This window comes from Amycolatopsis sp. NPDC039088 (assembly GCF_055598845.1).
The window spans coordinates 148426-373997 of the sequence record NZ_JBVKAE010000002.1; the positions used below are offsets into that span (position 1 = coordinate 148426).

The 225572-nt window shown below is 68.2% G+C and carries 222 protein-coding genes and 4 tRNA genes (1 of these 226 running past the window's edge); 153 read left to right on the top strand and 73 right to left on the bottom strand.

The window, feature by feature from the left end:
* From ACZ7KI_RS03015 to ACZ7KI_RS03085, 15 genes are all read right to left on the bottom strand, one after another.
* Positions 1–1525: right-handed parallel beta-helix repeat-containing protein (locus ACZ7KI_RS03015; protein WP_470271567.1), on the bottom strand; the 1525-nt coding region annotated here is incomplete at its 3' end.
* A 56-nt stretch (positions 1526–1581) separates the two neighbouring features.
* Positions 1582–3081 carry a right-handed parallel beta-helix repeat-containing protein gene (locus ACZ7KI_RS03020; protein WP_470271568.1) on the bottom strand — a complete coding sequence of 500 codons (1500 nt, stop codon included), beginning with the start codon at positions 3079–3081 and terminating at the stop codon, positions 1582–1584.
* The gene (locus ACZ7KI_RS03025; RefSeq protein WP_470271569.1) at positions 3078–4394 is read right to left on the bottom strand and encodes a glutamate-1-semialdehyde 2,1-aminomutase; all 1317 of its coding nucleotides are present in this window, start codon (positions 4392–4394) and stop codon (positions 3078–3080) included. The genes ACZ7KI_RS03020 and ACZ7KI_RS03025 overlap by 4 nt, the downstream gene beginning before the upstream one ends.
* Before the next feature lie 6 nt (positions 4395–4400).
* Positions 4401–4949: a dTDP-4-dehydrorhamnose 3,5-epimerase family protein gene (locus tag ACZ7KI_RS03030; protein WP_470271570.1), complete on the bottom strand. Its 549-nt coding sequence runs from the start codon at positions 4947–4949 to the stop codon at positions 4401–4403.
* Positions 4946–6130 (bottom strand): polysaccharide pyruvyl transferase family protein, encoded by a 1185-nt coding sequence (locus ACZ7KI_RS03035; RefSeq protein ID WP_470271571.1) that lies wholly within the window; start codon positions 6128–6130, stop codon positions 4946–4948. The genes ACZ7KI_RS03030 and ACZ7KI_RS03035 overlap by 4 nt, the downstream gene beginning before the upstream one ends.
* Complete coding sequence (locus tag ACZ7KI_RS03040) at positions 6127–7077, bottom strand: glycosyltransferase family 2 protein (protein ID WP_470271572.1); 951 nt, start codon at positions 7075–7077, stop codon at positions 6127–6129. The genes ACZ7KI_RS03035 and ACZ7KI_RS03040 overlap by 4 nt, the downstream gene beginning before the upstream one ends.
* Entirely contained in the window at positions 7074–8348 is a 1275-nt protein-coding gene (locus ACZ7KI_RS03045) for a hypothetical protein (RefSeq protein WP_470271573.1), read from the bottom strand. Before ACZ7KI_RS03045 ends, ACZ7KI_RS03040 begins: the two co-directional genes overlap by 4 nt.
* Before the next feature lie 2 nt (positions 8349–8350).
* Entirely contained in the window at positions 8351–9625 is a 1275-nt protein-coding gene (locus tag ACZ7KI_RS03050; RefSeq protein ID WP_470271574.1) for a DUF4910 domain-containing protein, read from the bottom strand.
* Positions 9625–10647, bottom strand: a complete 1023-nt coding sequence (locus tag ACZ7KI_RS03055; protein WP_470271575.1) for an NAD-dependent epimerase/dehydratase family protein — start codon at positions 10645–10647, stop codon at positions 9625–9627. The genes ACZ7KI_RS03050 and ACZ7KI_RS03055 overlap by 1 nt, the downstream gene beginning before the upstream one ends.
* A gap of 5 nt (positions 10648–10652) precedes the next feature.
* Positions 10653–11306, bottom strand: coding sequence for a PIG-L deacetylase family protein (locus ACZ7KI_RS03060; RefSeq protein ID WP_470271576.1), 654 nt, complete (start codon positions 11304–11306; stop codon positions 10653–10655).
* Complete coding sequence (locus ACZ7KI_RS03065) at positions 11303–12100, bottom strand: glycosyltransferase family protein (RefSeq protein WP_470271577.1); 798 nt, start codon at positions 12098–12100, stop codon at positions 11303–11305. Before ACZ7KI_RS03065 ends, ACZ7KI_RS03060 begins: the two co-directional genes overlap by 4 nt.
* The gene (locus tag ACZ7KI_RS03070) at positions 12097–13332 is read right to left on the bottom strand and encodes a class I SAM-dependent methyltransferase (protein WP_470271578.1); all 1236 of its coding nucleotides are present in this window, start codon (positions 13330–13332) and stop codon (positions 12097–12099) included. Before ACZ7KI_RS03070 ends, ACZ7KI_RS03065 begins: the two co-directional genes overlap by 4 nt.
* A gap of 201 nt (positions 13333–13533) precedes the next feature.
* On the bottom strand, positions 13534–15501 hold the full coding sequence (locus ACZ7KI_RS03075) for a S8 family serine peptidase (protein ID WP_470271579.1): 1968 nt from the start codon (positions 15499–15501) through the stop codon (positions 13534–13536).
* Positions 15502–15814: 313 nt separating this feature from the next.
* Positions 15815–17002, bottom strand: coding sequence for a BtrH N-terminal domain-containing protein (locus tag ACZ7KI_RS03080; protein ID WP_470271580.1), 1188 nt, complete (start codon positions 17000–17002; stop codon positions 15815–15817).
* Between the two features lie 16 nt (positions 17003–17018).
* Positions 17019–17987, bottom strand: a complete 969-nt coding sequence (locus ACZ7KI_RS03085) for a YncE family protein (protein WP_470271581.1) — start codon at positions 17985–17987, stop codon at positions 17019–17021.
* A 143-nt stretch (positions 17988–18130) separates the two neighbouring features.
* On the opposite strand from ACZ7KI_RS03085, the gene htpX reads away from it, so the two are divergent.
* The 3 genes from htpX (at position 18131) to ACZ7KI_RS03100 (ending at position 21561) form a co-directional block, all read left to right on the top strand.
* Entirely contained in the window at positions 18131–18997 is an 867-nt protein-coding gene (gene htpX, locus ACZ7KI_RS03090; protein WP_470271582.1) for a zinc metalloprotease HtpX, read from the top strand.
* Positions 18998–19167: 170 nt separating this feature from the next.
* Positions 19168–20241: an LLM class flavin-dependent oxidoreductase gene (locus ACZ7KI_RS03095; protein ID WP_470271583.1), complete on the top strand. Its 1074-nt coding sequence runs from the start codon at positions 19168–19170 to the stop codon at positions 20239–20241.
* A gap of 3 nt (positions 20242–20244) precedes the next feature.
* Positions 20245–21561 carry an NtaA/DmoA family FMN-dependent monooxygenase gene (locus ACZ7KI_RS03100; protein WP_470271584.1) on the top strand — a complete coding sequence of 439 codons (1317 nt, stop codon included), beginning with the start codon at positions 20245–20247 and terminating at the stop codon, positions 21559–21561.
* Here ACZ7KI_RS03100 and rfbA read toward each other — a convergent pair.
* Entirely contained in the window at positions 21551–22432 is an 882-nt protein-coding gene (gene rfbA, locus ACZ7KI_RS03105) for a glucose-1-phosphate thymidylyltransferase RfbA (protein ID WP_470271585.1), read from the bottom strand. The two genes, ACZ7KI_RS03100 and rfbA, sit on opposite strands and share 11 nt — an antisense overlap.
* A 54-nt stretch (positions 22433–22486) precedes the next feature.
* Positions 22487–23635, bottom strand: coding sequence for a sialidase family protein (locus ACZ7KI_RS03110; RefSeq protein WP_470271586.1), 1149 nt, complete (start codon positions 23633–23635; stop codon positions 22487–22489).
* A 182-nt stretch (positions 23636–23817) separates the two neighbouring features.
* Between ACZ7KI_RS03110 and ACZ7KI_RS03115 the strand changes: the two genes are divergently transcribed.
* A complete protein-coding gene (locus tag ACZ7KI_RS03115) occupies positions 23818–24504 on the top strand; it encodes a hypothetical protein (RefSeq protein ID WP_470271587.1) in 687 nt (228 codons plus the stop codon).
* A gap of 52 nt (positions 24505–24556) precedes the next feature.
* Here ACZ7KI_RS03115 and ACZ7KI_RS03120 read toward each other — a convergent pair whose 3' ends face one another.
* A complete protein-coding gene (locus ACZ7KI_RS03120; RefSeq protein WP_037314015.1) occupies positions 24557–25048 on the bottom strand; it encodes a YajQ family cyclic di-GMP-binding protein in 492 nt (163 codons plus the stop codon).
* Between the two features lie 119 nt (positions 25049–25167).
* Here ACZ7KI_RS03120 and ACZ7KI_RS03125 point away from each other — a divergent pair.
* Positions 25168–25249: transfer RNA gene (locus ACZ7KI_RS03125), tRNA-Tyr, on the top strand.
* Between the two features lie 67 nt (positions 25250–25316).
* Here the strand turns inward: ACZ7KI_RS03125 and ACZ7KI_RS03130 are convergent.
* Together ACZ7KI_RS03130 and ACZ7KI_RS03135 are read right to left on the bottom strand one after the other, a co-directional pair.
* On the bottom strand, positions 25317–25694 hold the full coding sequence (locus ACZ7KI_RS03130) for a hypothetical protein (protein ID WP_470271588.1): 378 nt from the start codon (positions 25692–25694) through the stop codon (positions 25317–25319).
* A gap of 68 nt (positions 25695–25762) precedes the next feature.
* Complete coding sequence (locus tag ACZ7KI_RS03135; RefSeq protein ID WP_470271589.1) at positions 25763–26332, bottom strand: dihydrofolate reductase family protein; 570 nt, start codon at positions 26330–26332, stop codon at positions 25763–25765.
* On the opposite strand from ACZ7KI_RS03135, the gene ACZ7KI_RS03140 reads away from it, so the two are divergent.
* Both ACZ7KI_RS03140 and ACZ7KI_RS03145 read left to right on the top strand, forming a co-directional pair.
* Positions 26331–26906 carry a GNAT family N-acetyltransferase gene (locus tag ACZ7KI_RS03140; RefSeq protein WP_470271590.1) on the top strand — a complete coding sequence of 192 codons (576 nt, stop codon included), beginning with the start codon at positions 26331–26333 and terminating at the stop codon, positions 26904–26906. The two genes, ACZ7KI_RS03135 and ACZ7KI_RS03140, sit on opposite strands and share 2 nt — an antisense overlap.
* Before the next feature lie 70 nt (positions 26907–26976).
* Positions 26977–27219 (top strand): hypothetical protein, encoded by a 243-nt coding sequence (locus ACZ7KI_RS03145; protein WP_470271591.1) that lies wholly within the window; start codon positions 26977–26979, stop codon positions 27217–27219.
* A 46-nt stretch (positions 27220–27265) separates the two neighbouring features.
* On the opposite strand, the gene ACZ7KI_RS03150 is transcribed toward ACZ7KI_RS03145, so the two are convergent.
* Positions 27266–27907, bottom strand: a complete 642-nt coding sequence (locus ACZ7KI_RS03150; RefSeq protein WP_470271592.1) for a TetR/AcrR family transcriptional regulator — start codon at positions 27905–27907, stop codon at positions 27266–27268.
* Between the two features lie 97 nt (positions 27908–28004).
* On the opposite strand from ACZ7KI_RS03150, the gene ACZ7KI_RS03155 reads away from it, so the two are divergent.
* Together ACZ7KI_RS03155 and ACZ7KI_RS03160 are read left to right on the top strand one after the other, a co-directional pair.
* On the top strand, positions 28005–28148 hold the full coding sequence (locus ACZ7KI_RS03155; RefSeq protein ID WP_470271593.1) for a hypothetical protein: 144 nt from the start codon (positions 28005–28007) through the stop codon (positions 28146–28148).
* A gap of 47 nt (positions 28149–28195) precedes the next feature.
* Positions 28196–28576, top strand: coding sequence for a VOC family protein (locus ACZ7KI_RS03160; RefSeq protein WP_470271594.1), 381 nt, complete (start codon positions 28196–28198; stop codon positions 28574–28576).
* Between the two features lie 70 nt (positions 28577–28646).
* Here ACZ7KI_RS03160 and ACZ7KI_RS03165 read toward each other — a convergent pair whose 3' ends face one another.
* Positions 28647–29291, bottom strand: a complete 645-nt coding sequence (locus tag ACZ7KI_RS03165; protein ID WP_470271595.1) for a response regulator — start codon at positions 29289–29291, stop codon at positions 28647–28649.
* Positions 29282–30433 carry a sensor histidine kinase gene (locus ACZ7KI_RS03170; RefSeq protein ID WP_470271596.1) on the bottom strand — a complete coding sequence of 384 codons (1152 nt, stop codon included), beginning with the start codon at positions 30431–30433 and terminating at the stop codon, positions 29282–29284. Before ACZ7KI_RS03170 ends, ACZ7KI_RS03165 begins: the two co-directional genes overlap by 10 nt.
* A 135-nt stretch (positions 30434–30568) precedes the next feature.
* On the opposite strand from ACZ7KI_RS03170, the gene ACZ7KI_RS03175 reads away from it, so the two are divergent.
* On the top strand, positions 30569–31219 hold the full coding sequence (locus ACZ7KI_RS03175; RefSeq protein ID WP_470271597.1) for a DedA family protein: 651 nt from the start codon (positions 30569–30571) through the stop codon (positions 31217–31219).
* A gap of 42 nt (positions 31220–31261) precedes the next feature.
* Here the strand turns inward: ACZ7KI_RS03175 and ACZ7KI_RS03180 are convergent, their stop codons facing one another.
* Entirely contained in the window at positions 31262–32422 is a 1161-nt protein-coding gene (locus ACZ7KI_RS03180; protein ID WP_470271598.1) for an alkaline phosphatase PhoX, read from the bottom strand.
* A gap of 131 nt (positions 32423–32553) precedes the next feature.
* A complete protein-coding gene (locus ACZ7KI_RS03185; RefSeq protein ID WP_470271599.1) occupies positions 32554–33300 on the bottom strand; it encodes a TetR/AcrR family transcriptional regulator in 747 nt (248 codons plus the stop codon).
* Between the two features lie 83 nt (positions 33301–33383).
* Between ACZ7KI_RS03185 and ACZ7KI_RS03190 the strand changes: the two genes are divergently transcribed.
* A complete protein-coding gene (locus ACZ7KI_RS03190; protein WP_470271600.1) occupies positions 33384–34316 on the top strand; it encodes a zinc-dependent alcohol dehydrogenase in 933 nt (310 codons plus the stop codon).
* 53 nt (positions 34317–34369) lie between these two features.
* On the opposite strand, the gene lon is transcribed toward ACZ7KI_RS03190, so the two are convergent.
* From lon to ACZ7KI_RS03205, 3 genes are all read right to left on the bottom strand, one after another.
* Entirely contained in the window at positions 34370–36772 is a 2403-nt protein-coding gene (lon, locus tag ACZ7KI_RS03195; protein WP_470271601.1) for an endopeptidase La, read from the bottom strand.
* Positions 36773–36925: 153 nt separating this feature from the next.
* Entirely contained in the window at positions 36926–37789 is an 864-nt protein-coding gene (locus ACZ7KI_RS03200; protein WP_470271602.1) for an SAM-dependent methyltransferase, read from the bottom strand.
* A gap of 39 nt (positions 37790–37828) precedes the next feature.
* A complete protein-coding gene (locus tag ACZ7KI_RS03205) occupies positions 37829–38767 on the bottom strand; it encodes a GNAT family N-acetyltransferase (protein ID WP_470271603.1) in 939 nt (312 codons plus the stop codon).
* A gap of 280 nt (positions 38768–39047) precedes the next feature.
* On the opposite strand from ACZ7KI_RS03205, the gene ACZ7KI_RS03210 reads away from it, so the two are divergent.
* From ACZ7KI_RS03210 to ACZ7KI_RS03235, 6 genes are all read left to right on the top strand, one after another.
* Positions 39048–41663 carry a putative bifunctional diguanylate cyclase/phosphodiesterase gene (locus ACZ7KI_RS03210; protein WP_470271604.1) on the top strand — a complete coding sequence of 872 codons (2616 nt, stop codon included), beginning with the start codon at positions 39048–39050 and terminating at the stop codon, positions 41661–41663.
* A gap of 79 nt (positions 41664–41742) precedes the next feature.
* A tRNA-Thr gene (locus ACZ7KI_RS03215) sits at positions 41743–41815 on the top strand.
* 50 nt (positions 41816–41865) lie between these two features.
* A tRNA-Met gene (locus ACZ7KI_RS03220) sits at positions 41866–41938 on the top strand.
* 44 nt (positions 41939–41982) lie between these two features.
* Complete coding sequence (rpmG, locus tag ACZ7KI_RS03225) at positions 41983–42147, top strand: 50S ribosomal protein L33 (RefSeq protein ID WP_005152047.1); 165 nt, start codon at positions 41983–41985, stop codon at positions 42145–42147.
* Positions 42148–42234: 87 nt separating this feature from the next.
* Positions 42235–42684, top strand: a complete 450-nt coding sequence (locus ACZ7KI_RS03230) for a MaoC family dehydratase N-terminal domain-containing protein (RefSeq protein ID WP_470271605.1) — start codon at positions 42235–42237, stop codon at positions 42682–42684.
* Positions 42681–43085: a MaoC family dehydratase gene (locus tag ACZ7KI_RS03235; protein ID WP_465500809.1), complete on the top strand. Its 405-nt coding sequence runs from the start codon at positions 42681–42683 to the stop codon at positions 43083–43085. The genes ACZ7KI_RS03230 and ACZ7KI_RS03235 overlap by 4 nt, the downstream gene beginning before the upstream one ends.
* A gap of 162 nt (positions 43086–43247) precedes the next feature.
* On the opposite strand, the gene ACZ7KI_RS03240 is transcribed toward ACZ7KI_RS03235, so the two are convergent.
* From ACZ7KI_RS03240 to ACZ7KI_RS03250, 3 genes are read right to left on the bottom strand one after another with little or no spacing between them, the layout of a single operon-like run.
* Entirely contained in the window at positions 43248–44180 is a 933-nt protein-coding gene (locus ACZ7KI_RS03240; RefSeq protein WP_470271606.1) for an SGNH/GDSL hydrolase family protein, read from the bottom strand.
* Between the two features lie 49 nt (positions 44181–44229).
* Positions 44230–45126 (bottom strand): TIGR03619 family F420-dependent LLM class oxidoreductase, encoded by an 897-nt coding sequence (locus ACZ7KI_RS03245; RefSeq protein ID WP_470271607.1) that lies wholly within the window; start codon positions 45124–45126, stop codon positions 44230–44232.
* Entirely contained in the window at positions 45123–46352 is a 1230-nt protein-coding gene (locus ACZ7KI_RS03250; protein WP_470271608.1) for a pyridoxal phosphate-dependent aminotransferase, read from the bottom strand. The genes ACZ7KI_RS03245 and ACZ7KI_RS03250 overlap by 4 nt, the downstream gene beginning before the upstream one ends.
* Positions 46353–46558: 206 nt before the next feature.
* Between ACZ7KI_RS03250 and ACZ7KI_RS03255 the strand changes: the two genes are divergently transcribed.
* The 6 genes from ACZ7KI_RS03255 to ACZ7KI_RS03280 all read left to right on the top strand — a co-directional run bounded on the left by ACZ7KI_RS03255 (position 46559) and on the right by ACZ7KI_RS03280 (position 50198).
* A tRNA-Trp gene (locus tag ACZ7KI_RS03255) sits at positions 46559–46631 on the top strand.
* Between the two features lie 27 nt (positions 46632–46658).
* Positions 46659–47111 carry a preprotein translocase subunit SecE gene (secE, locus tag ACZ7KI_RS03260; RefSeq protein ID WP_007031001.1) on the top strand — a complete coding sequence of 151 codons (453 nt, stop codon included), beginning with the start codon at positions 46659–46661 and terminating at the stop codon, positions 47109–47111.
* A gap of 76 nt (positions 47112–47187) precedes the next feature.
* Positions 47188–48048, top strand: a complete 861-nt coding sequence (nusG, locus tag ACZ7KI_RS03265) for a transcription termination/antitermination protein NusG (RefSeq protein ID WP_470271609.1) — start codon at positions 47188–47190, stop codon at positions 48046–48048.
* A gap of 78 nt (positions 48049–48126) precedes the next feature.
* The gene (rplK, locus tag ACZ7KI_RS03270) at positions 48127–48561 is read left to right on the top strand and encodes a 50S ribosomal protein L11 (RefSeq protein WP_020633284.1); all 435 of its coding nucleotides are present in this window, start codon (positions 48127–48129) and stop codon (positions 48559–48561) included.
* Positions 48562–48642: 81 nt separating this feature from the next.
* Positions 48643–49356, top strand: coding sequence for a 50S ribosomal protein L1 (gene rplA, locus ACZ7KI_RS03275; RefSeq protein WP_470271610.1), 714 nt, complete (start codon positions 48643–48645; stop codon positions 49354–49356).
* Between the two features lie 77 nt (positions 49357–49433).
* The gene (locus ACZ7KI_RS03280) at positions 49434–50198 is read left to right on the top strand and encodes an alpha/beta fold hydrolase (protein ID WP_470271611.1); all 765 of its coding nucleotides are present in this window, start codon (positions 49434–49436) and stop codon (positions 50196–50198) included.
* A 121-nt stretch (positions 50199–50319) separates the two neighbouring features.
* On the opposite strand, the gene ACZ7KI_RS03285 is transcribed toward ACZ7KI_RS03280, so the two are convergent.
* Positions 50320–51165: a hypothetical protein gene (locus tag ACZ7KI_RS03285; protein WP_470271612.1), complete on the bottom strand. Its 846-nt coding sequence runs from the start codon at positions 51163–51165 to the stop codon at positions 50320–50322.
* A 328-nt stretch (positions 51166–51493) separates the two neighbouring features.
* On the opposite strand from ACZ7KI_RS03285, the gene rplJ reads away from it, so the two are divergent.
* The 13 genes from rplJ to ACZ7KI_RS03350 all read left to right on the top strand — a co-directional run bounded on the left by rplJ (position 51494) and on the right by ACZ7KI_RS03350 (position 64398).
* A complete protein-coding gene (gene rplJ, locus ACZ7KI_RS03290; protein WP_061979982.1) occupies positions 51494–52045 on the top strand; it encodes a 50S ribosomal protein L10 in 552 nt (183 codons plus the stop codon).
* 48 nt (positions 52046–52093) lie between these two features.
* Positions 52094–52480: a 50S ribosomal protein L7/L12 gene (gene rplL, locus ACZ7KI_RS03295; protein ID WP_125788795.1), complete on the top strand. Its 387-nt coding sequence runs from the start codon at positions 52094–52096 to the stop codon at positions 52478–52480.
* Positions 52481–53010: 530 nt separating this feature from the next.
* Positions 53011–54180: an ABC transporter ATP-binding protein gene (locus ACZ7KI_RS03300; RefSeq protein WP_470271613.1), complete on the top strand. Its 1170-nt coding sequence runs from the start codon at positions 53011–53013 to the stop codon at positions 54178–54180.
* A gap of 38 nt (positions 54181–54218) precedes the next feature.
* Positions 54219–54971, top strand: coding sequence for an MlaE family ABC transporter permease (locus ACZ7KI_RS03305; protein WP_020633292.1), 753 nt, complete (start codon positions 54219–54221; stop codon positions 54969–54971).
* 3 nt (positions 54972–54974) lie between these two features.
* On the top strand, positions 54975–55811 hold the full coding sequence (locus ACZ7KI_RS03310) for an MlaE family ABC transporter permease (RefSeq protein WP_037314104.1): 837 nt from the start codon (positions 54975–54977) through the stop codon (positions 55809–55811).
* The gene (locus ACZ7KI_RS03315) at positions 55808–57151 is read left to right on the top strand and encodes an MCE family protein (protein WP_470271614.1); all 1344 of its coding nucleotides are present in this window, start codon (positions 55808–55810) and stop codon (positions 57149–57151) included. Before ACZ7KI_RS03310 ends, ACZ7KI_RS03315 begins: the two co-directional genes overlap by 4 nt.
* A complete protein-coding gene (locus ACZ7KI_RS03320; RefSeq protein WP_470271615.1) occupies positions 57148–58179 on the top strand; it encodes an MCE family protein in 1032 nt (343 codons plus the stop codon). Before ACZ7KI_RS03315 ends, ACZ7KI_RS03320 begins: the two co-directional genes overlap by 4 nt.
* Entirely contained in the window at positions 58176–59162 is a 987-nt protein-coding gene (locus ACZ7KI_RS03325) for an MCE family protein (protein WP_470271616.1), read from the top strand. Before ACZ7KI_RS03320 ends, ACZ7KI_RS03325 begins: the two co-directional genes overlap by 4 nt.
* Positions 59159–60337, top strand: coding sequence for an MCE family protein (locus ACZ7KI_RS03330; protein WP_470271617.1), 1179 nt, complete (start codon positions 59159–59161; stop codon positions 60335–60337). The genes ACZ7KI_RS03325 and ACZ7KI_RS03330 overlap by 4 nt, the downstream gene beginning before the upstream one ends.
* Positions 60337–61536 (top strand): MCE family protein, encoded by a 1200-nt coding sequence (locus ACZ7KI_RS03335; RefSeq protein ID WP_470271618.1) that lies wholly within the window; start codon positions 60337–60339, stop codon positions 61534–61536. Before ACZ7KI_RS03330 ends, ACZ7KI_RS03335 begins: the two co-directional genes overlap by 1 nt.
* Positions 61536–62801 carry an MCE family protein gene (locus ACZ7KI_RS03340; protein WP_470271619.1) on the top strand — a complete coding sequence of 422 codons (1266 nt, stop codon included), beginning with the start codon at positions 61536–61538 and terminating at the stop codon, positions 62799–62801. The genes ACZ7KI_RS03335 and ACZ7KI_RS03340 overlap by 1 nt, the downstream gene beginning before the upstream one ends.
* A 31-nt stretch (positions 62802–62832) precedes the next feature.
* Positions 62833–63366: a hypothetical protein gene (locus ACZ7KI_RS03345; RefSeq protein WP_470271620.1), complete on the top strand. Its 534-nt coding sequence runs from the start codon at positions 62833–62835 to the stop codon at positions 63364–63366.
* A gap of 84 nt (positions 63367–63450) precedes the next feature.
* Positions 63451–64398, top strand: coding sequence for a hypothetical protein (locus ACZ7KI_RS03350; RefSeq protein WP_470271840.1), 948 nt, complete (start codon positions 63451–63453; stop codon positions 64396–64398).
* A gap of 303 nt (positions 64399–64701) precedes the next feature.
* Here ACZ7KI_RS03350 and ACZ7KI_RS03355 read toward each other — a convergent pair whose 3' ends face one another.
* Positions 64702–65940, bottom strand: coding sequence for a hypothetical protein (locus ACZ7KI_RS03355; RefSeq protein WP_470271621.1), 1239 nt, complete (start codon positions 65938–65940; stop codon positions 64702–64704).
* A 663-nt stretch (positions 65941–66603) separates the two neighbouring features.
* Between ACZ7KI_RS03355 and rpoB the strand changes: the two genes are divergently transcribed.
* The 8 genes from rpoB to ACZ7KI_RS03395 all read left to right on the top strand — a co-directional run bounded on the left by rpoB (position 66604) and on the right by ACZ7KI_RS03395 (position 80351).
* Complete coding sequence (gene rpoB / locus ACZ7KI_RS03360; protein ID WP_465460511.1) at positions 66604–70104, top strand: DNA-directed RNA polymerase subunit beta; 3501 nt, start codon at positions 66604–66606, stop codon at positions 70102–70104.
* An 89-nt stretch (positions 70105–70193) separates the two neighbouring features.
* Positions 70194–74108: a DNA-directed RNA polymerase subunit beta' gene (locus ACZ7KI_RS03365; protein WP_465460512.1), complete on the top strand. Its 3915-nt coding sequence runs from the start codon at positions 70194–70196 to the stop codon at positions 74106–74108.
* Between the two features lie 918 nt (positions 74109–75026).
* A complete protein-coding gene (locus ACZ7KI_RS03370; protein WP_470271841.1) occupies positions 75027–76826 on the top strand; it encodes a hypothetical protein in 1800 nt (599 codons plus the stop codon).
* A 79-nt stretch (positions 76827–76905) separates the two neighbouring features.
* A complete protein-coding gene (locus ACZ7KI_RS03375; RefSeq protein ID WP_470271622.1) occupies positions 76906–78666 on the top strand; it encodes a hypothetical protein in 1761 nt (586 codons plus the stop codon).
* Positions 78667–78727: 61 nt separating this feature from the next.
* The gene (locus tag ACZ7KI_RS03380) at positions 78728–78961 is read left to right on the top strand and encodes a hypothetical protein (RefSeq protein ID WP_470271623.1); all 234 of its coding nucleotides are present in this window, start codon (positions 78728–78730) and stop codon (positions 78959–78961) included.
* A gap of 26 nt (positions 78962–78987) precedes the next feature.
* A complete protein-coding gene (locus ACZ7KI_RS03385) occupies positions 78988–79221 on the top strand; it encodes a hypothetical protein (protein WP_470271624.1) in 234 nt (77 codons plus the stop codon).
* A gap of 55 nt (positions 79222–79276) precedes the next feature.
* A complete protein-coding gene (locus tag ACZ7KI_RS03390) occupies positions 79277–79768 on the top strand; it encodes a hypothetical protein (protein ID WP_470271625.1) in 492 nt (163 codons plus the stop codon).
* A gap of 82 nt (positions 79769–79850) precedes the next feature.
* Positions 79851–80351 carry a GNAT family N-acetyltransferase gene (locus ACZ7KI_RS03395; RefSeq protein ID WP_470271626.1) on the top strand — a complete coding sequence of 167 codons (501 nt, stop codon included), beginning with the start codon at positions 79851–79853 and terminating at the stop codon, positions 80349–80351.
* A gap of 52 nt (positions 80352–80403) precedes the next feature.
* Here ACZ7KI_RS03395 and ACZ7KI_RS03400 read toward each other — a convergent pair whose 3' ends face one another.
* Genes ACZ7KI_RS03400 through ACZ7KI_RS03415 form a run of 4 tightly spaced genes read right to left on the bottom strand, consistent with a single transcriptional unit; the run spans position 80404 to position 83322 of the window.
* The gene (locus ACZ7KI_RS03400; protein ID WP_470271627.1) at positions 80404–81102 is read right to left on the bottom strand and encodes a hypothetical protein; all 699 of its coding nucleotides are present in this window, start codon (positions 81100–81102) and stop codon (positions 80404–80406) included.
* Between the two features lie 32 nt (positions 81103–81134).
* The gene (locus tag ACZ7KI_RS03405; protein ID WP_470271628.1) at positions 81135–82400 is read right to left on the bottom strand and encodes a WXG100 family type VII secretion target; all 1266 of its coding nucleotides are present in this window, start codon (positions 82398–82400) and stop codon (positions 81135–81137) included.
* Positions 82400–82756, bottom strand: a complete 357-nt coding sequence (locus ACZ7KI_RS03410; RefSeq protein WP_470271629.1) for a WXG100 family type VII secretion target — start codon at positions 82754–82756, stop codon at positions 82400–82402. The genes ACZ7KI_RS03405 and ACZ7KI_RS03410 overlap by 1 nt, the downstream gene beginning before the upstream one ends.
* Positions 82756–83322 carry a YbaB/EbfC family nucleoid-associated protein gene (locus ACZ7KI_RS03415; protein ID WP_470271630.1) on the bottom strand — a complete coding sequence of 189 codons (567 nt, stop codon included), beginning with the start codon at positions 83320–83322 and terminating at the stop codon, positions 82756–82758. The genes ACZ7KI_RS03410 and ACZ7KI_RS03415 overlap by 1 nt, the downstream gene beginning before the upstream one ends.
* A gap of 190 nt (positions 83323–83512) precedes the next feature.
* Between ACZ7KI_RS03415 and ACZ7KI_RS03420 the strand changes: the two genes are divergently transcribed.
* The 40 genes from ACZ7KI_RS03420 (at position 83513) to truA (ending at position 108765) form a co-directional block, all read left to right on the top strand.
* Entirely contained in the window at positions 83513–83659 is a 147-nt protein-coding gene (locus tag ACZ7KI_RS03420; RefSeq protein WP_470271631.1) for a hypothetical protein, read from the top strand.
* Between the two features lie 324 nt (positions 83660–83983).
* Positions 83984–84358, top strand: a complete 375-nt coding sequence (gene rpsL / locus ACZ7KI_RS03425) for a 30S ribosomal protein S12 (RefSeq protein ID WP_003102113.1) — start codon at positions 83984–83986, stop codon at positions 84356–84358.
* Positions 84358–84828, top strand: a complete 471-nt coding sequence (gene rpsG / locus ACZ7KI_RS03430) for a 30S ribosomal protein S7 (protein WP_005166770.1) — start codon at positions 84358–84360, stop codon at positions 84826–84828. The genes rpsL and rpsG overlap by 1 nt, the downstream gene beginning before the upstream one ends.
* A gap of 63 nt (positions 84829–84891) precedes the next feature.
* Positions 84892–86991 (top strand): elongation factor G, encoded by a 2100-nt coding sequence (gene fusA / locus ACZ7KI_RS03435; RefSeq protein ID WP_061979961.1) that lies wholly within the window; start codon positions 84892–84894, stop codon positions 86989–86991.
* Between the two features lie 127 nt (positions 86992–87118).
* On the top strand, positions 87119–88312 hold the full coding sequence (tuf, locus tag ACZ7KI_RS03440) for an elongation factor Tu (RefSeq protein ID WP_470271632.1): 1194 nt from the start codon (positions 87119–87121) through the stop codon (positions 88310–88312).
* A gap of 399 nt (positions 88313–88711) precedes the next feature.
* The gene (gene rpsJ / locus ACZ7KI_RS03445; RefSeq protein WP_003102098.1) at positions 88712–89017 is read left to right on the top strand and encodes a 30S ribosomal protein S10; all 306 of its coding nucleotides are present in this window, start codon (positions 88712–88714) and stop codon (positions 89015–89017) included.
* 31 nt (positions 89018–89048) lie between these two features.
* Positions 89049–89699: a 50S ribosomal protein L3 gene (rplC, locus tag ACZ7KI_RS03450; RefSeq protein WP_061979959.1), complete on the top strand. Its 651-nt coding sequence runs from the start codon at positions 89049–89051 to the stop codon at positions 89697–89699.
* Between the two features lie 2 nt (positions 89700–89701).
* Positions 89702–90388: a 50S ribosomal protein L4 gene (gene rplD, locus ACZ7KI_RS03455; protein WP_470271633.1), complete on the top strand. Its 687-nt coding sequence runs from the start codon at positions 89702–89704 to the stop codon at positions 90386–90388.
* Positions 90385–90696, top strand: a complete 312-nt coding sequence (rplW, locus tag ACZ7KI_RS03460) for a 50S ribosomal protein L23 (RefSeq protein ID WP_101612167.1) — start codon at positions 90385–90387, stop codon at positions 90694–90696. The genes rplD and rplW overlap by 4 nt, the downstream gene beginning before the upstream one ends.
* Before the next feature lie 16 nt (positions 90697–90712).
* Positions 90713–91546, top strand: coding sequence for a 50S ribosomal protein L2 (gene rplB / locus ACZ7KI_RS03465; protein ID WP_470271634.1), 834 nt, complete (start codon positions 90713–90715; stop codon positions 91544–91546).
* Positions 91547–91564: 18 nt separating this feature from the next.
* Positions 91565–91846 (top strand): 30S ribosomal protein S19, encoded by a 282-nt coding sequence (rpsS, locus tag ACZ7KI_RS03470; RefSeq protein ID WP_026468892.1) that lies wholly within the window; start codon positions 91565–91567, stop codon positions 91844–91846.
* Between the two features lie 29 nt (positions 91847–91875).
* Positions 91876–92292 (top strand): 50S ribosomal protein L22, encoded by a 417-nt coding sequence (rplV, locus tag ACZ7KI_RS03475; RefSeq protein ID WP_007031038.1) that lies wholly within the window; start codon positions 91876–91878, stop codon positions 92290–92292.
* The gene (rpsC, locus tag ACZ7KI_RS03480; protein ID WP_061979957.1) at positions 92292–93143 is read left to right on the top strand and encodes a 30S ribosomal protein S3; all 852 of its coding nucleotides are present in this window, start codon (positions 92292–92294) and stop codon (positions 93141–93143) included. Before rplV ends, rpsC begins: the two co-directional genes overlap by 1 nt.
* 3 nt (positions 93144–93146) lie before the next feature.
* Positions 93147–93566, top strand: coding sequence for a 50S ribosomal protein L16 (rplP, locus tag ACZ7KI_RS03485; RefSeq protein WP_061979956.1), 420 nt, complete (start codon positions 93147–93149; stop codon positions 93564–93566).
* Positions 93566–93814 carry a 50S ribosomal protein L29 gene (rpmC, locus tag ACZ7KI_RS03490; RefSeq protein ID WP_061979955.1) on the top strand — a complete coding sequence of 83 codons (249 nt, stop codon included), beginning with the start codon at positions 93566–93568 and terminating at the stop codon, positions 93812–93814. The genes rplP and rpmC overlap by 1 nt, the downstream gene beginning before the upstream one ends.
* Positions 93811–94092, top strand: coding sequence for a 30S ribosomal protein S17 (gene rpsQ / locus ACZ7KI_RS03495; RefSeq protein WP_007031041.1), 282 nt, complete (start codon positions 93811–93813; stop codon positions 94090–94092). The genes rpmC and rpsQ overlap by 4 nt, the downstream gene beginning before the upstream one ends.
* A gap of 79 nt (positions 94093–94171) precedes the next feature.
* Positions 94172–94540, top strand: a complete 369-nt coding sequence (gene rplN, locus ACZ7KI_RS03500; protein WP_005166785.1) for a 50S ribosomal protein L14 — start codon at positions 94172–94174, stop codon at positions 94538–94540.
* A 3-nt stretch (positions 94541–94543) separates the two neighbouring features.
* Positions 94544–94858, top strand: coding sequence for a 50S ribosomal protein L24 (rplX, locus tag ACZ7KI_RS03505; RefSeq protein ID WP_037314671.1), 315 nt, complete (start codon positions 94544–94546; stop codon positions 94856–94858).
* Between the two features lie 2 nt (positions 94859–94860).
* The gene (gene rplE / locus ACZ7KI_RS03510) at positions 94861–95424 is read left to right on the top strand and encodes a 50S ribosomal protein L5 (protein WP_061979954.1); all 564 of its coding nucleotides are present in this window, start codon (positions 94861–94863) and stop codon (positions 95422–95424) included.
* Positions 95425–95428: 4 nt separating this feature from the next.
* Positions 95429–95614 carry a type Z 30S ribosomal protein S14 gene (locus ACZ7KI_RS03515; RefSeq protein WP_005166789.1) on the top strand — a complete coding sequence of 62 codons (186 nt, stop codon included), beginning with the start codon at positions 95429–95431 and terminating at the stop codon, positions 95612–95614.
* Between the two features lie 78 nt (positions 95615–95692).
* Positions 95693–96091 carry a 30S ribosomal protein S8 gene (rpsH, locus tag ACZ7KI_RS03520; protein WP_005166791.1) on the top strand — a complete coding sequence of 133 codons (399 nt, stop codon included), beginning with the start codon at positions 95693–95695 and terminating at the stop codon, positions 96089–96091.
* Positions 96092–96107: 16 nt separating this feature from the next.
* Complete coding sequence (gene rplF, locus ACZ7KI_RS03525) at positions 96108–96647, top strand: 50S ribosomal protein L6 (protein WP_470271635.1); 540 nt, start codon at positions 96108–96110, stop codon at positions 96645–96647.
* A 2-nt stretch (positions 96648–96649) separates the two neighbouring features.
* Positions 96650–97048: a 50S ribosomal protein L18 gene (gene rplR / locus ACZ7KI_RS03530; RefSeq protein ID WP_037314970.1), complete on the top strand. Its 399-nt coding sequence runs from the start codon at positions 96650–96652 to the stop codon at positions 97046–97048.
* 31 nt (positions 97049–97079) lie between these two features.
* Positions 97080–97727, top strand: a complete 648-nt coding sequence (rpsE, locus tag ACZ7KI_RS03535) for a 30S ribosomal protein S5 (RefSeq protein WP_076163010.1) — start codon at positions 97080–97082, stop codon at positions 97725–97727.
* A 1-nt stretch (position 97728) separates the two neighbouring features.
* Positions 97729–97914 carry a 50S ribosomal protein L30 gene (gene rpmD, locus ACZ7KI_RS03540; protein WP_076163011.1) on the top strand — a complete coding sequence of 62 codons (186 nt, stop codon included), beginning with the start codon at positions 97729–97731 and terminating at the stop codon, positions 97912–97914.
* A complete protein-coding gene (rplO, locus tag ACZ7KI_RS03545) occupies positions 97911–98357 on the top strand; it encodes a 50S ribosomal protein L15 (RefSeq protein ID WP_037314680.1) in 447 nt (148 codons plus the stop codon). The genes rpmD and rplO overlap by 4 nt, the downstream gene beginning before the upstream one ends.
* A gap of 414 nt (positions 98358–98771) precedes the next feature.
* Positions 98772–99596, top strand: a complete 825-nt coding sequence (locus ACZ7KI_RS03550) for a hypothetical protein (RefSeq protein WP_470271636.1) — start codon at positions 98772–98774, stop codon at positions 99594–99596.
* Between the two features lie 50 nt (positions 99597–99646).
* A complete protein-coding gene (locus ACZ7KI_RS03555) occupies positions 99647–100279 on the top strand; it encodes a LysE family translocator (RefSeq protein WP_470271637.1) in 633 nt (210 codons plus the stop codon).
* 321 nt (positions 100280–100600) lie between these two features.
* Positions 100601–101908 (top strand): preprotein translocase subunit SecY, encoded by a 1308-nt coding sequence (gene secY, locus ACZ7KI_RS03560; protein ID WP_465460529.1) that lies wholly within the window; start codon positions 100601–100603, stop codon positions 101906–101908.
* Positions 101905–102459, top strand: coding sequence for an adenylate kinase (locus ACZ7KI_RS03565; protein WP_470271638.1), 555 nt, complete (start codon positions 101905–101907; stop codon positions 102457–102459). The genes secY and ACZ7KI_RS03565 overlap by 4 nt, the downstream gene beginning before the upstream one ends.
* Positions 102460–102503: 44 nt before the next feature.
* Positions 102504–103280, top strand: a complete 777-nt coding sequence (gene map, locus ACZ7KI_RS03570; protein ID WP_470271639.1) for a type I methionyl aminopeptidase — start codon at positions 102504–102506, stop codon at positions 103278–103280.
* A gap of 542 nt (positions 103281–103822) precedes the next feature.
* Positions 103823–104044 carry a translation initiation factor IF-1 gene (gene infA / locus ACZ7KI_RS03575; protein ID WP_005166804.1) on the top strand — a complete coding sequence of 74 codons (222 nt, stop codon included), beginning with the start codon at positions 103823–103825 and terminating at the stop codon, positions 104042–104044.
* Between the two features lie 36 nt (positions 104045–104080).
* The gene (gene rpmJ, locus ACZ7KI_RS03580; RefSeq protein WP_004558882.1) at positions 104081–104194 is read left to right on the top strand and encodes a 50S ribosomal protein L36; all 114 of its coding nucleotides are present in this window, start codon (positions 104081–104083) and stop codon (positions 104192–104194) included.
* A gap of 205 nt (positions 104195–104399) precedes the next feature.
* Entirely contained in the window at positions 104400–104780 is a 381-nt protein-coding gene (rpsM, locus tag ACZ7KI_RS03585) for a 30S ribosomal protein S13 (RefSeq protein WP_005166805.1), read from the top strand.
* Positions 104777–104962, top strand: coding sequence for a hypothetical protein (locus tag ACZ7KI_RS03590; RefSeq protein ID WP_004558884.1), 186 nt, complete (start codon positions 104777–104779; stop codon positions 104960–104962). Before rpsM ends, ACZ7KI_RS03590 begins: the two co-directional genes overlap by 4 nt.
* A gap of 18 nt (positions 104963–104980) precedes the next feature.
* Positions 104981–105388, top strand: coding sequence for a 30S ribosomal protein S11 (rpsK, locus tag ACZ7KI_RS03595; protein WP_004558885.1), 408 nt, complete (start codon positions 104981–104983; stop codon positions 105386–105388).
* 23 nt (positions 105389–105411) lie between these two features.
* Positions 105412–106017 (top strand): 30S ribosomal protein S4, encoded by a 606-nt coding sequence (gene rpsD, locus ACZ7KI_RS03600; RefSeq protein WP_061979949.1) that lies wholly within the window; start codon positions 105412–105414, stop codon positions 106015–106017.
* Positions 106018–106144: 127 nt separating this feature from the next.
* Positions 106145–107218 (top strand): DNA-directed RNA polymerase subunit alpha, encoded by a 1074-nt coding sequence (locus ACZ7KI_RS03605; RefSeq protein WP_005166811.1) that lies wholly within the window; start codon positions 106145–106147, stop codon positions 107216–107218.
* A gap of 76 nt (positions 107219–107294) precedes the next feature.
* Complete coding sequence (gene rplQ / locus ACZ7KI_RS03610) at positions 107295–107858, top strand: 50S ribosomal protein L17 (protein ID WP_061979948.1); 564 nt, start codon at positions 107295–107297, stop codon at positions 107856–107858.
* A gap of 73 nt (positions 107859–107931) precedes the next feature.
* Positions 107932–108765, top strand: a complete 834-nt coding sequence (gene truA, locus ACZ7KI_RS03615; RefSeq protein ID WP_470271842.1) for a tRNA pseudouridine(38-40) synthase TruA — start codon at positions 107932–107934, stop codon at positions 108763–108765.
* On the opposite strand, the gene ACZ7KI_RS03620 is transcribed toward truA, so the two are convergent.
* The 3 genes from ACZ7KI_RS03620 to eccE form a co-directional block, all read right to left on the bottom strand.
* On the bottom strand, positions 108735–109694 hold the full coding sequence (locus tag ACZ7KI_RS03620; RefSeq protein ID WP_470271640.1) for an endonuclease domain-containing protein: 960 nt from the start codon (positions 109692–109694) through the stop codon (positions 108735–108737). The genes truA and ACZ7KI_RS03620 overlap by 31 nt on opposite strands.
* A 256-nt stretch (positions 109695–109950) precedes the next feature.
* Positions 109951–110673, bottom strand: a complete 723-nt coding sequence (locus ACZ7KI_RS03625) for a hypothetical protein (protein ID WP_465500841.1) — start codon at positions 110671–110673, stop codon at positions 109951–109953.
* Positions 110670–111851 (bottom strand): type VII secretion protein EccE, encoded by a 1182-nt coding sequence (gene eccE / locus ACZ7KI_RS03630; RefSeq protein ID WP_465501053.1) that lies wholly within the window; start codon positions 111849–111851, stop codon positions 110670–110672. The genes ACZ7KI_RS03625 and eccE overlap by 4 nt, the downstream gene beginning before the upstream one ends.
* A gap of 546 nt (positions 111852–112397) precedes the next feature.
* Between eccE and eccB the strand changes: the two genes are divergently transcribed.
* The 3 genes from eccB to ACZ7KI_RS03645 are packed head-to-tail and all read left to right on the top strand — an operon-like array spanning position 112398 to position 115569.
* A complete protein-coding gene (gene eccB / locus ACZ7KI_RS03635) occupies positions 112398–114023 on the top strand; it encodes a type VII secretion protein EccB (RefSeq protein ID WP_470271641.1) in 1626 nt (541 codons plus the stop codon).
* A 56-nt stretch (positions 114024–114079) separates the two neighbouring features.
* A complete protein-coding gene (locus ACZ7KI_RS03640) occupies positions 114080–114406 on the top strand; it encodes a hypothetical protein (protein ID WP_470271642.1) in 327 nt (108 codons plus the stop codon).
* Between the two features lie 5 nt (positions 114407–114411).
* Entirely contained in the window at positions 114412–115569 is a 1158-nt protein-coding gene (locus ACZ7KI_RS03645) for a WXG100 family type VII secretion target (protein ID WP_470271643.1), read from the top strand.
* A 99-nt stretch (positions 115570–115668) separates the two neighbouring features.
* Here the strand turns inward: ACZ7KI_RS03645 and mycP are convergent, their stop codons facing one another.
* Together mycP and eccD are read right to left on the bottom strand one after the other, a co-directional pair.
* The gene (mycP, locus tag ACZ7KI_RS03650; RefSeq protein ID WP_470271644.1) at positions 115669–117324 is read right to left on the bottom strand and encodes a type VII secretion-associated serine protease mycosin; all 1656 of its coding nucleotides are present in this window, start codon (positions 117322–117324) and stop codon (positions 115669–115671) included.
* Positions 117325–117347: 23 nt separating this feature from the next.
* Positions 117348–118712 (bottom strand): type VII secretion integral membrane protein EccD, encoded by a 1365-nt coding sequence (gene eccD / locus ACZ7KI_RS03655; RefSeq protein WP_470271645.1) that lies wholly within the window; start codon positions 118710–118712, stop codon positions 117348–117350.
* A 460-nt stretch (positions 118713–119172) separates the two neighbouring features.
* Here eccD and eccCa point away from each other — a divergent pair, with 460 nt between their 5' ends.
* The 5 genes from eccCa to ACZ7KI_RS03680 all read left to right on the top strand — a co-directional run bounded on the left by eccCa (position 119173) and on the right by ACZ7KI_RS03680 (position 126474).
* Positions 119173–123180, top strand: coding sequence for a type VII secretion protein EccCa (eccCa, locus tag ACZ7KI_RS03660; protein ID WP_470271646.1), 4008 nt, complete (start codon positions 119173–119175; stop codon positions 123178–123180).
* 71 nt (positions 123181–123251) lie between these two features.
* Entirely contained in the window at positions 123252–125207 is a 1956-nt protein-coding gene (locus tag ACZ7KI_RS03665; protein ID WP_470271647.1) for a type VII secretion-associated protein, read from the top strand.
* Between the two features lie 12 nt (positions 125208–125219).
* Entirely contained in the window at positions 125220–125582 is a 363-nt protein-coding gene (locus ACZ7KI_RS03670; protein ID WP_470271648.1) for a hypothetical protein, read from the top strand.
* A gap of 233 nt (positions 125583–125815) precedes the next feature.
* Positions 125816–126136 carry a WXG100 family type VII secretion target gene (locus tag ACZ7KI_RS03675; protein WP_125790059.1) on the top strand — a complete coding sequence of 107 codons (321 nt, stop codon included), beginning with the start codon at positions 125816–125818 and terminating at the stop codon, positions 126134–126136.
* A gap of 53 nt (positions 126137–126189) precedes the next feature.
* Positions 126190–126474, top strand: a complete 285-nt coding sequence (locus tag ACZ7KI_RS03680) for a WXG100 family type VII secretion target (protein ID WP_470271649.1) — start codon at positions 126190–126192, stop codon at positions 126472–126474.
* Positions 126475–126598: 124 nt separating this feature from the next.
* Here ACZ7KI_RS03680 and ACZ7KI_RS03685 read toward each other — a convergent pair whose 3' ends face one another.
* Together ACZ7KI_RS03685 and ACZ7KI_RS03690 are read right to left on the bottom strand one after the other, a co-directional pair.
* On the bottom strand, positions 126599–127336 hold the full coding sequence (locus ACZ7KI_RS03685) for a DUF4333 domain-containing protein (RefSeq protein WP_470271650.1): 738 nt from the start codon (positions 127334–127336) through the stop codon (positions 126599–126601).
* 62 nt (positions 127337–127398) lie between these two features.
* A complete protein-coding gene (locus ACZ7KI_RS03690) occupies positions 127399–128289 on the bottom strand; it encodes a hypothetical protein (protein ID WP_470271651.1) in 891 nt (296 codons plus the stop codon).
* Between the two features lie 276 nt (positions 128290–128565).
* Between ACZ7KI_RS03690 and rplM the strand changes: the two genes are divergently transcribed.
* From rplM to ACZ7KI_RS03720, 6 genes are all read left to right on the top strand, one after another.
* Positions 128566–129018, top strand: a complete 453-nt coding sequence (gene rplM, locus ACZ7KI_RS03695; protein ID WP_037314750.1) for a 50S ribosomal protein L13 — start codon at positions 128566–128568, stop codon at positions 129016–129018.
* Positions 129019–129032: 14 nt separating this feature from the next.
* A complete protein-coding gene (gene rpsI / locus ACZ7KI_RS03700; protein WP_074038207.1) occupies positions 129033–129545 on the top strand; it encodes a 30S ribosomal protein S9 in 513 nt (170 codons plus the stop codon).
* Positions 129546–129793: 248 nt separating this feature from the next.
* On the top strand, positions 129794–131128 hold the full coding sequence (gene glmM / locus ACZ7KI_RS03705) for a phosphoglucosamine mutase (protein ID WP_470271653.1): 1335 nt from the start codon (positions 129794–129796) through the stop codon (positions 131126–131128).
* Positions 131129–131264: 136 nt separating this feature from the next.
* The gene (locus ACZ7KI_RS03710; RefSeq protein WP_470271654.1) at positions 131265–131576 is read left to right on the top strand and encodes a hypothetical protein; all 312 of its coding nucleotides are present in this window, start codon (positions 131265–131267) and stop codon (positions 131574–131576) included.
* The gene (locus ACZ7KI_RS03715; protein WP_470271655.1) at positions 131573–134071 is read left to right on the top strand and encodes a hypothetical protein; all 2499 of its coding nucleotides are present in this window, start codon (positions 131573–131575) and stop codon (positions 134069–134071) included. The genes ACZ7KI_RS03710 and ACZ7KI_RS03715 overlap by 4 nt, the downstream gene beginning before the upstream one ends.
* Before the next feature lie 30 nt (positions 134072–134101).
* Positions 134102–134581, top strand: coding sequence for a hypothetical protein (locus ACZ7KI_RS03720; RefSeq protein ID WP_470271656.1), 480 nt, complete (start codon positions 134102–134104; stop codon positions 134579–134581).
* 4 nt (positions 134582–134585) lie between these two features.
* On the opposite strand, the gene ACZ7KI_RS03725 is transcribed toward ACZ7KI_RS03720, so the two are convergent.
* Positions 134586–135518, bottom strand: coding sequence for a cytochrome P450 family protein (locus tag ACZ7KI_RS03725; protein ID WP_470271657.1), 933 nt, complete (start codon positions 135516–135518; stop codon positions 134586–134588).
* A 15-nt stretch (positions 135519–135533) separates the two neighbouring features.
* Between ACZ7KI_RS03725 and ACZ7KI_RS03730 the strand changes: the two genes are divergently transcribed.
* The 5 genes from ACZ7KI_RS03730 to ACZ7KI_RS03750 all read left to right on the top strand — a co-directional run bounded on the left by ACZ7KI_RS03730 (position 135534) and on the right by ACZ7KI_RS03750 (position 140980).
* Positions 135534–137234, top strand: coding sequence for a fatty acyl-AMP ligase (locus ACZ7KI_RS03730; protein WP_470271658.1), 1701 nt, complete (start codon positions 135534–135536; stop codon positions 137232–137234).
* Complete coding sequence (locus ACZ7KI_RS03735) at positions 137224–137529, top strand: acyl carrier protein (protein ID WP_470271659.1); 306 nt, start codon at positions 137224–137226, stop codon at positions 137527–137529. The genes ACZ7KI_RS03730 and ACZ7KI_RS03735 overlap by 11 nt, the downstream gene beginning before the upstream one ends.
* 253 nt (positions 137530–137782) lie before the next feature.
* Positions 137783–137983, top strand: coding sequence for a hypothetical protein (locus ACZ7KI_RS03740; RefSeq protein ID WP_470271660.1), 201 nt, complete (start codon positions 137783–137785; stop codon positions 137981–137983).
* Positions 137983–140403, top strand: coding sequence for a hypothetical protein (locus ACZ7KI_RS03745; RefSeq protein WP_470271661.1), 2421 nt, complete (start codon positions 137983–137985; stop codon positions 140401–140403). Before ACZ7KI_RS03740 ends, ACZ7KI_RS03745 begins: the two co-directional genes overlap by 1 nt.
* 28 nt (positions 140404–140431) lie before the next feature.
* Complete coding sequence (locus ACZ7KI_RS03750; RefSeq protein ID WP_470271663.1) at positions 140432–140980, top strand: hypothetical protein; 549 nt, start codon at positions 140432–140434, stop codon at positions 140978–140980.
* A 276-nt stretch (positions 140981–141256) separates the two neighbouring features.
* Here ACZ7KI_RS03750 and ACZ7KI_RS03755 read toward each other — a convergent pair whose 3' ends face one another.
* A complete protein-coding gene (locus ACZ7KI_RS03755; RefSeq protein ID WP_470271664.1) occupies positions 141257–142084 on the bottom strand; it encodes a dienelactone hydrolase family protein in 828 nt (275 codons plus the stop codon).
* A gap of 146 nt (positions 142085–142230) precedes the next feature.
* Between ACZ7KI_RS03755 and glmS the strand changes: the two genes are divergently transcribed.
* From glmS to tsaE, 8 genes are all read left to right on the top strand, one after another.
* Positions 142231–144099 (top strand): glutamine--fructose-6-phosphate transaminase (isomerizing), encoded by a 1869-nt coding sequence (gene glmS / locus ACZ7KI_RS03760; protein ID WP_470271665.1) that lies wholly within the window; start codon positions 142231–142233, stop codon positions 144097–144099.
* Between the two features lie 14 nt (positions 144100–144113).
* Positions 144114–145559: an NAD(P)H-hydrate dehydratase gene (locus tag ACZ7KI_RS03765; RefSeq protein ID WP_470271666.1), complete on the top strand. Its 1446-nt coding sequence runs from the start codon at positions 144114–144116 to the stop codon at positions 145557–145559.
* A 235-nt stretch (positions 145560–145794) separates the two neighbouring features.
* Positions 145795–146610: a DeoR/GlpR family DNA-binding transcription regulator gene (locus ACZ7KI_RS03770; RefSeq protein WP_470271667.1), complete on the top strand. Its 816-nt coding sequence runs from the start codon at positions 145795–145797 to the stop codon at positions 146608–146610.
* Complete coding sequence (xylB, locus tag ACZ7KI_RS03775) at positions 146600–148036, top strand: xylulokinase (RefSeq protein ID WP_470271668.1); 1437 nt, start codon at positions 146600–146602, stop codon at positions 148034–148036. Before ACZ7KI_RS03770 ends, xylB begins: the two co-directional genes overlap by 11 nt.
* A gap of 4 nt (positions 148037–148040) precedes the next feature.
* Positions 148041–149132, top strand: a complete 1092-nt coding sequence (locus ACZ7KI_RS03780) for an ABC transporter ATP-binding protein (RefSeq protein WP_470271669.1) — start codon at positions 148041–148043, stop codon at positions 149130–149132.
* A 29-nt stretch (positions 149133–149161) separates the two neighbouring features.
* On the top strand, positions 149162–150301 hold the full coding sequence (gene alr, locus ACZ7KI_RS03785) for an alanine racemase (protein ID WP_470271670.1): 1140 nt from the start codon (positions 149162–149164) through the stop codon (positions 150299–150301).
* Positions 150298–151395 carry an alpha/beta fold hydrolase gene (locus ACZ7KI_RS03790; protein ID WP_470271671.1) on the top strand — a complete coding sequence of 366 codons (1098 nt, stop codon included), beginning with the start codon at positions 150298–150300 and terminating at the stop codon, positions 151393–151395. The genes alr and ACZ7KI_RS03790 overlap by 4 nt, the downstream gene beginning before the upstream one ends.
* Positions 151395–151859: a tRNA (adenosine(37)-N6)-threonylcarbamoyltransferase complex ATPase subunit type 1 TsaE gene (tsaE, locus tag ACZ7KI_RS03795; protein ID WP_470271672.1), complete on the top strand. Its 465-nt coding sequence runs from the start codon at positions 151395–151397 to the stop codon at positions 151857–151859. Before ACZ7KI_RS03790 ends, tsaE begins: the two co-directional genes overlap by 1 nt.
* A 178-nt stretch (positions 151860–152037) precedes the next feature.
* On the opposite strand, the gene ACZ7KI_RS03800 is transcribed toward tsaE, so the two are convergent.
* The 3 genes from ACZ7KI_RS03800 to ACZ7KI_RS03810 form a co-directional block, all read right to left on the bottom strand.
* Positions 152038–152448 carry a hypothetical protein gene (locus tag ACZ7KI_RS03800; protein ID WP_470271673.1) on the bottom strand — a complete coding sequence of 137 codons (411 nt, stop codon included), beginning with the start codon at positions 152446–152448 and terminating at the stop codon, positions 152038–152040.
* A gap of 627 nt (positions 152449–153075) precedes the next feature.
* Positions 153076–154407 (bottom strand): carboxyl transferase domain-containing protein, encoded by a 1332-nt coding sequence (locus ACZ7KI_RS03805; protein ID WP_470271674.1) that lies wholly within the window; start codon positions 154405–154407, stop codon positions 153076–153078.
* Positions 154404–155825 (bottom strand): acyl-CoA synthetase, encoded by a 1422-nt coding sequence (locus ACZ7KI_RS03810; RefSeq protein WP_470271675.1) that lies wholly within the window; start codon positions 155823–155825, stop codon positions 154404–154406. Before ACZ7KI_RS03810 ends, ACZ7KI_RS03805 begins: the two co-directional genes overlap by 4 nt.
* A 264-nt stretch (positions 155826–156089) precedes the next feature.
* Here ACZ7KI_RS03810 and tsaB point away from each other — a divergent pair, with 264 nt between their 5' ends.
* The 3 genes from tsaB to tsaD are packed head-to-tail and all read left to right on the top strand — an operon-like array spanning position 156090 to position 158271.
* A complete protein-coding gene (tsaB, locus tag ACZ7KI_RS03815; protein ID WP_470271676.1) occupies positions 156090–156749 on the top strand; it encodes a tRNA (adenosine(37)-N6)-threonylcarbamoyltransferase complex dimerization subunit type 1 TsaB in 660 nt (219 codons plus the stop codon).
* The gene (gene rimI, locus ACZ7KI_RS03820) at positions 156746–157225 is read left to right on the top strand and encodes a ribosomal protein S18-alanine N-acetyltransferase (protein WP_470271677.1); all 480 of its coding nucleotides are present in this window, start codon (positions 156746–156748) and stop codon (positions 157223–157225) included. The genes tsaB and rimI overlap by 4 nt, the downstream gene beginning before the upstream one ends.
* Positions 157225–158271 (top strand): tRNA (adenosine(37)-N6)-threonylcarbamoyltransferase complex transferase subunit TsaD, encoded by a 1047-nt coding sequence (gene tsaD / locus ACZ7KI_RS03825; protein WP_470271678.1) that lies wholly within the window; start codon positions 157225–157227, stop codon positions 158269–158271. Before rimI ends, tsaD begins: the two co-directional genes overlap by 1 nt.
* Here tsaD and wecB read toward each other — a convergent pair.
* The 3 genes from wecB to ACZ7KI_RS03840 form a co-directional block, all read right to left on the bottom strand.
* Positions 158268–159419: a non-hydrolyzing UDP-N-acetylglucosamine 2-epimerase gene (gene wecB, locus ACZ7KI_RS03830; RefSeq protein WP_470271843.1), complete on the bottom strand. Its 1152-nt coding sequence runs from the start codon at positions 159417–159419 to the stop codon at positions 158268–158270. The genes tsaD and wecB overlap by 4 nt on opposite strands.
* A gap of 104 nt (positions 159420–159523) precedes the next feature.
* A complete protein-coding gene (locus ACZ7KI_RS03835; protein ID WP_470271679.1) occupies positions 159524–159703 on the bottom strand; it encodes an LPXTG cell wall anchor domain-containing protein in 180 nt (59 codons plus the stop codon).
* Positions 159704–159724: 21 nt separating this feature from the next.
* The gene (locus tag ACZ7KI_RS03840) at positions 159725–160501 is read right to left on the bottom strand and encodes a choice-of-anchor P family protein (protein WP_470271680.1); all 777 of its coding nucleotides are present in this window, start codon (positions 160499–160501) and stop codon (positions 159725–159727) included.
* Between the two features lie 426 nt (positions 160502–160927).
* Between ACZ7KI_RS03840 and xrtP the strand changes: the two genes are divergently transcribed.
* A complete protein-coding gene (gene xrtP / locus ACZ7KI_RS03845; RefSeq protein ID WP_470271844.1) occupies positions 160928–161431 on the top strand; it encodes an exosortase P in 504 nt (167 codons plus the stop codon).
* Positions 161431–162819: a glycosyltransferase gene (locus ACZ7KI_RS03850; protein WP_470271681.1), complete on the top strand. Its 1389-nt coding sequence runs from the start codon at positions 161431–161433 to the stop codon at positions 162817–162819. Before xrtP ends, ACZ7KI_RS03850 begins: the two co-directional genes overlap by 1 nt.
* Before the next feature lie 63 nt (positions 162820–162882).
* Here ACZ7KI_RS03850 and ACZ7KI_RS03855 read toward each other — a convergent pair whose 3' ends face one another.
* A complete protein-coding gene (locus ACZ7KI_RS03855; RefSeq protein ID WP_470271682.1) occupies positions 162883–164793 on the bottom strand; it encodes an N-acetylmuramoyl-L-alanine amidase in 1911 nt (636 codons plus the stop codon).
* 428 nt (positions 164794–165221) lie between these two features.
* Here ACZ7KI_RS03855 and groES point away from each other — a divergent pair, with 428 nt between their 5' ends.
* Together groES and groL are read left to right on the top strand one after the other, a co-directional pair.
* Positions 165222–165515, top strand: a complete 294-nt coding sequence (gene groES / locus ACZ7KI_RS03860; RefSeq protein ID WP_009072407.1) for a co-chaperone GroES — start codon at positions 165222–165224, stop codon at positions 165513–165515.
* A 98-nt stretch (positions 165516–165613) separates the two neighbouring features.
* On the top strand, positions 165614–167227 hold the full coding sequence (groL, locus tag ACZ7KI_RS03865) for a chaperonin GroEL (protein ID WP_470271683.1): 1614 nt from the start codon (positions 165614–165616) through the stop codon (positions 167225–167227).
* Between the two features lie 243 nt (positions 167228–167470).
* Here the strand turns inward: groL and ACZ7KI_RS03870 are convergent, their stop codons facing one another.
* On the bottom strand, positions 167471–167773 hold the full coding sequence (locus ACZ7KI_RS03870) for a WhiB family transcriptional regulator (protein ID WP_037315007.1): 303 nt from the start codon (positions 167771–167773) through the stop codon (positions 167471–167473).
* A 248-nt stretch (positions 167774–168021) separates the two neighbouring features.
* Here ACZ7KI_RS03870 and ACZ7KI_RS03875 point away from each other — a divergent pair, with 248 nt between their 5' ends.
* The 5 genes from ACZ7KI_RS03875 (at position 168022) to ACZ7KI_RS03895 (ending at position 172428) form a co-directional block, all read left to right on the top strand.
* Positions 168022–168936: a MerR family transcriptional regulator gene (locus ACZ7KI_RS03875; protein ID WP_470271845.1), complete on the top strand. Its 915-nt coding sequence runs from the start codon at positions 168022–168024 to the stop codon at positions 168934–168936.
* Positions 168937–168945: 9 nt separating this feature from the next.
* The gene (locus ACZ7KI_RS03880) at positions 168946–169785 is read left to right on the top strand and encodes a hypothetical protein (RefSeq protein WP_470271684.1); all 840 of its coding nucleotides are present in this window, start codon (positions 168946–168948) and stop codon (positions 169783–169785) included.
* Positions 169786–169925: 140 nt separating this feature from the next.
* A complete protein-coding gene (locus ACZ7KI_RS03885; RefSeq protein ID WP_003073605.1) occupies positions 169926–170522 on the top strand; it encodes a response regulator transcription factor in 597 nt (198 codons plus the stop codon).
* Positions 170523–170904: 382 nt separating this feature from the next.
* On the top strand, positions 170905–171477 hold the full coding sequence (locus ACZ7KI_RS03890) for a sigma-70 family RNA polymerase sigma factor (RefSeq protein WP_037314832.1): 573 nt from the start codon (positions 170905–170907) through the stop codon (positions 171475–171477).
* Positions 171478–172428, top strand: coding sequence for an anti-sigma-D factor RsdA (locus ACZ7KI_RS03895; RefSeq protein WP_470271685.1), 951 nt, complete (start codon positions 171478–171480; stop codon positions 172426–172428). It begins immediately after the preceding gene.
* Positions 172429–172536: 108 nt separating this feature from the next.
* Here ACZ7KI_RS03895 and ACZ7KI_RS03900 read toward each other — a convergent pair whose 3' ends face one another.
* The gene (locus ACZ7KI_RS03900; protein ID WP_037314839.1) at positions 172537–172923 is read right to left on the bottom strand and encodes a DUF5319 domain-containing protein; all 387 of its coding nucleotides are present in this window, start codon (positions 172921–172923) and stop codon (positions 172537–172539) included.
* A 135-nt stretch (positions 172924–173058) separates the two neighbouring features.
* Here ACZ7KI_RS03900 and guaB point away from each other — a divergent pair, with 135 nt between their 5' ends.
* The 3 genes from guaB (at position 173059) to ACZ7KI_RS03915 (ending at position 176416) form a co-directional block, all read left to right on the top strand.
* The gene (gene guaB / locus ACZ7KI_RS03905) at positions 173059–174570 is read left to right on the top strand and encodes an IMP dehydrogenase (protein WP_465495826.1); all 1512 of its coding nucleotides are present in this window, start codon (positions 173059–173061) and stop codon (positions 174568–174570) included.
* An 81-nt stretch (positions 174571–174651) separates the two neighbouring features.
* Positions 174652–175110: a DUF3574 domain-containing protein gene (locus ACZ7KI_RS03910; protein WP_470271686.1), complete on the top strand. Its 459-nt coding sequence runs from the start codon at positions 174652–174654 to the stop codon at positions 175108–175110.
* 172 nt (positions 175111–175282) lie between these two features.
* A complete protein-coding gene (locus ACZ7KI_RS03915) occupies positions 175283–176416 on the top strand; it encodes a GuaB3 family IMP dehydrogenase-related protein (RefSeq protein ID WP_061983389.1) in 1134 nt (377 codons plus the stop codon).
* 129 nt (positions 176417–176545) lie between these two features.
* Here ACZ7KI_RS03915 and ACZ7KI_RS03920 read toward each other — a convergent pair whose 3' ends face one another.
* Positions 176546–176911 (bottom strand): hypothetical protein, encoded by a 366-nt coding sequence (locus ACZ7KI_RS03920; protein WP_470271687.1) that lies wholly within the window; start codon positions 176909–176911, stop codon positions 176546–176548.
* A gap of 121 nt (positions 176912–177032) precedes the next feature.
* Between ACZ7KI_RS03920 and ACZ7KI_RS03925 the strand changes: the two genes are divergently transcribed.
* Both ACZ7KI_RS03925 and ACZ7KI_RS03930 read left to right on the top strand, forming a co-directional pair.
* Positions 177033–178739: a GMC oxidoreductase gene (locus tag ACZ7KI_RS03925; RefSeq protein ID WP_470271688.1), complete on the top strand. Its 1707-nt coding sequence runs from the start codon at positions 177033–177035 to the stop codon at positions 178737–178739.
* A 9-nt stretch (positions 178740–178748) separates the two neighbouring features.
* Positions 178749–179471 carry a maleylpyruvate isomerase N-terminal domain-containing protein gene (locus ACZ7KI_RS03930; protein WP_470271689.1) on the top strand — a complete coding sequence of 241 codons (723 nt, stop codon included), beginning with the start codon at positions 178749–178751 and terminating at the stop codon, positions 179469–179471.
* A 24-nt stretch (positions 179472–179495) separates the two neighbouring features.
* Here the strand turns inward: ACZ7KI_RS03930 and ACZ7KI_RS03935 are convergent, their stop codons facing one another.
* Positions 179496–180479: an ABC transporter substrate-binding protein gene (locus ACZ7KI_RS03935; protein ID WP_470271690.1), complete on the bottom strand. Its 984-nt coding sequence runs from the start codon at positions 180477–180479 to the stop codon at positions 179496–179498.
* Between the two features lie 53 nt (positions 180480–180532).
* On the opposite strand from ACZ7KI_RS03935, the gene ACZ7KI_RS03940 reads away from it, so the two are divergent.
* From ACZ7KI_RS03940 to ACZ7KI_RS03955, 4 genes are read left to right on the top strand one after another with little or no spacing between them, the layout of a single operon-like run.
* Positions 180533–181540, top strand: a complete 1008-nt coding sequence (locus ACZ7KI_RS03940; protein ID WP_470271691.1) for a FecCD family ABC transporter permease — start codon at positions 180533–180535, stop codon at positions 181538–181540.
* Positions 181537–182595: a FecCD family ABC transporter permease gene (locus ACZ7KI_RS03945; RefSeq protein ID WP_470271692.1), complete on the top strand. Its 1059-nt coding sequence runs from the start codon at positions 181537–181539 to the stop codon at positions 182593–182595. The genes ACZ7KI_RS03940 and ACZ7KI_RS03945 overlap by 4 nt, the downstream gene beginning before the upstream one ends.
* Complete coding sequence (locus ACZ7KI_RS03950; RefSeq protein WP_470271693.1) at positions 182592–183386, top strand: ABC transporter ATP-binding protein; 795 nt, start codon at positions 182592–182594, stop codon at positions 183384–183386. Before ACZ7KI_RS03945 ends, ACZ7KI_RS03950 begins: the two co-directional genes overlap by 4 nt.
* Positions 183387–183423: 37 nt before the next feature.
* Positions 183424–184878: an FAD-binding oxidoreductase gene (locus ACZ7KI_RS03955; protein ID WP_470271694.1), complete on the top strand. Its 1455-nt coding sequence runs from the start codon at positions 183424–183426 to the stop codon at positions 184876–184878.
* On the opposite strand, the gene ACZ7KI_RS03960 is transcribed toward ACZ7KI_RS03955, so the two are convergent.
* From ACZ7KI_RS03960 to ACZ7KI_RS03970, 3 genes are all read right to left on the bottom strand, one after another.
* Positions 184875–186320, bottom strand: a complete 1446-nt coding sequence (locus ACZ7KI_RS03960; RefSeq protein ID WP_470271695.1) for an aldehyde dehydrogenase family protein — start codon at positions 186318–186320, stop codon at positions 184875–184877. The two genes, ACZ7KI_RS03955 and ACZ7KI_RS03960, sit on opposite strands and share 4 nt — an antisense overlap.
* Before the next feature lie 19 nt (positions 186321–186339).
* Complete coding sequence (locus ACZ7KI_RS03965; protein WP_470271696.1) at positions 186340–187374, bottom strand: zinc-dependent alcohol dehydrogenase family protein; 1035 nt, start codon at positions 187372–187374, stop codon at positions 186340–186342.
* 88 nt (positions 187375–187462) lie between these two features.
* On the bottom strand, positions 187463–187993 hold the full coding sequence (locus tag ACZ7KI_RS03970) for a DinB family protein (protein WP_470271697.1): 531 nt from the start codon (positions 187991–187993) through the stop codon (positions 187463–187465).
* Between the two features lie 127 nt (positions 187994–188120).
* On the opposite strand from ACZ7KI_RS03970, the gene guaA reads away from it, so the two are divergent.
* Positions 188121–189677: a glutamine-hydrolyzing GMP synthase gene (gene guaA / locus ACZ7KI_RS03975; RefSeq protein ID WP_470271698.1), complete on the top strand. Its 1557-nt coding sequence runs from the start codon at positions 188121–188123 to the stop codon at positions 189675–189677.
* A 234-nt stretch (positions 189678–189911) separates the two neighbouring features.
* On the opposite strand, the gene ACZ7KI_RS03980 is transcribed toward guaA, so the two are convergent.
* Both ACZ7KI_RS03980 and ACZ7KI_RS03985 read right to left on the bottom strand, forming a co-directional pair.
* Entirely contained in the window at positions 189912–190145 is a 234-nt protein-coding gene (locus ACZ7KI_RS03980) for a hypothetical protein (RefSeq protein ID WP_470271699.1), read from the bottom strand.
* Positions 190138–191415: a PspC domain-containing protein gene (locus ACZ7KI_RS03985; protein WP_470271700.1), complete on the bottom strand. Its 1278-nt coding sequence runs from the start codon at positions 191413–191415 to the stop codon at positions 190138–190140. Before ACZ7KI_RS03985 ends, ACZ7KI_RS03980 begins: the two co-directional genes overlap by 8 nt.
* 110 nt (positions 191416–191525) lie before the next feature.
* Between ACZ7KI_RS03985 and ACZ7KI_RS03990 the strand changes: the two genes are divergently transcribed.
* From ACZ7KI_RS03990 to ACZ7KI_RS04000, 3 genes are read left to right on the top strand one after another with little or no spacing between them, the layout of a single operon-like run.
* Complete coding sequence (locus tag ACZ7KI_RS03990; RefSeq protein WP_470271701.1) at positions 191526–192881, top strand: PspC domain-containing protein; 1356 nt, start codon at positions 191526–191528, stop codon at positions 192879–192881.
* A gap of 7 nt (positions 192882–192888) precedes the next feature.
* The gene (locus tag ACZ7KI_RS03995; RefSeq protein WP_470271702.1) at positions 192889–193596 is read left to right on the top strand and encodes a response regulator; all 708 of its coding nucleotides are present in this window, start codon (positions 192889–192891) and stop codon (positions 193594–193596) included.
* On the top strand, positions 193597–193965 hold the full coding sequence (locus tag ACZ7KI_RS04000) for a DUF4345 domain-containing protein (protein WP_470271703.1): 369 nt from the start codon (positions 193597–193599) through the stop codon (positions 193963–193965).
* A gap of 91 nt (positions 193966–194056) precedes the next feature.
* Here ACZ7KI_RS04000 and ACZ7KI_RS04005 read toward each other — a convergent pair whose 3' ends face one another.
* Positions 194057–194998 carry a DMT family transporter gene (locus tag ACZ7KI_RS04005; protein WP_470271704.1) on the bottom strand — a complete coding sequence of 314 codons (942 nt, stop codon included), beginning with the start codon at positions 194996–194998 and terminating at the stop codon, positions 194057–194059.
* 101 nt (positions 194999–195099) lie between these two features.
* On the opposite strand from ACZ7KI_RS04005, the gene ACZ7KI_RS04010 reads away from it, so the two are divergent.
* Together ACZ7KI_RS04010 and ACZ7KI_RS04015 are read left to right on the top strand one after the other, a co-directional pair.
* Positions 195100–196038 carry a LysR family transcriptional regulator gene (locus ACZ7KI_RS04010; RefSeq protein ID WP_470271705.1) on the top strand — a complete coding sequence of 313 codons (939 nt, stop codon included), beginning with the start codon at positions 195100–195102 and terminating at the stop codon, positions 196036–196038.
* Between the two features lie 70 nt (positions 196039–196108).
* Entirely contained in the window at positions 196109–196777 is a 669-nt protein-coding gene (locus ACZ7KI_RS04015) for an alpha/beta fold hydrolase (RefSeq protein ID WP_470271706.1), read from the top strand.
* Here ACZ7KI_RS04015 and ACZ7KI_RS04020 read toward each other — a convergent pair whose 3' ends face one another.
* From ACZ7KI_RS04020 to ACZ7KI_RS04050, 7 genes are all read right to left on the bottom strand, one after another.
* Positions 196778–197824, bottom strand: a complete 1047-nt coding sequence (locus ACZ7KI_RS04020) for a serine/threonine-protein kinase (RefSeq protein ID WP_470271707.1) — start codon at positions 197822–197824, stop codon at positions 196778–196780. It lies immediately after the preceding gene.
* Between the two features lie 18 nt (positions 197825–197842).
* A complete protein-coding gene (locus tag ACZ7KI_RS04025; RefSeq protein WP_470271708.1) occupies positions 197843–199459 on the bottom strand; it encodes a serine/threonine-protein kinase in 1617 nt (538 codons plus the stop codon).
* Between the two features lie 219 nt (positions 199460–199678).
* Positions 199679–200521: a hypothetical protein gene (locus ACZ7KI_RS04030; RefSeq protein WP_470271709.1), complete on the bottom strand. Its 843-nt coding sequence runs from the start codon at positions 200519–200521 to the stop codon at positions 199679–199681.
* 255 nt (positions 200522–200776) lie between these two features.
* The gene (locus tag ACZ7KI_RS04035) at positions 200777–202015 is read right to left on the bottom strand and encodes a hypothetical protein (protein ID WP_470271710.1); all 1239 of its coding nucleotides are present in this window, start codon (positions 202013–202015) and stop codon (positions 200777–200779) included.
* Between the two features lie 338 nt (positions 202016–202353).
* The gene (locus ACZ7KI_RS04040; RefSeq protein WP_470271711.1) at positions 202354–202659 is read right to left on the bottom strand and encodes a hypothetical protein; all 306 of its coding nucleotides are present in this window, start codon (positions 202657–202659) and stop codon (positions 202354–202356) included.
* 496 nt (positions 202660–203155) lie between these two features.
* Complete coding sequence (locus ACZ7KI_RS04045) at positions 203156–203443, bottom strand: chorismate mutase (protein ID WP_470271713.1); 288 nt, start codon at positions 203441–203443, stop codon at positions 203156–203158.
* 169 nt (positions 203444–203612) lie between these two features.
* Positions 203613–204032: a DUF1707 SHOCT-like domain-containing protein gene (locus ACZ7KI_RS04050; RefSeq protein WP_470271714.1), complete on the bottom strand. Its 420-nt coding sequence runs from the start codon at positions 204030–204032 to the stop codon at positions 203613–203615.
* Between the two features lie 90 nt (positions 204033–204122).
* Between ACZ7KI_RS04050 and pcrA the strand changes: the two genes are divergently transcribed.
* A complete protein-coding gene (gene pcrA, locus ACZ7KI_RS04055; RefSeq protein WP_470271715.1) occupies positions 204123–206531 on the top strand; it encodes a DNA helicase PcrA in 2409 nt (802 codons plus the stop codon).
* Between the two features lie 693 nt (positions 206532–207224).
* On the opposite strand, the gene ACZ7KI_RS04060 is transcribed toward pcrA, so the two are convergent.
* Complete coding sequence (locus ACZ7KI_RS04060) at positions 207225–207911, bottom strand: M23 family metallopeptidase (protein WP_470271846.1); 687 nt, start codon at positions 207909–207911, stop codon at positions 207225–207227.
* A gap of 576 nt (positions 207912–208487) precedes the next feature.
* On the opposite strand from ACZ7KI_RS04060, the gene ACZ7KI_RS04065 reads away from it, so the two are divergent.
* From ACZ7KI_RS04065 to ACZ7KI_RS04105, 9 genes are all read left to right on the top strand, one after another.
* Positions 208488–210341, top strand: a complete 1854-nt coding sequence (locus ACZ7KI_RS04065; protein WP_470271716.1) for a hypothetical protein — start codon at positions 208488–208490, stop codon at positions 210339–210341.
* On the top strand, positions 210338–210697 hold the full coding sequence (locus tag ACZ7KI_RS04070) for a hypothetical protein (protein ID WP_470271717.1): 360 nt from the start codon (positions 210338–210340) through the stop codon (positions 210695–210697). The genes ACZ7KI_RS04065 and ACZ7KI_RS04070 overlap by 4 nt, the downstream gene beginning before the upstream one ends.
* 117 nt (positions 210698–210814) lie before the next feature.
* A complete protein-coding gene (sucC, locus tag ACZ7KI_RS04075; protein WP_470271718.1) occupies positions 210815–211984 on the top strand; it encodes an ADP-forming succinate--CoA ligase subunit beta in 1170 nt (389 codons plus the stop codon).
* A gap of 1 nt (position 211985) precedes the next feature.
* On the top strand, positions 211986–212873 hold the full coding sequence (sucD, locus tag ACZ7KI_RS04080) for a succinate--CoA ligase subunit alpha (protein ID WP_400942213.1): 888 nt from the start codon (positions 211986–211988) through the stop codon (positions 212871–212873).
* A 337-nt stretch (positions 212874–213210) separates the two neighbouring features.
* A complete protein-coding gene (locus ACZ7KI_RS04085; RefSeq protein ID WP_470271719.1) occupies positions 213211–214044 on the top strand; it encodes a DUF5336 domain-containing protein in 834 nt (277 codons plus the stop codon).
* A 144-nt stretch (positions 214045–214188) separates the two neighbouring features.
* Complete coding sequence (locus tag ACZ7KI_RS04090) at positions 214189–215733, top strand: cell division protein PerM (RefSeq protein ID WP_470271720.1); 1545 nt, start codon at positions 214189–214191, stop codon at positions 215731–215733.
* A gap of 76 nt (positions 215734–215809) precedes the next feature.
* Positions 215810–216427 carry a phosphoribosylglycinamide formyltransferase gene (gene purN, locus ACZ7KI_RS04095; RefSeq protein WP_470271721.1) on the top strand — a complete coding sequence of 206 codons (618 nt, stop codon included), beginning with the start codon at positions 215810–215812 and terminating at the stop codon, positions 216425–216427.
* A complete protein-coding gene (purH, locus tag ACZ7KI_RS04100; RefSeq protein WP_470271722.1) occupies positions 216424–217986 on the top strand; it encodes a bifunctional phosphoribosylaminoimidazolecarboxamide formyltransferase/IMP cyclohydrolase in 1563 nt (520 codons plus the stop codon). The genes purN and purH overlap by 4 nt, the downstream gene beginning before the upstream one ends.
* A 64-nt stretch (positions 217987–218050) precedes the next feature.
* Positions 218051–218839 (top strand): hypothetical protein, encoded by a 789-nt coding sequence (locus ACZ7KI_RS04105; protein WP_470271723.1) that lies wholly within the window; start codon positions 218051–218053, stop codon positions 218837–218839.
* 3 nt (positions 218840–218842) lie between these two features.
* Here the strand turns inward: ACZ7KI_RS04105 and ACZ7KI_RS04110 are convergent, their stop codons facing one another.
* Positions 218843–219556, bottom strand: a complete 714-nt coding sequence (locus ACZ7KI_RS04110) for an SRPBCC family protein (RefSeq protein WP_470271724.1) — start codon at positions 219554–219556, stop codon at positions 218843–218845.
* Positions 219557–219735: 179 nt separating this feature from the next.
* Between ACZ7KI_RS04110 and ACZ7KI_RS04115 the strand changes: the two genes are divergently transcribed.
* On the top strand, positions 219736–220233 hold the full coding sequence (locus ACZ7KI_RS04115) for a pyridoxamine 5'-phosphate oxidase family protein (protein ID WP_470271725.1): 498 nt from the start codon (positions 219736–219738) through the stop codon (positions 220231–220233).
* A gap of 8 nt (positions 220234–220241) precedes the next feature.
* Here ACZ7KI_RS04115 and ACZ7KI_RS04120 read toward each other — a convergent pair whose 3' ends face one another.
* Positions 220242–220853: an HD domain-containing protein gene (locus tag ACZ7KI_RS04120; RefSeq protein WP_470271726.1), complete on the bottom strand. Its 612-nt coding sequence runs from the start codon at positions 220851–220853 to the stop codon at positions 220242–220244.
* Between the two features lie 300 nt (positions 220854–221153).
* On the opposite strand from ACZ7KI_RS04120, the gene ACZ7KI_RS04125 reads away from it, so the two are divergent.
* The 4 genes in view from ACZ7KI_RS04125 to ACZ7KI_RS04140 are tightly spaced (at most 14 nt apart) and all read left to right on the top strand, a layout consistent with a single transcriptional unit that may run on beyond the window.
* Positions 221154–221828 carry a hypothetical protein gene (locus tag ACZ7KI_RS04125; protein ID WP_470271847.1) on the top strand — a complete coding sequence of 225 codons (675 nt, stop codon included), beginning with the start codon at positions 221154–221156 and terminating at the stop codon, positions 221826–221828.
* A 14-nt stretch (positions 221829–221842) separates the two neighbouring features.
* Positions 221843–223435: a DNA polymerase Y family protein gene (locus tag ACZ7KI_RS04130; RefSeq protein ID WP_470271848.1), complete on the top strand. Its 1593-nt coding sequence runs from the start codon at positions 221843–221845 to the stop codon at positions 223433–223435.
* A gap of 2 nt (positions 223436–223437) precedes the next feature.
* On the top strand, positions 223438–223590 hold the full coding sequence (locus ACZ7KI_RS04135) for a hypothetical protein (protein WP_167386360.1): 153 nt from the start codon (positions 223438–223440) through the stop codon (positions 223588–223590).
* 3 nt (positions 223591–223593) lie between these two features.
* A protein-coding gene (locus ACZ7KI_RS04140) for an error-prone DNA polymerase (RefSeq protein ID WP_470271727.1) crosses the window boundary here: on the top strand, positions 223594–225572 show its 5' portion. The gene runs 1375 nt beyond the window's last position; 1979 of the gene's 3354 nt are visible here — the first part of the coding sequence; it begins with the start codon at positions 223594–223596; its stop codon lies beyond the right edge, outside the window.

The following is a 225572-nucleotide window of genomic DNA, read 5'->3' on the forward strand; positions in this document are numbered from 1 at the left end:
AAAAAAAGGTCTGCGCAAAGGGGTGCGAGATTTTTCTGGGGGGGGGGTTTTTTGGGGGGGGGGGGGGGGGGGGACCCCCCCCCCCCCCCCCCCCCCCCCCCCTCGACCCAGCATCCTGCGAGTAAGGAGCCCTTCGCCACTCCGCAAACCCCACCGTCCGCGAAGTGTCATGAACAACGAACCGCCAATCACCCGTATAAGCGTTGTCGTACCACCGATTCTCCTGCCGAAAGGTGATCGCTTCCGAAACGGAAGATCCCCGATAAGGCGACCACTCCGGATAGGTTCCGAAATTAGCCAAAAGTGCCATCCGGCCACAAAACCCGGAACACCCCGAACCGATCCGGAACTTGTTGCCGTGAATGGAAACGCGCTGCGTCTTCCACCGGCAATCGTCGTACAAGGGGCGGGAAGCGATCCCGGGCGAAGAGCAGGTCGAGACCGAGGGAACGAGAAGCGTGCAAGAGCCCGAAGAGGTGTTCGCCGGGCTGTTGCAGAAGCGGTCCGCGTTCTCCCACAGGGTGATCCCGGCCCAGTTGTCCTCGAAGACGTTGTCCGTGATCTCCACCAGCGAAGTCCGGGCCCGCACGCGCGGTTCACCGCCGGACTCGGACAGGTAGATCGTCCCGACCGGGAAGTCGTCGCCCCGCGCGGCGAAGGCGCGCCCCTGCACCAGGGTGTTGCGCCGAAAGGTGTTCCCCCGGACGACGAGGTTGTAGGAGATTTCGTAGAACAACGCCTCGGCCTCGTTGTCCTCGATCACGTTGTCCTCGATGAGGAAGTCGTTGTTGTTCGTGTCCGCCCACAGTCCCGCGCCGTGGTTGTGGTGCACCCAGTTGCCGCGGACGTCGGCGCCGTCGACGGCCCAGAATTTGACGCCGCCGCTGCAGCCGCAGCCGGGGACCTTCTTCTCCCAGTCGTCGGTGTTGTTCCCGCTGATCTCATTGCCCTCGACGACCAGCCCGGTGATCCCGTCGCCGGCGCGGTAGGCGTTGATGCCGTACTGCCCGTTTTTCCGCAGGCAGTTCCGCAGGATCTCCTGGCGCGGCCCCGCCATCATCGCGGCGCCGCGGTTGTCTTCGATGACGTTGCCCTCGATGGTCCAGTGTTCGCCGGAGTCGTGGTTGACCACGCCCTGATCCTGCGGCGCCACGAAACCGCGGATCGTGAGGCCGCGGAGGATGACGTCGCGTGCCTGCTGGGTGAACGCGTAGCGGTTGACGCCCGCGCCGTCCAAGACCGCGCCGGGTGCGCCGAGGTAGGCGTTGCCGTCCTTCGGGATGACCTGGCCGAACTCGTCCGGGCCCAGCGTGTGCGTGCCCTTGGTCAGCCAGAACGTCGTGCCGGCCGGGAGGTCGCGCGTCTTCGCGGAAAGGTCGGTCCCGGGTTCGACGACCACGGCGTTGTCCGGTTTCGGCGGACTCGCCGGTCCTGCGTCGCAGACCGCGACAGGAGAGGCCGCGGCCGGTGCGGCCACGACGACTCCTGTCGCGAGGATCAGTGACAAGATCAGGGACACGGACATACTGGAAACGGTAGGCCACTATGGACGGTCCCAGCTGGACACTTACAGGTGAAACTTCAGCAGGTCGTTCCCTCCCCGAATCCGCTGCAGGTGTCCTGTAGATAGGGCGCGGCCTGCCATTGCGCCGCGGTCAGCCGCCGCGACGTGTCGTGGGCGACGAACGTCCACGGTCCGTAGTACTGGTTGTCGTGCCACCGATTGTCCTGCCGGAAGGTGATCGCCTCCGAGATCGACGCCGCCTTGTACGGCGACCAGGCCGGGTAGGTGCCGTAGTTCGAGAGCACCGCCATCCGCCCGCAGAGCCCGAGGCAGCCTTCCAACGACGAATCGAACTCGAACGTGTTCTCATGCACCGAAACGCGCTGGGTCTTCCACCGGCAGTCGCTGTACAGCGGCTCGGTCTTGATCCCCGGATCGGAGCAGGAGGACGTCGGTGAGACCAACGCCGTACACGACAGCGTGGAGGTGTTGGCGGGGCTGTTGCAGAACCGGTCGGCGTTCTCCCACAGCGTGATCCCCGACCAGTTGTCGGAGAACAAGTTGCCCCGGATGTCGATCTGACTGGTCCTGGCGGGCAGCCTCGGCTCCCCACCGGATTCGCTGAGGTACACCGCCGCGACCGGGAAGTTGTCGCCCTTGGCGGCCCGGTTGCGGCCCTGGACCAGTGCGTTGCGCCGGAACGTGTTCCCGATCAGGTCCAGGTTGTAGGAGATCTCGTAGAACAGGCCTTCGGAGGCGTTGTCCTCGATCAGGTTGTCTTCGATGAGGAAGTCGTTGTTGTTCGTGTCGGCCCAGAGCCCGACACCGTGGTTGTGGTGGACCCAGTTGCCGACGATGTCGGCACGGTTCACCGACCAGAACTTCGCGCCACCGCTGCAGCCGCAGCCCGGGATCTTCGTCTCCCAATCGCCGGTGTTGTTCCCGGAGATCTCGTTGCCTTCGATGAGCAGATCGGCCAGCCCGGCACCGAAGCGGTAGGCGTTGATGCCGTACTGCCCGTTGTTCCGGAGGCAGTTCCCGATCACCCGCTGGCCGGATCCGGTCATCATCGCGGCGCCGTCGTTGTCTTCGATGACGTTGCCCTCGATGGTCCAGCCGTCACCGGAGTCGTGGTTCACCACGCCCTGATCGCGCTCGGCGACGAACCGGCGGATGGTCAGCCCGCGGATCACGACATCCTTGGCCGACGTGGTGAAGGCCGCGCGGTTGAGGCCTCGTCCGTCCAAAATGGATCCCGGTGCGCCGAGGTAGACGTTGCCGTCCTTGGGCATCACCTGGCCGTACTGGTCGGAACTCAAGGTGTGCGTCCCGGGTGCCAGCCAGAAAACGCTTCCCGGCGGGCTGAACCGGGTCCTGTCGGTCAGATCGGTTCCCGGTTCGACGACCTGGGCGCCTTCCGGTGCGGAAGGGACGCCGACAGTCGTGTCGCACACCCCTCGGGCCGGCTCTGGAGTCGCCACCGCTGTGGATTCAACGGCGACCTGGAGCAGTAGTACCGACAGCGCGACGCAGAGCGCGCGCGAGCCGGCCGAGCGATATGCGATCCTTGAACTCATACCCTTCTCCGAAATACCGGCTTCACCGGACGGCCACCCAGCCACGGCGCCGGATCATCCGCGTCGAGTGCTTTGCGGTACACGAGGCACGCCTGCGCGACCACTTCGACAGTCCGGTCGATGTCTTCTTCGGACAATGCGCTGCTGACCACGAACGACGGTCCGAGGATCCCGCCCGTGACCAGTTGCCGCAGGAACAACGTTCGGTAGTCCTGCGACGGTTTCTTTTCCGCGTCGAGCGTGCCGAAGACGAGGTTGCTCGCCCGGCCGCGTACGACGACGTGTTCTGCGACCCCGGCCGAGGCCGCGACTTCGCGGACCCCGGCGGCGAGCCGGTCGCCGAGCGCGTGCAGCCGCGCGGCGATGCCTTCTTCGGTGTAGGTCTCCATGACCGCGATCGCGGCGGCCAGTGAATGCGTCTCGGCGCCGTGCGTGGTGGACAGCAGGAAGACGCGCTCCCCGGCGGTGCGGAGCCCGCCGAGTTCCATCAGTTCGCGCTTGCCTGCCAGCGCTGAGACGGCGAACCCGTTCCCGAGTGCTTTCCCGAACGTCGAGAGATCCGGCGTGACGCTGTACAGCCCCTGCGCTCCGGCCTCCGACCAGCGGAAACCGGTGATCATCTCGTCGAAGATCAGCACACAGCCGTACCGGTCGGCGAGTTCGCGCAGGCCGATGAGGTAACCCGCCGGGGGTTCTTGCTGAGCGGCCGCCTCCAGGATGAGGCAGGCGACCCGGCCCGCGTGCTCCCGCAGCAACGCTTCCGTCGCCGTCAGGTCGCCGTAGGCGAACGACACGGTCAGGTCGCTGATCTCGGCCGGAATCCCCGACGACATCGGCGTGGTGCCGATGAACCAGTCGTCGATGGAGAAGAACGCGTGGTCGCGGCAGATCGCCACCAGCGGCCTGCCGGTGGCGGCCCTGGCGAGTTTGACGGCGGCCGAGGTGGCGTCCGAGCCGTTCTTGGCGAACTTGACCATCTCGGCGGTGGGAACGGTCTCCAGGAACTTCGAGGCCGCCTTCTCCTCCACAATGGACGGACGGGCGAAGTTCGCGCCCCGGTCGATCTCGCGGTGGGCGGCTTCGGTGACCCGAGGGTGCACGTGCCCGAGGCTGACCGCGCGCAGCCCCGAGCCGTACTCGATGTATTCGTTCCCGTCGACGTCCCAGACGTGCGCGCCGCGCCCGTGGGAGATGACCGGTGCCAGGTTCTCCGGGTACTGGTCGTCACCCTTGGCGTAGGTGTGGGCGCCTCCGGGGATCATGGCGTGGAGACGCTCGTTGGCCCGCATGGATCGGGGGAGATGCCGGTGCACCTGTGCTCACCTCGTGTTCTGTAGGGCCTCGGCAAGGGAAAGGGCCTGGCGGTCCCGTTCCGAGACGAACGCGACCGGAAGCGGCCACGGGATCGAGAGATCGGGGTCGTCGTAGGCGATCGCGACGTCTTCGGCGGGATCGTGCGCGCGGTCGATCCGGTAGGAGACGTCGGCGTACTCGGTCAGCGCCTGGAACCCGTGCGCGCAGCCCGCGGGGATGTACAGGGAGACCTGGGTCTCCCCGGTGAGTTCGAACGTCTCCTTGCCGAGATAGGTCGGGGAACCGGGGCGGAGGTCGACGACGACGTCGAAGACGGCGCCCCACGAACACCGGACCAGTTTCGCCTCACCGAGGCCCGAGCGGAGGTGCATCCCTCGCAGCACTCCCTTGCGGGACCGCGAAACACTGTCCTGGAGAAACCCGTTCGGATCGATCCCCACCGACCGGACGACGTCGGCGTCGAACGTGCGGCTGAAGAATCCGCGTTCGTCGACGTGCGGCGTGGGCTCGAACAGGAACGCGCCCGCGATGGCGGGCACCGGGATCGCCTTCATCGTGCTCCCATCGGCAGGAGGGTGGCCGACAGCTCAGAGAACTGCCGGTCCAGCAGCCGCTCCTGCTCCGCGCCTCGTTTCGCCACGACTTCGGCCAGTTCACCCGCCCGGCTTTCGAGTTCGGCGAACTGGCGCACCAGCGTGTCGAAGTCGATCTCCTTGGCCGACTGGCAGAATTCCCCGAGACCCAGTTCGGCCATGAGGACGTCGTTCTTGCGGGCGTACCCGATGGACAACGTCGGTTTCGCCAGCTTCAGCGCGCACAGCACGTTGTGGTAGCGGGTGGCGACGACGGTCTCGACCGCCGACATCGCCCGCAGCAGTTCGTCCAAAGTAGACGTATCGGCCGCGGAGATCAGCGGCGAATCGACTTCCGTCAGTATCTCGGTCACGACCTGCCGGTCGGCCTGATCGCCGATGAACAACCGGACCTGACGGCCGTCGGCGACCAGTTTGGCCACGAACCGGGACAACTTGTCCACATAGGACTGATAGATCTCGTCGGCCCGTGCCCGGTCGTCGTTCCCGCCGTGGTAGGCCATCACGCCGACACCCACGGCTCCCGGGCGCACCGGTTCCGACGGCACCGGGAGGGCGAAAGCCAGGTCGGGATAGACATGGTCGCGGGTGACGTCCACGCCCATCTCGCGCATCGCGTCGCGGGACGGCTCGTCACGGTAGGACCGGAACGCCGCCAGCCGCGCGGCCCAGCCGATGATCGTCCGGGTGGCCGGTTGCCTGCTCACGTTGGCGCCGACGCTGACGAGCGCCACCTTGGTGCCGACGAGCCTGCCGGACGCCGACAGCAGCAACAGGGCGTACGGGAAACCCCAGGGCCGCAACGGAAGAGTGGATTCGAGGACACCCATCCCCGGCACGATCACCACGTCCTGGCGCCGTACCCACGCCGCCGTGCGGACGACGTCGACGAGCTTGCCGAGCGCCTTCATGGCGATGGACAGCGGACCCGAAGCCGTCCGGTATTCACCCCGGTACCAGTTCAACGCGGTCGTCTCGAGTCCGTAGCGCGACGCGACGATTTCCGGACCGCCGCACATCACGCTGAGCGCGGCGTCCGGATGTTCCGCCCGCAGATAGCCGAGAACCGCCTCGAAGGAACCGTCGTTGCCGAGGTTCCCGGAACCGAGGAGGCCGAACAGCCCGATTCTCGCGGGCCTCAAGAGATTCTTCCCTCCTGGCCGGCGACCACCGAAACCACGGAGACCTCGCGCGGGCCGAGTTCGGCCTCGGCCTGCACCGGCATCCGGCCCATGGCCGGGTTGCCCGCCCGGTTCAGCAGCCATTGCCGCAGATACCGGAAGCACTCGCGCTTCTCGGCGCCGGAGATCGGTGCGTTGCGGATCGCCTTGACGTAGCCGAGGACGTACTCGCCGAGCAGCCGGACCATGGGATGGCGCAGTTTGTCGGCGCGTTTCGGGTCCAGGTTGCTGGCGCGTTTGCGCACGGTCGGGTATTCGTGCTCGGAGCGGCCGGGGTGATCGCGGCGGAAGTACAGCCAGTCGGGCACCTGGTGGAACGGGCCGTGCAGGGCCAGTTCCGAAATGATCGTGCGGTCGGCGTGGTGGTAGCTGTCGAGCGGGGCGACCCGGCGGAGCACCTCGGTCCGGATGACCGCGCCGTCGTCGTCCCCGCCGGTGGCGAACAGCGTGCTGCGGAAGCGTTCCGCGGCATGCGGCGAAACCGTGTTGAGCGGGTACTTGAGCGCCTGTGTGACGACGCCCTTTTCGTCGATCATCGCCGTCCAGGAATGCGACAGCACGAACTCGGGATGCTCGTCGAGCGCCTCGATGCAGCGCTCCAGCAGGTCACGCGCGTACAGGTCGTCGTCGGAACCCCACTTGAACAGCTCGCCGCGGGCGACGTCGACGCAGTAGTTGTGGTTGGGTGCGCAGCCGATGTTCACCGGCTGGCGCACGTAGCGAACGCGAGAATCCTGCTTCGCGTACTCGCGGCCGATCTCTTCGGTGTGGTCCGTGGACGCGTTGTCCGAGATGATCAGTTCGAAGTTCTCGTAGCTTTGGCCGAGGAGCGCGTCCAGCGATTCGGCGAGGTAGTCCTCGCCGTTGTAGACCGGGACCCCGATGCTCAGCCGAGGAGCGGTGCTCATGACGTCCTCATTTCTTCTTTTTTGGAAGTCAGGTGTTCCTTCAAAGCGGCGCGCAGCTGGAACCACCACACCGCCGAACCGCTGGTGATCGCCAGCGCGACCCCCCAAGCGGATCCGGACGCCCCGGCCAAGAAGGCGCCTATGAGCCCTAAGCCGGTATAGCCGGCCGAGTTGATCAGCTGGGCGCGAAGGCTCCGTTTCGCAGCGCCGAGCGCACGCAGTCCGGCGGCCGCCCCGGTGTTGAATCCCGCCGCGGCGATACCGATGGTCACCGGGAGGATCAGTTCCGAAGCGGGATCCCACACGTCGCCGAGGACGAACCGGCCGGCGTCGTGGGGTACCAGAAGCAAGGCGAAGCCCCAGAGCAGGGCCGCGGCCGCCTGGCCCGCGCCGAGAACGGCGCAGAAGTGCCGAAGGCGGTGCGGGGCCCGTTGGAGCACCCGTGAGCCTTCGGCGACCGTGGCCAGGGAAAGTCCCATCAGCAGGGCGAAGAACGGCCCGAGGAGCAGTTCGGCGCCCCGCACCGCGCCGACGCTCGCCAGCCCCGCGATCGCGCCGAGGCCGTACATCCGCAGTTGCGACGATCCGCTGGCGCTGACGTTTTCGATCAGGTACCGGGTGCCGAGATCCCGGTGCCGTTTGAGCCATTCGAGAGTGCCGCGCGGATCGGGCCGGACCCCGGACTGCAGGCAGCCGTACCCGGCGGCGACCGCTCCCGAAAGGCCCCACGCCAGGATGAAGGCGACGACCGTGTCGAACCATCGGTGCGCGATGAACAGGGCCGGGACCAGCGCGAGGCCCCAGACGACGTCGTTGAGGAACGCCTTCTTCCCGTGCCCCGCGGCGAAGAAGCTGAACCGCCAGGCGTCCTGCAGCAACAGCGCCGGGATGACGATGCCGAGCGCGACGAACGCGCCACCGATGGGGCCACCAACCAAGAGACCGGCGACCACACTGATCGCACCGGCTACGACACCCGCGGAGAGCGCCGTGCCGGTCGCCTTGGCGGTCGCCGTCCGCCAGGTTTCGGTGGGTACCCCCGAGAACCGCACCATCAGCGGATCCGTCGTCAACCCGCGCGAAAGGTTGAGCACCACGCCGTAACTGACCCAAGCGAGGCTGAACATGCCGAAGGCGAACGTGCCGAGTGAGCGCGCCACGAACAGCCCGACGATGAAGTTGGTGATGCTGGAGACGGCCTGGTCGCCGAGGCCCCAGCTGAGCCGTCCGGCCATGGCCCGGACGGCTTGGGAACGCAGAAGTGATCGCATGGTCAGTCCTTGAGCAATCCGGCGTCGTGCAGCGCCCGAGCGGCGGCGGCGACGGAATCGAACGGCAGCCCGGATCGCTCGGCGACGTCGAGCAGGCTGTGCTCGCCGTCCGAGAGGTTGAGCACCCAGAGCATCGCCATCTGGGCTTGTTTCGCGTCGCTCCGGCCGCCGAGCGAGTCGTACAGCCCGCGTTTGCCGAGTTGAGGCTCGCCGTAAGGACTGAGGTTGAGGTAGCTGCGGTTGCGGTCGAGGACGGCGAAGGTGTCCCGCAAGGTCCGCAGGGTTTCCTCCATGGCCTCGGTCGAGACGAAATCGAGGTTGTCCGCCGACGTGTGGTACTCGGGATAGCCCGCGTACGGCGTCCTTGTCAGGGATCCGACACCGAGGTTGAAGCCGGGGGAGCAGAACTGGCGTTCGTCGTAGCCGTACGGCGAGAAGTCCACGATCTTGTGCGCGCGATCGGCGAGGACGTACGCGAGCACGCGGTCGATTTCGGCGTCACCTCGGCGGCTTCGCTTGTACGTCAGCGATCCCGGGTCACCGGCGCACGCCAGCACGAGCCCCGCCTTGATCCGGTCGACGCGATCGGTGTTGCGCGCGAGCCAGGTGATGGCGCCGATCGTGCCCGGCATGAACAGGAACCGGTACGTGTAATGGGGATTCTCCAGCGTCTGCGCGAAGGCCGCGGCGATCGCGATCCCGGCGACGTTGTCGTTCGCCAGCGACGGATGGCAGGTGTGGCAGGAGACGATCACCTCGTCGGCGACCTCACCCGGTACGACGTGCTCGGCGTAGGTGAGGTGCCCATTGTCCAAAGTGGAATCGATGTGCACCTCGTACTCGCCGTCCGGCATCGCGTCGAGGGTTTCCTGCGCCAGGCAGAAACCCCACGTCGGCGAGTAGTAGCTGGTCCGGTACGGCACCCATGAGGGCCGGTCCGGCAAGGTGTGCAGGTGTTCGCGCAGTTCGGCGAGTGGCATCTTCCGCGAAACGGGGACGCTGTAGCCGACGACGTGCAGGTTCGACTCCTGGAAGTCGACGACGCGGCGGCCGGAGCCGTCCTTGATGTAGGCGTCGCGGATGTTCCACTCCTGCGGCACGGTCCAATCCAGCACCTGGGTGCCGGTGGGGACTTCGTGGACGTCCAGCGGGATGTGCTCGCCGACGATCTCCAGCGTGCGGCGGACGCCGTCGCCGGTGATGCTGCGGCACAGCGGATACAGGCGCTCGACCAGCTCCCGCAGGTCGGCGCCCGTCTCCAGTTCCCGGTGCGTCATCAGCGACGCCGCAAGGTGTCGTCGAGCTCGCCGGCGGCGGTGCGGTCCTGCAATCGCGCCAGCCGGGTGAACAGGCGCTGGAAGCCGTGTTCGGTGAGGCCGTGGGTCCGGTAGGCCTCGATCAGTTCGAGTGCGCCGTCCTTGACCGACCAGTCGCAGTCGAAGCCGGGGATCGCCGCGCGGAACCGGGAGAAGTCGACCCGGTAGGAGCGCGGGTCCGCGCCCGCCTCGCCGGTGATCCGCAGCGTCGAACCGGGAACCGCCTCGACGACCTCTTCGGCGATCTCGGCCACGGTGACGTTGTTGCGTTCGGTGCCGATGTTGAACGCCTTGCCGTGGACGGCCTCCCTCGGCGCCTCCAGCGCCGCGGTGAAGGCACGCGCGATGTCCTTGGCGTGCACCAGCGGCCGCCAGGGCGTGCCGTCTGACAGCACCAGCACCTCGCCGGAGAGGTGGGCGTGCGCGGTGAGGTTGTTGAGGACGATGTCGCCGCGCAGCCGCGGCGAGAAGCCGAACGCGGTGGCGTTGCGCATGTACACCGGGCTGAAGTCGTCGTCGGCGAGCTCCTGGACGTCGTCCTCGACCCGCACCTTCGACTCGGCGTACGGCGTCACCGGGCGCAGCGGCGCGTCCTCGTCGACCAGGCCGTCGCCGCCGGAGGCGCCGTAGACCGAACACGTCGAGGCGTAGAGGTACCGCTTGACCCCGGCGTCCTTCGCCAGCTTGGCGAGCTTGACCGAAGCGTGGTGGTTGATGTCGTAGGTCAGTTCCGGCGCCAGCGAACCGAGCGGGTCGTTGGACAGCGCGCCCAGGTGGATCACGGCGTCGATCCCGGTCACGTGCTCGGCCGTGACGTCACGGAGGTCGACCTCGTAGCCCTCGGGATCGGCGGGCGCCGGACCCAGCACGCAGGTGTCGTAGAGACCGGAGTCGAGGCCGATCACCTCGTGGCCGGCGGCGGCCAGCACCGGCGCCATCACCGTGCCCAGGTAACCCTTGTGCCCGGTCAGCAGCACACGCATGGCTTTCAGCCTTTCGAGGAGAGATCGAGCAGGAGTTTTTTGACGTCGAAGGCTTCCGCGTACCGCTGCCCGCATTCGATACCGCGGATGCGGGCTAGCCCGAGGAAGGCTTCCCGGTCGTACCAGGGACGGTGCCGCTGCGAGGCGTAGTGCTCCTGCAGCAGGCGGACCTTCTCCTCGGCGCGTTCGGCCGACAGCGGGACGTACGCGGTCGGCTTGCCGAGGTCGCCGTCCCATTTGGCGATCTCGTACTCCAGCTGGAGATGGGTGCGGAACACCGTCGGCACCAGCTTCGCCAGGCCGCGGTGGTCCTGATGCGCGTCGGCCGTGCGCGGCGAGAGGACGAGGTCCGGATCCGTGCGGCGGCGCAGCTCCTCCAGCCCGTTCTTGGCCTCTTCCCAGTGCGCGGGGAGACGGCCGTCGGGCAGTTTGAGCACGGTGACCTCGACGTCGGCGCCCTGGCAGAAGGCCGCGAGCGCGGCGCGCTCCTCGGCTTCCCGGTCGGTGCCGCCGCCGGACAGGACGAGCGCGTCGACCCGGACGCCCGGATTTTGGGCGCAAAGGGTCAGCAGTGTGCCGCCAGCGCCGATGGCGATGTCGTCACAATGCGCGCCGAGCGCGACGATCCGCTCGAGCCTGCCGGTACCGAGTCCGATCACGCGATGCCCACCGGTGCCGGTTCGTGTTCCCACAACGCCCACGGGCGGTCCCCGTGCGCGTAGGCGTCGTCGAGCTGGACCCGTTCCTTGACCGTGTCGGTCGGCTTCCAGAAACCGCGGTACGGGTAGGCGAGCAGTTTGCCCTGTTTGGCGAGTTCGCCGCAGCCGTCGGCCACCAGGTCGCCGCCCTCGGGGATGTGGTCGAAGACCTGCTGGCGCAGCACGAAGTACCCGCCGTTCTCCCACAGCGGCATCTCGCTGACCGGGGTCAGCGCGCCGATCCGGCCGTCCTCGCCCATTTCGACGCAGTGGAACGACGACTGCGGCGGCACGACCATCATCGAGGCGCCGGCGTCGGAGTTCGACAGCCGCTCGATCATGTCCGGCAGCGGGGCGTCGGTGAGGACGTCGGCGTAGTTGGCGAGGAACATCTCGTCGCCTTCGAGATACGGGCGCACCCGGCGCAGCCGCTCGCCGATGGCCGATTCGAGACCGGTCTGCACGAAGGAGATCGACCAGTCCGAGATGTCGGTCGACAGCAGTTCCGCCTTGCCGCCCCGCAGGACGAAATCGTTGGAGGCGGTCTCCTGGTAGTTCAGGAAGAATTCCTTGATGTGGTGCGCGCCGTACCCGAGACAGAGAATGAACTCGGTGTGGCCGAAATGCGCATAGTAGCGCATCACGTGCCAGATCAGGGGTCTGGGGCCGACCATGGCCATCGGCTTGGGCACGTCGGACGCGTCACCGTTGCGCATCCGCATGCCGTAGCCGCCGCAGAAGAGCACTACCTTCACGACTTCACCTCGACGATTTCCAGGTGCGGGATGGGAAAGACCAGTTTTCCGCCCCAATCGTCCACAAAGGACAGCTGGGCGGTCAGTTCCTTCCGGAGGTTCCACGGAAGGACGAGCACGTAGTCGGGCCGGTCCGCCTCGATGCGCTCCGGCGGGAGGATGGGGATCCGGGTGCCGGGGGTGAACCGGCCGTGCTTGTACGGGTTGCGGTCGACGGTGTACCGCAGGACGTCCGGGCGGATGCCGCAGTGGTTCAGCAGCGTGTTGCCCTTGCCCGGGGCGCCGTAGCCGACGACGGTCTTGCCTTCGAGCGCCGCGTCGGTGAGGAACTTGTTGAGCTCGAGCCGGACCTTGGTGACCCGCTCGGAGAATTCGGTGTAGCCGGACATTTCGTGCAGTCCGGCGGCCTTCTCGGCGTCGAGGACCGCCAGCATCCGCTCGCTCGGCTCACCGGCGACGGCGTCCGGACGCGCCCACAGCCGGATGGAACCACCGTGCGTGGGGAGCAGTTCGACGTCCACGACGGACAGTCCGCCACGCGAAAGCGCCCGGCGCGCGGATTCCACCGTGTAGTACTGGAAGTGCTCGTGATAGATCGTGTCGTACTGGTTCTCCTGGATCAGCGTCAGCAGATGCTGGACCTCGATGCTGACCCAGCCGTCATCGGCGACGAGGGCGCGGAGGCCGTGCGTGAAGCCGATGATGTCCGGAATGTGAGCGTAAACATTGTTCGCCACGACGAGGTCGGCCGGACCATGCTCCTCACGGACGTCGCGTCCGGTTTCCGGGCTGAGGAAGGCGGTCTTCGTCGGCACCCCGGCGTCACGCGCGGCTTGGCCCACGTTCACCGAAGGTTCCACTCCGAGACAGCGGATCTGCTGCGACACAACGTGTTTGAGCAGATAGCCGTCGTTGCTGGCGACCTCGACGACGAACGAGGACCCGTCGAGCCCGAGCCGTTCGACGGCGCCGTCGACGAACGTCTTGGCGTGTTCGACCCAGGAGGCGGAATACGACGAGAAGTACGCGTATTCGGTGAATGTCTCTTCCGGGGTGATCAGCGGCGGGATCTGGGCGAGCCAGCATTCGGTGCAGACCAGCAGGTGCAGGGGGTAGGTCGGCTCCGGTTCCGCGAGCTGTTCCGCGGTGAGGAAACGCTCGCACGGCGGCGTCGCCCCGAGGTCGACGACACTGGCGAGATGGGCCGAGCCGCAGAGTCGGCAGGTGGTCATCGAGAGGGCTCCTTGGCTCGCGTCACGTATCCCAGACGTCGGCCCCCCGGGTCACCTCGTTACAGGCCTTTCAAAGCTCTCGTGCTTCCGTCTCCCAACCGAAACCTGCTCGGCGTACACGCCTCCGCCATCCGGGTGCGGGCAACCCCGGGAAGCGGCACCGCATCCAGAGGACTGAATGCGGTGCCGCGGCTCACACCGTCAAGAAACCACCAACGCGTAGTCGGCGTCGGTCGCCGAGGTCTCCGGGTGACCGTCGGCGTTCACCTGCGTCGCCACGACCTCGACCGTCCAAGTGCCCGCGGCCGGCTTCTCCAGGATGACGTTCTCCACCGTGTCGATGGTGTTCGGCGACCCGCCCGCGGTCGAGAAGTTGCCCGCACGCAGGCCGTTGTTGCCGTAGTACACCGTGCCGTCCGGGGCGGTGACCTTCAACGTCAGGTCATTGACCCGGGTGACCGACGCGCTCGGCGAGCCGGCCGGGTCGGTGTAGGCCAGCGTCGCCTTGAACTGCTTCGTCCCGTTCGCCGCGACCGTGTACTTCTTGCTCTGCCCGGTGCCCAGCAGGTCCGTCTCGTTGACCAGCACCGGCAGTTTCCACCCGTTCGCCTTGGCCTGTTCGTGCAGGTAACGCACGTTCGCGGTACCCCAGCCCTGATGCGTGCGGGTCATGTCGTGCGAGGTGCCGCTGAACGCGAACTGGTCGGCCCCGTTGACCAGCAGTGCCTTCGCGGTCGCGGCGTGCGGGCGGCTCGCGAAGACGTCGCGGCCCTTGCCGGGGCCGCCGTCGAACACGCCGTCGGCCCACATCTGGAACAGCAGACCGGCGTTTCCGCAGGTGATCGGGGTCGCTCCGCTCGTCCCGCCGAACGACGTCGTGTACGAGGTGTCACTGGTGGACGACGTCGTGTCGATCCGGTCGTAGTAGTTCGACAGCTCCGGCTTGATCCGCCCGTCGGCGGCCGGGCCGACGCTGGCGCCGCCGTTCCACTTGTCGTCGGTGCGGCCCAGTGTGTTGTAGTGGTACTGCCCGCCGACCGAGAGCACGTTCTTCGACCAGGCCTGCGGTCGCGACTGCTGGGTCCCCGCGTTGCTCTGCGACTGGCAGATCAGCAGGTCATGGTCGAAAACGATCTTGTCGAGCTCGGCCGAAACCGAGTTGTACGCCGTCGTCAGCCCGCCACCCCAGCTGTTGCTCTGGAACACCGCGCGGTACTTGCCCGCCGGGTCGACCAGTTCCTTGGTGTGGGCGTAGCGGTCGGGCTTGTCGTAGGTGGCGAAGATGCCCTGGGCCTCGGGCAGCAGGCCGCGTTGTGCCGCGCTCACCCCGGAGGCGAAGATTTCGCCGTAGGTCGAAGTGCCATGGCTGGTGCTGGTCGAGTTCGACCCGTGCAGCACCGTCGGCCGGGCCTTGAACTCCTGGTGGGTGGCCCGCAGCCCGCCGTCCATCACCTCACCGCGGACACCCTGGCCGCGGTAGCCGCCGACGCTCTCGAGGTAGTTCGCGCCCCCGCCTTCGCGTGCGTTGGCCATGTCGGTTTCGGGCGCGGTGATCGCGCCGACCGCGAGCACCTCGGCGCCCTGTGCCACCGCGGCGAGGAGACCGGAGCCGAGCGTCGCGACGATGTGCTGCCCGCTCTGCGAGATCGCCTCGATCTTGCCGCCGAGCCGCAGGATCCGCTCGGCGACCGCGCGCTGGTCCCGCGCGTCGGATTCGACCAGCGTCACCAGATAGCTCCCGGTACCACTGATCGAGAATGCCGACGGCTCCACCTTGTCGTCCGGCCGGTATTCGCCGATCCAGCGGACGAAATTCAATTTCGTGACCGATTCCCTGTTCTCCGGCTTCAGGCGGACCACGTACGCGAAATCGGGAATGTAGGTCCCGATTCGCACACCGAGTGCGCGCAATCGCTCGCGCTGCACGTCGGTCAGCGCGCCACGGACCTGGAGCAGGTAGGCGCCCCGCCAGTCCTGGCTCGCGGTACCCCCTTGACTCGCGTTTAGCGGGCTAAACGCGATCCGCTGGCCGAGCGGATCGAAGGTCCTGCTGGCCAACCGGATGAATTGCGGGTCCTCCTCGGCGTGAGCGGCGACGGCCACTCCGCTCGTGAGGAGAAGTGCGCCGACCAAGGGCGCGAGAATGCGGACAGACTTCGGCCGTGGCATGAAATACCTCCGGGGATCTCTGCAGGGGGAGAGGTCTTTCGAAGGTACCCGCCGAAAAGCGTTTCGATCAGCCACTGAACGGCCCAGCCGCGATTTACCGGCTGAGGGAAATGGAGCATAAACGGTTAAAAAGAATTCCGCATCGGGACTTGCTCGGCGCGGGTCCCGATCCTGCCGGCCACGGTCTCCACTTCGACCGGGTGGTCGCGGAACGCCGGCCGCCGCACGTAACTGACGTTGTGCTTCGCGATCAGACAGGTCGGTCCCTTCGACCGGAGAACGCGCTCACGGAGCGGGTCGAGCCGGGCCGGGTTCACTCCATCAGGGCTTCGGAAAGCTCGCGGATCGCGGTGGTCTCGGCGGCGTGGATGTCCCGGAGCAGCTTGCCCATCGTGCTGAAGAGGTCGCCGACCTCGACGTCGGTGAACGGCATTTCGTCGTTGTAGTGCGCGCGTAGCTTCCACAGCTCCGCACCGGCCGCCGCGGCCGCGTCCTGCCCGGCGTCGCCCTCGCGGACACCCGCCGAGACCGCGCTGACCAGCCCGCGCACCCAGGCGAACTCCGCGTTCGACGCCGGGAGGGCGGCCTCGGCCAGTTCCGCCCAGCGTTCGCCGATCCCGCGCCAGGCCGAGGCCTGTTCGGCCAGCGCCGGGAGGTCGAGCAGACCCGAGGCTTCCGTGAGCGCGTCGGCGAACAGCCCGCGCAGATGCCCGCCCGCCATCCCGGCGGGGGTGACACTCTCCCAGACGTTGAGCAGCGCCCCGAAGAGACCGCGTCGCTCGCTGAACGCGCGCGGCCAGCCCTTGGGGTCGCGCTCGTCGGTCATCCCCTTCGCCCAGCGCTCCCAGGCGGAGAGCGAGAACGATTTCGACGGCGTCGAGAGGTTTCGTGCGCAGTCCGTCAGCCCGCCGCGGACGGCCGCCCGCCAGTCGGTGACCTCGCCGGGTTCGATCGTCACGAGCAGGTTCTTGTACGAGCCGACGCGGTCCCGCGAGAGGTCGAAGGTCTTCCGGTCGACCGTCAGTGGGGCGAGGTTCCGGTCGTCGACGAGCACCCGGCCGTCCTCTTCGCCGTACGCGACGACGAAATGCCCGCCACCACCGGACAGCTCCGGCGGCAGCTGCCAGTAACCGAGCGACTCGCGGTCGGGGAGGACGATCACCGGCAGCCCCGCGCCGAGGTCGGCGGTGAGCCGTTTCGCGGCGGCCCGTTTGCCGCCGGTGGTGTGGATGTCGGCTCGAAGACCGAGCCTGTCCACTGTGGACTTCAGCCAGTCCTGCGGATACTGCCATCGTGCACGGAAACCGAACACGACCGTCGACGTCGATTCGTGCGCGAAGTCCCACAGGAGGTACCCGGCCCCGATCCCGCCGGACGCGGCGAACAGCAGCGCCTCGCTGGGCGCCTTCCCGTCCGGCCCTTCGACACCGTGGTGCGCCAGTACGGCGGCCACCGCCGACACGTCCGGCTGCAGCCCGCCGCGCAGTTCGTACTCGCTCACCCGGCCATCATGCCACTCAGAAATCCCTGATCAGGGAAACCCTCCCACGCAAGGGATCCGTGACGTAGACGGCCTTGCGGCGCTGGTCGATCGCGACCGCGCCGGGGTTCACGCCGAGTGACAGGTCACCGGTGAGCAGGTTGGTCACGCCGTCGATCCGGGCGATCCCGTTGGGCCCGCCGTTGGCGTACACGGTGTTCGTGCCCTGGTGGATCGCGACCGCCGACGATTCGGAGCGCAGCAGCACCGTCGCCTTTTCCTTGCGGGCGTTCGCGTCCACGACGGACAGATGATGGATCGCCGAATTCGCGACGAACACCGTCCCGCTGCCGCGATGCACGGTGACCCCGGTCGGTGACTTGCCGACCTTGACGCCGTCGGTGAACTTCTCCGCGCCGATGTCGAAGATCTCGAGGGAATCCGTGCGCGTGCTGGTGCAGTGCGCGAGCTTGCGGCCGCCGTCCACCGCGATCGAGGACAGGCCCGGCGTGGGCCCGGGTACCAGCTTCAGCAGGCGGCAGCCGACGCCGTCGAGGACGGCGAGAATGCCGGTGACGTGGCTGACCGCGTAGATCCGGTTCGCCTGCTCGTCGACGTCGACACTCGACGCCCCCGGGCCCGCGGGCACCACGCTGACGACGTCGTTGGTCAGCCCGTCGATCACGAGGACGGTCCCGGCGGGCGGATTGGTGACGAAGAGCCGATTGGTCACGGTGTCCACGGCCAGGCCCGCGGGCTCCCCGCCGACCGGGATCACCGCGCCGACGGTGCCGGTCCGCGAGTCGAGTACGACGATCGTGCCGGTGGAGGGGTCCGAGACGTAGGCGAAACCGGTGACGGAATTCACCGCGACGGCCTCCGGGGCGCCGCCGACCTCGATCAGGAGGACCTTTTCGGCTCTGGCCGCCGGGGCGAAGGCGACCGCTGAAGCCCCGGCCGCGGCCAGCGTGAGCAGTGCTCGGCGGCTCAGTTCGGGTCCTCGCACAGGCGCCTCCCCATGATCGTTCCGGGATCTGACGATAACCCGCTGTTCGTCCGGACGAAGGAACTTCGCGTCCCCCGATCGCGTTGTTTCCGGTGGGTAACCCTCTCGCCCCGATACTCGGAGAACGAAAGGAGCAGGACGCCGTGCACAAACACCAGAACGGGCTGAAGACGGTCGTCCTGCTCGGCGTGCTGTCCGCGCTCATCGTCGGGATCAGCGGTTTCTTCGGGCGCGGCGCCCTGGTCATCGGCCTGGTGGTGGCGCTGGGCGTCAACGCCTACGCCTATTTCAACTCGGACAAGCTCGCCCTGCGTGCCATGCGCGCCCGGCCGGTGTCCGAGGCGGAGTATCCGGCGATGTACCGGATCGTGCGTGAGCTGGCGACCACGGCGCGTCAGCCGATGCCGCGGTTGTACCTCAGCCCCACCCAGGCCCCGAACGCGTTCGCCACCGGCCGCAGCCCCCGGCACGCGGCGGTGTGCTGCACCACCGGGATCCTCGGCCTCCTCGACGAGCGTGAGCTGCGGGCGGTGCTCGGGCACGAACTGTCGCACGTCTACAACCGGGACATCCTCATTTCGTGCGTCGCGGGCGCGCTGGCGAGCGTGGTCAGCGTGATCGCCAACATCGCGATGTTCGCGAGCGTCTTCGGCGGCAACGACCGCGAGGACGGCGACAGCCCGCTGGTCGCGCTGCTGCTGGTGCTGATCGGGCCGATCGCGGCCGCCATCGTGAAGCTCGGCGTCAGTCGCTCGCGGGAGTACCAGGCCGACGCGTCGGGCGCGGAACTCACCGGTGACCCCCTCGGCCTGGCGTCGGCGCTGCGGAAACTCGACCAGGGGACGCGCGCGGCGCCGCTCGTGCCGGAGCCGAAGCTGGTCTCGCAGTCGCACCTCATGATCGCGAACCCGTTCCGGCCGGGCGAAGGCCTCTCGAAGCTCTTCTCCACCCACCCGCCGATGGACGAACGCATCCGCCGCCTCGAAGAAATGGCCCGCCGCCCCCTCTGACCAGTCGGATCGCGTTTAGCCCGCTAAACGCGCCGCGTCGCCCAGGTCGCGTTTAGCCCGCTAAAGGCGACGTGCCTGCGCGGGCCCGCGGATCGCGTTTAGCCCGCTAAAGGCGACGTCCCACGTCGTGGGAGGGGGAATCGGGGCGTGGGCGGGCGGGTTCCCCGGGCATGGGTTCCGCACCGCAGTTGCACCTCGGGGTCGCGCTCGACGGGGCCGGGCAGCATCCCGCCGCCTGGCGGGTCTCCGACGTCCGCCCGGCCGCCTTGTTCACCGCCGCCCACTACCTCACCCACGCGAAGCTCGCCGAAGCAGCTTCGCTCGACTTCGTCACCCTCGACGACTCCCTCGCGCTCCAGCCCGGCGGCGAGGAGGTCGTCCGCGGCAGGCTCGACGCGCTGCTGACCTTCGCCGCGATAGCCCCCGCGACCAGCGGGATCGGCCTGATCCCGACGGTCACCACCACGCACACCGAGCCCTTCCACGTCTCGACGGCCGTCGCGTCGCTCGACTTCGCGAGCCGCGGCCGCGCCGGCGTCCTCGCGGTCCCTTCGCGCACCGAAGCCGAGATCGCGCACTTCGGCAGGCGCACGCTGCCGTCCGAGGTGGACGCCGAAGCGGAGAACGCCGAGGTCGTCGACGTCATCGCGCGCCTCTGGGACAGCTGGGAGGACGACGCGATCATCCGCGACGAGCGGACCGGCCGCTTCATCGACCGCGAGAAGCTCCACTACGTCGACTTCGAAGGCCGCTTCTTCAGCATCAAGGGACCTTCGATCACGCCGCGGCCACCACAGGGCCACCCCGTCGTCGCGGTGTACGGCGACTCGCCGTACGCGCACGGCGCCGACGTCGTCCTGGTCGACGAGATCCGCGACGCCCGCGAGCGGTTCCCGGACGCCAAACTCCTGGCCGGACTCTCGATCGTGCTCGCCGACACCGAACAGGCGGCCATCGACCGCCGTCGCGCGCTGGAGGCCTACGCCCCCTTCCCGCCCGGCGGGCTCAGCTTCACCGGCACCCCCACCGACCTCGCGGCCGAGCTGCCCCGCATCGCGGAGTCGAACGGCCTCGACGGCTTCCACATCCGGCCCGCCGTCCTGCCCGACGACCTCGCGCTCTTCACCGAGGGCACGGTCCCCGCACTCCAGGCCGCCGGCGCGTTCCGGTCCGAGTACACCGGCACCACCCTGCGCGACCATCTCGGCCTCGGGGTCGCCGCCAACCAGTACGCGGAGGCGTGACAGATGCCCAAACAGGTCAAACTCGCCGCACACTTCCCCGGCGTCAACAACACGACCGTGTGGAGCGACCCGCGCTCGGGTAGCCAAATCGATTTTTCGTCCTTCGAGCACCTCGCGCGTACGGCGGAGCGGGGCAAGTTCGACTTCCTGTTCCTCGCCGAAGGGCTGCGCCTGCGCGAGCACGCGGGCAAGATCCTCGACTCCGACGTCGTCGGCCGCCCGAACACCACCACCGTGCTGGCCGCGCTCTCCGCCGTCACCACCCGCCTCGGCCTCGCGGGGACGCTGTCTTCGACCTTCAACGAGCCGTACGAGGTCGCCCGGCAGGTCGCGAGCATCGACCACCTCTCCGGCGGCCGCGCCGCGTGGAACGTCGTCACCTCGCCCGACGCGTGGACGGGCCAGAACTTCCGCCGAGGCGGTTTCCTCAACCGCGAGGATCGCTACCGTCGCGCCGAGGAGTTCCTCGCCACCGTCCGGGAACTCTGGGACAGCTGGGCGCCGGACGCGCTGGTGGGGGACAAGGCGAACGGCGTCTTCGCCCGCGGCATCGACCGTTTTGTCCACAGTGGACCCCAGTTCGACATTCGGGGCGAGTTCACCGTCCCGCGGACACCGCAGGGGCAACCGATCGTCATCCAGGCCGGGGATTCCGACGAGGGCAGGGAATTCGCCGCCAAGACCGCCGACGTCATCTTCAGCCGCCACGGTTCGCTGGAGAGCGGCAAGGAATTCTTCGCCGACGTCAAGCGGCGCCTGCCCGCCTACGGCCGCGAGCCCGGCGACCTGCTGATCATGCCTGCCGCGACGTTCGTCCTCGGCGACACCGAGGAGGAGGCGCACGAGCACGCGCGCGAGATCCGCTACCAGCAGGTGCGTCCGGCGACCGCGATCCAGTTCCTGGAGCAGGTCTGGAGCCGCGACCTCTCCGCCTACGACGCCGACGGCCCGCTCCCCGAGATCGACCCGGATCCCGCCGCCGAACCGCTCACCTGGGGCCGGGTGCGGCACGAGAAGGATCCCCTCGCCGTGGCCGCGAAATGGCGGGCGATCGCGGAGGAGAAGAAGCTCTCGATCCGCGAACTGGTCATCGAGGTGACCGCCCGCCAGCAGTTCGTCGGCACCGCCCGGCAGGTCGCGGAGTCGATCGACGAGTACGTCCAGAGCGACGCCGCCGACGGGTTCGTGCTGGTGCCGCACCTGACCCCGGGAGGCCTCGACGCGTTCGTCGACGACGTCGTCCCTCGGCTACAGGAACTGGGCGTCTTCCGGACGGACTACACCGGCGACACCCTGCGGGACCACCTGTTCAGCCGGTAGCGCCTTGGGTGCGCGCGACGTTCATCAGATATTCGCCGTAGCCGGACTTCGCCAGCTTCGCGCCGAGCGCGAAGCACTGGTCGGCGTCGATGAAGCCCATCCGCAGCGCGACCTCTTCGAGACAGGCGATCCGGACGCCCGTCCGGTGCTCGAGGACCTGCACGAACTGGCCCGCTTCCAGCAGCGAGTCGTGTGTGCCGGTGTCGAGCCAGGCGAAACCGCGGCCGAGGTCGACCAGGGTGGCGCGATCCTGCTGGAGGTAGGCGAGGTTGACGTCGGTGATCTCCAGTTCGCCGCGCGGCGACGGCTTGAGGTCGCGCGCGATCTCGAGGACCTGGTTGTCGTAGAAGTACAGGCCGGTGATGGCCTTGTTCGACTTCGGCTCCAGGGGCTTCTCCTCGATGGAGAGGAGTTTGCCGTTGGCGTCGATCTCGCCGACGCCGTACCGCTGCGGGTCCTTGACCGGGTAACCGAACAGCACACAGCCGTCGAGCGAGGTCGCGGCGGCCTGCAGCCTGCTGGAGAAGCCCTGGCCGTAGAAGATGTTGTCGCCGAGCACGAGCGCGACCTCGTCGTCGCCGACGAAGTCCGCGCCGATGATGAACGCTTCGGCCAGCCCGTTGGGGGCGGCCTGTTCGGCGTAGCCGAAGCTGAGCCCGAACTGGCTGCCGTCACCGAGGAGCTTCCGGAAGTTCGGCAGGTCGGCGGGTGTCGAGATGATCAGGATCTCGCGGATTCCGGCGAACATCAGCACCGAGATCGGGTAGTAGATCATCGGTTTGTCGTAGACCGGCAGCAGCTGTTTCGAGATGGCCTGGGTGATGGGATGCAGCCGCGTCCCGCTGCCCCCCGCCAGCACGATGCCCTTCATCCTCAGCCCCCGCTTCGTAGCCGTCCGTCAACGACTCACACTACCGGGTGGTGCTCAGAAAGCAGGTCCCTTCGCGAAGTAGGCCTTGCAGCCTGCGTTGTATTCAGTGGAGATCTGCAGCACGTTCTTCCCGTCGTCGACCGGCAGCAAGGTCGAGCTGTAGTTGGGGCAGAAGTTGTTGTAGATGCCGGTGATGTGCACCGGCGCGGGCAGCTCGTACCAGTTCCCGGCGCCGAAGTTGTCGTTGGCGAGCAAGACCCGGCCGTTCTTGCCCTGCGGGTCGCCGGCGGCGTTGGTGTAGATCTGCCCGACCATCACCAGCCGCACACCGTTCGGACCACCGGGGAACAACGTGATCGTCTGGGCGTGCTGGAAGTAGTTGCCGTTGGCGGTGGTGACGCGGGTCCCCGGATCGAGCGGATCGCCCCAGTTGGCGCCGTCGGCGGAGATCTTGAAGTACGGGTCGCAGTAGCGGTCGAGGTAATTGCAGATCTCGTAGGCCAGGTAGTACCGGCCGTCGGGCAGGCGGCGGATGATCGGCATACCCGGTCGCACCCGATGCGGGGGGATGGCCATCGTGCGCTGCTTGGTGCCCCAGTTCACCCCGTCGGTGGACGCGACCCGGTTCATCACCTGCGCGAACTGAGGTGCCTCGGTCTCGTCGGCGTAGTGCAGCCACAGTGTGCCGCCGGCGTCGACGACGAACTCGGGCTCCCAGATGCCGTCGTGGTTGTGCGAACGGGCGGCTTCGGACAGGAAGGACCAGCTGCGGCCGGCGTCACGGCTGTACCAGATCTTGATGCCGATCCGGCGCTGCGGACCGGCGTCCTGGCGGTAACTCGCGGCCCACAGCAGGGTGCCGGGCCGCAGCCTGCCGACCCGCTGCGGCAGCTCGTACAGCGTTCCGCAGCACATGCCGTAGCGGCCGTCGCGGTCGCGGATCTCACCGACCTTGTGGAAGGTCTGGCCCTCGTCGGTGCTCTCCATGATCGGGGTGAACTTGCCGCCGTCGTCTTCGCTGGTCAGCGACGCGATGATGCGACCGCGACCGATCGGGGAATGCTCGAGGCGGAGGAGTCGCGGGTACGAGCCGTAGCCGGGTACGAGCTGTTGCCGCTCGGCGGCCTGCGCGGAGGTGAACAACGACGCGATCACGGTGAGTGACAACGCTAGGGCGAGTGCGGTGCTGAGACGGCGCTTCATCGTGACCTTCCTCGAACGCGAGCGCCGGATTACACCATGTGCATCCGTCCTTTTCGGACTCCCGCGAAGGCGTCGCGGGAGAAACCCACGCCCGGGTGGCCTGAATCGATCGGCCGGGTGACCCGGTAACGCTGGGCTATCGGTCGGCGAAGTTCCTAGGACTGCTCGACTTGGGGGAACACGTGATCAGGCGCTTGTGCGCGGCCTCGGGCGCCGTGCTGTTGACCGTCGGCCTGGTGGCCTGCTCGCCGGCGAACACCGGCCGCGTCATCCCGCGAGCCGCCGCTCACGAGGGACTCCACGCCCCTTCGGGGGTGCCGACGCAGCCGCCGACGTCCACCACCACCCCGCCACCCGCACCTCAACCGCCGGAGAGCCACTCGGGCAAGGGGAACGCGTCGGTCACCACCGCCTGGCCGAGACGCCTGGGCTTCGTGACGTTCGACTGTCCGAAGTGTTCCGGGCACGTCGCGGTCAACACCGAAAACGAGCTGATCGTCAACGACACCGGCCCGTACAAGGGCACGCAGTGGATCAACGACATGCCCGGCCACCAGGCGAAGACGTTCACCGTCAAGGCCAACGCCGCCTGGACGCTGACCATCACCGACGAAAGCGGCCTGCCCGTCCTCGAGCCGGGCAAGACCCTCTCGGGCAAGAGCGAGGTCGTCCTCTCCGTGCCCGACTCCGTCTCGTCGGTCAAGCTCACCACCAAGAAGAGCGGCCGCGTCGCGGTGTGGGTGCACAGTGGCGACTACTCGGATCTCCCCGTGAACCAGCTCGGCGACTACCAGGGCGACATTCCCGTGCCCGGCCCCGCGTTCGTGTCGATCGAAGGTGACGGGACCTGGACGATCACGGCGTCCTAGGTATGACGAAGGCCACCTTCGAGGTGCTCGAAGGTGGCCTTCCCCGCCGGGATCAGCGGTAGTTCGTGAACTGCAGCGCGATCTCGAAGTCCTTGCCCTTGAGCAAGGCGATCACGTCCTGCAGCTGGTCCTTCTTCTTGCCGGACACCCGCAGCTGGTCACCCTGGATCTGCGCCTGGACGCCCTTCGGGCCCTCGTCCCGGATGAACTTGGCGATCTGCTTCGCCTTGTCCGACGCGATCCCCTGCAGGATCTTGCCGCTCACCTTGTAGATCTTGCCGGAAAGCGCCGGCTCGTCCGCCTCGAAGGCCTTCAGGGAGATGCCGCGCTTGATCAGCTTCTCCTTGAACACCTCGACCGCCGCCAGCGCCCGCTCCTCGGTCTCGGACTCGATCGCGATCGCTTCCTCACCGGACCAGTCGATCTTGGTCCCGGTACCCCGGAAGTCGAACCGGGTACCGAGCTCCTTGCTGGCCTGGTTCAGGGCGTTGTCCACCTCCTGGCGATCGACCTTGCTCACCACGTCGAAAGAGGGATCCGCCACGTGTTCTCACACCTCGTACTCGCTTGTCAGGAGCTTCCACCCTAGCCCTGCGTAACCCGGTTGACGGGCCCGCCACGGCCTTGGGTATTCTTTCATCTCGACCGGGCTTGCCCGGCCACGGCGAGTTGCCCGAGCGGCCAAAGGGATCTGACTGTAAATCAGACGGCTACGCCTTCGGGGGTTCGAATCCCTCACTCGCCACACCAGAGCGGCCCCGTGACCAGGTCACGGGGTCGCTCTTGTTCGTACTGCCGCGCCGGCGGCCCACTCAACGGCCGGGATCCGGCCTCGATGGCCAAGCCGGATGCCTGTTCGGTTCGGCCAGGTCTTCGAGGTAGGTGAGCTGGCTGAAGTCCTCGTCGTCCGCCGGAGGCGCTCCGAACGCGCGGCGTCGTCGTTCGGGCGGTGGAGGCGTCGTTTCGAGGGCCGCGGCGACCTCGGCCAGCAGCGGCCACAGCTTCTCCTGGGCTTTCGGGGTGAACAGCGCCTGCGCGAGCGGATGCTCGCAGGTCCCGGCGGCGACTTCCTCCCAGCTGAACTTGCCCTCCTGGACACAGTCCGCCGCCCGGGCCAACCGGGGCGGGGAGTCGGGCCGCGCGGCCGCCTGGCGGAAGACCTCGGCCGTGAACTTCGACGCGTCGACCATGACCCGCTACCTCCGCCCATCTCCCGCCGCTACCCGAAGCACGACCCTACCGAGGCGCGTAGCGGACGTCAGTTCGACGCGGCTCGGTAGCGCAGCAGCACGATCCCCGACGTGAACGCCCGTTCCTCCACCAGCCGCAACTTGGGCACGGCGGTCGCGCCCTCGAACAGCCGGCGGCCTTCGCCCACGACGACGGGGTAGACGAACAGCCGGTACTCGTCGACCAGCCCGGCGCCGATGAGCGCGTGCACCAGCGAGACGCTGCCGGTCGTCACGATGTCCTTGCCCTCGGCGGCCTTCAGCTTCTCGATCTCGGAACGCAGGTCGCCGGAGAGCACCGTCGTGTTCTCCCATTCCGGCTCCGTCAGGGTGCTGGAGACGACGTACTTGCTCACCGAGTTGAGATAGGCCGAGATGCCCGTTTCGTCATCCGTCTGTTTCGGCCAATAGCCGCGCATGTCTTCGAAGGAGACGCGCCCGAGGAGGAGCGCGTCGGCGTTTTCACGTTGTTCGCGTAGCGCGGTCAGAACGTCCGACTGGTCGACGTCCGGATCGCTGTCGCCGGGGCTGAACCAGTCGCCCGCCAGTTCGATGACGCCGTCGATCGTGCTGTTCTCCGTGACGATGAGTTCCCTCATGAGCCCGACCGTATCGCCGCCTCCCGACAAGAATGGGCTGATGAGCCTGCCGCCCTGGCCGTCCACACCACCGGCGCACGGATCCGTCGTCCTCCGCGAGTTCGCCGAAGCCGACGTCCGCCTCGCGTTCGAACTCGGCGAAGATCCGTACGTGCCGCTCATCGGGAGCCTGCCCGCACATCCGACCCGGCGGGAAGCGGAAGAGTGGATCGGCAGACAGAAAAGTCGTCACGCCGAAGGCCGGGGCTTCCCCTTCGTGATCGACGTGGCGGGCACCGGGGTCGGGACGATCGGGCTTTGGCTGCGGAAACTCTCCGAAGGCATCGGGATCGTGGGCTATTCGATCTCGCCCGAGTACCGGCGCCGCGGCTACGCGTCCGACGCGCTCAAAGCGATCACTCCCTTCGCCTGGACGGTGCCGGGCGTGGAGCGGATCGAGCTGTACATCGAGCCGTGGAACCGTGGCTCGCTGCGCGCGGCCGAGAACGCGGGCTACCGGCACGAGGGGCTGCTGCCCGCCCATCACGAGATAGGCGGGATCGCGCGAGACATGCTGCTCTATGTCTCGCGTTGACGCCGTCGGCGTGTCAGGTGTGCCGTTTCCCGCTTGAAAGTTGTGGCTTCCGGGGGGTGCGAAGCGGGCTATGCTGCTGGGCGATGGCGAAGGGGAGAACATGAACGCGCTCCAGCCGTGGCACCTCATCATCTTGCTTCTGGTGGTCGCCATCATCGCGACCGTGGTCGTCGTCGTGGTGGTGTCGACCAGGAAGAAGCCGCCGCGGCCGCCGTATCCCGGCGGGCAGCCTCCGTATCCGCCGCAACCTCCCTATCCGCCCCAGCAGCCGGGTCAGTACCCGCCGCAGGGCGGCCCTCCGCCGCCGCGGTAGACCGACTGCTCGCGTTTAGCCCGCTAAACGCGCTTTGCCGTACCCCTCAAGATTCGCGGATCGCGTAGTCGCCGAAAGCGGGTTCCAGTAGCTCGAAAGCCCGCTTCGCCGCCTTCGTCAGCGCTTCGGCGATCTCGTCGTTGCTCTCGCCGGCGTGCGATCGCCGCAGGACCTCGCGGAAGAGGACGCGGTCGATCGCGTTGAGTTCGGCGGCCGCCATCACCGGGGTGACGTCGCCGGTGTCGGCGCCGGTCTCGGCCGCGAGGAGGTCGGCGAGCGCCGCCTCCCGCAGTTCGTGCAACTCACGCAACCGCGCGGTGAGGGTCGGGCTCTCCAGCACCATCTTCGCGAAGGCGGGTCCGGTGAAGCCGATCACGGGGGAGTGCTCCGCCACCGCGTCCAGGAAGGTGCGCCGTAACGCGGCCAGCGCCGACTCACCCGTCTTCCTGGAGCCGACCGCGTTCGCCAGGCCGTTCGTGAACTCCTCGTGCTGGTCGAGCGCCAGATCCTCTTTGCGTGAGAAGTAGTTGGTGACGGTCTTCTTCGCCACCCTCGCCGCCGTGGCGATCTCGGCGATCGTCGTCTCTTCGAAGCCCTTCTCGATGAAGAGCATCGTCGCGTGGTCGGAGATCAGCTGCCGCGTCTCCTGCTTTTTGAGCTCTCGCAAACCCACATCCGTGCTGGTCATGGACGAACTTTACCACCGTCGTAAAAATATCCTTGACTTACGGTAGGTTGGATATAAACTTACGTCCGTACTACCGAACAGTGAGAGAAGAGGCTCCTTGACCGCTCGAATCCCCCAAGGCGACGAAGGCACCAACCGCGCCCAGGTCCGCCGGAACGACCGCCGCCATCAGCAGCCGTTCCCCGGCCGCTCGACGCCGGTGCGCCGCTCGATCGGTGTTCCGCGGCGCAGGTCGTACTGACCGCCCAGCCAGTCCGAAAACCCACCGCTGACCGAAGGGGATAGCCCATGAACGTCCTGACCTCCACCATTTCGCTGACCGTCGACGACGTCGCCGCCTCCAGCCGCTTCTTCACCGAGCACTTCGGCTTCACCGAGCAGATGGCCGCGGAGGGTTTCGTCTCCCTCGGGCACGAGACCGCGAAGGTGAACATCGTCCTGCTCGCGGCGGGGATCGAGGTCCTGCCGGAGCACCTGCGTCAGCAGCGCGCGGCCGGGGTGATCGTGGCCTTCACGGTCGATGATCTCGAAGCCGAGGAGAAGCGCCTGCGTGCCGAGGGTGTCGAGATCACGCTGCCGCTGCGGGAGGAACCGTGGGGAGAGCGTCTCTTCATGGTCACCGACCCGAACGGGGTCCCCGTGGAACTCGTGGAGTGGGTGCAGCAGTAGGGAAACGCACCGTCTCTCGGTGAAACAAAGCGGGGCTTGGTCCACAGTGGACCAAGCCCCGCTTTCCTGCTCAGGAGTCCAGATATCGCAGGATCGCGAGGACGCGGCGGCTGTAGCCCGCGGTGTTGGCCAGTCCGAGCTTGTCGAAAATGGCGTTCACGTGCTTCTCGACGGCGCTCAGCGACACGAACAGCGACTCGGCGATCCCGGCGTTGGTGTGGCCCTGCGCCATTTTCTCCAGCACTTCACGCTCGCGGGCGGTCAGCTTCGCGAGCGGATCGGTGTGCGTCGTCCTCGCGAGCAGGCGCCGTACCACCTCCGGATCGAACGCGGCCCCACCAGCGGCGACCCGATCGAGCGCCTCCAGGAACTCGCCCACCTGGGCGACCCGGTCCTTCAGGAGATAGCCGACGCGTTCGCCGTCGCCGGTGATCAGTTCGGCCGCGTACCGCTTCTCGACGTACTGCGAGAGCACCAGAACGCCGATCTCCGGCCAGCGTTTCCGGATCTCGAGTGCCGCGCGAAGGCCCTCGTCGGTGTGGGTCGGCGGCATACGGACGTCGGTGACGACCACGTCGGGCCGGTACGCGGCGGTCGTCGAGACGAGCGCTTCGCCGTCGCCGACCGACGCCACGACGTCGTGCCCCTCTTCGACCAGCAGCCGGACGAGGCCCTCCCGGAGCAAGGTCGAGTCCTCGGCGAGGATCACCCGCACGGCAGCACCGCCGTCACCACGGTCGGACCGCCGAGCGGACTGTGCACGGTGAACTCCCCGTCCGCCGCCGCGACGCGCCGCGCGAGACCGGAAAGACCGCCACCGGACTCCCGCGCCCCGCCCGTGCCGTCGTCGGTGATCCGCACCCGCACGCTGTCCCCGTCCCGCTCGGCCTCGATGTCGATCCGCGTCGCCGCGGCGTGCTTGATCGTATTGGTGACCGCCTCGGACGCGACGAAGTAGACGACGGTCTCGATGGCCGTCGATGGCCGTTCTGGCAGGTCGACGCGCAGGTGCACCGGCACGCCCGAACGTTCCGCCAGCGCCTCCAGCGCGGGGTGCAGCCCGTCCGAGTCCAGCGCGAACGGATACACCCGCCACGAAACCTCACGGAGGTCTTCGAGAGCGCGCTGCGATGCCTCGTGCGCCTGCCGGAGCAGTTCCGACGCATGGGCCGGATCACCGGCGCGCCGCGCCCGGCCCAGCAACATGCCGAGCGCGACGAGCCGCTGCTGGACGCCGTCGTGCAGATCCCGTTCGATCCGGCGGCGTTCACCGTTGACCGCCTCGACCACCTCCGCCCGGCTGGTCGAGAGTTCGGAGACCCGGCGGCGCAGCTGTTCTTTCTTGCTGGGGCCGAAAAAGCTCGTCGCCAGTTTGCGATCCAGCGTCGCGGCCCCGATGAGTCCTTGCACGGAAAGGAAAATGAGGAGCGCGCCGAAGAGTGCGGTGGTGACGGGGTCGTACCAGTCGGCCGGGGCGTCACCGCCGGGCGACCTGCCGTCGAGGAGCTGATAGGCGATGATCACGCCGGATCCCGCGCCCAGCAGGATCAGGCCGAAGATCCCGGCGCTGAGCAGCCCGATGACGCAACGCGGGATCAGGTAGGCCATCGCGCGGCGTCCGGTGTAGTCCGTCGCGTTCTCGGCGCCGAAATACTTCTCCAGCCGCTGTCGCTCCATTTCGGACAGTGTGCGGGCGCCGGAGAAGACGGGCCGCCGGAACGCGGGGACCGCGAGCGCGATGCCGCCGAAGAGCATGTAGAAGAACTCCGCGACCGCTGTCGTGGCGCCGATCGCCAGGCCCAGCGTGCCGCGGAGCATCTTGCGCAGGTAGCGGCGCATCGCTGCCGGAACAGGCATAACGCCAGGTTAGCGGGGTAACCGAAGATCGGTACTGCGGTTTTCCGCAGTGATCTGTGCCGCTTAACCGCAGTGTGCGGAACCCGGCTGATTCGTACGTTCGTTGATATCCGCAGACGACCACGAAAGGCCGCCATGAACCTCCTCCTCGCCCAAACCGCCAGCGAACCGATGGGAGGACTCGCCGGCTGGGCGGTGTCGCTGATGGACGCGCTGGGCGGTCCGGGGGCCGCGATCATCGTCGGCCTGGACAATCTGTTCCCGCCGATCCCCAGCGAGCTGGTGCTCCCGCTCGCCGGGTTCTCCGCCAGCCAGGGCACGTTCACCTTGGTGGAGGCGCTGGTGTGGACGACGTTCGGCTCGGTCGCGGGCGCGATCATCGTGTACTACCTCGGCCTGCTGCTGGGCCGAGACCGCACCCGCCGCTGGATGGCGAAGATCCCGCTGGTCAAGACCTCCGACTTCGACAAGACCGAAGCCTGGTTCCAGAAACACGGCACCAAGGCGGTGTTCTTCGGCAGGATGGTGCCGATCTTCCGCAGCCTCATCTCACTGCCCGCCGGAATCGAACGCATGCCGTTCTGGCGGTTCCTGGCCCTGACCACGCTGGGCAGCCTGATCTGGAACACGGTGTTCGTCCTGGCGGGCTACGCCCTCGGGGAGAGCTGGCATCTGGTCGAGGAGTACGCCGGGTTCTTCCAGTACTTCGTGATCGCGGCCGTCGTGGTCGCAGTGACCTTGTTCGTGGTGAGCCGTCTCCGTGAGAAGAACCGCACGAATGCCTGAGCTGTGCGGGGGCCGCCGGCCTGGGGCCCCCGCACGCGAGTCTCAGGAACGGAAGGGGCCGGTCACCTCGTAGGTGATCCCGCCGGAGGACGAACCGGAGGTTCCGCGTTGCGAGGAAAAGTACAGCCGGTTCCCCGCCGGGCTGAACGCCGGACCGCAGATCTCCGACGAGCTCTGGCCGTTGATCCGCAGGAACGGCGCCACGATGTCGTTCGGTGTGATGATGCAGATCTCCATGTTGCCGCCGTCTTCGGCGACGTACAGGTCACCCGACGAGGTCCCGGTGACGTTGTCGACGCCGGTCAGCGGCGCCGAACCGGGGCTGACCAGCGAATCGTCGTAGGCGAGTTCGTAGGTGCTGTTCGTCAGGTTGAGCTGCCAGACGCGGTTGTCACCCTTGGTGGTGAACCAGGCGGTGTCGTTGGCGTAGTGCAGGCCTTCTCCGCCGCTGAACCGCTTCGCGCCGGACACCTGGTTGCGCGTGGGGGTGGGGGAGCCGTCGGGGTCGGGCACGTTCGCCCAGGTGAAGCTGCCCGATGTCGCCGTACCCGCCTTCAATACCTGAAGCGTTCCGGCGGAAAGGTTGCCCCAGGTCGTCGGGACGAAGCGATAGAAGCAGCCGTCCGTGGTGTCTTCGGTCAGGTAGACGACCTTGCGCACCGGATCGGCCGCTGCGGCCTCGTGCTTGAACTTCCCCATCGCGGGCCGCTGGACAGCGGCCGTGGCCGGCCCGTTCGGCTGGCACTCGTAGACGAAGCCGAGGTCGATCTCCTCACAGGAAAGCCAGGTGTTCCAAGGGGTTTTGCCACCCGCGCAGTTCTGCCGCGTATTCGCCAGGATGCGGTGAGCGCCGGTGATGTTCCCGCTCGCGTCGAATTTGACCGCGCTGGCGCCACCCCCGGGGGTGATCTCCGAGTTCGACACGTAGATCCAGCCGTTGCCGTCGGCGAACACCGCACCGCCGTCCGGGGCGCTGTGCCAGGTGTAGCCGGTGCCCGCGACCTGCTGACCGGAGCGCGCGATGACGCGGCTGGTGAATCCGGCCGGCAGCTGGATCCCGTTCGCGTCGGCCGCCTGGAGCGCGCCGTACGGGCTGGGTCCGTTCTGCGCGGGCGCAGCCAAAGCCGTCCCCGAGAGCCTGTTGCCGAACGCCGTGACCCCGGCGCCGACCACGGCCGCGCGCAGGAAATTCCGTCGCTTCACTCGTGCCTCCAAGACATCCGCTGATGTGGTGGTGCGGTAAGGAGCGGAGGGGAGGTTACGGGCGGAACGGGACTTTCAGGTGAATTCGCAACGTATTCGCCGGTGGCAAGGGTACTTTCGTAGGAACCCGCTCAGCCGGGTGTGCCGTCCGAGTTCTCGATCAGGGCGCGGAATCCGGCCAGCAACGCGGTGAGGCCGACTTCGAACTCGTCGTCGCTGCCGAGTTCCGCGAGGGCGTCGGCGTGCCGGACGAGCAACGGGACGGCCGCGGCGTCTCGCGAGCGATACAGCTGCCTCCGGTGCCGCTTCTCTTCCGGATCTCGTGCGTCGACGCCGAGATTGAAGTGCACCGAGCCGATGACGAAGGTGGCCAGCGACGACGCGGCGGCCGCGGCGAGCTTGGGGCTGAGACCCGCGCCGATGAACAGTTCGAGGGCGTAGTTCATCCCGGCCAGCGAGTTGGGGCCGAGCCGTTCGGTCCCGCGAAGGAGCGAGGCCACGCCGGGATGACGGCGCAGGTGCTCCCGGAACCGGTGTGCGGACCACGCCGCCTTCGCGGCCCAATCCGCGTCTTCGGGTGGAGCGGCGCTCGCCACGCTGATCGCCTTGTCGACGAGCAGGGTCACCAGCTCCTCACGATTGCGGAGGTGCCGGTAGAGCGATGCCTGGGTGCAGCCGAGCTCCTCGGCCACGTTGCGCATGGTCAGCGCGGCCGCTCCGCGCGCGTCGAGCAGGGCCATGGACGCGTCGAGGATGCCCTCGAGGGTCAGCGATCTGCGCCGCCGCTGCCGCGCGGGTTCGTTCTCCCTGGCCAGCCACCAGGCCGCCGTTCCCGGCCGCGGTTCGCCGGTGTCCGCTGTCGTGCTCGGTTCGCCCACGGGCCAAGGATAAGTCCTATGCGAACAAGTATCACTTAATATAAGCTAACGCTGTTCGCTTAACGGTGACTGAAGGGGAAACCATGCGTGCCGTACGAAACTCCGATCAGGGCATCCGCGTGGCCGAGGCCGACGAACTGGAAGGTTCCGGCGTCCGCCTCGCCATCGCCTCGGCCGGTATCTGCGGGACCGACGTCGGCTTCGCGGCGAACGGCGTTCAGGGCTACACCTACGGCCACGAATTCGCCGGGACCGCCGCCGACGGCCGTTCTTACGCCGTCGAACCCACGGTCTACTGCGGAGAATGCGAGCAATGCCGTCAGGGTCACGTCCAGAGATGCGACGACCCGGACCACGGAACGCTCGGCATCTTCCGGGACGGCGGCATGTGCGACGCGGTCACGGTTCCCGAGCACATGCTCGTCCCCCTCCCGGAAGGCCTGGACGTGCGCGACGCCTGTCTCGTCGAACCGGCGTCGGTGGCCGGGCACGGTGTCCGCGTCGCGGCACTCGAAAAGGGGGAGCGGGTCGCGATCGTCGGGGGCGGCAGCGTCGGGCTGCTGGCCGCGGCGACGGCCCGGCAACGCGGCTTCGAGGTCGATGTCGAGGCGCGCCACGAGCACCAGAGGATCGCGGCGGAACGTCTGGAAGCCGGTTCGGTCACGGGCAGCTACGACGTCGTGATCGACGCCGCGGGCAGCGAGGCGGGCCTCGCCCGGTGCGCCGAACTCGCCCGCCCTGGCGGTCGCGTCGTGCTGCTGGGGGTTTACCAGCACACGGCTCCGATCCCGGGCATCGTCAGTCTGGTCAAGGAACTCACCTACGTGCACTCCGTCGCCTACAGCAGGCACGACGGCATCCGCGACACCGAAGAGGCCGCGGCGCTGCTCGCGGGCGACCCCGAGATCGCGCGGACGGTGATCACCCACCGCTTCCCTCTCGATGACGCAGCCGAGGCCTTCCGTGTGGCGGGCGACCGGGCCTCCGGGGCCATCAAGGTCGTCCTTCACCCCTGAACAGCCGAAAGCCCCGGATCCTTCGCGGATCCGAGGCTTCGGGCTTCGTGCCGTTACGCCGCCTGAGCGACCGGTGTGGACGCCGGGGTCAGCGCGATGTCCAGCACGTCACGGACGTTCGCCACGGCGTGGACGTCCAGCTGGGCAAGCACTTCGGCCGGGACGTCGTCGAGGTCCGGCTCGTTGCGCTGCGGGATGATCACTGTCTTCATTCCGGCCCGGTGCGCGGCCAGCAGCTTCTGCTTGACCCCGCCGATCGGCAGCACGCGCCCGGTCAGCGACACCTCACCGGTCATCGCCACGTCCGACTTCACGACCCGGCCCGAAAGCAGCGACGCCAACGCGGTCGTCATCGTGATCCCGGCGCTCGGCCCGTCCTTCGGCACCGCGCCCGCCGGAACGTGGACGTGGATGCCGCGCTCCTTCAGGTCGCCGACCGGCAGTTCCAGCTCGGCGCCGTGCGAACGCAGGTACGACAACGCGATCTGCACCGACTCCTTCATCACCTCGCCAAGCTGGCCGGTCAGCTGCAGCCCGGTCGCGCCGGACTCGGGATCCGCCAGCGACGCCTCGATGTAGAGGACGTCACCACCGGCGCCGGTCACCGCGAGGCCGGTCGCCACGCCGGGGGTCGACGTGCGCTGGGTCGACGCGGGCAGCGACGACTCCGGTAGGTGCCGCGGACGGCCGAGGTAGGTCTCGAGCCCGTCGGCGTCGATGGTCAGCGGCAGCTCGACCTCGTCCAGCGCGACCTTGGTCGCCACCTTCCGCAGCACCTTCGCGATGGTCCGGTTCGCGTTGCGCACCCCGGCTTCCCGCGTGTACTCGGCGGCGATACGGCTGAACGCGTCGTCGGTCAGCGCGACGTCGTCCTTGCCGAGCCCGGCCCGTTCCAGCTCGCGGGGGAGCAGGTGGTCGCGGGCGATGGTGACCTTCTCGTGCTCGGTGTAGCCGTCGAGGGTGACCAGCTCCATCCGGTCCAGCAACGGGCCGGGGATGGTCTCGAGCGCGTTCGCCGTCGCGAGGAACACGACGTCGGACAGGTCGAGTTCGACCTCCAGGTAGTGGTCGCGGAACGTGTGGTTCTGTTCCGGGTCCAGCACTTCCAGCAGCGCCGCCGTCGGGTCGCCGCGGTAGTCGGCGCCGACCTTGTCGATCTCGTCGAGCAGCACGACCGGGTTCATCGAGCCCGCTTCCTTGATGGCGCGGACGATCCGGCCGGGCAACGCGCCGACGTAGGTGCGGCGGTGCCCGCGGATCTCGGCCTCGTCGCGGATACCGCCGAGCGCGACCCGGACGAACTTGCGGCCCATCGCCTTCGCCACGGACTCGCCGAGCGAGGTCTTGCCGACCCCGGGAGGACCGGCGAGCGCGAGCACGGCACCCGAACGGCGTCCGCCGACCGGCCCGAGACCGGACTCCGCGCGACGCTTGCGCACGGCCAGGTACTCGATGATGCGTTCCTTCACGTCGTCGAGACCGGCGTGATCGGCGTCGAGGATGTCGCGCGCGGCGGCGATGTCGTGGACGTCGGTGGTGCGCTCGTTCCACGGCAGTTCGAGGACGGTGTCCAGCCACGTGCGGATCCAGCCGCCCTCGGGGGACTGCTCCGACGTCCGCTCCAGTTTGTCCACTTCGGACAGTGCGGCCTTCTTGACCGCGTCCGGCAGTTCGGCGGCCTCGACGCGGGCGCGGTAGTCGTCGTCGTTGGCGGTGCCGTCGAGTTCGCCCAGCTCCTTGCGGATCGCTTCGAGCTGGCGGCGCAGCAGGAACTCCTTCTGCTGCTTCTCCATGCCCTCCTGGACGTCCTTGCGGATGGTGTCGGTGACCTCGAGTTCGGCCAGCTGCTCACGGCTCCATTCGAGGGCCTTTTCGAGCCGTGCCGAAACGTCGAGCGCGGAGAGCAGTTCGAGCTTCTGGTCGGTGTTCAGGTACGACGAGTTGCCCGCGAGATCGGCGAGCGCGGACGGGTCCTCGACCTCCTGGACGGCGTCGATCATCTGCCAGCCGCCGCGCTGCTGGAGGATCGCGAGGACGACGCTCTTGTACTCGGACGCGAGCTTCGCGGAGTTGTCGTCGGTGGTCTCGGTGGCGACTTCGGCGTGGACCCAGCGGGCGGCGCCGGGGCCGTCGGCGATGCGGCCGACCGTGGCGCGGCGGGTGCCACGCAGCAGCACCGCGGTCTTGCCGCCGGGCACGCGGCCGATGCGCTCGACGGTCGCGATGGTGCCGAGTTCGGCGTACTCGCCGTGGACGCGGGGCACGATCAGCACCTCGGCCTTGGTGGCGGCGCTGGAGCGGATCCCCGGGAAGGAAGCCTGGGCAGGCGTGTTGGCCTGGGCGGACTCCACCGCGGCCCGCGTCTCCGTGTCGGTGAGGTCGAGCGGGACGATCATGCCCGGCAGCACGACGTCGTCATCGAGCGGGAGGACGGGCAGGAGGCGGTTGTCGGTCATCTGTGCACTCCTCGGTTAGTTGAGTCTGACTAGCTCAACTCTCTGATCGACCCGTTTGTTTCCCCCTGACGTTCGCCGTCAGCGATCACCCACCCCTCAGACCTCTGTGCCCCAAGGCGGCGCGGTTAGCCCGCGAAAGGCGACGCGGAGGGGTCAGAGGTCGGACGTAAGCGGGTGCGTGGCGACCCCGCACCAAGCGAACGGCCGGGCACCTTCCTCGTCCCGCCGCAGCTCCCGCACCGGCCGCCAGTCGGGCAGGTGCACGATGCCGGGCTCCAGCAGCGGCCAGTCTCCGAAGAGCGGCTCGATCTCTTCGCGATCCCGCATCCACACCGGGTTGCTCGTCTTCCGGTACTGCTCGACCATCCATCGCAGACCGTCGGCGTTCTCGCCGGTCTGGCCACCGAAGCTCATGTGGGACAGCCCCAGCCAGCTGCCCGGCGCCAACGCGTTCCGGTAGGTCGAGACCAGCGCGGGCGGATCGTCGTGCGGCCCGGCGAAATGCAGCACGGCCATCAGCATCAGGCACACCGGCTGGTCGAAGTCGATCAGCCGCAACGTCTCCGGATGCCGCAGGACGTCCTTCGGCCGCCGCATGTCCGCCTGGATGATCCCGGCCCAATCGGTCGCCTCGTGCCGTTCGAGGATCAGTTCCGCGTGCGCCACCGCCACCGGCTCGTAGTCGACGTACACGACCTTCGCCGCATCGCCCGGTTCGAGCTCCTCTTGGACGATCTCGTGCACGTTCCCGGCGGTCGGGACGCCGGAGCCCAGATCGATGAACTGCCGGATGCCCGCGTCCAGCGCGGCGCGTACGACACGATTCATGAACTCGCGGTTGTGCCGCGCACCCGGTTTGACCCACCGCCACTGCCGTTCCAGCGCGCGGGCGAACTCACGGTCGACCGCCCAGTTGTGGGTGCCGCCGAGAAACCAGTCGTAGATCCTCGCCGCGGACGGCTTTTCGGTGTCGACCCCCGTCGGCGCCACCGGTGCCGAGTCGTCGTCGCCGGTCATGGCTGACCCCCTGATCCTTCGAAGATCAGCGTATCGGGATCAGCGCACCGCGGGCCGGCGCTGCCAGTAGGTCCAGAGCGGCCGGTAGCCCTGCGCGTACCAGAACGGCGTCGAGCGCGGATTGGCCAGCGCGTGGTGCAGCAGCACGGCTTCGGTCCCGCATTCGTCGAAGACCTGGTGCGCGTGCGCGGCGAGCGCGGACCCCACCCCGCTCGATCGCGCCGGCTCGGCCACCGCCAGCGACGACAGATAGCCGACCCGGTCCGCCGCGACCCGGTCGCCGATCCACGAAGTCTCGTCGGGGAACTGCACCCGCACCATGCCCAGCGCGCGCCCGTACAGCTCCGCGATCCACAACGTCGGGTTTTCCCGGCCCAGCTGTTTCGACAGATCCGCCGTGATCGCTTCCTTCGCGCCTTCGCGCAAAGTGACAGTTCCGAACTGCGCGTCATACCGCTGCAATTCCAGTTCGAGCCCGACCGCGGTTTCGAGATCATCCGCTTCGGCCGGCCGGATGTGCACCCCCGGCGTAGCGGGCGGACCGGACATGGCCAGCCGGTCCGCCGGGCGGACCGCGATCACCAGCACCGGAGCGAAGCCGCGGCGCAGCAATTCGGCCGAGCCGGGCGAATCGCGGCTCGGCCGCACCACGGTCGCCGCCGTTTCGACATCTCCAGGTGAGGCGACCGCCTCCAGATGTTCATCCCATCGGGTGAGTAATGCGTCAAGGGCCGCTTCCGGCCGGGGTCCGGTGAGCCGGGCTTCGAGGCGATGTTCGACGAGGGCCCGCCACGGAGAGTCAACAGAATCAGGACCCGCTTCGGTGCGTACCGACAATCCGGCGGCGGCCGAGTCGCCGGCTGTCGCGGAGAGTGACACGCAACCCTCGACAGGCTCCAGTGCAGGCATTTCCGGGAGCAGGGCGTCCACTGTGGCGAGCCGCTCGGCATGTCCGGCGGCGATCGCGTGGCTATTCATAGGACTATTCAAGCCCCTACTGACGGGTCCGCCAGGAACTTCACGAGATTGGCCCCGCCGCGCTGCCAGGTGACTTCCGGTAGTCGGAGGGAACGCGAATAACGCTCCCATTTCACCCCTTGGTCCACGCAGGTCAGCGCGACGAGCCCATTGTTAACCCTGGGGTGATCTCATACTGTCTCGAATGGGACTTGGGTACGCCCTCCGGGGTACTGTATTGCCCTCGTCCCCGAGGTCGCGGTAGGACAAGACCGGTTGGGCAGCCGGGAAGGAAGGTCGGATGCCGGACACGAACGGCAGCCCCGGGAGCACCGCACAGGCGGCACCGGGCAAGGGAGGGGCCGTTACGGAGGCTCGAACCGACGAGCGACGATTCCGCGTCTACACCTTCGCCGTACTCACCATGGGCATCGCCGCCGCGGCCGCGGTCAGCCTGTGGCTGGACTTCGAAGCCTCCGACGATCTGTTGTGGATCGGGCCGATCCTCGCGCTCGCCTTCCTGCTCGCCGAACAACTCGGGATCAACGTCGACGTCCGCAGCGGCATCTCGTGGACGATCTCGTTCACCGAGATCCCGCTGGTCATCGGATTCTTCGTCGCACCCTTCGAAGTCGTCCTCGCCGCGCATCTCGCGGCGGGCATCGGAACCCTGCTGGCCCGCAAGGTCGCGGGCCGCGTCCTCTACAACGCCGGCGCCTTCCTGCTGGAGATCACCGGCGCGTTCGCCGTGGCAGGACTGGTGAAACAGGCCTCCGGCGCGCACGACATGACCTGGATCGCCGCGCTGGCAGGCACTTTGACCGCGCCGCTGGTCAGCACGCTGCTCGCGCTCGCCGCCGTCCGCGTGCTGCGCCGCCGCATGCGGGTCAGCACCGCGATCCGGCTCACCGGCCGCATCCTCGTCGTCGGCTTCGTCAACGCGTCGGTCGGTCTTTCCGGTTATTTGGTCATTTCCGGTACCCCGAAGGCCTGGCCGCTCGTGCTGGCGGTCTTCCTCGGGCTCACCGCGTTGTACTGGGCGTACTCCGATCTGCTCCGCGAACAGCGCGACATGGAAGCGCTATCCGACGTCAGCCTGATGGTCGCGCGCTCCGGTCAGCAGGCGGCCGCGCGTCCCGCCGGGCGGGCCGACGAACTCGTCGGCGGAGTGGACGTCCGTGAGTGGGCGACCATCGCCGAACGCATCAAGGACCAGCTGGCCGCCGGCCGCGTCGTGCTCCGGCTGCGGCTGGAACCCAAGGACACCATGCGGATGGTCGTCGCCGGCGACGAACTGCCGCCGGTGGATCCGGCCGCCGACGATCCGTTGCTGCGCCTCCCCGGCGCGCACGTCCGGCATTTCCGGATCACCGAAGCCAATCCCGACGTCCGTTCCGCGTTGCTCGACCGCGGCGCGCAGGAGGCGCTGGTCGTCCCGCTGCGCAGTGCGAACCAGCTCCTCGGCGTCGTCGAAGCGCACGACAGGCTTTCGCGCTGGCGTGGTTTCGGCAAGTACGACATCCAGTTGCTCGGCACGATGGCCAGCCACCTCGCGACGTCGCTGGACAACCGGCGCCTGCTCGCGACCCTGCGCCACGACGCCTACCATGATCCGCTGACCGGCCTGCTCAACCGGCCGGGCTTCCGCCAGGTCGCCAAGGAACCGTTGCGGGAACAGGTCGACGCGGTCGTGCTGCGGGTCGACCTCGACGTCTTCTCCACCGTCAGCGACGCGCTCGGTTACGTGTGGGCCGACCGGATGGTCATCGCCGCCGGCCGCCGCATCCGCGACGCGCTCGGCCCCGACGTCCCGCTCGCCAGGCTCGAAGGCGCTTCCTTCGCGGCACTTCTCGTCGGCTGCGCGCCGGAACGCGCACAGGCCGCCGCGGAACTGCTTCGCGCGGAACTCGTCGCCCCGTATCCGGTGGACCGGCTTTCCGTCGAAGCCAACGCGATGATCGGCTACGCCACGTCCTCCGCCGACGACGACGACCAGGTCGACGTCGACGGGCTCCTGCAGCGCGCCGACGTCGCCGTCCGCGCGACCAAGGGCGGTGAAGAGGTCCGCGGCTACATGGCCAGCATGGGCCAGATCTTCATGCGCCGGTTCCAGATGGTCACGCAGTTCCGGCAGTCGCTCGAAGAAGGCCAGCTGAGCGTCCACTACCAACCCAAGATCACCTTGCCGAACCGGCAGATCCAAGGTGTCGAGGCGCTGGTGCGCTGGGTGCACCCGGAGTTCGGCAGGCTCGGCCCGGACGAGTTCGTCCCGGCGATCGAAGCAGCGGGCCTCATCGGCGTCCTGACGTCCTTCGTGCTCGAAGAATCGTTGAAGCGTGTGCGGAAGTGGCTCGACGAAGGCCTGCGCATCTCCGCCGCGGTGAACCTGTCGGTGCGGAACCTGGCCGACGAGGACTTCCCGACGAAGGTCGCGCGCGAACTCGACCGCTTCGGCATCCCACCCGAGCTGCTCACCTTCGAGCTGACCGAATCCGGTGTGATGTCCGACCCGCAGAAGGCGCTGCCGATCCTGCGGGAACTGCACTCGCTGGGCATCGTGCTCGCCGTGGACGACTTCGGCACCGGCTACTCGTCACTGGCCTACCTGCGGCAGCTCCCGGTCGACCAGGTCAAGATCGACAAGAGTTTCGTCCTCGGCATGGGTACCGACCTCGGCGACCTCGCCGTCGTGCGCTCCATCGTCGAACTGGGCCACTCGCTCGGCCTCACGGTCGTCGCCGAGGGTGTCGAGGAGGACGTCGCGCGGGATCAGCTCGAGGCGATGGGATGTGACGTGGCACAGGGCTACCTCATCTCGCGGCCGCTGCCGGAGGACCGCCTGGAGGCGTGGCTGCAGGCCCGCACGGCGCGCTCGCCCGGCCGACACTCCGAGACCGTCTTGACCCTCCTGACCTGAGGTTTTGCGGTAAGAGGACCCCCCTGAACTTCGGGTCTTCCGGCGTTGGTAATCTTTCCAAGTCCTCGCGAGAGGCCAGGCCCCTTTAGCTCAGTCGGCAGAGCGTCTCCATGGTAAGGAGAAGGTCTACGGTTCGATTCCGTAAAGGGGCTCGCGACCTCAGCCGCGTCACGCAAGCGTGTCGCGGCTTGGAGCATGTAAGGGCGGTGTAGCTCAGTTGGCAGAGCAAGCGGCTCATAATCGCTGTGTCGCCGGTTCAAGTCCGGCCACCGCTACGCGGTAACCCTGGGTGTCCCAGGCCTAGAGAGAAGGAAATGCTGTGGCTGCCACTGACGTGCGACCGAAGATCACGCTCGCGTGTGAGGAGTGCAAGCACCGCAACTACATCACCAAGAAGAACCGGCGCAACAACCCGGATCGCCTGGAGATGAAGAAGTTCTGCCCGAACTGCGGTACGCACCGGACTCACAAAGAGACCCGCTGAGCGTCTAGCGGTTCTACAAGTCTCACCCGAAGCCGTCCTGGTCACCAGGGCGGCTTCGGGCATTTCCGGGTTCTGTAGCCTGCTCGGGTGGCCTTGGACCAGTCGTTCACCGGGCGGGTGTACCCGCCGACCAGTACCTATGAAGTGAGTCGCGAGAAGATCCGGGAGTTCGCCGACTCGCTCGGCGACGCGAACCCGCTCTATCGCGACGCCGAAGCGGCGAAGGCGGCCGGATACCCCGACGTCATCGCGCCGCCGACGTTCCTCACGATCATCAACCTCGCCTCGATCAACGCGATCGTCACCGACCCCGAACTCGGTCTGGACTATTCGCGGATGGTCCACGGCGACCAGCGGTTCACCTACGTGCGGCCGGTGCACGCGGGCGACGTCCTGTCGCTCACCACGCACATCGACAACATCATGGCCCGCGCGGGGAACGACTTCATCAACCTGCGCGCCGAGATCGCGGGCGCCGACGGTGGCCCGATCGCCACCACGCACGCCCAGCTCGTGGTCCGAGGGGAGGGCGCGTGAGCACGTTCACCGCCGGAGAAGAACTGCCGCCGCTGACCGTCGAGGTCACCAGGGAGCAGTTGGTGCGGTACGCCGGTGCCTCGCTGGACTTCAACCCGATCCACTGGAACGAGGCCTTCGCGAAGGAGGTCGGCCTGCCGGACGTCATCGCGCACGGCATGCTGACCATGGCGCTCGGCGCGCGGCTCGTCACCGACTGGCTGGGTGACCCGGGCCGTCTCGTCGACTACTTCGCGCGCTTCACGCGCCCCGTGGTCGTGCCGAACGACGGTGCGGCGACGATCGAGTTCACCGGGAAGGTCGCCGTGGTCAACGACGACGGCACCGCGCGGATCGACATCACCGCCAAGTTCGACGGCAAGGCGGTCCTGGGGAAGGCCCAAGTGATCGCCCGCGCCTGACCCGAAAACGAGAGCAAGGGACCTTTGCTAGCGTCGCTTAGCATGCCTAAGTAAGCGAGAGCAAAGGTCCCTTGCTCTCTTTTCGCAGGTCAGAGGGGTCGTCAAGATCTTGGGTCGGCTTGCGAAGCGCCGCGAAGGCGCTTCGCAAGCTTAAGAAGGCTCCTATGCGAGCTTAAGCAGCTTCTCGATGACCTCCGCCATGCCTTCCTCGCCCCGGGCGTTCGGGTGCAGCGGCGCCGCGGGAACCGCGGGTGCCGGGCCCTCGACCCACCGCCGGTTCGCGGCGCTGCACATGTCGCGCCCCTTGCTCGCGGTCGACATGTCGGCGAAGCCCGCTTCGTGCTTCTTCGCCGTCTCCGCCAGCGCGGTGTTCAGCCGCGCGAGCGAGCTGCGGAAGTAGGCCATGTCTCCGGCTCCGACCGGCAGTACCGGCCAGCAGGCGCCGTCGTCGTCCGGAAGCACCGTCGGATAGCCGACGACCACGATGCGCACTTCGGGCGCCTTCGCGCGGATCTGGTCCAGAATCCCGCCCAACCGGTCCATCGCGGCAGTGATCCGTTCGCCGAGTTGGTCGCGTCCGCCGGCGGTCAGCTGGGTCTTGCACGGCGAAGCGGTCTGGTGCTGCGTCGCGCACTGGCTCGCGAAGCCGACGAAGCCCACGTCGTTGCCGCCGATACCGACGGTCACCAGCGTCGTGTCGCCGTCGATCGCTTCGAGTTGCGGAGCGTTTGTGCCGTCGCGGGTCTTCTGCGTGCCGGTGAGGTGTTCGGTCGTGGCGCCACCGCAACTGACGTCGACGAACTCGGCCGGACGCAGCTTCGCGGCGAGCAGGCTCGGATAGTTGTTGTCCGAGCGGTCGCAGCCGGCGGGCGCGCCCACCGGCCGTCCGGTGCCCGGCGACGCCGTATAGGAGTCACCCAGAGCGACATATCGCCCCGTGCCATCCGACGTGGTGACCCCCGTCGGTGTCACCGATGTTCCACGCACCCACAGGTGGTAGGCGATCCCCAGGACCGACAGCACGATCACCAGGAACAGACAGCCGCCGCCAGTTCTCCGCTGCGTCACCCGTTCGTTGTACGCGATCAAGGTCACTCTTGTCATCGGACTTAAGGCCGATGACGCACGAGAGAAGGCCCGTCCCTCAGTCGTCCGGGACGAGGCCGCGTAGCTCGGCGGCGAGATCGAGGGCGTGAGTGACGTCCCGCGCGAGGTAATGCGGGTCGACGAAGGCCTCGGTGATCCCGGTTTCGGCGGCCGCGTCCAACTGCCCCGCGACGTCCTTCAGCTCGGTACCTGGTTTCGGGTTGATCCGCAGCACCCGCCGCAGCGCGCCGGGGTCGCGGTCCGCCTTCTCCGCCGCGCTCGCCACGGTCTCCCAGAGCTTCGCGAGGTAGGGCGCGGGCAACCCGGCAGGCAGCCAGCCGTCCGCGCGGCGGCCGACCCGGTCCAGCGCCGCCGCCGACATCCCGCCGAGCAACACGGGCGGATGCGGGCTCTGCACCGGCCGCAGACCGACCTTCGACGCCGGGATCCGCCAGCGTTCGCCTTCGTGCTCGACCGGATCGCCGGTCCAGAACTCCCGAAGGACGTCGAGAAGCTCCTCCAGTTGCTTGCCGCGGCCCTTCCAGGGCGTGCCGGTCGCGGTGTACTCGTCGCGAAGCCAGCCGGTGCCCAGCCCGACGTCCAGACGGCCACCGCTCACCTGATCCAGCGAAGTGAGCATCCGGGCGAGCACCACGGCCGGATACACCGTTCCGGTGAGCGTGCTCGTCCCGAGCCGGACCTTCTTCGTGACGCTCGCGGCCACCGTCAGCAGGATCAGCGGATCGGCGAAGGTGACGAATTCGGGCGGGTACGGCCGTTCCGGCGTGCCGCCGGGGTAGCGGTCCGACGGCGAAACCGGGGCCAGCACCCGGTCTCCGACCCACAACGACGCATAGCCGAGTTCCTCGGCGGCCGTCGCGAAACCGGCGACGGCGTCCATTGCCGCGAGAGGACCGTACTGCGGAAGCGCGATGCCCAGGCGCATCACGGTCACCGTGCTTCCGCGAGCAGCCGCCCCATCCTGGTGATGCCCTCGGCGAGATCGTTTTCGTCCAGCGCATAGGAAATCCGGCAGTACCCCGGCGTCCCGAACGCCTCGCCGGGCACCACGGCGACCTCGGCCTCGCGCAGGATCAGATCGGCCAGCGCCACCGTGTCACTCGGCCGTTCGCCGCGGATTTCCTTGCCCAGTAAGGCTTTCATCGACGGGTACACGTAAAAGGCGCCGAGTGGCACGGGAGTCTCGACTCCCGGGATCTCGGAAAGCAGCGAAAGTGCCGTCTTACGCCGGGAATCGAACGCTTCGCGCATCGTGTGAACGGCGTCGAGTGGACCGCTCACCGCCGCCAGCGCGGCCCGCTGCGCGACGTTCGAAACGTTGCCGCACAAGTGCGACTGATACGCCGTCGCCGCCTTGACCACGTCCTGGGGGCCGAGCAGCCAGCCCACCCGCCAGCCGGTCATCGAGTACGTCTTCGCGACGCCGTTCAGGATGACCGTCCGGTCGGCGAGTTCCGGGACCACGACGGGCATCGAGGGTGCTACGGCGCCGTCGTAGACCAGATGTTCGTAGATCTCGTCGGTGACGACCCAGAGGCCGTTCTCGTACGCCCAGCGCCCGATCGCCTCGACCTGGTCGCGCGGGTACACGGCGCCTGTCGGGTTCGACGGCGAGACGAACAGCAGCACCTTCGTGCGCGGTGTCCTGGCGGCTTCGAGCTGCTCGACAGTGACCAGATATCCCGTCGTCTCGTCCGCGGTGACCTGCACTCCGACGCCGCCGGCGAGGGCGATCGACTCCGGGTAGGTGGTCCAGTACGGCGCGGGCAGCAGCACTTCGTCGCCCGGGTCGAGCAGCGTCGCGAACGCGGAGTAGACCGCCTGCTTGCCGCCGTTGGTCACCAAGACGCGGCCAGGGTCGACGTCGAACCCGGAGTCGCGGAGGGTCTTCGCCGCGATCGCCTCGCGAAGCTCCGGCAACCCGCCCGCGGCGGTGTAGCCGTGGTTCACCCTGTCCCGGACGGCCGCTTCGGCGGCATCGAGCACGTTGGCCGGGGTGGGGAAGTCCGGCTGCCCAGCCCCGAAGCCGATCACCGGACGGCCCTGCGCCTTGAGCTCCCGGGCCTTCGCGTCGACCGCCAACGTGGCCGACGGCGTGATGCCGCCGATGCGGGCCGAGACGCGGGACGCCGGGGAAGGGGAGGGTGCGGGAGCGCTCATGGCGACATCGTGGCACGATCATGGGGTCGGCCGTGGGGGAGTTTCCTCGCGGAAGGCTGCTCCGCGCCGCTTTGAGGGGCGCGGTTGCGAAGCTGTTCGGGGGTTGCCGTAGACTTCTGGTCTCGGAACGCACTACGGTCATCCCCGCCACGGCGGTGGGGACGATGGAATGCGTCCTCGGGAGCCCCAGAGCATCGGGGATCCAAAGGGGTGTAGCTCAATTGGCAGAGCAGCGGTCTCCAAAACCGCAGGTTGCAGGTTCAAGTCCTGTCACCCCTGCGTAAGCGAACTGGTGAAGGCGGAGGAGTGGTCGTGAGCGACAGCGACGCCAGCGGTGAGAAGGCGCAGGACGGCGCCGGGCAGAAGCCCGACGAACAGTCCCGCCCGGTGACCGCCGCTGCCCGGCGTGAGCGCCGTGCGTCCGCGCGCCCGTCCGGTAAGGCCGACGCCAAGTCGGATGACAAGACCCGCCCCGCCGGCAAGGCGAAGGCCGGGGACAAGACCGAAAAATCCAAGGACGCCAAAGGCACGGCGACTCCGAAGCGCGACCGCAAGCCGAAGCAGGCGTCGATCTTCGCCCGGCTGATGCGTTTCATCCGCGAAGTCTGGGCCGAGCTGCGCAAGGTCATCTGGCCGAACCGCAAGCAGATGGTCACCTACACCGCGGTGGTGCTGGTCTTCGTGGTGTTCATGGTGGCGCTGGTGAGCGGCCTCGACCTGGCCTTCAAAGAGGTCGTCGGTGCCGTCTTCGGCAGCTGAGGCAGCCGGTCGCGGCGCTTGAAAGCGCCGCACGGTGGCTGGCGCCACGGCAACCGATCAACTGAGAGGACGGAACGTGACCTCCGACAACGGCACAGCAGCCGGTCATGAGCTGACCGAGCTTTCCGACGAGCAGGTGCACGCGGCACTCGGCGACGAGCAGTCCGAGCACCTGGACTCCGTCGAGGTGCCCGCCGCAGGCGACGAGGTCGACGAAGCCGGAGATGTCGCGGAGGCCGAAGAGGCGTCCGTCGAGACCGAAGACGACGACAACGCAGCCGACGACACCGCCGCCGAGGCCGAGCCCGCCGAGGAACTCGACCCGGTCGCGAAGCTGCGCGCGGAACTCAACGCCGCTCCCGGTGAGTGGTACGTCGTGCACTCGTACGCGGGTTACGAGAACAAGGTGAAGACCAACCTCGAGACCCGTACCCAGACGCTGGACGTCGAGGACTACATCTTCCAGATCGAGGTCCCGACCGAAGAGGTCACCGAGATCAAGAACGGCCAGCGCAAGCAGGTGCAGCGCAAGGTGCTGCCCGGCTACATCCTGGTCCGGATGGACCTGAACGACGCCTCGTGGAGCGCGGTGCGCAACACGCCGGGTGTCACCGGGTTCGTCGGCGCCACCTCGCGCCCGTCGCCGCTGACCGTGGAAGAGGTGCTGAAGTTCCTCGCACCCAAGGTCGAAGCCGCGGCACCCGCCAAGTCCGGCAAGGGCGAGGCCGCTTCGTCCGAGTCGCAGCTGGGCGGCCCCGCGGTCGAGGTCGACTTCGAGATCGGCGAGTCGGTCACCGTCATGGACGGCCCGTTCGCGACGCTGCCCGCGACGATCTCCGAGGTCAACGTGGACGGGCAGAAGCTGAAGGTCCTGGTGTCGATCTTCGGCCGGGAGACCCCGGTCGAGCTGTCGTTCAACCAGGTCTCCAAGATCTGACGGCCGCCAGACGGCCGGCAGTCCCCGCGTACTGGCAGGTGTGCGGGGGACTCAAGTCAGTAAGAAGGAACAAACGAAATGCCACCCAAGAAGAAGAAGCTTGCGGCGATCATCAAGCTGCAGATCAAGGCGGGTGCGGCCAACCCCGCGCCGCCGGTCGGCCCCGCGCTGGGTCAGCACGGCGTCAACATCATGGAGTTCTGCAAGGCCTACAACGCCGCGACCGAGTCGCAGCGCGGGGACGTCGTCCCGGTCGAGATCTCCGTGTACGAAGACCGCTCGTTCGACTTCAAGCTCAAGACGCCGCCGGCCGCGAAGCTGCTGCTGAAGGCCGCGGGCGTGGAGAAGGGCTCCGGCGAGCCGCACAAGACCAAGGTCGCCAAGGTCACCTGGGACCAGGTCCGCGACATCGCGAAGACCAAGGAATCCGACCTGAACGCGCACGACATCGACCAGGCCGCGAAGATCATCGCCGGCACCGCCCGCTCGATGGGCATCACGGTCGTCGACTGAGCTTCACCCCGCACCACCGTGGGAGAGCCAGGGCTGGCTCCAACACCACACTGATCCGTTGAAGAGTTAAGGACAGAAGTAATGCCCAAGCACAGCAAGGCCTACCGTCAGGCTCTTGAGCTGGTGGACCGCGAGCGGCTCTACGCCCCGCTCGAGGCCGCGAAGCTGGCCAAGGAGACCTCCAAGTCGAAGATGGACGCCACCGTCGAGGTCGCCATGCGCCTCGGTGTCGATCCTCGTAAGGCCGACCAGATGGTCCGCGGCACCGTGAACCTGCCGCACGGCACCGGTAAGACCGCTCGCGTCATCGTTTTCGCCGTTGGTGACAAGGCCGCCGAGGCCGAAGCCGCCGGCGCTGACGCGGTCGGCACCGACGAACTGATCGAGCGCATCCAGGGTGGCTGGCTCGACTTCGACGCCGCGATCGCGACGCCGGACCAGATGGCGAAGGTCGGGCGTATCGCCCGCATCCTCGGCCCGCGTGGCCTCATGCCGAACCCGAAGACCGGCACCGTGACCCCCGCGGTCTCGAAGGCCGTCTCGGACATCAAGGGCGGTAAGATCAACTTCCGCGTCGACAAGCAGGCCAACCTGCACTTCGTGATCGGCAAGGTCTCGTTCGACACCGAGAAGCTGGTGGAGAACTACGCGGCCGCGCTGGACGAGGTCCTGCGGGCCAAGCCGTCGTCGGCGAAGGGCCGTTACCTGCGCAAGGTCGTCGTCTCCACGACGATGGGCCCGGGTATCCCGGTCGACCCCGCCCGTACTCGCAACCTCCTTTCCGAGGACGCATAACGCTGAGTCGTACATCACTGACAAAGGGGCGGTCCCGCTACAGCGGGGCCGCCCCTTTTTCGTGTTTGCTGGAGGGCATGCCTACCTTCGCGTCGTTCGACGGGCTCCAGCTGAGCTACACCGTGTGGGAGGGCGAAGGGCGTCCGGTGCTGTTGCAACACGGCTTCGCCGCCGACACGAACGCCAACTGGATCGCGCCCGGCGTCGTCGCCACCCTGCAGCAGGCGGGGCTGACCGTGATCGGCCTCGACGCGCGCGGGCACGGCCGGTCGGCGAAGCCGCACGACGAGGCGAGCTACGGCGACGACGCGATGGTCCGCGACGTGTCCACGTTGCTCGACGTACTGGGCCTCGACGAGGTGGCGATGGTCGGCTACTCCATGGGCGCGATGATCGCGCTCGGCGCGGTGGCAGCCGACCCGCGGATCCGCTGCCTCGCGATCGGCGGGGTCGGCTCGGGAATCGTCGACTTCGGCGGCGTAGACACGCGAGTCGTCACGCCGGAGGCGATCAGCGAGGCACTGCTCGCTTCGGACCCTTCGACGCTTGCGCCGTCTTCAGCGCCTTTCCGGGCTCTGGCCGACGCTCTCCGCGCGGACCGTGTCGCTCTGGCGGCCGTCGCGCGCGGGACCGCGAATCCGAAACTGGACCTGACGGCGATCGCCGTCCCGACCCTGGTCCTCGCCGGAGACAACGACCCGCTGGCGGCCGAACCCGAACGCCTGGCCGCCGCCATCGCGGGCGCCCGCCTCGTCCGCGTCCCCGGCGATCACATGACCGCCGTCATGCACCCCGGCTTCGGCTCCGCCCTCACCGGCTTCCTGACTTCGCACGACCTCTGACCCACGTCGCCTTTAGCGGGCTAATCGCGCTCCGGCCCGTGTCGACTTTCGCCCCCTAATCGCGATCTGAGGCGCCTCGCCTTTAGCGGGCTAAACGCGATCTGAGGGGAAGAAGCCCAGGTCAGTTGCCGGTCGGGGGAGCGGGGCAGGGCTCGGGGGAGTTCGCGTGCCCGGTGATCAGCCACTGGCCCATCTCGACTTCCTGAAGGGTGAAGCTACCCAGCAGGGGCCCGCCGCGGATGTTGTACCAGCACGAGTGGATCGTCAGGTTCTGCCGCGGGACCACGCTCGACATCGGGCGTACCGCGTAGATGTACGGCGTGATGTCGGTGACCTTGGCGTTCAGGGCCGGGACGGCGGTGGCGCAGTCCGGGTAGCCGAGGTCGCGGGCGAACTGGGCCTGCGCCTGCTCGCTCATCGACAGGCAGACCTTCTCGACCCGGGTGGCGGGCGGGTACGGCTTGCCGATCGTGTCGTAGATGGCCCGCACCGCCTCCCACGGGTTGGTCGAAAGCACCTGGTTGGTGTGGTGCTTGCCCCCGCCACCCTGGACGAACGTCGCGGTGTCCTGTCCGGCGTCGCTGGGGAAGATCTGCCGGTAGGCGATGGTGGCCCCGATGCAGATCAGCAGGATCACGATCACCCAGGCGAGCAGCTTTCCGCCGAGACGTCGCAGCCAACGCGGCAGGCGCGGTCGAGGAGCATGGACGAGCTCGCCGGGCGGCGGTCCCGGAGGCCCTGGAACTTGCCCACCGTAGTGCTGGGTCACAGGCTGCGCGGGCTGCGACGGCACGAGGCCCTGCTGCTGTGCCTCGGTGAACTTCAGATAGTCCTGGAACTGCTGAAACTGCTGGAACTGGCGCAGTTGCTCCTCGTCCAACCGAGGCGCGGGCTGACCTCCCGCCTTGGGCTCGATGTCCGTGCCGGGCTCGTTGCCCGGCTTTCCGTCATCACGCTGCTCCGCCACGTCACCATGATGCCCCGCGAGCCCTCCTGTGCACTCCGCCGGTCGCGTTTAGCCCGCTAAACGCGACTTCAGAGGGGGTGCGTCGAGGGGCGAAAAGGGGTCACGTATTCTTGTCAAGGTTCTACCGAAGACCGCTGGTCTTCTCCTGGTCATCTGGCCTGGAGAACGAAGGCCCCGCTAGGGCGGGCGACCCGCGCAGGAGGAACGAGGCTCGCCCGCGACGTATCCCGTCGCGTGCCCTGACGCCCCGCGCCTGTCTGCGCTGGGGCGTTTCGTCGTTTCAGGGCTCTCAAGGCCAGTGGATCACTAGCCAAGAGAGGAGGCGACCATGGCGAAGCCCGACAAGGAGGCGGCCGTCGCCGAGATCGCGGAGAGCTTCCGCAGCAGCTCGGCCACAGTCGTTACCCAGTACACCGGCCTCTCCGTGTCCCAGCTGTCCCAGCTGCGCCGCGCTCTCGGCACCAGTGCCAAGTACCGGGTCGCGAAGAACACCCTCGTCAAGCGTGCCGCCACGGACGCGGGCATCGAGGGCCTTGAAGACCTGTTCGTCGGCCCGACCGCCATCGCCTTCGTCGAAGGTGAAGCTGTTGACGCCGCGAAGGCGCTTCGCGACTTCGCGAAGGACAACAACGCGCTTGTGATCAAGGGCGGCTTCATGGACGGCAAGACGCTGTCCGTGGACGAGATCAACCAGATCGCCGATCTCGACAGCCGTGAGGTCCTGCTCGCCAAGGCGGCGGGCGCGTTCAAGGCGAAGCTGTCCCAGGCCGCCGCGCTGTTCCAGGCGCCGGCGTCCCAGGTCGCTCGCCTGGCTGCCGCGCTGGAGGACAAGCAGCGCAACGCCGGTACCGAAGCAGCCGAAGCACCCGCCGAGAGCTGAACACCCCCCACCCCGAACTTTTAGTTCGTTTCAGAGAGGAAAGCCACCATGGCGAAGCTGAGCACCACCGAGCTGATCGACGCCTTCAAGGAGCTCACCCTTCTTGAGCTGTCCGAGTTCGTCAAGGAATTCGAGACCACCTTCGACGTGACCGCGGCCGCCCCGGCTGCCGTCGTCGCCGCCGGCCCGGTGGGCGCTGCCCCGGCCGCCGCCGAGGAGCAGGACGAGTTCGACGTCGTCCTCGAGTCGGCCGGCGAGAAGAAGATCCAGGTCATCAAGGTCGTCCGTGAGGTCGTCTCGGGCCTGGGCCTGAAGGAGGCCAAGGAGCTGGTCGAGGCCGCTCCCAAGGCCCTCCTGGAGAAGGTCGACAAGGAGGCCGCCGAGGCCGCCAAGGAGAAGCTCGAGGCTGCTGGCGCCAAGATCACCATCAAGTGATCCCGGGCGCGTCAGCGCCTAACGCAGCACCGCCGAAGGGGCGGGCATCCACCACGGATGCCCGCCCCTTCGCTGTCTCCAGCCCCGCCCCGTGTCGACTTTCGCCCCCTAATCGCGACGCGTAGCCACGCTAAGTACCTGAGTGCGCTCAGGGCACCGGATCGCGTTTAGCCCGCTAAAGGCGACACGAGGCGGCGCCCGGCGGCTGGGAGCGGTACCCCCGCTGACCTGCGTTTCGCCCCCTAATCGCGACGCGGGCAGCGCCCCGACCTGGGCAGGGACCGAGTTGTGGATCTGCGCGCGAGGGTGACGTGCACTACGGTGCTGCAAGCGGTGCACGGGCCGACAGCGGGCTGCGCGAAAAGTTATCCGCGGGTCTGGCCAGAAAAGAAAACTGGTGAGTAACCTGTTCGCACTCAGCTCGTTGCACCTGGTTGACGCGGGTATCGCTGCGCGGACGCGTGCGCTCTCTCGAGCCAGTGGGACGGGAAGGCAGTGCGCGACGACGCGGAACAGCTCCTGGAGGTGCGATGGGTGCCGAGGTGGTCATCGAAGGTCTTTCGAAGTCCTTCGGTAAGCAGGCCATCTGGCGGGACGTCACGCTGACCCTGCCTCCGGGCGAGGTCTCGGCGATGCTCGGTCCGTCCGGAACCGGTAAGTCCGTCTTTCTGAAGTCGATGATCGGTCTGCTCAAGCCGGACCGGGGCCGTTGCATGATCAACGGCGTCGACATCGTGACGTGCTCCGAACACCAGCTTTACGAGGTGCGCAAGCTCTTCGGCGTCCTCTTCCAGGACGGCGCGCTGTTCGGGTCGATGAACCTCTACGACAACGTCGCCTTCCCTCTGCGCGAGCACACGAAGAAGTCGGAGACCGAGGTCCGCCGGATCGTCCTCGAGAAGCTCGAGATGACCGGTCTCAACGGCGCCGACAAGAAGCTGCCCGGCGAGATCTCCGGCGGTATGCGCAAGCGCGCCGGTCTCGCCCGCGCCCTGGTGCTCGACCCGCAGATCATCCTGGTCGACGAGCCGGACTCGGGTCTCGACCCGGTCCGCACCACCTACATCTCGCAGCTCTTCCTGGACGTCAACGCGCAGATCGACGCGACGTTCCTGATCGTCACGCACAACATCAACCTCGCCCGCACCGTCCCGGACAACCTGGGCATGCTCTTCCGCAAGGAACTGGTCATGTTCGGCCCGCGCGAGGTGCTGCTGACCAGCGAGGAGCCGGTCGTCAAGCAGTTCCTCAACGGCAAGATGGACGGCCCCATCGGCATGAGCGAGGAGAAGGACTCCGCCCAGCTCGCCGCCGAGCGCGCCATGTTCGAGGCCGGTCACCACGCGGGCGGTGTCGAGGACGTCTCCGGGGTGCCGCCGCAGATGCAGCCCACCCCGGGTGTGCCGACCCGGATGGGCGCGGTCCGCCGCAAGGACCGCGTCATGCAGATCCTGCACGGCCTGCCGCCCGAGGCGCAGCAGAGCATCATCGAGTCGCTTTCCCCGGAGGAGCAGCAGCGCTACGGCGTTCGTCCGCAGCGGCTCGCGGCCGCGGGCCACCGGTCGGCACCTGCCGAAAGCTCGATCCCGAACCACCATCAGGGCCAGCTGCCCGACGATCAGGTCGCCCACCTCCCGCATCCCGGGAGAGCGGGCAACCACCGCTTGCGGCCACAAGATCCGGGGTCAGGTGGCGCGTGAGCTCTTCCGCTTCATCGGCGAAGATTCCCGGGATCGGCATGTTGCGCGAGACCGGGAACCTGTTCGCTCTCGGCCTCGACATCGTTCGTGGCATCTTCCAGCGCCCGTTCCAGCTGCGGGAGTTCATCCAGCAGGCCTGGTTCATCGCCAGCGTCACGATCCTCCCGACGGCGCTCGTCGCGATCCCGTTCGGCGCGGTCATCTCGCTGCAGTTCGGTTCACTCGCCCGCCAGCTCGGCGCCCAGTCCTACACGGGCGCCGGGTCGGTGCTCGCCACCGTGCAGCAGGCCAGTCCGCTGGTCACCGCGCTGCTGGTCGCGGGTGCCGGCGGTAGCGCCGTCTGCGCCGACATCGGCGCGCGGACGATCCGTGAAGAGATCGACGCGATGGAGGTGCTGGGCGTTTCCGCGGTCCAGCGCCTGATCGTGCCGCGCGTCCTCGCGATGATGCTGGTGGCGCTCCTGCTCAACGGCATGGTCAGCGTCATCGGCGTGCTCGGCGGTTACTTCTTCAACGTCGTCCTCCAGGGCGGGACGCCGGGCGCGTACCTGGCGAGCTTCTCCGCGCTGGCCCAGCTTCCCGACCTCTGGGTCGGCGAACTGAAGGCGCTGATCTTCGGCTTCATCGCCGCTGTCGTCGCCTCCTACCGGGGACTGAACCCGTCCGGCGGCCCGAAGGGCGTCGGTGACGCGGTGAACCAGTCGGTCGTCATCACGTTCCTCATGCTGTTCGTGGTGAACTTCGTGATCACGCTGATCTACCTGCAGATCGTGCCCGGAAAGCTGGACTGACGCATGACCTTCCTCCAGGGCGCCAAGCGGGTCGCCAACCGTCCTTTGCAGACTCTGGACACGCTCGGCGACCAGATGTCGTTCTACGGCCGCGCGTTGCTGTGGACGCCGCGGACGTTGCGCCGCTATATGAAAGAGGTCCTTCGGCTGCTTGCCGAGGTGAGCTTCGGTTCCGGCTCGCTCGCGGTCATCGGCGGCACGGTCGGTGTGATGGTCGGCCTGACCCTGTTCACCGGTGTGCTCGTGGGCCTGCAGGGCTATTCGGCGCTGAACTCGATCGGCACCTCGGCCTTCACCGGCTTCCTCACCGCGTTCTTCAACACCCGGGAGATCGCGCCGCTGGTCGCGGGTCTCGCGCTTTCGGCGACGGTCGGCGCCGGGTTCACCGCCCAGCTGGGCGCGATGCGGATCTCGGAGGAGATCGACGCGCTCGAGGTGATGGGTGTCCCGAGCCTGCCGTATCTGGTGACCACGCGGATCATCGCCGGTTTCGTCGCGGTCATCCCGCTGTACGTGATCGGGCTGCTGAGTTCGTATCTCGCGTCCCGGTTGGTCGTTATCTACATCTACAACCAGTCAGCGGGTACCTACGACCATTACTTCGACCTGTTCCTACCTCCACAGGATGTGTTGTATTCGTTCATCAAGGTGCTGTTGTTCAGCGTCTTGATCATCCTGTCCCATTGTTATTTCGGTTACCGGGCCTCCGGTGGCCCCGCCGGTGTCGGTGTGGCCGTCGGCAAGGCGGTCCGGCTGAGCATCGTCACGGTGTCCATCATGAACTTCTTCATCGGTTTCGCGATCTGGGGAACCGACGTCACGGTGAGGATCGCAGGATGATCGCGACTTTGCGACGCAGGCTTCTCGGCCTGCTTTTGGTCGCCGTGATCGTCGGCGGTGTGGCGCTGAGCATCGCGCTGTATGAAAAGGCCTTCACGCCGGTGGTGAGTGTGAAGCTTCAATCGGACAGTATCGGGAACCAGTTGCTGAAACAGTCCGATGTGAAGGTCCGCGGTCTCATCGTGGGTTCGGTGCAGGACATCGCCGCGACGCCGGACGGTGCCGAACTCACGCTCGCGCTTAAGCCCGAATCGGCGAAACTGATCCCGCAGAACGTTTCGGCGCGATTCCTGCCGAAGACGTTGTTCGGTGAGCGGTTCGTCTCCCTCGAAATCCCGGACGCGCCGTCGACGCGGACGATCGCCGAGGGCGACGTGATCACCCAGGACCGCACGTCCAGCGCGGTCGAACTGGAGCAGGCTTTCGCCCACCTGATGCCGGTGCTGCAGGCGGTCCAGCCGCAGAAGCTGTCGAGCACGCTTTCGGCGATCTCGACCGCGCTCAACGGCCGCGGCGACCAGCTCGGCGACACCCTCGCGCAGCTCGGCAGCTACGTCGGCGAGCTGAACCCGCACGAGCCGCAGCTCCAGCAGAACCTCAAGGAGCTCGCGAAGTTCTCGGACAACTTCAGCGCAGTCGCCCCGGATCTGGTGCAGACGCTGGACAACCTGAGCACCACCACGCGCACCGTCGTCGACCAGAAGCTGAACCTGGCGAATCTCTACGGCAGCGTCACCCAGGCCTCGTTGGACCTGCAGACCTTCCTGCGGAACAACGCCGACAACCTGATCCGGTTCGCCGACACGGCCCGCCCGACGGCGGAACTGCTGGCGAAGTACTCGCCGGAGTACCCGTGCGTGATCGGGCAGATGGCCGACAACCTGCCGAAGATCGACAAGGCCCTCGGCAAGGGCACGAACCGGCCCGGTCTGCACGCGACCATCGAGGTCACCGTCAACCGCGGCCCGTACCTGCCGGGCAAGGACGAGCCGAGGTTCGAGGACAAACGCGGTCCGCGCTGCTACGACCTGAAGCAGTTCCCGGACCCGTTCCCGCAGTATCCGCCGGACGGCCCGATCAAGGACGGCAGCACGGTCAAGGCGCCCGCCCGGTCGGCCAACGACGGTCTCTCGCCGTCCAACGGCTTCGCGAACTACGGCGGCTACAACGGCAACGGCGGCGGCGCGCCCGCTGGTAGCCCGTCGTACAGCGCCTCGGAGTCCGACTTCCTCGCTCAGCTGGTGGCCCCGCAGGTCGGTATGCCCGCCTCGGACATGCCCGGCTGGGGCTCGCTGCTCGTCGGTCCGCTCTACCGCGGAGCGGAGGTGCACGTCCAGTGAGGGGATTGCTCGCACCGCTGATCAAGCTCTGCGTCTTCGTCGTGGTCACCGTGCTGTTCACGACGATCCTCGGGATCAGCATCGCCAACATCAACACCACCAGCACGAACGCCTACAAGGCGCGCTTCAGTGACGCGACCCTGTTGCTGCCCAACGACGACGTCCGCATCGCGGGTGTCAGGGTCGGGCAGGTCAAGGACGTCCGCATCGTCGACCGGCGCCAGGCGGAGGTCGAGTTCGAAGTGGATGCCGGCCGCAAGCTGCCCGCCGGGGTGACCGCCCAGATCAAGTTCCGCAACCTGGTCGGCCAGCGCTACGTCTCGCTCGGGCAGGGCACCGACTCCTCCGGCAAGAACCTGGAGCCCGGTGGCAACATCCCGCTCGAGCGGACCACGCCCGCGCTCGACCTGACGCAGCTGTTCAACGGGTTCAAGCCCTTGTTCACCGCGCTCAACCCGGACGACATCAACAAGCTGTCCTACGAGGTCATCCAGGTCCTGCAGGGCGAGGGCGGCACGATCGAAAGCCTGCTGCAGCACACCGCGTCGCTGGCGACCACGATCTCCGACAAGGACCAGGTGATCGGTGAGGTCATCGACAACCTGAACTCGGTGCTCGACACGGTCAACGCGCATACGCCGCAGCTGAACGACCTGATCGTCAAACTGCAGCAGCTGGTCTCCGGGCTGGCCGCGGACCGCGAGCCGATCGGTGACGCCATCGACTCGCTCGGCACCCTCGCGCAGACGACGTCCGGCCTGCTCGGTGAGGCCCGCGAGCCGCTGAAGCAGGACATCGCCGCGCTCGGCACGCTGTCGAAGAACCTCAACGACAGCCAGCCGATCGTCGAGCACTTCATCCAGTTCCTGCCGCAGAAGGTGACGGCGCTGACCCGCACCGCCGACTACGGCTCCTGGTTCAACTTCTTCGCCTGTGAAATGACAGGAGCCGTCGCCCTGCCTCCGCTGATCAACGAACCGATCAACCTGCCGCTGCTGCCGGTGAACCGGGCGAGGTGCACGGCATGAAGTCGTTCCAGAAACGCAATCCGGTCCCGATCGCGCTGGTCGGCATCTCGGTGCTGCTGCTCGGTTTCCTCGCCGCGCTCAACTCCGACGACCTGCCGGTGATCGGCGGCGGGACCACCTACAGCGCGGACTTCTCCGAGACCTCGGGTCTGCAGAAGGACAACGACGTCCGCGTCGCCGGGGTGAAGGTCGGCAAGGTCTCCGAAATCAAGCTCGACGGAGACAAGGTCCGGATCTCCTTCAAGGTCAAGGACGCCTGGCTCGGCGACAAGACCAGCGCGGCGATCAAGATCAAGACCGTGCTCGGCCAGAAGTACCTGGCGCTCGACCCGCAAGGGCAGCGCACGCTCGACCCGAGCGCGACCATCCCGCGTGAGCGCACGATGTCGCCGTTCGACGTACTCGACGCCTTCCGCGGGCTTTCGCAGACGGTGGACAACATCGACACCGCCCAGCTGGCCAAGAGCTTCGACGTCATCTCGGAGACCTTCGCCGACACCCCGGCCGACGTGAGGGGCGCCCTCACCGGCCTCTCGCGCCTCTCGGACACGATCGCTTCACGGGACTCGCAGCTGGCGAACCTCCTCGCCAACACGCGGCAGGTCTCGCAGACGCTCGTCGACCGCGACGCCGAGTTCCAGAAGCTCCTGGCCGACGGCAACAAGCTGCTCGGCGAGGTGTCCCGCCGCAAGGAGGCGATCTCCGCGCTGCTGGACGGCTCGCGCAACCTCGCCACCCAGCTCAAGGGCCTGGTCGACGACAACGACGCGCAGCTCGACCCGGTGCTCACCCAGCTCGACCAGCTGACCTCGATGCTGCAGCGCAACCAGGACGCCCTCGGCCAGGGCATCGCGCGGTTCGCGCCGTTCATCCGGGTGTTCACCAACACCATCGGCAACGGGCGCTGGTTCGACAACTACATCTGCGGCCTGGTCCTGCCGTCGTTCGGCCCGATCAACGACAAGGGGTGCTACGAGAAATGAGTACCCGTCTCGGAGACAGCCTCGCCCGGGGCCTCACCATCGCGATCGTGCTCGCGCTGGTGGTCGCCGGCGCGCTGTGGTGGACGCTCAAGGACGCCGGCCGCAACCATCTGACCGCCTATTTCGCCGGCGCCGTCGGTCTGTACGAGGGCAACAGCGTCCGGATGCTCGGCGTCGACATGGGCACGGTCACCAAGATCCAGCCGATGGGCAACCAGGTCCGCGTCGAACTCGAGTACGACCGTTCGGTGGCGGTGCCCGCGGACGCGAAGGCGATCATCGTGTCGCCGTCGCTGGTCAGCGACCGCTATGTGCAGCTGGCCCCGGCCTACAAGGGCGGCCCGCGCATCGACGACGGCGCCGTCATCGGCCTCGACCGCACCGAGGTCCCGCTGGAGGTCGACGAACTCGCCGCCAGCCTCTCGCGGGTCAGCAAGTCGCTCGGCCCCAACGGCGCCAACAAGAACGGTTCGCTGTCGAACCTGCTCGACACCGCCGCGAAGAACTTCGACGGCAACGGGCAGGCGCTGCACGACACGATCACCAAACTCGGCCAGGCGGCCGGCACGTTGTCCGGGAACAAGGATGACCTGTTCAAGACCGTCGAGAACCTCGGCTCCTTCTCGCAGACGCTGGTGAACAGCGACAAGCAGGTCCGCGACTTCGAGCGGCAGCTCGCCGACGTCAGCGGTTTCCTGGCGGGGGAGCGGGAGAACCTCGCGGCCACGGTGAAACAGCTGTCCGACACGCTCACCGCGGTGCAGGCGTTCATCGAGAAGAACCGCGACCGGCTCAAGTCCAATGTGGACAAGCTGGCCAGTGTGACCAAGGTGCTCGTCGACCAGCGCGGCGCGCTCGCCGAGATCCTCGACGTCGCCCCGGTCGGCCTCGGGAACCTGGTCAACACCTACAACGCGTCGTCGGGCACGCTCGACGCGCGGGCCAACCTCAACGAGCTCACCCAGCCGCCGCTGGTGATGGTGTGCAACCTGCTGAAGCAGACCCCGGACGCGCTCGACGCGCTCGGTGACGCGTGCAAGGGGATCGCCGGGCTGGTCGACGGGCTGGTGCCGTTGCCGTCGATCGCGCAGGTGATCCAGTCGTCGCAGGCGGGCCAGCTGCCGCCGCTTCCGCTGCCCATCGCCGGTCAGCTCTATGGAACGGCGGCGAAGTGATGCGGAAACTTGCTCTGGTGGCCTGTGGAACCGTCGCCGCGCTGACGTTGAGCGGGTGCGGCTTCAGCGGGATCTACGACATCCCGCTGCCCGGTGGCGCCGAACTCGGCGACCACCCGTACACGGTCAAGGTGCAGTTCCGGGACGTGCTCGACCTGACCCCGCAGGCCGGGGTGAAGGTCAACGAGGTGTCCATCGGCCGGGTCGAGGCGATCGGGCTGACCCCGGACGGCTGGAACGCCGAGGTCACCCTCCGGGTCAACGGCGACGTGAAACTCCCCGCGAACGCGCTCGCCAACGTCAGGCAGTCGAGCCTGCTCGGTGAGAAGTACGTCGAGCTGGCCGCGCCGTCGGACGGTCAGGGCAAACTCGCCGACAACGCGGTCATCCCGCTGGCACGGACGAACCGCAGCGTCGAGGTCGAAGAGCTGCTCGGCGCGCTTTCGCTGCTGCTCAACGGCGGCGGGGTGGAGCAGCTCAACACCATCACCAAGGAACTCAACAACGCCACGAGCGGCCGTTCGCCGGAACTCAAGGCGTTGCTGAACAACACCAACCAGCTGGTGACCAACCTGGACAAGCAGTCCGCGAACATCACGCGGGCACTCGACGGGCTGAACCGGCTTTCACTCACGCTGAACGGCCAGAAGGACAAGCTGGTCGGCGCGGTCGACAACCTCGGCCCCGGACTCGGCGTGCTGGAGCAGCAGCGCGGCCAGCTGGTGACCATGCTGAACGCGCTCAACAACCTTTCCGGCGTCGCCGTCGACACGGTGAACAAGAGCAAGGACGATCTCGTGGCCGACCTCAAGGCGCTGCAGCCGACGCTGCAGAAGCTCGGTGAGGCGGGCTCGGATCTGCCCAAGGCGCTGGAGATCCTGTTGACCTTCCCGTTCAGTGACGCCGCGTACGACGGCGTCAAGGGCGACTACTTCAACCTGTTCGCGAAGATCGACCTGAACCTGAACGAGATCCTCAAGAACCTCGGCCGCAGCCGTCAGAACCCGCTCCAGGACGTCGTCCCGGTGCCAGGGCTGACCGGCGGCACCGAGGGGGCGGGCGTGAACCCGCCGCTGCCGATCCCGGACAGCGTCGGGGGCGTCGCCGGCAGTCAGGCGGGCGCGCCACAGGGCGGCGGACAGCCGCAACAGACCGGACCCGCCGGGATCTTCGGCCTGCTGTCGGGAGGTGCGGGCTGATGCTGGTCCGGAGGACGAAGATCCAGTTGGTCCTGTTCGTGATCATCTCCGTGGTCGCCATCGTGTACGCGCTGATCCGGTTCGCCGGGCTCGGCTCGGTCTTCGGCGACGAGGGCTACACGGTGAAGCTCGAACTCAAGCAGTCGGGCGGCATCTTCCAGAACGCCGAGGTCACCTACCGCGGCTTCAACATCGGCCGCGTCGGCGAACTGCGCCTGACCAAGACCGGGCTGGAGGCCGACCTCAACATCGCGCCCGACGCCCCGCAGGTGCCCGCCGATCTGGACGCCGTGGTCGCGAACCGGTCCGCGGTCGGCGAGCAGTTCGTCGACCTGCGGCCCAAGGGTGAGAACGGGCCCTTCCTGCGGCCGGGTTCGGTCATCCCGGCGGACAAGGTCAAGACCCCGGTGCCCACCGAACAGCTCATCGGCGACCTCGACAGCCTCGCGGCGTCGGTGCCGACCGATTCGCTGCGCAAGGTCGTCGACGAGTCGTACAACGCCTTCAACGGCACCGGCCCGGATCTGCAGCGGCTGCTCGACACCGCGCGCAGCTTCACCACGACCGCGCAGGAGTACCTGCCGCAGACGATCCAGCTGCTCGAAAAGGGCGGGCAGGTGCTCGAAACGCAGAACGACATGGCGAGCTCCATGAAGTCGTTCAGCGCGGACCTCAACAAACTGTCGGGCCAGCTGAAGAACTCCGACGCCGACATCCGCAGGCTGATCGGGATCACCCCGCAGGTGGCGACCCAGATCAGCGAGGTGCTGGCGGAATCGGGGCCGGGGCTGGGCGCGCTCACCGCGAACCTGCTCACGACGTCGAACCTGCTCGTGACGCGGCTCGACGGGCTCGAGCAGGGGCTGGTGACCTACCCGATGCTCGCGGCGGGCGCCAACACCGTCGCCAACGACGGCACCGCGCACCTGGGCCTCGCGCTCAACCTGTTCAACCCGCCGTCGTGCACCAAGGGCTATATCGGCCTAGACAAGTACCGCGAGGGCACCGACACGACGCCGCGCGCGCCGAAGGACGACGCGTACTGCGCCGAGCCGAAGGGCAGCCCGATCAACGTGCGCGGTTCGCAGAACGTGCCGTACAACGGGGTCCCGCAGATCCCGTCGCAGGGCGACGTCGCCGCGAACGCCGGACGGTCGGCCGAGGAGCTGGCCAACCTGCGCGCGGCGCAGGGCATGCCGAGTGTCCTGCAGGGCCCTGGGGTCAGCCTGGCCAGCCTCGGCGCCTTGCTGGGACTGCCCGGCTGAGCCCCAGACCGTATACCTACCCTGGAGTGTCATGAGTTCTTCTCGATCGTGGACCTCGCCGCGAACGCTGGTGCTGGGCGCCGCGGCGTTCGCGCTGGCCGCCCTGCTCGCCGCGGGCCTGTTCGGGATCCAGTGGGCGGTGGCGGCCGCGGACGACAACGCCGACCTGGCGCGGACGCGGGATGACGTGGTCAAGGCCGGCGGCACCGCGATCAAGGCCTACACCGAGGTCGATTTCGAAGACCTCGACGGGTACTTCGCCAAACAGAAAGCCGTCTCCGACAAGAAGATGACGGACGAGCTGATCCAGCTGGAGCCGAGCTACCGCAAGGCGCTCGGCGAGGCGAAGACCAAGGTCGTGACCACCATCCAGGACATCGCGGTGGAAGAACTCGACGACCACGAGGGCAAGACGAGCTTCCTCGCCGCCATCTCGACACAGGTCACCCAGGGCGACAAGGTGATCTCCAAGCCGATGCGCCTGGAGGTCTCGATGACCAGGGTCGGCGAGGAGTGGAAGGTCTCCGGGATCAGCAACGTGCCCCTCGTCGCGGCCGGTCAGTAAGAGCGTCACCTAGAACGGAGCCACGTAGTGCCCCCCTCCCGCCGCCAGCCCCCTCGCAGCACTCCGCCGGTGCGCCGCCCCCGGGTGGCCGGTCTGCGCCGGCCCGGCGCGTCTCCGGTCAGCGAGGCGCCTGCTCCCGAGGTCGACGAGACGCCGGCGACGAAACCGGCACCGGTCCGCCGTCCCTCGCCGCGGCCCGCTCCGCGTCCGGCTCCGGCTGTCGAGCCTTCAAAGCCCGCTGCTGAGGCTTCGGAGGCCCCTGTAGAGGTCGATGAGGCTCCTGAGGCTGTCGAGGCTCCTGAGAGTGCTGAGCCCGCTGAAGACGAGGTCGTCGCGAAGCCGAGTCCGCGTGCGAAGGCTCGTGCGGCGGCCCGGGCGAAGCCGGACGACATCGAAGAGGCCGAAGCCGAAGTCGCCGCTGAAGCGGACTCCGACGCCGAGAAGCCGAAGAAGCCAGGATCCCGGCAGCTGATCTTGGCGGGCGCGCTGGTCATCGTCGGACTGCTGCTGGCCGCGGCCGCGGTGCTCTTCAAGATCCAGGCCGACGAGGTGACCAGCTCGACGGAGAACACCGCGCTACTGGACGTCGCGAAGACCTCGCAGGTCAAGGACCAGGTCACGAAGGCGACCGAGGCACTGTTCTCGTACGACTACAACAACATCGCGAAGACCGAGACGGCGGCGAACGACCTGCTGGTCAACGACGAGGTGCGGGCGAAGTACAACCTGCTGATGGGCGAGGTCAAACGGCTGGCCCCGCAGCAGAAGATGGTCGTGACCTGCAAGGTCACCCGCAGCGCCGTCATCCGGCTGGAGGGTGATCGGGCCGACGTGATGGTGTTCGTCGACCAGAGCTCGACGCGGGCCGACACGAACAAGACCACCGCCGGGACCGCGCAGCTGCACTTGAACGCGGAGCTGCAGGGCGACACGTGGAGGATCACGGCGATGAACACCTACTCCGCTCCGCCCAACCCCACCGCTTCCTCGGCCCCCGCCGCACCCCCCGCCTCCCCGGCCCCGAGCAAGTAGCCCGGACTTGCGTTTAGCCCCCTAATCGCGATCCGCCACTCCGCTCAGGCCGGGGCCCCGGTCTCGCGTTTAGCCCGCTAATCGCGATCCGCCGCTCGGGTCGGGTGGTGCCTGGGGACTTGCGTTTCGCCGCCTAATCGCGATCCGCCACTCCGCTCAGGCCGGGGCCCCGGTCTCGCGTTTAGCCCGCTAAACGCGATCTGGGCGCAGCCTGCCGTACCCCGATCCGAGGCGCTCCGAGTCGACGTTCGCGGGCTAATCGTGACGCGCCGCCGCGCTGACCTGGGCGTGGCCGGCGAGCGGTCAGAGGCCGCGCGACCGCAGCTTGAAGCGGGTCTTCCTCGCCTTCTTTGCCATCGTGCGGTCCGGATGCGCAGCGGCGACGACGTCCAGCAGCTCCAGCATGGCGGGGTGACCGGAGCCCGTCAGCAGGTCGACGATGTCGAACCCGCCGTCCATCTCGGCGAGTTGGTGCACGAAGGCGCCTAGCTCGTTCATGGCCGCGTAGTGATCGGCCATCCCGATGAGGACCTCGTCGCGGCTGACCGATTCGCGATCGATCGCGCCACGCTCCGCCAGCCACATCGTCGCGACCGCGCCGGGCAGGCCGCCCTCCGCGCGGATCTCGGCGGCGGTGGCGAGACCGGTCTCGCCGGTCTCGCCGAGCGCGATCAAGGAGAACAGCCGTTCGGACGGGGTGGCCGCCACCCGGAGGAACTCGCCGGCCTCGGTCGTCGCCTCGAGGGGTGACCGGCGCCGAGCCCAGGCTTTGAGCTCCGCGTCGATGACTTCCGGCGTGGCTTGGGGAAGGTGTGAACACAGGTTGACGAGGCTCTGGCCCGCGGCTTCACCGGCGATCGGCGCGGTCACCCCGGCCTCGCGGAGCTCCCGGTTGGTCGCCCAGACCGCGAGCGAGCTCAGTCCGATCAGCGTGGGGTCCGGATCCGGGTTGTTGGCGATTTCGGCGAGCTTGGCGAGGGCGGCGGGGTCCGTCACGGTGGAGCGCTGGATCGCACCGAGCCGGTCCATCGGCTCCAGCAGCACGGTCGTCGCGTAGCGGAGTGAAGGACTCGGCGCCGGAGAGCGCTCGAACATCCCCGAGAGAAACCCGAGGGCGAGCTCGGCGGGAAGTGGGATTTCGCCCGACTGGTACAGCGTGAACGCGAGCGCCGAAGCCAGCTGAGGGAACCGTATTTCGGGGCCGACGGACTCTTCGTCCGCCAGGGCGTGCCCTGCCGCGCCGACCGTCGAAAAGGCTCGTTCCCACAGGGCGAGGGGGTCACTGAGGAGCTTCGCGTTCTTCTTGACCGGTACGTGGGCGCCCTTGAGGACGCGGACGAGCCCGCAAGCCTCGGCCCAGCGAGCGACCAGGGTGTCTCCGGGGCCGCTGTGCCCGTCCAGGCCTGCGACGTACTGGCGGAGTTCCTTCAGCACTGGACTTCGCTCGGCGGCGAGGCACAGTTCGGCCTCTGGCCGCATGACGACAGGTGACATCGCTGGCGTGGTGTCCGGCTCCGGCCCGTCCTCGCGCGTCTGGAACATCGCCCTAGTCTGTCATCGGCCACCCACACGCGTTCAGCCGCTAAACGCGTGTCGCGATTAGCCCGCTAAAGGCGCTCCGGAGGGCTTCCTGTGTCTCGTCCCAGGCGGCTCACCGGTCACAACGGTCACACGGCCGGAGCCGCGGCGGTCACCTTCCCTGCCCTCTGACGCCCGACCTGGTGACTCTCCGAAGCAGCCGCCGGGCGGATCACGATAAGCCCGCGAAACGCAGGTCGGCGCGCCAACGCCGTCACCTGCGGGAACCGGACGGTAACCAGGACAAGCGTCTTGTTCGTCACCCTCCGCGTGACCTCTTCAACGCTGCGCCAACCGGCGGGACCACCGCGCGGCATCTTGACTACGAGCCCGCGTGGGGTCACGCTTACTGGCAACGGCGAGAACCGGCGGTGCCCTTGCGGGAGGGACGGCCCGGGGAAGCCGAGGAGAGGCATACCTGAAGACGTTGCGATGCAGGCTGGGCCCCATCAGGAGCGCCCCCTGGACAGACCGCGACGTTCGGGCTAGACTGCTTCTTTGCGCTGCCCTCTTTCAGGCTGCCCGGAGCCGGTAGTTAGGATAGTGGGCACACGGCACCCTTGACAGACCGCATCAGCTGTTGCTGACGCGGCTGCTCACCGCTCATTGTCCCCGGAAGGACGCATCTTGGCAGTCTCTCCCGCGAACCAGGCCACTGCTGCGACCACCTCGGCTGTATCTCGCTCGGAGTCCACGGGAATCCCGGGAGCCCCCAAGCGGGTCTCCTTCGCAAAGATTCGCGAGCCGCTCAACACCCCGAACCTGCTCGACGTGCAGATCAGGTCATTCGAATGGTTCACCGGCGACGAGGCGTGGTTCGAACGCCGCGTCGAAGAAGGTGAAGAAAACCCGGTCGGTGGCCTGGAAGAGGTCCTCAACGAGATCTCGCCGATCGAGGACTTCTCCGGATCCATGTCGCTGTCCTTCTCCGACCCGCGCTTCGACGAGGTCAAGGCCTCCGTCGAGGAGTGCAAGGACAAGGACATGACGTACGCGGCCCCGCTGTTCGTGACCGCCGAGTTCGTGAACAACAACACCGGCGAGATCAAGAGCCAGACGGTCTTCATGGGCGACTTCCCGGTGATGACCGACAAGGGCACCTTCGTCATCAACGGCACCGAGCGTGTCGTCGTGTCCCAGCTGGTCCGTTCGCCTGGTGTGTACTTCGACACCAGCGTCGACAAGACCACGGACAAGGACGTCTTCAACGTCCGCGTCATCCCGAGCCGGGGTGCCTGGCTCGAGTTCGACGTCGACAAGCGCGACACCGTCGGCGTCCGCATCGACCGTAAGCGCCGCCAGCCGGTGACCGTGCTGCTGAAGGCGCTCGGCTGGACCACCGAGGCGATCCGCGAGCGCTTCTCCTTCTCCGAGACGCTGCTCGCCACCCTCGAGAAGGACCACACCGCCGGCACCGACGAGGCGCTGCTCGACATCTACCGCAAGCTGCGCCCGGGCGAACCGCCCACGAAGGAGAGCGCGCAGACTCTGCTGGAGAACCTGTTCTTCAAGCCGAAGCGCTACGACCTCGCCAAGGTCGGCCGGTACAAGCTGAACAAGAAGCTCGGCCTCACCACGCCGTACGACACCGGGACGCTGACCGAAGAGGACATCGTCTCGACGATCGAGTACCTGGTCCGGCTGCACGCCGGCGAGGACAAGGCGACCGTCGGCGACCAGGTCATCCCGGTCGAGACCGACGACATCGACCACTTCGGCAACCGTCGTCTCCGCACCGTCGGCGAGCTCATCCAGAACCAGATCCGCGTCGGTCTGTCCCGGATGGAGCGTGTCGTCCGCGAGCGGATGACCACCCAGGACGTCGAGGCGATCACGCCGCAGACCCTGATCAACATCCGTCCCGTCGTGGCGGCGATCAAGGAGTTCTTCGGTACTTCGCAGCTGTCGCAGTTCATGGACCAGAACAACCCGCTGTCGGGGCTGACGCACAAGCGTCGTCTGTCCGCGCTCGGCCCGGGTGGTCTGTCGCGTGAGCGCGCCGGCATGGAGGTCCGTGACGTCCACCCGTCGCACTACGGCCGCATGTGCCCGATCGAGACGCCGGAAGGCCCGAACATCGGCCTGATCGGCTCGCTCTGCTCGTACGCGCGGGTCAACCCGTTCGGTTTCATCGAGACCCCGTACCGCAAGGTCGTCGAGGGCCGGGTCACCGACCAGGTCGACTACCTCACCGCGGACGAGGAAGACCGTTTCGTGAAGGCGCAGGCGAACGCGCCGATCTCGGAAGACGGCACCTTCGTCGAAGACCGCGTCCTGGTCCGTAAGAAGGGCGGCGAGGTCGAGCTGATCGACCCGCTGGACGTGGACTACATGGACGTCTCGCCGCGACAGATGGTCTCGGTCGCGACGGCGATGATCCCGTTCCTCGAGCACGACGACGCGAACCGCGCGCTGATGGGCGCGAACATGCAGCGTCAGGCCGTGCCGCTGCTCCGCAACCAGGCGCCGTACGTCGGCACCGGTGTGGAGCTGCGTGCCGCGGTGGACGCCGGTGACGTGCTCGTCGCCGAGCAGTCCGGTGTCGTCGAGGAGCTCTCGGCCGACCTGATCACGATCATGCACGACGACGGCACGCGGAAGAGCTACGGACTGTACAAGTTCCGTCGCTCGAACCACGGCACCTGCTTCAACCACCGCCCGATCGTCAACGAGGGCGACCGGGTCGAGCAGGGTCAGGTCATCGCCGACGGCCCGTCCACCGAGAACGGTGAGATGGCGCTCGGCAAGAACCTGCTCGTCGCGGTCATGCCGTGGGAGGGCCACAACTACGAGGACGCGATCATCCTCTCGGAGCGCCTGGTGCAGGACGACGTGCTCACGTCGATCCACATCGAGGAGCACGAGATCGACGCCCGCGACACCAAGCTGGGCGCCGAGGAGATCACGCGGGACATCCCGAACGTCTCCGAAGAGGTCCTGGCCGACCTCGACGAGCGCGGCATCATCCGGATCGGTGCCGAGGTCCGCGACGGCGACATCCTGGTCGGCAAGGTCACGCCCAAGGGTGAGACCGAGCTGACCCCGGAAGAGCGTCTGCTCCGCGCGATCTTCGGCGAGAAGGCCCGTGAGGTCCGCGACACCTCGCTGAAGGTGCCGCACGGCGAGACCGGCAAGGTCATCGGCATCCGCGTGTTCTCGCGCGAGGACGACGACGAGCTGCCTCCGGGCGTCAACGAACTGGTCCGCGTCTACGTGGCCCAGAAGCGGAAGATCCAGCCGGGCGACAAGCTCGCCGGCCGCCACGGGAACAAGGGTGTCATCGGCAAGATCCTCCCCGTCGAGGACATGCCGTTCATGGAGGACGGCACGCCCGTCGACATCATCCTGAACACCCACGGTGTCCCGCGTCGTATGAACATCGGCCAGGTACTGGAACTCCACCTGGGCTGGCTGGCTTCGCAGGGTTGGAAGATCGAAGGCAACCCGGACTGGGCGAAGAACCTCAACGAGGAGCTCTACGACGTCGACCCCGGCACGAACACCGCCACCCCGGTGTTCGACGGTGCCAAGGAAGACGAGCTGACCGGTCTGCTCGGTGCCACCAAGCCGAACCGCGACGGTGAGCGCATGGTGAAGCAGAACGGCAAGGCCACGCTGCTGGACGGCCGCTCCGGCGAGCCGTACCCGTACCCGGTCGCGGTCGGCTACATGTACATCCTGAAGCTGCACCACCTGGTCGACGACAAGATCCACGCCCGGTCCACCGGTCCGTACTCGATGATCACGCAGCAGCCGCTGGGTGGTAAGGCGCAGTTCGGTGGCCAGCGCTTCGGTGAGATGGAGTGCTGGGCGATGCAGGCGTATGGCGCCGCCTACACCCTGCAGGAGCTGCTGACGATCAAGTCGGACGACGTGGTCGGCCGCGTGAAGGTGTACGAGGCCATCGTCAAGGGGGAGAACATCCCCGAGCCGGGTATCCCGGAGTCGTTCAAGGTGCTCCTGAAGGAGCTCCAGTCGCTTTGCCTCAACGTCGAGGTGCTGTCGAGCGACGGCGCCGCGATCGAGATGCGCGACTCCGACGACGAGGACCTCGAGCGTGCCGCGGCGAACCTCGGCATCAACCTGTCCCGCAACGAGTCGCCCTCGGTGGACGACGTCGTGCACTGACGGCTGTCCGAGGCGGGGCCTGCCTCCCGTGGGCCCCGCCTCGACCGCCAACCCCTCTAGTCGACTCAACCCCAAGGGGATGCAAAGACGTGCTGGACGTCAACTTCTTCGATGAGCTCCGCATCGGCCTCGCTACCGCCGACGACATTCGTCAGTGGTCCTTCGGCGAGGTCAAGAAGCCGGAGACCATCAACTACCGGACGCTCAAGCCCGAGAAGGACGGCCTCTTCTGCGAGAAGATCTTCGGCCCGACCCGGGACTGGGAATGCTACTGCGGTAAGTACAAGCGGGTCCGCTTCAAGGGCATCATCTGCGAGCGCTGTGGCGTCGAGGTCACTCGCGCCAAGGTGCGCCGTGAGCGGATGGGCCACATCGAGCTGGCCGCTCCCGTCACCCACATCTGGTACTTCAAGGGTGTTCCTTCCCGCCTCGGCTACCTGCTCGACCTGGCGCCGAAGGACCTCGAGAAGATCATCTACTTCGCGGCCTACGTGATCACCGGCGTGAACACCGAGCTGCGGCACAACGACCTGCCGACGCTGGAGAACGAGATCGGCGTCGAGCGCAAGAACCTCGAGACCAAGCGTGACGCGGACATCGAGGCACGGGCGCAGAAGCTGGAAGCCGACCTGGCCGAGCTGGAGGCGGAGGGCGCCAAGTCCGACGTCCGCCGCAAGGTCAAGGAGGGCGGCGAGCGTGAGATGCGCCAGATCCGTGACCGCGCCGGTCGCGAGCTGGACCGTCTCGAGGAGGTCTGGACGACCTTCACCAAGCTCGACGTGCGTCAGCTGATCGCCGACGAGCTGCTCTACCGCGAGCTCGTCGACCGCTACGGCGAGTACTTCACCGGCGGCATGGGCGCGGAGGCCATCCAGAAGCTGGCCACCGAGTTCGACGTCGCGGCCGAGGCCGACAACCTGCGCGACACCATCCGCAACGGCAAGGGGCAGAAGAAGCTCCGCGCACTGAAGCGGCTCAAGGTCGTCGCGGCTTTCCAGGCCACCGGCAACGACCCGCGCGGCATGGTGCTCGACGCCGTCCCGGTGATCCCGCCGGACCTGCGCCCGATGGTCCAGCTCGACGGTGGCCGGTTCGCCACCTCCGACCTGAACGACCTCTACCGCCGGGTCATCAACCGCAACAACCGGTTGAAGCGGCTCATCGACCTCGGCGCCCCTGAGATCATCGTCAACAACGAGAAGCGGATGCTGCAGGAGGCCGTCGACGCGCTGTTCGACAACGGCCGCCGCGGCCGCCCGGTCACCGGTCCCGGTAACCGCCCGCTGAAGTCGCTGTCCGACCTGCTCAAGGGCAAGCAGGGCCGGTTCCGTCAGAACCTGCTCGGCAAGCGTGTCGACTACTCCGGCCGTTCGGTCATCATCGTCGGTCCGCAGCTGAAGCTGCACCAGTGCGGTCTGCCGAAGGACATGGCGCTCGAGCTGTTCAAGCCGTTCGTCATGAAGCGGCTGGTCGACCTGAACCACGCGCAGAACATCAAGTCCGCCAAGCGGATGGTGGAGCGCTCGCGCCCGCAGGTGTGGGACGTGCTCGAAGAGGTCATCACCGGCCACCCGGTGATGCTGAACCGTGCGCCGACCCTGCACCGCCTCGGTATCCAGGCCTTCGAGCCGCAGCTGGTCGAAGGCAAGGCCATCCAGCTGCACCCGCTGGTCTGTGAAGCGTTCAACGCGGACTTCGACGGTGACCAGATGGCCGTGCACCTCCCGCTGTCCGCGGAGGCGCAGGCCGAGGCCCGCATCCTGATGCTGTCGGCGAACAACATCCTTTCGCCGGCGTCGGGCCGTCCGCTCGCCATGCCGCGACTGGACATGGTGACGGGTCTGTTCCACCTGACCCGCCTGACCGAGAACGCCGTGGGTGCCGGCAACGCGTACTCCTCGCCCGCCGAAGCGATCATGGCGTACGACCTCAAGGCGCTGAGCCTGCACGCCCCGGTCAAGATCCGCATCGTCGACCGTCAGCCCGCCAAGGCCGACGAAGCGGCGCTCGCGGAGAAGGGCTGGGAGCCGGGCAAGGCCTGGCTGGCCGAGACCACCCTGGGCCGCGTGCTGTTCAACGAGCTGCTGCCGGCGGACTACCCGTTCATCAACGAGCCGATGCCGAAGAAGCGTCAGGCCCTGATCGTGAACGACCTCGCCGAGCGCTACTCGATGACGCAGGTCGCGCAGACCCTGGACCGCCTGAAGGACGCCGGTTTCTACTGGGCGACCCGTTCGGGTGTCACGGTCGCGATCTCCGACGTCCTCGTCCCGACCGGCAAGAAGGCCATTCTGGACGAGTACGAAGGCAAGGCCGACCAGGTCGAGAAGCGGTACCAGCGTGGTCAGCTGTCGCACGCCGAGCGCAACAACGAGCTCGTCAAGGTGTGGACGCAGGCCACCGAAGAGGTCCACAAGATCATGGAGACGGCGCTGCCGGACGACAACCCGATCGCGATGATCGTGAAGTCGGGCGCGGCGGGCAACATGACGCAGGTCCGGTCGCTGGCCGGTATGCGTGGTCTGGTGTCGAACCCGAAGGGTGAGTACATCCCGCGTCCGATCAAGGCCAACTTCCGTGAAGGCCTGTCGGTGGCGGAGTACTTCATCGCGACGCACGGTGCCCGTAAGGGTCTGGCGGACACGGCGCTCCGTACCGCCGACTCGGGTTACCTGACCCGTCGTCTGGTGGACGTGTCGCAGGACGTCATCGTCCGCGAGATCGACTGTGGCACCACCCGCGGTATCAACATGCCGATCGGTGAAGACATCGGCGACGGCAAGGTCCTGCGCGACCAGCACGTCGAGACCAGCGTGTACGCGCGGAACCTGGCGACCGACGCGGTCGACGCCAAGGGCAACGTCGTGCTCAACGCCGGTGACGACATCGGTGACCCGGCGATCGACAAGCTCATCTCGAGCGGGATCGCCAAGGTCAAGGTGCGTTCGGTGCTGACCTGCGAGTCGGCCGTCGGTATCTGCGCCACCTGCTACGGCCGGTCCATGGCGACCGGTCAGCTCGTCGACGTCGGCGAGGCCGTGGGTATCGTCGCGGCCCAGTCGATCGGTGAGCCGGGTACGCAGCTGACGATGCGTACGTTCCACCAGGGTGGTGTCGCCGGTGACGACATCACGACCGGTCTGCCCCGTGTCCAGGAGCTTTTCGAGGCCCGGGTCCCGAAGGGCAAGGCGCCGATCGCCGACGTCGATGGCCGTGTGCGCATCGAGGAGAGCGAGCGGTTCTGGAAGATCACGCTGATCCCGGACGACGGCAGCGAAGAGATCGTCTTCGACAAGCTGTCCAAGCGTCAGCGGCTCGCGAACACCCCGAGCGGCCCGCTGGGCGACGGTGACCGCGTGTCGGTCGGCCAGCAGCTGCTCGAAGGCACCCCGGACCCGCACGAGGTCCTGCGGGTCATGGGGCCGCGCGAGGCGCAGATGCACCTGGTGGACGAGGTCCAGAAGGTGTACCGGGCGCAGGGTGTGTCGATCCACGACAAGCACATCGAGGTCATCGTCCGGCAGATGCTCCGCCGGGTGACGATCATCGACTCCGGTGCCACGGACTTCCTGCCGGGCGAGCTGCCCGAGCGGACCAAGTTCGAGGCGAAGAACCGTGCGTCGGTCGCCGAGGGTGGCGAGCCGGCTTCGGGTCGTCCGGTGCTGATGGGGATCACGAAGGCCTCGCTGACCACGGACTCGTGGCTGTCGGCGGCCTCGTTCCAGGAGACCACGCGTGTCCTGACCGACGCGGCCATCAACGGCCGCTCGGACAAGCTCGTGGGCCTCAAGGAGAACGTGATCATCGGTAAGCTGATCCCGGCCGGTACCGGGATCAACAAGTACCGCAACATCCAGGTGCAGCCGACCGAGGAGGCGCGGGTCGCCGCTTACGCGATCCCGTCCTACGACGACGGCTACTACACTCCGGATGTCTTCGGCTCCTCCACCCCGGGTGCCGCGGTGCCGCTGGACGATTACGACTTCGGCCGCGACTTCCGCTGATCCACCTAGCTCCACCCGAAGCGCCCCTGGCTCCCGGCCAGGGGCGCTTCGCTTTTCCCTCACTTCGCTCTCGCCACCCCCGCCTCCGCTCCGCCCCGACTCGCGTTTAGCCCGCTAAACGCGACCCGCTGCTCCGGCTCTGCCTCCCGTCCCGCTCCCTGCCCCACTCGCGTTTAGCGAGCTAAACGCGACCCGGTGGGCGAGGACGAGCACTTGCGTTTAGCGGGCTAAACGCGATCTGGTGGGGGGCGCAGGTCAAGGGGTATCGCGCGACGGGGGAACGCGCTGACTTCTGCGGTCGGGAGCTTCTCGGGCCCACCGAGCGCGCGGGACCGCTCGGAAGTTCCCGGTAGTTCATAACGAAGATATAACGCCCTCCGGTCGGACGAATCCGGGCTACTGGGCCGTTGTGACCTGCGGTAGTGCCGCCAAGTGGCCTAGTTCTCACTACTCGGAAAATCGCCACCCATTCGGACTAATGGCCTATCCGCATCGTGGGAAATTCACCCTGTCGTGGCCTGTCCCATTCTTTGATCACGAGATTGACACTAAAGCGCCTTCCCGCGAGTATTTCGCCCATGCAATCCCCAGTCGCCTTGGTGTGGCGCCGGCACGTTGACTTGCGGCAGCAAGCAAGCGCGCTGTGTATGGATTCCTGACCTTTTCCGGCTCGTCGTGTCCCGGTGAATTCGTGCGTCCGAAATGGCTGCGCCCGTTCTCCGCGAGCTGACGATTTCCGCTGTGCCGCAACGGTTCCCTGCTTGGACCGGCGGTTGATTGCTTTCCCTTGATCCGTGTCGGTGACACCTGCGCGAAGTGGGGGAGAGGTGTGCCAATTGTCTGGCGCTTCGGTAGCGAAAACAGGGAGAAAGAATGCTATCCAACTCGCCCAAGTGGCGAAAAGTGGTGATAGGCGCCATGGCGGCGGCGCTCGCCGTGGGCACGGTGACCTATACCGGCTCGGCGACGAGTGCCTATGCGGACGTCCAGGTCGTCAAGGACGCGAAGAAGGCGGCTGACGGCAAGGAGTACTGGGTCCAGAACCACCTGGTGTCCAAGGACGTCGCGGCGGCCCGAAGCGCCGACGGCAAGCGCAAGAAGTGGTTGCTGGTCTGGGCCGGTGACGAGAACATCGCCGACACCCTGGTCAAAGACGTCAAGAACCTGCCGGGTTCGCTCGGCGGCGGCCTGAACAAGATCAAGAACGCGTTGCCCGGTCCGGACTTCCTCGCCGTGATCGACGCGACGCAGGGCTCGCCGACCTATGGCAAGGTCGTCAACACCGCCACGGTCGGACCCCTGGTCGAGAACGAGCCGCACCACATGCAGTACGTGTGGCACAAGGGCGACACGATCTACGCCGGTGCGCTGTTCGCCGCCGCGACGTACGCCTTCGACGTCTCCGCGTTGCCGCAACTGAAGCTCAAGGGCGTCAGTCTCCCGACCCAGACCCTCGGCGGTTCCGTGCCGGACGCGTACTGGGTGCTCAAGGACGGCACCGCGTACGGCACGTACATGGGCGGCCCGGTCGTGCCCGGTCCGCACACCTACGCCAACGGTTCGACCGTGGTGGGCAACGGTTTCGCGGGTAGCCCCGGCGAAGTCGTCCGCTTCGACCAGAACGCGCAGGTGCTTTCCGAGTCCCCGGCGGCCACACCGCAGGGGGACAACAAGAAGCTGTGCGACAACCTTCCGCAACTGGACAAGCCGACCTGCGCCAACCCGCACGGCATCCAGGCTCGCGAGGACCTCAACACCCTCGTCACCAGTGACTACGCCGAGCCGCGCAACATCATCCTCGACCCGGTGAAGCAGCCGTCGCCGTACCTGCGGCGCCCGACCGTCCGGACGTGGGACATCTCCGACCGCAACAAGCCGAAGCTCAAGGCGGTCTCCTACCTGCCGGACGGTCCGAGGGCCGACCCGGCGGATCCGCTGCACGCCGAGAGTCGCGCGGTCATGGAGACCACGGTGACCAACCTGCCGGGTCACAAGGGCGCGTTCGCCCAGACCATGCAGGGCGGCGCGGTGTTCTACACGCCGGACATCACCGCCAAGGAGCCGCACTGGATCCAGGTGTTCGACGACGGTGCCGCGAACAAGGCGATCCACCCGAACAACGACTCCAACGGTGGCGGGTCGAACGGTGGCTGGATCCAGACCAGCCCTGACGACAAGTACCTCTACCGCGCGATCACCGGCCGCCAGAAGGGCGCTCTCGGTCCGGACGACCCCGGTACCACCGGTGGTGTCTATGTCCTCGACATCCAGAAGCTCGTCGCCGCGGGTGACAAGGTCGAGAACATCAACGGCCGGATCGACACGAAGGAGAAGTCGCAGCAGGGCGGTGGCGGCGACCTGCCGACCGTCGTCGGCGCGGCGCCGATCAACCCGGGCACACCGGGTGGTGGCCCGCACTGGGGCGCCTACGACAACTTCGTGCTCGGCGACGACGGTTACTACCACGAGACCGACAAGCCGCAGCATCTCGCGGTGTCGAACTACTTCGTCGCACGGTCCGGTTTGGACGGTGACCACAAGGTCAACCTGCTGAACCTCGGCGAGGACGGAAAAGTCGCGGTCGACCAGAACTTCCGGGACGAGTTCACCGGGCAGGTCGGGATCAACTTCAACCGGAAGACCTGGCCGCACGGGTCCTTCGGAAACGCCAAACCGCACTCCGAACTGTTCGTCGTAGCGGACGCGGATCTCAAATAACCCTGTTCGGCGCGGAAGGTCGTGGGTGGCGGGCGCGTCCCCCACCCACGGCCCCGCCGATTCGCTCCGGAAGGTCCCCATGGATCACCACGTCATACCGGCGAGCTCGGGTTCGTCCGGAGTCGGCATCGCCTTGATCCTGCTTCGGCTCGGGCTCCTGCTGGCGACGGCTTTCCTTGCCGGGGCCGGGATTCTGCGTCCGCTGGTGGGCGAACTTCCCCGGCGGCTGTCTCTCACCATCGCCGCGCTCGGCGGGGTTTCCGCCGCACTCGCGGCTGTTTCCGCTTTCGCGACCGACGTCAACGTCATCGCGCTGACCGTGCACATCGCGTTGGCGCTGGCGATTCCCGTTCTGGTGCGCTGGCCTTCCGCCGCCCGGTGGGCTTCTCTCGCCTTGGCCGCGTTGGTGGTGCTCGAAACCTCACTCGGACGATCCGGCGTGGAGTTCGCCATCGACACCGTCTACGTCGCGGCGGCGGCCTTGTGGTTCGGCGTCACCGTTCTTTCCGTCTGGGTGCCCGCCGAGGGATGGCGCCAGACGAACTTCCGGCTCGGCCCGCTTTCCTTGACACTGGGCGGACTTCTCGTCGTCGCCGGGGCCGTCCAGCTGTTCTCCTCCGGACTTGGATTCGACCGCCGGATCTATGAAACCTTCTTCGGGATCACGTTGCTAGTGATCGCCGTGCTTCCGGTCGTCGCCACCGTTGTCGCCGGATTCTTCTTGTCAGGCAAGGATTCCACGCGTTCCTATCGATTTGGCGCTGCCGCCGTGGCCGTCGGTTTCGTTGCCTGGAGCGCCCTCGCGGCCATTCCCAAACCACCCGAACTGCCGATTCCCGGGGTTCCTCTGCTCACCGATGCCACCGTCGGTGGCCAGCGGATCCCGGTACTGGTGAGCCCGCAGCGGCCCGGCAAGAACCTCGTCCATTTCCCGGCGAGCGCGGGAGACGACCTGTCCGCCGGAATCGAAGGCGGCCTGATCGGCAAGGCCATCGTGCGTCCCGGTGCCGAGGGCACCTGGGCCGAGGTCGACCTGCCGAAGGGACGCAGCGATCTGATCGTCAGCCGCGGCGAGGAGAAGACGACGATCGAGGTCGACGCGGGGGAGGAGCAGGGGCCCGCCATCGAGGACACGGACGCGCCCGAATGCGCGTCGGCCGCGTTGGGCGGACTGATCGCCGACCGCCGCGAAGTCCTCACTTCGTGCCCCTCGGCCACGCTTTCGGGCGAAGACAGCGGTTCCCTGGTCAAGCTCGTCGAGTTCCTTGCCGGTCGCAAGCCTTCCGCGCTCACGCTCGCCGAGGACACCTCACCGCGGAGTGTGGCCGCTGCGAAGCTGGTCCGTGAGACCGCCGCGCGTGCCGGGCTCCCGGTGCAGGCCGAAGCGGGCCCGAACACCGCGCTGGTGGTGGTGTCGGGCTGGGCGGGCGGCTACACGGCGATGACCCGCGCGGCCGAGTCCCAGCGGCTCAAGCCGACCCATCAGTACGGCCTGTACCTGGCGCCGTGGCTCCTCAACGGCCCGATCGTCAACGCCGTCGCGAGTTCCTCGCTACCGCTGCGGTTCGATCCGCGAGAGCAGGTCGCCGTCAGTTACGCGGTCGCCACGAACAACGCCTTCGGCGGCGAAAGCCCCACGCTCGGCGGCTTCCGGAACTGGCTCGGCGACCAGTGGAGGTCGACGAACGGCGACGTCCAGATCTTCGCTGCGGCGCAGGTCAACGCCATGCCGATGTACCCGGGCGAACCGCACGCCGCCGGGATGATCGCCGACCGGAACTACGCGGGGCAATGGATCCCCGACGGCACGATCGTGCCGATCAGCTCGGTACTGCGGTAAAGGATTCCGCTCGATTCCAGCAGCGGTAAGGCTCGATTTCCACGAAAGAAAAGGAGATGAAATGAAGCGAATCGCGGCCCGTGTGCTGCTGCCGCTCGCCGTGGCGGGCGCGTTGTCCGGACTGGCAGGCGGGGTGGCCTCGGCCGACCCGCTGCCGGGCCTGCCGACCGGTGGCGGCGGCCCGGCGCTCTGGCTGATCCCCGGCGTCGACCTCGGCGGACTGCTCGGACCGACCGTTCCCGTGCCCACCGACGTCCTCGCCCCGATCTTCGGGATCATCACGCCGATTTCGTAAAACCGTTACCAGCAAAGGAGAATCTCATGAAGAAGACCCTCGTCCGCGCGGTCGCCGGCGCGGCGCTCGCCGGACTCGTCGCCCTCGGCTCGGTCGCTCCGGCGCTCGCCGCGGAAACCGCCCCGAACGATGTCGTGGTCGTCGACGAACCCGACACGAGCGACCTCAACAACATCTGGACGTTCGCGCCGCTCGGCGTCCCGGTGCTCGGTCTCATCCAGTCGCTCAACGGCGTCCCCGGCAAGTTGCTGCCGTCCTGATTCCCGTGGCGGCGCGGCTCCCGGGCCGCGCCGCCGCTTTCGGTGAGGAGAACCGATGGCCGACAGACAACTGATCGGGCGGATCGCCATCGCGGGGATCGTGGTGGCCGCGCTCGCGACCTGCGTGGTGCTGCTCAACGGCGGCGAGGAACCGCAGGCCGAGACCGTGGCCGTCGTCGGCGAACCCACCGACGCCACGCCGTCGCGCGAACCGGACCGCACGATCACGCGGACGCTCAGCCAGGAGCGGCCGCAGCCGGTGTCCAGCGACTGGCGGATCACCTACGAACTCGACGGCACGGGGACCGCGACCGTGGTCTACGACTCGAACGGGCTGGGGCTCGTGCACCAGGAGCTGCAGGTGACGCTGCCGTGGCGCAAGGAACTCACGTGGAAGAACACCGGCGCGCCGCCGACCGTGCAGCTGATGGGGCAGGGCGAGGGCGCCGTCGAATGCCGGGTGGCCGTGGGCGGCGCCGTCGTCACCACGCAGAAGTCCACCCCCGGCGAGGTCGCCACCTGCGCCGGCCGCCTGGCCCCCTCCTGACCCGCCCCCACGTCGACTTTCGCCCCCTAATCGCGATCCGGGGCCGGAGAAATTCGCTGGCCGGGGCAGGGATCATGGAGACATGAGCTGGAGCTTCGAAGTGACCCCCGTCGAACACCCCGACGCGGCCCTGTTGCTGCGCGAGTACCTGGACGAGATCGCGTCGCGTTACTACGGTCGCCCGGTCCCCGAGGAGGAGCTCGACACGCTGCTCGAGGAGCATCACAGCCGGGATCTGGTCCCGCCGACCGGCGCCTTCCTGCTCGCTCACCGCGACGGGGTGCTCGCCGGATGCGCGGGGGTCCGGGGCGCCACGCCGGAAATCGCCGAACTCACCCGCGTCTTCCTCCGGAAGGACGAGCGCGGCCGGGGCGGGGCGGCGCTGCTCGTGGCCGCCGCCGAGGACGTCGCCCGGGGCCTCGGGGCCACGTCCATCCGTCTGGACACCCGCAGCGATCTGGTCGAGGCGAGGGCCCTGTACGCGCGCCTCGGCTACGACGAGGTCGAGCGCTTCAACGACAACCCTCTTGCCCACTACTTCTTCTCGAAGTCCCTGGTCCAGGCCATGTCAGATCGCGTTTAGCCCGCTAAAGTCGCTCGCGCCCGGGAGCGACTTTAGCCCCCTAATCGCGATCTCAGCGGGGCAGGCGGGCGGCGACGTCGATCAGGAAATCGGCTTCGGCGAGCAGTGTCTCGCGGTCCAGGGTCCGGTGCCCGCCGGTGCGGATCGTCCCCCGTTCGACGAACACGGGCCACCGGCCGAACCGCGGGTCGCCGAGGATCCAGGCGCGCACGTCCGGCGTGAGCAGCCCCGCGGCCCGCTCGCGGTCGGCGGCGCGGACCTTCATCGCGCCGTCGAAGGCCCTGTCGAACGTCTTGACCTGCTCGAACTCCCGCAGCACGCGGGTCGGGAACACCCCGTCGGCCGCCAGGAAGAGCGCCGCCGAATCCGGCACGCGGACCTGCACCGAATGGAACGCCCGCGGGGTGGTGTCACCGCCCGGCTGATGGCGGTCGTCGAAGAAGTCGACGCCGATGACGTCGTGGTCGCGGTGCCGGAACTCCACCGACCTGGTCACCGAAGCCTCGGCCAGCGGCCGGTCCCGCCCGACCGGATCCACCCCGAACCCGGGTGACGTACCGCCGTCCTCGGCGTGGAAGCGGCCGGACCTCTCCGCGGCGAAACCGCTCATCCAGTGCCCGCGCTCGTGCCTTCTGCGCACCTTCCCGGCGACGAACAGGACCAGGAACAGGAGCCCGACGCCGACCGCGAGCATGAAGATCGCCCCGAGGGTGATCATGACCGGCGAATCGGCGTCGAGTGCCGAGACCATCTCGTATTCCCTTTCCACACCGCTCAAAAGTCTCAGAAGTCCAGGTCGTCCTTGGTCTCCTGATCGGACTGCTCCTCGCCGCGACCACCGTGGTCTCCGGCCTTCTTGAAGTCCTTGGTGTAGCCGATCACCTTGCCACCGGCGTCGAGGATGGCCTTGCCGCGCTTGTCCTTCCAGTCGCCGGTCGTCGCGCCGGTGACGCCCTTGACGACGCCGTCCACCGCCGCCTTGCCGACGTCCCGCCGCATCTCGGCGCGCAACGTCGCGTCGACGTCGACCGCGTCCTTGGTGGCGTTCAACACCGGCCGCGGGGTGTCGAGCCGCTTGCCGAGCATGCCCTTCTCACCCATCAGCGCGTCGACGTAACCCTTGCCGGACTTGGTGTTCGCCATCCGGTCGGCGAACCGGTCGGTCGCCTTGGTCCCGTCGGTGAGGAACTTGCCCATCTTGCTGTCGGTGAGTTTGGCCTGCATCTTGCGCAGCCACGCCAGCACGTCGGACAGGATCTTGCGGAGCCGGTTGACGAACCCGGTCGTCTTCGTCGCGGTGGACGCCAGCTTCGGCGGCGTGGCGGCACCGGCGGCCGCGGTCGAAGCGCCCGCGGTGGGGACGGCCGCGGCGATCGCGGGCACCCACAACGTGATCAGCCAGCTGATGACCTCGGTGAGGATGGCCTTGATCAGCTCCTCGATGAAGGTCATCAGCATGCTGTTGAGCTGCAGCATCTGCGCCATGTCACCGGCCTTCGCCGCGACACCGTTGATACCGCTGGAGAACTCCGCGAGCCCCTTCTTCGCCGCCGTCCCCGCGTCACCGGCCCAGCCGGCGAGCCGCTCGTCGGCGACCTGGTCGAAGTTGACCGACATCTCCTGCAGCGCTTTGGCCAGCGTGCCGAAGTTCTCCGCCGCCTTGCCCAGTGCGGGGCCGTCGCCGCTGACGAAATGGATGGCGTCCTGCACCGGCTGGACGACGTTGATCAGAAAGCTCAGTCCCTGCCCGATGAGCCAGCCGAGCGGATCCGTCGCGATGTCCACAATGGTCTGTGAGCCGCTCTGGATCAACGACTTGGCGTCGAGGGCGATGGTGGTGACGCCCAGCGCGATGTCCGCGCCGTCGGCCTGGGTCTTGCTGTCGAAGACCTGTTTGTACGCGGAGACGGAGTCCTTGCCCAGCTGGACGGCGTCGCCGACGATCGGCGTCTTCTTGATCGCGTTCTCGGTGTTGATCCCGGGGATCACGGTGTCGCCCTGGTAGGACTTCATCGAGACGCCCTCGGTCACGTCCTTGACCTCGGCCATTACGGCTTCCCCCCGGCCTTGGGTCCGTCGATCTTCGCTTCGATCTTGTTGAACGTGGTCACATGGTCTTCTTCGATGCCCTGGTAGATGTCGGCCGCCTGCGTCATCTTCGACCCGGCGCTCTCCAGGCCCTTGGCCATGGCTTCCATCAAATCCTTGAGGGAGGCCAAAGTCTGCGTGTAACCGTCCTTGGTGAACAGGCCGACGAGTCCCCAGGATTGGTTGCCGACGTCGGCCTGGCCGACCATTTCCTTCAGCTTCCCGGTCTGGCCGCCGTAGTTGCCGAGTTCGCCGGAATAGCGGCGGAGCGCGGCGGGGTCCACGTTGTAGCCGCCGTTGACCGAACCGTCGGGCATCAGTGGTCACCTTCCTCGAACAGGTGCTTCAGGAACCGGTCGCCGTCCGAGCCGCCGGACGACGGCGGTGCCGGTCGCGGCGGCTCCGGGTCGGTCTTGAGGACCGATCGCTCGGAATAGTCGTCGGCCGGGCTATCCGGTGAAGGACGCGTCGGCGCCTCTTCCGCCAGCTTCGACCGCATTTCCTCGACGGTGGTTCCGAAAAGCTCCGCCTGGGTCTCCAGCACCTGGTCGACCAGGTGGAGATCGTCACCCATGTGCTCTTCGACGATGGCCGCCTGCTTGCGCGCCGATTCGGCGACGGCCTGCTGGATGGTCGACATCAGCGCGGCCGAGAGGGCCTCCGGACGCTGGCGCAACGCCTCTTCGGTGAACCGGACGTCCATGATGGCGCCCGCCGGGCCCGCCACGACGGTGACCGAACGGTCCGGAGAGGACGCCGTGGCCTGAAGCGCGCTGAGCTCGCTCTGCATGTCGCCGATGTTCGCGAACCGATCATCGACGTTCTGGATCCTGGACTGGAACTTCTCGAATTCCGCGACCAGCTGTTCGAACTCGGCTGACATGGAGCCTCCCCGTGCGAGTGCCTGTGTCACCTGGAACCACGCCCGTCGACGCTGTGACCGGTGTCATCGTGACCTATTCACCGGTTTGACGCGATGGGGTGCTTCTCGGATCCATCCGGCTCACCCGATAGAGGAATAGGTAGCGTGGTTCGCCGAGTAAGGCGACAGGAGCACAGCGAGGGGAGGCGTCGTGGACGCCGAGCAGCAGGAAAGCATCGAGGAGCCGAGGCGGGGGAGCCACGCGGCGCCGGAGGGTGCACCCGTGCACCCGCTGATCGACCTCGGCCGGGACCCGAACCCCGGCAGGCCGGACCACGCCAAGCCCGACGAGGAATGAACGCGGCCGAAACGCCGTTCCATCAGGGTGGCCGCGGCCTGACGCCCGGCACGATATAGTTATCGACCCCCCGATTTGGTCGCCCCTGAAGTGGGCGGGTATCTTTGGAGACCGTGCCCGGCAGGCGTCGGGCCGTCCCGTGTGCCGTGCGGTGTGAACGGGGTGCTCAGGCATCCGGTTCGAAGGCTTCGCCCACACGGGATCCGACGGAAAATCCCTACGGGAAGTTACCGGTCGAGAGACCGTGACGCGGGCCGACACGCCCGACCGCGGGGGCCGGAGACAGACACGTAGTAGCAAGATCGCGAACAGAAAGCTGGTCCATTGCCCACGATCCAGCAGCTGGTCCGTAAGGGCCGCCAGGACAAGGCTGCCAAGCAGAAGACCGCGGCCCTCAAGGGGAGCCCGCAGCGGCGTGGCGTGTGCACTCGCGTGTACACCACAACCCCCAAGAAGCCGAACTCGGCGCTTCGCAAGGTCGCTCGTGTGAAGTTGACCAGCGGCATCGAGGTCACCGCCTACATTCCCGGTGAAGGCCACAACCTGCAGGAGCACTCGATGGTGCTCGTGCGTGGTGGTCGTGTGAAGGACCTGCCGGGTGTCCGTTACAAGATCATCCGCGGTTCGCTCGACACCCAGGGTGTCAAGAACCGTAAGCAGGCGCGCAGCCGGTACGGCGCGAAGAAGGAGAAGAGCTAATGCCTCGCAAGGGTCCGGCGCCGAAGCGGCCGCTGATCTCTGACCCCGTCTACGCATCCCCGCTGGTCACCCAGCTGGTGAACAAGGTGCTGAAGGACGGCAAGCGGTCCCTGGCCGAGCGCATCGTCTACGGCGCCCTCGAAGGTGCTCGCGAGAAGACCGGCACCGACCCGGTCGTCACGCTGAAGCGCGCCCTCGACAACGTGAAGCCCACCATCGAGGTGAAGAGCCGTCGTGTCGGTGGCGCCACCTACCAGGTGCCGATCGAGGTCAAGCCGGGCCGCTCCACCACCCTTGCGCTTCGCTGGCTGGTCTCCTTCTCGGCGGCTCGCCGTGAGAAGACCATGATCGAGCGCCTGCAGAACGAGCTGCTCGACGCGAGCAACGGCCTCGGCGCCAGCGTGAAGCGGCGCGAGGACACGCACAAGATGGCCGAGTCCAACAAGGCCTTCGCGCACTACCGCTGGTGATGACCGCCCGGCTGCCGATCCAAGCCTTGCCGGGCCCCAATTTTGAGACAGGGGAACACTCTCGTGGCACGTGACGTGCTGACCGACCTGAACAAGGTCCGCAACATCGGCATCATGGCCCACATCGACGCCGGTAAGACCACCACCACCGAGCGGATCCTGTTCTACACCGGGGTCAACTACAAGATCGGTGAAGTCCACGATGGCGCCGCCACCATGGACTGGATGGAGGAGGAGCAGAAGCGGGGTATCACCATCACCTCGGCTGCCACCACCACCTTCTGGGCCGATCACCAGATCAACATCATCGACACCCCGGGTCACGTCGACTTCACCGTCGAGGTGGAGCGTTCGCTCCGCGTGCTCGACGGTGCCGTCGCCGTGTTCGACGGCAAGGAAGGTGTCGAGCCGCAGTCCGAGCAGGTCTGGCGTCAGGCGGACAAGTACGAGGTTCCTCGTATCTGCTTCGTCAACAAGATGGACAAGCTCGGCGCGGACTTCTACTTCACCGTCCGCACCATCGAGGAGCGCCTCGGTGCCCGTCCGCTGGTCATCCAGCTGCCGATCGGCTCCGAGAGCGAATTCGAAGGCGTCGTCGACCTGGTCCGCATGAAGGCGCTGACCTGGCGCGGCGAGGTCCAGAAGGGTGAGGACTACGCCGTCGAGGAGATCCCGGCCGAGCTCGCCGACAAGGCGGCCGAGTACCGGGAGAAGCTCGTCGAGACCGTCGCCGAGGCGGACGACGCCCTCATGGAGAAGTTCCTCGAGGGCGAGGAGCTGACCGAGGCCGAGATCAAGGCCGGTATCCGGAAGCTCACCGTCGACCGCGAGGCGTACCCGGTGCTCACCGGTTCCGCCTTCAAGAACAAGGGCGTTCAGCCCATGCTCGACGCGGTCATCGACTACCTTCCGTCGCCGCTGGACGTCCCCGCCGTCGAGGGCACGCTGCCCGACGGCGAGACCGTCGTGTCGCGCAAGCCGTCGACCGAGGAGCCGTTCTCCGCTCTGGCGTTCAAGATCGCCGCGCACCCGTTCTTCGGCAAGCTGACCTACATCCGGGTGTACTCGGGCAAGGTCTCCGCCGGCGCGCAGCTGATCAACGCGACCAAGGAGCGCAAGGAGCGCATCGGGAAGCTCTTCCAGATGCACTCCAACAAGGAGAACCCGGTCGACGAGGCCCAGGCCGGCCACATCTACGCGGTCATCGGCCTGAAGGACACCACCACCGGTGACACCCTCGCCGACCCGCAGAACCCGGTCGTCCTCGAGTCGATGACGTTCCCGGCGCCGGTCATCCGCGTCGCGATCGAGCCGAAGACCAAGGCCGACCAGGAGAAGCTCTCCCTGGCGATCCAGAAGCTGGCCGAAGAGGACCCGACGTTCCAGGTCAACCTGGACGAGGACACCGGCCAGACGATCATCGCCGGTATGGGCGAGCTGCACCTCGAGGTGCTGGTCAACCGCATGAAGTCCGACTACAAGGTCGAGGCGAACATCGGTAAGCCGCAGGTCGCCTACCGCGAGACGGTGCGCAAGACGGTCGAGAAGCTCGACTACGTGCACAAGAAGCAGACCGGTGGTTCCGGTCAGTTCGCGAAGGTCATCGTCAAGCTCGAGCCGCTCGAGTCCACCGACGGTGCCCTCTACGAGTTCGACAACAAGGTCACCGGTGGTCGCGTGCCGCGGGAGTACATCCCGTCGGTCGACGCGGGCGCGCAGGACGCCATGCAGTACGGCGTGCTGGCCGGCTACCCGCTCGTCGGGTTGAAGTTCACCTTGTTGGACGGCGCGTACCACGAGGTCGACTCTTCGGAAATGGCCTTCAAGATCGCCGGTTCCATGGCGATGAAGGAAGCCGCGAAGAAGGCCGGTCCGGTCATCCTCGAGCCGCTGATGGCCGTCGAGGTCACCACGCCCGAGGACTACATGGGCGATGTGATCGGCGACCTCAACTCCCGCCGTGGCCAGATCCAGGCCATGGAGGAGCGCGCCGGTACCCGTGTCGTCAAGGCACTGGTCCCGCTGTCGGAGATGTTCGGTTACGTCGGTGACCTGCGGTCGCGTACCCAGGGACGTGCCAACTACTCCATGGTGTTCGATTCCTACGCCGAGGTTCCCGCGAACGTCGCCAAGGAAATCATCGCGAAGGCGACGGGGGAGTAGTTCCCGTCCGTCCGCGGGCATAAGGGACACTCCTGACCGTCCGCAGCACCCACCGAGAAACGAATCTCCGTCCGACGACAGCCACGTTGGCCGGTGAGTAAGCAAAAAAGTCCAGGAGGACATTCCAGTGGCGAAGGCGAAATTCGAGCGGACCAAGCCGCACGTCAACATCGGGACCATCGGTCACGTCGACCACGGTAAGACCACTCTGACCGCGGCGATCACCAAGGTTCTGCACGACAAGTACCCCGAGCTGAACACGGCGTCGGCGTTCGACCAGATCGACAACGCGCCGGAAGAGAAGCAGCGCGGTATCACGATCAACATCTCGCACGTCGAGTACCAGACCGAGAAGCGTCACTACGCCCACGTGGACGCCCCCGGTCACGCGGACTACATCAAGAACATGATCACCGGTGCGGCGCAGATGGACGGCGCGATCCTCGTGGTCGCGGCGACCGACGGCCCGATGCCGCAGACCCGTGAGCACGTGCTGCTCGCGAAGCAGGTCGGCGTGCCCTACATCGTGGTCGCGCTGAACAAGGCCGACATGGTCGACGACGAAGAGATCCTGGAGCTCGTCGAGCTCGAGGTCCGCGAGCTGCTGTCCTCCCAGGACTTCCCGGGTGACGACGCTCCGGTCGTCAAGGTCTCCGGCCTGAAGGCCCTCGAGGGCGACGCCAAGTGGGGCGAGAGCGTTCTCGAGCTGATGGAAGCCGTCGACGAGAACGTGCCGGACCCGGTGCGCGAGCTCGACAAGCCGTTCCTGATGCCGATCGAAGACGTCTTCACGATCACCGGCCGTGGCACGGTCGTTACCGGCCGTATCGAGCGTGGCCGCGTGAACGTGAACGAAGAGGTCGAGATCGTCGGCATCAAGGAGAAGTCGACCAAGACCACCGTCACCGGTGTCGAGATGTTCCGCAAGCTGCTCGACCAGGGTGAGGCCGGCGACAACGTCGGTCTGCTGGTCCGCGGTATCAAGCGCGAGGACGTCGAGCGCGGCCAGGTCGTCGTGAAGCCGGGCACCACCACCCCGCACACGGAGTTCGAGGGCTCGGTCTACATCCTGTCGAAGGACGAGGGTGGCCGTCACACCCCGTTCTTCAACAACTACCGCCCGCAGTTCTACTTCCGTACGACGGACGTGACCGGCGTGGTGACCCTCAAGGAGGGCACCGAGATGGTCATGCCGGGCGACAACACGGACATCAGCGTTGTGCTGATCCAGCCGGTCGCCATGGACGAGGGCCTGCGTTTCGCCATCCGTGAGGGTGGACGGACCGTCGGCGCCGGCCAGGTCACCAAGATCATCAAGTGATTTAGACGCCCCGCCCGGGGGTACTACACCCCCCGGGTTAGGGGCGTCAAATCACGTGTGCGACACTATTCAGGTTGCTCGTCCCAGGGCGGCCGAATCCTTTCGGGGTTCCGGCCGCCCTGGTATGAGCGGCCACGGTCCGCGGAGCACTTCCTTCGGGTGAGGCTAGCGGGCAAGGGCGTTTGAGACGGCGATCCAAGCTTTTCCGCCGGCTCGATGCCTCCTCACGTTGAGGAAGACCAGGCAAGACGAAGATCCCGCGGGATCCGTCTGTGCGTCGGGCTCGACACGCCCGACCGCGTGGACCGGGGACAGGGCCGTTGAACTGGGAAAACCTCAGTCAAACTGAGGTTTGAAAAGACAAAAGCGGCACGAGACGACAAGGAACGAGCAGCCACCATGGCGGGACAGAAGATCCGCATCCGGCTCAAGGCCTACGACCACGAGGCGATCGACACCTCGGCGCGCAAGATCGTCGAGACGGTCACGCGCACCGGCGCCCGTGTTGTCGGGCCGGTGCCGCTGCCCACCGAGAAGAACGTTTACTGCGTCATCCGCTCGCCGCACAAGTACAAGGACTCGCGCGAGCACTTCGAGATGCGCACGCACAAGCGTCTGATCGACATCCTCGACCCGACGCCGAAGACGGTCGACGCGCTCATGCGCATCGACCTGCCGGCGAGCGTCGACGTCAACATCCAGTAGCGGCTGGCGAGCGGCGGAGAGTAAGAGACTCATGTCTGACAGGCAAGTGAAGGGCATCCTGGGCACCAAGCTCGGCATGACCCAGGTCTTCGACGAGAACAACCGGGTCGTCCCGGTGACCGTCGTCCAGGCCGGTCCGAACGTGGTCACCCAGGTTCGGACCCAGGAAACCGACGGCTACAAGGCCGTGCAGCTGGCTTTCGGCGCGGTCGACCCGCGCCGGGTCAACAAGCCGCGCACCGGCCACTTCGACAAGGCGAGCGTGACCCCGCGTCGTTTCCTTGCGGAGCTGCGTACCACCGACGCCGAGACCTACGAGGTCGGCCAGGAGATCACCGCTGAGGTGTTCGAGGCCGGTATCGAGGTCGACGTGACCGGTACCAGCAAGGGCAAGGGCTACGCCGGCGTCATGAAGCGTCACGGCTTCAAGGGCCAGGGCGCGAGCCACGGTGCCCAGGCCGTGCACCGCAAGCCCGGCTCGATCGGTGGCTGTGCCACCCCGGGCCGTGTCTTCAAGGGCCTGCGCATGGCGGGCCGCATGGGCAACGACCGGGTCACCACGCAGAACCTGACCGTGCACGCGGTGCGTGCCGAAGACGGCCTGCTGCTGATCAAGGGCGCCGTGCCCGGTCCCAAGGGCGGCCTGCTGTTCGTTCGCAGCGCCGCGAAGGGTGGTAACTGATCATGACCAGCGTCGAGCTGAAGACCCCGGCCGGTAAAGCCGACGGCACGGTCGAGCTCCCCTCGGAGATCTTCGACGTGCAGGCCAACGTGCCCCTCATGCACCAGGTCGTGGTGGGCCAGCTGGCCGCCGCTCGCCAGGGCACGCATGACACCAAGACCCGCGGTGAAGTCCGCGGTGGTGGCAAGAAGCCGTACCGCCAGAAGGGCACCGGCCGCGCCCGCCAGGGTTCGACCCGTGCGCCGCAGTTCACCGGTGGTGGCGTCGTCCACGGCCCCACGCCGCGTGACTACACCCAGCGGACCCCGAAGAAGATGAAGGCCGCCGCCCTCCGTGGCGCCCTCTCCGACCGGGCCCGCGCCGGACAGCTGCACGTCGTCACCGAACTGGTGACCGGCGACAAGCCGTCCACGAAAGCCGCCAAGGCCGCTATCGCCGCGGTGACCCAGGCCAAGCGCGTTCTCGTGGTGCTGCACCGCGACGACGAGCTGAGCTGGAACTCCGTGCGAAACCTGCCCGAGGTCCACATCATCACGCCCGATCAGCTCAACACCTACGACGTGTTGGTCAACGACGACGTGGTGTTCACCAAGGCCGCTTACGACGTGTTCGTCGCCGGTCCCGTCAGGGGCAAGGGCGCGAAGGCCAGCGCGCGGTCGAGCGAGGTTGAAGGGAGTGACGAGCAGTGAGTGCGATCGCCATCCCCGATCCCCGCGACATCTTGCTCGCGCCGGTGATCTCCGAGAAGTCCTACGGACTGCTTGAAGACCACAAGTACACGTTCGTGGTTCGCCCGGACGCCAACAAGACCCAGATCAAGATCGCGGTCGAGAAGGTGTTCGGCGTCAAGGTGGTCAGTGTCAACACCCTCAACCGCCAGGGCAAGCGTAAGCGGACTCGCGCCGGCTTCGGCAAGCGCAAGGACACCAAGCGCGCCATCGTGACTCTTTCGGCTGAAAGCAAGCCGATCGAGATCTTCGGCGGACCCACCGCGTAAAGGACTGAGCTGACACATGGGCATCCGCAAGTACAAGCCGACGACCCCGGGTCGTCGCGGTTCGAGCGTCTCCGACTTCGCCGAGATCACTCGGTCGACCCCGGAGAAGTCGCTGCTTCGTCCGCTGAGCAAGACCGGCGGCCGTAACTCCAGCGGCAAGATCACCACCCGCCACAAGGGCGGTGGCCACAAGCGTGCGTACCGGCTGATCGACTTCCGCCGGAACGACAAGGACGGCATCCCCGCCAAGGTCGCGCACATCGAGTACGACCCCAACCGGTCGGCTCGGATCGCGCTCCTGCACTACGCCGACGGCGAGAAGCGCTACATCATCGCCCCGGAGAAGCTCAAGCAGGGTGACACGGTTGAGAACGGCCCCCGCGCCGACATCAAGCCGGGTAACAACCTGCCGCTGCGCAACATCCCGGTCGGCACCGTGATCCACGCGATCGAGCTCCGCCCCGGTGGCGGCGCGAAGATGGCGCGGTCCGCCGGTGCCAAGGTGCAGCTGGTGGCGAAGGACGGGCCTTACGCCCAGCTTCGTCTCCCCTCGGGCGAGATCCGCAACGTCGACGTGCGCAACCGCGCCACCGTCGGCGAGGTCGGCAACTCCGAGCACTCCAACATCAACTGGGGCAAGGCGGGTCGTAACCGCTGGCGCGGCAAGCGCCCCACCGTCCGTGGTGTCGTCATGAACCCGGTCGACCACCCGCACGGTGGTGGTGAGGGTAAGACCTCCGGTGGTCGCCACCCGGTGAACCCGAACGGAAAGCCCGAAGGCCGCACCCGCCGCCGCAAGGCTTCCGACTCCATGATCGTCCGCCGCCGGCGTACCGGCAAGAAGCGCTGAGCAGGGAGGTAGAAGAACATGCCACGCAGCCTTAAGAAGGGCCCCTTCGTGGACGACCACCTGCTCAAGAAGGTGGACGTGCTCAACGAGTCGGGCAAGAAGACCGTGATCAAGACCTGGTCGCGTCGCTCCACGATCATCCCGGACTTCCTGGGCCACACGATCGCGGTGCACGACGGCCGTAAGCACGTCCCGGTGTTCGTCACCGAGGCGATGGTGGGTCACAAGTTGGGCGAATTCGCACCGACTCGGACCTTCAAGGGCCACATCAAGGACGACCGCAAGTCGCGCCGCCGCTGAGCGGGCACGAGAGAACAAGGAAGCTAGCGATGAACGCCCAGAACGACGTGGCCGAGGCTTTGCCGACGGCTTACGCGCGGGCTCGCTTCGTCCGGGACTCGCCTACCAAGGTGCGCCGGGTGATCGAGCTGATCAAGGGACGTAGCGCCGCCGACGCCTTGGCCGTGCTCCAGTTCGCCCCGCAGGCGGCAAGCGAGCCGGTCGCGAAGGTGCTCGCCAGCGCCATGGCCAACGCCGAGAACAACCTCGATCTCGACCCGGACACCCTCTGGGTCAAGAACGCCTACGCCGATGAGGGCCCGACCCTCAAGCGCATCCGTCCGCGGGCCCAGGGCCGCGCGTACCGGATCCGCAAGCGGACCAGCCACATCACCGTCGAGGTGGAGTCGCGTCCGAAGGCCGAGGCCAAGAAGGCACAGGGCAAGAAGAAGGCAGGTGGCCGGTAGTGGGCCAGAAGATCAACCCGCACGGCTTCCGCCTGGGTATCACCACGGACTGGAAGTCGCGTTGGTACGCCGACAAGCAGTACGCGGAGTACGTGGCCGAGGACGTCAAGATCCGGAAGCTGCTGTCCACGGGCATGGAGCGCGCCGGGATCTCCAAGGTCGAGATCGAGCGCACCCGTGACCGGGTCCGCGTCGACATCCACACCGCCCGGCCGGGCATCGTCATCGGCCGTCGCGGTGCGGAGGCCGACCGCATCCGCGGCGCGCTGGAGAAGCTGACCGCCAAGCAGGTCCAGCTGAACATCCTCGAGGTCAAGAACCCCGAGGCCGACGCCCAGCTCGTCGCTCAGGGTGTCGCGGAGCAGCTGAGCAACCGTGTGGCGTTCCGCCGCGCGATGCGCAAGGCGATCCAGACCTCTATGCGTTCGCCGCAGGTCAAGGGCATCCGCGTGCAGTGCGGCGGTCGTCTCGGCGGTGCCGAGATGTCCCGCTCCGAGCACTACCGCGATGGCCGCGTCCCGCTGCACACGCTGCGTGCCGACATCGACTACGGCTTCTTCGAGGCCAAGACGACGTTCGGTCGCATCGGCGTGAAGGTGTGGATCTACAAGGGCGAACTCGTGGGTGGGCTCAAGGCCAGGGAGGCGCGTGACGCCGCCGCGGCCGCTGAGCGTGCCCCGCGCCGTGACCGTGGTGACCGTCCGTCCCGCCCGCGCCGTTCCGGTGCGTCGGGCACGACGCCGACCTCGACCGAAGCCGGCCGGGCCGCTGCCGCCGCCAAGAGCGACGACACCGCCCCCGCGGCCACCGAGGCCCCGGCTGCTGAGACTGCAGAAAAGACGGAGGGCTGACACGTGCTCATCCCGCGCAGGGTCAAGCACCGGAAGCAGCACTCCCCGAAGCGCCACGGTGCCGCCAAGGGCGGTACGAATGTGAGCTTCGGCGAGTACGGCATCCAGGCGCTTGAGCACAGCTACGTGACCAACCGGCAGATCGAGTCCGCTCGTATCGCCATGACGCGTCACATCAAGCGTGGTGGCAAGGTGTGGACGACCATCTACCCGGACCGCCCGCTGACCAAGAAGCCGGCGGAAACCCGCATGGGTTCCGGTAAGGGTTCGCCCGAGTGGTGGATCGCCAACGTGAAGCCGGGCCGCGTGATGTTCGAGATCTCGTTCCCGAACGAGGAGACCGCCCGTGAGGCGCTCCGTCGCGCGATCCACAAGCTGCCCATGAAGTGCCGCATCGTGACCCGTGAAGGTGGTGAGTTCTGATGGCGAAGGCAGGTGCTGCCCAGGCATCGGAGCTGCGTGAGCTCACCGCGGAAGAGCTCGTTCTGCGTCTGAAGGAATACAAGGAGGAGCTCTTCAACCTCCGCTTCCAGATGGCGACCGGACAGCTCGACAACAACCGCCGTCTGCGCATCGTCCGTACGGACATCGCGCGGATCTACACGGTCATGCGCGAGCGTGAACTCGGCCTGTCCGTTTCCCCTGACGCCGAGAGTGAAGGTGCCGCATGAGCGAGCAGCCCAACGCTGAGGCGGCCCCCCGCAACGACCGCAAGGTCCGTGAGGGTTACGTCGTCTCGGACAAGATGAACAAGACGATCGTGGTCGAGCTCGAAGACCGCAAGAAGCACCGTCGTTACGCCAAGGTTCTCCGCAGCACCAGCAAGGTCAAGGTGCACGACGAGAACAACGAGGCGGGCGTGGGCGACCGGGTCACCCTGATGGAGACCCGCCCGCTGTCGGCGACCAAGCGCTGGCGTCTGGTGCAGATCGTGGAGAAGGCCAAGTAAGTAGGGCTCTTTTTGAGTCCCTTAGTTCCGCAAGGCTCGCGGTTCAACGCGAGAACCAGCGCGACATACAGGAGTAGACGTGATCCAGCAGGAGTCGCGGCTTCGGGTTGCCGACAACACGGGCGCGAAGGAAATCCTTTGCATCCGCGTTCTCGGTGGTTCCGGGCGGCGCTACGCGGGTATCGGCGACATCATCGTCGCCACCGTGAAGGACGCCATGCCGGCCGCCGGCGTGAAGAAGGGTGACGTCGTCAAGGCTGTCATCGTTCGCACGCGCAAGGAGCGCCGTCGTCCGGACGGTTCTTACATCCGCTTCGACGAGAACGCTGCTGTGCTCATCAAGAACGACAATGAGCCCCGCGGCACCCGCATCTTCGGCCCGGTGGGCCGCGAGCTGCGCGACCGAAAGTTCATGAAGATCATTTCGCTCGCGCCGGAGGTGTTGTAGAGCATGAAGGTGAAGAAGGGCGACACGGTCGTCGTCATCGCCGGCAAGGACAAGGGTGCCAAGGGCAAGGTCATCCAGGCCTACCCCGAGCGCGAGCGCGTGCTGGTCGAAGGCGTGAACCGGATCAAGAAGCACACCCGGATCTCGCAGACCCAGCGCGGCGCGCAGTCCGGCGGCATCGTCACCCAGGAGGCGCCCATCCACGTCTCGAACGTGATGGTCGTCGACTCCGACGGCAAGCCGACTCGCATCGGCTACCGCATCGGCGAGGACGGCAAGAAGGTCCGGGTTTCGCGCCGGAACGGTAAGGACATCTGATCATGACCACCGCAGAGAAGATCGCCCCGCGCCTCAAGGTGCGGTACCGCGAGGAGATCAAGGGACAGCTCCAGGAGGAGTTCTCCTTCGAGAACGTCCACCAGATCCCGGGCGTCGTCAAGGTCGTCGTGAACATGGGTGTCGGTGACGCCGCCCGTGACAGCAAGCTGATCGAAGGCGCCATCCGCGACCTGGCCGCGATCACCGGGCAGAAGCCCGAGGTTCGCAAGGCCCGCAAGTCCATCGCGCAGTTCAAGCTGCGTGAGGGCCAGCCGATCGGCGCGCGCGTCACGCTGCGCGGCGACCGGATGTGGGAGTTCCTCGACCGGCTGCTGACCATCGCGCTTCCGCGTATCCGTGACTTCCGCGGACTTTCGCCGAAGCAGTTCGACGGCAACGGCAACTACACGTTCGGTCTCAACGAGCAGTCGATGTTCCACGAGATCGACCCGGACGCCATCGACCGCCCGCGCGGTATGGACGTCACTGTCGTCACCACCGCCAACACCGACGACGAGGGCCGCGCGCTGCTTCGCAAGCTCGGCTTCCCGTTCAAGGAGAACTGAGTCGATGGCCAAGAAAGCACTGGTCCACAAGGCCGCTAAGACGCCGAAGTTCAAGGTTCGCGGTTACACGCGCTGCCAGCGATGCGGTCGCCCGCACTCGGTGTTCCGCAAGTTCGGACTCTGCCGGATCTGCCTTCGCGAGATGGCACACGCGGGCGAGCTGCCCGGCGTCCGCAAGTCCAGCTGGTAAGAGTCTTTTTTAACTCCCACTTCGCCACAGGCCCTGCCGCTAGCAGGGAACCAGGGCGAGAAAGGTTGACAGGTCACCATGACGATGACCGACCCCATCGCAGACTTCTTGACCCGTCTGCGTAACGCGAACTCGGCTTACCACGACGAGGTCGTGCTTCCCCACTCGAAGATCAAGGCGAACATCGCCGAGATCCTCAAGCGCGAGGGCTACATTTCGGGCTACCGCGACGAGCCGGGCGAGAAGCACAAGAACCTCATCGTGGAGCTGAAGTACGGCCCCAACCGTGAGCGCAGCATCGCCGGCCTTCGCCGCGTGTCGAAGCCCGGCCTGCGGGTCTACGCAAAATCGACCGAACTGCCGTCGGTTCTCGGTGGCCTCGGCGTCGCGATCATCTCGACGTCGTCCGGCCTCCAGACCGACCGTCAGGCCAAACGCAACAGCGTGGGCGGCGAAGTCCTCGCCTACGTCTGGTAAGGAAGGGGGCACAGACATGTCACGCATCGGAAAGCTGCCGGTCGCCGTCCCCTCCGGGGTCGAGGTGACCATCAATGGTCAGCACATTCAGGTCAAGGGGCCCAAGGGCACCCTTGAGCACACCATCGCCGAGCCGATCACCGTGGAGCGCGCCGAGGACGGCACGCTGCAGGTGAAGCGGCCCGACGAGGAGCGCACCAGCCGTGCCCTGCACGGTCTCACCCGGACGCTGGTCAACAACCTCGTCGTCGGTGTGACCGAGGGTTACGAAAAGAAGCTTGAGATCCACGGTGTCGGTTACCGCGTGCAGGCCAAGGGCTCGGACCTCGAGTTCGCCCTCGGCTACAGCCACCCGGTGAAGATCGAGGCACCGGAAGGCATCACCTTCAAGGTCGAGACCCCCACCCGGTTCTCGGTCTCGGGCATCGACAAGCAGAAGGTCGGCCAGATCTCCGCGGTCATCCGCAAGCTGCGCCGCCCGGACCCGTACAAGGGCAAGGGCCTGCGCTACGAGGGTGAGAAGATCCGCCGCAAGGTCGGAAAGACGGGTAAGTGATCATGAGCGACACGACTACGAAGCGCAAGCCGGTCGGCAAGGACATCTCGACCCGCCGCCGCGTCGCGAAGGCCCGTCGGCACTTCCGGCTCCGCAAGAAGATCAACGGCACGGACCAGCGTCCGCGCCTGGTCGTCAAGCGTTCGTCGCGGCACATCGCCGTGCAGCTGATCGACGACCTCGCCGGCAAGACCCTGGCGTCGGCGTCCACCCTCGAGGCGGACGTCCGCGCGCTCGACGGCGACAAGAAGGCCAAGGCCGCGAAGGTCGGGGAACTTGTCGCCAACCGCGCCAAGAACGCCGGTGTCTCGACCGTGGTGTTCGACCGTGGCGGTAACGCTTACCACGGCCGCATCGCCGCTCTCGCTGACGCCGCCCGTGAAGCGGGGTTGGAATTCTGATGCAGATGCTCGTGAATGGAAGGACAGCCTGATGCCGGGACGTACACGGCAATTCGGCGGCGGACAGGGCGGACCCGGCGGACAGGGCGGCAACGACCGCAATGAACGTCGTGGTGGCGGCCGGGATCGTCGCGACAGCGGTCGTGGCGGGGCCGGCCAGGACAAGACCCCGCACCTCGAGAAGGTCGTGACGATCAACCGCGTCGCCAAGGTCGTCAAGGGTGGTCGTCGCTTCAGCTTCACCGCCCTGGTGGTCGTCGGTGACGGCGACGGTCAGGTCGGCGTCGGCTACGGCAAGGCCAAGGAAGTTCCCGCGGCCATCGCCAAGGGCGTCGAGGAAGCGAAGAAGAACTTCTTCCGCGTTCCCCGCGTCGGCGGCACCATTCCCCACCCGATCCAGGGTGAGGAAGCCGCCGGTGTCGTGCTGCTGCGTCCGGCTTCCGCCGGTACCGGTGTCATCGCCGGTGGTCCGGTCCGCGCGGTCCTGGAGTGCGCGGGTGTCCACGACGTGCTGTCGAAGTCGCTCGGCTCCGACAACGCCATCAACATCGTGCACGCCACCGTGGCGGCCCTGAAGGGTCTGCAGCGTCCCGAAGAGGTCGCGGCCCGCCGCGGCCTGCCGCTCGAGGACGTCGCGCCTGCTCGGATGCTGCGCCAGCGTGCGGGTCAGGGGGTCTGACATGACTCAGCTCAAGGTGACCCAGGTCAAGAGCAAGATCGGCACCAAGCACAACCACCGTGAATCGCTGCGCACCCTCGGGCTGCGCAAGATCCGGCAGTCTGTGGTGCGTGAAGACACCCCCCAGGTTCGCGGCCTCATCCACACGGTCCGCCACCTGGTGGAGGTCGAGGAGGTCAAGGCATGACTGCCATCAAGATCCACCACCTTCGTCCGGCCCCGGGCGCGAAGCGCGACAAGATCCGCGTCGGCCGTGGTGAGGGCTCGAAGGGCAAGACCGCCGGTCGCGGTACCAAGGGCACCAAGGCCCGGAAGAACGTGCCCGCCGGTTTCGAGGGTGGGCAGATGCCCATCCACATGCGGCTCCCGAAGCTGCGTGGTTTCAAGAACCGTTTCCGTACCGAATACCAGCCGGTGAACCTGGGCGACATCGCCCGCGTTTTCCCGGAGGGTGGCAAGGTCGGCAACGAGGAGCTCGTCGCGAAGGGTCTTGTTCGCAAGAACAAGCTCGTGAAGGTGCTCGGCAACGGTGACCTGAACGGCGTCAAGCTGGACGTCACCGCCGATGCTTTCTCCGGCTCCGCCAAGGAGAAGCTCTCCGCCGCCGGTGGCTCCGCCACCACGCTCTGAGCTCTCTTCGCTCGCTTCACCGAAAGGCCCGCCTGGCTCCGCCACGGCGGGCCTTTCGCTTGCGCTCGCTTCGCTCTCCCGCCTTCGCTCCGCTCGGCTCCACCATGTCGACTTTCGCCGCCTGATCGCGATCTGGTGGTCGCCCGGGTGTCCTAGCGGCCATGTCGACTTTCGCGGCCTAACTGTCGTCCGGTCCCCTTCTCCCTGGCGCTCCCACGGACTTGCGTTTCGCGGGCTAATCGCGACCTGTGAGCCCAGGCCGTCCCAAGCCACCCAGGCGACTTTCGCCGCCTAACCGCGATCTGCCGGCCGCCCAAGCGCCCCGGGCCGGTGTCGACTTTCGCGGGCTAACCGTGCTCCCGCGGTCGCCCAGGTGCCCAAGCCCCAGATCGCGGTTAGCCCGCGAAAGTCGACGTGCCCACCCAGGCGAAGGGCGTGGCGGCTGTCGGGCTGAGCTGGAAGGATCGTGAGGTGGACACACCTTTCGGGCAGGATCCGCAGCCGTTCCAGCAACAGCTGGGCGCTCCGCCGCCGACGGTCGTGTCGGTGCCGGGCCCCGCGGACCCCGTGGGCGCTCCGGAGCGGTATGACCGGCCCGAGCCGCGTCAGCTGGTCGCGGCAGGCCTGTCCGCTTTGGCGATGGTCCTGACGCTCGTCGGCTGCTTCTTTCCGCTCTACCGCTCGGAGTACCGTTTCGACGTAGAGGGAAGCCAAACGCTGACGACAGTGCAGAGCGCCTGGGGATCGGAGTTCACCGATAGAGGCGTTACGTTTCAGAATGCGTTCGTGCCCTTAGGCATTCCACTCCTCATTGCCGCGGTCTTGCTTCTCGCCGCGCTGCTCGTCAGCGTGAGGGCGGCCTATTCACCACCCATCAACGCGCTCGACCGATGGCTGACCACCAGCGCAGCGGTGTTTCTCGTCGGCGTCGTGACCACCATCGGAATGTTGACCGCAGGCGTAGGACTCGCGGCCTCCCTCAAAGCGACGACCACGCTCGAAGCGGGCATGTGGGCACTTTTCGCCGCGAGCACCGCCGCTGCGGGCGCGGCGATCATGAGTCACCGCGTCGAGAAGGCCGAAATCCCCATGAGCGGCGACCCGAGTCTCGCGGACATGCCCACTCCGAAGGACGGCATCTCCATCACGGTGCTCCCGCCCGAGCCGGTGCCCGCGCCCCCGCCGGACTATTCGGCCTTCGCGCCTCCGCCGGATCCCGGTCCAAGGGAGCGCGATTAGCCCGCTAAACGCGCTCGCGTCGGCCGATACGGTGGGGGAGGAGGTGGCCGATGGCTTGGGCGGTGGTCTTTTTCGGTGCGGCGGTGCTCGTGGCTTTTACGCCAGGGGCGAACAACCTGCTTGGCCTGCACCACGGCATGACACAGGGTGCGTGGAAGGGGCTCGTCGGCCTGTTAGGCCGTTTGGCCGCGTTCACGGTCTTGATCGCGGCGGTCGCCGCAGGGCTCGGACAACTCCTCGCCGCCTCCGAACTTGCACTCACGGTGATCAAGTGGGCGGGTGTCGCCTACCTCCTCTGGATCGGCGGTCGGCTGCTGTGGTCGACCTTCCGTGGCGAACGGACGGCGGTGGTGCCGGGGCCGCAAGGCGCTGAACCCGTACCGGCGCTGCGGATCGCGAGGAAGGAATTCGTCGTCGCGATCACGAACCCGAAGGCGATCCTCATCTTCACCGCGTTCGTACCGCAGTTCATCGACGCAGCTCACGGCTCCTTCGCCGCCCAGATCGCGATCCTCGGCGCCGTTTATCTGCTGGCCGAATTCGTCGCGGGCGCCACTTATATCGGAGCAGGCACGCTCGTGAAGTCGCTCCGCCTGTCCCGCCGCGCGACTCGCAACGTCGATCGCGGCACCGGCGTCGTGCTGATCGGCATGGCGGGCGCCCTCGCCGCGTCGAGCTCCTGAGCCCCACGCCTGATCACAGCGCGTTTAGCGGGCTAAGTGCGATCCGGCGCGGCCGAATAGTGGGGAACGACAGGGCGATCTGTCAAGGTGCCAAAGGGGAAAGCGGAAGTCGATCAGCCTTGTGGACCAACCTTCGTTCGGAAAACCCACACGCACTGCGAACACGCCCTGTGAAGCTGTTAGAGTCGGCGACACGCTTCGGGACGAGTGTGCCCCGAAGCGTTCCTGGCTTGTGCCAGAAAGCTGTGTATTCCTGCCGGCCCCAGGCCGGCCAAGCCGATCGTCGGTAAGACAGCCGACGACGCCGAGGAGGTCCCCCGCGTGCTCAGCGCCTTCCGCTCGGCTCTCGCGACGCCGGATCTACGTAAGAAGATCCTGTTCACGCTAGCCATCGTCGCGGTCTACCGAATCGGTGCCACCATCCCGGCCCCGGGCATCTCTTACTCCGCCGTGCAGCAATGCACGGAGACTGGGTCGCAGGAGGGCGTCTATCAGCTGCTGAACCTGTTCAGCGGTGGTGCGCTACTGCAGCTGTCGCTGTTCTCGACCGGCATCATGCCGTACATCACGGCGAGCATCATCGTCCAGCTTCTCACCGTGGTCATCCCGCGGTTCGAGGAGCTGAAGAAGGAAGGCCAGGCCGGCCAGGGCAAGCTGACCCAGTACACCCGGTACCTGACGATCGCTCTCGCGGTCCTGCAGGCGACCGGTGTGGTGGCGCTCGCCGACCGTAAGCAGCTCTTCCCGCAGTGTGAAACCGCGATCATCCCGGACAACAGCGTCTACACGCTGGCCATCATCGTCGTCACGATGACCGCCGGTACCGCCGTCATGATGTGGCTGGGTGAGCTGATCACCGAGCGCGGTGTCGGCAACGGCATGTCCGTGCTGATCTTCCTGAACATCGCGGCCCGCATCCCGATCGAGGGTGGCAACATCCTCAGCAGCGCCGGCCCGGTGGTCTTCACCCTGATCTGCGTGTTCGGCCTGGTGATCATCGCCAGCGTCATTTTCGTCGAGCAGGGCCAGCGCCGGATCCCGGTGCAGTACGCCAAGCGCATGATCGGCCGCCGCATGTACGGCGGAACCTCGACCTACCTGCCGATCAAGGTGAACCAGGCCGGTGTCATCCCGGTCATCTTCGCCTCGTCGCTGCTATACCTGCCGGACCTGATCAGCCGCCTTGTCGGGGATGCCAACAGCAACGCCGGCTGGCAGGTCTTCATCCAGAACTACATCGTCAACCAGTCCAGCTGGGCGCACGTCCTGCTGTACTTCGCGTTGATCATCTTCTTCACGTACTTCTACATCACGATCACGTTCAACGTGGACGAGCGTGCGGAAGAAATGAAGAAGTTCGGTGGCTTCATCCCGGGTATCCGCCCGGGCCGTCCCACCGCGGAGTACCTCAGCTACGTCCTCGGCCGGATCACTCTGCCGGGCTCTTTGTACCTGGGCATCATCGCGATCCTTCCGAACTTCTTCCTGTCCGTCACCGGTAGCGGGAACAACCAGAACTTCCCGTTCGGTGGCACGGCTGTGCTGATCATGGTCGGTGTCGGTCTCGACACCGTGAAGCAGATCGAAAGCCAGCTGATGCAACGTAACTACGAAGGGTTCTTGAAGTGACGCGCCTGGTTCTCGTTGGCCCTCCTGGCGCGGGCAAAGGTACTCAGGCGGTAGCACTGTCGGAGAAGCTCCGGATCCCGCACATCTCGACCGGCGATCTGTTCCGCGCCCACGTGGGCGAGCAGACGCCGCTGGGCCAGGAGGCCAAGCGCTACCTGGATTCCGGTGAGCTCGTCCCTGACTCGGTCACGAACGAAATGGTGCGCGAGCGCCTGGCCGAGCCGGACGCCAAGGTCGGGTTCCTGCTGGACGGCTTCCCGCGCAACACCAAGCAGGCCGAGGTCCTCGGTGAGATCCTCGGCGAGGCCGACACCGAGCTCAACGCGGTCATCCAGCTCCAGGTTTCGGAGGACGTCGTCGTCGAGCGGCTGCTTTCGCGCGGCCGCTCGGACGACACCGAAGACGTCATCCGTCGTCGTCAGCAGATCTACGTGTCCGAGACGGCTCCGCTGCTCGAGTACTACGCGGACATCCTCGTCACGGTCAACGGCGTCGGCACGGTCGACGAGATCTCCGCCCGCGTGCTGGAAGCGCTGCGCGACCGCACGTGAATCTCGGAGGACTGCGTGTACTGCAACGACTTCGTCGTGGGCGCATGATCGAGCTCAAGACCCCTGGCGAGCTACAGGCGATGCGGGCCGCCGGTCTGGTCGTCTGGCGCACCCTCACCGCGGTGCGCGAGATCGCCAAGCCGGGGGCCACGACGGCCGATCTCGACGAACTCGCCGAGCAGACGATCCGCGACGCCGGGGCCGTGCCCTCGTTCAAGGGCTACCACGGCTTCCCGGCGTCGATCTGCGCCTCGGTGAACGAGCAGATCGTCCACGGCATCCCGTCGAAGACACAGGTCCTCAACGAGGGCGACATCATCTCCGTGGACTGCGGGGCGATCCTCGACGGCTGGCACGGCGACTCCGCGGTCACCCTCGCGATCGGTGAGGTGTCGAAGGCGGATCTCGCGCTTTCGGCGGCCACCGAGGCGGCGATGTGGGCGGGGATCGCCGCTGTGTCGGCCGGCGGCCGGCTCACCGACATCTCGCACGCCGTGCAGACCGCGGCCGAGAAGGCGAGCCGGGAAGACGGCATCGAGTACGGGATGATCGTCGAGTACGGCGGTCACGGCATCGGGCGCCAGATGCACATGGACCCGTTCCTGCCGAACCTGGGCAAGCCGGGCAAGGGCCCGCGGCTCAAGACCGGGATGGCGCTCGCGATCGAGCCCATGCTGACCGGTGGCGGCGGTGAGACCGTCGAACTCGACGACGGGTGGACCGTCGTGACCGCGGACGGCTCGCGGGCCGCGCACTGGGAGCACACCGTCGCCATCACCGATGACGGCCCTTGGGTGCTGACCGCCCCCGAAGACGCCTGACCCAGCCCCTCGCCCGGATCGCGTTTAGCCCGCTAAACGCAAGTGCGCCCTGACCTGCGTTTCGCCCCCTAATCGCGCTCCCGGCGAGCGCGGTTAGGGGGCGAAAGTCGCGTGGGCGCCGGAGCGCAGTTAGCCCGCTAAACGCGAGTCCGCCCGCCGTCCGGCATAGCGCCGAGGCCCGCCGCAGAGGCGCCCGCGCCTTGCCCCCATCGGGTGGACTTCGGCCCCGCCGAGGCGCGCCAGGTCACAAGCCCACCGGAGCGCGATTAGGGGGCGAAACGCACGTCGGCGCAGGCGTACGATGGAGGCAGTCGTCACCGGCGGGCACAGGGGTCATCTAACACAGTTACCCCCCGTTTGGGGCTCACGACACGGGTTGCGTACACTGTCAAGTCGGTGTACTCATCGCGCCCGGATCCTGCGCGCTCGTGAATTCTCGCGAACGGACATTGGAGCCGGGCAGGAGTGTGCCGAAGCACCACCCAGCCAAGCACTCAAGCTCTGACTGATAACACAGCGTAGCGACAGGAAATGCGGAGGACATGGGCAAGAAAGACGGGGCCATCGAGGTCGAAGGCCGCGTAGTCGAGCCGCTCCCCAACGCGATGTTCCGCGTCGAGTTGGAGAACGGCCACAAGGTCCTTGCACACATCAGCGGCAAGATGCGGCAGCACTACATCCGCATCCTGCCCGAGGACAGGGTTGTCGTGGAGCTCTCGCCCTACGACTTGTCTCGTGGTCGCATCGTCTATCGCTACAAGTGATCACGACGAGTTAGCACAAGCAGGAGAGCAGGAGACGTGAAGGTCCAGCCGAGCGTCAAGAAGATCTGCGACAAGTGCAAGGTGATCCGCCGTCACGGCCGGATCATGGTGATCTGCGAGAACCTGCGGCACAAGCAGCGGCAGGGCTGATCACTCGCACTCGTACAGAGTGGATTGACGGCTACACAATCTCCCCGCACCTGCCGGGCCGTGCGAACGGCCCGGTTCACCCTCGGACTTCAGGCCGAGGCCGGGACACCCGAAGCGCAAGCAGAGGGCACGACAGGCGAGTCGGTCCCGGGACCGGACGGGGAGCAGACCTGAAGATGAATTCTATGAAGGAGCATCAACGCCAATGGCACGACTCGCTGGCGTAGACCTCCCCCGCGAAAAGCGGTTGGAGATCGCGCTGACCTACATCTACGGCATCGGCCGTACCCGCTCGAAGCAGCTCATCGCGGCTGCCGAGCTCAACGCGGACACTCGCGTCAAGGATCTGAGCGATGACGACCTCGCCAAGCTGCGGGTCTACATCGAAGAGAACTTCAAGGTCGAGGGTGACCTTCGCCGCGAGGTGAACGCCGACATCCGTCGGAAGATCGAGATCGGGTGCTACGAGGGCCTTCGCTGGCGTCGCGGACTTCCCGTCCGTGGTCAGCGCACCAAGACCAACGCCCGCACCCGCAAGGGTCCGAAGAAGACGGTCGCCGGCAAGAAGAAGGCTGGCAAGAAGTGAGCGTCCAGGGCAAGAAGGTCGTGCAGATGGGCGGCGTTCACCGTCGCGGCTCGGCTTGTGTCTCGCCCAAGGCGCTCTACGCCCGCCCGATGGCGCTGCGGAACCTGTACACCGACGCCGGTTCGATCATCCGGCGCGGCCAGGCCGAAGCGGTCGCCGCTCACCAAGAGAACGCGCGCTAACAGGAGAACCCTCAAAACATGCCACCGAAGTCTCGTACTGCGGCGGGGGCCAAGAAGGTCCGCCGTAAGGAAAAGAAGAATGTCGCGCACGGTCACGCGCACATCAAGAGCACCTTCAACAACACCATCGTCTCGATCACGGACCCGACCGGTGCCGTGATCGCGTGGGCGTCGAGTGGTCACGTGGGCTTCAAGGGCTCGCGTAAGTCCACCCCGTTCGCCGCGCAGATGGCCGCCGAGAACGCCGCCCGCAAGGCTGCCGAGCACGGCATGAAGAAGGTCGACGTTTTCGTGAAGGGCCCGGGTTCGGGCCGCGAGACGGCGATCCGCTCGCTGCAGGCGGCCGGCCTCGAGGTCGGCACCATCCAGGACGTGACCCCGCAGCCTCACAACGGCTGCCGCCCGCCCAAGCGGCGCCGGGTCTGAGGAACGGGGAGGAGTAAGAAGAAATGGCTCGTTACACCGGCCCCGCGACGCGTATTTCGCGTCGCCTCAAGGTTGACCTCATCGGCGGCGACCAGGCTTTCGAGCGTCGCCCCTATCCGCCCGGCCAGCACGGCCGCGGTCGGATCAAGGAGTCCGAGTACCTCCTGCAGTCGCAGGAGAAGCAGAAGGCTCGTTACACGTACGGCGTTCTCGAGCGTCAGTTCGTCCGGTACTACAAGGAAGCCGTCCGGCGTCCCGGTAAGACCGGTGAGAACCTGCTGCAGATCCTCGAGTCCCGTCTCGACAACGTGATCTACCGCGCCGGCATCGCCCGCACCCGCCGTCAGGCGCGTCAGCTGGTGAGCCACGGCCACTTCGTGGTCAACGGCGTCAAGGTCAACGTTCCCTCGTACCAGGTCAGCAAGTGGGACATCATCGACGTGCGGCCGAAGTCGTTCTCGATGCTGCCCTTCGTCGCTGCCAAGGAGTCGTTCGGCGAGCGTCCCGTTCCCGCGTGGCTCCAGGTTGTTCCGTCCAACCTCCGTGTGCTGGTCCACCAGCTCCCGGAGCGCGCTCAGATCGATGTTCCCGTCCAGGAACAGCTGATCGTCGAGCTCTACTCGAAGTGATCCATCACCGGGCCGGGGTTTCCCCGGCCCGGTGTGGGCACGGGCGGCGGCGCCCGGAGTGCGCCGCCGTTTCGCCATCCCTTTCGGTGTCATATGGCGGGCGCCGTTTGGAAAGGAATTAGGAAAGATGCTGATTTCCCAGCGGCCGGCTCTCGGCGAAGAGACGGTCAACGAGACCCGCTCCCGGTTCACCATCGAACCGCTGGAGCCCGGCTTCGGCTACACGCTCGGCAACTCGCTGCGGCGCACGCTGCTGTCGTCCATTCCGGGCGCGGCCGTGACGAGCATCCGCATCGACGGCGTGCTGCACGAGTTCACCACCGTTCCCGGGGTGAAGGAAGACGTCACCGACATCATCCTGAACCTCAAGGAGCTCGTGGTCTCCTCGGAAGAGGACGAGCCGGTCACCATGTACCTGCGCAAGCAGGGCCCCGGTGAGGTCACGGCTGCCGACATCGTGCCCCCGGCCGGTGTCACCGTGCACAACCCGGATCTGCACATCGCGTCGCTGAACGGCAAGGGCAAGCTCGAGATCGAGCTCGTCGTCGAGCGCGGCCGCGGTTACGTTCCGGCCCTGCAGAACAAGCAGGCGGGCGCGGAGATCGGCCGGATCCCGGTCGACTCCATCTACTCCCCGGTGCTGAAGGTGACCTACAAGGTCGAGGCGACCCGTGTCGAGCAGCGCACCGACTTCGACAAGCTGATCCTGGACGTGGAGACGAAGCCGTCGATCACGCCGCGGGACGCCGTCGCGTCGGCAGGTAAGACGCTGGTGGAGCTGTTCGGTCTCGCGCGCGAGCTGAACGTCGACGCCGAGGGCATCGAGATCGGCCCGTCGCCGCAGGAGGCGGACACCATCGCCGCCTACGCGATGCCGATCGAGGACCTGGACCTCACCGTCCGGTCGTACAACTGCCTCAAGCGCGAGGGCATCCACACCGTCGGCGAACTGGTCTCGCGCAGCGAGGCCGACCTGCTGGACATCCGCAACTTCGGTGCGAAGTCGATCGACGAGGTCAAGCTCAAGCTCGTCGGTCTCGGCCTCGCGCTGAAGGACAGCCCGCCCGGGTTCGACCCGACCGCGGCCGCGGCCAGCTACGACGGTGAAGGCTGGTCCGAGGGCGTCGACAGCATCACGGACGGAATTTCGGACAATGGCCACGACGATGGCCAGGACTACGCAGAGACGGAGCAGCTGTAAGGCCAGCTACGGCTCCCTCACACCAGTAGGGTGGGGGAGCGACGGCCTCCAGCTGTGAGCTGAACGAGGAGAACCGATGCCCACCCCCACAAAGGGACCCCGTCTCGGCGGGTCGCCCGCGCACGAGCGGCTGATTCTGGCCAATCTGGCCACCCAGCTGTTCGAGCACGGCAAGATCACGACGACCGAGGCGAAGGCCCGGCGGGTGCGCCCGCTGGCCGAGAAGCTGATCACGAAGGCGAAGCGGGGCGACCTGCACAACCGTCGTCAGATCCAGCGCGTTGTGCGCGACAAGGACGTCGTGCACAAGCTGATCGCCGAGATCGGTCCGTTCTTCGCGGAGCGTCCGGGTGGCTACACCCGGATCACCAAGACGATGGCGCGCAAGGGCGACAACGCCCCCATGGCGGTCATCGAGCTGGTGGCCGAGAAGACCGTCACCGCCGAGGCCGAGGCCGCGCGCAAGACGAAGTTCGCCAAGGACGAGCCGAAGGCTGCCGCCCCGGCCGCCGAGGAGACCACCGAGGCCACTGAGGCTGCCGACACGGCCGCCACTGAGGCTCCGGAGGCCACCGAGGCTCCTGCCGCCGACGAGGCCGCTGAGGCCCCCGCCGCGGACGCGGACAGCAAGAAGGACTGACGTCCTGACGGCACCGAACACCCCGGACGAGCCCGCCACTCCCACTGCGGAGGGCGGGCTCGTTCGTCTGCGTCTGGACGTTTCCTACGACGGCACCGATTTCTCCGGCTGGGCGCGGCAGCCTGGACGGCGCACGGTCCAGGGCGTCCTCGAAGAGGCGCTCGCGAAGCAGCCTCCAGGAGCCTCGGTCCCGAAGTCCGTCGTCGTCGCCGGCCGCACCGATGCCGGTGTGCACGCCGCCGGCCAGGTGGTCCACGTCGACGTGTCGCCTTTAGCGGGCAAAACGCGATCCGGTCGTCTGGAACTGGACGAGCAGGGCATTCCTGACCTGGGGCGGATGTGTCACCGCTGGAACCGCTATCTGCCGGGTGACGTCCGGGTACTGGGCGCTCGCGTGGCGCCGGCTGGCTTCGACGCCCGGTTCTCCGCCGTGCGGCGGCACTATCGCTACCGAGTCTCCGACGCGCCGTGGGGCGTGGATCCTCTGAGGCGCCATGACACCCTGGCCTGGGGCCGGTCGCTCTCGATCGACGCGATGAACGAGGCGTCAGCGTCCCTCTTGGGGCTCCAGGACTTCGCTGCCTTCTGTAAACAGCGCGAAGGTGGGACGACCATCCGAGAGCTGCAGAGGCTCGTTTGGCGGCGTACCGGGCCGCATGCGGTCGAGGTCGACGTCTCTGCCGACGCCTTCTGCCACTCGATGGTGCGCAGCCTGGTGGGGGCACTGCTTCTGGTCGGCGATGGCCGCCGTCCGCTGGATTGGCCCGGTGACGTCCTGGAGAGCCGCACGCGCGACAGCGCTGTCGCTCCCGCCCACGGCCTCACACTCATGGCCGTCGACTATCCGCCGGACACGGAACTCGCCGCCCGTGCCGATCAAACGCGCGCCATGCGCACTCCCTCCTGACCCGGCCGCGGCACAGTTAGCGGGCTAACCGCGCTCCGGCGGGCCCGCCGGACGGCCTCGACAACGCCTTCGAAGTCGGTCGCCAGATCGTCCGCGGTGACGATGACGAACCGCCAGCCCTCGGCTTCCGCGCGTCTTCGGCGTTTGCGGTCGTGGGCTCGTTGTTTCGCTGTGTTGTGCCAACGGCCGTCGTATTCGATGGCGACTTTGGCCTCGTCGTCCGCGAGGTCCAGGCGAGCGATGAAATGACCCGTCCGGGAGAAAACCTCGACCTGAGGTGTCGTCTTGATGCCGCCGGCGGCCAACACGATTCGAAGTTCCGACTCCCGGGGCGACTCCGCGCGGGGATCGGACAGCCGCAAAGCATGTCTGGCCAGGCGGATCCCCCGATTACGGCGGCCATAGAACTCTCGGTTGAGATGCAGATCAGTCAGCTTCTCGGCTCTCATGAACTGATCCAGATCCGGGACGCCGGTGCGGAGCCGTCGCACCCACCCGGCTTTACGGGGAGAAAGCCGGAGGAGCAAGTCCAACGCGATCCGGCTTTTCCTCGCGATACGAATGCCGTTCCACGGCTTCGATTCTTCGGGTTTGACTTCGGTCCGCCGAACCTTGATACCGACTATCGGGCCGAAGCGGTGCTTCTCCGGCACGACCATCTCGACCGGGTCGTTGGGCTTTGCCAGCTCGATGCCGTGGACGGTCGCGGCCGATCGGCCGGTCAGCACGGCTTCCGGCGGTGCCAGCAACGCGGCGCCACGGCAGCGCAGCTCGTGCGTGACTTCCACGTCAGCGCGCGTGTAGACGTCCTGGAACAGCCTTCGGACGCTGGGACCGCGTAATCGGCTCGCCGTGATGAGACCCGCTTTGCGTGCCTCGGAGCCGCGGAAGACGTCGGGGAGATGGGATGAATCGAATGGTTTGGTCATGCCGACACGGTGATCGACAAGACCGACAACCCATGGCTCTCACCGCCCCCGCGGTGCCGACTTATCCACAACCCCCGGCTTATCCACAGCCGTCACGATTGCCTCTTGACCGACCAACGCGCGACCCGCTTCCCGGCCCAGGTCGACTTTCGCCCCCTAATCGCGCTCTGGGGCGGGACGCAAAACGGGGGCACTGTCCGATGTGGACAGTGCCCCCGCGGAGCACCTTTAGGCCGCTAAAGTCGACGCGGGCGGGTTAGTCGCCGCGGCGCACGGGGCCCAGGATCTGCTGTTCCTTGGCCGTCGTGACCAGGCGAAGGGGACGCCACAGGTTGCGTCCCAGTGCGACGACCTGGTCGTCCTTCAACGTCGTGAGCTGCTTCATCATCTGCGGCGGGAGTCGCCAGATCCGCGCGGCCAGTTCGGCCTGCCCGGGCGGGAGCCGCTGCATCAGCACCAGATCGGCCGCGTTCGCGGTCGCCCCGGCCTGGGGGTGCAGGTACGGCAGCACGTAGACCGTCGTCTGCCACGGCGAACGCGGCGGGAACAGGTCCTGTGGCGTCGGGCCGCCGTCGGTCACCACGAGCAGCGGCGCGTCCTCCGACGGGCGCGGGAGGTCCACCGGCGACAGCCGCCGGATCTGCACCAGCGGCGACGGCCTGCCGTTGGGCTGATTCCCCGCCGCCTGGGGGAGAACCTGCCACGCGGCCGGACGTCCGGTCGCCACGACGACCCACGCCCCGACGGCCATCGCCCGCAGCGCCACCTGGCGAGCCAGGTACAGGCCGCCGACCAGCACGATCCGGGTCGGTGTCGAGCGCAGCGCGGAGATCGTCAGCGGTTCGCCCTTGAGCCCGGAGCCGAGGACGATTCCGCCTCGGTCGCCGGACGGGCTGATCGCGTCGAGCATCGCGGGGTCGACGGTGAATTCCGGGGCGACCCCGGTGTTTTGGCCGGCGTCACGCATTCGGGTGCTCATGCCGTGCCTCCGATCGGCAGCGTCGCGGAGAACCCGGATATCTGCAGGCCGCGCAACGGCGTCAGCGTCACGCCCAGCCGGTCCGAGATGCCCTGGAGCCGCTGGTCCGCCGCATCAAGTTCACGCGGGTTCCGCGCGCTCAGGCGCACGATGCCCCGCAAGCCGATCTTGCCTTCGTCAGCGGACGGCGAGATCGACATCGCCACCGTCGCGGACAACGCTCGGACACTGGTCAGCGCGTTCAGGCTGCCGCTGATCTTGCCCTTGGGCCAGCTGGTGATCGCGTAGCTCGCGTGTCCGATACCCGCCGCGGTGACGCCGGTCCACCGCTCCTGCAGACCGACTTTCGCGGGCGAACCGGCGACCGCGGTCAGCTCGGCGGCCGAAATGCTGGACCGCAGCAGCTCGTCCGGATCGAGCGGCCGGGTCGGCACGCCCTGGGACTCCAAGGCGTTGCGCACCCGCGACAGCGCACCGATCAGCGCGCGGTGCGCACCGACGACGCCGCCACCGCGTTCGCGGATGGCGGCCGGGCACCGGCGAGGGTCGAGCCGGATGGCGACCCAGGTCGTCCGCCGTGCGGCCGCGGGAAGCGGGCCGAGCACCTCCATGTAGGAGCTGAGCGCCGGCGAGTCCGACGGAAGCGCCGCGCTACCCGGGTAGCAGTGCCAGATCATCTGGATCGAGTCGAGGACCACACCGCGGTCTTCGAGACACGGCGCGAGCGCGGACAGCGGCAGGCTCGGTGCGCCACCGGCCTGGGTGATCAGCGCGGGAGCGGGCTCGACGAGCAGGACGGCGGTCCACGTCCCGTCGTTCCACGCGATGCCGACCTGCTGGCGTTCGTGGTCGACGCCGTGCGCGACGACGAGATCGGGAACGGCGAGGCGAAGAAGGTTCACCCTGGCGTCGTCGGGGCCGGTGACCGCGTCCTCTTCGGCGGCGAGCGTCTCGATGCTGCTCGGCGGAAGCGGAGTCGCCACACGATCATGCGAACGGAGCATGTACCGCGTGGTGAGTCCAGCCCATTGGGTGAACCAGCGGCCGCCCCAGCGCAGGAACGCGATGACGATCGCGACCACGAGGACGCCGATCGCGACGTATTTCAGCTTCATGTCGATCGCGAGGAGCACGAGACCGATCGCGAGCCCGAGTTCGAGCACGACCAGGTTCGCCACGGGCAGCGGGCCGAGGTTGATCCCGCCGGTCCGGCGCCGCGCGGGCGCGGCTATCCGCACCGCCGGGGTGGGCGGAGGACCGGACTGCGGGCCGGGGCCGCCGGACGGAGGACCGCCCGGGCCACCGGGCCCACCAGGGCCTCCCGGGCCACCAGGTCCGCCGGGCCCACCAGGCCCTCCTGGACCGGGGCCGCCGGGACCCTGCGGTCCGCCAGGGCCTCCTGGCCCTCCTGGGCCACCGGGTCCGCGAGGAACACCGGGGCCTCCCGGGCCTCCGGCGGGGCCACCCGGACCGCCCGGCCTGCCGGGCCTTGGCGGCGGCCCCGGCGGGCGGCCTGGAGGTTGAGACCCCGGAGGGCCAGGCGGACGTGGAGGAGTGGTGACGGACATCCGCGCTTTCTCTTCCCCTCGTGCGTGCTGCGTACCCGGAAAGCCGGTCCCGAGGAACTCGACCCTAGCTGGAGTTGGTAGAAACCCCACACCAGACGGTCCCCGTACGGCTATCCTGCGGAACCGTACCGCGACGGGGAGGACTGTAGGTCGAGAATGCCATCAACACCGACTACTAAGTCTCAAGTTCAGGCTTATCAGTTCGTCCTGCGCCGGATGCAATCCGCGCTGGTCCGTCGCGACGCCGTCATGCTCCACGACCCGATGCGCACGCACACGCGCGCCACCATCGTGGGAGTCGTGCTGGCCGCGCTGGGCGTCCTGGTCTTCGTGATCTGGGGACTCCTGAGCCCGAAGCCTTCCGTGCCGGATGCGGGAAACATCGTCATCGGCGAACAGTCCGGAACGGTTTACGTCGTCGCCGGGAACCCCAAGAAACTGATTCCGACCTTCAACCTCGCCTCCGCCAGGCTGCTGATCATCGCTCAGTCGAAACAGGGGGCGCAGCAGGCGGGAAACAAGCCTTCCGGGCCCACACAGGCCTCCGAGGTGAAGAACCCCACAGTCGTTTCGGACGAACAGCTGAAGAACATTCCCCGCGGCCAGCTCATGGGCATTCCCAACGGCCCGCAGCTGATGCCGACCGAAGGCCAGCGTGTCGCCCCGGAGTGGGGCGTATGCGACGAGGTCATGTACGACCCGTCGGTGCCGAGGCCGGATCTCACGAAAACGGAAACGACCGTCTACGCGGGTGTGAAGCAGCTGGGAAACCGTGAGCTCGGCCAGAACGAGGCACTGCTGGCCAAGGCCGCCAATGGCCGGACCTATCTGATCTACCGGCTGGCGTCGAACCCCAACCTCCCGAACGCGAACGCCGTCAAGGCCGAGATCAAGCCCGACGCCAGCGCCGTCCTGTCCGCGTTGAAGCTGCCCGATCAGCCTCGCGGTATCTCCCAGGGTCTGCTGGACGCGATTCCCGAGGTGCCGGAGCTGAAGCTGCCGGACGTCGAGGGCAAGGGCGGGACGCCCAACTTCGACATCGACGGCCTCAAGGTCGGAGACGTCTTCTCCACCGAGCAGGCCGGCGGGAAACTCGACTTCTACCTCATCACGAAGGAAGGGATCCAGCCCATTTCCCCGGCCGTCGCGGACATCGTCCAGACCGGGAAGAACGACGGCAGCACTTCGGTGATGTCCGTGGCACTGGGCAAGATCCGCAACGTCACGCGAGTGACCGCCGGACAGGCGGGCTTTGTCGACCTCGACGCGTACCCCCAGACCGTGCCCACCGTGCTCAACGCGACCCAGGGATCCCGGGTCTCCTGCCTGAGCTGGTCCATCGTCGGCGACGGCGCCAACCGGGACGGGCACACCGCGGTGTTCGTCGACGACAAGCTGCCGAAGGGCAGGAACGCCGACGGTTCCGCTCCCGGGGTCAAGATCGGTACCCCCGGCCCGGTCGGCGCGCCGATCAACAGCTTCTACATGGAGCCGGGTTTCGCGGCGGTCGTCCAGTCGGCGACCGGCAAGGAGACCTTCGACAAGGGGCCGATCCAGCTGATCTCCGATCGCGGGATCCGGTACGGCGTCCCGGACGCGGTCACGGCGGACTCGATCGGGCTCAACAAGCGGGTGCCCGCACCGGAAGCCATCGTCCGGATCCTGCCGGTCGGCGCGTCGCTGAACACGCAGGACGTGCTTCGTACGTTCGACACGGTGCCGATCGACGACAGGGCGGGTTCGGTCGCGACTCAGTCGCAGCAGGCTCCGGCGGGGAACTGATCCCGGGAACCCCTGGGCAGGCGCGCGCGTCTCAACGCCCAAGCACTATCGGGTGAGTGGAGGGTGCAGTGGCCGGCCTGAAGATCGACGGCACCGTCGTCGGTGACTATGCGAAGAGGGTGGACGCGGCCGCCGGAGAGCTCGAGCTGGCGGCCGCCGAAGTGACCGGGGACGGCGTCACCGTCGAGTCCCACGGCGCGCTGGGGGAGGAGCTGGGACTCGGCGCGTCTTACGGACGTGCGGCGGAGGCCATCCGACGTCAGCTGGTGGAAGGCGCGGCCGCGCTGCGGTCGGCGTCGGAGGCCCTGCACACGGTGACCTCGCGGCACGCCGGACACGACGACGAGGCCGCCCAGATGATCAAGCACGCCGTGGAGCTCTGAGCCGCATGATCGCCGAGTCGGAGAACCCGACCGATTCCATCCCGCACCCGATGGCGTCCGCGCGCCCTGCCGCTCCGGTGGCGGCCCCGAGCGCGTTTAGCCCGCTAAACGCGACGGGGTCGGGAGACGACGACCTGGTCGAGGCAGCAGCGCCGCATCTCGCCTTTCTCACGGAGCTGTCGGGCCATCTGGGGCTGATCGACCCGGTCGAGGCCTACCTGACCCCGCTGGCGGCACGTTGGGAGGACCTGAAGGACGAGGCCGACCGGCTCCGGAAAGCGGCGAAGACCGCGGGCACCGTCTCGAAAGAACTGTCGGAGGATCTCGGCCGCCTCGATGCCGGCTGGTCGGGCAAGGACGCCGACGCCTTCGTCGCGTACATCCGGGACATCAACATCGCGGGCACTGATGTCGAAGACGCGCTCACCACGTTGGCGGGTTCGCTGGATGAATTGGTGCTGTCGATCCGCCGCATCCTGACCGACCTCGTCGAGGTTCTGGTCGATACGGCCGAACTGACCTCCGAGACCGCGATGCTGCCGGTCGGCGGCGTCGGGCGGGCGCGAACACAGCTCGAGGAAGCGCAGGAGTCGGCCAAGGCGCTCTTCGAAGCCGCACGCGACGTGCTCGAGGGCTTCGTGAGGTTTTGCGACGGCGTCGACGATCCTGACGCGGCTTCGCGGAGCATCGAGATCGCCCACCGGTTCCCGCAAGAGGAGTTCAAGCTCCATGACGAGGCCGCGGCGGCAGGCGCGCCGACGCCGGAGAAAAACGACGGCGACGGGGCGGAAGCCGCTGAGCCTGATTCCGAGGAGCAGTCGACGTCGCCGTCCGCGGCCGATCCCGGCGAGGGCCGGAAGACCGGATCGCAGGAACCGCTGATCGAGCAAGGGCAGGCGCCGATCCCGGAGGTCGCGCCCGTGCAGGCCTCACCGGCTCCTGGCCAGGCCGCCGCCGGGGCGGGAACCGCGATGATGCCGATGGGAATGGCGCCGATGGGCATGGGCATGGGCGGGGGAGGCCAGTCGGCTCACCAGTCGAAGACCCGGCCCGCCTCGAAGCCGTCCGACGTGGTCGGCGAGCCCGGCCAGGTCGTCCCGCCCGTGATCGGCGAGGACGACACCCCCGCGAAACCCGGCCCGAAGCCCAAGCCCGCCAAGTAGGTGCCCCACGGGCGGAGCGACTTTCGCGGGCTAACCGTGATCTGGGCGGCTCGGAGGTGAGCCCCGCACAGATCGCGATTAGCCCGCGAAACGCAAGTCCTACGGGGTTTTACGGCCAGGTGAGGCGGTCGGCCGGTTGCGGCGGACCGAGTGCACCACGAACAGCGTGATGAGCAGCGCCACCAGACCCCCGCCGGTTCCGGCGAGCGCGACGATCATCGGGGCAGAGTCCCGGTCGTTCGACGGCGGCAGGTTGGCGGGCAGCTGAACCGGCTTGGCCTTGTCCGCCTCCGACGGCACGATCGCCGTCAGCGCCGCGATCGGGTCGATGACCCCGAAGCCGACGAAGTTGTCCCGCCCGCCCGGCGCCGCGGGGTGCTGCGCCGTCGCCTTGATCCGGTTCATCACCTCACGCGCGCTCAGGCCTTGGAACTTCGCGCGCACGAGTGCGGCCACACCCGCGACGTACGGTGCGGCGAAGCTGGTCCCTTGGATGGGGCCAGGGTCTCCGCCGCCCTCGATGGTCAGGTTCGCCAGGGCGTTCGACCCTTCCGCCGGATCCAGCGAAATGATCTTGGTTCCCGGGGCGGCGACACTGACCCAAGGGCCGTTGACGCTGAACTGCGCGACACCGCCGGTCTCGTCGATCGCCGCGACGGACAGCACGTCGTCGGCGAACCACGGCGGCGTGACGATCATCTTGGGGTTCTTGGGATCCGGCTGGTCGTTCTGCGGGCATTTGTCGCCGACGTTGCCCGCCGCCGCGACGACGACCACGTCCCGCTCCACGGCGTAGTGCACCGCCGCCTGCAGTTGCTTCTCGCCATCGGTGATGCCGCCGGTGGCCGGACGACAGTTGTCGACCGACATGTTGATCACCTGCGCGCCCTTGTCGACGGCGCGGACCACGGCCTGCGCGAGCGTCTTCAGCGTCCCGGCTGTTTTGCCCTGTTCCTGCTGCCGTCCGCCCTTGTTCTGGCCCGGCGCCGTCCCGTCCGCCGCTCCACCGACAGCGCCGTTGCCCTGCGAGGACGGCGGAAGCTGTGATCCCGGGTTGTTCGAAGAAGCGGGCGGTCCGGAGCTGGCGGGCGGCGCCGGCGGCGGTTCCGGCTTCTTTTCCGTCTCTTCGTAGTTCTGACTCGACTGCCGGATCGACAGGATCGTCGCGTTCGGCGCGACCCCACGGAACCCGATACTCGTGTCCGGTGGGTCCGCGGCGATGATCCCCGCCACCTCGGTGCCGTGGCCGTCGCAGTCCTCGAGGCCCGGTGCCTTGCCACCGCCGGGAGGCGCGACATAGTCGCCTCCGGATTCGACGCGACCACCGAAGTACGGGTGCGCGCTGACACCGGTGTCGATCACGGCGACCTTGATACCCCCGCCGATCGACTGGGTGGCGCCGCGCATCAGCTGGTGCACCTTTTCGATCTGCAGGTACTCCTGGCCCCACGGACGGTTCTTGATGTCGACCTGGTCACCGCCGAGCTTGCTGCGCTGGACGCACTCGGTCTTCTTCTCGTAGTTCTTGTCCGGCTTGTTTTCGTCCACCGGTTTCTTGGACATGTCCACCGGAGGCGGAGACGCGTAGTAGCCACCGGCGTCCGAGGGGACGCTGCTTTGCTGTGCCCACGCGGGAAGCGCCACCGACGCCGGCGAGAGAACACCGATACCGGCCGCCAGCAGCACCGTTCCGGTACGTCCGGCGAGGCCGAGGTGGCGGACGCGCGTCCCCCTGGACTTCCGCGCTGCAGCCATCAGAGCATCATCCGATCGGGTCGTCACTTGAAGTTGAGGTGGCGCAGCGTCGTGTAGAGATCCATGACGCCGAGCGCCAGCGGGAGCACCGTCGCGATGAAGACGGCCTCGAAGATCTCCACGGTGCGCCGCAGCGGCGGCGAGAAACGCTGGTTCGGGAAGATCACGCCGACGACGAGCGCGCCCGCGCCGATCAGCAGCAGCGCGCCGAACACGAACAGGACGCGGTTCAGCGGGCTCGCCGACCACATCCAGCCGAGCAGGATGCCGGCACCCGACACCATGCCGGTGGTCAGCAGCGCGATGGCCTGCGCGCCGTTCGCGTACGCCCGCGCCCGCAGGAGCAGGACCAGCGTGGCGATCACACCGAGGATGGGCCCGAAGATCGACGGCGACGTCGAGGCGATGATCGCGAACAGCGCGGTGGCCGCGCCGCAGCCGGTCAGCAGGCCGGTCATGTACTCGTGGGCGACCGCGGTGCGGCGCTCGATGGCGCGGTAGTCCGGGAAGCCCGAGTCTTCCTTGAGTTCTTCGGCGCTGCCGGGAACGTGCGGGGTCGGGAGGGCGGCGAGCTTGATCGTCGCGCGCGGCAGGATCGAGATGCAGGCCAGCGAGAACGCGGTCGCGCCGGCGGCGACACCGGCGATCGGGGTGTCGATGAGCGTCGCGGCCAGGAACGTCAGCGCCGAGATGGTGGCCGTCGTCGCGGCGGCGATGAAGGTGGTGATCCCGTGGCCGATGACGAGGATGCAGACCGCGGCCACGATGATCACGAGGGTGCTCGCGAGCAGCAGGTTCGCCCACAGGGACAGCCCCGGCACGATGTAGAACCCGCTGACGAAGGCCAGCGGCAGGCCGCCTGTCGCGGCGATCAGGACTCCGGTCGCCTCGGCTTTGTACGCCTTGGCCAGCGTCGCGCCGATCGCGACGCACGCGATCGCGCCGACGCCACCGGCGATGGCGGCGGCGAGGGCATTGCCGCCGTAGAACGAGCCGCTGGTGAAGAGCGCGAGGGCCGCGAAGAACAGAGCCAGGCCGCCCGCGATGTGTCCGAAGCGGCGCGCCGTCTCCTTGGTCCACGGACGGAAGCTGTCCGGGGAGGACTCCGCGATCGCGTCGACGACATCGTCGTACAGCGGCGGAGGCGGGTTCTCGTTGCGCTTGCGCAGCTGCAGCAGTTCGCCGTCGACGACGCCGAGGGACGCGAGGGTCCGGCTCGGGTCGAGTGGCGCGTCGCCGAGCTTCGCCAGCGCCCAGCCGCCGTGGCGGGCGCCGCCGTCCGGCGTCGCCTCCTTCGCCATCTCCAACAGCATGGGCAGCAGGTCCGCCACCGCGACGTCAGCCGGCAAAGCCACGTCGATCCGGGTGCGTGGTGCGACCACCGTCACCCTGCTGAATACCGTCGTGCCCGTTGCCACTGCCTTCCCCCTGCCCTGAGAGTCTGCTCCCGGGGGAACTTATACCGAACCCGGGTGCGCACATCATCGACTGTCGGAAAAAGACCGGCAAAAGTAAGGGAGACGACCTCCACGGTCCTCTCGCCATGGGCCGGGCACGTCGACTTTCGCGGGCTAACCGTGACGCTTAGCCTTCCTAAGTACTGAGCGGGTGCCGTGGCCGCCGGATCGCGGTTAGGCGGCGAAAGTCGACGTGGGCCGGGCGGGGCCTGCGGGTTCGTTGGGTCTTGTCGGTCCCGCGCCCTACACTCCCCGACATGCGTATGGCCCCGGTCGGGGCCGTTCTCGGCGTTGTCCGGATTTTCCGCGGCCACGTTCGATAGGTTGTCTCGCGCACCAGTACGCGCACCAACGGTGGCCGCCATCGTCGAGTTTGAAGAGGGGTCCTTCGATGAGCACGCTGCAGTTCAAGAAGTCACCGCGCCTGGCGGCGCCGCGGCCGCCGGGTGGCGAGGTGCATCTCGAACCGCCGCCTGAGGTGCCCCGCACCATCCCGGGCAACATCGTCATGAAGCTGCTTCCGGCGGTGATGATCGTCGCCTCCCTCGGGATGATGGTCTTCATGTTCACCACCGGTGGACGCAACCCCATGATGATGATGATGGGCGGCATGATGGTGCTGAGCACCGTCGGCATGATGGCCGGTGGTGCGGGCAAGGGCGGCGGCGCCAAAAAGGCCGAGATGGACGAGGACCGCAAGGACTACCTGCGCTACCTCGGCCAGATGCGTGACAGGGCCCGCGAGGCCATGGTCGACCAGCGCGCCGCGCTCGAGTGGGTCCACCCCGACCCGCAGACGCTGTGGTCGCTGGCCGCGAGCCGCCGCATGTGGGAACGCCGCCAGAACGACCAGGACTTCCTCCACCTCCGCGTCGGCCGCAGTTCGCACCGGCTCGCGACGCGGCTCGTGCCGCCGCAGACCGGTCCGGTCGACGAACTGGAGCCGATCGCGACGCTGGCCCTGCGCCGGTTCGTCCGCGCGCACTCGATCGTCCCGGATCTGCCGACCCAGATCACCCTCCGCGGGTTCGCCGCGGTCAGCATGCAGGGCGACCGGGGCCTGACCCGCGGCCTCACCCGGGCGATGCTGGCCCAGCTGGTCACCTTCCACAGCCCCGACGACGTCCTCATCGCGATCGCGACGGCCGGCCGCGCCAAGGAGGAGTGGGAGTGGGCGAAGTGGCTGCCGCACGCCCAGCACCCGGCGCTCGCCGACGGCATCGGCCAGCTGCGCATGATGGCGGGTTCCCTCGCGCAGATCGAGCAGTGGCTCGACGAAGAACTCCGTGACCGCCAGCGGTTCTCCCGCAACGCGACGCCCGCCCCGGATCAGCCGCACGTGGTCATCATCGTCGACGACGCCGAGGTCACCCGTGAGGAACAGATCATCCTCGAAGAGGGCCTCGTCGGCGTCACCCTGATCGACCTTTCCGACTCCATCGGCAACCTCGCGGCCCGTCGTGGTCTGCGGCTGGTCGTCGAGGAAGACCGTCTCGGCGCGCGCAGCGCCGGCGGCGTCGAGTGGTTCGGCCGTCCGGACACGCTGAGCGTGGTCGAGGCCGAAGCGCTGGCACGGCTGCTCGCGCCGTACCGCGTCGGCACCGCCGCGCAGGACGCCGCCGAGGAAGAGCCGCTGCTGTCCAACCCCGGTCTGCTCGAACTGCTGGGGATCCCCGGCGACCCGATGACCTTCGACGTCCAGCAGGCCTGGCGGCCGCGTCCGGTGCGGGACCGCTACCGCGTCCCGTTCGGCGTCGGCGAGTACGGCCAGCCGGTCGAGCTGGACATCAAGGAAGCCGCGATGGAGGGCATGGGCCCGCACGGCCTGTGCATCGGGGCGACCGGTTCCGGTAAGTCCGAGTTCCTCCGCACCCTGGTGCTCGGCATGCTGGCGACGCATTCGTCGAGCACGCTGAACTTCGTCCTCGTCGACTTCAAGGGTGGTGCGACGTTCCTCGGTCTGGACGCCGCGCCGCACGTTTCCGCGGTCATCACCAACCTCGCGGACGAGGTCACGCTGGTCGACCGGATGAAGGACGCGCTGGCCGGTGAGATGAACCGGCGCCAGGAGGCGCTGAAGAACGGCGGTAACTTCAAGAACGTCTGGGAATACGAGAAGGCCCGCGAGAACGGCGCCGACCTCGACCCGCTGCCCGCGCTCTTCATCGTCTGTGACGAGTTCTCCGAGCTGCTGGCCGCGAAGCCGGACTTCATCGACCTGTTCGTCGCCATCGGACGGCTGGGCCGGTCGCTGCAGATGCACATGCTTCTCGCGTCGCAGCGGCTGGAAGAGGGCAAGCTGCGCGGTCTCGACTCGCACCTTTCCTACCGCATCGGCCTCAAGACCTTCTCCGCCGCGGAGTCCCGTGCCGCGATCGGCGTGCCCGACGCGTTCGAGCTGCCGTCCGTCCCCGGTGGCGGTTATCTGAAGTACGACACCTCGACGCTGGTCCGCTTCAAGGCTTCGTACGTCTCGGGCCCGTACCGGCCCGCGGGCATCAAGGCGGCGGGCCCGGTCGCGACCGTGGTCCGCGCGGACAAGCGCCCGCAGCTGTTCGTCCCGGACTTCGTCGAACTGCCGAAGGAGCCGGAGCCGCAGCAGATCGAGGCCGCCCCGGTGGAGCAGGCCAAGCCGGAGGAAGCCGTCGAGCCCAGCGAGCTCGACGTGATCGTGTCCCGGCTGATCGGCCAGGGCCCGCCGGCACACGAGGTCTGGCTGCCGCCGCTCAAGGAACCGAACTCGCTCGACACCCTGCTCCCGAACCTGAATCCCACCGACGACCGCGGCCTTTCCCCGGTCGGGTTCTTCGGCAACGGACGGCTGCAGGTGCCGCTCGGCATCGTCGACCGCCCGTACGAACAGCGTCGTGACCTGCTCTGGGCCGACTTCTCCGGTGGCGCCGGGCACGGTGTGATCGTCGGCGGCCCGCAGTCGGGCAAGTCGACCATGCTCCGGACGCTGATCATGTCGATGGCGCTGACCCACACCCCCGAAGAGGCGCAGTTCTACGCGCTCGACCTCGGTGGCGGTACCTTGGCCGGTCTCCAGGGCCTGCCGCACGTCGGTGGCGTCGCCGTCGCCCGGCGGGAGCCGGACAAGGCCCGCCGGATCGTCGCCGAGCTGACCACCCTGCTCACCGAGCGGGAAGGCAGGTTCGGCGCGCTGGGCATCGACTCGATGAACGAGTTCCGCAACCGGAAACGGCGCGGCGAGATCAAGCCCGAAGACGACGCCTTCGGTGACGCTTTCCTGATCGTGGACAACTGGAAGGCGCTGCGGGACGACTTCGACGAGCTGGAAACCTCGATCACCAAGCTCGCCACCCAGGGTCTTTCCTACGGCGTGCACGTCATCATCGCGGCGAACCGGTGGGCGGACATCCGCCCGGCCATCAAGGACATGATCGGTACCCGGTTCGAGCTCCGCCTCGGTGACCCGAGCGAATCCGACATCGACCGCCGGGTCGCGGTGAACGTTCCGGCCGGTCGTCCCGGTCGCGGTCTGACCAGGGACAAGCTGCATCTGCTGACCGGTCTTCCCCGGATCGACGGCTCGAGCAACGCCGACGACGTCGCCGCCGGTGTCGCCGACGCCGTGGCGAAGATCAAGGGCGCGTGGCGTGGCCGCCCGGCGCCGCAGGTCCGCCTGCTGCCCGAGATGGTCACCTACGACGAGGTGCTCAGCATCGACACCAAGCGCAACACGAAGCTGGTGCCGATCGGCGTCAACGAGGAAGACCTGCAGCCGATCTACCTCGACTTCGCCGCCGACTCGCACTTCTACGCGTTCGCGGACGGTGAATCGGGCAAGACGAACCTGCTGCGCCAGATCACCCGGGGTATCACCGAGCGGTACACGACGCAGGAAGCGGTCATCATCCTCGTCGACTACCGGCGCACGATGCTCGGCTTCATCGGCGGAGACCAGCTGCTCGGTTACGCGGTTTCGGCCGCGCAGCTGGACAGCATGGTCAAGGACGTCCACGGGTCGATGACCCGGCGGCTCCCCGGTCCGGACGTCACGCAGGAACAGCTGAAGACGCGGTCCTGGTGGACCGGTCCGGAGCTGTTCATCATCGTCGACGACTACGACCTGGTCGCCACGCAGACGAGCAACCCGCTGAAGCCGCTCGCCGAGTTCCTCGCGCAGGCGAAGGACGTCGGTCTGCACGTCATCGCGGTGCGCCGCAGCGGTGGCGCGAGCCGGGCGATGTTCGACCCGATCCTCGGCAAGCTCAGGGAGATCGCGGCGCCCGGTATGGTCATGAACGGCTCGCGGGACGAGGGCAACCTCGTCGGCAACGTGAAGCCGAGCCAGATGCCGCCGGGCCGAGGCAACCTCGTGACCCGGAAGCACGGCAAGCAGCTCATGCAGGTCTCGTGGATCCAGCCGGACTGACCTCCCGCGGAACCAGGTGAGGTACGGGCTGGGCATGGGGTGACGACGACGATGATCTGCGGGAGTGGCTTGTGACAGTGCGGGTAGCGGTGGACTTCGGGACATCGAGCACCTGCGTAGTCGCTTCGATCAACGGCCGCGAGCCGCAGGTCGTCGTGGTGGACGGGCAGCCCCTGATGTCGTCCGCGGTCTACGCCGCGCCGGACGGGACGCTGTTCGTCGGCCAGGAGGCGGAACGGCAGGCGGCGGTGGACCCGTCGCGGTACGAGCCGAACCCGAAGCGCCGGATCGACGAAGGCGACTTGCTGCTGGGTGACAACGTCCTCCGCGTGACCGACGTCGTGCACGCCGTGCTGAAACGCGCGGTGACCGAGGCGCGCCGCCTCGGCGGTGACTCCGAGGTCGAGTTGCTCGTCCTGACCCACCCGGCCGATTGGGGTGCGACCCGGACCCGCCTGCTCCGGCAGGCGGCGAACGGGCTCGCACGCCAGGTCGCCCTCGTGCCGGAGCCGGTCGCCGCGGCGGTCTATCACGCGGCGACGTTCGCTCCCGCCGACCTCAACTCCGAACGCACCGTCGAGTTCAGCGGTCGTCCCGGCGACGCCCTCGCGGTACTCGACCTCGGCGGTGGCACGGTCGACGTCTCCGTGGTCCAGCGCATGCCCGGCAGCCCCGCGGATCGCAGTTCGCCCGCTAAACGCGCCGGGTTCCAGGTGCTGGCCACCCGGGGGGATCCGAGTTTCGGCGGGGCGGACGTCGATCAGGCGCTCCTGGAGCACGTCGGTTCACTGGTGTCGTCCGTCGATCCGCCGGAATGGCGGAAGCTGGTCGAGGGCCGCGAACTCACCGACCGGCGACGGCGCCGCGTCCTGAGGCAGGACGTGCGCGGTGCGAAGGAGACGTTGTCGCGGCACGCGTACACCGACGTCCCGATGCCACCGCCGTTCGCTGACGCTCATGTGACCCGTGAGGACCTCGAGCGGCTCATCGCGGGCCCGCTCGGGCGCGCGGTCGAGCTGACGGTGGCCGCGATCGGCGATTCCGGGCTGCGGCCGAAACAGCTGACCGCGATCTTCCTCGTGGGCGGGTCCAGCCGGATCCCGATGGTGTCGCGGCTCGTGCACGAGCGGACCGGTGTCGTGCCCACGACCCTCGACCAGCCGGAGACCGTGGTCGCCCGCGGCGCCCTGCGCGCGGTGCTGATCGACCCGGACCGGACGGGATCGCTGGCAGGCTCCGCGGTCTCCCGCGCGGCCGGTGCGCCCGCGCCGTCCCACCCCGACCGGCGCCCCGACGTCCAGCGCCCCCAGTTCCCGCTTGGCGCACACCAGCCCGCCCCGCCCCCGCAGAGCGCGTTTAGCCCGCTAAACGCGCCGCGGCAGGGGCCGCCGTCGCTGCCGATGGGACAGCAGGGGATAGCGGCACCGCAGCCGTGGCGACCGGGGGCGCCCTCCCCCGAGACCAAACCGGCCGAGCGCGGCGGGAAGAGCAAGAAGACACCCTGGATCATCGCCGCGGCCGTAGTGGCCGTGGCGGCGGTCGTCGGAGGTGTCCTCTTCGCGGTCAACAGCGGGGAGGACGAACCGGAAGGGCGGACGCTCGCCCAGTACGACTACCGCTTCATCGCGCCGATGGACTGGACGCAGACCGACGACCGGGTCGCCCAGCGTCAGGTGGTGATCCATCCGAGCGATTCCCTCACCGGGGACGACCTCGTGGTCGCCCAGGAGTACGTGATGGACTACGACGCGACGGCCGACAGACAGAAGCTCGTCGACGAAATCAGTTCCGGGGCGAACGCGGATCCCCAGAAGTACAGTGGCTTCAACGGCGCCGCGAACTATGCCGGCAAAACCGTCATCTACTACCGCGAGACCAAGCCGAGAGCGCGCGTCGACTGGTACGTCGTCGCACAGGGAAAGATCCGCGTCCACATCGGTTGCCAGTACGGCACCGGCTCACCGCTCGAACAACGCGTGAGCGCGGCCTGCGAGCAGGTCGTCAAAACGATGGTGGTCGTCAACTGAAGGGGGAGCCAGATGGCACCCGAACCCGAGACCGCCGCTGAGCATTTCGCGCGCACAGGGCGTGACGCGGTCACCTACGCCCGGCAGGTCGCCCGCACGGCCAAGGCGCGTTACGAACGCCGCCGGGGCGAAAACGCCGAACTGGCGAAGCAATTCGGCAAGGGACGGCTCGCGGGCGGCGAGACCGCCCCGACCCCGAGCGTCGTCCGGAACGCCGCGAAACGGTTCCGTGCCGGCGCCGGTCTTCCGGTCCCCGCTTTGCCCTCGGCGGCAGACTTGGTTCCCCTTCGGCCAGAACCGGCGCCCAAAAGGCCACGTGTGGGTGACGACGACGAGGACTTTTCGCAGTCGCGAATCATGAGCCGAGGCGATTGAGCGGCCCCTGTGCGTTTGCTAAATCGCGTGGTGCAAGCCCTTTTCCGCACGCGATTCGCAGCGTGCCGTCCGGGTTCCCGCGGCCGGTTCCCACCGCGAGCGTTAACGCAAGCAACTACTTGAAACCAACGAGCGACAAGAGGGAACCAGACGTGGCAGTGTCTCCGTCGTAGGTCCGTACCAAACGAACTTCACCAAGTACGGATAAACCACGAACGAAGGGGGTACCTCCCATGGCTGGCGGATTTACCGGGACAGTTGAGCAGTTCACCGAGGCCGAGAAGCGCGTGACCGAGGTCCGCGTCTCGATGGACCAGAACCTGAGCAAGCTTCGCGACAACATCGAAGCCACTCGTGCGGGCTGGACCGGCGACGCGGCGCTCGCGTTCAACAACGTCATGACCCGCTTCGACGGTGCGGGCCGTAAGCTCAACCAGTCCCTCCAGAACATCGGTGACCTGCTCGAGCAGGCCGGTTCGAAGTACAACGCGACCGAGCAGCAGCAGCAGGAGCTCATCAAGTCGGTCAACCAGGGCTTCGGCGTCCTCGGCTGATTCGGCTACACCACACCAAAACCAAGACTTCTTATTTCTGACTGGAGGAACTTATGGGCGAGATGAAGGTCGATTACGCCACGATCCACGCGGCGGCCGACGACTGCAAGAACACCGGTGGCGAGCTGGAGTCCCTCTTCGGGCAGCTGAAGAGCGACCTGTCCCCGCTGGTCAACACCTGGGACGGTGACGCGAAGGTCGCGTACATGGCCGCTCAGCAGGAGTGGGACAACAGCTTCGAGGAGCTCAAGCAGCTGCTCGCGCAGGTCGCCGGCGTGCTGCCGCAGCTGGCCGACGGCTACCAGGCCACGGAACAGGGCGTCACCGGCCTGTTCTGAGTCTCCCGGCTCCGAACGAGCAACGGCGGGCAGGCATCTTCGGATGCCGAGCCCGCCGTTTCGTTTGTGTCAAAGGAAAAAGCCGCGATGGGATCCGTCGCGGCTTTTCCGTGTCCGGCGTCGGTCAGTGCGGTGCGCCGACCTCGAATTCCGGCGTGGTGTTCAGCACCCGGACGGTGACCTTCTTCTGCTTTCCCGAAAGATCGATCGAGCAGTCGAACGTGGTGCCGTTCTCCACCGGTTGGCCGGAAGGACATGCCACGTTCTTCACGTCCGGTTCCCCGTAATGCTCGTTGAGCACGCGGACGACACCGTCCTGGACCGACTTCTGATCGAGATTGTCTCCCGCGAAAGCGCCGAGCAGCCAAGCGCCGACCCCGCCCGCGACCACGACGGCCGCGGCGATTCCGCCGATCAGCAACGTTTTCTTGGAAACCTTCGGCTTCTTCGCGGGCTCCGTCCCGAAAGCGCCGAGTCCGCCGTACTGGGACGACTGCGCGGGCTGGAAGCCGCCGCCGTACTGGCCCTGCGGGGGAGAACCCGGAACCTGTTGCTGCGCCTGCCAGTCCTGCTGCTGCGGCACCGGCTGCTGCTGTGGTTGCTGCCACGCCGTGGCCGGTGCGGGGGCGGGGTTCTGTTGCCAGGGCCCGGAAAAGGAGCCGGTGACGCCGGGCTGCTGTTGCCACTGCCCGGTGTAGGAGCCGGTAGTCGCGGCACTGGGGTCGCTTTGCTGCCACTGCCCGGAATGCGGTCCGGTCGCCTGGCCTTCCTGCTGCCAGCCCTGCTGCTGGCTCCCGGGATTCGCCGGCGGCTGCCACCACTGCTGCGGCTGTTGCGGCTGCTGTTCGGGCGGCTGGCTCATCGGTGGTCACCTCGGGACATCGAGAATTTCACGGCGTCGGGAAAACGGCGTTCGGGCATGCCTCAGACGCCTTTCAGCTCGCTGAACCGGCGGTTGAAATCATCCTTGGCCGCCTTGTCCGGCAGCACGGTGATCTGCGAGGCGTCCGGCAGCTTCGGCAGGTCCTGTGCGCTCGCCTTGCCGGTGAAGCGGAAGTCGTAGCGCAGCTCGATCTTGTGGCCGCCGCCCTCGATCTTGGCGTCCATCACGATCTGGTTCAGCGTCCCATCCGAGTTGAGGGAGACGGTCGTCCGAACGGGGGCCTTCTTCATCTCGGCCGTGATCGCCCCGCTGATCGACGGCGGCAGGATCTCCACCCGTCGTTCCATGAACTTCCCGAACGGGACGTCGGCGGTGAGCTCGATCCGGTTCTCCGGAAGGCTTTTCGCGCCCTTCACGATCTTCTTGTCCGCGTTGTAGGCCACGGCGATCGCGTCGGCCATCTTGCAGGCGGTGATGATCCCGACCCAGGCGCAGGGGATGGTCAGCCCGGCCTCCGACTTCGGCATCGAAACCCATGGTGTCGGGGCGAGGCTCTTGTAGACCGGCCCGAGGTACACGTATTCGACGGTCCCGTCGGCCGGGGTGTACCAGTCGATGCTGTCGTCCGGGTTCTTCTGTGAGCGTTGGCGGCTGACCCGGCCTTCCGGGGAACCGGTGCGGGCCGAGGAGATCGTGCTGCGGATGTACTTCTCGTCGAAGCGGAAGTAGGCGCCCGATTCGCTCGTGACGTCCCGCTGGTCGCCGATGGTTTCCTGCAGCTTGTTCATCGCCGCTTCGAACTTCGTGCCGACGTAGGTCGCGGCGTCGTCGCCCTTCGGCACGGCGTTGCCCGCCCTGGCCTGGCCGCAGGCGGTGGTGAGTGCCAGCACGGCGCCCAGCACGCACAAGATGATCGTTGGCCGTTTGTTCATCGCCGTTCCCCTGAATCGAGTCCCCGCGCGCGGTGCGCGACCGGATCGTCTCATCCTCCCCCGCCGAAGGTGATGCCGTGGGCGGTTCCGCCACACCGGCGGGGTACGATTGTGGGGCGCCCGCCGGGCGCCGGTCCTAGTATGGGACCCCGGACCGACCCCCGCTTCGCAGTAGGGTCGGGCGTGGGGGTATCTTCATATGTCGTTGTGCGCTGCGGCGCGTAAGCGCTAGGCCCGCACAGAACCCACACGCAATGTTGACGACGAGGTAGACCCTTGCCCACGTACAGCCCCAAGCCCGGCGACGTCACTCGTGCCTGGCACGTGATCGACGCCGAGGATGTCGTGCTCGGCCGGCTCGCGACCGAGGTCGCCACGCTGCTGCGCGGCAAGCACAAGCCGACCTACGCCCCGCACGTGGACACCGGTGACTTCGTCATCATCGTCAACGCCGAGAAGGTGGCGCTCACCGGTAACAAGCGCGAGCAGAAGTTCGCGTACCGGCACAGCGGTTATCCCGGTGGTCTGCGTAAGCGCTCCTTCGGCGAACTGCTCGACACCAAGCCCGAGCACCTGCTCGAGAAGGTCGTCAAGGGCATGCTCCCGAAGAACAAGCTCGGCCGCGCCCAGGCGAAGAAGCTCAAGGTCTACGCCGGCCCCGGGCACCCGCACGCCGCGCAGCAGCCGCAGGCGCGCGAGATCACCAAGATCGCGCAGGTCGCGCAGTGAGTGAGGAACAGTCTGTGACCAGCACCGAGGAGACCGCGACGGAGGCCGTTGAGGCCGTCGCGACCACGGAGACCCCTGCGGTCGGCGACGCCGTCGCGACCAGCGAGACCCCGGCCGGTGCGCGCCCCTCGCGTGCCGCGGGTGGCAACGCCCAGACCGTCGGCCGCCGCAAGGAGGCCGTCGTCCGGGTGCGCGTCGTTCCCGGTACCGGTGAGTTCAAGCTCAACGGCCGCACGCTCGAAGAGTACTTCCCGAACAAGGTTCACCAGCAGCTCATCCGTGAGCCGCTGGTGACGGTCGACAAGCCCGACTCGTTCGACATCTTCGCCAACCTGCACGGTGGCGGGATCTCGGGCCAGGCCGGTGCGCTCCGCCTCGCGATCGCTCGCGCGCTCGTCGAGGTCGACGCCGACGACCGCCCGGCCCTGAAGAAGGCCGGCTTCCTGACCCGTGACGCTCGCGCCACGGAGCGGAAGAAGTACGGCCTCAAGAAGGCCCGTAAGGCTCCGCAGTACAGCAAGCGCTGATCGCGCCTCTGGCGCAACCCGCGGAAGCGCCCATCCGTCTCTCGGATGGGCGCTTCCGTGTTTCCCGGGTCCTTTCGTCCCCGCGGGCCCGTTGTCACAGCAGTCCCACGCGCCCCACCCGTATCACGATTAGCCCGCTAAAGTCGCGCGCGTCGCGTTTAGCCCGCTAAAGGCGAAATCGGGGGTGCGGGGAGACAGGCCTGGGCACTCGCTAGGTTGTCGTGGTGATTTTTCAAGGAGGTCGACAGATGGCACGTCTCTTCGGTACCGACGGCGTACGTGGCCTCGCCAACGAGGAGCTGACCCCGGAGCTGGCGCTCGCGCTCGCCGCCAGCGCGGCGCGCGTTCTCGCCGCCCACGACCGTTCGCACCGTCCGGTCGCGGTCGTCGGCCGCGACCCGCGGGCCAGCGGCGAGATGCTCGAGGCCGCCGTTGTGGCAGGCCTCACGTCCGCCGGCGCGGACGTGCTCCGCCTCGGCGTCCTCCCGACGCCCGCCGTCGCCTACCTGGTGGGCGCGCTCGAAGCGGACCTCGGCGTGATGATCTCCGCCTCCCACAACCCCATGCCCGACAACGGCATCAAGCTGTTCGCGGCAGGCGGCCACAAGCTTCCCGACGGGATCGAGGACGAGATCGAGGCCGGTCTCGACGCTCCCGTCACCCGCCCGACCGGCATCGGCGTCGGCCGCGTCCAGGACGTCCCCGACGCGGGTGATCGCTACATCCAGCACCTGCTGTCGGCCACCCCGCATCCGCTCGCGGGTCTCCGCGTCGTCGTCGACTGCGCCAACGGCGCGTCGTCGTTCGCGGCCCCCGAGGTCTACCGCAAGGCAGGCGCCGAGGTCATCGCGATCCACGCCGACCCGGACGGCGTGAACATCAACGAACACTGTGGGTCGAATCACCCGGACGCGTTGCGCGCGGCCGTCGTCGAGCACGGCGCCGACCTCGGGATCGCGCACGACGGTGACGCCGATCGCTGTGTCGCGGTCGACGCCGCGGGTGAGCTCGTCGACGGCGACCAGATCATGGCCGTCCTCGCGCTCGCCCTCGCCGAGACCGGCGAGCTGACCAAGAACACCCTGGTCGCCACGGTCATGAGCAACCTCGGCCTGCACCTGGCGATGCGCGCGCACGACATCAACCTCGTCACCACCGCCGTCGGCGACCGCTACGTCCTCGAGGAACTCCGAGCGAGCGGGTTCGCGCTCGGTGGCGAGCAGTCGGGTCACGTCGTCCTTCCCGCGTACGCGACCACCGGCGACGGCCTGCTCACCGCGCTGCGGGTGATGAGCCGCATGGCGTCCACCGGCAAGTCGCTCGCCGAACTCGCCGCCGTCATGAACCGCCTGCCGCAGGTGCTGGTGAATGTCCCCGTGGCGGACAAGGCGGCGGTCGCCGTCTCGGCCGCCGTCCGCGACGCCGTCGGCGCCGTCGAGGCCGAACTCGGCGAAGAAGGCCGTGTCCTGCTGCGCCCGTCGGGCACCGAACAACTGGTCCGCGTCATGGTCGAAGCCACCGCGCACGACACCGCACAGGCGGCCGCCGACAGGCTCGCCGGGGTCGTCTCCTCGGCCTCGTAAGCCCTCTCACGTTCTTCCCAAGTCGCTGCGCCCGGGTTACCGGCCCGGTACATTCCGTGTGCAAGGAACGGCACCGGGAGGGCTTGGGCCACGTCTGATCTCCGACGCAGATCGTTGCCCAGGATGAGGGGGAGACATGGCTGGCGGCCACAAGGTCGATCCGCAAGCGCTGACGCAGGCGGCCAAGGCACTCAGCGACATTCCGAAGCACGCTTTGGAACAGCCGCTGGCGGCGGTCAAGGACATTCGGCTGGTCGCGATGGACTTCGGGCAAGGCCACCAGGAGAGCTACGGTCCGTACCGGCCCGCCGTCACCCGGCTGGCCAACATGGCCGACAGCTACCTCAAGGCCGCTGACCTGTTCGCGCAGAAGCTGAACGCCTCGGGTGGTAAGTACGAGGCCAACGAGGCCGACACCGCTCAGTCCGTGAAAGCGAGCGGCCGGTGACCGCCCAGGAAGAAGACGACCTCCCCACCCGCGCTGAGGTCGAGCAGATCATCAACGACGAGCGGATCCCGTGGGACGTTCGGCGTGATCTCGCCCTTCAGTACATCGACTACATCGAGGACGAAGACCCCGACGAGGTCGGCTTCGCCAGCGACGAGGACAAGAACGGTTTCCGTGACGCCGTAAAGGCGCAGATGAAGATCAGCGAAGGCGATCTCAACGGGAACAACCTCTGGGGCGGCATGCTGTCCGACACCCAGTTGATCAACAGCCTCGAAGACAGTGTCCAAGTCGCCTATGGCAACGCCAAGGGCTATGTGGACAAATTCGCCGAAGAAGGCCGTCAGGCGAATCAGAAGGCCAACGCCGACGCCAGGACCGGCCTCGACCAGATGGCCGCCAAGGCGACCGCGACCAATCCCGCGGCGGAAACCTCGGATCAGATCCTGGACTTCGGCAAGCCGTCGTTCCGGAACATCGAGATCTTCGTCCCGCTCTACAACCGTTCCGTCGCGGCGGTGCATTCCGGTGCTCCGGCCGATATCAACCAGCTGCGCGAGCTGTACGACCAGCAGCGGAAGATCCCGTTCGGCAAGTTCGCGGCCGGTGCCGACGAGTTCACCAAGCTGAAGGAAGCGGTCGCGACCTCCTCCGGTGACGTTTCCGGGGAGATGAAGAAGAACCTCGGCGGCTGGGAGGGTGCCGCCGCCGATCAGGCACGGACCTATCAGCAGAACTACGAGGCCAAGACGAAGGTCGTCGCCGACGGCGCGGAGCACGCGGCCGTCGCGATGATGACGGCGGCCGCCTCGGTCGCCAAGTTCTGCCGCGACAAGGCCGACTGGATGATCAAGGCCTCGTGCGACCGGCTCGGTGAGGTGACCGCCCAGGATCTCGACCGGATCATCCGCATCGCGGAGCTCGGCAACAACGCCAGCCAGGACGATTTCAAGCACTGCTCGAAGTTCCTCGACCAGCAGTCGCGCGACATGATCAACGACGATGACTGTGACCTCGACGAAGAGACGATCAATCACATCATCGACCAGGTCAAAAGCTACTTGTCGGGGACCTTCAACACGTTCTACTCGAAGTACCTGACCGACTTCAAGACCATGTGCGCCAACACCCACACCGCGGTCGCCGGGGCTTGGCAAGGTCTGACCGACTTCTTCAGCCAGCTCGAAGAGAACCCCTTCGTCAATCTCGACGCGGCGGCCGGGAGTTCGGACGGCGGGTTCAAGACCGGAGGAGGACAGGACAGCGGCGGCGGTCGTACCGGCGGCCCCGGCTCGGGGCCCGGCAGCGGTGGGGGTGGCGACACCACGCCGATCGGCGACACGAAGCCACCAGCCCCTCCGGCACCGCCGAGCCCTCCGGACCCGAACGTCAACCCTGTCACGGACAAGCCGCTCGAAGTCGACCCGGAGACCGGCGAGGCGTACCCGATCGATCCGCGCACCGGCGAAGCCGTCAAGCCGGAGGGACCGGAGACCGTCACCGTCGAGCAGGGCGACCACAAGATCTCCATGGCCGAGCCCGGCAAGGACGGCAAGATGGGGATCTCGGTCGACGACGGGACAGGGCACCCGAAGGACTACAAGCTCGACTTCGGTGACCCGCGCCCGTTGCCGGACGACACCCCGAACCGCGGTCCCGGCGGCGACGCGGCGGGCGGCGCGATCCACCGCGATACCGCGCAACGGCCGGACGCGCCGCACACCGACGACCAGGCGTTCAAACCCGGCCCCGACGGCAAGATCCACATCGAGGACGGCGGGCTCAAGATCACCGCCGAGCGGCCCGACGGAGCTGACGGCCCCACACGAGTGACAGTCGACGACGGCAGTGGCAAGCCGACGACGTACACCCTCGGCGAAGAGGCCCACACCGCCAAGACGGCCGCTGGAGCCAGTGGCGGCGGTCCCGAAGTTCGTCCGGACGCCGCGGTTCCGGGTGGCAGGCACGCCGCCGAGCACGTTCCCGGTCAGCCGGTGGAAGCGGCGGCGAGGGAACACGCGACAGCGCAGAGCGCTCCGGCGCCGGTGTCGCACGGTGGGGACCAGGCCGTGCGAACGCACGAGGTTCCGGTTTCCGGCGCGGTCGAAGTCCCGGCAGCCGCCACTGAGCAGACCGCACCGGCAGCGGCTTCGGACTCGACGTCACCACAGTCGCTGAGCAACCCCCTGGGTGACGATGGATTTGACGAGGCCTCCGACCCGGCGGGTGCCGGGGGCGGCGCGCCCACTTCCTCGACCACGGGGCTCGGTTCGGCGCCGGGTGGGGGTGTCGATCAATCCGCCGCGGCCATGGGCGGTGGAATGGGGATGATGGGCGGCGGCATGATGGGTGGTGCCGGAGCGGGCGGCGGCGGCGAGGACCAGCAGCGCACCTCGAGTGGCTACCGCGTCGACGGCGGGCTCTTCGACACCGCGACGTCGACCAGCCGGATCAGCGGCTCTCTCGACGACGACGGCGTCATCGGGTTCCGTTAGCGGCCGGCATCAGCGAGGGGAGGACTGACCGTGAGTTCCGAGGACGCGCTCGCCGCGATGAAGAGCAAACTGGCGGGTCTGGAGAGTGAGAACTCGGCCAGGATGGCTCTGCTCGACAAACGCCGGGAAGAGGCGCTCGCCGAGGCCAAGGAGAAGTTCGACAAGCAGGCGAAGATCCAGGGCGGTGTCATCGTCCGGTTGCAGGAGCGCAACCGCAAGGCCAAGGCCGCGGGCGGCTGGGCGACCGAGTCGACGCTGGCCGAGAAGGTCGAAGACGACGGCGATTTCGGGTTCGAGGAGGACGAGACCGAGAACGAGCGCCGTGCCGGGTACCGGACGGCGGAGGAGCCGCCGATCGCGTACCGGCCGCCTGCCCCGTCGGCGCCGCCGCCAGCCCCGCCGCCTCCGGCGCCGGTCCCGGAAGAGCGTCCGGCCGGGCGGCATCGGCGGGCGGCCGCCGCGCGGGGTGACGACGACGATTTCGCCAACACCGACTGGCTGGCGACCTGAGCCGTCAGGTTCGCTGCGTCACGATGGCCCGCTCGACGCCGTGGAAGACGGCGTGCGTCTTGTACCGGACGTCTTCGGCGACGTGGTCGGGAGTCAGGATCTCGGCGAGGGCGCGCAGCGCCACTTCGCCCTCGGCGACCGCGACTCGGGAGCCGGGGCAGGTGTGCCTGCCGAGGCCGAACGCGAGCTCGGCGTCGGGCCCCAGTGGGATAGCCAGCTTGGCTCCCGACGTGAAGTCCTTGCCGGACAAGGAGAACGGCGCGATCACACGGCGGGCGGCGAAGCGGGTCGGGGCGATTTCGTGGATCAGGCCGCGTACGTCGTCCAGGACGTCTGGGCGGCGTAGGAGTTCGAGGCCGCCGAGGGCGAGGAAGTTCATGGAGTTCTCGTACGCGGCGTGGGCGAGCATCACCGGTGTGATCATCAGTTCGTCTTCGGTGATCCGGCCTGCTTCGTGCGCTTCGCGGAGCAGCGCCAGCCCGCCGCCTTCGACGGCCGTCGCCTTGAGGAAGAACATCGCCACCCTGAGCGCGGCGGTATCCGCTCCGGCCGGTCCGCCCGACCAGACGTCCAGGTTCGCGGCCGTCTCGGAGAGGTTCGTCAGCAGCTGCTCGTCAAGCGGCTCGACAGTGCCGAGTACCGCCTCGGTCACCCTGGCCGCCACCGGCCTGGCGAAGTCGGCCACCAGGTCGAACCGAGCGCGCGACTTTAGCCCCCTAATCGTGACGCGGAGGTCGGCGAGCACCTCCTCCGGCAGCGGCTCCACCAGGGCGATGACCTCCTTGACCACCGCGCGCAGCCGCCGGTGGTCCGCGCCGTCCATCAGCAGGAGGTTCGGGGTCTCGGCGGCGGCACCGCCTGGATTCGAGCTGAGCTCGCGGTCACGCAGGGCCTTGACGCGGTCCGCCGGGTCGTCCAGCACGAAGAAGTCGTCCACGTTCGTATGATGCCCATGCCGCGGCCGGAGGATGTGCGAGTGCCCCCAAATGAAGTGCCCGAGGAAGTGTTGCGGACGCCGCTGGTGCACCGCTTGCTCGAGCGCGCCGAGATCGAGCGCCCGGCGTACACGCACCTCGACTGCTCGAACCGGCACGAACCGGTCGAGGACACGGTGACCTGGGCCGAGCTCCTCGTCCACGTTCGTGCGGTCGCGGCGAAGTTGCGTGAGCTGATCCAGCCTGGAGACCGCGTCGCGATCACGGCGCGACAGGACCTTTCGTACATCGTCGCGTTCTTCGGCGCGCTGTACGCCGGAGCCGTCGCGGTGCCGTTGTCCGCGCCGGACGTCCGCGCGCACCGTGAGCGGCTCGTCGGCGTCCTCAATGATTGCGACGCCGACATCTGGCTCACGTCGGACGCCCTGGTCGAACGGCTCACGGAGTTCGCCGAGTCCGAGCCGGTTCCAGCGCCGCGCGAGATCCTCGCCGTCGACACCCTGCCGCTGGATCCGGCGGACCGCTCGTCGCCGTCGCCGGTCTCTCCCGAAGATCCCGCCTACCTTCAGTACACGTCCGGCACGACGCGATCACCCGCCGGCGTGATCATCACGCATCGGGCCCTCTCGGCCTCATGCTGGCAGATCTGCGAGGCCTACGACGTCGACGAACACACCACGTGTGTCGGCTGGATCCCGTTCTTCCACGACATGGGGCTGGCGCAACTGATCGCGGGGACGATGCACTCCGGCGGCCGGACGGTGTTCATCGCGCCGCTGGAGTTCATCCGGCGCCCGGAGCGCTGGCTGCTGCTGATGTCGGCGTATCCGAACACGCTCACGGCGGCCCCCAACTTCGCGTACGACCTGGTGACCGAGGCCGTGCCCGAGTCGAAGCGCGCCGAGTACGACCTGTCGACGGTGTCGATCGCGCTCAGCGGCAGTGAACCGGTCCGGGCGGCGACCGTCCGGGATTTCCTCGCCGCCTACGAGCCCCACGGCTTCCCGAGGGGCGCGTTCAGGCCGTCCTACGGGCTTGCCGAGGCGACGGTCTACGTCGCCAGCGGAGACTCCGGCGGACCATCGGTGACCGAGGTGGACGGCCGCGAGATCGTCGAGATCGGCTGGCCACGGGGTCAGCGGGTCCGCGTCGTCGCCCCGGCGGATCGCGTTTTGCCCGCTAAAGGTGACACGGGCGAGATCTGGGTCAAGGGGCCCAACGTGGGGGCCGGGTACTGGCGACGTCCGGAGCTGACCGCCGAGGTGTTCGACGCCGAACTCGACGGGGAGCGCGGCTGGCTCCGCACCGGTGACCTGGGACGGATCCGGGACGGCAGGCTCTCGGTGACCGGACGCCTGAAGGACCTGATCATCATCGACGGCCGCAACCACAGCCCCCACGACATCGAAGAGACCGTCGCCGCCGCTCACCCCCTTCTCGGACCCGAGCGGGTCGCCGCGTTCTCGGTCGATCTGGACGACGGCGAGGGCGTCGTCGTGGTCGCCGAGCGCGCGCGGAAGGCGTCCGACTTCGACGAAAACGAGGTCGCACGGGCGGCCACCCGCGCCGTCGCCGAACGGCACGACGTGCGGCTCAAGGCCTTCCTCCTGGTGAAACCCGGCGGGCTGCCGCGAACCTCCAGCGGCAAGGTCGCGCGTTCCGCGGCCAGAACGCGATACTGGACGACGGATGGGACAGAATCCCCTCATGGCAGCTGACGGGAGCGAGTACGTCGACGAGATCAAGGCCCTCGTCTGCGAGACCTTCGACGTCGATCCGGGCACTATCGATGAAGACACGCCCTTCGCCGAAATGGGTGTCGACTCCCGGCGCCGGGTCCGGCTCCTGGCGACGGTCGAGGTGGAGTTCGGGATCGACATCGACCTCGACGAGCTCGATCGCCTGGTCGACATCCGGAGTGCGGCGACCGTTCTCGCTGAGGCCGTGGAAGCGGGCGCGAAGCCGCGAAAACGCGGTCTACCAGGCTTCTTGCGCCGGAACCGTTTGAGTTAGCAAAGGTGTGAATGTGCCTGCGGCTTCGGTGACCGGTGGGTACATTCTTGTGTGCATATGCGATGGCACCTGATGCCGCCGGCGTGCGTCGTAGGTAGGACAACGAGGCGGATAGAGCGGGACGAAGGGGGCACCGGTCATGCCGGACGGGGGCTACAAAGCCGATTCAGAGGCGATGCTCACGGCGTCGACGTCGTTGGAGCGTGCAGCTGAGAACACGACGTCCGAGGCGGGGAAGGTAGGGCCGACTCAGGTGCAACCCGCGGACTTCGGCCGGGTGCACAAGGACTACCAGAAGGGCTACGCCACCGGGATCCTCGCCATTTCCGACGCGATGAAGGGCTATGCGGGTCAGCTCACGCAGCTCGCCGGTGGCGTCAGTACCGCGTCGACCCGCTACACCTCATCCGACCAGGCGAACGCCGCGGCTGCCAACAAGGCGGGGGCCCAGTAATGAGTAAACCGACGCCCGCTCAGATCAAGGAAATCCTGAACGACCCCTACATCACGCAGGGCACCAAGGACGCTTTGCTGAACCCGTTCGTCAATCGGGAAGAAGCGTACAAGAAGGCCGTCGCCGAGCGTGACGCGAACGCGGCCGGGGACAAGAAGCAGAAGGCCGCCGCCGAAAAGGCGGACAAGGACCTCGACTCCTTGGCCCGCCCGGCCGCGGGTGGTTCCACGACCAAATCCGACCAGGTGCTCGACCTCGGAAACCCGGCGCTGGACTTCTTTTCCGAATGGTCCGACCAGGTCTGGAACAAGATGCCGGACAAGCCGTCCGACATCAACTACAAGACCGACATCTGGGACCGATTCCACGAGAACCGCGAGATCAATTTCCAGAAAATGTTCGACGAGGTCGAGGATCTCGGCGATGCCAAAAAAGCCGTCGAGCAGACCAGGACCGACGCGACAACGGCGCTGACCACGCTCTTCCATGATTGGAAGGGGGAGGGTGCGACGGCAGCGAAGGTCAAATACGAGCAGCGGATCCAGCCTGACGCGCAAGAACTCATCGCGCAGATGGACGGCGTCATCAAACTGGTGCCGTCGACCGTCGACAAGATCTACAGCGCGCTCAAGCTGAAGGTCGATGAAACGCTGAAGCTCCGCGTCGACAAGGTCGCCACGGCGCCGCTGTACATCGCGAAGCAGGTCGTCGAGATCGCGAACGGCAAGGTCGATTCCAAAGAAAAGCTTATGGACGTCGCGTACTGGCTCGACGCCGCGTGTCCTGGCAACAATCTCGCCGAACGGCTGCGTCACGACGATTGCGATCTGAACGACGGGAACAAGGAATACGCGATCGGAGCCGCGAAACAGTGGCTGAAGGGCTCGTTCGCCACTGAGTTCGGCGAGCGGTACGAGAACTTCAAGAAGCTTTGCAAGAACGCGACCGACACGATCAACGCGCAATATCACGAGCTTTCGCGGTTCATGGAGGACTACACGAATCCGTTCCCCGCGCCCGGAGCCGAGAAGCCGCCCGCCGACGACGGCAAGGGGAATGGCAACGGAAACGGCAATGGGAATGGGAATGGGAACGGAAGTGGCAGCGGAACGCCGCCCGGCGGCGGGGGTGGCACCCCGCCCGGCGGAGGTGGCGGCACACCGCCGGCGGCGACGGTTCCCGAGGCGCCCAAGCCGGAGGACAAGCCCGCTGACGGCATGAACCCGGTCACCGGGAAGCCGCTCGAGCTGGATCCCGAAACCGGCAAGCCGTACCCGATCGACCCGGCGACGGGCGAAGCGATCAAGGACGGCCTCGACGGTCAGGACACCATGACCGTCCAGAAGGGCGACAACAAGATCGAGATGACCGAGCCGGATAAAGACGGCAAGATGGACATCAAGGTCGACGACGGCAAGGGCCACGAGAAGGACTACAAGCTCGACTTCGACGACCCGAAGGGCGAAGACGGCAAGCCCGGCGAAGAGGGCAAGGACGGCAAGAAAGACGGCGAGTTCGGCCCGCAGGGCGCGGTCAAGGAAGGCGAGCCCGGCGCCGACGGCGTCTACCGGCCCGGTCCGGACGGCAAGATCCACATCCAGGACGGCAACCTCAAGATCACCGCCGAGCAGCCGCAGGGCCCGAACGGCCCGACCGTGGTGACCGTCGACGACGGCAAGGGCGAGCCGACGACTTACACCCTCGACGAAAAGGGTGAGAAGAAGGAACTCAAGCCCGGCGACGTCGTCCCGACCGACGACCTCAAGAACGGTCTCGACGACCGGAATCCCGGCAACCCGCAGCCGGGCCGGATGGACGACGTGCGCACGATGCCCGCACCGGCCGATGCCGGTATGGCGGGCGGCGGAGGCTTCAGCGCTCCGGGTGGCGTCGAGGTCGGTGCCGGTGTCGGTGGTGGAGCCGGTGGTGGCGAAGGGACCGCCACGGTGTCCGCGGGGGCCGAGGCCTCCGGTGGCGCCGTGTCGGGCGCCGGTGGAGAAGGCACCGTGCCGACGGCCAGCGGCGGCGGCAGCTTCGAAGGCGCGCTTGGCGGTATCGGCGAGGGTGGTTCGGCGGGATCGCTGAACGAGGCCGGTTCACTGGAGCCAGGCATGCAGTCCGGTGGCGGTGCGCAGCCCGCCGGGACCGACGGCGGACTCGGGATGGCGCCCGGCGGTATGGACCCGGCACCTGCGGGTGCCGGTGCCGGCGGGGCGTCCGGGGGTGCCGGAATGGGCGGCATGATGGGCGGAATGGGTGCCATGGGCGGCGCGGCCGGTGGTGGCGGGGGTGACACGCAACGCGGGTCGAGCCAGTACCGCGTCGAGGGTGGCATCTTCGAGACCAGTGGCGCGGGTGGCCGGATCAGCGGGTCGCTCGACGACGAGGGCGGCGACCGTTCGATCAGCTACGAGCGATGATCGGTAGCCGGGGAACGAGGGAGGACCGATGAGCGCTGTTGACCGGCTGGCGGCCGCCATGTCCAGGCAGGACGCCGCCATCACGGAGCAGTTGGAACAGCGGGGGCTGCGAGAGCGGCACCTCGCCGACGCCAAGGCTCAGGCGATGGAGACCATGCAGAAGGACGCGGCCGTCCACGACAAGTACGCCGCCCACATGCAGGAACTGGGGAAGCGGAGCAAGGAGGCGGGCGGCTGGCTGACCGGCAAGACGACCGCCGACCGCAGCCACACGATGGGCTTCGACATCGAGGACGACGAGAAACCGGACGCCCGGTTCGCCGAGTTCGGTGCTCGACCTGGCCTCGACGCTTCGCGGCCGGTCGCTCCGCCGCCGCCGCTTCCGGTCGCGCCGGGGGTGCCCGGAATGCCGGCGACGGTGGACGTCCCGCCCGCGGTGCCCACGCCCGCGCCCGCGCCGGGTGGCGCGGCGCCTGAGGAACCTGCCGCGCCGACGCGTCGCCGAGGTCGTCACGCCCGCGACGACAAGGGTTTCGACGACGACGACTTCTCGAACAACTCGTGGATGGTCGACTGACCCGCTTCACGCACTTCGGGCCCGGCTCACCAGAGCCGGGCCCTTCTCTTTGCCCACTTCGCCTGCCCGGCCCGGGGTCGACTTTCGCCGCCTAATCGCGATCCGCCGGGCGGTGCACCCTGCGGGGCCCAGGTCGACTTTCGCCGCCTAATCGCGATCTGGCGGCCCGGCCTCTCGCTCCGGCCCAGGTCGACTTTCGCGGGCTAACCGCGACGCGTAGGGGTGCTAAGTAACCAGGGGGCCGGATCGCGATTAGCCCGCTAAACGCAGGTCGGGTCAGGCGGCGGGTTCGTCCTGGAGCTCGATGGGGGCGCGTTTGACGTCGGCGTCCAGCAGCGGCTGGTACTTCGTCGTCCCCGTCAGGTGCGTGAGGAAGAACGCCGTGAACAGCGCCCTCGTCAGCTGCTGGGTCCCGCGGTGCGGCTTCCCGTGCAGCAGGAGCTGGCTCCAGTGCCTGCCCTCCGTGACGCCGAGATGCGACGACTTCCCGAGCGTCCGCAGCTGCACCGGCCCGCCCCACGCGTCCGCGATGGCCTCCGCGTGCCCGACCGGCGGCGCGACCAGATCCTTGCCCGCCGCGAGATGCAGACCGGGCACGGTCACCGACCGGGCGGACACCGTCGCCGGCGGCAGTGTCTGTGCGGGAGTGATGGTCGCGACAGCCTGGATCCGTGGCCGATCAGAGCCTTCGTCGGCTGCCTGCGCAGCCGCGAGGACGGCCGAACCGCCGCCGGTCGAGTGCCCCGCGAGGCCGAGCTTCGCCGGGTCGACACTGATGCCGTCCGGTCCGAGGCGGACCGTCGTGATCAGGTCGAGCGTGGTGAGGAGGTCGCCTGCCAGCAGTCGGTGCGACGGCAGCGGTCCGCGCTGGGTGGCCGGGGCCGCCGCGACGATGCCCCAGCTCGCGAGGTGCCGGAGCAGGTGCCGATAGCTCCCGGTTGGCTGCAGCCAGCCGTGCCCGAACGCGATCGCGGGCAGACCGAGCCCCGAGCGGGGCGTGAACACGACACCGGGGAGCCCGACCAGGGCGAGGTTGCCGCGCAGAACCTCGTGCGGACCTGGGTGGGACAGCTCCGCGAGCAGCTGCTTGGGCTTGCTGGCCATGTTCGTGACCTTACTGCCCGTACCCCCGTCCAGCCCGCGCGCCGCCCCGGCGTTCGCCTTTCGCGGGGGGGACACGGCGGGGTTGGCCCGCGGAAGGGGGGGGGGGGGGGGACAGGGGAGGGGGGGGGAAGTTCCCCGTTCGGTGGGTGGGCGGGTGGGGAATCGTGGGATACGTCGGACATCGCCCGGCCCTGGACGTCGTCATCGGCGGCCTTCGGCGGATGGAGTACCGCGGCTATGACTCGGCAGGCGTCGCCGTCCTCGACGGCTCCGGTGCGCTGAACGTCGAGCGCAAGGCAGGCCGCCTGGCCAACCTGGAGACCCAGCTCGACACAGTCGGCAGGGACGCCTTCACCGGCACCGCCGGGATGGGCCACACCCGCTGGGCCACCCACGGCGCCCCGGTCGACCGCAACTCGCACCCGCACCGCGACGCCTCCCAGCAGGTCGCCGTCGTGCACAACGGCATCATCGAGAACTTCGCCGCCCTGCGCGCCGAACTCGAGGCCGACGGCGTCGAGATGGCGAGCGACACCGACTCCGAGACCGCCGCGCACCTGATCTCCCGCGCCTACACCGAGGGCGACACGAAGGGCGACTTCCCGGCCAGCGTCGCCGCGGTCTGCCGTCGTCTCGAAGGTGCGTTCACCCTGGTCGTGACCATCGCCGACCAGCCGGACACCATCGTCGCCGCGCGCCGCTCCTCGCCGCTCGTCGTCGGCGTCGGCGAGGGCGAGCACTTCGTCGCCTCCGACGTCGCCGCGTTCATCGAGCACACCCGCGAGGCGGTCGAGCTCGGCCAGGACCAGCTCGTCGTGATCACCCGCGAGGGTTACGAGGTCACCGACTTCCACGGCGACGCCGCCCAGGCCAAGCCGTTCACCGTCGACTGGGACCTCTCGGCCGCGGAAAAGGGCGGCCACGAGTACTTCATGCTCAAGGAGATCGAGGAGCAGCCGGAGGCGCTGGCGAACACGCTGCGCGGCCACTTCGACGGCGGCCGGATCATCCTCGACGAGCAGCGCATCTCCGACCAGGACCTGCGTGACGTCGACAAGGTCTTCGTCGTCGCCTGTGGTTCCGCGTACCACTCCGGCCTGGTCGCCAAATACGCCATCGAGCACTGGTGCCGTCTCCCCGTCGAGGTCGAGCTGGCCAGCGAGTTCCGCTACCGCGACCCCGTGCTGGACCGCGCGACCCTGGTCGTCGCCGTCTCGCAGTCGGGCGAGACCGCGGACACCCTCGAGGCCGTCCGCCACGCGCGCGAGCAGAAGGCCCGCGTCCTGGCCGTCTGCAACACCAATGGCGCCCAGATTCCCCGTGAGTCCGACGCCGTCCTTTACACGCACGCCGGTCCGGAGATCGGTGTTGCCTCGACCAAGGCGTTCCTCGCGCAGATCGCGGCCAACTACCTGGTCGGCTTGGCGCTGGCCCAGGCACGCGGCACCAAGTACCCGGACGAGGTCGCCCGTGAGTTCGCCGAGCTCGAATCCATGCCCGCCGCGGTGCAGAAGGTCCTGTCCACTGTGGACCAGGTCCGTGACCTCGGCCGCCGGATCGCCGACTCGAAGGCCGTGTTGTTCCTCGGCCGCCACGTCGGTTTCCCGGTCGCCCTCGAAGGCGCGCTGAAGCTCAAGGAACTGGCGTACATGCACGCCGAGGGTTTCGCCGCCGGTGAGCTCAAGCACGGCCCGATCGCGCTGATCGAAGAAGGCCTGCCCGTCGTCGTGGTGATGCCGTCGCCGAAGGGACGCGCGGTGCTGCACTCGAAGCTGGTGTCGAACATCAGTGAGATCCAGGCGCGCGGCGCTCGCACGATCGTGATCGCGGAGGAGGGCGACGAGACCGTCCGCCCGTTCGCCGACGAGCTGATCGAGATCCCGGCCGTGCCGACGCTGTTGCAGCCGCTGGTTTCGACGGTGCCGCTGCAGGTGCTGGCCGCCGAGATCGCCCGCACGCGCGGGTACGACGTCGACAAGCCGCGTAACCTGGCGAAGTCGGTCACCGTCGAGTAAGGACCGGAGGCGTCGTGCAGGGAATCTGGACCACGGAACGGATTCGCGCGGCGGAGGATCGGTTGCTCGCCGTCACTGCCGACGGCGAGCTCATGCGACGCGCGGCCTTCGGCCTGTCGGTGCATGCCGCCGAGATGCTCGCCGAGCACACGGGTTCGGTGTCCGGGCGGCGGGTGACCCTGCTGGTCGGTTCGGGCAACAACGGTGGTGACGCCTTGTGGGCCGGTGCGTTCCTGCGCCGTCGCAACGTGGCCGTCTCGGCGATCTTACTGAAGCCCGAACGCGCTCATGCTCAGGGTTTGGCCGCTTTGAAGCGATCCGGCGGCAAGATCGTGTCCGTTGAGGACGGTCCACAGTGGATCGGCCGGGCGGACCTCGTCATCGACGGGATCGTCGGTATCTCGGCGCGAGGGCCTTTGCGGGCGGACGCCGCCGCGCTGCTGGAGCACGTGAGTTCGCCGGTGCTGGCCGTCGATCTGCCGAGCGGGGTGGATCCGGACACCGGCGCTGTCGACGGTCCCGCCGTCGTCGCCGACCGTACGGTCACCTTCGGCGCGCTCAAACCCGTGCACGCCCTCGCACCCGCGTCATGCGGCGAGGTCGCCCTAGTGGACATCGGGCTGCGACCGGAACTCGGCGATCCCGACCTGGAACGGCTCGACACGGCCGACGTCGCCGCGGCGTGGCCGGTCCCCGGGCCGGGCGACGACAAGTACAGCCAAGGCGTGGTCGGGGTGGCCGCGGGATCCGCGACGTACCCGGGCGCGGCCGTGCTCGCGGCCGGTGCCGCCGTGCGGGCGACGTCGGGGCTGGTGCGCTACGCCGGACACGCCGCGGATGTGGTCCGCGGGCGATGGCCCGAGGTGATCGCGACGGGCTCGGTGACGGACGCCGGCCGGGTACAGGCGTGGGTCGTCGGGCCGGGTATCGGCACCGGTCACGAGGGGCGCGACGTGCTGCGGTTTGTGCTCGGTCGGGGTGTGCCGGTGTGCGCGGACGCTGACGCGACGACGATCATCGCGCACTCCCCCGATGTGCTCGACGCGCGCGATCCGGACACACCTTTGGTGCTGACGCCGCACGCGGGGGAGTTCGAGCGGCTGATGGGTTCGCCGCCGGGAGCGGACCGGGTGGCGGCGGCGCGGTCGGCCGCGCGGAAGTACGACGCCGTCGTGCTCCTGAAGGGGCACTGCACGGTGGTCGCGGCGCCGGACGGGCGCGCGCTGGTGAACACACCGCGGGGGTCGTGGCTCGCGACGGCCGGTTCCGGGGACATCCTCTCCGGTTTGGTCGGCGCGTTGCTCGCCGCCGGACTCGATCCGTTGCTCGCCGCCGGAGCCGCCGCCCACGTCCACTCGCTCGCCGGATCGATGGCCGCCGGCGGCGCTCCCACCTCGGCTTCCGGCATCCTTGGCGCCGTCCCCGATGCCATCCGGTCCATCCGGTCGCACACCCTCTGACCAGGGCCGCAGGTCGACTTTCGCCCCCTAATCGTGCTCTGACGGCACCCGCCCGCAGAGCACGATTAGGGGGCGAAAGTCGACCGGGCGGGCCGAAGGGGGGAGACGAGGGGAAATGCGAGAGTTATCGAGTTACGTGTTAACTCCGGGCGAATAATCTGGTAAGAAGCAGGTGTGAGCGCCGACACCCACCCCGCCGGGACCGCGATGGTCCGGGTCGTGAACGGTGTCGCCCATGTCTAAGACCAGGCCATCGGACGCCGCAGTCGAGCACCGGCGCCAGGAGATCCTCGATCACGTCATCGCCGCCGGCGAGGTCCGCATCGACGACCTCACCACGCGGTTCGGTGTCAGCCTGATGACGATGCACCGTGACCTCGACGACCTCGCCGAGCGCCGCCTCCTCCGCAAACTGCGTGGCAAGGTCGAGGCCTACCCGGCGACGACCATGGAGTCGGCCGCCCGCTTCCGCGACACCTTCAACCAGGCCGCGAAGGACGCGCTGGGCGAGGCCGCCGCGGCTCACGTCCATTCCGGCCAGACAGTCTTCGTCGACGACTCGACAACGCTCTTCCCGCTCGTCCGCCGCCTCGGCGCGATCGAAGACCTGACCGTCATCACCAACTCGCTCGAAGCCGCCCGCATCCTCGGCCAGGCGAAGAGTGTCGAGGTCGTTCTCGCCGGCGGCCGCTATCACCACGAGTTCGATTCGTGCGCCGGGCCGGACGTCCTCGCGTTCCTCGAGCGCACCCACGCCGACATCGCGTTCGTCTCGGTCGCCGCGGTCGCGGTCGGCCGCCTGTTCCACCCCGTCCAGGACTACGCCGCGCTCAAGAAGGCCGCGCTGCGTACCGCCAGCCGCAACATCCTGGTCGTCGACAACTCCAAGTTCGGCCGCACCGCCACGTTCGCGCACGGCGACATCGGCGACTACGACCTCCTGATCACCGACGACCTGACACCGACCGAGGAGATCGAGGCCGCGCTGAACGCGGGTACGGCCATCGAGCAGGTCGAGTGCGACCCAGAGGGGCCGGAATATGAAATCTGAGCTGGTCGCCGGAATCGACTCGTCGACCCAGTCGACGAAGGTCGTCGTCTGCGACGCGGCCACCGGCGAAATCGTCCGAACTGGCCGCGCTTCGCACCCGGACGGCACTGAAATCGCCCCCTCGGCGTGGTGGGACGCGTTGCGCGAGGCCACGGGCGGCCTGCTCGACGGCGTCGGCGCGATCGGTATCGGCGGTCAGCAGCACGGCATGGTGACCCTCGACGAAGCCGGTGAGGTCGTCCGCCCGGCCTTGCTGTGGAACGACACCCGGTCCGCGAAGGCGGCCGAAGACCTCGGAAGCGAACTCGGCGCGGAGAACTGGGCGAAGTCCGTCGGCTCGGTTCCGGTCGCCAGCTTCACCGTCACGAAACTGCGCTGGATGGCGGAGAACGAGCCCGAGCTGGCCGATCGCGTCGCCCGCGTGCTGCTGCCACACGATTGGCTGACCTGGCGGCTGCTCGGCGACGGCGCCGAGCCGAGCACCGACCGCGGCGACGCCTCCGGCACCGGGTACTTCTCGCCCGCCACCGGCACTTACCGCCAAGACCTCCTCGCGCACGCCTTCGGTGGCCGGACCCCGGAGCTGCCCAAGGTCATCGGCCCCGCGCAGGCCGCGGGCCACACGCCGGACGGGATCCTGGTCTCGGCCGGGACCGGCGACAACATGGCCGCCGCGCTGGGGCTCGAACTCGTCCCCGGCGACGTCGTCGTCTCGCTGGGCACCAGCGGCACCGTCTTCGGTGTCTCCGAAACCGCGAGCGCCGACCCCAGTGGCATCGTCGCCGGATTCGCCGACGCCACCGGCCGGTTCCTCCCGCTCGCCTGCACCCTCAACGCCGCCCGCGTGCTCACCGCCACGGCCGCGATGCTCGGCGTCGAACTCGCGGAATTCGACAAGCTGGCGCTCGCCGCCGCTCCCGGCTCCGGCGGTCTCACCTTCCTGCCGTACCTCGACGGTGAACGGACGCCGAACCTTCCGGACGCCAAGGGCACGCTCTTCGGCCTCACCCGCTCGAACATGACGCCGGAGAACCTCGCCCGCGCCGCCGTCGAAGGCATGTTGTGCGGCCTCGCCGCCGGCCTCGACGCCCTGCGCGAACAGGGGCTCGAGGTCCGCCGCGTACTCCTGATCGGTGGCGGCGCGCAGTCGGCCGCCGTCCGCGCGGTCGCGCCGATCGTCTTCGGCGTACCCGTCGTCATCCCCGAGGTCGCCGAGTACGTCGCGGTCGGTGCCGCGCGGCAGGCGGCCTGGGCCCTCGCTTCCGGCGCGGAACCTCCCCGCTGGCAGGAAGACCACGGCAAGACCCGGCTCGAGCTGGCCGAGCCGACCGAGGCGGACCGCGCCGAGGGACACCTGATCCAGCAACGGCATCTCGAGGCCCGCGAACTCGGGCACGGCATTTCCGCGAAACCGAAAGAGGACTGAACCGATGGCCACGATCACCTACGACAAGGCGACCCGGCGCTACGCCGGTTCCGAGCGGCCCGCCGTGGACGCACTCGAACTCGAGATCGCCGACGGCGAATTCCTCGTGCTGGTCGGGCCTTCCGGCTGCGGCAAGTCCACCAGCCTGCGGATGCTCGCTGGCCTCGAGGACATCGACGAAGGCGCCGTCTGGATCGGCGACCGCGACGTCACGCAGCTGCCGCCGCGTGCCCGCGACATCGCGATGGTGTTCCAGAACTACGCGCTGTACCCGCATATGACCGTCGGCCAGAACATGGGCTTCGCGCTGAAGATCGCCGGCCGTCCGGCTTCGGAGATCAAGCAGAAGGTGCTTGACGCGGCCAAGTTGCTGGACATCGAGGACTACCTCGACCGCAAGCCGAAGGCGCTCTCCGGTGGCCAGCGCCAGCGTGTCGCGATGGGCCGCGCCATCGTGCGTGAGCCGCAGGTCTTCCTGATGGACGAGCCGCTGTCGAACCTCGACGCCAAGCTGCGTGTTTCGACGCGTACGCAGATCGCCGCGCTGCAGCGCCGCCTCGGCGTCACCACCGTGTACGTCACGCACGACCAGGTCGAGGCCATGACGATGGGTGACCGGGTCGCCGTCCTCTCGGACGGTCTCCTCCAGCAGTGCGACACCCCGCGCGCGCTGTACGACCGGCCCGCGAACGCTTTCGTCGCCGGTTTCATCGGCTCGCCCGCGATGAACCTCGTCACCGCGAAGCTCACCGCGGACGGTGCCGAGCTCGGCGGTGCGCGGGTGCCGCTGTCCCGCGAGATCCTCGCCAAGGCCGACGGTGACACGGTCACTCTCGGCTTCCGGCCCGAGTCCCTCGAAGTGACCACCAACGAGGACGGCACCGTGCCCGTCAAGGTCGACCTCGTCGAGGAGCTCGGCTCGGACGCGTACGTCTACGGCAAGCTCGCCGAGACCGACGCCGAAGGCACGAAGTCGAACGTCGTCACCCGGGTCGACCCGCGCAAGCCGCCGGTCATGGGCGACACCCTGCACCTGCGGATCCGTCCCGACGAGCTGCACGTGTTCTCCGCCACTGACGGGGCGCGCCTGTCCTGAGCCCGGTTCGTGGGAAACTGGTGGTCGTTATGACCGCCAGTTTCCCGCGTGCCGAAGTCGTGATCGACCTCTCCGCCATCCGGCACAATGTCGCCCTGCTCGCTTCCCGCGCCCCTGGTGCCCAGACGATGGCCGTGGTCAAGGCCGACGGCTACGGGCATGGTGCGCTCGAGGTCGGGCGTGCCGCCGTCGAGGGCGGGGCGACCTGGCTGGGCACCTGCTCCCTCGACGAAGCGATCGCGCTGCGCCGCGCGGGGATCGGGGTCCGGCTCTTCAGCTGGCTCGACACTCCCGAAGCCGACTTCGCGGCCGCTGTCGCCGAAGACATCGACGTCGCTGTCAGCTCCCTCGACGAACTCGCTCGCGTGGCCGATGGCGCGCGCCGGGCGCGCGACTTTAGCCCCCTAATCGCGACCTCGAGGGTGCATCTCAAGATCGACACCGGGCTCTCCCGAAACGGCTGCCCACCTGCGGAATGGCAGGCGCTGGTGAAGGCGGCGGCCGCCGCGAAGCCGCTCATCGAGGTCGTCGCGATCTGGTCGCACCTCGCCTGTGCCGACGAGCCGGGCCATCCCTCCATCGACGCGCAGGCCAAACGGTTCGACGAGGCCTACGACATCGCCCGCGCGGCCGGTCTGCACCCGATGCGTCACCTCGCGAACTCCGCCGCCATCCTGACCAGGCCGGATCTCTACTTCGACCTCGTGCGCCCCGGGATCGCGATCTACGGGCTGAACCCGGTGCCCACCGCCGAGGATCTGCGCCCGGCGATGACCTTCAAATCGTCGGTCGTCCTCACAAAGCGGATCGCGTCCGGCGAATCCGTCTCCTACGGCCACACCTGGACCGCCGAGCGTGACACCACCCTCGCCCTGGTCCCGGTCGGTTACGCCGACGGTGTGCCGCGGTCGCTGTCCGGCCGGATGGACGTCTGGCTCGGCGGACGTCGCCGTCAGGTGGTCGGACGCGTCTGCATGGACCAGCTGATCGTCGATTGCGGAGACGACGAGCCCGCAGTCGGCAGCGAAGTGATCCTGTTCGGCCAAGGCACGTTTGGCGAGCCGACCGCCCGGGAATGGGCGGACAAGCTGGGGACGATCGACTACGAGATCGTGACTTCGATGTATCGCCCGCGCATTCACCGGACGTATCTGGAGGCAGGCTCGTGACACCTTCACGACGACTGCTGGCCATCGTCGGCGGGGTCGGGGCGGTGGCCACCGGCACCGCCGCCGCGATCGCCGTCGCCGCACAGCAGCGGCGGCAGAGTGAGGATCCATTCGTGGACGAGCCGTTGGGGGATCTTGAACCGGATCGGACCTCGACCGTGGCGGCGGAGGACGGCACGCCGCTCGCGGTCGAGGAGATCGATCCGGTCGATGGGGGCGAACCGGAGCTGACCGTCGTCGGCGTGCACGGGTTCGCGTTGTCGAAGCGTTGCTGGCACTTCCAGCGGCGAGACCTCGCGTCGCTGAAGTTGCCGCGGGTACGGCAGGTTTACTACGACCACCGCGGGCACGGGCTTTCCGGCGCCGCGAACGCCGAAACCAGCACCATCGAACAGCTGGCGCGCGACCTCGACATGGTCGTGCGCTCGGTGGCGCCGGAGGGACCCATCGTGCTCATGGGGCACTCGATGGGCGGCATGGTGATCATGGAGCTCGCCTCGGAACACCCTGAGCTGTTCGACGACCGGGTGTGCGGCGTCGCGTTCATCGCGACGGCCGCGGGCGAGGTCGGCGCGCGTGGGCTGCCGAGGTCGCTGCTTTCGAAGTACAACCCGCTCACCCGCGGTGTCGGCGGGCTGGCGGGCTGGCAGCCGGGGCTGGTCGAGTTCGTGCGGGCGGCGGGCGGGCAGCTGACCAGGCAGGCCGTCCGGAGGCTGGCTTTCGGCAGCCGGGATGTGTCGCCGCGCCTGGTCGACTTCATGCTGGAAATGCTCGAAGTGACGCCGGTGCGCGGGCTCGTGAACTTCGTCGACACGCTGGGCAGCCATAATCGGTATGCCGCGCTCGCCGGGTTGAAGCACGCGCATGTGCTGGTCATCGGCGGGGATTCCGACCGGTTCACGCCGATCGCGCACGCCGAGCGCATCGCGGCGGAGCTGCCGGACGCGGAGCTGGTGCGCGTGCGCGGCGCGGGGCACATGGTGCAGCTGGAACAACCCGAACTGGTGAACAGCCACCTGATCGACCTCCTGCAACGGTGCACGGGCACCGATGGTGAAACTTCCGACCGGCGAACGTGGTGGTGGCAACGCTGATGAACTTCGCATTCCCGACTCCCGAGGCGACCATGGACTTCGGGCGTGCGCTCGGGCGTTCCCTGCGCGCGGGCGATCTGGTCCTGCTCGCCGGGCCGCTCGGTGCGGGCAAGACGACGCTGACCCGCGGGATCGCGGACGGGCTCGGCGTCGGCGGACGGGTCAGCTCGCCGACGTTCGTGCTGGCCCGGGTGCATCCGGCGGGCGAAGCCGGGGTCGCTTTGGTGCACGTCGACGCGTACCGGCTCGGCGGCGACCTCTCGCAGCTCGACGATCTGGACCTCGACACCGAACTGGAGCGGTCCGCGCTGGTCGTCGAGTGGGGCGAGGGTGCCGCGGAGCGGCTTTCCGACGACTACCTCGTCGTACGCCTGGAGCGTCGCGACGACGATGTCCGGGTGGTCACCTTGGAACCGCACGGCACCTGGGAGTCCCGCACCCCCGACTTGCGTTTAGCGGGCTAAACGCGATCTGCGCGGTGGGCGGGCCGGAGCGCGTTTAGCCCGCTAAAGGCGATCTCACCCGGATGCCGCATCAGGGCCGACCCGGCGGAGCGTCCCCTTCCTGCCCCAAGCGGGGCTCGGGGTGCGCATGCCGCTGGTTCGGACAGCGGCATGCGCACCCTGTCTGGTCAGGCCGCGCCTAGACGGCCGGGGCCGGGCCGCTTCGGCCGCGCCGATGGTGAAGCCACCACAGTCCGCACAGGCCGATCACACCGGTTTGCGCGGCCGGTGTCGCGACGGCGGCCAGTGCGAGGAGTGCGGTGATCAGGGCGAACCAGTAGAGCAGGACGCGTCTGGTGTTTTCCCGGCTGCCGAAGAACGTGCTTCGCCAGAAATCGGGCCAGTGGGTCGGGGTACGCAACTGGACGCGGCGGCAGGCGGGGTCGGTGACCATGCCGGCCGGTTCGCCTGCCAAATCGAGTAATTCGTCGAGACTGACTTCTGCCGGGTGACACTCGCCGTGGTGATCCTGGTTCGTATCCGGGATCATCGCCCTCGGCTGGGGTGGCTCCTCTGGCATACCGCCGGAACACGGCGCTACGCTGGGCATGTTTGACGCCTCCATAGAACTTTTCCGGGTTGATGGAGTTGTTGAACTTCAAGCGGCTCCCCCGGCATGGGGAGCCGCTTCCTTATGTGCGGTGCTTCGGTCGTTGCCGAGCCGCAACACAAGCCATTGTGGACGAACTTTCCGAACCTACGGGGCGGTAAGTGAAAGGTTGCTGAATCCTGCGGTGAGCGGTCGGCGTAATTCACCCCGGGTCATCGGATTGTGCCTCTATAACTCGAAAGAGTAGTTGCGGACGTGAGGCAGCAGCTCATTGCGCAAATGGCGAGAGCTGAGTCTACTCAGAGTGGTTCGCGTTCACGCTATCGAGTGATACGTCGTTATTAGCGCGGAGATAATTGTTCGGTAGCGGACATTCGGCCGCGACATTCGCACATGCAGATGGCCGTGATCGATCCATCGTGCCCGCTCAGCGCCGATCTTCGACCGTTTGCCGTTTCCCATTCCGCGCCGAATGGTCACGGGCCACGACAACACGGAAGGTATCGATGATTTTTCAATCACCTTCACCTGCTCCACCTGCGGCAAGTCGACTTTAGCCCCTAATCGCGACGCGTAGGCATGCTAAGCAACGGGAGCGCTGCGGCAGCCCAGATCGCGTTTAGCGGGCTAAACGCGATCTGGGCTGCCGACGACGGAGCGCGCGATTCCCAGGTCGACCAGGTCTTGGGGGCGTAGCCGCAGTCGGTCCGCGAGGGCGGGGACTTCGTCGGCGGGCAGCTTGAGGATCGCCGCGGCCGCCTCCGGCGCGGTGACCGAGAAGTACGCGTCGGGTGTCACCCAGGTCGACCCCGGCGCCGCGAACGCGAGCGCCCCACCGGAACCGCCTTCCCCGATCACCAGCGTCGTGATCGGCACGGCCGCGCTCGCGACAGCCTCGAACAACTCCGCGATCGCGGACCCGGCGCCGTCCCGCTCGGCCGCCGCGTCGTTCGCCGCGCCAGGGGTGTCGACGAGAGTGAGCACCGGGATGTCGAGCCTCGACGCGAGCCGCACTAGACGTGCCGCCGTCCGGAAGCCCGCGGGCAGCGTCGGCGTTCCGCACTGTGCCGCGTACGCGATCGTCCGGTCGTCTCGCCTGCCGAAGCCGCAGAGGACGCCGCCGTCGACTCCTCCGCACCTGTCGCCCGAGACCTCCTCGCGCCAATCGAAGTACGCATCGAGGTACTCAGCCGCCCTCGGTCGATCAGCGGAGCGCGCCGCCTGAACGGCGTGCCACCCGGTGTCGGGCAACTCCAGCGACCCCAGCGCGCCGGGCGGCTCAGCAGCCTCCGGCGTCGGCGAAGTCAGCAACCGCAACCAGCGTTCCAGCACGGCGGGGAGGTCGGCAGGCGGCACGATCTGATCGACTTGGCCCCACGCGAGCTTCGCTTCGGCCGTATAAGCCTCCGCGGGCGCGTCGGCGGGGCGCACCCGGGACCCGGCGAAACCGACCTGGGCCTCGGGCAAGGCGAGGATGACGTCGGCGCTCGCCCCTAGCGTCGCCCAGCCACCGCCCGTGGTCGGATCGCGCAGCACCGAGATCTGCGGCACCGATCGGGCACCGGCCGCCGCCCACGCGATGCGCTGCAATTGCGAAAGCGCGCGCATCCCTTGCTGCATGCGGCTGCCGCCGGTCGCGATCAGCGACACCACCGGCAGCCGCGACTCCACCGCCCGCGCGAACGCCGCCTCCACGCGATCACCGGTCCGCTGACCGATCGATCCGCCGAGAAACCCGAACTCGAAGGCGATCACGACCGCCTCGACGTCGCCGATCCTGGCGGTTCCGCAGAGGACCGATTCGTCCTCACCTGACCGGGCCGCGGCGGCCTCACGCGCTGCCCGGTAGCCCGGCCAGCCGATCGGCCCGTCGTCCGGTTCGCCGGAACGCGGTACGTCCAGCTCCTCGAAACCGGTCGCGATCTCCTTGACGACGGACCGCGCGGAAGGCCTGCTCACCCGAGGGCCCGCTTCATGACCTTGCCCATGTCGTTGCGCGGCAACGCCTCCAGGTAGCGGACCACCCGAGGCCGTTTATGCGGCGACAACAGGCGTGAGACGTGGTCTGCGAGCTCCGACTCCGTCGGGCGTTCCCCGTCGGGCACCACCCAGGCCACGATGCGCTCGCCGAGGTCCTCGTCGGGCTCGCCGGTGACCGCGACCTCCGCCACGCCGGGATGCTCCATGAGCGCGTTCTCGATCTCACCCGCGCCGATCTTGTAACCGCCGCTCTTGATCAGATCCGTCGCCTTCCGGCCGACGATCTTCACGTATCCGGCCGCGTCGCGGGTCGCCATGTCGCCGGTCCGGAACCAGCCGTCGTCGAAGGCGGCTTCGGTCGCGTCGGGGCGATTGAGGTACTCGGTGAACAGATTCGGCCCGCGGACCTGGATCTCTCCGACGGTCTCGATCTCCTCGACAGGCTTTCCGGCTTCGTCCACGAGACGCAGGTCGACGCCGCTCAGCGGAACGCCGACGGTGCCGGGGACACGCTCGCCGTCGGCGCGGACGCTGGTGTTCATCAAGGTCTCGGTCATCCCGTAGCGCTCGATCACGCGCTGGCCGGTCGCCGCGGTGATGCGCTGGTGGTCGTGGACCGGCAGCGCGGCCGACCCGGAGACGAGCAGCCGGGCGCCGCTCAGCGCCTCGGCGAGCGTCGGGTTGTCACCGACCTCGGCGGCGATGCGGTGGTACATGGTCGGGACGCCGAACATCATCGTCGCCCCGGTCGCGAGTTCGCGTGCGGCGCCTTCCGTGGAGAACCGGCCGAGATGCCGGACCGAGCCGCCGCGCCTGAGCGGTCCGAGGATGCCGAGGATCAGGCCGTGCACGTGGAACAGCGGGAGACCGTGCACCAGGACGTCGTCGGCTGTCCATTCCCAGGCGTCTTCGAGCGCGTCGAGGGTGGTCGTGATCGCGCGGCGGGGGAGGACGACGCCCTTGGGCGGGCCGGTCGTGCCGGAGGTGTAGACGATCAGCGCCGGGGCTTCGGCATCCGGTTCCGCGGGGAAATCGACGGCCGTGCCTTCGAGGGTGATGTCGCGTCGTGGCAGGCCGTCGAGACCGGCGGGCAGGTCGGCGTCCGGCTCGGCGAGCACGAGGTCGGGTTCGCTGTCGGCGAGGATGTGCGCGAGTTCGCGCTCGCCGATCTTCGGGTTGAGCGGGATGGCGGGGACGCCGGCGAGCAGGGCGGCGATCACGGCGACGCTGGTGTGCACGGTGGGTGTGGCCCAAACGGCGACGCGGCCGTTCGGCAGGTCACGGGCGAGCGTGCCGGCGACGGCGGCGAGGTCGGCGTAGGTCAGGGAGGTGCCGCCGAAGCGGAGGGCCTCCTTGTCGCCACCGTTCGCCAGCGTGGGGAACAACCGATCGGGCACCGTGTGACCTCCTGCTCGACTCCACCGGCCAGGGCGCGTGGACCCCTCGCTGGACCGTACCGCGCTGCCCGCCCCCACCCCTGCGACCCGCTTCACACCCCGCCCCAGATCGCGATTAGGGGGCGAATGTCGCTCTGGTGCCAGGACCCAGGGAGCGACTTTCGCCCCCTAATCGCGATCCGGCGGCGGGGGAAGCGGCGCGGCACCGGAGCGCGTTTAGCCCGCTAAACGCGACTCGGGGTCCTGGTCGTAGGCTTGGTAACCGTGCTGGTATTGGCCATCGACACCTCGACCCCGGCGGTCACCGCGGGCCTCGTCGCCCTGGACGGCGACGTGCTCGAATCCCGCGGCGACCGCGTCACGGTCGACCCCCGCGCGCACGGCGAGCTGATCACGCCTCACGCACTCGAAGCGGTCAAGGCCGCGGGGGTCACACTTCGCGACCTCGACGCCATCGTCTGCGGCGTCGGCCCCGGCCCCTTCACCGGCCTCCGCGCCGGTATGGCCACCGCCGCCTCGCTCGCCCACGCCCTCGGCATCCCGGCCCACCCGGTCTGCAGTCTCGACGCGATCGCCGCCGAAGTCGTCCCCGGCGAAGCGCCCTTCCTCGTCCTCACCGACGCGAGGCGCCGCGAGGTCTACTGGGCCGCGTACGCCGCCGACGGGTCCCGCACCGACGGCCCGCACGTCCAGCGCCCGGCCGAGCTCGAAACCACCGTCAAGGTCGCGGCGGGCGACGGCGCCCTTCTCTACGCGGACGCCCTCGGCGTCCAGCCGATCGAGCCGCGCTTCCCGTCACCCCTCGGACTGGTCAAGGCCGCTCGCAAGGACTTCGGAAGCGAGCCCGCCCCGCTCACCCCTCTCTACCTCCGCCGCCCGGACGCCGTCGAGCCGGCCGCGCGCAAGAAGGTGACCACGCCGTGAGGCTGGAACCCTTACACCGCAAGGATATCCGCCGCTGTGTCGAGATAGAGAAGATCCTCTTTCCCGGGGATTCGCCGTGGAGCGCCTACGCCTTCCACGCGGAACTCGACGCGGGCGGCCACTACCTCGTCGCTCGTCCGGACGAAAGCGACGAGGTCATCGGTTACGCCGGGCTAGCCATCGTCGGTCGCCGCGGCGACTACGAGACGAGCATCCACACGATCGGCGTCGACCCGGCCTGGCAGCGCAACGGGATCGGCACCGCGCTGCTGAAGGCGCTCCTCGACCGCGCGGACGAACTCGTCGCGCCGGTGTTCCTCGAAGTCCGTACGGACAACGACGCCGCGATCGCGCTCTACGAGCGGCACGGTTTCGAACGCGTCGGCCTCCGGAAGCGCTATTACCAGCCCTCCGGCGCCGACGCCTACACGATGGCCCGCCCGCGGGCCCAGGTCCGAGACGAGGTGGCTGGCTGATGCCACGCATCATCATGGGCATCGAAAGTTCGTGCGACGAGACCGGTGTCGGGCTCGTTCGCCTGCACGACGACAACACGGTCGAACTCCTCGCCGACGAGGTCGCCTCCAGCGTCGACCAGCACGCCCGCTTCGGCGGCGTCGTCCCCGAGGTCGCCAGCCGCGCGCATCTGGAAGCGATGGTCCCGACCGTCGAACGCGCCTTCGCCACGGCCAGGCTGAAACTGTCCGATGTGGACGCGATCGCGGTCACCGCCGGCCCCGGTCTCGCCGGCGCGCTCCTGGTGGGTGTCGCCGCGGCCAAGGCGTACGCCGCCGCGCTCGACATCCCGCTCTACGGCGTCAACCATCTGGCCGGGCACATCGCGGTCGACACCCTCCAGCACGGGCCGTTGCCCGAACGCTGCCTCGCTCTGCTCGTCTCCGGCGGGCACACGCAATTGCTGCTGGTGGACGACATCGCGGAAAAAATCACCGAACTCGGGTCCACTGTGGACGACGCCGCTGGTGAGGCCTATGACAAGGTCGCCCGCGTCCTCGGCCTGCCCTACCCGGGTGGCCCGCCCATCGACAAAGCCGCCAAGAACGGCGACGGCGCGGCCATCGCGTTCCCCCGCGGGATGACCGGACCGCGTGACGCCAAGTTCGATTTCTCGTTCTCCGGCTTGAAAACCGCTGTCGCACGTTGGGTGGAAGCCGCCGAGCGCCGCGGCGAGGAGATCCCCGTCGATGACGTCGCGGCTTCGTTCCAGGAGGCCGTCGCCGACGTTCTCACCATAAAGGCGATCCGCGCGGCCAAGGAACACGGCGTGGACACGCTGGTGATTTCCGGTGGCGTGGCGGCGAATTCGCGTCTTTCCGAACTCGCCGCCGAGCGCTGCGCCGAGGCCGGGATCCACCTGCGGGTCCCGCGGCCGCGGCTGTGCACGGACAACGGCGCGATGATCGCCGCGCTCGGGGCGCATGTGGTCGCCGCCGGACGGCCGCGGTCCACCCTCGACTTCTCCGCGAACCCGGCGCTTCCGGTCCAGATCGTGTCGATTTAACGCGATTCGGCGGCGGTGCGCGGCACGGGCGCGAGGTCGAGCAACTCTTCCAGCGCTGCCACCGTCAACGCGGCGGCATTGCCGTCACCGTAAGGGTTTCCGGCGTGCGTCGGATGGAGATCGCCGCGCAGGATCTTGGCCGCGGTGTCGGCGATGAGCCCGGTGTCCGTCCCGACCAGCCAGGCGCAGCCCGCCTCGATGGCTTCGCGCCGCTCGGTGACGTCGCGGAGCACGAGGACGGGCGTGCCGAACGTCGGCGCTTCCTCTTGGATACCACCGGAATCGGTCAGGACCAGCTCGGCGAGCCGTAGTGCGCGCACCAGATCGGGATACTCGAGCGGCTCGGTGATCGTCACCCGAGGCGTCCCGCCGAGCGCGGTCAAAACCTGCTCCCGCACGGCCGGATTGGGATGCACCGGGAACAGCACCTGGACGTCGCTGTGCTCCGCGACGATCAGTTCGATGGCCGCGAGCGTGCGGCTCAGCGGCTCGCCCCAGGACTCGCGCCGGTGCGACGTGACGAGGACGAGGCGTTCGTTCGCCTCGGCGATTTCCATCTCCAGCAACGCGAGCGCGGTGTCCCTGGCCGGGAGATCACGTTCGGCGATCGCGATGACGGCGTCGACGACGGTGTTGCCGGTGACCGCGATCCGTTGCCGCGGAACACCTTCCGTCCGCAGCGCGGCCGCGGCACCCGGCGTCGGCGCGAGATGCAGGGCGGCGATACGCGAGATCATCTGCCGGGTGCCCTCTTCGGGGAACGGCGCCGCGAGATCGTGCGTGCGCAGCCCCGCCTCCAGGTGCACGACCGGGATGCCCAGCCAGAACGCGGCGAGCGCGCCCGCCAGGCCGGTCGTCGTGTCGCCTTGGACGACGACCGCCGCCGGGGTGACCTGGCGCAGCAACCGATCGAGTGCCGGCAGCAGCCCGGAAACCAGCTCCGCCTGCGAGCCCGTGGCCCGCGGCGGAGTGTCGAGCCAGGCGTCGACCGGCAGGCCGAACGGGATCAACGCCTGCTCGACCATGCCCTGATGCTGTCCACTGTGGACGACAAGGGGCCGTAGGCGCGGATGCTCCGCCAGCGCCAGTGCCAGCGGCGCTAGTTTGACCGCCTCCGGCCGGGTCCCGGCCAGCAACATCACATCCACGCGTTCGCGCTCCTCATCCACGGTTTCGAGTGTCCCGGAGAAACCCGGTGACGGCCGCCGGCGTGCGAGGGGCCCACGCCGGCGGCCGTCCTGCCAGGGGAGCGTCAGCTCCCCACCTTGCCGAGCCGTTTCGTGCGGCGGTAGCCGGCGATGACCGCGATGGTCCCGAGAACCAGCAGGATCAAGCCGACCGCCAGCCACCAGCCGACATCGGCCCCGGTGGCGGCGAGGGCACCCACTCCGCCGCCGGCGACGCCGACTCCGGCGCCAGGCAACTTGTACATCTCGACCTCACCTCACCCAGGTCAGGCGGTGGTCGCGGAACGACGGCCGCGGACGATGCGGATACCGACCGGAACGGCGACGGCGCCGAGCAGGCCGAGACCGATCCACAGTCCGGCACCCGAAGCGAGCGGCACGGGCAGGCCGGCCGGACCGCAGGTGGCCGAGGAGATGATCACGTCGCCGGAGCCGAGCGGGTTGAGTGCCTGGCCGAGCAGCTTCACGTGGATCGCGTTGACGGTCAGGCTGCCGTCGTTGTTCTTGATCTGTTCGTTCAGGATGATCGTCGCGACGTTCGCGTTGCCGAGACCGACCTTGACCTGGGTGTTCGGCGCCGGCGTGGAGTCGACCGCGCCCGCGCTGCCGAGGTTCGCGCCGACCAGGGTGGTGGCACCCTGCACGCCCTTCTGAGTCGCGTTGCAGGTGGCCTCGACGACCTTGACGCCGACGTCGCCGAGCGCGCCCTTGAGCAGCGGCAAGCCGACGTCGGCGGTGCTGGCCTTGGCCGTCACGGCACCGGAGTTGTCGTCGCGCTTGGCTTCGGTGTTGATCGCGCCCGCGGTGAGCACACCGGTGAGGTTGACCTTCGCGAGGCTGTTGGTGGTCGGGCCGGAGGTCTTCGCTTCGGCGAGCGGCCCGGCCTTCACCGCGTCGAGGCCGAGGAGCTTCACATCGACCTTGACGCCATACGCGGAGCCGTCACCGGGGGCCGCCGACGCGGGCGCCGCACCGGCGAGAGCCACGCTCGCCACCACAGCGGCGAGCAATCCGCCTCGTCGCAAGAGGTGCGTGTTCTTCAACTGGTCCTCCGAATTGATTCGTGGGGGTTTTCTCTCATCTGCGGTCGGCGCATGGGCACGACCGTCGGACGAATCCTCAGCTGGCCCGATTCGGCTAGCGGATCGTCTATCGGCGAGTGTTTCCGAAATTGCACAGAAAAGAGCCGAGGACCACCTGATCGGGTGACGTTGGGGACATTTGCCGCAGGTCACGGATAAGGTCACTCGTTCGGACTAGTCAGTTTCTCCACGATCGTGCCGAAAGGGCCCGTGATCACGTTAAGAATGAGAACCCCGGACGAAAGGACCGGCTCCCGCTGACTTACTCTCGTCGGCGAGGTCCCCGTCCACTTCGCCGCATCCGTCGTCTGCTGCGCCTTTCCGGAGAGGGTCACCGTGGCCGTTGCAAGTGCTCCTTTGCCTGGTTCAAGCCGGTTTCCGCTGCGTATGGCGGTGGTCGCGGTGATCGCCGTCGCGGTCGGCCTGGTGCTGGCCGAACGCCTGTACCGGGTGTTCGAAGTGCAGATGTCGGGGCTGATACTGAGCGTTATCACCACATCGGGTGTCTACGTCGCCAGTGAACGCGAGACTGTCTACTTTGGGTTGTCCGGCGATACTCCACTCGGGTTGAGAATGACGCCGGAATGCTCTTCGGTCTTCATGTTGCTGCCGCTTTTGTTGGTGACGGCCGTCATGTTGTATTTCCGTCCGAAAAATGCGAAGAGGCTGTTCTCTTCGTTGGTCATTTCCGCGATAGTGGTCGTTCTTGTCAATCAGCTGAGGGTTTTGGCGATTGTGGGCCTGGTGAACTGGCTCGGTGTGGACGAAGGTTATTACTGGGGTCATACCCTGCTCGGTTCGATGGTCAGCGTCATCGGTGGCGCGATCGCGCTCGTGCTGTTCGTCTGGCTGAGCACCCGGAAGTCACGGACCGAGCGCGGGGCCGCCTGATGGGCGGCGGCTCGATCAAGATCCTGCTCGCGATCACCCAGGCGTTCGCGCTCACCATGAGCGTCGCGTTCATCGTCTACGTCGTCGTGATCGTCGTGCCGTACCTGCGGCGCAAACCCGCGCCCGTCGGCGACGCCGCCGACTACACCTGGCACTTCTTCGTTCCGTGCCGGGACGAACAGACCGTCATCCGCGAGACGGTGCGGTACCTGCGTTCGACGTTCCGGCACGCGCACGTCTGGGTCGTCGACGACGATTCCGAGGACCGCACGGCCAGGGTGGTGCGCTCGATCTGGCGGCGTAACGGCGGTTTCGACCCGTACCTGCACCTCGTTCCCCGCCGCCGTCCGGAGGCGAGGACGGGCAAGGGCGACGCGCTCAACGCCGCCTACCAGGCACTCAACGACTGGATGGGCCCGGACGCGAGCCGTGACGACGTGGTCGTCGTGGTCGTCGACGCGGACGGCCGTCCGGCGGAGAACTGCCTCGAAGTGTGCGCGGCGGACCACCTGTTCGGCGACGAGACGATCGGCGCGGTGCAGCTCGACGTCTGGATGGGCAACGCCGACAGCCGTCCGCCGGGGAAGAACTGGTTCTCGCGTGCCTTCGGGCTGAAGCTGGCCCAGATGCAGGACCTCGAGTTCCGCACCGCCATCGCGGCGATCCAGACCTCGCGCGGGTTCACCGGCACGATCTCCATGGGCGGCAACGGTCAGTTCACGCGACTGTCCGCATTGGACTCGATCGCCGGTGAGGACGAGCAGCCGTGGCGCGGTTCGCTGCTGGAGGACTTCGAACTCGGCGTGCACCTGCTGACCGCGGGCTGGCGGACCGGTTACACGCCGGACTCCCACGTGAAGCAGGAAGGGCTCTACAGCCTGCGCCGATTCCTGGTGCAGCGCACCCGTTGGGGCCAGGGCACGATGCAGTGTTCGCGGTATCTGCGGCGGATCTGGGATTCACCGCATGTGAGCACGCTGGGCGCGGCGGAGATGATGTACTACCTCGCGCAGCCGTGGATGCAGTTGCTCGGCTCGCTGCTGTACCCGATCCCGTTCATCCTGCTGCTGTTCAGCACCGCGGGGGATCCGGCGCAGGTGTGGACCTGGTTCGCCGACGACGGCGCGTGGATCCTGTTCGCGATCTACGGCTCGTTCGGGCTGCTGCCGTTCATCGTGTGGGGCCCGATCTACCAGTTCAAATGCCTGAAGAGCCGCAATCTCCTGCGCGGACTCGGGATGGGCTTCGCCTACGCGCTGTACATCTACACGTTCTACATCACGTCATGGCGGGCGCTGTTCCGCCTGGTGCGCGGGCGGAACGGCTGGGCGAAGACGCGGCGGAACACCGAGCACGCCCCCGGCGTCAAGGTCGCACTCGACTCCTGACCCGGCCCCGCGCGGATCGCCTTTAGCGGGCTAAACGCGATCCGCGCGGGTTCCGGGAGCAGGTCAGGCGGCGGGCAGGATCCGGACGTCGTCCGCCTTCACGAAGGCGATCCGATGGCCGAACTGGATCTGGACGTACCGGGTCTTGCCCTTGACGACCACGTGGTTCGCCGGGTCGAACGTCGTCGCCGAGTAGTACTCGGAACCGAGGAGGTTGCCGACGGAGTACCGCTGCCCGGCCGAGAACGTGTACGGCAGCGGGACGACCTGCTGCACCGGCACGTTCGCCGGATAGGCCTCGGCCTCGGGGTACGCGCGCCCGAACACCGGCACCGTCGCCAGACCGGGCTTCGGGGTCACGACCAGGCCGAACGCCGGGCTCGTCGTACGCGTGTCGCGGAACCAGCCCTTCTGGCCGAGGTACCAGATCGCCGTCCAGCCGTCACGCCGCTCGGCGACCACGTAACGCTGGCCGGTCTCCGCGCGGCTTCCGATGTCGGAGACGGCCATCGTGCTGACCGAACCGTCCGGGCGCAGGCCGATGTCCTTGAGCAGCGGGGCCGAGTCGTTCGGCTCACTGCGCAGCACGACCGATCCGGATCCCCTTGCCGGACAAGGCTTTCCCGCGGTCTCGCAGCCGGTGAACGCGGGCTGGTTGGTGGCGAAGTCCGGCGTGATGGTCACCAGCGGCGAACCGGGACGGCCGAAGCCGGACAGCGGCGCGCCCATCAGGTCGAAGTAGTGCGCCCAGTCCCAGTACGGGCCCGGATCCCAGTGCATCCCCTTGATGGTCGACGGAATCGTGCCCGGGACGTTGTCGTGGCCGAGGATGTGCGCGCGGTCGAGCGGGATGTCGTACTTCCGCGCGAGGTAGCCGACGAGCTTCGCGGAGGTGCGGTACATCGCCTCCGTGTACCAAGTGCCCTTCGCGGCGAAGCCCTCGTGCTCGATGCCGACGGACTTCGCGTTGACGTACCAGTTGCCCGCGTGCCACGCGACGTCCTTGGTCGGGACGTGCTGCGCGATCTGACCGTCGGCCGAGCGGATCGTGTAGTGCCAGCTCACGTACGTCGGGTCGGTGACAAGGTCCATCGCCGTGTCCCAGTAGCCCTCGGTGTCGTGGATGATGATGTATTCGACCTTCTGGCTCTTCGGCCGATCCGCCTTGTCGTGGTTGCCGTAGTCGTTGTTCGGCAGCTCCTGGTACGGCGCCGGCACCGAAAGGCACGAGAGCTTCTTCGGGCACTCTGCTTTCGAAGTGTCGGCTTTCGACGTGCCGGCCTGCTCGCGCACCGGGCTCATCGGCGTGGCGGCGAGGGTGACGGTCTGACCGTCGTCGGTCTTGCGGCTGACGCCCTTGGAGATGGTGTCGAAGACTTCGTCGGCGAAGGACCGCGCTCCCTCCGCGTCCTTCGCGCCGCTGTAGCGCGCGGCGGCGGCCTTCCAGTCGCCGGTCTCGCGCTGGTACTTCGCCAGCAGAGCGGCGCCACCGCGAATGTTCTGCGTGGTGTCGGTGCGCAGTGTCGCGACGTCCTGGCCGATCAGCGCGGACGCCTCGTCGATGGTCTGCAGGCCGGGCGGGGGAGGTTTCGGCGCCGGTGTCGCCGGGAGTTTCGCCTGGCGGGCGTCGTCGCCGCGCGGATCCTCCTCACCTTCGTCGTGATGCGTGCCGGTGCCCGCTTCGCGCAGGTCGGTCAGGTGCATCGGGCCGTAGCCGGCGGACGTGCTCGGCGTACCGGCGTTGAAGTCCCAGCGTGACTCCAGATAGGAGACGCCGAGCAGGACGCTCTCGGGGACGCCGAATTCCCGCGCGGCGGCGGCGAAGTCCCGCTGACGCTGCTGATCCGCCGGGGCGGCTTCGGCGGGGACGGCGGCGAGGAGTCCGGCGGCGAGGGCGAGGACCGCGAGTCCGGCGGTCCGTCTGGACCGGCGCCGGAGCGGTTCGAGGGCAGCGGGATGGAAGGGACGCGGCATGGGCGTAAACCCCCAGTGACTAGGTCTGCTGTACAGGACCGACCCCAATGGTCGGAACCTAACCAGAAACGGGCCCCTTCCGTAAGGTCCCTCCGACTTGCGTTTCGCCCCCTGATCGCGATCCGGGGAGGCTCACCCCCGACCTGCGTTTAGCGGGCTAAACGCGACTTGACGGCACGCCGCCGGTGAAGGCGGGCAGTCGAGGGCGATGGAGAGCGGGCGCGACACCCCACGGAACAAAAGGGCCGGTCAGACGCTCGCGGGCCGAGTTTTCGGAGAGTGAGCGGACCCTCCTTGCGAAGCTGGCACTCACATGGCTAGAGTGCTAATTGCACGGCCCGAACACGCCCCGGCACCCGCGACGGCGGGGGTGGTAGGAGCCGTAATACATCCTGCCAACGCTTTCGACGACCGTGGAGGTCAACCCGGTGAGCGTGAACATCAAGCCGCTCGAGGACAAGATCGTTGTCCAGACGAGTGAGGCCGAGGAGACGACCGCTTCCGGCCTCGTCATCCCCGACACCGCCAAGGAGAAGCCCCAGGAGGGCAAGGTTCTGGCCGTGGGCCCGGGCCGCATCGACGACAAGGGCAACCGCGTCCCGCTGGACGTGGCTGTCGGCGACGTCGTCATCTACTCCAAGTATGGCGGCACCGAAGTGAAGTACAACGGTGAGGACTACTTGATCCTTTCCGCCCGCGACGTGCTGGCCGTCATCAACTGACGTCCGCTCTCAGCGCATGACGCCCCGGGCCCCGCATTGCCGGGGAACGGGGCGTTCGTGTTTTCAAGCTAAAAACTGGAAGGTAAGCGGAAAAGGCCATGCCCAAGCAGATCAGTTTCGACGAGGACGCTCGTCGCGCGCTCGAGCGCGGGGTGAACAAGCTCGCCGACGCGGTCAAGGTCACCCTCGGCCCGCGCGGTCGCCACGTCGTACTCGACAAGAAGTTCGGTGGCCCCACCATCACCCTCGACGGTGTCACCGTCGCTCGTGAAATCGAGCTCGACGACCCGTTCGAGAACCTCGGCGCCCAGCTCGCCAAGAGCGTCGCCACGAAGACCAACGACGTCGCTGGTGACGGCACCACGACGGCGACCGTGCTCGCCCAGTCGCTGGTGAAGGTCGGCCTGCGCAACGTCGCCGCCGGTGCCAACCCGACGGCCATCGGCCGCGGCATCGAGGCCGCCGCGGAGAAGGTCATCGCGATCCTCAAAGAGAAGGCGACCCCGGTCAAGGGTCGCGACAACATCGCCCAGGTCGGCACCGTCACCTCGCGTGACGCGGCCATCGGCGCCCTGCTCGGCGAGGCCGTCGAGCGGGTCGGCGAGGACGGTGTCATCACGATCGAGGAGTCGTCCACGCTGGCGACCGAGCTCGTGATCACCGAGGGTGTGCAGTTCGACAAGGGTTTCCTGTCGGCGCACTTCGCGACCAACCCGGAGGAGCAGAAGGCGATCCTCGAGGACGCCTACATCCTGCTGGTCCGCGAGAAGATCTCGGCGCTGGCCGATCTGCTCCCGGTGCTGGAGAAGGTCGTCGAGGCCAAGAAGCCGCTGCTGATCATCGCCGAGGACGTCGACGGCGAGGCGCTGTCCACCCTCGTGGTGAACTCGCTGCGCAAGACGATCACCGCCGTCGCGGTCAAGGCGCCGTTCTTCGGTGACCGCCGCAAGGCGTTCCTGGACGACCTCGCGGTCGTCACCGGCGGTGAGGTCATCTCGGCCGAGATCGGGCACAAGCTGTCCGAGACCACGCTGGCCCAGCTGGGCAACGCCCGCCGGATCGTCGTCACCAAGGACGACACCACGCTCGTCGACGGTGGCGGCACCAAGGACGACATCGCGGCGCGTGTCGCGCAGATCCGCAAGGAGATCGAGAACACCGACTCCGACTGGGACCGCGAGAAGCTGCAGGAGCGGCTGGCGAAGCTCGGCGGCGGTGTCGCGGTGATCAAGGTCGGCGCGGCCACCGAGACCGAGCTCAACGAGCGCAAGCACCGCATCGAGGACGCCGTGGCTTCGACCAAGGCGGCCGTCGAAGAGGGCATTCTGCCCGGCGGTGGCTCGGCTCTGGTGCACGCCGTCAAGGAACTCGACGGTGGTCTCGGCCTCGAAGGCGACGAAGCGACCGGTGTGCGCATCGTCCGCGATGCGCTGTCCGCCCCGCTGTTCTGGATCGCGACCAACGCGGGCCACGAGGGCGCGGTCATCGTGAACAAGGTCCAGGAGCAGAGCTGGGGGCACGGTTTCAACGCCGCCACCGGCGAGCTCACCGACCTGCTGGCCGCCGGCATCGTCGACCCGGTCAAGGTGACCCGGTCCGCGGTGGCGAACGCCGCCTCCATCGCCCGGCTCGTGCTCACGACGGAGAGCTCCGTCGTCGAGAAGCCGGCCGAAGAGGAGCCCGCCGCGGGTGGCCACGGCCACGCGCACTAGCTCCACCGTTCGACCCCGAAGCGGGGCGGTACTCCACCCGGAGTGCCGCCCCGCTTTCTTGTGCCCCGACCTGCGTTTCGCCCCCGAACCGCGATCCGGCTGCGGGGAGCCTTGGGCCTGGCAAGAGCGACTTTCGCCCCCTAATCGCGATCCCGGGGCGGGGAGGGCGGGCCTGGAGCTGGAGACGCGGAAGGGCGGCACCCCACCCGGATGCCGCCCTTCCGCGGTGCCGACTCGGCCGGATCAGCCGTTCGACATGCTCAATGTGCGTTTGTCCGCCTTGATGATGTGCTCGCGTTCCGACTCCGACAGCCCGCCCCAGATCCCGTACGGCTCGTGCACGGCGAGCGCGTGGGTCCGGCACATGGCCAGCACCGGGCATGCCAGGCACACGGCTTTGGCCCTCGCCTCACGGCGGGCTCTGGCCGGCCCGCGCTCGCCGTCAGGGTGAAAGAAGGACGCGCTGTCCATGCCTCGGCACGAGCCTTCGAGCTGCCAATCCCATACATCGGCGTTGGGCCCCGGGAGCCTGCGTGTGTCCGCCATCCTGACCGCCTCCGTCATCCGGTCGAAGCGTTTACCTGCTCTGCTGCGCTGCGGATACTCCATTCGGTGCAACGGCGGTAACGTTAGAAGCGCGCCAATACTTGTTCAAGCGATTCAAGACGATTCAGCCGTTAGGCATCCCCCGGATGTGTGAGCGGTACTTTCCGTTCCGGTTGCCCCGGCCCCGGCCTGCCTGGATATTGGGTCGAGTGGGATCTCGGATCAGCAGTGAAGAACCCACCCTGCCGGTGGCCTCGGTCGCTCGCCGGCTCGGGGTCGCACCGTCCACCCTGCGAACCTGGGACCGCAGATACGGCGTCGGCCCGAGCCGCCACACCAACGGCCGCCATCGCCGCTACGGCAGCTCCGACATCGGCCGCCTCGAACTGATGCAGCGCGCGTTGCTTCGCGGCGCCTCGACGGCCGAAGCGGCGAAGTACGCACTCGAGCAAATGCCCCGGACAGCCCAGGAGAACCCGGGAACCCCCGCAGTCCAAGTGGAGGAGCAGGCCACCCCGCCGCCCGCGGAGGATCACGACGTCCCCTCCCGGCTCGCCAGACGTTTGAGCACGGCCGCGCTCGCGATGGACTTCGGCGCGGTCCAGCGGATGCTCGCCGACACGATCCGCGAACTCGGCGTCCTGCCTGCCTGGACCGGGGTCGTCTCGCCGGTCCTGAGCGCGCTCGGCGCGCGCTGGCGCGGGGTCAGTGCCGGCGCCGAGGTCGAGTACCTGCTCGCCGAATGCGTGTACGCCGCCCTCGTCCGCGCGACGCCGGTGCTCCGCGAGCCGCGCAACCAGCGCCCGGTCCTGCTGACCTGTGTCCCGGACGAGCGGGACAACCTCCCGATGTACGCGCTCGCCGCGGGACTCGCGGGCCGCCGGATCGGCGCCCAGCTCTTCGGTGCCTCGCTGCCGGCCGAGGTGCTGGCGGTGACCGTCCGCCGCAGCGTCCCGGCCGCGGTGGTGCTGTGGTCGGGACGGAACGCCACCGCGGACCCCCGCCTGTTCGCCAGGGTGTCCCGCGGGCGTCAGCGCACCAGGATGTTCGCCTGCGGCCCCGGCTGGGATCCCGCGACGCTCCCAGACAAGATCGAACTGCTCGGCGAACTGACGACGGCCGCCGACCGGATCGAGCATGTTCTTGTCGGTGCGAGGCGCTAGAAAGGACGCATGGAAGAGTCCTTGCGGTCCGCCGCGTTCGGGGACGGCGTGCCGCCGCCGTCGCCCTTCGTGGTGCCCGCTTCGCCTCGCGGGCGGCTGCTCGCCGCGATCGGGCTCGGCGCCCGCGGTCGGTACGCCGCGGCGGCCACCGTGCTGAGCGGGTTGCGGACGAGCAAGGACCCGGTGCTCGCGTCGCTGGCCGCGAGCACGCTGGCCTCGCATCGACGGCAGCTGGGCGGGCACGCGGCGGCGCTCGTCCTCGACGGGGAAGCGCTCGCGCTGGTGATCGAGGTGCCCCAAGGCGAACCCGATCCCGACGGCCTGGACGCGGAGGGGGCGCGCGCGGACGCCCTCCTCGGTCTCGCGGCGGACAACCTCGGGCGCGGCAGGCTGGCCGCCGCCCGGCGGCTGGCGGCCCGTGCGGGAGCGCACACCGGCAACTGGCGGAGCCGGACCAGGGCCGGTTGGGTGGGCGCGGAAATCGAACTGGCGAGTAACATTTCCGAGGCGGCCATCGCACCTGCGGAAATGGCGCTGGAAACGGCGCGGACCCATGGCGCCTGCCGACATGTCGTCAAATCACAACTCGTACTCGCCGTGGCGATGGCGAATGGAAGTTCCACTGAGCGGGATCGCGCGAAGTCGCTGGTCGAGGACGCTCTCGACACCGCCGAGAAATACGAATTCAATTCACTTTTGTGGGTCGCTTGCCTGGTCGCGGCGGATCTGGGGGCAGGACACGCCGATGAGTATCGATTCAGAAGTGCCGAACTGTTGCACGCAGTGTTACGGCGCGCAGATGCTTGCGGGAGGTGGCTCGCACGGGAATCTCCGTGGGTCCCGAGCTGAGGGCGTCTAGCCTGTTGGAGGGCCCATTCCGGCAACCGGGCTAAGAACTTTCAAAAAAAGCCACCGGATCGTGTCAAGGTTCGGGCTAAAGCGTCCGATAGGGGAAGTGGAATGTCACCCGGCTGCAGGAAGGAAACCCCGTGACGACGGTCTTGATCTGCGACGACCGACGCAGTGTCCGCGAAGGGCTCACTCGAGTGATGTCCGCGGTCCCAGGGGTCAGTCGCATCGACTGCGTAGCGCACGGTGACGAGCTGCTGGCCCGGTACTCCCGTCAGCCGGTCGACGTCGTGCTGGTCGGTACCCAGCGCGCTGTCCCGACTGGCGTCGAAGCCACCAGGCGGCTCGTCTCGGCGAACCCCCAAGCGAACGTGATCGTGTTCGGCGCCCCGGACGATGCGGGAAGCATCGCCGCCGCGATCGCCGGCGGAGCCCGCGGCTACCTGCGCTGGGACGCCTCGCGTCCCGAGCTGGTCGCCGCGCTGGCGCATACCCTCGCCAGCACTTCGGTACCGGCGCCGCGTCAGCCGTCGGACCCCGGTGTCCAGCTCACCGAGCGCGAGCTTCAGGTGCTCCGTGGGATGAGCCAGGGCAAGAGCAACGGACAGATCGGCCGCGAGCTGTACCTGTCCGAAGACACCGTGAAAACCCATGCGCGCCGCTTGTTCCGCAAGCTCGGCGTGCGAGACCGCGCTCAGGCGGTCGCCCACGGATTCCGCCGTGGACTTGTTTCCTGACAACGCTTTCTTGATTTCGCTGGTTTGATTGCGCAACGGGTGACAACGGGCCGGGGGCAAGCCCCTGGCCCGTACCTGTGTTCCCCGTCACGCTTCGCACTTTTCTGCACACGGCTCAGGCACTCTTGCCCGAGCGCGTCCACCTCCGGGTGGACCGTCGTATCTCATCGCGTTCCGGCTCGTTGAAAGTTCGACCACGAGCGAGGGGGACGCAGGAAGACCCGGGTTTCAGCGCGTTCGCCGGTAGGGCGGCGCGCCGGTGGCGGCCGTCAACGAAGGCGGCGTACCCGGGCGGTACGGTAGCTGTCGCCGGTAGTGGCACCCGAAGTCACACGCCGGACTCTTTGCACGCCTATACGTAACACTGGGACTGTTGTCTGCGATGGCCAATGTGGGGGACGGACTGGATGAGCCGGTCGCCGCTGCTGTTGAGGGTGATCCTCAAGCGGTCGAGCGGTTGCTGGCGGCCATCCGTCCTTTGGTAGTGCGGTACTGCCGCGCTCGAGTTGGCAGGCAGGAGCGTTCGTTCGCTTCCGCAGACGACGTTGCTCAGGAGGTGTGTCTCGCGGTGCTCACGGCATTGCCTTCGTACCGTGATCAGGGCCGCCCGTTCCTGGCCTTCGTCTACGGGATCGCCCAGCACAAGGTGGCCGACGCGCATCGCGCCGCGGCCCGCAACCGCGCCGAGCCGGTCGCCGAAGTCCCCGACGAGATCGAGGGTGGCGTCGGCCCCGAGCAGCGCGCCCTCCAAGGCGAGCTGAACGAGCGCATGTCGCAACTGCTACGCGTCCTTCCCGACAAACAGCGTGAGATCGTGGTCCTGCGTGTCGTAGTGGGCTTGTCCGCCGAAGAGACGGCCGAAGCCGTGGGGTCCACCCCCGGGGCCGTCCGGGTGGCCCAGCATCGCGCCCTCGCGCGCCTACGTAAGGTTCTGGCCGCTGAGGAGGTGATCTGAGTGACCGATCGCGACCATCGGTTCTCCCCTGAGACCGATCGTGAACTGACGGCTTTCGAAAGAGGGCTGACGTCCTCCGAGGCTGAGTTCGCCGCTGATCTATCGGCCGTGCAGGCCGATGACGCGCTGCTCGATGCCCTCGGTGGCTCGGACCCGCAAATGGCCGACGACCTCGGCGATCAGGAACTCAACGCGCTGTTGCTGGCTTGGCGGCGCGACATCGACAGTGAACCGCTCGCGGAACTGGTGGACGTCGACACCGCCGTCACCACCGTGAAGACCGCCGCGCTCGCCCGTAAACACGGGGGAAGACGCCGGCTGCTGGTCCCGGTGGCCGCCGCCGCGGCCGTCTTGGCCATCGCCTTCGCCGGTACCGGTCTCGCCGCGAAGGACGCGCAGCCTGGTGACACTCTCTGGGGCCTGACCAAGGTGCTTTACGCCGACCACGCCCGGTCGGTCGAGGCCGCTGCCGCGGCCAAACTCGATTTGGAGAAGGCCAACCTAGCGCTCGCCGGCGGGCGCCTCGACGACGCGCGCAAGGCGCTCGCCGAGGCACAGGCCGCGCTGAGCCAGGTGACCGATGAAGAAAATCGCGACCAGCTGATCGAGCAGCACCGCCAGCTGAGCGCGCAGTTGCAGAACCCCACCCAGCCGACGCTGCCCTCGGATCAGCAGTCGCCTACGCAGACGCCGGTGGCGACGACCCCGCAGCCCACGCCGCAGCCGACCCCTCCGCCGACATCGCTGCCCGGAGGCGGCAACCCCGGCACGAGTCTGCCGGGCACCACGACCCCCACGCCGACTCCGCCGACTTCGACGACCGAGCCGCCACCGCCCACGACGTCGACGACGCAGCCCGCCTCGGGCAATGACCCGGGTGGCTCGCGCAACGAGCCGTCGCCGGGGACTGGAGCCGGCGCACAGGCGCCCGGCGTGGTCGAGAACCCGTAGCACTTCCAGAACCAGTACTTCCAGAACGCCGAAAGGGCCTGGTGAGATCCCTCTCACCAGGCCCTTTCGCTTTGCGGACTCACGTCGCCTTTAGCGGGCTAAACGCGATCAGTAGGCGCTCTCGTTGGCGGTGACACCGTCCGCGAAACCGCGGCAGTAGTCCCAGCTCACGTAGTCACCCGGGTTCGGGTCGAACGCGGGTTCGTGCGGCCGCATCCGTCCGTCGGCGAGCAGCTGCTCGAGACTGGCGCGGAGCAGATGCCAGTCGTGGTAGTGGGGTTCGTCGCATTCTCCGCAGTCGACCACGATCCCGCGTACTCCGCGCGGTTCGAGAAGCGCCTGGTAGACGGCGAGATCGGAGAGGTCGGCCAGCAGCTCGGTGCGTTCCTCGTCGCTGATCGGCTCGTCCAGCCGGTCGGCGTCGTCGATGAACGCGCGGGCCGGGTCCTCCGGGTCATCCGCGAACGGGTCTGGGGGCAACGCATCATGCGGCACGCCTGCACGCTACCGGGCGCCCACCCGGGCCGGGCGGCCGCCCGGCCCGGATATCATGAGGGGCAGGCCCTCGCCGTGATGCCACCAGCCACGGCGGCCCCCATTAGTCACCGCTAGGAAGGCCGTTCGCCTGCTATGACCAGCGACAGCGTCACCGCCCCCGTCCCGAGCAAGTTCGCCATGCTCGGGCTGACCTTCGACGACGTGCTGCTGCTGCCGGCCGAGTCCGACGTGGTGCCCAGTGCGGTCAGCACCCGCACCCGGCTCTCCCGCAACGTCACCCTGAACATCCCGCTGGTCTCCGCCGCCATGGACACGGTCACCGAAGGCCGGATGGCGATCGCGATGGCGCGCCAGGGCGGGATGGGCGTGCTGCAGCGCAACCTGCCGATCGACGACCAGGCGTCCGCCGTGGAGGTCGTGAAGCGCTCTGAAGCCGGGATGGTGACCGACCCGGTCACTTGTTCGCCGGAGGACACCCTCGCCGAGGTCGACGCGCTGTGCGCGCGGTTCCGGATCTCCGGTGTACCGGTGACGGACGCCGCCGGGACGCTGGTGGGCATCATCACCAACCGCGACATGCGGTTCGAGGTCGACCACACCCGTGCGGTGCACGAGGTGATGACGAAGCTGCCGCTGGTCACCGCGCAGGTCGGGGTCACCGCCGAGGCCGCACTGGGGCTGCTGCGCCGTCACAAGATCGAGAAGCTGCCGATCGTCGACGGTGCGGGCAAGCTGCGCGGGCTGATCACGGTCAAGGACTTCGTCAAGACCGAGCAGTACCCCAACGCCACCAAGGACACCAACGGCCGACTGATCGTCGGTGCCGCCGTCGGAGTCGGGCCGGACGGGCACAAGCGCGCGATGGCGCTGGCCGACGCGGGGGTCGACGTCCTGATGGTCGACACCGCGCACGGGCACTCCCGCGCCGTCGTCGAGACGGTCGCGCTGCTGAAGAAGGAGCTGGGTGACACCGTCGACATCGTCGGCGGCAACGTCGCGACCAGGGCCGGCGCGCAGGCGCTGGTGGAGGCGGGCGCGGACGGGATCAAGGTCGGCGTCGGACCGGGCTCCATCTGCACCACCCGCATCGTCGCCGGGGTCGGCGTGCCGCAGATCTCCGCGATCTACGAGGCCGACCAGGCGGCACGCCCGGCGGGTATTCCGGTGATCGGCGACGGCGGCATCCAGTACTCGGGTGACATCGCGAAGGCACTGGCGGCGGGCGCCTCCACCGTGATGCTCGGCAGCCTGCTCGCGGGCACCGCCGAATCGCCCGGCGACCTGATCCTGGTCAACGGCAAGCAGTTCAAGACCTACCGCGGGATGGGCTCGCTGGGCGCCATGCAGTCGCGCGGCCAGGCGAAGTCGTACTCGAAGGACCGCTACGCGCAGGACGACGTGCTGAGCGAGGACAAGCTGGTCCCCGAGGGCATCGAAGGGCGCATCCCGTTCCGTGGGCCGCTCGCGAACGTCGTCCACCAGCTGGTGGGCGGGCTGCGGTCGGGGATGGGCTACGCGGGCGCGTCGACGATCCCCGAGCTGCAGGAGGCGCAGCTGGTGCGGATCACCGCGGCCGGGCTCAAGGAGAGCCACCCGCACGACGTCACGATGACCGTCGAGGCACCGAACTACACCACCCGGTAGTCCGCCCTTTCGGACACTTACGCAGCCGGTTCCCTTCTCGGGAGACTTGATCCGCCGATCAAGTCTCCTGGGAGGAACCGGATGTCTTCTTCGCTGACCCTTTCGCGGCGCACCGTGGTGGCCGTCTTCGCCGCCACGGTCCTCGGGCTCGGCGGCGGGGTGGCGGCTTCGGCCGCACCTGTTTCGAGCGCTGCCGACACCCAGGCTGCGCCTGGCGAGCCGTGGAAGCGCACCGAGTTGTACTTCGGCGCGTCGAAGCCCGGCGGTGGCGAGGTGAGTGACGCGGAGTTCACGGCGTTTTCCGACAAGGCCATCACCCCGGCCTTCCCGGACGGATTCACCGAGCTGACCGGCCGCGGTCAGTGGCGCGGCTCGGACGGGGTGATCACGCGGGAGAAGTCGAGGGTGATCGTCGTCGTGTACCCGTTCAGCGACCGCGACGCGAACCGCGAGATCGAGGAGATCCGGACCGCCTACAAAAAGGCCTTCTCGCAGGAATCCGTCCTCCGGGCGGACTCCGTGGAGAAGGTCTCCTTCTGACCCTCCAGTCCCAGCCGCCCCACCGGAGCGACTTTCGCGGGCTAAACGTGAAACGGGTGGGGCAGGCGGGGCTGGTGTGACTTCGCGCCCGGTTCGGGAGCCCCGTGCGCAGGTCACCCACGCGGCCTAGCGACAATGGGGTGTAACGGTCGTCGGTGAGAAGGGACTTGACGTGCGGGATCTGGTCGAGATCGGCATGGGCCGCACCGCGCGGCGGGCGTATGACCTCGATGACGTGGAGATCGTGCCGTCGCGGCGCACCCGGTCGTCGTCGGTCGTGTCCACCGCCTGGCAGATCGACGCGTACCGCTTCGAGCTGCCGCTGGTCACCCACCCCACCGACGCGATCGTGTCGCCGGGTACCGCGGTGGCCGTCGGCGAGCTCGGCGGGCTGGGCGTCCTCAATGCCGAAGGGCTCTGGGCGCGGCACCCGAACGTCGAGGACGCGATCTTCCGCCTCGTCCGGGCGGCCGAGGACACCGATGACCCGACCGCGATCGTGCGTGAGCTGCAGGAACTGCACTCCGCCCCGATCCGGCTGGACCTGCTGACCGAGGCGATCAAGACCGTCCGCGAATCCGGTGTCACCGTAGCCGCGCGCGTCAGCCCGCAGCACGCCGCCGAACTCACGCCGGATCTGCTGGCGGCGGGCGTCGAGATCCTGGTCGTGCAGGGCACGATCATCTCCGCCGAGCACGTCCAGCGTGACGCCGAGCCGCTGGACCTGAAGGACTTCATCGGGCGGCTCGACGTCCCGGTGATCGCGGGCGGCGTGAGCGACTACCGGACCGCGATGCACCTGATGCGCACCGGCGCGGCGGGCGTCATCGTCGGTCACGGGGCCACTCGCGGCGTGACGAGCACCGACAGCGTGCTCGGGATCGGGACGCCGATGGCGACCGCGATCGTCGACGCCGCGGCCGCGCGCCGCGACTACCTCGACGAGACCGGCGGCCGGTACGTGCACGTGCTCGCCGACGGCGGGATGAGCGTGTCCGGCGACATCGCCAAGGCCATCGCCTGCGGTGCCGACGCGGTCATGCTCGGTGCGCCGCTGGCCGCCGCCTCCGAGGCACCGGGGCAGGGGCTCTACTGGACGGCGGCCGCCGCGCACCCGTCGCTGCCGCGTTCACGCGTGGCGCTGGGGCCGGACTACGCCGTCGACCTCAAGACGCTCCTCTTCGGGCCGTCCTCGGACGCTGAAGGCGTCGTGAACCTCTTCGGTGCCCTTCGCCGCGCGATGGCGAAGACGGGCTACTCGGACCTGAAGGAGTTCCAGCGAGTCGGCCTCACTGTCCGCCGCTGACGCTCGCTCCCGGCCCGGATCGCGTTTAGCCCGCTAAACGCGATCCGGGCCGCTTTGCGTCCACGTGCCCCAGGAGTCACAGCAGCCCCACGCGTCCCTCCTGTGTCGCGATTAGCCCGCTAAAGTCGCTCAGCGGCGGGGGCGGTAGTGGGCGGAGCCGAGCGCGCCGGCGATCTTTCGCTGCAGGTCGCGCAGGATCGGGAGGGTCTCCTCGTCCGAGAAGCCCGTGGTGATCGACCAGTCCATCCCGGAGCCGAAGACGTCGCTGGCGAACACGATCTCGGTGGCGATCAGGGTCTTGCGCCATTCCGAGGCGCGTAGCGGTGCGTCGTTGGCCAGCGCCTCGCGCAACCTTCGCGCCTGTTCGAAGAGGTCCGGTACGTCCTTGAAGCCCATCGCGACGGCGAGGGCGTCGGTGCAGGCGGCCGGCCCACCCCATTCCGCCAGGCCACAGCGCAGTACCGTGCGCTCGTCACGCGTCAAGTCGATCGTCACCGGGGTATCCGTATCCACCGTTCGATGATGCCCCCAACCGCGTTCCCGCAACCGGGTGGAAGGTGACTGGCCGGTAACTTACCTCTGGTCAGAAGAGGTGGCCGGGGTTACAGTCGTAGGTGTGACTGCCAGTAACACCACCACTGAAGACGCCTTCGACTACGACGTGATCGTCGTCGGCTCCGGGTTCGGCGGCAGTGTCGCTGCCCTCCGCCTGACCGAAAAGGGCTACCGCGTAGCCGTCATCGAGGCGGGCCGACGCTTCGCCGATGACGAGTTCGCGAAGACGTCCTGGGACCTTCGCCGCTACGTCTGGGCGCCCCAGGTCGGCTGCTTCGGCATCCAGCGCATCCACATGCTCAAGGACGTCATGGTGCTCGCCGGCGCGGGCGTCGGCGGCGGCTCGCTGGTGTACGCGAACACGCTGTACCGCCCGCTGAAGCCGTTCTACGTCGACCCGCAGTGGTCCCACATCACCGACTGGGAGTCCGAACTCGGCCCGCACTACGACCAGGCCAGCCGCATGCTGGGCGTCGTCACCAACCCGAGCGTCACGCCGTCGGACGTCGTGATGAAGGGGGTCGCCGAGGACATGGGCGTCGCCGACTCGTATCACCCGACGCCGGTCGGCGTGTACTTCGGCAAGCCGGGGGAGCGCGCCGAGGACCCGTACTTCGGCGGCGCGGGTCCAGCGCGCACTGGCTGCACCGAATGCGGCGCCTGCATGACCGGCTGCCGTGTCGGCGCCAAGAACACGCTGGTCAAGAACTACCTCTACCTCGCGGAGAAGGACGGCGCGAAGGTCATCCCTCTCACCACCGTGAGCGCGATTAGCCCGCTAAACGCAGGTGGGTACGAGGTGAGCGTCAAGAAGACCGGGACCACCTCGCGCAGGTTCCGCCACAAGCTCACCGCCGCGCAGGTGGTGCTCGCCGCCGGGACGTGGGGCACGCAGAACCTGCTCCACGGCATGCGCGACACCGCCAAGCTGCCGAAGCTCTCGCCGCGGCTCGGCGAACTGACCCGCACCAACTCCGAGGCCATCATCGGCGCCGCCCGCACGTCGGTGGACGAGGAGCGGAACTTCAGCCGCGGCGTCGCGATCACGTCGTCGATCCACCCCGACGAGAACACGCATATCGAGCCCGTCCGTTACGGCAAGGGCAGCAACGCGATGAGCCTGCTGCAGACCATCGCCACCGAAGGCGACTCGGCGGTCCCGCGCTGGCGCCAAGCGGTCGACTTCATGGTCAAGCACCCGGTCCAGACCGTGAAGCTGCTCAACGGCTACCGCTGGAGCGAGCGCACGGTGATCCTGCTGGTCATGCAGAGCCTCGACAACTCCATCACCACCTACACCAAACGCGGCCTCTTCGGCCGCCGCAAGTACACCTCGAAACAGGGACACGGCGAGCCGAACCCCAGCTTCATCCCCGCCGGGCACGAGGCCAACCTCCGCACCGCCGAACGTATCGGCGGCATGGCGGGCGGCACCTGGGGCGAGATCTTCGACATCCCGCTCACCGCGCACTTCATCGGCGGCGCCCCGATCGGCACGGCGCCGGACAACGGCGTGATCGACCCGTATCACCGGGTCTTCAACTACCCCGGTTTGTCCATTGTGGATGGATCGGCGATCACCGCCAACCTGGGCGTGAACCCCTCGCTGACCATCACCGCCCAGGCCGAGCGGGCGTTCTCGCTGTGGCCGAACAAGGGCGAACAGGACAGCAGGCCGCCGCAGGACTCGCCGTACGTGCGGCTAGAGCCGATCTCGCCGAAGAATCCGGCTGTTCCGGCGGACGCGCCCGCGGCGCTGCGGCGGTAAGTTGGGGGCGTGACCGCATCCGATCGCGTAACCGCTCTGCTGGCCCGGGTCCGCTCTCTGCACGACGAGTGGGCGAACCTTGCTCGCGGGCTCGACGACGACACCGTTCACGCCCCCAGCGCCTTGCCCGGCTGGACCCGGGCACACCTGCTGTCCCATGTCGCGCGGAACGCCGATGGCCTCGGCAATCTGCTGAAGTGGGCGAAAACCGGCGTCGAGACCCCGATGTACGCCACGGCCACGGCGCGCGAGGAGGGCATCGAGGCGGGCGCGAGCCGGAGTGTCGCGGAGATCGCCGCCGATGTCGTGGACTCGGGTGACCGGTTCGCGGACCTGGCCGCGTCCCTGCCGGACGAGGCATGGGCGGCGCAACTGCGTGATCGGCTGGGCAGGCCGATCACGGGGGAAGGCGTGCTGCGCAAGCGGCTGTCCGAAGCCTCGATCCACCTGGCCGACCTGGACCTCGGCTACGACTTCGGCCGGGTCGCCGAACTGCTCGGCCCAGAGTTCGAAGTCGTCGTGAGCGGCGCGATCGGGTCGTACGGCGGCGAGTTGCCCTCCGTTCTCCTGGTCGCCGTCGGCTCCGACGGGACCCGGCACGAATGGCGAATGGGCGCTGGAGAGCCGGTGACGCTCACCGGGACTCCTGGCGAAGTCTTGGCGTGGATCACCGGTCGCGGCGATGGATCCACTTTGGACGGTGTCGCGCCGCCGCTCCCGCATTGGCTGTGACGACACCGTCCAAAATGTACTGAATCAGCTCCGGAACGAGTCGACGCCGAACTGCTTGGCGATGTCGTCCAGCATGGCCTGCGCACCCTGGAGGCTCACCGAGGTGAACCACGTCGTGTCGTTGACGTCGATCACCTTTCCCTTGAGGGTTCCCCAAAGCGGGTTCGACTGGAACTTCGTCTTGGGGCTTTCGGCCTGCTTGCTCTCATCTGCGTAACTGGCGACGAAGATCGCTTCCGCGTCGAGCTTCCCGATGTCTTCCTGGCTCAGGTCGTTGGAGATCTTCGTCTTGTTGTCCGGCTGACCGGCCGGCCGCTGGAGACCGGTGTCGGCCATCACGGTTCCGGGGAACGAAGCGCTGCTGTAGAGCCGCACGGTCGGTTCGCCTTCGACGAAGCGGACGACGGAGACGGCGGCGGGCTTGCCGAGCTTGGCCTTGATCGCGTCACCGACCTTGCGGGCACGCTCCTCGTAGGCCTTGATCTTCTGCTCCGCCAAGGCTTCCTTGCCCAGCGCCTTGCCGAGCATCCGGATGTTGTCCTTCCAGGTGGCGCCGGTGGTCTGGCTGAACACCGTCGGCGCGACCTTGCTGAACTCCGCGTAGAACTTCTCGTGGCGCACCTTCGCGGACACGATCAGATCCGGCTTGATGTCGTACAGCTGCTCGATGTCCGGGCTCTCGAGCGCGCCGATCTCCTTGGCGCCCTCGGCGTATTTGCGGTCGTCGCCCAAATAGTCGGGCAGCTTGTCGTAATTGCGATATTTGGTGTACGCCACGACTTTCGTCTCGAGAGCCAGCGTGGCGTCGACGTAGCTCGAATCGAGCGCCGCGACCGTGGTGGGCTGCTTCTCGATCTTGGCCGACCCCATCACATGTTCGACGGTGCGCGGGAATCCATTTTGGCCGGTGCCGGTGGAAGAGGATTCCTGTTCGCCGCCACCGCAGGCGGAGAGTGCCAGGCAAGCGGTCACGGCGAGGGCGAGGACTGCGCGCCGGGGTGGGGTCATGGGTCACTCTTTCTGTGCGGTTAGGCTTTCCTAACCGGAGCATAGGATGGCGGATGTCCACAGTGGAAGTTCGTGTTGGGAAGGCGACAGCGGGAGCGCTGCTCCTCGCACTTTTGGCTGTGATCTGTGTCGCCAGCATCGCGCTCGGTGCGCGATCGATTCCCCTCGGTGTGGTTTGGGACGCCGTCGTCCATCCCACCGGAGCACCGGATCATTTGATCGTCCGTTCCTTACGCGTTCCGCGCACGCTGCTCGGTGTGCTGGCGGGGCTCGCGCTCGGCGCGGCCGGAGCGCTCATGCAGGGCCACACCCGTAACCCGCTGGCCGATCCCGGCCTGCTCGGCGTCACCCAGGGCGCGGCGTTCGCGGTCGTGCTCGCCGTGGTCGTGTTCGGTATCGACGACCTGTACGCGTTCATCTGGTTCGGTTTCGCGGGCGCACTCGTCGCGAGCGCCGTGGTGTTCCTGCTCGGCGCGGTCGGCGGGCGCGGCGCCACCCCGGTGACGCTCGCGCTGGCCGGGGCCGCGGTGAGCGCGCTGCTCAACGGCGTCATCTCCGCCATCGTGCTCGGCGACGACCGCGGGATGGAGACCTACCGGTTCTGGCACGTCGGCTCGATCGCCGGCCGCGACCCCGCGATGATCGGCCAGATCGCGCCGTTCGTGGCAGTAGGCCTGCTACTCGCGGTCATCAACACCCCGGGGATGAACACGCTGGCGCTCGGCGACGACGTCGCTGTCGCGCTCGGACGGCGGGTCGGGCGGACGCGGCTGCTCGGGGTCGCCGCCATCACCCTGCTGACCGGTGCCGCCGTCGCGGCCTGCGGGCCGATCGCGTTCCTCGGCCTGCTGGTCCCGCATTTCGCGCGGGCGATCAGCGGACCCGACTACCGCTGGCTGGTGCCGTTCTCGGCGGTGCTCGGGGCGATCCTGCTGCTGGCCGCCGATCTGCTCGGCCGCGTCGTCGCGTCGGACAGCCTGGAAGTCGGCATCATGCTCGCGGTGCTCGGGGTGCCGGTGTTCGTCCACTTGGTCCGCAAGAAGGGCTTGGCACGGATATGACGGCACCCAAGGTGATCACGTTCGGTCGCGCGGCCTGGCCGGTCCGGCCGAGGACGCTCGCCGTCGTGCTCCTCGCGGCGGTCGCGCTCGTGCTGGTCGCGGCGCTGAACATCGGCATCGGCACCTCCCACATCGGCCTCGTCGACGTGCTGAAGACGCTGTTCGGCGGCGGCACCGCGCGGGAACGCGGGATCATCTTCGACCTGCGGATGCCGCGCACGCTGACCGGTCTCGGCGTCGGCGCGGCCCTCGGCCTTTCCGGCGCGCTGTTCCAGACCATCGCCAGGAACCCGCTGGCCAGCCCGGACATCCTCGGGATCACCTGGGGCGCGGGCGTCGGCGCGGTCGGTGTCATCGTGGCCGGCGGCACCGGTGGCCAGGTCAGCGGACTGGCTGGCACGCTGGGCGTGCCACTCGCCGGACTGGCGGGCGGCGTGATCGCGGGCATCCTGCTGTACGCCCTTTCCTGGCGGCGCGGGATCGACGGCTACCGCCTGGTCCTGATCGGTATCGCGCTTTCCGCCGTCGGCTACAACCTCGTGTACTGGCTGCTGACCGTCGGAGACGTCGACAACGCGGCGCGGGCGACGACGTGGATCGTGGGCAGCCTCGCCGACGTCGGCTGGGAGTCGGTCGCCCCGGTCCTGCTCGCGCTGGCCGCACTCGCGCCGATCACGCTGATCGCCGGGCACACCATCGGCGGGCTCCAGTTCGGCGACGACACCGCGCGCGGCCTCGGCATCCGGGTCGACGCCGCCCGCGGGACGCTGCTGTTGCTCGCCGCGGCGCTGGCCGCCGTCGCCACCGCGGCCGCCGGGCCGATCACCTTCGTCGCCCTGGCCACTCCGCAGATCGCACTGCGGCTCGTCCGTTCGTCGCAGCCGCCGCTCGTCGGATCGATGGTCCTCGGCGCCCTGCTGACCGTGGGCGCGGACTTCGTCGTCCGGGTGACGCCGGGCCTGTCCGGGCTCCCCGTCGGCGTGCTGACGGCGATCCTCGGCGCGCCCTACCTGATCTTCTTGTTCGTCCGCAGCCGTAAGGAGGAGCGCGCGTGAACGCGAGACTGCGTGCCCGGGAACTGGAACTCGGCTACGGCGAAACACCCGTCGTGACCGGGCTCGACCTCGACGTCCTCGACGGGACCGTCACCGCGATCATCGGGCCCAACGGCTGCGGCAAATCGACGTTGCTGCGCGCGTTGGCGAGGTTGCTCAAACCACGTCAGGGCGCGGTCCTGCTCGACGGCGAGCGGATCGACAAACTGCCGACCCGTGAGGTCGCCAAGATCATCGGTCTGCTGCCGCAGACACCGTCCGCGCCCGAAGGACTGACCGTCTCGGACCTGGTCCGGCGGGGGCGCCATCCGCATCAGAGCTGGTACCGGCAGTGGTCCTCCTCCGATGACGAGGCGATCGAGCGGGCCCTGCGGCTGACCGGGATGGAAGAGCACGCCGGCCGGGTCGTCGATCAGCTGTCCGGTGGGCAGCGGCAGCGGGCGTGGATTTCGATGACGCTGGCACAGGAGACCGGGCTGCTCCTGCTCGACGAACCCATCACCTACCTCGACCTCGCGCACCAGATCGACGTGCTGGACCTGGTGTACCGGCTGCACGAAGAACGCGGGACCACGGTGGTGATGGTGCTGCACGACCTGAATCTCGCCGCCAGGTACGCGGACAAGCTGGTCGCGATGCGCGACGGCCGGATCGTCGCGCAGGGCCCGCCCGCCGACGTCCTCACCGAGCCGCTCCTCGACGAGATCTTCGGCTTGTCGGCGAAGGTCATGGAGGATCCGGTGTCCGGTACGCCGCTGGTCGTGCCGGTGAGCGCACACCTTCGGGCGTAGGGTCGCAACCTGCCCGCCTCACGGGCGTCTAACGGGCATGAAGCTGGAGAGAAGGGCGTTCCTCAAGCTCGCCGGCGCGACCGTGGCCGGGGCGGCCGCTTCGGCGTGCTCCGCGGCGCCTCCCACCCAAGCGCCCACTTCGGCTCCTGGCACGTCGTTGCCGCCGAGCACCAGCGTCACCCCGCCCGCCGGGCCGCCGGACTGGGCGGCGCTGCGGAAGCGAGTTTCGCTGTTGCTGCCGGGAGATTCCGGCTACGACAGCGCCAAACGGGTGTTCAATCCGGCTTTCGACGGCCTCAAGCCTGCCGCGATCGCGAAATGCACTCGGTCGGAGGACGTGCAGGCCGCTGTTTCCGCCGCGGCGAGGAGGGTGCAGATCGCGGCCCGGAGCGGCGGGCACAGCTACGCGGGATATTCCGTTCCCGACGGCGGGCTGATGCTCGACCTCGGCGGAATGTCCTCAGTGGACGTTCAGGGTGAGCAGGTCGTGATCGGCGCCGGCGCGAAACTCAAGGACGTCTACGCCACCCTCGGCGGCGCGGGGCGTTGCCTGCCCGCCGGTTCCTGTCCCAGCGTCGGTATCGCCGGGCTGACGCTCGGCGGCGGGATCGGGGTCCTCGCCCGAAAATACGGACTCACCTGCGATCACCTGGTGTCCGCACAAGTCGTTACGGCGGACGGAAAACTTCGAACCACTTCGGCGGACTCCGAGCCCGAGTTGTTCTGGGCGTTGCGTGGCGGGGGCGGCGGCAACTTCGGCGTCGTCACGTCGTTCACTTTCCGCACCGATCCGGCTCCCTCGGCCGTCACCGTGTTCTCGCTGAAGTTCCCGGCGGGAAGCGCGAACGATGTCCTCGCGCAGTGGCAGCGCTGGCTGCCCGAAGCGCCACCGGAGCTGTGGGCGAATGTCGTGCTGTCGGGTGGTTCCCCGGTCGGTGCGCGGGTTTCCGGTTGCTACGTAGGTGACTCCGCTTCCTTGAACACGGTGCTTTCGCGGCTGACCGACAAGAGCGGCGCGACGCAGACCATGAAGCAGCTCGACTATCTCGGTGCCATGAAGTACTTCTCCGGCAGCGAAAGCCGTCAGTCCTTTGTGGCCTCTTCGCGGATTTTGAGCGAGCCGGTGGATCCGGCGAAGCTGACTTTCGTCCTCAAAGGCAGGCGCGGAATGGACCTCCTGGTCGACGGTCTCGGCGGCGCCGTTGCCGACATCGCACCGGACGCCACCGCTTTCTGGCACCGGAAGGCGATCGGCAGCGTGCAGATCTACAGTCAGGCTGACACGCGCAATCGTTCCGTGGCAACGGATTCCGTCGCCGAGGTGGTGAACGGAATGGGGCTGGGCGGAGGCTACGTCAACTACATCGACCCTGCCCTGCCCGACTGGATGACGGCCTACTACGGCGACAACGCCACCCGGCTCAAGCAGGTGGCGAAGACCTACGACCCGGACAAGGTGTTCGGGTTCGCGCAGGCCGTCACCCCGGATTAAAGGTCGATGCCGGTGAAGACGGTGACCCGTTCCTCGGTGAGGTCGTGCATCGCGGCGAGTACGCCTTCCCGGCCGACACCCGATCCCTTGACGCCGCCATACGGCATCTGGTCCGCGCGGTAGGACGGGACGTCGCCGATGATCACGCCGCCGACTTCGAGTTCGGTCGACGCGTAGAAGGCGAGATGTACGTCGCGGGTGAACACTCCGGCCTGCAATCCGTACGCGGATTCGTTGACCGAAGCGAAAGCCTCGTCGACACCATCCACAATGGACACGGCCAGCACCGGGCCGAAGATCTCCTCCGCCCAGGCCTTTGTGGACGGTGGAACGTCGGTGAGCACGGTCGGCTCCACCGTCGCGCCGTCCCGCTTGCCGCCGGTGAGGATCTTCGCGCCCGCCGCGACGGCTTCGTCGATCCAAGCCACGATCCGCTCCGCGGCCGCCTCGTCGACGACCGGGCCGACGTCGGTGTTCTTGTCGTACGGGTCACCGCTCCGCTGGGCTTTCACGGCTTCCACCAGCGCGGGCACGAATTCCTCGGCGACCTCGCGTTCGACGATCACCCGCTGCACCGCGATGCACGACTGTCCGGCCTGATAGTTGCCGAAGGTCGCGATGCGCTCCGCCGCGCCTTCGGGATCCGGCCAGTCGCGCAGGACGACGGCCGCCGCGTTGCCGCCGAGTTCGAGCACGACGTGCTTGCGCGGCGCGGCGTCCGCCAGCGACCAGCCGACCGGGCCCGAACCGGTGAACGACACGACCGGCAGCCGAGGATCCGCGACCAGCGCCGAAGTCTCCTCATTGCCGAGCGGCAGCACCGAAAACGCGCCTTCCGGCAGATCGGTCTCAGCCAGGATCTCGCCGAGGATCAGCGCGGACAGCGGCGTACGCGGCGCGGGTTTGACGATGATCGGCGCGCCGACCGCGAGCGACGGGGCGACCTTGTGCGCCACGAGGTTCAGCGGGAAGTTGAACGGCGCGATGCCCAGCACCGGTCCGCGAGGGATGCGCCGGGTGAGCGCCAGCCTGCCTTCGCCCGCCGGGTCCGTGTCCAAACGCTGCAGGTCACCACTGAACCTGCGGGCCTCTTCGGCGGCGATCCGGAACACCGACACCGCGCGCCGCACCTCGGCGTCGGCCCACTTGAGCGGTTTCCCGTTCTCGGCAGTGATGACCTCGGAGATCTCCTCGGCACGGCCGGCGATGACCCGCGAAACGTGGTCGAGGGCCGCGGCGCGGCTGTGCGCCGAGGAACGCCGGAACTCCTTCGCGACGCTCACCGCCGCGCTCACCGCCCGTTCGACCTGCTCCGGGCCGGGCACCGCGACGGTCGCGACTTCGCTGCCGTCGTAGGGATGGTGCACGGTGAGCGTCGAAGCGCCCTGCTCGGCGCGGCCGGCGATCCAGGCGGGACGCGGCTCCGGGGTGATCATGTCCATAGGTGACAAGGTATTCCAGTCATGGCTTGACGAGCACCTTGAGCGCTTCGCGGTCGGCCATCGCGCGGTAGCCGTCGGGGACCTCTTCGAGTCCGATGGTCCGGTCGAACACCTTGCCCGGGTGGTACCTGCCCTCGACGACGTCGTCGAGCAACTCGGGGATGTAGTGGCGGGCCGGGGCGACGCCGCCGGTGACGGTGATGTTGCGGCGGAAGAGCGGCGGGCCGATCGGGCCCTCGTCGTACTGCGGCACGCCGACGCGGCTGATCTTGCCGCCGGGGCGCACAGCGCCGACGCCCATCTCGAAGGCGGCCTTCGTGCCGACGCATTCGAGGACGGTGTGCGTGCCTTCGCCGTTGGTCAGCTCTCGGACCTTCTCGATGCCTTCGTCGCCGCGCTCGGACACGACGTCTGTCGCGCCGAACTCGCGGCCGAGGTCCGTACGAGCCTGATGACGGCCCATCAGGATGATGCGTTCGGCGCCGAGGCGCTTCGCGGCGAGGACCGCGCAGAGCCCGACGGCGCCGTCGCCGATGACGGTGACAGTGGTGCGTTCGTTCACCCCGGCCTTGGTCGCGGCGTGATGTCCGGTCGGGAAGACGTCGGAGAGGGTGAGAAGCGACGCGAGCAGGTCGTCGTCCTCGGTGTGCGGCAGTTTCACGAGCGTGCCGTCGGCCTGCGGGACGCGGACGGCCTCGCCCTGGCCGGCGTCGACGCCCTTCGCGCCCCAGAAGCCTCCGTGCAGGCACGAGGTGTGGAGGCCTTCGCGGCAGAACTGGCAGGTGTTGTCGGAGTAGACGAAGGGCGCGACGACCAGGTCGCCGGTTTTGAGCGTGGTGACGTCGGAGCCGACGGCCTCGATGACGCCAAGGAACTCGTGACCGATCCGGACGCCGCGGTCGCGGGCGGGCATGCTGCCGTACGGCCAGAGGTCGCTGCCGCAGATGCACGAGCGGACCACGCGGAGAAGGGCGTCGGTGGGCTCGCTCAGTTTCGGGTCGGGGACGGTCTCGACGCGTACGTCGCCGGCCCCGTAGATGACAGTCGCTCGCAAGGCGGGTCCTTTCCTCGGCTGGGCCCAGTATGGGCGCGTCGCGTTTAGCCCGCTAAACGCGACGTGGCCGGGGAGCGCGTTTAGCGGGCTAAACGCGACGCGCGTAGAGGTCGCGGAGCAGGAGGATCTCGGCGCCGTGGTGGATGGCCTCCCGGTTGATGTGCAGGACGAGGGTCGCGAGCGGGTATTCGGAGTACGGGCCTTCGGCCGGGCCACACGGCCTCGCAAGGTCTTCGGCGTAGAGGCGGCGGACGCTGTCGCGCCAGTGTGCGTACGCGTCGTCGAGCTGCTTGAGCGCTTCGGCGGCGGTGCCCGCGTAGGGATGCGTCTCGTAGTCGGTGGGCGGGCCGTCGAAGTGCGACGCGTTCCGCATCGCGAGGACGCCGACGATGATGTGGGCGAGCCGCCAGGCGATCGTCGTCACCGGCGGGGGCGAGGGTTCCGGGTAGGCCCAGTCGATAGCAAAGCGGCCTTGCTCACCCGGCCGCACCGACCAGCAGCCCTCGACGGGCTCCCAGAGGTACTCGTCGTCGGTGAGGGCGTCCAGGCGAGGGCGAAGGTGCTGCCTCCAGTGCAGGTCGAGCTGCTCGGACAGTTCGCCGGTCCAGTCGATGCTCATGCCTTCGTACGGTAGGCGCGCTAGCGGTCAGCGACTGTCCTGAATCGTCTGGGGGTTGGCGGCGGGGTGACCGGGCCCACCTGGGACGATGGTGGGGAAGCGTGCTGCTCTGATCAGGAGGTCTCAGGTGCCCAGTCCCACCGGTCCGGTACTCGTCGTGGACTTCGGGGCGCAGTACGCGCAGCTGATCGCGCGCCGCGTACGTGAGGCCCAGGTCTACTCCGAAGTCGTCCCGCACACCGCCACCGCCGAGGACATCCTCGCGAAGGATCCGGCCGCCATCATCCTTTCCGGTGGTCCTTCCAGCGTGTACGCGGAGAACGCCCCCGCGCTCGCCCCCGGACTGGTCGACGCGGGCGTGCCGATCCTCGGGATCTGCTACGGCCACCAGGTGCTCGCGCAGGCGCTCGGCGGCACGGTCGAACCGACCGGCATCCGCGAGTTCGGCCGCACCGAGGTCCGCGTCGCCGGTGAGGGCGGCGTCCTGCACGCCGGCCTGCCGAACACCCAGCCCGCCTGGATGAGCCACAACGACAGCGTCACCAAGGCTCCCGAGGGTGCCACCGTCACCGCGTCGAGCGACGGCGCCGCGGTCGCCGGGTTCGAAGACGTCGAGCGCCGCTTCGCCGGTGTTCAGTACCACCCCGAGGTCCATCACTCGCCGCACGGCCAGGAGGTGCTTCGCCGCTTCCTGCACGACATCGCGGGTATCGAACCGCAGTGGACGACCTCGTCCATCGTCGACGAGCAGGTCACCCGCATCGCCGAGCAGGTCGGCGACGGCCGCGCGATCTGCGGGCTCTCCGGCGGTGTCGACTCCGCCGTGGCCGCCGCGCTGGTCCAGCGTGCCATCGGTGACCGGCTGACCTGCGTGTTCGTCGACCACGGGCTGCTGCGCTCCGGCGAGCGGACACAGGTCGAGCGCGATTTCGTCGCCGCCACCGGGGTCAACCTGGTCACCGTCGACGCCCGTGAGCGGTTCCTCGACGCGCTGGCCGGGGTCACCGACCCCGAGGAGAAGCGCAAGATCATCGGGCGCGAGTTCATCCGCGTGTTCGAGCAGGCCGAGCGCGATCTCAAGGCCAAGGGCGACTACAAGTTCCTGGTGCAGGGGACGCTGTACCCGGACGTCGTCGAATCCGGCGGCGGCGAGGGCGCGGCGAACATCAAGAGCCACCACAACGTCGGTGGGCTGCCCGACGACCTGCAGTTCGAACTCGTCGAGCCGCTGCGCCTGCTGTTCAAGGACGAGGTGCGCCGCGTCGGGCTGGAGCTCGGGCTGCCGGAGACGATCGTGCAGCGGCAGCCGTTCCCCGGGCCGGGGCTCGGCATCCGGATCATCGGCGCCGTCGACGCCGAGCGGCTTGAGACACTGCGCGCCGCCGACGCCATCGCGCGCGAGGAACTCACCGCGGCCGGGCTGGACAACGAGATCTGGCAATGCCCGGTGGTGCTGCTGGCCGACGTCCGCAGCGTCGGCGTCCAGGGCGACGGGCGGACCTACGGGCACCCGATCGTGCTGCGGCCGGTGTCGTCCGAGGACGCGATGACCGCGGACTGGACGCGGCTGCCCTACGAGGTGCTGGAGCGGATCTCGACCCGCATCACCAACGAGGTCGCCGAGGTGAACCGGGTGGTCCTGGACGTCACGTCCAAGCCGCCGGGCACCATCGAGTGGGAGTGATCCTTACCCCCTCCGAGTCGCGTTTAGCGGGCTAAACGCGATCCGCGTCGCCTGGGCACCTGGGCGAGGCGGAGCGACTTTCGCCCCCTAATCGCGATCCGGTGGGCCTCGGGCACCTGGGCGGCCGGAGCACGATTAGGGGGCTAAAGTCGCCTCCTGCCGCAGGTGGGCGCAAGGTGAAGGCCCCGGCGAGGGGCCGGGGCCTTCTGAGGGAGTGGTTCGTGAGCGGGGCCGCTAGCGGCGGCTCTTGCGCAACGACGCGGCGAGCAGCAGGACGCCGACGAAGATCGCCCCGCCCGCCATGACCCACCGGAAGTCGAACTGTGGGAGCCACGTGGAGCCGTCCGAGAGGACGTAACCCGACACCAGCAGCGTCGCGATCCCGACGATCAGGGTGAAGACGTCCACCCCGCGCTTGGCCGGTTGGGCCTGCGTGCTGTCGTACTTGTCGTAGTCGTACTCAGCCACGACGCACCTCCACGTTGCCGACACCGTTCTTGACCTGCAGGACGATCTTCTGGCCACTGTCGCCTGGCGCGGTGAAGTCGATCGCGTCCTCACCGACCCCCGAGCGGGTCTGACCGAGGCAGTCGACGTCCCCCGCCCCGGTCTCGCAGGTGACCTTCACCTCGGCACCCATCGGCACGAGCACCGTCGAGGTTCCAGCCCCACTGGTGACCTTCGTGGTCACCGTCGTCCCCGCGGGCAGCTTGGTCAGGTCGAGGTCGATGTCCCCGGCCGAACGGTGGTACTCGGGCAGCACCTCGGACACCTGGCTCGGCGTCACGCTCAGGTCGCCCATACCGCCCTTCACGGAGAAGTTCTCGAACGGCACCGTGGTCAGCGCCATCCCGACGATCGCCAGCGGCACCGCCAGCCCGATCAGCCCGCGACCGCCCCGTACGAACGAACCGGCCACCAGTCCGATGCCGACCACGCCGAGGGCGAGCCCGACGACGTGCTGCATCGTGAACCACGCCTCGCCGTCCAGAGCGAGGACAGTGCCGACCCCGGCCACCAGCACGGCGACCCCGAACGTCGCCGCGCCGATCTTCGACTTCCGGCCGCGAGGCGCCGGCGGCGCGGGAGGCGGCGGAGGGGTCTGCGGCGGCAGGCCCCCGCCACCGAACGACGACGCGTTCGGCAGGTCCCAAGCGGACGGGTCGGCCGCGAGCGGGTCCCAGCCGCCCTCTGTCGCCGTCGAAGTGGAGGCCGACGACGCCGACGCCATCGAGAACGCGGCGGTCGGATACGCCGGAGCGGGCATCACCGGCCGGTTGAACTGCCCGCGATTGCGGTGCAGCAGGTACAGCGCGACGGCGACCAGCGCGAAACCGATCAACCCCGTGCCGTCGGTCATCCAGCCGCCGCTCAGGGTCCAGGTGAGACCGGGGAACAGCAGGATCAGCAGCAGCACCGCGAACGCCGGCGAACTCGACGCGCGGCCACGGCCGATCAGGCCCTCGAACGCGGAAACGCGGTCGCCCTCCTGCGGCAGGAACAGCCAGCCCAGCAGATAGACGAAGACGCCGAAGCCGCCGAACACGGTCGCGGCGACCAGCGCGACGCGGACCACGGTCGGGTCGATGCCGTACCGGTAGCCGATCCCGGCCGCGACGCCGGCGAACTTACGGCCGTGCACCGGGCGAACCGGCCTGCTCCGCCAGAAATCCTTGACGGTCTCCTCGAAGCCGGCCGCGGGGCCGCCCTTCGGCGTATGTGTCTCACTCCCACTCATGCCACAAAGAATGCGCCCCGGTGGCCACCCGACACATCCGGGAAGGTCCCTGAGGTTTCCCCAGCGGGAAGAGTCAGGGGTTTCCCCGATGGATCAGTACCTCCTGGCGTGTGACCATGGAGAACGTGCAGGAATCCGCCCCCAACGACCTCGCCGGGCAGGCGAAACCGACGCTCATCGAGCGCCCTCCGGTGCCGGTGCCCGGCAGTCTGCCCTTGACGCAGTTCGAACCGCCCAAGATGTATCGCCGCCGGTCCGGCCGTGCCATCGCGGGTGTCGCGGGCGGGCTCGCCGATCACCTCGGCGTCAAGGTGCTCTGGGTCCGGACGGCGTTCGCGTTGCTGTCCGCGATGAACGGCGTCGGCCTGCTCGCCTACGGCCTGCTGTGGGTCTTCATCCAGCAACAGTCCGGCGAGGTCGCGCCGGAGAAGTCCGCCCCGAAGGAAAAGCAGCAGGCTTTCGGCCTGATGGCGCTCGGGGTCGGTCTTGCCGTCGCCAGCGGCACGCTGACCGGGCTGATCAGCGGCTGGCTCGCGATCCCCCTCGCGCTGGCCATGATCGGTGCGGCGGTCGTCTGGCGTGAGGCCGACGAGTCGCAGCGACGCCGCTGGCGTCTCGGGGCGAAGGACAGTGTCGCCGGGGCGTTCCTCGGCGGCGGGGGCTGGTCGGCCGCGATCCGCGTCGTCGCCGGTGTCGCGCTGGTGATGACCGGGATCGGCGTCGTTGTCCTGCAGAGCGGCAGTATGGAGCAGGTCAAGTTCGCGCTGGTCGCGGTGATCGCGACGCTGTTCGGCGTCGCCGTGCTGACCGTCCCGTTCTGGTTGCGCCTGGTCCGCGACCTGTCCGACGAGCGCACCGCCCGCGTCCGCACCGACGAACGCGCCGAGATCGCCGCGCATCTGCACGACTCGGTCCTGCAGACCCTCGCCCTGATCCAGAAGCAGGCGGAAGCACCGCGAGAGGTCGCCAGGCTCGCTCGCGGTCAGGAACGCGAGCTGCGCGCCTGGCTGTACGGGCCGACGGGGTACGGCAAGAGCCAGAAGACCGAAGAGGATGCGATCAGCGGGCAGTTGTCCGAGGTGCTCGCGGCCGCGTGCGGCGAGGTCGAGGACACGTTCGCGATTTCGGTTCAGCAGGTCGTGGTGGGGGAAGCCACGCTGAACGAACCGTTGACCGCGCTGGTGCAGGCGGCGCGCGAAGCGATCGTCAACGCCGCCAAGCACGCGGGTGTCGACGAGGTCAGCGTGTACGCCGAGGTCGAGCCGACAGCGGTGACCGTTTTCGTGCGCGACCGGGGCAAGGGATTCGATCCCGACGTCGTCCCGGCCGACCGGCACGGACTCGCGGATTCCATCCGGGGGCGGATGGAGCGGCACGGGGGCAAGTGCAAACTGCGTACCGCGCCGGGTGAAGGAACCGAAGTCCAGCTGGAGATGCCGGTCAAGGCGGGGAAGGGCGCGGCGTGAGGTCGCTATGCTCACGGGACAGGGCGAGCGAGGGAGCATCGTGACGGAGAACCAGCAGACGCGGGAGCCGGTCAAGGTCTTCCTCGTCGACGACCACGCGCTTTTCCGCGCGGGTGTGCGTACCGAACTGGATTCGATCACCGACGACGTGCGCGTGGTCGGCGAGGCAGGCTCGGTGGCCGACGCGGTCGCGGGGATCGCGCGGACCAAACCGCAGGTCGTGTTGCTCGACGTGCACATGCCGGACGGTGGCGGCGCGGAGGTGCTCCGCCGGGTCCGTCCGGAACTGCCCGATGTCGTGTTCCTCGCGCTGTCGGTCTCCGACGCCGCGGAGGACGTGATCGCCGTGATCCGCGCCGGGGCGCGTGGCTATGTCACGAAGACGATCTCGTCGAAGGAACTCGTGCGCGCGGTCGTGCGGGTTTCCGACGGCGACGCGGTGTTCTCGCCGCGGCTGGCCGGGTTCGTGCTCGACGCGTTCGCCGACCGGCCGGGTTCCGCGCCGATCAGCGACCCGGACCTCGACCTGCTGACACCGCGGGAACGTGACGTGCTGCGGCTGCTCGCGCGCGGGTACGCGTACAAGGAAATCGCGTCCGAGCTGTTCATCTCGGTGAAGACCGTCGAGACGCATGTGTCGAGCGTTCTGCGGAAGACGCAGCTTTCGAACCGGTACGAGCTCTCGCGCTGGGCTTCCGACCGGCGTCTCGTCTAGATGGCGCACGTCCTCATCGGCCTGGTGGCCGTGTTCTTCCTGGGGATGGGGCTACTCGGGCTCGTCGCGCCGCGCCGGTTGATCCGGCCCTTCGGCATCACGCTGGAGTCCGCGACCGCGCGGACCGAGGTGCGCGCGGTTTACGGCGGCTTCGGCGTGGCGATCGCCGTGCTGCTCGGTTTCGCGGCTTTCGACGTCGGCGGGATCCAGCGGGGCGTCGCGATCGCGGTGGCCGTCGCACTCGTCGGGATGGCTTTCGGGCGGCTGGTCGCGCGGTTCGCGGAGCGGCCGGAGCGGTTCTATCCCAGCTGGCTCTACTTCTGGGTCGAGCTGGTCATGGCCGCCCTGCTCGTCGTCTCCGTCCTCTGACGCCGCGTCGCCTTTAGCGGGCTAAACGCGATGCGGTGAGCCCCCAGGCCCCACCGCACCGCGTCGCGTTCAGCCCGCTAAACGCGGGTCGTCACGGCGTCGTCTCCCCGGCGGTGGCGAGGGGGCGCTCCGCCACCGGGGCGGTAGCAAAGGTCCCCCGCTCCCTCGGGCGGAGCCGGGTCAGCGCGACGCCGCCCAGCACGACGACCATCCCGGCGATCACCCGGAAGTTCAGCGACTCGGCCAGGAACACCGCCCCCAGCAGCACCGACACCACCGGCAGCAGATACCCGACGATCGAAGCCGCGACGGCGCCTTCGCTCGCGAGGAGCTGGTAGTTCAGCGCGAACGCGATACCGGTCGACCCGATCCCGAGCACCACGATCGCGACGACCGCGCCGGCGCTCAGGTGCACCGGCTCGAATCCGCCCATCGGCATCGCCAGCAGCAGGAACCCGGTCGCCAGCAGCATCTGCCCACCGGCCAGTGACATCGGCGAGTCGCCGGTCCCGGTCAGGTGCTTGCCCTCGTAGACGAACGCGAACCCGTAGCTCGCGGCCGCCGCGAGGCAGGCCAGCGCGCCCCAGCTGAGCAGGCCGGATGCCTCCCACGGCGCGAAGATCAGCAAAATCCCGGCGAGCCCCGCGACAAGCCCGGCGACGCGGACCGCGGTCATTTTCGTCCGCGCGCCCAGCATCGGCGCGGCGACCAGCACCCACAACGGCGTCGTCGCGTTCAGGACCCCCGTGATCCCCGAATCGACGGTCAGCTCGCCCCAGGCGAACAGCAGGAACGGCAGCGCGTTGTGGAAGAACGCCGCGACCGCCAGATGTCCCCAGATCCGCCGTCCCGACGGCAGCCGGTCCCGGCCGAGGTAGCAGAGCCCGATCAGCACGGCCGCCCCCAGCGCCACCCGCGCCAGCACCAGCTGTACCGGGGAGAACGCCTCCAGCCCCAGTTTGATCCAGAAGAAACTCGATCCCCACATGAGCGCCAGCGCGCCGATCCGCAGCAGGGTCTTGGTCTCGCCCACCCCAGTCCTCCTTCGTGCCTGGCCCAGCTTCGCCGCGCCGACGCGTAAGGACAAGCGAAAATAACTGCAGGGAGGCTTAAGAAGAACTGTAAGATCCGACCATGCTGGACGTACGCCGTATGCAGGTCCTCCGAGCCGTGATCAGCAGTGGTTCGATCACCGCCGCCGCCCGGAATCTCGGCTACACACCTTCCGCCATCAGCCAGCAGTTGTCCACCCTGGAACGGGAAGCGGGCGTCGAACTGCTGGAGCGCGTCGGCCGCGGTGTGCGGCCGACACCGGCCGGTTCGCTGCTGTCCGAACACGCGGAAACGCTGAGCACCCAGCTCGCCAAGGCCGAGGCCGCGCTCACCGAGCTCAAGGAAGGCCGCACCGGCAGGCTCGCGATCCGCTATTTCGCCACGGCCGGTGCCTCACTGGTCCCGTTGGCCGTCGCCGCGCTGCGCCGGGACTTCCCGGGCGTCCGCCTCGACCTGAAACTGGTCGAGCCCGACGATTCGATGCCCGAGATCGAGTCGGGCAAGGCGGACGTCGCGATGATCGTGCTTCCCAGCAGCACGCCCGTGGTCAAGGGCGTCGAGTACGTGCACCTTCTCGACGACCCGTACCGCGCGATCCTCCCGAAGAACCACCGGCTCGCCCGCAAACGCGTCCTCGACCTCGCCGAACTCGCGGAGGATCCCTGGGTCGGCGTCGACGGTCTCCCCGGTGCCTGCCGCGACATCCTGCTCGACGCCTGCGGCGCGGCCGGATTCGCCCCCAACCATGTCGTCGAATCCGAGGATTACCAGACGGCGCAAGGGTTTGTGGCCGCCGGGCTCGGCGTCGCGCTGATCCCGGAGCTCGGCCTCGGCGCCCCGCATCCCGGCGTCGCCATCCGCAAGGTCCGTCGTCCCGATCCGGTGCGTTCCATCCACGCCGCCGTCGCCGCGCACGCCAGGGAACACCCCGCGGTACGGCGGTTCCTCAGCGCGATCCGCGAAGGAGCCCTGACCGGACAGGCAGGCGGGAGTGATCAGGTGGGCAGGAAAACCGGCTGAGCTTGAACAGCCGTATCGGCGGTCGACAGCCTGGCGGGGAAGCCCCATTCCCGCCAGAGAAAGGACCTCCGTGCGTCCCCTGATCGTCCTGCACGGCTCTTGGCACCAGCCCGCCCATTTCGACGACGTCGTCGAGCGCCTGCGCCGGGAGGGCGCCGACGTCACCGTTCCCGACCTCGGCGCCCTTCCGATCGCCGAAACCACCCGGATCGTCCAGGAGATCGTCGACCAAGCGGCCGAGCCGCCGGTGGTGCTGGCGCATTCCTTCGGCGGCCTGACCGCCAGCGGGCTTCAGGGGGCCTCGCACTTGATCTACCTGGCCGCGATCGTCAGCGAGCCGGGGGAAACCGCGCAGTACTGGATCGAGCGAGCCAAAGAGGAGACCGGTCGCGAACCCGCCCAGGTCCCCTTGATCTTCGATGCCGCGGGCCTGACCCATCTCGACCTCGCCGCCGTCCGCGAGGCCATGTACGCCGACTGCACGGACGCCGTCGCCGAGCGCGCCACGGCGTTGCTGCGGCCGGAGCCCGTCACGATCTTCGACGAATCGCCGGAGGGCGCGGCGTGGAAGGACACCCCGACCACCTACATCACCTGCACCGAAGACCGGGCGCTCGTCCCGGAAATGGTCGTCCACTACGCCGCACGCTGCGACACGACGGTGACTTGGCGGGCGAGTCACAGCCCGTACCTCAGCCGTCCCGTCGAACTGGTGACGCTGGTCCGTGAGCGGTTGTAGCTAGATCAGGAACAGTTCCGCGAACAGCACCCCGATGAGGATCGCCGCGACCACCGCACCCGCGGTGATCAGCCACTTCCGGGTGTCCGGCGACTTCGTCGCGGCCGACGCCGGGCCGGGCTGGTACTGCTGCTGCGGCGGCGGCGCGTACTGCTGCGGCGCTTGATACTGCGGAGGCTGCTGCTGGGTGAACTGCGGGACCGGCTGCTGCGGCGCCTGCGGCATCGGCACCGGCATCGAAGCGGGCACCGTGGGCATGGCGGGCGCCGTCGGCGGGATGAACGCCGTCTGCCGCCCTTCGGTGATCGCGCCCAGCGAACGGACCGTGTCGGCCATCGTCGGCCGTGCGCTCGGCTCGGCCCGCAGCATCTTGCGCAGCGCGCCCGCCAGCGGACCGGCGGTCTGCGGCGGCCGCTCCGAAGACTCGCCGTCCTCGCCGAACGGCGGCACCCCTTCGACTGCGGTGTACAGCGTCGCGCCCAGCGAGAACACGTCGGACGCCGAGGTCGCCGGTTCGCCGCGCGCCACCTCGGGCGCCCGGTACGCCGGACTCGCCCCGCCACCGGTGATGCCGATGTCGGTGAGCTTCACGCCGCCGTCGTCGGCCAGCAGGACCGTGCCCGGCTCGACCGTCCGGTGCACCACCCCGGCCTCGTGCATCGCGGCCAGCGCGCGGCCGAGCATGATGCCCAGCGCGGCGGCCTGTTCCGCGGTCAGCCTGCCGTGTTCGGCCAGGAAGGTCGCCATCCCGCGCGACGGGATGTACTCCATCACCAGCCACACGTCCGGACCGTCCGGCAGGACGTCGTACACCTTGATGGCGGTGGCGTGCTCGAACTTGGCCGCGTCCTTGCCCTCTTGGATGACGACGGCCTTGGCCTGCTCCGCCCGGTCCGGCGGAAGGCCGACGGGCAGATACATGCGCTTCATCGCGACCGTGCGCAGCAGCCGCGTGTCGAACGCCAGCCAGACGATGCCCGCCCGGCCGCGCCCGATGGGCTGGTCCAGGCGGTATCGGCCACCGACGATGGAACCTTCGGAACTCAATTGCAGCCTCGGATCAGATCACGGATTAGCCGGAGCCGATGACGGCGGGTCGGGCTCGCTCGATGGGGGCGGTGACGACGATGACGGCGGCGGCTTTGACGAAGACCTGGAGGGTGTCTTCGTCGGCGACGGCGGGTCCGGCTCCTGCGTCTGGGTCGCCTTGCTCGACGTCTTCTTCGACGACGTCGTCTCCTTGGGCGGTTCGGACGACGCGGTCTCCGACGGCGATTCCGTCGTCTCGGGAGCCGAAGAGGTCGCCGAGGGAGACGGTTTCGTCGAGGAGTTCCCGACCTGCGCGGGGGTTTCCGGGTTGTTCGGGCTCAGCAGCCAGATACCCAGCGCGGCCAGCGCCACGACCACCACACCGCCGATGATCGCGGGCTTCTTCCACGCGCCCGGCTTCTCGTCGTCGTCCTCGTCCACCGGGCTGGTCTGCGCCCGGGTGGGCGGCGGCGGGGGAGGCGGGGTGTCGTAGTCGTCGTCGTAGGGATCGTCGTCGTAGTCGCCCGCGGGTACCGGGACGGCGCGCGTAGGCGCCGGGCCGCCGCCGGGGTGGCCGCGTTCCGACAGCAGCGCCGTCTCGTCGTAGTTGTCGTACCCGTCGTAGTCGTCTTCCGGGTAGTTCGACGCGGGCGGCTGGTGGTAGTCGTCCTCGTCGTAGTACGACCCCGCCGCGGCCTGTTCGTCGAGGAGCGAACCCGAATGCCCGGCCGACTCGCTGTCGAGGGCCTGAGTCACTCCCGCGCCCGCGAGACCGCCCGCGACCGGGGCGGCGAGCAGGGTTTCGTCGGCGGGGCCGCCCAACGGCGTCTCACCGCGCGCGACAGCGGCCAACAGCTCTTCGCACTCTTCGGCGGTGGGGCGGTGCCGGATCTCCGGATGCAGCAGCACGGCCAGCACACTGGCGAGCGGGCCGGACTGGCGCGGCGGGATGATCTGCCCGGCCGCGACGGCGTGCAGCAGGCTCAGCGTGTTCTCGCTGAGGCCGAACGGGGGTTGGCCTTCGCAGGCCGCGTAGAGCGTCGAGCCGAGCGAGAAGACGTCGGACTCCGGGCCGGGGTCGCCACCGATGGCGACCTCGGGCGCCAGGTAGGCGGGCGTGCCGGCGATCATCCCGGTCTTGGTGACCGTGACGTCGTCCTTGGCCCGGGAGATGCCGAAGTCGGTGATCTTCACGGTGCCGTTGGGGGCGAGCAGGATGTTGCCGGGCTTGATGTCCCGGTGCACGATGCCGACGGCGTGCGCCTCGGTCAGCGCCGCCGCGACCTGCGCGCCGATCCGGGCCACCTCGATGGGCGGGAGCGTCCGCTCCTCCTGCAGCACCTGGGCGAGGCTGGTGGAGTTCAGGTACTCCATGATCAGGCACGGCTGCCCGTTGTCGTCGGTGACGACGTCGAACACCGAGATGGCGTTCGGGTGGTGCAACCTGGCGGCGATCCGGCCCTCACGCATGGTGCGCTGGCGGGCGTCCTCGGCGCCTTGGGCTTCGAGGCCGGGCTGCAGCAGCAACTGCTTGATCGCCACCGTGCGGCCGAGTACCTCGTCGTGCGCTTGCCAGACGGCACCCATCGCGCCCGTGCCGATCCGCCCGACGATGCGATATCGACCGGCGACCAGGCGACCCTCGTCGCTCACGCGACCTCCCTTTGGGCTCCGTCTTCACGTCGCGGAGTCGTCCGCGCACGCGGTGCGGCCTTCAGCACGCCACAGCCTTGGAGCGTATGCACATGTAGTGGTCTGTGTGCCGGCTTTTCCGAGACCGACTCGTGACAAGGCTAGGCGCTCACTCTGCGCACACACACGCGGTACGCTCTGATCGCCCTGGGTAGAGGGCGGTTCAACGCCGGGTATTCGTCACATGTGCTGCGCCGACAGCAGCCGGGCGTCGGTGATGAGACCCGTCGTCCGATCGGCGAATTCCAGCACCTGCGTGACCCGGACCAGGCCGCCGTCCGGGTTGCGCATGGTCACCACGGCGAGGATGGTGCCGTCGGCCTGTTCCCGGATGTCCTGGATCTGGATGGCGTCCATCGAGCTCCACGCCTGGATCAGCTGGCCCGCTTCAGACTCGGCCAGCACCGGTGAGAGCAGCGTCAGCGCGCCGTCGGGATCGGCGTCGACGGTCTGGTAGAACTTCCGGACCGCGTCGATCTTGTCCTCGGTCGTGCTGACCGCGGCGGGTTTGGTGACCGGCTTCGGGCTGGAACTGCTGGACGCCGGACCCTGTCGCGAGCCCGAGCCCGATCCGGTGCCCGAAGAGGGCTGGGTGGTCGTGCTGGTACCCGTCGAGGGTCGTGTCTCGTGCTTCCGCTGTGGCTCGGAGGAGACCGGGACGGCGAGCCCGCCGAGCGCGGCGGCTCCGCTCATCACTTCGGACGCTCCGGCGCTCGACGCCGGATTCTGCCGATGGGTGCCCGCCAGCACGCCCGCGGTGACGACGGCACCCGCGACCAGCAGTCCGGCGGCGACCAGGCCGGCCAGCTTCGCCCGCCGGGCATTGCGGCTTTCCGGCTCTTCTTCGGGCTCCTGCCGCGGCGACGGCTCTTCGCGGGTACGGGCGGGAACGAACTTCTGCGGCTCGCGGAAGACCTGCTCGAGGTACTCGCGGTCGACGCGGGTGTCGTTCAGGATCTCTTCCGGGATGACGTCCTCGACACGTACGGCGTCCTCACGCCGAATGCGCTGTCGATCAAGCACGAAATTCCTCGCTCTGGTCCGGGGCAGGCGCTGGGCCGTTCGGCCGACACCTCTGGTCCGCGCGGCCGTCTTCTGAACGGTGCGGACCCTGCTGTCGTCAGGTAACCCTGTGGAGACGGTCCGCGGCCAGGCTCTGTCGCCGGAATGCCGTCGCGATACGACGAACGGCAGCTTATGTCACCCACCCGGACCAGGGACAACCGCTCGCCGCACCGCACGTGCAGAGGAACGGGACGCCTGCACGTGCGTGGCCACCTACATGCCGTCGTCGACGATCTTGTCGTCGTCACCGAAGGTCAGGGTGCGCTGCTCCATGGTCTTCGTCCCGTCTTTGTGAGTGACCTCGACGGTGTTGACCGTGACGCCTCGGCGCTGGTCGATGCTGACCTTCTTCACCTCGAAGTAGGCGACGTCGGCGTAGCGCTCACGCAGACCTTGCGCGCCCTCTTCACGGAGACCGCCCGAGGTCACGTCGGAGGCTTGGTGCGGGTCCGTGGTGACGGTGTTGAGGAAGAGTTCGGTGTTGTCTCCCATCGCCTGCGCGTCCGGCTGCGACGCGTACCAGGGCGCGGGGGTGGTCGTGCGGTCGGCGGGGGTGATCGGCGGCTTCTGCGGCCGGTCGCTCGACGGCGGCGTGGACCGGCCGGTCGTGACCGGTCCGCCCGAATCGGGCTGCGACCCACCGTTGCCGGGACTCTCGCTGTCGGAGGAGGTGCCGGAGTTGGCGGAACTGCGGTCGTCGCGGGTGGGGGAGCCGGACGGGGGACCGGAGGGGTCGCCGGCCGCGCCGCCCTGCGGTTGTGTGGTCGGGTTCGCGGCGAGGCCTTCGTTGGTCATCGGGCTGCCGCCGCGGTAGCCGGGCCAGCCGCCCTGGCTCTGTTGCTCCGGGAGCGGCTTGCCCACCAGGAAGGAACCGGCGAAAAGCAAGCCGACGACGACGAGCGCGGACGCGGCGGCGGCGAACCAGGCGGCCTTGCGCCAGGTCTTGGGCGGAGTCACCGAAGCGGGCACCGAACCGAGGTCGAAGGTGCTCAGACCGTCGATGGGCGGGGCCAGGTAGACCCGGACGTCGTCATCGTTCTCCACGGGTTCGGGGCGCCGGGGCGCGGGGGCGGCCAGTGTCACCTTCGTGCGCTGGGCGGCCTTCGCGCGCCTTTCCTCGGGGGAGAGCCGAGGGGGTTCGGCCAACGAGACTTCGACGCGGGCCGGGGGTTCCACGGGGACCTCGCGAGCGGGCTGGGGGAGCGGCAGTCGGCCGCTCGAAGGGGCGTAGCCGGGGCCCGGCGCCCTCCTGTTCCGCGGTGGCGGCAGAGGAAGGGAACCGGTGGAAGGCGGGGCGAACTCGCTGTGCGCGTGATGCCCGTGCCCGGTCGGGCGCTGCCGCCTCGGCGGCACAGGTGGGGTCCAGCTCTCGGTGCCGCCCGCCCGGTGGCGGCCCGCGTGCGTCGCGCCGTTGCGTCCGGTACGTCCCTGGTGTTCCGCCCAGCCGTTCATGTCCCAGCGACCCCCTCATGGGCCGCCCCTGACGGCGAAGTGACACTGGTTAAGCCGAACGGAGCAGCGGTTTCACGGGATCCCTCGCGAGCAGACTCCCGGGCACTCTCGCGAGCAAATGCACGCGCATGCGACTGTGGGCGCGCGGGGCCAATGCCCCCGCGCGCCATACGGGCATCGCCCGACCCAGACGCAAGGGTCCTCACGGGATCCACACTAAAAGCTCGACACCCGCAAGTCTTCACCCGCTCTGCAAGTTGCAGATGTTTCACTCGGTCGGGCGCGGCCGTGCGGGCCTCAGTGACGCTACGCAGTGTTATTCGTGCTGGTGAAGCCGTTCAGTTGCCGCTGCGGTACTTCTGCTGGGTCGATTGCAGGGACTTGGTGGCCGTCACGCCACTACCCACCGCAAGCAAAATGGCGATGAAGTCGAGCGTCGTTCCCCCACTAGTGAGCAACCAGGCGAAAAGCGAGGCCGCGGTGGTACCCGCCGCGATCGGCCAGCGTGTCTTGACGTACTGGGCGATGGGCGCGCCCCCCGCTCGCTTACCCGCCGCGTTGTTCAACATGGCGAGATAACCGAGATGGCCCAACGCGGCGAGCACACCGGCGATCGCGATGACGACGGCGATGAGGTTAATCATGTGTCCAGTTTGCCTGGTCCGGAGTCGTCATGGCTCGGGGAACACCCTGAGTTTCGCCTCACTGCACGCAATCGTGACGCGGATCGCCTTTAGCGGGCTAAACGCGATCCGGTGCCCCCTGGGGGCGAGGGGCCCGGCAAAGTCGAGGTCTTGCAGGTCAGGCGACTATTCCCCCGGTGTCGCGGGGCCGCGTGCGCCGGTGGTGGAGCTTGATTCTGGATGCGGTCGAGGTTTCAGTGTCCACAAGGATCTCGCCAGGCGATTGAGTATCCGATCGCTGCCGCTATGTACGTTTCTGCGCGAGGTCGTGAGTGATAATGAGCGTAGAACAACCCAAATCACTCACGACCCCGTCCGGAAGCCGTACAAGTCGCCCAAACCGGGCGCAGTTCCCGCCGGGTCCACCACGACACGTTCGCCTTGTCCCGGATAGAGATGGAGTCGACCAGCGGTTATGTCGCTTTGCCGGACCCTGCGGGGGAGCAAGGGACCTTTGCTATCGCCCGAGCCTGCCCCGGCCCAGGTTCAGCAGCGCCATCGCCAGCTGCCGTCCCTCCGGCCCGAGTTCGCGGTAGCGGGCCAGCACGTCCATCTCACGGTTGTAGACGATCCGGGTGCCGCCGGCGGCCATCCTGGCGGCGCCGATCGTCTTGGAGACCTCGACGCGGCGTTTGACCAGCCGCAGGATCTCGCTGTCGAGCCAGTCGATCTCCTTGCGGAGTTCACCGATCTCCTCGGCGGTGGCGGTGGGTTCTTCGGCATCCGGCTTCTGCGTGGTGTTCATCGGGACCTCTCTTCGGTCCGGATTCCCTGCTGGCCCCCGGAACGGCGAAAGCCCCGGGTCCGTGGACTCCGGGGCTTCGGGTGATGGCGTTTCGGGCACTACGCGATCACGGGAGCCGGTGTCCGGATCCCGTGAAAAAATCGAAACGCGTCGTGCTGCACACCGATCATTATGCCACAGCGACGCCATCACCCCGCCGGAAGCCGCGACGGGCCCCGCGGACGCGCGCGTGCACGAGCACGCTCATGGCGAGCCAGAACATCGGCATCGCCGGCCAGAAGAACGGCACGCCCGAAACCGTCCAGCGGATGATCAGCAGCACCGAGAGCACCACGGCGATCGCGACGTGGATCCGCACCGCCGGATGCGCGAAGACGACCGGACGCCGCTTCGGGACGGGTTTCGGCAGATCCGAGGTGAGCTTCTCGAGTTCGTCCGTGTACTTGGTGGAATACACAGTGCCGAGCCGCTCTTCTACCTCTTCGAGGGAGAGACGGCCTTCGCCGCCGGCGGCCTGGATGAGCGAGGCGACCCGCTCCCGGTCGATGTCGGCCGCCCTGAGCCGGGAGGGAATTCCGTTGGTGTCCATGGCATCCGATCCTCCGCCGCGAACACCGCTCGCGCGTCGGACGGCAGGCGACAACAGCGCCTACGCCCGGCGCTGTAGCGTGGACCGGCGATGAACACCCTCTTCGATCTCCCAGCAGACGGTCCGGCCAAGTCCCGGCACACGGACCTGCTCGACGACCTGAACCCGGCGCAGCGCGAGGCCGTGACCCACGCCGGCGCGCCGCTGCTGGTCGTCGCGGGCGCGGGTTCGGGCAAGACCCGGGTACTGACCCGGCGGATCGCGTACCTGCTGGCCGAGCGGGACGTGCACCCCGGCCAGGTCATGGCGATCACGTTCACCAACAAGGCGGCCGCGGAGATGCGGGAGCGGGTGAGCGACCTCGTGGGCCGCCGCGCGAACGCCATGTGGGTGTCGACGTTCCACTCCATGTGCGTGCGGATCCTGCGCCGCGAGGCCAAAACGCTGGAGATGTCGTCGAGTTTCTCCATCTACGACTCGGACGACACGAAGCGGCTCATCACCCTCGTCGCCCGCGATCTCGACATCGACCCGAAGAAGTACGCGGCGCGCACGCTGGCCGTGCACATCTCGAACCTCAAGAACGAACTCGTCGACCCGGAGACGGCGTCGTCGAACGCGGCCAACGACCTGGAGCGCCGGGTCGCCGAGGTCTACGTCGAGTACCAGCGGCGGCTGAACCAGGCCAACGCGTTCGACTTCGACGACCTCATCATGCGGACGGTCGAACTCCTGCAGACCTTCCCGGACGTCGCCGAGTACTACCGGCGGCGGTTCCGGCACGTCCTGGTCGACGAGTACCAGGACACGAACCACGCGCAGTACACGCTGATCCGCGAACTGGTCGGCACCGAGGCGAACGAGGCGGGCATCGAGCCCGCCGAACTGTGCGTCGTGGGTGACGCGGACCAGTCGATCTACGCCTTCCGCGGCGCGACCATCCGCAACATCGAGGAATTCGAACGCGACTTCCCGAACGCGCGGACCGTGCTGCTGGAACAGAACTACCGCTCGACCCAGACGATCCTCTCGGCGGCGAACGGCGTCATCGCGCGCAACCCCAACAGGCGCGCGAAGCGGCTGTGGACCGACGCCGGTGACGGCGAGAAGATCGTCGGCTACGTCGCGGACAACGAACACGACGAAGCGGCCTTCGTCGCGGGAGAGATCGACGCGCTGGCGGACAAGGGCGAAGCGGACTACTCCGACGTCGCGGTCTTCTACCGCACCAACAACCAGTCCCGGGTCTTCGAAGAGATCTTCATCCGGCTCGGCCTGCCCTACAAGGTCGTCGGCGGTGTGCGGTTCTACGAACGGCGTGAGGTCCGCGACATGCTCGCGTACCTGAGGGTGCTGGCGAACCCGGAGGACACGGTCAGCCTGCGTCGCGTCCTCAACGTCCCCAAACGCGGCATCGGCGACCGGGCCGAAGCGGTCATCGCGACCTACGCCGAGCGGGAGCGCATCTCGTTCGCGCAGGCGCTGCGCGGAGCCGTCAACGGTGAGGTGCCGCTGCTGAACCCGCGCTCCGCCAAGGCGATCACCGGTTTCGTCGAGTTGCTGGACGAACTCGGCGAGATCGTCGAAAGCGGTGCCGAGGTCGCCGACATCCTCGAGGCGGTCCTGGAGCGCACCGGTTACCGCGCGGAACTCGAGGAGTCCGACGACCCGCAGGACGCGTCGCGGGTGGAGAACCTGACGGAACTCGTCACCGTCGCGCGGGAGTTCACCGAATTCACCGCCGAGGTCGCCGGACCGGAGGGCGAACTGCCCGAGATCGACCCCGGAGTGCCGGAACCTGGCTCGCTGCCCGCGTTCCTGGAACGGGTCTCGCTGGTGGCGGACGCGGACTCGATCCCCGCGGCCGACGGCGGCGATGACGGAGACGGGCACGACTCGGGCGTGGTCACGTTGATGACCGTGCACACCGCGAAGGGCCTCGAATACCCCGTCGTCTTCTGTACGGGCTGGGAAGACGGGATCTTCCCGCATATGCGCGCGCTCGGGGACCCGACCGAACTGGCCGAAGAGCGACGGCTCGCCTACGTCGCGATCACACGCGCCAGGAAACGGCTGTACGTCTCCCGCTCGATGGTGCGCTCCGCTTGGGGGCAGCCGCAGATGAACCCGGCTTCGCGGTTCCTCGACGAACTTCCCGGCGAACTGGTCGATTGGCGCAGGCTCGCGCCGTCGCCGTCCTCGGGCGGTTTCGGTTCCTCCGGTGGTTCGCCGCGCGCGGCGACGACCTGGGGCCGCCGTGGCGGCGGGACCTCGTCGCCGTCGGGTTCGTCGGGCACGAGCCCGTTCGGCAAGGGCTGGAAGGACACCGTCGCGCTGAAGCTCGACGTCGGTGACAGGGTCAGTCACGACAAGTACGGGCTCGGCACCGTCATCGCCTGCGACGGCGCCGGACCGCGGGCCACCGCGACGATCGACTTCGGTGCCGCCGGCAAGGTCCGGCTGATGCTCATCGGCAGCGTCCCGATGGTCAAACTTTAGCCCTGACCTGCGGATTCACCCTCGCGTCCGAAAACTGTCGGACCCTTCCCGTATACCTGTGCCATCGAACACGAGTTCGATGCGCTGGGGTATGCTGGACGAGCCGGTGTGCCCCCATCAGGAAGGGGGCGCACGGTGTGGACGGGGTCTTGTTTGGGGTTCTCGCGGCTGGGGTATTGGAATACCTGCGGGGTGTTGAAGAAGGGGCGGGTTCGGATCGGGGTCCGGAACCGCCGGAAGTGCTCAGGCTGGTCGCGGCCTGGCGCGCGTTACTGCGGACGCACGAACCGGACGGGGCCGGACGGTGTGTCGTATGCGGTCACGCGCGGCGATGGCTGTTCGGGCCGCGGCCAGCCGGGTGCCGAGATCCTTCTCGGGGATTTTCCGCCGGATGGCCGCCGTTCAGACGGCGCCCGGCAGGACTGTGCACGGTGTGGCAAGTCGCGGTGGGGTACTTCGTCCGGAGATTGCCCGGCGGCGTCGCGTGAGGGCTCCGAGGGCCCGGAATCCGCTGCTGGAGTGGACACAGTCGCTGGAGTGGGCACAGCTTTCGCGGTGGACGCGGCTGGTGGATTGGCCTCGGCTTGTGAATCTGGTGCGGCCGAGGTCTTGAGGGCGCGCCAGGGCGTGGTTGCCCGGCGCGCCGGTGCCGCAGGCGGGATTACCGGTGTAGCAAGGGAAAAAGAGGCTCGATCAGCCGACGTTGACGCCGCGGGCGGCGAGCCACGGGCGCGGGTCGATCTTCTTCGTGCCGTTCTGCCACACCTCGAAGTGCAGGTGTGGGCCGGTGCTCTGGCCGCGGTTGCCGACCTCGGCGATCTCCTCGCCGCACTTGACCTTCTGTCCTTCGCGTACGGAGAACGAGTTCATGTGGCCGTAGACGTGGATCGTGCCGTCGGCGAGCTGGACCTTGACCCAGAGGCCGAAACCGCTGGCGGGTCCCGCTTCGATGACCGTGCCGTCGGAGGCCGCGACGATCGGGGTGCCGATCGGGGCCGCGATGTCGATGCCGAGGTGGCTCGTGCCCCACCGGGCACCGAAGCCCGAGGTGAAGGTGCCCTTGGCGGGCATGCAGGTCTTGGGCCGCTTGGCCTCTTCTTCGGCCTTGCGGGCCGCTTCGGCCTCACGCTTGACGCGGGCCTGGGTGATGCTGTTGTTGTCCGAGAGCTTCTGGGCCTCGGCGGAGGCGTTCGTCGACTGGCTGGTCGGCAGCAGCTCAGGGGCGCCACCACCGGCTCCGCCACCGAGGGCGAACGAAGCGCTCGCGTCCTGGGTGCTGGCCAGCGGGGTGACGGCGGCGTCGGAGGATTCCGAAACGGACTTCAGGGTCTGCCCGGCAGCGGCGGCCGCGAAGGCGCCGGCAGCGACGGCCGCGACCACGACACGGCCGCGAAGGGCCGAAGAAGGGGGCGACAGGCGGTGCGAGCCCCGGACGCGGACGACCGCACCATCCAGTGCGTTCTCGAGCGCCGGGGAAGGAGCTTGGCCGCCGGGGGAGCGGTGTGAAGCCAAGACGGGGCCTTCCATGTTCGGGGAGTCTGATCAAGAGCCCGGGCGGGGGAACCCGGTGAACGACCTCGGGGGTGGTTCGTTCGATGCTCTCATTCGTGATCTGACTGTAATGGGGACGCGGGAACAGTAACGAAGCGGTACCCCCGACAGCAAGATCTGACGGCCTCCTCGGCCGAACGGGCGACGACGATCTGGCCCTTGTCCAGTGAAGATTACCCAAAGTTAGAGGAGGTTTACTCGTAACCTTGTGACTTGCGTTACAGATTGATGCGGCTGTTCGGGGGTACCGAAGGGCCCGGAAGGAGGCAAACGAGGGAAATAACCGGTTGCCCTGTGATGTTGAAGCGGGTTTACCCGCTGTAGGTCCTGTCAGCGCCCACTGCGGCCTGCCGCCGCGACCTGCTGACGCGCCCGTGCGAGCCCGGCTTGCTAGCGTCGCCGTCGATGACTTCGCGCTCACGGCACCCTGGTGACGAAACCGCAGAACCTGCGGAATCCGCCGGGCAGGCCGCCCCTGGGACCGTGTCCGCCGAACTTCTCCGGAGTGGACCGGGTGCCCGCCCGCGAGCGCTCCTGCTGTCGGTGGGGCTGGTGTCGGCCGGTGCGGTCGCGTTGGCGGCCGGCGCGCTGATGCCCGTCGTCCGGGACGGCTCGCCCGGGTTCACCGCCGGACCGTTGCTGGTCGTGCTGGCTTTGGCTCCCGCGGCGGCCGTGCTCTACGCCGTGGCGACGGGACGTCCGGGGGTCGCGGCCGGGCTGGTGCTCGGGCTGACCGCGCTCGCGCCCGGACGGCTGTTGCTGGACCTGCAGCTGCTCGCGGACGGATCACTCGCCTCGCGTCCTGAACTGTTCCTCGCCGATCGCCTGCTCGCGATGCCTCAGGCCGGACCGGGACTGTGGTCGCTGGTGGCGGGCCACCTACTGACCCTCGCCGCCGGGGCGTTCGCCGCGGGGACGGCCCGTGACGAGTCGGAACTGGCGGGCGCGCTCGACGGTCGGCGCCGGTGGCGGCTGCTCGGGCCCGTGCTCGCGGTGGCGGGCGGGATCAGCTTGCTGTTGCCGCCGCTCGGCTCGGGCAACGCGTACCTCCTGGCGAAGAACGCTTTCGAGGCGCCGACGGTCGCGATGGCCGGGTACCTGCTGCTCGCGGCCTTGCTTCCGTTGACGGTGCTCGTGGCGGTGAGCTCGCCCTCGGCCGGGGTCGGCAAGGGCGGGTTCGCCGGCGCGGCGCTGGCCGCTCTCGCGGTCGGCGTGCCACCGGTGGTCGCGGGGCTGGCCGTGGACAGGCTCTCGGTCGCGCCGGGTTCGGTGGTGGTGACCATCGCCGGCCTGGCACTGCTGGGACTGGTCTTCACCCGGTTCGACGTCGCGGAGGGCGGTGAGACGGCAACCGGCGACCTGGCCGGCGAGGCCAGGCTGCCCGGACTGTTCTGGTGGCGGCTGACGACGGGCGGACTGGCGCTGCTCGCCGCCGGGGCCGCGGTCGCGGGTGCGCTGACGCCGGTGCTGAAGGCCAACGGCGCGACTCCCGTACCGGAGACGCCCTCGCGCTGGCTCCTGCTCGGCGCCGCCGTCGCGCTCGCCGTTCCGGCGCTGTTCGTCTTCGTGCCCAGGTTCTCGGCGTTCGCCAGGGGAGTCGTCGCGGCCACGTGGGCCGGTGTCGTCCTCGCGGGCGCGGCCGTGCTGAGCGCGGCCCTGTCCGTGACCGAGGACAAGGCGGTCGACCCGGCGCAGTTCGGGGTCGATCTCCCGCTGCCGGACAAGGTCGGCTTTTCCGCGGGCCCGGGCGTCACCTGGACGTTCATCGCGCTCGTGCTGGCGGCCGTGGCCGCGCTCGCCGCCGTGGTCACCGGTGTCGTGGAGCGTGACGACGACGATGCCACCGCCGACGGCGACGGACTGGACGGCACGCGGGCGAACGGCACCGTGCTCACCCCGGTCGTCGCGGCGGCGGTGCTGGCGATCGCCGCGTTCGGCACGCCCGTGTTCACCGCGCCCGGCTACACCGCGCCGGGGCTGTGGTCGGACTTCGGCGCGGCGTCGTGGGGTCTGCTCGGCGCGCTCGCGGTCGTGCTCGGCCTGTACGCGCTCGTCGTGCGCTCGCGTCCGGTCGCGGCCGCGTCGGCACTGTCCGGTGCCGCGCTGGTTCTCGGCCTGCACGCGGCGGAGCTGCCGCTCGTCGGTTCGGAGTACCAGGGCGCGTCGGCGGGTGCCGGGTTCTGGCTCGCGCTGGCCGCCGCCGTCGCCTCTCTCGTCGCGGCCGTGATGGTCCTCGCGGGTTCGAGGCGGTCCGAATGACGCGACGTCTCCTGCGCGTCGTGCTGGCCGAGTTCGGCGTCGACGACGATTCGGCTGTCGCGCTCGGAAGGCTGATGCGTGACGACGGGGTGGAGGTCGTCTACTCCGGGCGTCTCGACACCACCGAACAGTTGGTCCGGACGGCCGAACAGGAGGATCCGGACGTCCTCGGTGTCGTACGAGGCGCGAGTGAGCCGGAAGGGCTTGCCGAAGCGCTCCCGGACGTTCTCCTCTTCGCGGTCGGTAACGGCCCGAGCCGGTTCGACAACGCCTTCGAAACCCTGGAAGAGGCGGCGAACTGGGTCTCCGGTGTGCGGTCTCACACCGTGGAAACACCGTCTGACCGCATACGGTGACCGACTTCACCAGGTGCGGAGTCCCCTGCTTCTGCGCAGGTCGCTAACCTCGACTGGTCCGACAGCGCGGTTCGGAAACGGACCACCACAGTGGCGTGTCGTCAGGAGACTGGAGTAGTGGACCTCTACGAATACCAGGCGAGGGATCTCTTCGCCGCCCACGGAGTACCGGTTCTGCCGGGTGCCGTGGCAAACACCCCCGAAGAAGCCAAGGCCACCGCCGAGAAGATCGGCAACCAGGTCGTCATCAAGGCGCAGGTCAAGACCGGCGGTCGCGGTAAGGCCGGCGGCGTCAAGCTGGCCCAGACGCCGGATGAGGCCGCGGAGAAGGCCGAGGCGATCCTCGGTCTGGACATCAAGGGCCACATCACGCGTCGCGTGCTGGTGGCCGAAGCCTCGGACATCGCCGAGGAGTACTACTTCTCCTTCCTGCTGGACCGTGCGAACCGCACCTTCCTCGCGATGGCTTCGGCCGAAGGTGGCGTGGAGATCGAGCAGCTGGCCGTCGAGCGTCCCGAAGCGCTCGCGAAGATCCCGGTCGACGCGATCACCGGTGTCGACAAGGCGAAGGCCGTCGAGATCCTGACCGCGGGCAAGTTCCCGGAGAAGGTCGTCGACGAAGCCGCCGACGTCGTCGTGAAGCTCTGGGAGACCTTCGTCTCCGAGGACGCGACCCTGGTCGAGGTCAACCCGCTGGTCCGTGACCCGCAGGACAAGATCATCGCCCTCGACGGCAAGGTCACCCTCGACGAGAACGCCTCGTTCCGTCAGCCGGGCCACGAGGCCCTGGTCGACAAGGAGGCGGAGAACCCGCTCGAGGCGAAGGCCAAGGCCAAGGATCTCAACTACGTCAAGCTCGACGGCGAGGTCGGCATCATCGGCAACGGCGCGGGTCTCGTGATGTCCACTCTGGACGTCGTGGCCTACGCGGGCGAGAAGCACGGCGGCGTCAAGCCCGCCAACTTCCTCGACATCGGTGGCGGCGCTTCGGCCGAGGTCATGGCGGCCGGGCTGGACGTCATCCTCAACGACACCGACGTGAAGAGCGTCTTCGTGAACGTCTTCGGCGGCATCACCGCTTGCGACGCGGTCGCGAACGGCATCGTCGAGGCGCTGAAGATCCTGGGCGACGAGGCCACCAAGCCGCTCGTCGTGCGGCTGGACGGCAACAACGTCGTCGAGGGTCGCCAGATCCTGGCCGACGCGAACCACCCGCTGGTCACCGTGGTGGACACAATGGACAACGCGGCCGACAAGGCCGCCGAGCTCGCCGCGGCAGGTGCGTGAGATGTCGATCTTCATCAACGAGAACAGCAAGGTCATCGTCCAGGGGCTCACCGGCTCCGAGGGCATGAAGCACGCGACCAAGATGCTGAAGTCCGGCACGAACATCGTGGGTGGCGTCAACGCCCGCAAGGCGGGCCAGACCGTCTCCATCGAGGGCAAGGACCTCACCGTGTTCGGCACGGTCGAGGAGGCCATCAAGGAGACCGGCGCCGACGTTTCGGTCATCTTCGTGCCGCCGAAGTTCGCCAAGGACGCGGTCATCGAGGCGATCGACGCCGAGATCCCGCTCGCCGTGGTGATCACCGAGGGCATCCCGGTGCACGACTCGGCCTACTTCTGGGCGCACGCGGTCGCCACGGGCAACAAGACCCGCATCATCGGGCCGAACTGCCCCGGCGTGATCAGCCCCGGCAAGTCGAACGCGGGCATCATCCCGGCCGACATCACCGGCGCCGGCCCGATCGGCCTGGTGTCGAAGTCCGGCACGCTGACCTACCAGATGATGTACGAGCTGCGTGACATCGGTTTCTCGACCGGTGTCGGCATCGGCGGCGACCCGATCATCGGCACGACGCACATCGACGCCCTCGAGGCGTTCGAGGCCGACCCCGAGACCAAGGTCATCGTGATGATCGGCGAGATCGGCGGCGACGCCGAAGAGCGCGCCGCGGCCTACATCAAGGACAACGTGACGAAGCCGGTCGTCGGTTACGTCGCCGGCTTCACCGCGCCTGAGGGCAAGACCATGGGCCACGCCGGCGCCATCGTCTCCGGCTCCTCCGGCACGGCCGCCGCCAAGAAGGAGGCCCTCGAGGCCGCCGGCGTCAAGGTCGGGAAGACCCCGAGCGAGACCGCCGTCCTGGCGCGCGAGCTGTACAACAGCCTCTGATCCTTCGGAGACTGACGCTTTTCCCCGGCGGGCCGGGCGCCTCACCAGGTGCCCGGCCCGCCGTTCGCGTTTAGCCCGCTAAACGCGACCCGCAGGCCAGGTCGACTTTCGCCCCCTAATCGCGATCCGGCGGGGCGTGGCGCGTTTAGCGGGCTAAACGCGATCCGGCCGTCGCCGAGGGGTTCCGCACGGAACCCGATCGGGTGTACAGACGTCTCAGAGCCCGAGGCGTGGGGTGACCGCGTGTGCGCTAGCGTTCGAGCATCACAGCCGCCTCGTTTGTCCCGGGAGTCCCGCGTGCCCCGGGGTGCCGGTCGAACGACAGGAGAGCATTCGGATGTCCTATCCCAGCGGTGGGCCCGGCTACCCCCAGCAGGGTGGCGGCCAGCAACCCCCTCAGTCCCACCCCGCCTCGGGAGCCTTTCCGCAGCAGCAGGCGCCGTCGCAGGCGGGCCCGCTGAATCTGGCGCTGCTGCTCGCTCTCGCCGTCACCGTCCTTGGCCTCGTCCAGTTCTTCATCGGTTTCTCCGACGAGGCCGACGCCGCCGGCCAGGTCTCGCTCTTCCTTCTGGTCAGCGGTCTGCTCGCGGCCTTGCACGCACTGCCGCGTGGCCCGAAGACGCTGCCGTTCGCCGCGTTGTTCAGCGTCATCGGCGCGTTCGGCGCGCTGGACCTGATCATCGGCTACGGCGGCGGTCGTTCGGAGGTCTCGGTCCCCGGCATCCTCACCGTCGTGCTGATCCTCGGCATCCTGCAGATGCTGGTCGCGGTCGCCGCGTTGTTGTTCGAGCACGACGTCCTCAAGGTGCCCGCCGCGAAGCCGCAGCAGCAGGCGCCGCAGGGCCCCTACAGCCAGCAGTTCCCGCAGCAGGGCCCGCAGGGTCCGTTCGGCCAGCAGGGTCAGCAGGGCCCGGCCGCCACCCAGGTCCAGCCGTTCCCCGGCGCGGGCCAGCAGGGACAACAACAAGGTCAGCAGGGTCAGCAGGGCGAGCCGTCCGGCCCGTTCGCGCAGCCGGGCGGATTCCAGCCGCCGGTCACGCAGCCGCCGGGCCAGCAGGCCACGACGTACGCGCCGCAGCAGGGCCAGTTCTTCCAGCAGCCGCCGTCCTCCTCTTCGGAGCAGGGTCAGAACCCGGGCACGCCGCCGGGGGGTTTCGGCCAGCAGAGCTGATCTCTCGCACGTAAAAGCACCCGCGGTGACTCTCTGTGTCACCGCGGGTGCTTCTCTTTTCCCGGGTTACCCGACCGGGTGGGTTGGGCCACGTGCGCCACCCGGCGGCGGCGTGCCTCACCCGGACGGCCCAGTCCGGATGTCATGGTTCGGATCATGAAGCTGCTCACCCGCGACGAACGCCCGCCGGGCGAAGAGCCGGTGAGTGACCTCGTCCCCGAGCCGGAGGTGTCCAGGGCGAAGCGGGTCCGGGTGTTGCTCGCCGCCGCCTGCGCGCCCTTGCTCTTCTCCTACACCGCCGTCGCGACCGTTCTCGCGGTGGTGGCGTTCGCCGCCGACCGGTCCCGCTTCTCCGCCACCGGCGCACTGCTCGCCGCGGGGCCGGGCTGGCTCGCCTCGTGGCAGGTGGAACTCGAACTCGAAGGCCATCCGATCGGCGTGCTGCCGCTGCTGCCGACGCTCGGCGTCGCGTGGTTCACGGCACGGACGGCCGCGCGGGCCTTGCGCCGGACCGGTGGCCGGACCCCGTCGGACGCGCTTCCGGTGGTCGTCGTGATCGCCGCGGCGCACGCGTTGTTCGGCGTGCTCATCGCCCTGCTGGCCGGAGGATCGCCGGTCGGGGTGAACCCGCTGACCGCTTTCTGCGTGCCGGGACTCATCGCCGGGCTCGCCGCCGTCGCGGGAACAGTCAAGCGGTGCGGGCTGCCCGACACGCTGCGGGACCGGTTCGACCCGGTCGCCGTACACGGCCTGCGGGCGGGCGCCCTCGGCCTCGCCGCGATGGTCGCTTGTGGCGCGGCGGTGTTCACCGCGGCCACGGCGGCCTCATGGTCCACAGTGGACAGCTTGTTCGAACCCGGCCTCGGCGCGAGTTCCGGCCTGTTCCTGCTTTCCGTGGCCTATCTGCCGAACGCCGTCATCGCCGCGCTGTCCTTCACCACCGGTCCGGGTTTCTCGGTCGGTTCGCTGACCGTCGGCATGTTCGGCTATCAGGAAGGGCGGCTGCCCGGCGTGCCGGTGCTGGCGGGGATCCCGTCGCACCACGCGGTCTGGTGGCCGGCGCTGCTGCTCCTTCCCGCGCTGGTCGGCGCGCTGGTCGGCTGGAAGATCCGCGCCATCGACGAGGATCCGATGTTGCGCATGCGTGCGGTCGCCGTGGCGGGCGCACTCGTCGCGTTCGGCTGCGTCGTCCTGGGGACCCTGGCGGGCGGAAGGCTCGGTGACGGGCCGTTCGACCCGGTCAGCGTGCCGGTCGGGGTCGCGTCGGTGATCGTCTTCTGCTGGATCGTCATCCCCGGCGGGTTCGTCGCCTTCTTCGCCGGAGCGCACGAACCTCCCGAGCCGCCAGGTGAACCGGGCGTCATCGACGAAGACGACACGGAAGACAACGAAGCCGCCGAAGACACTGACGTCACCGAAGCCGCCGAAATCGGGGAAGAAGCCGTCGAGTCCGAAGAGGACGAAGCAGCGGAACCGGTCGAAGTCAGCGAAGCAGAACTCGTACCCGAGGCCGAGCTCGACGACGAATTCGAGGACGAGGTCGAAGCGGAACTCGCCCGCGAGCTGGGTGAGGACCTCGACGAGACGCTGGCCGAGATCGAGGCCGAATCCGAGCCTGAGCAGGACATCGCTGTGACCGAGTCCACCGAGGGGTCCGGCGACGAAAGCGCGCCCGGCGGCGACCGTTAGGGTGGTCGTGACCAGGTGAAGCGCCGTACGCCCGAGTGCGTACCGCCGTGGCAAGGAGCCCGTTCTGGCTAGTCGGTTGGACCTGCCCACTCCGGTGAAGCTCGTCGTCCTCGCGTCCGGTTCCGGCACGCTGCTGCAGGCCGTGCTCGACGCCGCCGAAAAGCCGAACTATCCGGCAAAGGTGGTCGCCGTCGGGGCCGACCGCACCGGGATCGCGGCGCTCACGCGAGCCGAACGCGCCGGCGTCCCCTCGTTCGCGGTGCGGATGGCCGACCACCCGGACCGCGCGGCGTGGGACAAGGCGATCACCGAAGCCGTCGCCGCCTACCAGCCCGACCTGGTCGTTTCGGCCGGATTCATGAAGATCCTCGGCGCCGAATTCCTCGCACGGTTCCCCGGCCGCGTGATCAACACGCATCCGGCGTTGCTGCCGTCGTTCCCCGGCGCGCACGCTGTGGCCGACGCGCTGGCGATGGCCGTCAAGGTCACCGGGTCGACGGTCCATTTCGTCGACGCCGGGGTGGACACCGGGCCGATCATCGCGCAGGAGTCGGTGGTCGTGGAGCCCGATGACGACGAGAACGTCCTGCACGAACGGATCAAGGCCGTGGAACGCAGGCTCCTGGTGGAAACGATCGAAAAACTCGGTCGGAGCGGGTGCTCGGTCGAGGGACGAAAGGTGAGGTTTTCGTGAGTACCGCACAGGGACAGCGTCCCGTCCGTCGCGCGCTGATCGGCGTCTCGGACAAGGCCGGCCTGCTCGAACTCGCCACCGGGCTGCACGCGGCGGGTGTCGAGATCGTGTCGACCGGCGGCACGGCGAAGGTCATCGCGAACGCCGGGGTGCCGGTGACGCCGGTCGAAGAGGTCACCGGGTTCCCCGAGTCCCTCGACGGCCGGGTCAAGACGCTGCACCCTCGCGTGCACGCGGGCCTGCTCGCCGACCGTGATCGTCCGGAGCATGTCGAGCAGCTCAAGCAGCTGGACATCGCGCCGTTCGACCTGCTCGTGGTCAACCTGTACCCGTTCACGCAGACCGTCGCTTCCGGCGCGAGCCCCGAAGACTGCGTCGAGAACATCGACATCGGTGGTCCGGCGATGGTGCGCGCGGCGGCGAAGAACCACAACAGCGTCGCCGTCGTGGTCGACCCCTCCCGCTACGAGTGGGTGCTGGAGCGCGTCGCCGACGGCGGCTTCGCGCTGGCTGACCGTAAGCGCCTCGCCGCTCAGGCGTACGCGCACACGGCCGCGTACGACACCGCCGTCGCCGCGTGGTTCGCCAACGTCTACGCGCCGGCGGACGACTCCGGCTTCCCGGACTTCACCGGCGCGAGCTGGGAGCGCGGCGATGTCCTGCGCTACGGCGAGAACCCGCACCAGAAGGCCGCGCTGTACAAGCACTGGCGACCGGGGCTCGCGCACGCGGAGCAGCTGCACGGCAAGGCCATGTCGTACAACAACTACGTCGACACCGACGCCGCGCGCCGCGCCGCCTACGACTTCGACGCTCCGGCCGTCGCGATCATCAAGCACGCCAACCCGTGCGGGATCGCCGTCGGCGAGGACATCGCCGAGGCACACCGGAAGGCGCACGCGTGCGACCCGGTTTCGGCCTACGGCGGGGTGATCGCGACCAACCGGCCGGTGAGCCGCGAGGCGGCCGAGCAGATCGCCGAGGTGTTCACCGAGGTCGTCCTGGCGCCGGACTTCGACGCCGAGGCGCTGGAGATCCTGCAGCGCAAGAAGAACGTGCGGCTGCTGAAGCTGCCGGCCATCACTTCGCCGGATCCGATCGAGTTCCGGCCGATCTCCGGCGGCATGCTGGTGCAGACCGTCGACACGATCGCCGCCGAGGGCGACGATCCGGCGAACTGGACCCTTGCCACCGGCGCGCCCGCCGACGAGCGGACGCTGGCCGACCTCGAATTCGCGTGGCGTTCGCTGCGCGCGGTGAAGTCGAACGCGATCCTGCTGGCGAACGACGGCGCGACCGTCGGCGTCGGCATGGGTCAGGTCAACCGGGTCGACTCCTCGCGGCTCGCGGTCTCGCGGGCGGGAGACCGGGCGAAGGGCTCTGTAGGCGCTTCGGACGCCTTCTTCCCGTTCCCGGACGGTCTCGAGGTCCTGCTGGAGGCCGGTGTCCGCGCCATCGTCCAGCCGGGCGGCTCGATCCGCGACGCCGAGGTCATCGCCGCCGCCGAGGCCGCCGGGGTCACCCTGTACCTCACCGGCACGCGCCACTTCGCGCACTGATGCCCAGTCGCCTTTAGCGGGCTAAACGCGATACGGACGGACGCGAATCGCCAGGGGAGGATCGGTGCACCAGCCGCCGCAGGGGTACGGCCAGGGGCCGGGCTATGGGCAGGGAGGCCCGCCGGGCTACGGCCAGCAGCCGGGGTACGGACAGCAGCCGGGGTACGGTCCGCCTCAGCCCGGTGGCTCGGGGTACGGCCCGCCGCCCGGATACGGTCCACCCGGATACGGGCAGCCGCCGAAGAAGAAAAAGACCGGGCTGATCGTCGGCCTGGTCGTGAGCGGCGTCGTCCTGCTCGGCCTGGGCATCCCCGGCGGGATCTTCGCGTCGGAGTACTACTCGTCGGTCGGCAAGCCGCCGGTCGCCCAGCAGCCGCCGCCCGAGTGCACGGTCTCCCCGGAGGTCCTGAACAAGACGGTCACCACGAGCTTCCAGGGCTCCCGCGAGAACGAGATCAAGGCGCTGGAAATCGTCACCAAGCAGTACGGCTGCTCCTGGGCGGCACCGGACGGCGACAACGTCCATGACCGCACCTTGCAGGCCACGATCTACCGCCACGAAGGACCGGACGCCGAGAAACGGGCGGCGGAGTCCTCCACCGGATCGGCCTCGCCGTCCGAGCGCCAGCAGCAGATCCAGGGGATCGGCGACAAGGCGGTTCTCGTCTCTCTGGACACCGAGAGCGCCTTCAGCGGCGCCGAACTGCGGGTCATCCAGGGCGTGTACGTGGTCGTCGTCACCTACAAGGGCTGGGACAAGGGGTTCTTCACGAACTCGCCGATCCCGCCCGCGGAGTCCGCCGAAGTGGCGAAGTCGGTCGGTGCCGAGATCGTGAAGAACCTGCCCAAGTAGGCGCTACGCGTAGAGGTCGTTCAGCCAGCCCGTCCACGCCTTCTCGGCCTTGTCCGTGTCGGCGTCCTCGTCGAACAGGTGGTGCCCGATGCCGACCGGCCAGCCCCACACGTTCCGGCCGTAGAAGCGGTACAGCGCGTCTTCGGTCCGGATGCCGAGGAAATTCGACGTCAGGTAGTCGACGACACCCTCGACGTCGTCGACGCCCGGGACAGCGAAGCGCACCTTGTCGCCCACAGCCGTCGCTCCGACAGCGGCCAGGACCGCTTCGAACGCCTCCGGTGCCGTCGACGCTTCGGGCGCGTCGGCTTTGAAGTACTTCGCCTCGCGACGGTTGAAGTGCGCCAGGTACTCACCGAGCGAGTGGTAGTAGAAGTCCGTGTGACGACTGCAGGCGTCGTATTCGACGTCCCAGTCGTCGAGGACGGTGGTGTGCTCGTAGCGCAGGTAGGTCCCGCCGTCCTTCGGTTCGAGGACGTACTCGAGCGTGTTGAACCAGCCCTTCTCGTCTTCGGCGTAGGTGACGAAGTGCCGTGACGGCTTCCAGACGGTCACCATGCCGCCGTTCGGGGTGAGGCCGGATTCGGCGCCGCCGTCGCGCGGCTCGTACCGGATCGGCCAGAGCCAGCCGCCCGTGCCCGCGGTGATCGCGGCCCAGGTATCGGCGGGGGTGGTGGGCAGGAAGCCCTCGAAGCGGACCTCGGATTCCTTCGCCATGACTGTCCTCTCTCTTTGCGTTCATAGAGGCGACGCCTGGCCGGGGCCCGTTTCGACAAACGGATCGCGTTTAGCCCGCTAAAGGCGACGTGACGCGGGTCACAGTCGTGAGTGTCGAAGTGGGCGAGGTGGCCGCGTCCCTGGGGTGTCCGCGAAGACAGCGACCAGAGGAGACCGACATGGACCAGAACGCGATCGACGAAATCCTGAACCGCCCGCTCGCCCAGGAGCTGCTGGGCCGTGACCTGGCCCGGCTCGCCTTCACTTGGCACGACGGCACGCCGCGGTCGATCCCGATCGGCATCTTCTGGAACGGCAAGGCGATCGTCATGTGCACGTCGAAGAACGCGCGGAAGCTGCCGGCGTTGCGCCGCAACCCCGCGGTCGCGCTGACCATCGACACCGAATCCCACCCGCCGAAGGTCCTCCTCATCCGCGGCCGGGCCGAACTGGACGTCGTCGACGGCATTCCTCACGAGTACATGCAGTGGAACGGCACCTACGAGATGACGCCCGAGCAGCGGGCCGAGTGGGAGGAGGGCGTGCGCTCGCTCTACGACGGCATGGTCCGGATCGTGGTGACCCCGACCTGGGTCAAACTGCTCGACTTCGAGACCACCTTGCCCGCCAACATCGAGGAGCTCATGCGGTGGCAGAAGGAACGTCAGAGCGCCTGATGCGGCGGTCAGCCGGCGACGGGATGGCGCGCCTGGAAAGCGAGTCTCCCGTCGGCGGCCGCCGCGATGCGGTCGAGCACGTCGTCCAGTGCCATGAAGACCTCCCACGGTGACTGCCCGCTCGCGACGGCCAGACGGTCGACCAGCAGTTGTTCGAGGTCGTCGACCCGCTTCGCCTTCCATACCTTGTCCGCCGTGCTCACGAGCAGATCCTCGACGCCGACGTCCGCGCCCCAGGACGCGTGCGTCCGGGCGAAACGCGCCCGTTCTTCCTCGATTCCTTGGGATAGAAGGAGTTCGTAGCCGGCCTGCTCGTGTGCCGAACCGGGGCCGGACAACTCTTCGTGGTGGATCGTCTTGCCGATGTCGTGTGTGGCCGCGCCGAACAGCGCCGCTTCGCGGTCGAAGGACAGCTCCGGGTACTGCTTCTCCAGCCAATCGGCCAGCGAGCAGGCCACGTCGTGGACAGCGCGGAGATGCGCGGCGAGCCGCGGGGGAGCGGCCAGCTCCTCCAGCAGGACGGCGACCTCGTCCGGCAGTGGACGCAGCGGCGGCTCACCGGTTTCGGACAACGCGCGACGCAAGGCTCCCGATGGTGTGGAGCCGGTCGAAGGACTCATGGTGTCCAGAATGGCAGAAAGTGCCGCTCATCCCCGTCGTCGCGCAGGCCCGCTCGGCGGGGATTTCCTTTCGTGCGCCGGTGTTTCCCGGTCTTGGTCGTGACAGGTCCGGTGATGGTTCCCACGTCGCTTGACAACCGTCGCGGCAGCCGGTGTACTGGATGTATCGAACACGCGTTCGAAGCATGAAGTTCGAAGTACCGCCTTCCCCGTGGTACGCCCAAGACCGTCCATAAAGGACGGTCCAGGTGTAGTGGGGAGGCGAGGTCCGTGACAGCGGAGGTGGTCGAGGCACGGGCCTTGCCGTTGGCGAGGCTGGCGGCTTTGCCAGGAGTGAGCACGGCCAGTGGCGTGGCTTCCGCGGCCGAACACGCGAGGACGACGGGAAGGGTGCTCCCGGTGTCCCCGGCGTTGTCCGGTCTGCTGCCCGCCGCGGGGCTCCGGCGCGGGAGCACCGTTTCGGTGCTGGGGTCCACGTCACTGTTGCTCACCCTGCTCGCCGCCGCGACCGCCGGCGGTGCGTGGGCGGTCGCGGTCGGCCTGCCCGCGCTCGGGGTGGTCGCCGCCGCGGAACTCGGGGTCGAGGTGGGCAGGCTCGCGCTGGTCCCCCGTCCCGGTGCCGAGTTCCCGGCGGTGACCGCGGCCCTGCTCGACGGCTTCGATCTCGTGGTCGTCGGTCCTGGGCTCGCCCGGCCCGAGGTGGCGAGGCGGCTTTCCGCGCGCGCTCGCCATCGCGGTTCGGTCCTGCTCTCTTCGGGGCCGTGGCCCGGCGCCGAAGTGGAACTGACCTGTCACCGATCCCGCTGGACGGGCTTCACCGGCGGTGGCGCGGGCTACCTGCGCGCCCGTGAGGTCGAGGTGCGGGCCGGTGGCCGGGGCGCGGCCGCCCGGCCGATGTCGGCGTCGTTGCGGTTCCCCGGCGAGGGTGAGGTCGAGCGAGCGGACCTGCCCACGACCAGGTGGGGGACGGCGTGAACCCGCCCGTGCGCATGCTGGTGCTGTGGTGCCCGGACTGGCCAGCGGTCGCCGCCGCGGCCGTCGCGGGTGAACCCGTCGGCCGCCCGGCGGCGGTCTTCTCGGCGAACCGCGTGGTCGCCTGCACCGCGGTGGCCAGGGGATACGGCGTCCGCCGCGGGATGCGGCGGCGCGAGGCCCAGTCCTGCTGCCCGGAGCTGGCGGTCTTCGGCGAGGACGACGGCCGTGACGCCCGGCTCTTCGAACCCGTCGCGCAGGCGGTGGAGGAACTGGCCGTCGGGGTCGAGGTGGTGCGCCCGGGGATCGTCGCCGTCCCGGTCGACGGCGCGGCCGGTTACTTCGGCGGTGAACACGGGCTGCTCGAACGGCTGGTGGACGAGGTGTCCGTGGCCGCGGGGGTGGAATGCCAGGTCGGCGTCGCCGACGGGCTGTTCGCCGCGACACTCGCCGCCCGCCGTTCGACGCTGGTCGGGCCGGGTGAGACGGCGGAATTCCTCGCCCCGTTGCCCATCCGTGAACTCGACCAGCCCGAAGCAGGCCGGGCCGAACTGGTCACCTTGCTCCGGCAGCTCGGCCTTCGCACACTGGGCGCCTTCGCCGCGCTCGACGAAAGCGACGTCTCCGCGCGCTTCGGCATGGAAGGCGTGCTCGCCCACCGGTTGGCACGCGGGCGCTCCGAACGTCCGCCGTTGCGCCGCCGTCCGCCGCCGGAACTGTCGCTCGCGAAGACGTTCGACCCGCCGATCGACCGGGTCGACGCCGCCGCGTTCGTGGCGAAGGGGCTCGGCGAGCGGTTCCACACCGGACTCGCCGCACACGGGCTGGCCTGTACCCGGCTCGGCATCTACGCCACCACCGAGACCGGTGAACAGCTCGGCCGGGTGTGGCGTTGTGCCGAGCCGCTGACCCCGCTCGGGGTCGCCGACAGGGTGCGCTGGCAGTTCGAAGGCTGGCTGAAAGCGAAGGAGCGCCCCCATTCCGGGGTCGTGCGGCTGCGGTTGGAGCCGGAAGAGACCGTCGAAGGCCGGACGCTGCAACTCGGGTTGTGGCAGGCGGGCGCGGCAGGGGCGTTGCGGCCGTCCACCGAAGACGACGACCTGGCCGGTGAGCGAGCGGGCCGGGCACTGGTGCGGGTGCAGGGCCTGCTCGGTCCGGAAAGCGTCTTCACCGCGGTACTCGACGGCGGCCGCGATCCCGCCGAACGCGTCCGGCTGGTGCCGTGGGGCGACAGGCGGGAGAAGTCCGCGCAGGCGGACGCGAACTGGGCCGGACGGCTCCCGGCCCCCTCCCCGGCGACGGTGTTCGCGCGGCCGGTGCCCGCCAAGGTGCTGGACGAGAACGGCCGCCTGGTGGAGATCACCGCGCGGCGCCGGGTCACCGCCGCGCCGTTCCTCGTGAGCTTCGAGGGCGGCGAGCCGCGTGGAGTCCTCGCGTGGGCCGGTCCGTGGCTGGTCGGTGTCCGCGCCGGGGCCGGGCACGCGCGGTCGGGGACCCGGATCCGCCTGCAGGTGCTGCTGGCCGACGGGCACGACGCCGAGGAAGCGGTGCTGCTCCGTTTCGAAAACCACGAGAATCCGATGTGGACACTGGAAGGGAAGTACGACTGACCATGGACGAGGAGTACACGCGGCTGGTGCGGCGATGGCTGGAGGAACCGGCCATCCCAGTGCAGCGCGCCGAGTTGGACACGGCATGGGCGGCGTGCGTCCCACGAGCGGAAGTGTTCGTCCCCGTGCCGAGGCGTTCGCCCGAGAACCGGTGACCGATGGGCTGGAACAACCCTCCACGGCCGTGGAAGGACCTCGCCCGCGAGCTCGCGGGCGAGGTCCCGCCCGGCGACGGCGGGGACAGCCCCGCGTGGAGCGCCAAACGGCACGGCTACCAGCGGCCCGCCGATCTCGCCGACCTGAGCGGTGACGACGACGGCGCCACCGCGCGCCGGGTGCCGTACGCCGAACTGCACTGCCATTCGAACTTCAGCTTCCTCGACGGGGCGAGCCATCCCGAGGAACTGGTGGAGGAGGCCGCGCGCCTTGGCTTGGACGCGATCGCGCTCACCGATCACGACGGCATGTACGGCGTGGTGCGGTTCGCCGAGGCGGCCAGGGAACTCGGCGTGCACACCGTCTTCGGCACGGAACTCAGCTTCGGGCTGTCCGGTCCGCAGAACGGGTTCGCCGACCCCGAGGGTGAGCATCTGCTCCTGTTGGCCAAGGGAAAGGACGGTTACCTGAGCCTGAACCGGGCGATCACCGCCGGTCAGCTGTACGGCTTCGGCAGGCAGTCGTTGTCCCCCAAGGAAAGGGCGGAGAAGGGAAGGCCGGTCTACGATCTGCGCGCGGTCGCCGAAGAGGTCCGCGGGAAGTGTGTCGTGCTCACCGGCTGCCGCAAGGGGGCGGTGCGGAAGGCGCTCGTCACCGAGGGGCCCGCGGCGGCCGTGGTGCGGTTGAAGGAACTCATCGACTGCTTCGGCCGGGACAACGTGTACGTCGAGCTGATCGACCACAGTCTTCCCTTGGACAGCACGCACAACGACCTGCTGAGCGAGATGGCCGACGAGTTCGGGTTGCCGACGGTGGCGACCACGGCGGCGCACTATGCCCGGCCGGAGCGTGCTCCGCTGGCCGACGCGCTGAGCGCGATCCGCGCCCGGCGCGGGTTGGAGGACATGGAGGGCTGGCTGCCCGCCGCGGGGACGGCGTTCCTGCGGTCGGGGGAGGAGATGGCCGAGATCTTCGCGCGGTATCCGGGCGCGGTGCAGCGGGCGGCGTTGCTCGGCCGGGAATGCGCGTTCGAACTGCACCACATCGTGCCGAAACTGCCGCCGTTCGACGTGCCGGAGGGGCATACCGAAGCGTCCTATTTGGAGGAACTCACCCGTAAAGGCGCCAAGGAGCACGAGAAGAACAAGGACGCCGAATACCGTGAAAAAGCCCAGAAGCTGATCGAGCACGAACTGAAGATCATCGAAGACCTGGGCTTCCCCGGCTACTTCCTGATCGTCTGGGACATCGTGCGGTTCTGCCGGGAGAAGAAGATCCTCTGCCAGGGCCGTGGATCGGCCGCGAACTCGGCGGTCTGCTACGCGCTCGGCATCACCAAGGTCGACGCCGTGCGCTACGACCTGCTCTTCGAACGTTTCCTCGCCCCCGACCGCGACGGCTATCCGGACATCGACCTCGACATCGAATCCGATCGTCGTGAGGAGGTGATCCAGTACGTCTACGGGAAATACGGCAGGCTGAACACCGCGCAGGTGGCGAACGTGATCACCTACCGGGCACGATCCGCGGTCCGTGACGCGGCGCGGGCACTGGGGTACTCGCCCGGCCAGCAGGACGCGTGGAGCAAGCAGATCGACCGCTGGGGCGCGTTGCGTACCACGGAAAAGGACCACGATCACGACATCCCGGCCGACGTCGTCGAACTCGCTTGCGCGCTCGAGGACTTTCCCCGGCATCTCGGCATCCATTCCGGCGGAATGGTGATCTGTGAGCAGCCGGTGAGCGAGGTCGTCCCGATCGAATGGGCCCGGATGGCGGATCGCAGTGTCGTTCAGTGGGAAAAGGACGACTGCGCCGCCGCGGGTCTGGTCAAATTCGACCTGCTCGGGCTCGGAATGTTGTCGGCCCTGCACTATATGATCGATCTGGTTCGTGACCACAAAGGGGAAGAGGTCGACATCTCCGAATTGGATCTCAAGGATCAGAACGTCTACCGAATGCTCTGCCGCGCCGACGCGAT

Bases quoted from the DNA above. Each gene is read 5' to 3' on its own strand.
- eccCa (WP_470271646.1), top strand. From the start codon at position 119,173: ATGAGCACGCTGCAGTTCAAGAAGTCACCGCGCCTGGCGGCGCCGCGG.
- ACZ7KI_RS03855 (WP_470271682.1), bottom strand. From the start codon at position 164,793: ATGCCGCGTCCCTTCCATCCCGCTGCCCTCGAACCGCTCCGGCGCCGG.
- ACZ7KI_RS04115 (WP_470271725.1), top strand. From the start codon at position 219,736: ATGGACCAGAACGCGATCGACGAAATCCTGAACCGCCCGCTCGCCCAG.
- ACZ7KI_RS04000 (WP_470271703.1), top strand. From the start codon at position 193,597: ATGGCGCACGTCCTCATCGGCCTGGTGGCCGTGTTCTTCCTGGGGATG.
- rplO (WP_037314680.1), top strand. From the start codon at position 97,911: ATGACTGCCATCAAGATCCACCACCTTCGTCCGGCCCCGGGCGCGAAG.
- ACZ7KI_RS03175 (WP_470271597.1), top strand. From the start codon at position 30,569: ATGAACCTCCTCCTCGCCCAAACCGCCAGCGAACCGATGGGAGGACTC.
- ACZ7KI_RS03645 (WP_470271643.1), top strand. From the start codon at position 114,412: ATGATCGCCGAGTCGGAGAACCCGACCGATTCCATCCCGCACCCGATG.
- rpsD (WP_061979949.1), top strand. From the start codon at position 105,412: ATGGCTCGTTACACCGGCCCCGCGACGCGTATTTCGCGTCGCCTCAAG.
- rplJ (WP_061979982.1), top strand. From the start codon at position 51,494: ATGGCGAAGCCCGACAAGGAGGCGGCCGTCGCCGAGATCGCGGAGAGC.
- rpsG (WP_005166770.1), top strand. From the start codon at position 84,358: ATGCCTCGCAAGGGTCCGGCGCCGAAGCGGCCGCTGATCTCTGACCCC.
- ACZ7KI_RS03780 (WP_470271669.1), top strand. From the start codon at position 148,041: ATGGCCACGATCACCTACGACAAGGCGACCCGGCGCTACGCCGGTTCC.
- ACZ7KI_RS03135 (WP_470271589.1), bottom strand. From the start codon at position 26,332: ATGAGGGAACTCATCGTCACGGAGAACAGCACGATCGACGGCGTCATC.
- ACZ7KI_RS03675 (WP_125790059.1), top strand. From the start codon at position 125,816: ATGGCTGGCGGATTTACCGGGACAGTTGAGCAGTTCACCGAGGCCGAG.
- ACZ7KI_RS03620 (WP_470271640.1), bottom strand. From the start codon at position 109,694: ATGACCAAACCATTCGATTCATCCCATCTCCCCGACGTCTTCCGCGGC.
- alr (WP_470271670.1), top strand. From the start codon at position 149,162: ATGACCGCCAGTTTCCCGCGTGCCGAAGTCGTGATCGACCTCTCCGCC.
- ACZ7KI_RS04070 (WP_470271717.1), top strand. From the start codon at position 210,338: ATGACGCGACGTCTCCTGCGCGTCGTGCTGGCCGAGTTCGGCGTCGAC.
- ACZ7KI_RS03335 (WP_470271618.1), top strand. From the start codon at position 60,337: ATGCGGAAACTTGCTCTGGTGGCCTGTGGAACCGTCGCCGCGCTGACG.
- ACZ7KI_RS03100 (WP_470271584.1), top strand. From the start codon at position 20,245: ATGCCCAAACAGGTCAAACTCGCCGCACACTTCCCCGGCGTCAACAAC.
- ACZ7KI_RS03745 (WP_470271661.1), top strand. From the start codon at position 137,983: ATGAGTAAACCGACGCCCGCTCAGATCAAGGAAATCCTGAACGACCCC.
- ACZ7KI_RS03370 (WP_470271841.1), top strand. From the start codon at position 75,027: ATGGCGGCGGCGCTCGCCGTGGGCACGGTGACCTATACCGGCTCGGCG.
- rpsQ (WP_007031041.1), top strand. From the start codon at position 93,811: ATGAGCGAGCAGCCCAACGCTGAGGCGGCCCCCCGCAACGACCGCAAG.
- ACZ7KI_RS04050 (WP_470271714.1), bottom strand. From the start codon at position 204,032: ATGGACACCAACGGAATTCCCTCCCGGCTCAGGGCGGCCGACATCGAC.
- ACZ7KI_RS03210 (WP_470271604.1), top strand. From the start codon at position 39,048: ATGCCGGACACGAACGGCAGCCCCGGGAGCACCGCACAGGCGGCACCG.
- ACZ7KI_RS03280 (WP_470271611.1), top strand. From the start codon at position 49,434: ATGCCTACCTTCGCGTCGTTCGACGGGCTCCAGCTGAGCTACACCGTG.
- ACZ7KI_RS03405 (WP_470271628.1), bottom strand. From the start codon at position 82,400: ATGGCCGAGGTCAAGGACGTGACCGAGGGCGTCTCGATGAAGTCCTAC.
- ACZ7KI_RS04120 (WP_470271726.1), bottom strand. From the start codon at position 220,853: ATGAGTCCTTCGACCGGCTCCACACCATCGGGAGCCTTGCGTCGCGCG.
- ACZ7KI_RS03400 (WP_470271627.1), bottom strand. From the start codon at position 81,102: ATGGTCTCGGCACTCGACGCCGATTCGCCGGTCATGATCACCCTCGGG.
- ACZ7KI_RS03670 (WP_470271648.1), top strand. From the start codon at position 125,220: ATGGCACCCGAACCCGAGACCGCCGCTGAGCATTTCGCGCGCACAGGG.
- ACZ7KI_RS03690 (WP_470271651.1), bottom strand. From the start codon at position 128,289: ATGAACAAACGGCCAACGATCATCTTGTGCGTGCTGGGCGCCGTGCTG.
- ACZ7KI_RS03375 (WP_470271622.1), top strand. From the start codon at position 76,906: ATGGATCACCACGTCATACCGGCGAGCTCGGGTTCGTCCGGAGTCGGC.
- ACZ7KI_RS03555 (WP_470271637.1), top strand. From the start codon at position 99,647: ATGGCTTGGGCGGTGGTCTTTTTCGGTGCGGCGGTGCTCGTGGCTTTT.
- groL (WP_470271683.1), top strand. From the start codon at position 165,614: ATGCCCAAGCAGATCAGTTTCGACGAGGACGCTCGTCGCGCGCTCGAG.
- ACZ7KI_RS03945 (WP_470271692.1), top strand. From the start codon at position 181,537: ATGACGGCACCCAAGGTGATCACGTTCGGTCGCGCGGCCTGGCCGGTC.
- ACZ7KI_RS03515 (WP_005166789.1), top strand. From the start codon at position 95,429: ATGGCCAAGAAAGCACTGGTCCACAAGGCCGCTAAGACGCCGAAGTTC.
- rplV (WP_007031038.1), top strand. From the start codon at position 91,876: ATGAACGCCCAGAACGACGTGGCCGAGGCTTTGCCGACGGCTTACGCG.
- ACZ7KI_RS03710 (WP_470271654.1), top strand. From the start codon at position 131,265: ATGGCTGGCGGCCACAAGGTCGATCCGCAAGCGCTGACGCAGGCGGCC.
- ACZ7KI_RS03940 (WP_470271691.1), top strand. From the start codon at position 180,533: ATGTCCACAGTGGAAGTTCGTGTTGGGAAGGCGACAGCGGGAGCGCTG.
- rpsS (WP_026468892.1), top strand. From the start codon at position 91,565: ATGCCACGCAGCCTTAAGAAGGGCCCCTTCGTGGACGACCACCTGCTC.
- rpmD (WP_076163011.1), top strand. From the start codon at position 97,729: ATGACTCAGCTCAAGGTGACCCAGGTCAAGAGCAAGATCGGCACCAAG.
- ACZ7KI_RS03960 (WP_470271695.1), bottom strand. From the start codon at position 186,320: ATGGACATGATCACCCCGGAGCCGCGTCCCGCCTGGATCGCCGGCCGC.
- ACZ7KI_RS03870 (WP_037315007.1), bottom strand. From the start codon at position 167,773: ATGGCGGACACACGCAGGCTCCCGGGGCCCAACGCCGATGTATGGGAT.
- ACZ7KI_RS03310 (WP_037314104.1), top strand. From the start codon at position 54,975: ATGACCTTCCTCCAGGGCGCCAAGCGGGTCGCCAACCGTCCTTTGCAG.
- rpmC (WP_061979955.1), top strand. From the start codon at position 93,566: ATGGCGAAGGCAGGTGCTGCCCAGGCATCGGAGCTGCGTGAGCTCACC.
- ACZ7KI_RS03390 (WP_470271625.1), top strand. From the start codon at position 79,277: ATGGCCGACAGACAACTGATCGGGCGGATCGCCATCGCGGGGATCGTG.
- ACZ7KI_RS03835 (WP_470271679.1), bottom strand. From the start codon at position 159,703: ATGTACAAGTTGCCTGGCGCCGGAGTCGGCGTCGCCGGCGGCGGAGTG.
- ACZ7KI_RS03755 (WP_470271664.1), bottom strand. From the start codon at position 142,084: ATGGCCAGCAAGCCCAAGCAGCTGCTCGCGGAGCTGTCCCACCCAGGT.
- ACZ7KI_RS03130 (WP_470271588.1), bottom strand. From the start codon at position 25,694: ATGGTCGACGCGTCGAAGTTCACGGCCGAGGTCTTCCGCCAGGCGGCC.
- rfbA (WP_470271585.1), bottom strand. From the start codon at position 22,432: ATGAAGGGCATCGTGCTGGCGGGGGGCAGCGGGACGCGGCTGCATCCC.
- ACZ7KI_RS03995 (WP_470271702.1), top strand. From the start codon at position 192,889: ATGCTCACGGGACAGGGCGAGCGAGGGAGCATCGTGACGGAGAACCAG.
- ACZ7KI_RS03150 (WP_470271592.1), bottom strand. From the start codon at position 27,907: ATGACCAGCACGGATGTGGGTTTGCGAGAGCTCAAAAAGCAGGAGACG.
- eccB (WP_470271641.1), top strand. From the start codon at position 112,398: ATGCCATCAACACCGACTACTAAGTCTCAAGTTCAGGCTTATCAGTTC.
- ACZ7KI_RS03380 (WP_470271623.1), top strand. From the start codon at position 78,728: ATGAAGCGAATCGCGGCCCGTGTGCTGCTGCCGCTCGCCGTGGCGGGC.
- ACZ7KI_RS04065 (WP_470271716.1), top strand. From the start codon at position 208,488: ATGACTTCGCGCTCACGGCACCCTGGTGACGAAACCGCAGAACCTGCG.
- ACZ7KI_RS03200 (WP_470271602.1), bottom strand. From the start codon at position 37,789: ATGACCGGCGACGACGACTCGGCACCGGTGGCGCCGACGGGGGTCGAC.
- ACZ7KI_RS03985 (WP_470271700.1), bottom strand. From the start codon at position 191,415: ATGAGTGGGAGTGAGACACATACGCCGAAGGGCGGCCCCGCGGCCGGC.
- ACZ7KI_RS03055 (WP_470271575.1), bottom strand. From the start codon at position 10,647: ATGCGTGTGCTGCTGACCGGGCACAAGGGTTACCTGGGCACGGTGATG.
- glmM (WP_470271653.1), top strand. From the start codon at position 129,794: ATGGCACGTCTCTTCGGTACCGACGGCGTACGTGGCCTCGCCAACGAG.
- ACZ7KI_RS03050 (WP_470271574.1), bottom strand. From the start codon at position 9,625: ATGACGCACCGGGAACTGGAGACGGGCGCCGACCTGCGGGAGCTGGTC.
- ACZ7KI_RS03325 (WP_470271616.1), top strand. From the start codon at position 58,176: ATGAAGTCGTTCCAGAAACGCAATCCGGTCCCGATCGCGCTGGTCGGC.
- ACZ7KI_RS03340 (WP_470271619.1), top strand. From the start codon at position 61,536: ATGCTGGTCCGGAGGACGAAGATCCAGTTGGTCCTGTTCGTGATCATC.
- rplE (WP_061979954.1), top strand. From the start codon at position 94,861: ATGACCACCGCAGAGAAGATCGCCCCGCGCCTCAAGGTGCGGTACCGC.
- ACZ7KI_RS03935 (WP_470271690.1), bottom strand. From the start codon at position 180,479: ATGACCCCACCCCGGCGCGCAGTCCTCGCCCTCGCCGTGACCGCTTGC.
- rplB (WP_470271634.1), top strand. From the start codon at position 90,713: ATGGGCATCCGCAAGTACAAGCCGACGACCCCGGGTCGTCGCGGTTCG.
- ACZ7KI_RS04110 (WP_470271724.1), bottom strand. From the start codon at position 219,556: ATGGCGAAGGAATCCGAGGTCCGCTTCGAGGGCTTCCTGCCCACCACC.
- ACZ7KI_RS03410 (WP_470271629.1), bottom strand. From the start codon at position 82,756: ATGCCCGACGGTTCGGTCAACGGCGGCTACAACGTGGACCCCGCCGCG.
- ACZ7KI_RS03750 (WP_470271663.1), top strand. From the start codon at position 140,432: ATGAGCGCTGTTGACCGGCTGGCGGCCGCCATGTCCAGGCAGGACGCC.
- rplQ (WP_061979948.1), top strand. From the start codon at position 107,295: ATGCCCACCCCCACAAAGGGACCCCGTCTCGGCGGGTCGCCCGCGCAC.
- ACZ7KI_RS03020 (WP_470271568.1), bottom strand. From the start codon at position 3,081: ATGAGTTCAAGGATCGCATATCGCTCGGCCGGCTCGCGCGCGCTCTGC.
- ACZ7KI_RS04045 (WP_470271713.1), bottom strand. From the start codon at position 203,443: ATGAACACCACGCAGAAGCCGGATGCCGAAGAACCCACCGCCACCGCC.
- ACZ7KI_RS03800 (WP_470271673.1), bottom strand. From the start codon at position 152,448: ATGCCCAGCGTAGCGCCGTGTTCCGGCGGTATGCCAGAGGAGCCACCC.
- ACZ7KI_RS03140 (WP_470271590.1), top strand. From the start codon at position 26,331: ATGAGCCCGACCGTATCGCCGCCTCCCGACAAGAATGGGCTGATGAGC.
- ACZ7KI_RS03605 (WP_005166811.1), top strand. From the start codon at position 106,145: ATGCTGATTTCCCAGCGGCCGGCTCTCGGCGAAGAGACGGTCAACGAG.
- ACZ7KI_RS03890 (WP_037314832.1), top strand. From the start codon at position 170,905: ATGGCCAATGTGGGGGACGGACTGGATGAGCCGGTCGCCGCTGCTGTT.
- rpsK (WP_004558885.1), top strand. From the start codon at position 104,981: ATGCCACCGAAGTCTCGTACTGCGGCGGGGGCCAAGAAGGTCCGCCGT.
- rplR (WP_037314970.1), top strand. From the start codon at position 96,650: ATGAGCGACACGACTACGAAGCGCAAGCCGGTCGGCAAGGACATCTCG.
- ACZ7KI_RS03070 (WP_470271578.1), bottom strand. From the start codon at position 13,332: ATGACCACCTGCCGACTCTGCGGCTCGGCCCATCTCGCCAGTGTCGTC.
- rplF (WP_470271635.1), top strand. From the start codon at position 96,108: ATGTCACGCATCGGAAAGCTGCCGGTCGCCGTCCCCTCCGGGGTCGAG.
- ACZ7KI_RS03145 (WP_470271591.1), top strand. From the start codon at position 26,977: ATGCTGCTGGGCGATGGCGAAGGGGAGAACATGAACGCGCTCCAGCCG.
- xylB (WP_470271668.1), top strand. From the start codon at position 146,600: ATGAAATCTGAGCTGGTCGCCGGAATCGACTCGTCGACCCAGTCGACG.
- ACZ7KI_RS04130 (WP_470271848.1), top strand. From the start codon at position 221,843: ATGCTGGTGCTGTGGTGCCCGGACTGGCCAGCGGTCGCCGCCGCGGCC.
- ACZ7KI_RS03355 (WP_470271621.1), bottom strand. From the start codon at position 65,940: ATGTTCCAGACGCGCGAGGACGGGCCGGAGCCGGACACCACGCCAGCG.
- ACZ7KI_RS03330 (WP_470271617.1), top strand. From the start codon at position 59,159: ATGAGTACCCGTCTCGGAGACAGCCTCGCCCGGGGCCTCACCATCGCG.
- ACZ7KI_RS03685 (WP_470271650.1), bottom strand. From the start codon at position 127,336: ATGAGCCAGCCGCCCGAACAGCAGCCGCAACAGCCGCAGCAGTGGTGG.
- ACZ7KI_RS03680 (WP_470271649.1), top strand. From the start codon at position 126,190: ATGGGCGAGATGAAGGTCGATTACGCCACGATCCACGCGGCGGCCGAC.
- lon (WP_470271601.1), bottom strand. From the start codon at position 36,772: ATGACCGACAACCGCCTCCTGCCCGTCCTCCCGCTCGATGACGACGTC.
- ACZ7KI_RS03045 (WP_470271573.1), bottom strand. From the start codon at position 8,348: ATGCGATCACTTCTGCGTTCCCAAGCCGTCCGGGCCATGGCCGGACGG.
- map (WP_470271639.1), top strand. From the start codon at position 102,504: ATGATCGAGCTCAAGACCCCTGGCGAGCTACAGGCGATGCGGGCCGCC.
- pcrA (WP_470271715.1), top strand. From the start codon at position 204,123: ATGAACACCCTCTTCGATCTCCCAGCAGACGGTCCGGCCAAGTCCCGG.
- ACZ7KI_RS03955 (WP_470271694.1), top strand. From the start codon at position 183,424: ATGAAGCTGGAGAGAAGGGCGTTCCTCAAGCTCGCCGGCGCGACCGTG.
- infA (WP_005166804.1), top strand. From the start codon at position 103,823: ATGGGCAAGAAAGACGGGGCCATCGAGGTCGAAGGCCGCGTAGTCGAG.
- rplX (WP_037314671.1), top strand. From the start codon at position 94,544: ATGAAGGTGAAGAAGGGCGACACGGTCGTCGTCATCGCCGGCAAGGAC.
- ACZ7KI_RS03880 (WP_470271684.1), top strand. From the start codon at position 168,946: ATGGAAGAGTCCTTGCGGTCCGCCGCGTTCGGGGACGGCGTGCCGCCG.
- xrtP (WP_470271844.1), top strand. From the start codon at position 160,928: ATGGCGGTGGTCGCGGTGATCGCCGTCGCGGTCGGCCTGGTGCTGGCC.
- ACZ7KI_RS03095 (WP_470271583.1), top strand. From the start codon at position 19,168: ATGGGTTCCGCACCGCAGTTGCACCTCGGGGTCGCGCTCGACGGGGCC.
- ACZ7KI_RS03385 (WP_470271624.1), top strand. From the start codon at position 78,988: ATGAAGAAGACCCTCGTCCGCGCGGTCGCCGGCGCGGCGCTCGCCGGA.
- ACZ7KI_RS04090 (WP_470271720.1), top strand. From the start codon at position 214,189: ATGGTTCGGATCATGAAGCTGCTCACCCGCGACGAACGCCCGCCGGGC.
- ACZ7KI_RS03850 (WP_470271681.1), top strand. From the start codon at position 161,431: ATGGGCGGCGGCTCGATCAAGATCCTGCTCGCGATCACCCAGGCGTTC.
- ACZ7KI_RS03250 (WP_470271608.1), bottom strand. From the start codon at position 46,352: ATGAGCGCTCCCGCACCCTCCCCTTCCCCGGCGTCCCGCGTCTCGGCC.
- ACZ7KI_RS03170 (WP_470271596.1), bottom strand. From the start codon at position 30,433: ATGCCTGTTCCGGCAGCGATGCGCCGCTACCTGCGCAAGATGCTCCGC.
- ACZ7KI_RS04085 (WP_470271719.1), top strand. From the start codon at position 213,211: ATGTCCTATCCCAGCGGTGGGCCCGGCTACCCCCAGCAGGGTGGCGGC.
- ACZ7KI_RS03300 (WP_470271613.1), top strand. From the start codon at position 53,011: ATGGGTGCCGAGGTGGTCATCGAAGGTCTTTCGAAGTCCTTCGGTAAG.
- ACZ7KI_RS03625 (WP_465500841.1), bottom strand. From the start codon at position 110,673: ATGAGCACCCGAATGCGTGACGCCGGCCAAAACACCGGGGTCGCCCCG.
- mycP (WP_470271644.1), bottom strand. From the start codon at position 117,324: ATGGCTGCAGCGCGGAAGTCCAGGGGGACGCGCGTCCGCCACCTCGGC.
- rpsH (WP_005166791.1), top strand. From the start codon at position 95,693: ATGACGATGACCGACCCCATCGCAGACTTCTTGACCCGTCTGCGTAAC.
- rplL (WP_125788795.1), top strand. From the start codon at position 52,094: ATGGCGAAGCTGAGCACCACCGAGCTGATCGACGCCTTCAAGGAGCTC.
- ACZ7KI_RS03345 (WP_470271620.1), top strand. From the start codon at position 62,833: ATGAGTTCTTCTCGATCGTGGACCTCGCCGCGAACGCTGGTGCTGGGC.
- guaB (WP_465495826.1), top strand. From the start codon at position 173,059: ATGACCAGCGACAGCGTCACCGCCCCCGTCCCGAGCAAGTTCGCCATG.
- ACZ7KI_RS03110 (WP_470271586.1), bottom strand. From the start codon at position 23,635: ATGAAGCGCCGTCTCAGCACCGCACTCGCCCTAGCGTTGTCACTCACC.
- ACZ7KI_RS03395 (WP_470271626.1), top strand. From the start codon at position 79,851: ATGAGCTGGAGCTTCGAAGTGACCCCCGTCGAACACCCCGACGCGGCC.
- ACZ7KI_RS03315 (WP_470271614.1), top strand. From the start codon at position 55,808: ATGATCGCGACTTTGCGACGCAGGCTTCTCGGCCTGCTTTTGGTCGCC.
- ACZ7KI_RS03075 (WP_470271579.1), bottom strand. From the start codon at position 15,501: ATGCCACGGCCGAAGTCTGTCCGCATTCTCGCGCCCTTGGTCGGCGCA.
- ACZ7KI_RS03190 (WP_470271600.1), top strand. From the start codon at position 33,384: ATGCGTGCCGTACGAAACTCCGATCAGGGCATCCGCGTGGCCGAGGCC.
- ACZ7KI_RS04040 (WP_470271711.1), bottom strand. From the start codon at position 202,659: ATGATTAACCTCATCGCCGTCGTCATCGCGATCGCCGGTGTGCTCGCC.
- rplC (WP_061979959.1), top strand. From the start codon at position 89,049: ATGTCTGACAGGCAAGTGAAGGGCATCCTGGGCACCAAGCTCGGCATG.
- rplK (WP_020633284.1), top strand. From the start codon at position 48,127: ATGCCACCCAAGAAGAAGAAGCTTGCGGCGATCATCAAGCTGCAGATC.
- ACZ7KI_RS03730 (WP_470271658.1), top strand. From the start codon at position 135,534: ATGCCGCGGCCGGAGGATGTGCGAGTGCCCCCAAATGAAGTGCCCGAG.
- rpsJ (WP_003102098.1), top strand. From the start codon at position 88,712: ATGGCGGGACAGAAGATCCGCATCCGGCTCAAGGCCTACGACCACGAG.
- ACZ7KI_RS03415 (WP_470271630.1), bottom strand. From the start codon at position 83,322: ATGTCAGCCGAGTTCGAACAGCTGGTCGCGGAATTCGAGAAGTTCCAG.
- rpsM (WP_005166805.1), top strand. From the start codon at position 104,400: ATGGCACGACTCGCTGGCGTAGACCTCCCCCGCGAAAAGCGGTTGGAG.
- rplD (WP_470271633.1), top strand. From the start codon at position 89,702: ATGACCAGCGTCGAGCTGAAGACCCCGGCCGGTAAAGCCGACGGCACG.
- ACZ7KI_RS04010 (WP_470271705.1), top strand. From the start codon at position 195,100: ATGCTGGACGTACGCCGTATGCAGGTCCTCCGAGCCGTGATCAGCAGT.
- ACZ7KI_RS03205 (WP_470271603.1), bottom strand. From the start codon at position 38,767: ATGAATAGCCACGCGATCGCCGCCGGACATGCCGAGCGGCTCGCCACA.
- ACZ7KI_RS04135 (WP_167386360.1), top strand. From the start codon at position 223,438: ATGGACGAGGAGTACACGCGGCTGGTGCGGCGATGGCTGGAGGAACCG.
- ACZ7KI_RS03305 (WP_020633292.1), top strand. From the start codon at position 54,219: ATGTTGCGCGAGACCGGGAACCTGTTCGCTCTCGGCCTCGACATCGTT.
- tsaD (WP_470271678.1), top strand. From the start codon at position 157,225: ATGCCACGCATCATCATGGGCATCGAAAGTTCGTGCGACGAGACCGGT.
- sucD (WP_400942213.1), top strand. From the start codon at position 211,986: ATGTCGATCTTCATCAACGAGAACAGCAAGGTCATCGTCCAGGGGCTC.
- ACZ7KI_RS03910 (WP_470271686.1), top strand. From the start codon at position 174,652: ATGTCTTCTTCGCTGACCCTTTCGCGGCGCACCGTGGTGGCCGTCTTC.
- rplA (WP_470271610.1), top strand. From the start codon at position 48,643: ATGCCCAAGCACAGCAAGGCCTACCGTCAGGCTCTTGAGCTGGTGGAC.
- ACZ7KI_RS03970 (WP_470271697.1), bottom strand. From the start codon at position 187,993: ATGAGCATCGACTGGACCGGCGAACTGTCCGAGCAGCTCGACCTGCAC.
- ACZ7KI_RS03160 (WP_470271594.1), top strand. From the start codon at position 28,196: ATGAACGTCCTGACCTCCACCATTTCGCTGACCGTCGACGACGTCGCC.
- rpsE (WP_076163010.1), top strand. From the start codon at position 97,080: ATGCCGGGACGTACACGGCAATTCGGCGGCGGACAGGGCGGACCCGGC.
- ACZ7KI_RS03770 (WP_470271667.1), top strand. From the start codon at position 145,795: ATGTCTAAGACCAGGCCATCGGACGCCGCAGTCGAGCACCGGCGCCAG.
- tsaE (WP_470271672.1), top strand. From the start codon at position 151,395: ATGAACTTCGCATTCCCGACTCCCGAGGCGACCATGGACTTCGGGCGT.
- ACZ7KI_RS04035 (WP_470271710.1), bottom strand. From the start codon at position 202,015: ATGAACGGCTGGGCGGAACACCAGGGACGTACCGGACGCAACGGCGCG.
- ACZ7KI_RS03040 (WP_470271572.1), bottom strand. From the start codon at position 7,077: ATGAGCACCGCTCCTCGGCTGAGCATCGGGGTCCCGGTCTACAACGGC.
- ACZ7KI_RS03735 (WP_470271659.1), top strand. From the start codon at position 137,224: ATGGCAGCTGACGGGAGCGAGTACGTCGACGAGATCAAGGCCCTCGTC.
- ACZ7KI_RS03030 (WP_470271570.1), bottom strand. From the start codon at position 4,949: ATGAAGGCGATCCCGGTGCCCGCCATCGCGGGCGCGTTCCTGTTCGAG.